Origin of the sequence: Thermus sp. NEB1569 (genome assembly GCF_022385295.1) — a bacterium.
Lineage (GTDB): Bacteria > Deinococcota > Deinococci > Deinococcales > Thermaceae > Thermus > Thermus scotoductus.
On sequence record NZ_CP092445.1, the window covers coordinates 814515 to 1030533 of the forward strand.

221 protein-coding genes, 4 tRNA genes, 1 other RNA gene, 6 pseudogenes and 1 riboswitch (2 of these 233 only partly in view) are annotated in these 216019 nt (G+C 65.4%); of the genes and pseudogenes, 105 read left to right on the forward strand and 127 right to left on the reverse strand.

Translation table 11 applies throughout. From position 1 onward, the window contains the following. Positions 1-141: the end of a 2-isopropylmalate synthase gene (locus MI302_RS04950; RefSeq protein WP_239726380.1), read on the forward strand. 1416 nt of this gene lie to the left of the window's left edge; the window shows 141 of its 1557 coding nt (coding positions 1417-1557); its start codon lies beyond the left edge, outside the window; it ends in the stop codon at positions 139-141. 95 nt (positions 142-236) lie between these two features. Beyond that, positions 237-1820 (forward strand): citramalate synthase, encoded by a 1584-nt coding sequence (cimA, locus tag MI302_RS04955; protein ID WP_239726381.1) that lies wholly within the window; start codon positions 237-239, stop codon positions 1818-1820. Here the strand turns inward: cimA and MI302_RS04960 are convergent. Genes MI302_RS04960 through MI302_RS04970 form a run of 3 tightly spaced genes read right to left on the reverse strand, consistent with a single transcriptional unit; the run spans position 1792 to position 4128 of the window. Then, positions 1792-2325: a Uma2 family endonuclease gene (locus MI302_RS04960; RefSeq protein ID WP_239726382.1), complete on the reverse strand. Its 534-nt coding sequence runs from the start codon at positions 2323-2325 to the stop codon at positions 1792-1794. The genes cimA and MI302_RS04960 overlap by 29 nt on opposite strands. A gap of 7 nt (positions 2326-2332) precedes the next feature. Further along, positions 2333-3109: an ABC-2 family transporter protein gene (locus tag MI302_RS04965; RefSeq protein ID WP_126203763.1), complete on the reverse strand. Its 777-nt coding sequence runs from the start codon at positions 3107-3109 to the stop codon at positions 2333-2335. Further along, entirely contained in the window at positions 3106-4128 is a 1023-nt protein-coding gene (locus MI302_RS04970) for an ATP-binding cassette domain-containing protein (protein WP_239726383.1), read from the reverse strand. The genes MI302_RS04965 and MI302_RS04970 overlap by 4 nt, the downstream gene beginning before the upstream one ends. Before the next feature lie 24 nt (positions 4129-4152). Here MI302_RS04970 and MI302_RS04975 point away from each other — a divergent pair, with 24 nt between their 5' ends. Next, the gene (locus tag MI302_RS04975; RefSeq protein WP_239726384.1) at positions 4153-4935 is read left to right on the forward strand and encodes an ABC transporter permease; all 783 of its coding nucleotides are present in this window, start codon (positions 4153-4155) and stop codon (positions 4933-4935) included. 13 nt (positions 4936-4948) lie between these two features. Here the strand turns inward: MI302_RS04975 and MI302_RS04980 are convergent, their stop codons facing one another. From MI302_RS04980 to MI302_RS04995, 4 genes are read right to left on the reverse strand one after another with little or no spacing between them, the layout of a single operon-like run. Then, positions 4949-6760, reverse strand: coding sequence for a pilus assembly PilX N-terminal domain-containing protein (locus MI302_RS04980; protein ID WP_126248783.1), 1812 nt, complete (start codon positions 6758-6760; stop codon positions 4949-4951). A 9-nt stretch (positions 6761-6769) separates the two neighbouring features. Continuing rightward, positions 6770-7669 carry a prepilin-type N-terminal cleavage/methylation domain-containing protein gene (locus MI302_RS04985; protein ID WP_014629440.1) on the reverse strand — a complete coding sequence of 300 codons (900 nt, stop codon included), beginning with the start codon at positions 7667-7669 and terminating at the stop codon, positions 6770-6772. 9 nt (positions 7670-7678) lie between these two features. Beyond that, entirely contained in the window at positions 7679-8056 is a 378-nt protein-coding gene (locus tag MI302_RS04990) for a prepilin-type N-terminal cleavage/methylation domain-containing protein (protein ID WP_014629441.1), read from the reverse strand. Continuing rightward, positions 8053-8481: a type II secretion system protein gene (locus tag MI302_RS04995; protein ID WP_124104360.1), complete on the reverse strand. Its 429-nt coding sequence runs from the start codon at positions 8479-8481 to the stop codon at positions 8053-8055. Before MI302_RS04995 ends, MI302_RS04990 begins: the two co-directional genes overlap by 4 nt. A 102-nt stretch (positions 8482-8583) precedes the next feature. On the opposite strand from MI302_RS04995, the gene plsY reads away from it, so the two are divergent. Further along, positions 8584-9186: a glycerol-3-phosphate 1-O-acyltransferase PlsY gene (plsY, locus tag MI302_RS05000; RefSeq protein WP_239726385.1), complete on the forward strand. Its 603-nt coding sequence runs from the start codon at positions 8584-8586 to the stop codon at positions 9184-9186. Then, on the forward strand, positions 9179-9862 hold the full coding sequence (bshB1, locus tag MI302_RS05005; protein WP_239726386.1) for a bacillithiol biosynthesis deacetylase BshB1: 684 nt from the start codon (positions 9179-9181) through the stop codon (positions 9860-9862). The genes plsY and bshB1 overlap by 8 nt, the downstream gene beginning before the upstream one ends. On the opposite strand, the gene MI302_RS05010 is transcribed toward bshB1, so the two are convergent. Together MI302_RS05010 and MI302_RS05015 are read right to left on the reverse strand one after the other, a co-directional pair. After that, on the reverse strand, positions 9859-10476 hold the full coding sequence (locus tag MI302_RS05010; RefSeq protein ID WP_038029007.1) for a uracil-DNA glycosylase: 618 nt from the start codon (positions 10474-10476) through the stop codon (positions 9859-9861). The two genes, bshB1 and MI302_RS05010, sit on opposite strands and share 4 nt — an antisense overlap. Beyond that, on the reverse strand, positions 10473-10841 hold the full coding sequence (locus tag MI302_RS05015; RefSeq protein ID WP_038068735.1) for a hypothetical protein: 369 nt from the start codon (positions 10839-10841) through the stop codon (positions 10473-10475). Before MI302_RS05015 ends, MI302_RS05010 begins: the two co-directional genes overlap by 4 nt. A 192-nt stretch (positions 10842-11033) precedes the next feature. On the opposite strand from MI302_RS05015, the gene MI302_RS05020 reads away from it, so the two are divergent. Genes MI302_RS05020 through MI302_RS05040 form a run of 5 tightly spaced genes read left to right on the forward strand, consistent with a single transcriptional unit; the run spans position 11034 to position 16166 of the window. Next, a complete protein-coding gene (locus MI302_RS05020) occupies positions 11034-12173 on the forward strand; it encodes a hypothetical protein (RefSeq protein ID WP_239726387.1) in 1140 nt (379 codons plus the stop codon). 4 nt (positions 12174-12177) lie between these two features. Next, positions 12178-12780 carry a hypothetical protein gene (locus tag MI302_RS05025; RefSeq protein WP_019550066.1) on the forward strand — a complete coding sequence of 201 codons (603 nt, stop codon included), beginning with the start codon at positions 12178-12180 and terminating at the stop codon, positions 12778-12780. A gap of 7 nt (positions 12781-12787) precedes the next feature. After that, a complete protein-coding gene (gene hisD, locus MI302_RS05030; protein ID WP_239726388.1) occupies positions 12788-14026 on the forward strand; it encodes a histidinol dehydrogenase in 1239 nt (412 codons plus the stop codon). Then, the gene (locus tag MI302_RS05035; RefSeq protein WP_239726389.1) at positions 14023-14820 is read left to right on the forward strand and encodes a helical backbone metal receptor; all 798 of its coding nucleotides are present in this window, start codon (positions 14023-14025) and stop codon (positions 14818-14820) included. Before hisD ends, MI302_RS05035 begins: the two co-directional genes overlap by 4 nt. 35 nt (positions 14821-14855) lie before the next feature. Then, the gene (locus MI302_RS05040) at positions 14856-16166 is read left to right on the forward strand and encodes a S8 family serine peptidase (protein WP_239726390.1); all 1311 of its coding nucleotides are present in this window, start codon (positions 14856-14858) and stop codon (positions 16164-16166) included. Positions 16167-16416: 250 nt separating this feature from the next. Here MI302_RS05040 and MI302_RS05045 read toward each other — a convergent pair whose 3' ends face one another. Next, entirely contained in the window at positions 16417-17637 is a 1221-nt protein-coding gene (locus MI302_RS05045; protein WP_239725337.1) for an IS256-like element ISTth4 family transposase, read from the reverse strand. A gap of 145 nt (positions 17638-17782) precedes the next feature. Between MI302_RS05045 and MI302_RS05050 the strand changes: the two genes are divergently transcribed. The 4 genes from MI302_RS05050 (at position 17783) to murJ (ending at position 21650) form a co-directional block, all read left to right on the forward strand. Then, the gene (locus tag MI302_RS05050; protein WP_126205089.1) at positions 17783-18937 is read left to right on the forward strand and encodes an LCP family protein; all 1155 of its coding nucleotides are present in this window, start codon (positions 17783-17785) and stop codon (positions 18935-18937) included. Positions 18938-18951: 14 nt separating this feature from the next. After that, positions 18952-19039: transfer RNA gene (locus MI302_RS05055), tRNA-Leu, on the forward strand. A gap of 42 nt (positions 19040-19081) precedes the next feature. Beyond that, entirely contained in the window at positions 19082-20173 is a 1092-nt protein-coding gene (locus MI302_RS05060) for a hypothetical protein (RefSeq protein WP_019550071.1), read from the forward strand. Beyond that, entirely contained in the window at positions 20163-21650 is a 1488-nt protein-coding gene (gene murJ / locus MI302_RS05065) for a murein biosynthesis integral membrane protein MurJ (RefSeq protein ID WP_239726391.1), read from the forward strand. The genes MI302_RS05060 and murJ overlap by 11 nt, the downstream gene beginning before the upstream one ends. On the opposite strand, the gene MI302_RS05070 is transcribed toward murJ, so the two are convergent. From MI302_RS05070 to MI302_RS05100, 7 genes and pseudogenes are all read right to left on the reverse strand, one after another. Further along, positions 21601-21870 carry a hypothetical protein gene (locus tag MI302_RS05070; RefSeq protein WP_239726392.1) on the reverse strand — a complete coding sequence of 90 codons (270 nt, stop codon included), beginning with the start codon at positions 21868-21870 and terminating at the stop codon, positions 21601-21603. The genes murJ and MI302_RS05070 overlap by 50 nt on opposite strands. A 3-nt stretch (positions 21871-21873) precedes the next feature. Beyond that, positions 21874-23772, reverse strand: a complete 1899-nt coding sequence (locus MI302_RS05075) for an AMP-binding protein (RefSeq protein WP_239726393.1) — start codon at positions 23770-23772, stop codon at positions 21874-21876. After that, positions 23773-24602, reverse strand: a pseudogene (locus MI302_RS05080) (serine/threonine-protein kinase). It lies immediately after the preceding gene. Further along, a complete protein-coding gene (locus MI302_RS05085; protein ID WP_239726394.1) occupies positions 24595-25269 on the reverse strand; it encodes a metal-dependent hydrolase in 675 nt (224 codons plus the stop codon). The pseudogene MI302_RS05080 and the gene MI302_RS05085 overlap by 8 nt, the downstream one beginning before the upstream one ends. A 21-nt stretch (positions 25270-25290) precedes the next feature. Next, positions 25291-25662, reverse strand: coding sequence for a DUF3809 family protein (locus tag MI302_RS05090; RefSeq protein ID WP_015716771.1), 372 nt, complete (start codon positions 25660-25662; stop codon positions 25291-25293). Then, positions 25659-25868 (reverse strand): DUF3248 domain-containing protein, encoded by a 210-nt coding sequence (locus MI302_RS05095; protein WP_015716772.1) that lies wholly within the window; start codon positions 25866-25868, stop codon positions 25659-25661. Before MI302_RS05095 ends, MI302_RS05090 begins: the two co-directional genes overlap by 4 nt. 175 nt (positions 25869-26043) lie before the next feature. Further along, positions 26044-27189 (reverse strand): class I SAM-dependent rRNA methyltransferase, encoded by a 1146-nt coding sequence (locus tag MI302_RS05100; protein WP_126170549.1) that lies wholly within the window; start codon positions 27187-27189, stop codon positions 26044-26046. Between the two features lie 101 nt (positions 27190-27290). Between MI302_RS05100 and MI302_RS05105 the strand changes: the two genes are divergently transcribed. From MI302_RS05105 to atpD, 9 genes are read left to right on the forward strand one after another with little or no spacing between them, the layout of a single operon-like run. Then, entirely contained in the window at positions 27291-27605 is a 315-nt protein-coding gene (locus MI302_RS05105; protein ID WP_015716774.1) for a V-type ATPase subunit subunit G family protein, read from the forward strand. Beyond that, positions 27602-29560 carry a V-type ATP synthase subunit I gene (locus MI302_RS05110; protein WP_015716775.1) on the forward strand — a complete coding sequence of 653 codons (1959 nt, stop codon included), beginning with the start codon at positions 27602-27604 and terminating at the stop codon, positions 29558-29560. Before MI302_RS05105 ends, MI302_RS05110 begins: the two co-directional genes overlap by 4 nt. A gap of 12 nt (positions 29561-29572) precedes the next feature. Further along, the gene (locus MI302_RS05115; protein ID WP_015716776.1) at positions 29573-29872 is read left to right on the forward strand and encodes a F0F1 ATP synthase subunit C; all 300 of its coding nucleotides are present in this window, start codon (positions 29573-29575) and stop codon (positions 29870-29872) included. Positions 29873-29927: 55 nt separating this feature from the next. After that, complete coding sequence (locus MI302_RS05120) at positions 29928-30494, forward strand: V-type ATP synthase subunit E (protein ID WP_172956952.1); 567 nt, start codon at positions 29928-29930, stop codon at positions 30492-30494. A gap of 3 nt (positions 30495-30497) precedes the next feature. Beyond that, positions 30498-31469: a V-type ATPase subunit gene (locus MI302_RS05125; protein WP_239726395.1), complete on the forward strand. Its 972-nt coding sequence runs from the start codon at positions 30498-30500 to the stop codon at positions 31467-31469. A gap of 2 nt (positions 31470-31471) precedes the next feature. Continuing rightward, positions 31472-31786, forward strand: a complete 315-nt coding sequence (gene atpF / locus MI302_RS05130) for a V-type ATP synthase subunit F (RefSeq protein WP_172956953.1) — start codon at positions 31472-31474, stop codon at positions 31784-31786. A 12-nt stretch (positions 31787-31798) separates the two neighbouring features. Continuing rightward, positions 31799-33535, forward strand: a complete 1737-nt coding sequence (locus MI302_RS05135) for a V-type ATP synthase subunit A (RefSeq protein ID WP_038068775.1) — start codon at positions 31799-31801, stop codon at positions 33533-33535. 11 nt (positions 33536-33546) lie between these two features. Then, positions 33547-34983, forward strand: coding sequence for a V-type ATP synthase subunit B (locus MI302_RS05140; RefSeq protein ID WP_019550082.1), 1437 nt, complete (start codon positions 33547-33549; stop codon positions 34981-34983). 9 nt (positions 34984-34992) lie between these two features. Then, the gene (gene atpD / locus MI302_RS05145; RefSeq protein ID WP_239726396.1) at positions 34993-35664 is read left to right on the forward strand and encodes a V-type ATP synthase subunit D; all 672 of its coding nucleotides are present in this window, start codon (positions 34993-34995) and stop codon (positions 35662-35664) included. A gap of 64 nt (positions 35665-35728) precedes the next feature. Here atpD and acnA read toward each other — a convergent pair whose 3' ends face one another. The 7 genes from acnA to MI302_RS05180 form a co-directional block, all read right to left on the reverse strand. Continuing rightward, positions 35729-38434 carry an aconitate hydratase AcnA gene (acnA, locus tag MI302_RS05150; protein WP_239726397.1) on the reverse strand — a complete coding sequence of 902 codons (2706 nt, stop codon included), beginning with the start codon at positions 38432-38434 and terminating at the stop codon, positions 35729-35731. 162 nt (positions 38435-38596) lie between these two features. Continuing rightward, positions 38597-39349 carry an alpha/beta hydrolase gene (locus tag MI302_RS05155; protein WP_239726398.1) on the reverse strand — a complete coding sequence of 251 codons (753 nt, stop codon included), beginning with the start codon at positions 39347-39349 and terminating at the stop codon, positions 38597-38599. Positions 39350-39352: 3 nt separating this feature from the next. Further along, on the reverse strand, positions 39353-42652 hold the full coding sequence (locus tag MI302_RS05160; protein ID WP_239726399.1) for an efflux RND transporter permease subunit: 3300 nt from the start codon (positions 42650-42652) through the stop codon (positions 39353-39355). Next, positions 42649-43836: an efflux RND transporter periplasmic adaptor subunit gene (locus MI302_RS05165; protein ID WP_019550086.1), complete on the reverse strand. Its 1188-nt coding sequence runs from the start codon at positions 43834-43836 to the stop codon at positions 42649-42651. The genes MI302_RS05160 and MI302_RS05165 overlap by 4 nt, the downstream gene beginning before the upstream one ends. A gap of 10 nt (positions 43837-43846) precedes the next feature. Further along, positions 43847-44815, reverse strand: a complete 969-nt coding sequence (locus MI302_RS05170; RefSeq protein ID WP_015716787.1) for a TolC family protein — start codon at positions 44813-44815, stop codon at positions 43847-43849. Then, the gene (locus MI302_RS05175; protein ID WP_239726400.1) at positions 44812-46080 is read right to left on the reverse strand and encodes a TolC family protein; all 1269 of its coding nucleotides are present in this window, start codon (positions 46078-46080) and stop codon (positions 44812-44814) included. Before MI302_RS05175 ends, MI302_RS05170 begins: the two co-directional genes overlap by 4 nt. Then, a complete protein-coding gene (locus tag MI302_RS05180; protein ID WP_038029398.1) occupies positions 46073-46507 on the reverse strand; it encodes a MarR family winged helix-turn-helix transcriptional regulator in 435 nt (144 codons plus the stop codon). The genes MI302_RS05175 and MI302_RS05180 overlap by 8 nt, the downstream gene beginning before the upstream one ends. A gap of 82 nt (positions 46508-46589) precedes the next feature. Between MI302_RS05180 and MI302_RS05185 the strand changes: the two genes are divergently transcribed. Together MI302_RS05185 and cdd are read left to right on the forward strand one after the other, a co-directional pair. Continuing rightward, positions 46590-47915 carry a hemolysin family protein gene (locus MI302_RS05185; RefSeq protein WP_239726401.1) on the forward strand — a complete coding sequence of 442 codons (1326 nt, stop codon included), beginning with the start codon at positions 46590-46592 and terminating at the stop codon, positions 47913-47915. Further along, entirely contained in the window at positions 47902-48270 is a 369-nt protein-coding gene (cdd, locus tag MI302_RS05190; RefSeq protein WP_239726402.1) for a cytidine deaminase, read from the forward strand. The genes MI302_RS05185 and cdd overlap by 14 nt, the downstream gene beginning before the upstream one ends. Here the strand turns inward: cdd and MI302_RS05195 are convergent. The 3 genes from MI302_RS05195 to MI302_RS05205 are packed head-to-tail and all read right to left on the reverse strand — an operon-like array spanning position 48267 to position 51702. After that, on the reverse strand, positions 48267-48935 hold the full coding sequence (locus MI302_RS05195; RefSeq protein ID WP_239726403.1) for a hypothetical protein: 669 nt from the start codon (positions 48933-48935) through the stop codon (positions 48267-48269). The genes cdd and MI302_RS05195 overlap by 4 nt on opposite strands. Further along, positions 48923-49774: a dihydrodipicolinate synthase family protein gene (locus tag MI302_RS05200; RefSeq protein ID WP_239726404.1), complete on the reverse strand. Its 852-nt coding sequence runs from the start codon at positions 49772-49774 to the stop codon at positions 48923-48925. Before MI302_RS05200 ends, MI302_RS05195 begins: the two co-directional genes overlap by 13 nt. Then, positions 49771-51702, reverse strand: a complete 1932-nt coding sequence (locus MI302_RS05205) for a hypothetical protein (RefSeq protein ID WP_239726405.1) — start codon at positions 51700-51702, stop codon at positions 49771-49773. The genes MI302_RS05200 and MI302_RS05205 overlap by 4 nt, the downstream gene beginning before the upstream one ends. Positions 51703-51719: 17 nt before the next feature. Here MI302_RS05205 and sdaAB point away from each other — a divergent pair, with 17 nt between their 5' ends. Next, entirely contained in the window at positions 51720-52382 is a 663-nt protein-coding gene (gene sdaAB, locus MI302_RS05210) for an L-serine ammonia-lyase, iron-sulfur-dependent subunit beta (RefSeq protein WP_015716795.1), read from the forward strand. On the opposite strand, the gene MI302_RS05215 is transcribed toward sdaAB, so the two are convergent. Together MI302_RS05215 and lepA are read right to left on the reverse strand one after the other, a co-directional pair. Beyond that, positions 52379-53362, reverse strand: a complete 984-nt coding sequence (locus tag MI302_RS05215; RefSeq protein WP_015716796.1) for a sensor histidine kinase KdpD — start codon at positions 53360-53362, stop codon at positions 52379-52381. The two genes, sdaAB and MI302_RS05215, sit on opposite strands and share 4 nt — an antisense overlap. After that, positions 53352-55178 carry a translation elongation factor 4 gene (gene lepA / locus MI302_RS05220; RefSeq protein ID WP_239726406.1) on the reverse strand — a complete coding sequence of 609 codons (1827 nt, stop codon included), beginning with the start codon at positions 55176-55178 and terminating at the stop codon, positions 53352-53354. The genes MI302_RS05215 and lepA overlap by 11 nt, the downstream gene beginning before the upstream one ends. Before the next feature lie 66 nt (positions 55179-55244). Here lepA and MI302_RS05225 point away from each other — a divergent pair, with 66 nt between their 5' ends. The 6 genes from MI302_RS05225 to MI302_RS05250 all read left to right on the forward strand — a co-directional run bounded on the left by MI302_RS05225 (position 55245) and on the right by MI302_RS05250 (position 61081). Continuing rightward, complete coding sequence (locus tag MI302_RS05225) at positions 55245-56168, forward strand: GGDEF domain-containing protein (protein ID WP_015716798.1); 924 nt, start codon at positions 55245-55247, stop codon at positions 56166-56168. Between the two features lie 51 nt (positions 56169-56219). Then, positions 56220-57338 carry an acyl-CoA dehydrogenase family protein gene (locus MI302_RS05230; RefSeq protein WP_239726407.1) on the forward strand — a complete coding sequence of 373 codons (1119 nt, stop codon included), beginning with the start codon at positions 56220-56222 and terminating at the stop codon, positions 57336-57338. Next, positions 57323-58477: a thiolase family protein gene (locus MI302_RS05235; protein ID WP_015716800.1), complete on the forward strand. Its 1155-nt coding sequence runs from the start codon at positions 57323-57325 to the stop codon at positions 58475-58477. Before MI302_RS05230 ends, MI302_RS05235 begins: the two co-directional genes overlap by 16 nt. 9 nt (positions 58478-58486) lie before the next feature. After that, positions 58487-59218 carry a 3-hydroxyacyl-CoA dehydrogenase gene (locus MI302_RS05240; RefSeq protein WP_015716801.1) on the forward strand — a complete coding sequence of 244 codons (732 nt, stop codon included), beginning with the start codon at positions 58487-58489 and terminating at the stop codon, positions 59216-59218. Next, a complete protein-coding gene (locus MI302_RS05245) occupies positions 59190-60023 on the forward strand; it encodes a CoA transferase (RefSeq protein WP_239726408.1) in 834 nt (277 codons plus the stop codon). The genes MI302_RS05240 and MI302_RS05245 overlap by 29 nt, the downstream gene beginning before the upstream one ends. A gap of 24 nt (positions 60024-60047) precedes the next feature. Next, positions 60048-61081 (forward strand): IS630 family transposase gene (locus tag MI302_RS05250; protein WP_239726409.1). Its coding sequence is split into 2 segments (ribosomal slippage): positions 60048-60537 and positions 60537-61081, totalling 1035 coding nucleotides; the frame shifts between segments, so codons are not numbered across the junction. Here MI302_RS05250 and MI302_RS05255 read toward each other — a convergent pair. Genes MI302_RS05255 through MI302_RS05305 form a run of 11 tightly spaced genes read right to left on the reverse strand, consistent with a single transcriptional unit; the run spans position 61078 to position 70635 of the window. Further along, the gene (locus tag MI302_RS05255) at positions 61078-61827 is read right to left on the reverse strand and encodes a 3-hydroxybutyrate dehydrogenase (protein ID WP_015716803.1); all 750 of its coding nucleotides are present in this window, start codon (positions 61825-61827) and stop codon (positions 61078-61080) included. The genes MI302_RS05250 and MI302_RS05255 overlap by 4 nt on opposite strands. Positions 61828-61849: 22 nt before the next feature. Next, the gene (locus tag MI302_RS05260) at positions 61850-62554 is read right to left on the reverse strand and encodes an ABC transporter ATP-binding protein (protein ID WP_239726410.1); all 705 of its coding nucleotides are present in this window, start codon (positions 62552-62554) and stop codon (positions 61850-61852) included. Further along, positions 62551-63276: an ABC transporter ATP-binding protein gene (locus MI302_RS05265; RefSeq protein ID WP_054392383.1), complete on the reverse strand. Its 726-nt coding sequence runs from the start codon at positions 63274-63276 to the stop codon at positions 62551-62553. Before MI302_RS05265 ends, MI302_RS05260 begins: the two co-directional genes overlap by 4 nt. Next, the gene (locus MI302_RS05270; protein WP_239726411.1) at positions 63269-64186 is read right to left on the reverse strand and encodes a branched-chain amino acid ABC transporter permease; all 918 of its coding nucleotides are present in this window, start codon (positions 64184-64186) and stop codon (positions 63269-63271) included. Before MI302_RS05270 ends, MI302_RS05265 begins: the two co-directional genes overlap by 8 nt. After that, positions 64183-65040, reverse strand: a complete 858-nt coding sequence (locus MI302_RS05275; protein WP_239726412.1) for a branched-chain amino acid ABC transporter permease — start codon at positions 65038-65040, stop codon at positions 64183-64185. Before MI302_RS05275 ends, MI302_RS05270 begins: the two co-directional genes overlap by 4 nt. A gap of 18 nt (positions 65041-65058) precedes the next feature. Continuing rightward, a complete protein-coding gene (locus tag MI302_RS05280) occupies positions 65059-66234 on the reverse strand; it encodes an ABC transporter substrate-binding protein (RefSeq protein WP_239726413.1) in 1176 nt (391 codons plus the stop codon). 16 nt (positions 66235-66250) lie between these two features. Continuing rightward, positions 66251-66676, reverse strand: coding sequence for a MaoC family dehydratase (locus MI302_RS05285; protein WP_015716809.1), 426 nt, complete (start codon positions 66674-66676; stop codon positions 66251-66253). Continuing rightward, a complete protein-coding gene (locus MI302_RS05290) occupies positions 66673-67404 on the reverse strand; it encodes an alpha/beta fold hydrolase (protein ID WP_015716810.1) in 732 nt (243 codons plus the stop codon). The genes MI302_RS05285 and MI302_RS05290 overlap by 4 nt, the downstream gene beginning before the upstream one ends. Then, the gene (locus MI302_RS05295; RefSeq protein ID WP_239726414.1) at positions 67397-68170 is read right to left on the reverse strand and encodes an alpha/beta fold hydrolase; all 774 of its coding nucleotides are present in this window, start codon (positions 68168-68170) and stop codon (positions 67397-67399) included. Before MI302_RS05295 ends, MI302_RS05290 begins: the two co-directional genes overlap by 8 nt. Further along, the gene (locus tag MI302_RS05300; protein ID WP_015716812.1) at positions 68157-69635 is read right to left on the reverse strand and encodes a class I adenylate-forming enzyme family protein; all 1479 of its coding nucleotides are present in this window, start codon (positions 69633-69635) and stop codon (positions 68157-68159) included. The genes MI302_RS05295 and MI302_RS05300 overlap by 14 nt, the downstream gene beginning before the upstream one ends. Continuing rightward, positions 69628-70635, reverse strand: a complete 1008-nt coding sequence (locus MI302_RS05305) for a 3-oxoacyl-ACP synthase (RefSeq protein WP_015716813.1) — start codon at positions 70633-70635, stop codon at positions 69628-69630. Before MI302_RS05305 ends, MI302_RS05300 begins: the two co-directional genes overlap by 8 nt. A 76-nt stretch (positions 70636-70711) precedes the next feature. Here MI302_RS05305 and MI302_RS05310 point away from each other — a divergent pair, with 76 nt between their 5' ends. Next, on the forward strand, positions 70712-73294 hold the full coding sequence (locus tag MI302_RS05310) for a hypothetical protein (protein WP_015716814.1): 2583 nt from the start codon (positions 70712-70714) through the stop codon (positions 73292-73294). 53 nt (positions 73295-73347) lie between these two features. Here MI302_RS05310 and secD read toward each other — a convergent pair whose 3' ends face one another. The 6 genes from secD to rimP form a co-directional block, all read right to left on the reverse strand. After that, positions 73348-75555 carry a protein translocase subunit SecD gene (gene secD / locus MI302_RS05315; protein ID WP_239726415.1) on the reverse strand — a complete coding sequence of 736 codons (2208 nt, stop codon included), beginning with the start codon at positions 75553-75555 and terminating at the stop codon, positions 73348-73350. A gap of 87 nt (positions 75556-75642) precedes the next feature. Continuing rightward, positions 75643-75963 carry a hypothetical protein gene (locus MI302_RS05320; RefSeq protein ID WP_015716816.1) on the reverse strand — a complete coding sequence of 107 codons (321 nt, stop codon included), beginning with the start codon at positions 75961-75963 and terminating at the stop codon, positions 75643-75645. A gap of 8 nt (positions 75964-75971) precedes the next feature. Continuing rightward, the gene (gene infB / locus MI302_RS05325; protein WP_239726416.1) at positions 75972-77687 is read right to left on the reverse strand and encodes a translation initiation factor IF-2; all 1716 of its coding nucleotides are present in this window, start codon (positions 77685-77687) and stop codon (positions 75972-75974) included. Then, positions 77656-77934: a YlxR family protein gene (locus tag MI302_RS05330; RefSeq protein WP_015716818.1), complete on the reverse strand. Its 279-nt coding sequence runs from the start codon at positions 77932-77934 to the stop codon at positions 77656-77658. Before MI302_RS05330 ends, infB begins: the two co-directional genes overlap by 32 nt. Continuing rightward, the gene (gene nusA, locus MI302_RS05335) at positions 77934-79097 is read right to left on the reverse strand and encodes a transcription termination factor NusA (RefSeq protein WP_126170538.1); all 1164 of its coding nucleotides are present in this window, start codon (positions 79095-79097) and stop codon (positions 77934-77936) included. Before nusA ends, MI302_RS05330 begins: the two co-directional genes overlap by 1 nt. Positions 79098-79120: 23 nt before the next feature. Next, the gene (gene rimP, locus MI302_RS05340; protein WP_015716820.1) at positions 79121-79546 is read right to left on the reverse strand and encodes a ribosome maturation factor RimP; all 426 of its coding nucleotides are present in this window, start codon (positions 79544-79546) and stop codon (positions 79121-79123) included. 158 nt (positions 79547-79704) lie between these two features. On the opposite strand from rimP, the gene ssrA reads away from it, so the two are divergent. The 6 genes from ssrA (at position 79705) to MI302_RS05370 (ending at position 85820) form a co-directional block, all read left to right on the forward strand. Beyond that, positions 79705-80053, forward strand: a transfer-messenger RNA (tmRNA) gene (gene ssrA / locus MI302_RS05345). Between the two features lie 140 nt (positions 80054-80193). Then, a riboswitch (FMN riboswitch) is annotated at positions 80194-80314 on the forward strand. Positions 80315-80316: 2 nt separating this feature from the next. Beyond that, positions 80317-81450, forward strand: coding sequence for a bifunctional diaminohydroxyphosphoribosylaminopyrimidine deaminase/5-amino-6-(5-phosphoribosylamino)uracil reductase RibD (gene ribD, locus MI302_RS05350; RefSeq protein ID WP_084221132.1), 1134 nt, complete (start codon positions 80317-80319; stop codon positions 81448-81450). After that, complete coding sequence (locus MI302_RS05355; protein ID WP_015716822.1) at positions 81450-82034, forward strand: riboflavin synthase; 585 nt, start codon at positions 81450-81452, stop codon at positions 82032-82034. The genes ribD and MI302_RS05355 overlap by 1 nt, the downstream gene beginning before the upstream one ends. Continuing rightward, on the forward strand, positions 82034-83233 hold the full coding sequence (locus MI302_RS05360; RefSeq protein ID WP_239726501.1) for a bifunctional 3,4-dihydroxy-2-butanone-4-phosphate synthase/GTP cyclohydrolase II: 1200 nt from the start codon (positions 82034-82036) through the stop codon (positions 83231-83233). Before MI302_RS05355 ends, MI302_RS05360 begins: the two co-directional genes overlap by 1 nt. A 50-nt stretch (positions 83234-83283) precedes the next feature. Beyond that, a complete protein-coding gene (locus tag MI302_RS05365; protein WP_019550106.1) occupies positions 83284-85401 on the forward strand; it encodes a vWA domain-containing protein in 2118 nt (705 codons plus the stop codon). 80 nt (positions 85402-85481) lie between these two features. After that, positions 85482-85820, forward strand: coding sequence for a hypothetical protein (locus tag MI302_RS05370; RefSeq protein ID WP_015716825.1), 339 nt, complete (start codon positions 85482-85484; stop codon positions 85818-85820). Here the strand turns inward: MI302_RS05370 and MI302_RS05375 are convergent. The 13 genes from MI302_RS05375 to MI302_RS05435 form a co-directional block, all read right to left on the reverse strand. Then, positions 85774-86262 (reverse strand): PaaI family thioesterase, encoded by a 489-nt coding sequence (locus MI302_RS05375; RefSeq protein ID WP_015716826.1) that lies wholly within the window; start codon positions 86260-86262, stop codon positions 85774-85776. The two genes, MI302_RS05370 and MI302_RS05375, sit on opposite strands and share 47 nt — an antisense overlap. Beyond that, positions 86259-86678: a cobalamin B12-binding domain-containing protein gene (locus MI302_RS05380; RefSeq protein WP_126170540.1), complete on the reverse strand. Its 420-nt coding sequence runs from the start codon at positions 86676-86678 to the stop codon at positions 86259-86261. Before MI302_RS05380 ends, MI302_RS05375 begins: the two co-directional genes overlap by 4 nt. A 9-nt stretch (positions 86679-86687) precedes the next feature. After that, positions 86688-88343 (reverse strand): methylmalonyl-CoA mutase, encoded by a 1656-nt coding sequence (locus tag MI302_RS05385; RefSeq protein WP_239726417.1) that lies wholly within the window; start codon positions 88341-88343, stop codon positions 86688-86690. A gap of 147 nt (positions 88344-88490) precedes the next feature. Then, positions 88491-89357 carry a cation diffusion facilitator family transporter gene (locus MI302_RS05390; RefSeq protein ID WP_239726418.1) on the reverse strand — a complete coding sequence of 289 codons (867 nt, stop codon included), beginning with the start codon at positions 89355-89357 and terminating at the stop codon, positions 88491-88493. Continuing rightward, positions 89358-90833 (reverse strand): lysine--tRNA ligase, encoded by a 1476-nt coding sequence (gene lysS / locus MI302_RS05395; RefSeq protein ID WP_239726419.1) that lies wholly within the window; start codon positions 90831-90833, stop codon positions 89358-89360. It abuts the gene before it with no gap. 2 nt (positions 90834-90835) lie between these two features. Then, positions 90836-91306: a GreA/GreB family elongation factor gene (locus MI302_RS05400; protein WP_015716831.1), complete on the reverse strand. Its 471-nt coding sequence runs from the start codon at positions 91304-91306 to the stop codon at positions 90836-90838. A gap of 63 nt (positions 91307-91369) precedes the next feature. After that, entirely contained in the window at positions 91370-91732 is a 363-nt protein-coding gene (locus tag MI302_RS05405) for a hypothetical protein (RefSeq protein WP_015716832.1), read from the reverse strand. 4 nt (positions 91733-91736) lie between these two features. Further along, positions 91737-92135: a diacylglycerol kinase family protein gene (locus tag MI302_RS05410; RefSeq protein ID WP_038030087.1), complete on the reverse strand. Its 399-nt coding sequence runs from the start codon at positions 92133-92135 to the stop codon at positions 91737-91739. Next, positions 92090-92509 (reverse strand): rRNA maturation RNase YbeY, encoded by a 420-nt coding sequence (gene ybeY / locus MI302_RS05415; protein WP_126187132.1) that lies wholly within the window; start codon positions 92507-92509, stop codon positions 92090-92092. The genes MI302_RS05410 and ybeY overlap by 46 nt, the downstream gene beginning before the upstream one ends. Next, on the reverse strand, positions 92487-93482 hold the full coding sequence (locus MI302_RS05420; protein WP_015716835.1) for a PhoH family protein: 996 nt from the start codon (positions 93480-93482) through the stop codon (positions 92487-92489). Before MI302_RS05420 ends, ybeY begins: the two co-directional genes overlap by 23 nt. Next, positions 93446-93850, reverse strand: coding sequence for a hypothetical protein (locus tag MI302_RS05425; protein WP_239726420.1), 405 nt, complete (start codon positions 93848-93850; stop codon positions 93446-93448). The genes MI302_RS05420 and MI302_RS05425 overlap by 37 nt, the downstream gene beginning before the upstream one ends. Then, entirely contained in the window at positions 93847-94824 is a 978-nt protein-coding gene (gene floA, locus MI302_RS05430; RefSeq protein WP_026328903.1) for a flotillin-like protein FloA, read from the reverse strand. The genes MI302_RS05425 and floA overlap by 4 nt, the downstream gene beginning before the upstream one ends. Position 94825: 1 nt before the next feature. Then, a complete protein-coding gene (locus tag MI302_RS05435) occupies positions 94826-96094 on the reverse strand; it encodes a nodulation protein NfeD (RefSeq protein ID WP_126217026.1) in 1269 nt (422 codons plus the stop codon). Positions 96095-96140: 46 nt separating this feature from the next. Between MI302_RS05435 and aroE the strand changes: the two genes are divergently transcribed. Genes aroE through rnr form a run of 8 tightly spaced genes read left to right on the forward strand, consistent with a single transcriptional unit; the run spans position 96141 to position 105529 of the window. Beyond that, complete coding sequence (gene aroE, locus MI302_RS05440) at positions 96141-96935, forward strand: shikimate dehydrogenase (protein ID WP_126209546.1); 795 nt, start codon at positions 96141-96143, stop codon at positions 96933-96935. Continuing rightward, on the forward strand, positions 96936-97514 hold the full coding sequence (locus MI302_RS05445) for a YigZ family protein (protein ID WP_239726421.1): 579 nt from the start codon (positions 96936-96938) through the stop codon (positions 97512-97514). A 6-nt stretch (positions 97515-97520) separates the two neighbouring features. After that, the gene (gene polA / locus MI302_RS05450; RefSeq protein ID WP_239726502.1) at positions 97521-100022 is read left to right on the forward strand and encodes a DNA polymerase I; all 2502 of its coding nucleotides are present in this window, start codon (positions 97521-97523) and stop codon (positions 100020-100022) included. A 24-nt stretch (positions 100023-100046) separates the two neighbouring features. Further along, positions 100047-101348, forward strand: coding sequence for a phosphoglucosamine mutase (glmM, locus tag MI302_RS05455; protein ID WP_015716842.1), 1302 nt, complete (start codon positions 100047-100049; stop codon positions 101346-101348). A 10-nt stretch (positions 101349-101358) separates the two neighbouring features. Then, positions 101359-101646 carry a ribosome-binding factor A gene (locus MI302_RS05460; protein WP_239726422.1) on the forward strand — a complete coding sequence of 96 codons (288 nt, stop codon included), beginning with the start codon at positions 101359-101361 and terminating at the stop codon, positions 101644-101646. Continuing rightward, on the forward strand, positions 101625-102023 hold the full coding sequence (locus tag MI302_RS05465) for a thioesterase family protein (protein WP_239726423.1): 399 nt from the start codon (positions 101625-101627) through the stop codon (positions 102021-102023). The genes MI302_RS05460 and MI302_RS05465 overlap by 22 nt, the downstream gene beginning before the upstream one ends. A 10-nt stretch (positions 102024-102033) precedes the next feature. Further along, on the forward strand, positions 102034-103278 hold the full coding sequence (locus MI302_RS05470; protein ID WP_126188081.1) for an aspartate aminotransferase family protein: 1245 nt from the start codon (positions 102034-102036) through the stop codon (positions 103276-103278). A 1-nt stretch (position 103279) separates the two neighbouring features. Continuing rightward, entirely contained in the window at positions 103280-105529 is a 2250-nt protein-coding gene (gene rnr / locus MI302_RS05475) for a ribonuclease R (RefSeq protein ID WP_126188082.1), read from the forward strand. A 113-nt stretch (positions 105530-105642) separates the two neighbouring features. Here rnr and amrB read toward each other — a convergent pair whose 3' ends face one another. Together amrB and MI302_RS05485 are read right to left on the reverse strand one after the other, a co-directional pair. Next, positions 105643-106773 (reverse strand): AmmeMemoRadiSam system protein B, encoded by a 1131-nt coding sequence (gene amrB, locus MI302_RS05480; protein WP_172959928.1) that lies wholly within the window; start codon positions 106771-106773, stop codon positions 105643-105645. Then, complete coding sequence (locus MI302_RS05485; protein WP_015716848.1) at positions 106751-108046, reverse strand: HDIG domain-containing metalloprotein; 1296 nt, start codon at positions 108044-108046, stop codon at positions 106751-106753. The genes amrB and MI302_RS05485 overlap by 23 nt, the downstream gene beginning before the upstream one ends. Between MI302_RS05485 and coaE the strand changes: the two genes are divergently transcribed. The 4 genes from coaE to MI302_RS05505 all read left to right on the forward strand — a co-directional run bounded on the left by coaE (position 108026) and on the right by MI302_RS05505 (position 110384). Next, positions 108026-108631, forward strand: coding sequence for a dephospho-CoA kinase (coaE, locus tag MI302_RS05490; protein ID WP_015716849.1), 606 nt, complete (start codon positions 108026-108028; stop codon positions 108629-108631). The genes MI302_RS05485 and coaE overlap by 21 nt on opposite strands. Positions 108632-108636: 5 nt before the next feature. Beyond that, entirely contained in the window at positions 108637-109329 is a 693-nt protein-coding gene (locus MI302_RS05495; RefSeq protein WP_015716850.1) for an SDR family oxidoreductase, read from the forward strand. A 9-nt stretch (positions 109330-109338) separates the two neighbouring features. Next, the gene (locus MI302_RS05500) at positions 109339-109746 is read left to right on the forward strand and encodes a SufE family protein (protein WP_239726424.1); all 408 of its coding nucleotides are present in this window, start codon (positions 109339-109341) and stop codon (positions 109744-109746) included. Between the two features lie 95 nt (positions 109747-109841). Continuing rightward, entirely contained in the window at positions 109842-110384 is a 543-nt protein-coding gene (locus MI302_RS05505; protein WP_054392359.1) for a glycerol-3-phosphate acyltransferase, read from the forward strand. Here the strand turns inward: MI302_RS05505 and MI302_RS05510 are convergent, their stop codons facing one another. From MI302_RS05510 to MI302_RS05535, 6 genes are all read right to left on the reverse strand, one after another. Further along, entirely contained in the window at positions 110385-111452 is a 1068-nt protein-coding gene (locus MI302_RS05510; protein ID WP_038030120.1) for a branched-chain amino acid ABC transporter permease, read from the reverse strand. Between the two features lies 1 nt (position 111453). Beyond that, entirely contained in the window at positions 111454-113307 is a 1854-nt protein-coding gene (locus MI302_RS05515; RefSeq protein ID WP_038030121.1) for an AMP-binding protein, read from the reverse strand. A 30-nt stretch (positions 113308-113337) separates the two neighbouring features. After that, positions 113338-114087, reverse strand: a complete 750-nt coding sequence (locus tag MI302_RS05520; RefSeq protein ID WP_239726425.1) for an ABC transporter ATP-binding protein — start codon at positions 114085-114087, stop codon at positions 113338-113340. Further along, positions 114078-114854: an ABC transporter ATP-binding protein gene (locus MI302_RS05525; RefSeq protein WP_126169991.1), complete on the reverse strand. Its 777-nt coding sequence runs from the start codon at positions 114852-114854 to the stop codon at positions 114078-114080. Before MI302_RS05525 ends, MI302_RS05520 begins: the two co-directional genes overlap by 10 nt. 87 nt (positions 114855-114941) lie before the next feature. Then, a complete protein-coding gene (locus tag MI302_RS05530) occupies positions 114942-115817 on the reverse strand; it encodes a branched-chain amino acid ABC transporter permease (protein ID WP_015716857.1) in 876 nt (291 codons plus the stop codon). Between the two features lie 51 nt (positions 115818-115868). Next, positions 115869-117053, reverse strand: a complete 1185-nt coding sequence (locus tag MI302_RS05535; RefSeq protein WP_239726426.1) for an ABC transporter substrate-binding protein — start codon at positions 117051-117053, stop codon at positions 115869-115871. An 86-nt stretch (positions 117054-117139) separates the two neighbouring features. Between MI302_RS05535 and MI302_RS05540 the strand changes: the two genes are divergently transcribed. After that, on the forward strand, positions 117140-118588 hold the full coding sequence (locus MI302_RS05540; protein WP_239726427.1) for a lyase family protein: 1449 nt from the start codon (positions 117140-117142) through the stop codon (positions 118586-118588). Positions 118589-118689: 101 nt separating this feature from the next. Here the strand turns inward: MI302_RS05540 and MI302_RS05545 are convergent, their stop codons facing one another. Together MI302_RS05545 and MI302_RS05550 are read right to left on the reverse strand one after the other, a co-directional pair. Beyond that, on the reverse strand, positions 118690-119622 hold the full coding sequence (locus tag MI302_RS05545) for an NAD-dependent epimerase/dehydratase family protein (protein WP_126169986.1): 933 nt from the start codon (positions 119620-119622) through the stop codon (positions 118690-118692). A 72-nt stretch (positions 119623-119694) separates the two neighbouring features. Then, complete coding sequence (locus MI302_RS05550; protein WP_239726428.1) at positions 119695-120261, reverse strand: thioredoxin family protein; 567 nt, start codon at positions 120259-120261, stop codon at positions 119695-119697. Between the two features lie 68 nt (positions 120262-120329). Between MI302_RS05550 and MI302_RS05555 the strand changes: the two genes are divergently transcribed. Then, positions 120330-122768: a cation-transporting P-type ATPase gene (locus MI302_RS05555; RefSeq protein WP_239726429.1), complete on the forward strand. Its 2439-nt coding sequence runs from the start codon at positions 120330-120332 to the stop codon at positions 122766-122768. An 86-nt stretch (positions 122769-122854) separates the two neighbouring features. Then, positions 122855-123073: a sodium:calcium symporter gene (locus MI302_RS05560; protein WP_239726430.1), complete on the forward strand. Its 219-nt coding sequence runs from the start codon at positions 122855-122857 to the stop codon at positions 123071-123073. 53 nt (positions 123074-123126) lie between these two features. On the opposite strand, the gene MI302_RS05565 is transcribed toward MI302_RS05560, so the two are convergent. From MI302_RS05565 to MI302_RS05615, 11 genes are all read right to left on the reverse strand, one after another. Beyond that, the gene (locus MI302_RS05565; RefSeq protein WP_239726431.1) at positions 123127-123588 is read right to left on the reverse strand and encodes a universal stress protein; all 462 of its coding nucleotides are present in this window, start codon (positions 123586-123588) and stop codon (positions 123127-123129) included. A 3-nt stretch (positions 123589-123591) separates the two neighbouring features. Then, on the reverse strand, positions 123592-125322 hold the full coding sequence (locus MI302_RS05570; RefSeq protein WP_239726432.1) for a ribonuclease J: 1731 nt from the start codon (positions 125320-125322) through the stop codon (positions 123592-123594). A 57-nt stretch (positions 125323-125379) separates the two neighbouring features. Next, the gene (pnp, locus tag MI302_RS05575; RefSeq protein ID WP_239726433.1) at positions 125380-127524 is read right to left on the reverse strand and encodes a polyribonucleotide nucleotidyltransferase; all 2145 of its coding nucleotides are present in this window, start codon (positions 127522-127524) and stop codon (positions 125380-125382) included. A 57-nt stretch (positions 127525-127581) separates the two neighbouring features. Next, positions 127582-127851 (reverse strand): 30S ribosomal protein S15, encoded by a 270-nt coding sequence (gene rpsO, locus MI302_RS05580; RefSeq protein ID WP_015716867.1) that lies wholly within the window; start codon positions 127849-127851, stop codon positions 127582-127584. 71 nt (positions 127852-127922) lie between these two features. Continuing rightward, positions 127923-129065, reverse strand: coding sequence for an MFS transporter (locus tag MI302_RS05585; protein WP_370687360.1), 1143 nt, complete (start codon positions 129063-129065; stop codon positions 127923-127925). 12 nt (positions 129066-129077) lie between these two features. Continuing rightward, positions 129078-129563: a hypothetical protein gene (locus MI302_RS05590; RefSeq protein ID WP_126169979.1), complete on the reverse strand. Its 486-nt coding sequence runs from the start codon at positions 129561-129563 to the stop codon at positions 129078-129080. A 65-nt stretch (positions 129564-129628) separates the two neighbouring features. Further along, a complete protein-coding gene (locus tag MI302_RS05595) occupies positions 129629-131317 on the reverse strand; it encodes a b(o/a)3-type cytochrome-c oxidase subunit 1 (protein WP_126204966.1) in 1689 nt (562 codons plus the stop codon). A gap of 3 nt (positions 131318-131320) precedes the next feature. Next, on the reverse strand, positions 131321-131827 hold the full coding sequence (locus MI302_RS05600; RefSeq protein WP_126187184.1) for a cupredoxin domain-containing protein: 507 nt from the start codon (positions 131825-131827) through the stop codon (positions 131321-131323). Positions 131828-131830: 3 nt separating this feature from the next. Beyond that, positions 131831-131935 (reverse strand): cytochrome c oxidase subunit 2A, encoded by a 105-nt coding sequence (locus MI302_RS05605; RefSeq protein WP_041438208.1) that lies wholly within the window; start codon positions 131933-131935, stop codon positions 131831-131833. A 170-nt stretch (positions 131936-132105) separates the two neighbouring features. Continuing rightward, the gene (locus MI302_RS05610; protein ID WP_126201205.1) at positions 132106-132693 is read right to left on the reverse strand and encodes an ATP/GTP-binding protein; all 588 of its coding nucleotides are present in this window, start codon (positions 132691-132693) and stop codon (positions 132106-132108) included. A gap of 1 nt (position 132694) precedes the next feature. Next, positions 132695-133186: a roadblock/LC7 domain-containing protein gene (locus MI302_RS05615; protein ID WP_126187618.1), complete on the reverse strand. Its 492-nt coding sequence runs from the start codon at positions 133184-133186 to the stop codon at positions 132695-132697. A gap of 17 nt (positions 133187-133203) precedes the next feature. Between MI302_RS05615 and MI302_RS05620 the strand changes: the two genes are divergently transcribed. The 12 genes from MI302_RS05620 (at position 133204) to MI302_RS05675 (ending at position 142046) form a co-directional block, all read left to right on the forward strand. Further along, positions 133204-134529: a M20/M25/M40 family metallo-hydrolase gene (locus MI302_RS05620; RefSeq protein ID WP_126204965.1), complete on the forward strand. Its 1326-nt coding sequence runs from the start codon at positions 133204-133206 to the stop codon at positions 134527-134529. A gap of 31 nt (positions 134530-134560) precedes the next feature. Next, a complete protein-coding gene (gene speB / locus MI302_RS05625) occupies positions 134561-135433 on the forward strand; it encodes an agmatinase (RefSeq protein ID WP_239726434.1) in 873 nt (290 codons plus the stop codon). An 81-nt stretch (positions 135434-135514) separates the two neighbouring features. Further along, positions 135515-136366: a S9 family peptidase gene (locus tag MI302_RS05630; protein ID WP_049775662.1), complete on the forward strand. Its 852-nt coding sequence runs from the start codon at positions 135515-135517 to the stop codon at positions 136364-136366. Between the two features lie 9 nt (positions 136367-136375). After that, positions 136376-136540 (forward strand): hypothetical protein, encoded by a 165-nt coding sequence (locus MI302_RS05635; protein WP_015716877.1) that lies wholly within the window; start codon positions 136376-136378, stop codon positions 136538-136540. 6 nt (positions 136541-136546) lie between these two features. Then, entirely contained in the window at positions 136547-137449 is a 903-nt protein-coding gene (locus tag MI302_RS05640; protein WP_019550512.1) for a hypothetical protein, read from the forward strand. Further along, complete coding sequence (gene efp / locus MI302_RS05645; RefSeq protein ID WP_015716879.1) at positions 137446-138000, forward strand: elongation factor P; 555 nt, start codon at positions 137446-137448, stop codon at positions 137998-138000. The genes MI302_RS05640 and efp overlap by 4 nt, the downstream gene beginning before the upstream one ends. A 117-nt stretch (positions 138001-138117) precedes the next feature. Continuing rightward, entirely contained in the window at positions 138118-138630 is a 513-nt protein-coding gene (gene accB, locus MI302_RS05650) for an acetyl-CoA carboxylase biotin carboxyl carrier protein (RefSeq protein ID WP_126190887.1), read from the forward strand. Further along, the gene (gene accC / locus MI302_RS05655; RefSeq protein ID WP_126201177.1) at positions 138627-139964 is read left to right on the forward strand and encodes an acetyl-CoA carboxylase biotin carboxylase subunit; all 1338 of its coding nucleotides are present in this window, start codon (positions 138627-138629) and stop codon (positions 139962-139964) included. The genes accB and accC overlap by 4 nt, the downstream gene beginning before the upstream one ends. Positions 139965-139976: 12 nt before the next feature. Then, a complete protein-coding gene (locus MI302_RS05660) occupies positions 139977-140306 on the forward strand; it encodes an Asp23/Gls24 family envelope stress response protein (RefSeq protein ID WP_239726503.1) in 330 nt (109 codons plus the stop codon). Next, positions 140299-140754: a transcription antitermination factor NusB gene (gene nusB, locus MI302_RS05665; protein WP_015716883.1), complete on the forward strand. Its 456-nt coding sequence runs from the start codon at positions 140299-140301 to the stop codon at positions 140752-140754. The genes MI302_RS05660 and nusB overlap by 8 nt, the downstream gene beginning before the upstream one ends. A gap of 1 nt (position 140755) precedes the next feature. Beyond that, a complete protein-coding gene (locus tag MI302_RS05670; RefSeq protein WP_015716884.1) occupies positions 140756-141607 on the forward strand; it encodes a bifunctional 5,10-methylenetetrahydrofolate dehydrogenase/5,10-methenyltetrahydrofolate cyclohydrolase in 852 nt (283 codons plus the stop codon). Next, positions 141591-142046: a divergent PAP2 family protein gene (locus tag MI302_RS05675; RefSeq protein ID WP_126178091.1), complete on the forward strand. Its 456-nt coding sequence runs from the start codon at positions 141591-141593 to the stop codon at positions 142044-142046. Before MI302_RS05670 ends, MI302_RS05675 begins: the two co-directional genes overlap by 17 nt. Here the strand turns inward: MI302_RS05675 and MI302_RS05680 are convergent. Beyond that, positions 142025-142225, reverse strand: a complete 201-nt coding sequence (locus tag MI302_RS05680) for a hypothetical protein (protein ID WP_015716886.1) — start codon at positions 142223-142225, stop codon at positions 142025-142027. The genes MI302_RS05675 and MI302_RS05680 overlap by 22 nt on opposite strands. Positions 142226-142299: 74 nt before the next feature. Between MI302_RS05680 and MI302_RS05685 the strand changes: the two genes are divergently transcribed. Continuing rightward, on the forward strand, positions 142300-144285 hold the full coding sequence (locus tag MI302_RS05685) for a (Fe-S)-binding protein (protein WP_239726435.1): 1986 nt from the start codon (positions 142300-142302) through the stop codon (positions 144283-144285). Here the strand turns inward: MI302_RS05685 and MI302_RS05690 are convergent. The 4 genes and pseudogenes from MI302_RS05690 to MI302_RS05705 form a co-directional block, all read right to left on the reverse strand. Continuing rightward, positions 144275-144817 (reverse strand): SAM-dependent methyltransferase, encoded by a 543-nt coding sequence (locus MI302_RS05690; RefSeq protein WP_126203717.1) that lies wholly within the window; start codon positions 144815-144817, stop codon positions 144275-144277. The genes MI302_RS05685 and MI302_RS05690 overlap by 11 nt on opposite strands. Further along, positions 144810-145043: pseudogene (locus MI302_RS05695) on the reverse strand (hypothetical protein); the annotation flags it as partial. The pseudogene MI302_RS05695 and the gene MI302_RS05690, both read right to left, overlap by 8 nt. Positions 145044-145114: 71 nt before the next feature. Then, positions 145115-146053, reverse strand: coding sequence for an esterase family protein (locus MI302_RS05700; protein ID WP_239726436.1), 939 nt, complete (start codon positions 146051-146053; stop codon positions 145115-145117). Positions 146054-146083: 30 nt separating this feature from the next. Beyond that, the gene (locus tag MI302_RS05705; RefSeq protein ID WP_239726437.1) at positions 146084-146941 is read right to left on the reverse strand and encodes a DUF1517 domain-containing protein; all 858 of its coding nucleotides are present in this window, start codon (positions 146939-146941) and stop codon (positions 146084-146086) included. Positions 146942-147051: 110 nt separating this feature from the next. On the opposite strand from MI302_RS05705, the gene lon reads away from it, so the two are divergent. Next, positions 147052-149478, forward strand: a complete 2427-nt coding sequence (gene lon / locus MI302_RS05710) for an endopeptidase La (protein ID WP_126217270.1) — start codon at positions 147052-147054, stop codon at positions 149476-149478. 70 nt (positions 149479-149548) lie between these two features. On the opposite strand, the gene bshA is transcribed toward lon, so the two are convergent. The 7 genes from bshA to MI302_RS05745 form a co-directional block, all read right to left on the reverse strand. Continuing rightward, on the reverse strand, positions 149549-150682 hold the full coding sequence (gene bshA, locus MI302_RS05715; protein ID WP_019550523.1) for an N-acetyl-alpha-D-glucosaminyl L-malate synthase BshA: 1134 nt from the start codon (positions 150680-150682) through the stop codon (positions 149549-149551). Positions 150683-150785: 103 nt separating this feature from the next. Then, complete coding sequence (locus MI302_RS05720) at positions 150786-151283, reverse strand: hypothetical protein (RefSeq protein WP_015716894.1); 498 nt, start codon at positions 151281-151283, stop codon at positions 150786-150788. Between the two features lie 81 nt (positions 151284-151364). Next, positions 151365-151631, reverse strand: coding sequence for a hypothetical protein (locus MI302_RS05725; protein WP_019550524.1), 267 nt, complete (start codon positions 151629-151631; stop codon positions 151365-151367). 3 nt (positions 151632-151634) lie between these two features. After that, on the reverse strand, positions 151635-152858 hold the full coding sequence (locus MI302_RS05730) for a VWA domain-containing protein (RefSeq protein WP_019550525.1): 1224 nt from the start codon (positions 152856-152858) through the stop codon (positions 151635-151637). Next, on the reverse strand, positions 152855-153241 hold the full coding sequence (locus MI302_RS05735; RefSeq protein WP_026328958.1) for an HI0074 family nucleotidyltransferase substrate-binding subunit: 387 nt from the start codon (positions 153239-153241) through the stop codon (positions 152855-152857). The genes MI302_RS05730 and MI302_RS05735 overlap by 4 nt, the downstream gene beginning before the upstream one ends. Then, entirely contained in the window at positions 153226-153528 is a 303-nt protein-coding gene (locus MI302_RS05740) for a nucleotidyltransferase family protein (protein WP_019550526.1), read from the reverse strand. The genes MI302_RS05735 and MI302_RS05740 overlap by 16 nt, the downstream gene beginning before the upstream one ends. Further along, positions 153518-154912, reverse strand: coding sequence for a sigma 54-interacting transcriptional regulator (locus MI302_RS05745; RefSeq protein WP_126200750.1), 1395 nt, complete (start codon positions 154910-154912; stop codon positions 153518-153520). Before MI302_RS05745 ends, MI302_RS05740 begins: the two co-directional genes overlap by 11 nt. Before the next feature lie 173 nt (positions 154913-155085). Here MI302_RS05745 and hslV point away from each other — a divergent pair, with 173 nt between their 5' ends. The 4 genes from hslV (at position 155086) to MI302_RS05765 (ending at position 158590) form a co-directional block, all read left to right on the forward strand. Next, entirely contained in the window at positions 155086-155628 is a 543-nt protein-coding gene (gene hslV, locus MI302_RS05750; RefSeq protein WP_019550528.1) for an ATP-dependent protease subunit HslV, read from the forward strand. Continuing rightward, entirely contained in the window at positions 155625-156875 is a 1251-nt protein-coding gene (hslU, locus tag MI302_RS05755) for an ATP-dependent protease ATPase subunit HslU (protein ID WP_239726438.1), read from the forward strand. Before hslV ends, hslU begins: the two co-directional genes overlap by 4 nt. 9 nt (positions 156876-156884) lie before the next feature. Continuing rightward, positions 156885-157952, forward strand: coding sequence for a tetratricopeptide repeat protein (locus MI302_RS05760; protein WP_239726439.1), 1068 nt, complete (start codon positions 156885-156887; stop codon positions 157950-157952). A 77-nt stretch (positions 157953-158029) separates the two neighbouring features. Next, complete coding sequence (locus MI302_RS05765) at positions 158030-158590, forward strand: formate dehydrogenase accessory sulfurtransferase FdhD (protein ID WP_239726440.1); 561 nt, start codon at positions 158030-158032, stop codon at positions 158588-158590. Here MI302_RS05765 and tatA read toward each other — a convergent pair. Further along, positions 158580-158744 (reverse strand): twin-arginine translocase TatA/TatE family subunit, encoded by a 165-nt coding sequence (gene tatA, locus MI302_RS05770; protein WP_239726441.1) that lies wholly within the window; start codon positions 158742-158744, stop codon positions 158580-158582. The genes MI302_RS05765 and tatA overlap by 11 nt on opposite strands. A gap of 72 nt (positions 158745-158816) precedes the next feature. Between tatA and MI302_RS05775 the strand changes: the two genes are divergently transcribed. The 3 genes from MI302_RS05775 (at position 158817) to MI302_RS05785 (ending at position 159083) form a co-directional block, all read left to right on the forward strand. Continuing rightward, positions 158817-158893, forward strand: a tRNA-Pro gene (locus MI302_RS05775). Position 158894: 1 nt separating this feature from the next. Further along, a tRNA-Gly gene (locus MI302_RS05780) sits at positions 158895-158970 on the forward strand. Positions 158971-159007: 37 nt separating this feature from the next. Beyond that, positions 159008-159083, forward strand: a tRNA-Arg gene (locus MI302_RS05785). A gap of 69 nt (positions 159084-159152) precedes the next feature. Here the strand turns inward: MI302_RS05785 and MI302_RS05790 are convergent. Continuing rightward, positions 159153-160349 (reverse strand): site-specific integrase, encoded by a 1197-nt coding sequence (locus MI302_RS05790; protein WP_126187705.1) that lies wholly within the window; start codon positions 160347-160349, stop codon positions 159153-159155. A 151-nt stretch (positions 160350-160500) separates the two neighbouring features. Between MI302_RS05790 and MI302_RS05795 the strand changes: the two genes are divergently transcribed. Next, positions 160501-161484: a hypothetical protein gene (locus MI302_RS05795; protein WP_239726442.1), complete on the forward strand. Its 984-nt coding sequence runs from the start codon at positions 160501-160503 to the stop codon at positions 161482-161484. Here MI302_RS05795 and MI302_RS05800 read toward each other — a convergent pair. The 13 genes from MI302_RS05800 to MI302_RS12180 form a co-directional block, all read right to left on the reverse strand. Next, positions 161481-162182, reverse strand: coding sequence for a DNA methyltransferase (locus MI302_RS05800; protein WP_239726443.1), 702 nt, complete (start codon positions 162180-162182; stop codon positions 161481-161483). The genes MI302_RS05795 and MI302_RS05800 overlap by 4 nt on opposite strands. After that, positions 162169-162582: a DNA repair protein RecN gene (locus tag MI302_RS05805; protein WP_239726444.1), complete on the reverse strand. Its 414-nt coding sequence runs from the start codon at positions 162580-162582 to the stop codon at positions 162169-162171. The genes MI302_RS05800 and MI302_RS05805 overlap by 14 nt, the downstream gene beginning before the upstream one ends. Then, positions 162579-162845 carry a hypothetical protein gene (locus tag MI302_RS05810; protein ID WP_126213146.1) on the reverse strand — a complete coding sequence of 89 codons (267 nt, stop codon included), beginning with the start codon at positions 162843-162845 and terminating at the stop codon, positions 162579-162581. The genes MI302_RS05805 and MI302_RS05810 overlap by 4 nt, the downstream gene beginning before the upstream one ends. After that, positions 162842-163153 (reverse strand): hypothetical protein, encoded by a 312-nt coding sequence (locus MI302_RS05815; protein WP_239726445.1) that lies wholly within the window; start codon positions 163151-163153, stop codon positions 162842-162844. Before MI302_RS05815 ends, MI302_RS05810 begins: the two co-directional genes overlap by 4 nt. Positions 163154-163180: 27 nt before the next feature. Beyond that, positions 163181-163477: a hypothetical protein gene (locus MI302_RS05820; RefSeq protein ID WP_239726446.1), complete on the reverse strand. Its 297-nt coding sequence runs from the start codon at positions 163475-163477 to the stop codon at positions 163181-163183. Beyond that, on the reverse strand, positions 163470-163805 hold the full coding sequence (locus MI302_RS05825) for a hypothetical protein (protein ID WP_172967262.1): 336 nt from the start codon (positions 163803-163805) through the stop codon (positions 163470-163472). Before MI302_RS05825 ends, MI302_RS05820 begins: the two co-directional genes overlap by 8 nt. Beyond that, a complete protein-coding gene (locus MI302_RS05830; protein ID WP_239726447.1) occupies positions 163802-164956 on the reverse strand; it encodes an AAA family ATPase in 1155 nt (384 codons plus the stop codon). The genes MI302_RS05825 and MI302_RS05830 overlap by 4 nt, the downstream gene beginning before the upstream one ends. Further along, positions 164957-165973: a bifunctional DNA primase/polymerase gene (locus tag MI302_RS05835; RefSeq protein WP_239726448.1), complete on the reverse strand. Its 1017-nt coding sequence runs from the start codon at positions 165971-165973 to the stop codon at positions 164957-164959. It lies immediately after the preceding gene. 51 nt (positions 165974-166024) lie between these two features. After that, positions 166025-166195: a hypothetical protein gene (locus MI302_RS05840; RefSeq protein ID WP_172967259.1), complete on the reverse strand. Its 171-nt coding sequence runs from the start codon at positions 166193-166195 to the stop codon at positions 166025-166027. Then, entirely contained in the window at positions 166192-166347 is a 156-nt protein-coding gene (locus tag MI302_RS05845; protein ID WP_172960012.1) for a hypothetical protein, read from the reverse strand. The genes MI302_RS05840 and MI302_RS05845 overlap by 4 nt, the downstream gene beginning before the upstream one ends. Further along, positions 166344-166565: a hypothetical protein gene (locus tag MI302_RS05850; RefSeq protein ID WP_126186992.1), complete on the reverse strand. Its 222-nt coding sequence runs from the start codon at positions 166563-166565 to the stop codon at positions 166344-166346. Before MI302_RS05850 ends, MI302_RS05845 begins: the two co-directional genes overlap by 4 nt. 227 nt (positions 166566-166792) lie before the next feature. After that, complete coding sequence (locus tag MI302_RS05855; protein ID WP_172957805.1) at positions 166793-166954, reverse strand: hypothetical protein; 162 nt, start codon at positions 166952-166954, stop codon at positions 166793-166795. Between the two features lie 54 nt (positions 166955-167008). Beyond that, the gene (locus MI302_RS12180; RefSeq protein ID WP_126200369.1) at positions 167009-167293 is read right to left on the reverse strand and encodes a hypothetical protein; all 285 of its coding nucleotides are present in this window, start codon (positions 167291-167293) and stop codon (positions 167009-167011) included. A gap of 125 nt (positions 167294-167418) precedes the next feature. Here MI302_RS12180 and MI302_RS05865 point away from each other — a divergent pair, with 125 nt between their 5' ends. Continuing rightward, positions 167419-167658 (forward strand): hypothetical protein, encoded by a 240-nt coding sequence (locus MI302_RS05865; RefSeq protein WP_126186994.1) that lies wholly within the window; start codon positions 167419-167421, stop codon positions 167656-167658. Between the two features lie 209 nt (positions 167659-167867). On the opposite strand, the gene MI302_RS05870 is transcribed toward MI302_RS05865, so the two are convergent. Then, positions 167868-168461, reverse strand: coding sequence for a hypothetical protein (locus MI302_RS05870; RefSeq protein ID WP_239726449.1), 594 nt, complete (start codon positions 168459-168461; stop codon positions 167868-167870). Positions 168462-169034: 573 nt separating this feature from the next. Between MI302_RS05870 and MI302_RS05875 the strand changes: the two genes are divergently transcribed. The 4 genes from MI302_RS05875 to MI302_RS05890 are packed head-to-tail and all read left to right on the forward strand — an operon-like array spanning position 169035 to position 173526. After that, the gene (locus tag MI302_RS05875; RefSeq protein ID WP_026328959.1) at positions 169035-170504 is read left to right on the forward strand and encodes an ABC transporter ATP-binding protein; all 1470 of its coding nucleotides are present in this window, start codon (positions 169035-169037) and stop codon (positions 170502-170504) included. Beyond that, complete coding sequence (locus MI302_RS05880; RefSeq protein ID WP_126190848.1) at positions 170501-171550, forward strand: ABC transporter permease; 1050 nt, start codon at positions 170501-170503, stop codon at positions 171548-171550. Before MI302_RS05875 ends, MI302_RS05880 begins: the two co-directional genes overlap by 4 nt. Then, a complete protein-coding gene (locus MI302_RS05885) occupies positions 171550-172383 on the forward strand; it encodes an ABC transporter permease (RefSeq protein WP_019550534.1) in 834 nt (277 codons plus the stop codon). The genes MI302_RS05880 and MI302_RS05885 overlap by 1 nt, the downstream gene beginning before the upstream one ends. 3 nt (positions 172384-172386) lie before the next feature. Then, positions 172387-173526 carry a BMP family ABC transporter substrate-binding protein gene (locus MI302_RS05890; protein ID WP_239726450.1) on the forward strand — a complete coding sequence of 380 codons (1140 nt, stop codon included), beginning with the start codon at positions 172387-172389 and terminating at the stop codon, positions 173524-173526. 153 nt (positions 173527-173679) lie between these two features. Here the strand turns inward: MI302_RS05890 and MI302_RS05895 are convergent, their stop codons facing one another. The 3 genes from MI302_RS05895 to MI302_RS05905 all read right to left on the reverse strand — a co-directional run bounded on the left by MI302_RS05895 (position 173680) and on the right by MI302_RS05905 (position 176052). Further along, on the reverse strand, positions 173680-174978 hold the full coding sequence (locus MI302_RS05895; protein ID WP_239726451.1) for an acetyl ornithine aminotransferase family protein: 1299 nt from the start codon (positions 174976-174978) through the stop codon (positions 173680-173682). Positions 174979-175120: 142 nt separating this feature from the next. Beyond that, positions 175121-175669, reverse strand: coding sequence for an NUDIX hydrolase (locus MI302_RS05900; RefSeq protein ID WP_239726452.1), 549 nt, complete (start codon positions 175667-175669; stop codon positions 175121-175123). After that, complete coding sequence (locus MI302_RS05905) at positions 175666-176052, reverse strand: GatB/YqeY domain-containing protein (protein ID WP_126187779.1); 387 nt, start codon at positions 176050-176052, stop codon at positions 175666-175668. Before MI302_RS05905 ends, MI302_RS05900 begins: the two co-directional genes overlap by 4 nt. 31 nt (positions 176053-176083) lie before the next feature. On the opposite strand from MI302_RS05905, the gene purH reads away from it, so the two are divergent. Genes purH through MI302_RS05920 form a run of 3 tightly spaced genes read left to right on the forward strand, consistent with a single transcriptional unit; the run spans position 176084 to position 178171 of the window. Continuing rightward, the gene (gene purH, locus MI302_RS05910; protein WP_239726453.1) at positions 176084-177574 is read left to right on the forward strand and encodes a bifunctional phosphoribosylaminoimidazolecarboxamide formyltransferase/IMP cyclohydrolase; all 1491 of its coding nucleotides are present in this window, start codon (positions 176084-176086) and stop codon (positions 177572-177574) included. Between the two features lie 16 nt (positions 177575-177590). After that, complete coding sequence (locus tag MI302_RS05915) at positions 177591-177839, forward strand: hypothetical protein (protein ID WP_234944448.1); 249 nt, start codon at positions 177591-177593, stop codon at positions 177837-177839. Further along, positions 177830-178171 carry a type II toxin-antitoxin system PemK/MazF family toxin gene (locus MI302_RS05920; protein WP_015716927.1) on the forward strand — a complete coding sequence of 114 codons (342 nt, stop codon included), beginning with the start codon at positions 177830-177832 and terminating at the stop codon, positions 178169-178171. Before MI302_RS05915 ends, MI302_RS05920 begins: the two co-directional genes overlap by 10 nt. A 44-nt stretch (positions 178172-178215) precedes the next feature. On the opposite strand, the gene MI302_RS05925 is transcribed toward MI302_RS05920, so the two are convergent. The 4 genes from MI302_RS05925 to MI302_RS05940 form a co-directional block, all read right to left on the reverse strand. After that, on the reverse strand, positions 178216-179250 hold the full coding sequence (locus tag MI302_RS05925) for a fatty acid desaturase (RefSeq protein WP_239726454.1): 1035 nt from the start codon (positions 179248-179250) through the stop codon (positions 178216-178218). A 63-nt stretch (positions 179251-179313) separates the two neighbouring features. Next, positions 179314-179772, reverse strand: coding sequence for a D-aminoacyl-tRNA deacylase (gene dtd / locus MI302_RS05930; RefSeq protein ID WP_015716929.1), 459 nt, complete (start codon positions 179770-179772; stop codon positions 179314-179316). 3 nt (positions 179773-179775) lie between these two features. Further along, positions 179776-180618 carry a DegV family protein gene (locus MI302_RS05935; RefSeq protein ID WP_239726455.1) on the reverse strand — a complete coding sequence of 281 codons (843 nt, stop codon included), beginning with the start codon at positions 180616-180618 and terminating at the stop codon, positions 179776-179778. Next, positions 180602-181444: a DegV family protein gene (locus tag MI302_RS05940; protein ID WP_126170959.1), complete on the reverse strand. Its 843-nt coding sequence runs from the start codon at positions 181442-181444 to the stop codon at positions 180602-180604. The genes MI302_RS05935 and MI302_RS05940 overlap by 17 nt, the downstream gene beginning before the upstream one ends. A gap of 99 nt (positions 181445-181543) precedes the next feature. On the opposite strand from MI302_RS05940, the gene serA reads away from it, so the two are divergent. Continuing rightward, on the forward strand, positions 181544-183109 hold the full coding sequence (serA, locus tag MI302_RS05945) for a phosphoglycerate dehydrogenase (protein ID WP_126187784.1): 1566 nt from the start codon (positions 181544-181546) through the stop codon (positions 183107-183109). 118 nt (positions 183110-183227) lie between these two features. Here the strand turns inward: serA and MI302_RS05950 are convergent, their stop codons facing one another. Together MI302_RS05950 and MI302_RS05955 are read right to left on the reverse strand one after the other, a co-directional pair. Further along, positions 183228-183659 carry a hypothetical protein gene (locus tag MI302_RS05950; RefSeq protein WP_126200045.1) on the reverse strand — a complete coding sequence of 144 codons (432 nt, stop codon included), beginning with the start codon at positions 183657-183659 and terminating at the stop codon, positions 183228-183230. A gap of 9 nt (positions 183660-183668) precedes the next feature. Beyond that, complete coding sequence (locus tag MI302_RS05955; RefSeq protein WP_239726456.1) at positions 183669-185045, reverse strand: CdaR family transcriptional regulator; 1377 nt, start codon at positions 185043-185045, stop codon at positions 183669-183671. 144 nt (positions 185046-185189) lie between these two features. Between MI302_RS05955 and hpaI the strand changes: the two genes are divergently transcribed. The 13 genes and pseudogenes from hpaI to MI302_RS06020 all read left to right on the forward strand — a co-directional run. Continuing rightward, entirely contained in the window at positions 185190-186080 is an 891-nt protein-coding gene (gene hpaI / locus MI302_RS05960) for a 2,4-dihydroxyhept-2-ene-1,7-dioic acid aldolase (RefSeq protein ID WP_239726457.1), read from the forward strand. Then, on the forward strand, positions 186077-186817 hold the full coding sequence (locus tag MI302_RS05965; RefSeq protein WP_126170958.1) for a fumarylacetoacetate hydrolase family protein: 741 nt from the start codon (positions 186077-186079) through the stop codon (positions 186815-186817). The genes hpaI and MI302_RS05965 overlap by 4 nt, the downstream gene beginning before the upstream one ends. After that, positions 186814-188364, forward strand: coding sequence for a 5-carboxymethyl-2-hydroxymuconate semialdehyde dehydrogenase (gene hpaE, locus MI302_RS05970; RefSeq protein WP_126170957.1), 1551 nt, complete (start codon positions 186814-186816; stop codon positions 188362-188364). The genes MI302_RS05965 and hpaE overlap by 4 nt, the downstream gene beginning before the upstream one ends. 4 nt (positions 188365-188368) lie before the next feature. After that, entirely contained in the window at positions 188369-189820 is a 1452-nt protein-coding gene (hpaB, locus tag MI302_RS05975; protein ID WP_239726458.1) for a 4-hydroxyphenylacetate 3-monooxygenase, oxygenase component, read from the forward strand. A 50-nt stretch (positions 189821-189870) separates the two neighbouring features. Beyond that, positions 189871-190320 (forward strand): 4-hydroxyphenylacetate 3-monooxygenase reductase subunit, encoded by a 450-nt coding sequence (gene hpaC / locus MI302_RS05980; protein ID WP_026328963.1) that lies wholly within the window; start codon positions 189871-189873, stop codon positions 190318-190320. Further along, positions 190308-191264 (forward strand): 3,4-dihydroxyphenylacetate 2,3-dioxygenase, encoded by a 957-nt coding sequence (gene hpaD / locus MI302_RS05985; RefSeq protein WP_239726459.1) that lies wholly within the window; start codon positions 190308-190310, stop codon positions 191262-191264. The genes hpaC and hpaD overlap by 13 nt, the downstream gene beginning before the upstream one ends. 102 nt (positions 191265-191366) lie before the next feature. Then, positions 191367-191953: pseudogene (locus tag MI302_RS05990) on the forward strand (ABC transporter substrate-binding protein); the annotation flags it as partial. Positions 191954-191981: 28 nt separating this feature from the next. After that, positions 191982-193640, forward strand: coding sequence for an ATP-binding cassette domain-containing protein (locus MI302_RS05995; RefSeq protein ID WP_239726460.1), 1659 nt, complete (start codon positions 191982-191984; stop codon positions 193638-193640). Beyond that, complete coding sequence (locus MI302_RS06000; protein WP_239726461.1) at positions 193637-194398, forward strand: ABC transporter ATP-binding protein; 762 nt, start codon at positions 193637-193639, stop codon at positions 194396-194398. The genes MI302_RS05995 and MI302_RS06000 overlap by 4 nt, the downstream gene beginning before the upstream one ends. A 3-nt stretch (positions 194399-194401) precedes the next feature. After that, positions 194402-194857, forward strand: coding sequence for a hydroxyphenylacetyl-CoA thioesterase PaaI (gene paaI, locus MI302_RS06005; RefSeq protein ID WP_019550556.1), 456 nt, complete (start codon positions 194402-194404; stop codon positions 194855-194857). Beyond that, on the forward strand, positions 194857-196194 hold the full coding sequence (locus MI302_RS06010) for a phenylacetate--CoA ligase family protein (RefSeq protein ID WP_239726504.1): 1338 nt from the start codon (positions 194857-194859) through the stop codon (positions 196192-196194). Before paaI ends, MI302_RS06010 begins: the two co-directional genes overlap by 1 nt. 2 nt (positions 196195-196196) lie before the next feature. Beyond that, positions 196197-196619, forward strand: a complete 423-nt coding sequence (locus tag MI302_RS06015; protein ID WP_015716953.1) for a thioesterase family protein — start codon at positions 196197-196199, stop codon at positions 196617-196619. 89 nt (positions 196620-196708) lie between these two features. After that, positions 196709-196849, forward strand: a pseudogene (locus MI302_RS06020) (short-chain dehydrogenase); the annotation flags it as partial. 381 nt (positions 196850-197230) lie between these two features. Here the strand turns inward: MI302_RS06020 and MI302_RS06025 are convergent. The 3 genes and pseudogenes from MI302_RS06025 to MI302_RS06035 all read right to left on the reverse strand — a co-directional run. Next, complete coding sequence (locus tag MI302_RS06025) at positions 197231-199144, reverse strand: cobyric acid synthase (protein WP_239726462.1); 1914 nt, start codon at positions 199142-199144, stop codon at positions 197231-197233. Between the two features lie 180 nt (positions 199145-199324). Then, positions 199325-200356, reverse strand: coding sequence for a histidinol-phosphate transaminase (locus tag MI302_RS06030; RefSeq protein WP_239726463.1), 1032 nt, complete (start codon positions 200354-200356; stop codon positions 199325-199327). 46 nt (positions 200357-200402) lie between these two features. Beyond that, a pseudogene (locus MI302_RS06035) lies at positions 200403-200990 on the reverse strand (MFS transporter); the annotation flags it as partial. A gap of 118 nt (positions 200991-201108) precedes the next feature. On the opposite strand from MI302_RS06035, the gene MI302_RS06040 reads away from it, so the two are divergent. Then, positions 201109-202266: a transposase gene (locus MI302_RS06040; protein ID WP_239726464.1), complete on the forward strand. Its 1158-nt coding sequence runs from the start codon at positions 201109-201111 to the stop codon at positions 202264-202266. A 13-nt stretch (positions 202267-202279) separates the two neighbouring features. Here the strand turns inward: MI302_RS06040 and MI302_RS06045 are convergent. After that, positions 202280-202834, reverse strand: a pseudogene (locus tag MI302_RS06045) (MFS transporter); the annotation flags it as partial. 108 nt (positions 202835-202942) lie between these two features. Here MI302_RS06045 and MI302_RS06050 point away from each other — a divergent pair. Then, a complete protein-coding gene (locus MI302_RS06050; protein WP_239726465.1) occupies positions 202943-203158 on the forward strand; it encodes a PEP/pyruvate-binding domain-containing protein in 216 nt (71 codons plus the stop codon). Between the two features lie 401 nt (positions 203159-203559). Here the strand turns inward: MI302_RS06050 and MI302_RS06055 are convergent, their stop codons facing one another. Next, on the reverse strand, positions 203560-204312 hold the full coding sequence (locus tag MI302_RS06055; RefSeq protein ID WP_239726466.1) for a LamB/YcsF family protein: 753 nt from the start codon (positions 204310-204312) through the stop codon (positions 203560-203562). Positions 204313-204451: 139 nt separating this feature from the next. Next, the gene (gene nagA / locus MI302_RS06060) at positions 204452-205540 is read right to left on the reverse strand and encodes an N-acetylglucosamine-6-phosphate deacetylase (protein ID WP_239726467.1); all 1089 of its coding nucleotides are present in this window, start codon (positions 205538-205540) and stop codon (positions 204452-204454) included. Between the two features lie 297 nt (positions 205541-205837). Between nagA and MI302_RS06065 the strand changes: the two genes are divergently transcribed. Together MI302_RS06065 and MI302_RS06070 are read left to right on the forward strand one after the other, a co-directional pair. Next, entirely contained in the window at positions 205838-207976 is a 2139-nt protein-coding gene (locus tag MI302_RS06065) for an alpha-amylase family glycosyl hydrolase (RefSeq protein ID WP_239726468.1), read from the forward strand. 254 nt (positions 207977-208230) lie between these two features. Then, on the forward strand, positions 208231-209172 hold the full coding sequence (locus MI302_RS06070; protein ID WP_239726469.1) for an AI-2E family transporter: 942 nt from the start codon (positions 208231-208233) through the stop codon (positions 209170-209172). Here the strand turns inward: MI302_RS06070 and MI302_RS06075 are convergent. The 3 genes from MI302_RS06075 to MI302_RS06085 form a co-directional block, all read right to left on the reverse strand. Continuing rightward, positions 209169-211040: an amino acid transporter gene (locus MI302_RS06075; protein ID WP_126169924.1), complete on the reverse strand. Its 1872-nt coding sequence runs from the start codon at positions 211038-211040 to the stop codon at positions 209169-209171. The two genes, MI302_RS06070 and MI302_RS06075, sit on opposite strands and share 4 nt — an antisense overlap. A gap of 101 nt (positions 211041-211141) precedes the next feature. Then, positions 211142-212011, reverse strand: a complete 870-nt coding sequence (gene cbiB / locus MI302_RS06080; RefSeq protein WP_019550888.1) for an adenosylcobinamide-phosphate synthase CbiB — start codon at positions 212009-212011, stop codon at positions 211142-211144. Next, on the reverse strand, positions 212008-212526 hold the full coding sequence (locus tag MI302_RS06085) for a histidine phosphatase family protein (protein WP_126169926.1): 519 nt from the start codon (positions 212524-212526) through the stop codon (positions 212008-212010). Before MI302_RS06085 ends, cbiB begins: the two co-directional genes overlap by 4 nt. A 25-nt stretch (positions 212527-212551) precedes the next feature. On the opposite strand from MI302_RS06085, the gene cobT reads away from it, so the two are divergent. The 3 genes from cobT to cobO are packed head-to-tail and all read left to right on the forward strand — an operon-like array spanning position 212552 to position 214806. After that, positions 212552-213565: a nicotinate-nucleotide--dimethylbenzimidazole phosphoribosyltransferase gene (cobT, locus tag MI302_RS06090; protein WP_239726470.1), complete on the forward strand. Its 1014-nt coding sequence runs from the start codon at positions 212552-212554 to the stop codon at positions 213563-213565. A gap of 3 nt (positions 213566-213568) precedes the next feature. Beyond that, positions 213569-214264 (forward strand): adenosylcobinamide-GDP ribazoletransferase, encoded by a 696-nt coding sequence (locus MI302_RS06095; RefSeq protein ID WP_239726471.1) that lies wholly within the window; start codon positions 213569-213571, stop codon positions 214262-214264. Further along, positions 214243-214806 (forward strand): cob(I)yrinic acid a,c-diamide adenosyltransferase, encoded by a 564-nt coding sequence (gene cobO, locus MI302_RS06100; protein ID WP_019550892.1) that lies wholly within the window; start codon positions 214243-214245, stop codon positions 214804-214806. The genes MI302_RS06095 and cobO overlap by 22 nt, the downstream gene beginning before the upstream one ends. Here the strand turns inward: cobO and MI302_RS06105 are convergent. Beyond that, on the reverse strand, positions 214803-216019 hold the 3' portion of the coding sequence (locus MI302_RS06105) for a cobyric acid synthase (protein WP_239726472.1). The gene runs 760 nt beyond the window's last position; only the last 1217 of its 1977 coding nucleotides appear in the window; its start codon lies off the right edge, out of view; it ends in the stop codon at positions 214803-214805. The two genes, cobO and MI302_RS06105, sit on opposite strands and share 4 nt — an antisense overlap.

Consider the following 216019-nt stretch of genomic DNA (forward strand, 5'->3'; position numbering starts at 1 on the left):
CTCCAGGCGGTGGGGGTGGGGGTATCCCCCGACATCATTGAGGCCTCGGCCCTGGCCTTCCTGGACGCCGCCGGCAAGCTGGCGAGCGGCCGTGCCACCCGCCATCCACCCTCCATCGAGGAGGTCCAGCGGGGAGTCTAGTCCCACCCCACCCTGGTCACCCCAGGGTGGGGGTTCCAGGAAGGGGGGCTCGGTTTAGCGAGGAAGGGCATAAGGCTGCCCAAGGGGATGAAGAGATGGTGGAGATCTTAGACACCACCCTCAGGGACGGGACACAGGGGGAAGGCATCAGCCTTTCCGTGGACGATAAGGTGGCCATCGCCAAACGCCTGGCGGCCTTCGGCGTACACCTCATCGAGGGAGGTTGGCCGGGGTCCAATCCCAAGGACGCCGAGTTTTTCCAGCGCATGAAGGGGGTGGACCTGGGGGAGGCCAAGCTTTCCGCCTTCGGGGCCACCCGTAGGAAGGGGCTTTTGCCGGAGGCGGACCCTTCGGTTCTGGCCCTGTTGGAGGCGGAAACCCCGGTGGTGGTCCTCTTCGGCAAGAGCTGGACCCTGCATGTCCTCGAGGCTCTGGAAACCACTTTGGAGGAAAACCTCCGCATGATCCAGGACACCGTGGCCTTCTTCGTCCGGCGGGGGAAGCGGGTGGTCTACGACGCCGAGCACTTCTTTGACGGGTACAAGGAGGACCCCGGCTACGCCCTGGCCACCCTGGAGGCGGCGGCCGAAGGGGGAGCGGACACCCTGGTCCTTTGCGACACCAACGGGGGCACCCTGCCCGAGGAGGTCTACGCCATCACCAAGGCGGTGGTGGAGCGCTTTCCCCACCTGCGGATCGGCATCCACCCCCACAACGACGCCGAGCTGGCGGTGGCCAACGCCCTGGCGGCGGTGCGGGCAGGGGCCACCCACGCCCAAGGCACCATCAACGGCTACGGGGAGCGCTGCGGCAACCTGAACCTGACCAGCTTCCTTCCCACCTTGGTCTTCAAGTACGGCATCCCCGCCATTCCACCGGAAAGGTTAAAGGGGCTTAAGGAGCTTTCCCACTTCGTGGACGAGAGGGCCAACCAGACCCCCAACCGCCGGGCTCCCTACGTGGGGGAGTCAGCCTTCGCGCACAAGGCGGGGGTGCACGTCTCCGCGGTCTTGAAGAACCCCCGCACCTACGAGCACATTCCTCCGGAGTGGGTGGGGAATAGCCGCCGCTTCCTGGTGTCCGATGTGGCGGGCCGTTCCAACCTCCTGGCCAAGCTGCAGGAGCTGGGGGTGGATCTTTCCAAGGAGGAGGCCAAGCGCTTGTTGGACGAGGTCAAGGCCCTGGAGTACGAGGGCTACGCCTTCGAGGGGGCGGAGGCCAGCTTCTACCTCCTGGCCCACCGCCTGAAGGGGGGGAGCCTGCCCTTCAGCGTGGAGGGGTTTTCCGTCTTCGTCCACGGAAGCGGCCTGGATACCGCCTGGGCCGAGGCCACGGTGCGGGTTCGGGTGGGGGAAAGCCTGCAGCACACCGCAGCGGAAAGCCCCTCGGGGCCGGTTTCCGCCCTGGACAGGGCCTTCCGCAAGGCCGTGCTCCAGTTTTACCCCGAGCTTTCCGATGTGGAGCTCACCGACTACAAGGTGCGCATCCTCTCCGGCCAGGAGTCGGGGACCAACTCCGGGGTGCGGGTGATGATCGAGATGAAGCGGGGGGAGGAGCGCTTCGCCACCGTGGGGGCCAGCGAGAACATCCTCGAGGCCTCCTTGAAGGCCCTTACCGACGGCTACGCCTACGCCCTCCTTTACCCGAGCCTCAAGGAGATGGTGCCCAGGGCAGGCTGATCTCGGGGAAGGCCAAGGGGCTTACGGGCTCGGAGGGGGAGAGGAGGCGGATGGACCGGTAGCGTCCCTCACGGGGCTCCCGGTAGACCTCGAGGAGGTTCTCCTTTAGGTTCACAAGCCATACCTCGGGGATTCCTGCTTCGGCGTAAAGGGGAAGCTTAACCTCCCGGTCAAACTCCAAGGAGGTGTCGGCTGCCTCCACGAGCAGAAGAACATCCTCAGGGCGGGGGAGCCGGCCCTCGTAGCGTTCCAAGGAGGGTTGAAGCACCAGGAGATCGGGTTCTGGCTCGGAATCCTCTGAAAGATGAAGGGGGGACTGCACCGCCACCAAGGCCTTGCCTTGGAGGGCCTCCTTCAACATGTGATCAAGGCGCATCGCCGCAAGAAAGTGCTTGGGTCCAATCGGGCTCATCTGGTAGACCTCTCCCCTTAGGAGCTCCACCCGGGGCACATCCCGGAAGGCCCGCTCAAACTCCTCCACGCGGAAGCGGTAGCGGGTGGCCATGCCTCCATTATGCCCCTTGGCCCGAGTAGTGCCTAAGCCCAAGCCGCCACAAAAGCCGCCAGAGGAGAAGAAAGGCTACGCCCCAGAAGAGCATCACCCAAACCCCCGGGAACAGATCCACCTTTTGCCCGGCCAGGAGGGCTGCGGGCAGGTAGACCAGGTAGGGGAAGGGGGTGAGGAGGGCTAGGGTCCTTAGGGGCTCGGGGAAGACCTCGAGGGGGGCGATGGTGCCGGAGAGGAAGAGGTAGAGGAGGAAGAAGACCTCTTCCACCGAAACCGCCCGCTCCGTGAAGAAGGTGAGCATGGCGGTGATGTACTGCATCAGGTAGCGGAGCAAAAAGGCCAAAAGGGTGAAAAGGAACCCCAGGAGGAAGGGGCCAGGTTCAGGCACAAAGCGGGCCTCGGGGAAGAGCCAGAAGAAGAGGAGGGTGAGGAGCACCACGAAGGGCAACCGGGCCAGGCGCTCGGCCACGTGGGCCGCCAGGTGGTCAAAAAAGGGGTCCAGGGGCCTTAAGAGCCGGAAGGAAAGCCGCCCTTCCACCACATCCCGCTCAAACTCCCACACTACCCAGACCACCGTGGCCTGGCGCACCAGGAAGACCATGAGGAAGTAACGGGCAAACTCCCCCGGGGACAGGGCAAACTCCCCGCCCCTGGCTGCCTCGGTCCAGACCCCGAGGAGGATCAGGGGCAAGGCCCCGGCCAGGGCCCAGAGGAAGAGCTCCGCCCGGTACTCCAGCATGTAGGCCAGGTAGACGGCGAGGAGGGTTTTGGCTTTCCTCATGCCTCCTCCAGGGCGGGGGTTTCGCTCAGCCCCGAAGGGGCGATCTTGTACACCCGGGCGATGACCTCTTCCAAAGGGGGCTCCCGCACCTCGAGGTCCTCCACGGGAAGGCTTTTAAGGATCTCCGCCACCCTTTCCGTAAGCCTCTCCCGGGGCACCAGAAGCCGGGCCTTTAGGCCCTCGAGGTCCCTGACCTCCCCGAAGGCCAGGAAGGCTTCTCTGGGCAGGGGGTAGGCCAGGGTGAGCCCCACCTCCCGATAGGGGGCGAAGCGTTCCAGAAGCCCTGCCAGGGGTCCATCGTAGAGGAGCCTTCCCTGGTGGATCACCAAGACCCGTTCCGCCAGGGCGGCGATGTCCGCCATGTAATGGCTGGTGAGGAGAACCGTGGCCCCGTAGCGCCGGTTGTACTCCCGGATGAACTCCCGCACCGCCACCTGGGCGTTCGCGTCCAGGCCCAGGGTGGGCTCGTCCAGAAAGAGCACCTCCGGGCGGTGGAGAAGGGCCGCCAGAAGCTCGGCCTTCATCCTTTCCCCCAGGGAGAGCTTGCGCACGGGCTGGTGGAGCTTATTCGTTAGGGAAAGCATTTCCGAAAGCTCCGAAACCCGCTTCCGGAACTCCCCTTCGGGGATATCGTAGATGGCGGCGTTGAGGCGGAAGGTGTCCAGGGCGGGCAGGTCCCAGATGAGCTGCTGCTTGTTGCCCATCACCAGGGTGATCTTTTTCAAGAAGGCCTTTTCCCGCCGCCAGGGAATGTGTCCCGCCACCACCGCCTTACCCCGGGTGGGGTGGATCAGGCCGGTGAGCATCTTCAAGGTGGTGGTCTTACCCGCCCCGTTGGGGCCCAGAAAGCCTACCACCTCGCCCCTTGCGATTTGAAAGCTCACCCCTTCCACCGCCTTCACCGTGCGGTACTGGCGCAGGAGAAAGTGGCGCAGGGTGGCGAGGAGGCTTTCCTCCTTCAGGGCCACCCGGTAGTGCTTGGTGAGGTCCTGGGCAAGGATGATGGGTTCCGCCGACACCCCTATAGTCTACCCTGTGGTCTAATGTTCCCTGTGCGGTACCTGAGGGTTTTCCTGCTTTTCCTTCGCCTCAGCCTGGCGGCGGAGATGGAGTACCGGCTCAACTTCCTCCTGGGCCTTCTCTCCTCGGCCCTGACCCTTCTTGGGGCCCTGTTCGGTCTGGTGCTCCTCTACCAAGGAGGGTACCGGCCCGGAGGGTGGGCCTGGGAGGAGGCGCTTTTGGTCCTGGCGGCTTTCACCCTTCTGCAGGGCCTGGGGAGCACCCTTCTGGCCCCAAATCTCAACAAGATCGTGGAACACGTGCAGCAGGGCACCCTGGACTTCGTCCTTCTGAAGCCCTTGGATTCCCAGTTCTGGCTTTCCTTGAGGGTCTTTTCCCCTTGGGGCCTGGGGGATTTTCTCCTGGGGCTCGGCCTTCTTTTCTATGCAGGGATGCGCCTGGGGCTTGGACCCTGGGACTATCTGGCCTTCGCCGGGTACTGGGTGCTGGGGGCCTTGATGCTCTATAGCCTCTGGTTCCTCCTGGCCACCACCAGTATCTGGTTCGTGAAGATCTACAACGCCACCGAGGTCCTTAGGGGGCTACTGGAGGCGGGCCGGTTTCCCGTGGGGGCCTATCCGGCCTTGTACCGGGTCTTCTTCACCTTCGTGGTTCCCGTGGCCTTCCTCACCACCGTGCCCGCGGAAGCGGCCCTGGGGAGGGGAGAGGCCCCCTTTGCCGCCTTCCTCCTCGCCCTTAGCCTTTTGGCCCTGGCCCGGGGGTTCTTCCGCCTGGCCTTGAGGAGCTACACCTCGGCGAGCAGCTAGGAAGTTTACCTCCTCACGGCCTTTCAAACTCTCTCAGGAAGCGTTCCTGCCTTAGGTAGACGAACCGCGGCGAAAGGGGTGGGAGTTGGCCTTGAGAAAACCGAACCTCGTAGGACCAGTTCCGAGTGGGAGGATCGTAGATGTTGCAACCTCTCCTCCCGCTGATCCGGCCCGTAAGAGGGTCATAGGTACCTGTTCCCCCCGTACCGCACCAAGGTCCGTTGACGTGCCTCGGAGTACCCAGACTCACAAAAGAACCCCTGTACGTTAGGGTTTTGCCACTCCAAGTTTCGTGGAAGCGGGGATAGTTCTCCAGGCCGCCGTTGTAGTTGCCCTTATTCTGTCCGGAGGGGCCCTCTTCGCCTCCCGTAATGTCGGTCCCGGACAGAAAAGCGGCGTTCACCTCCGTGTCGCTAGCTACCCTTTGGCTTAGGGTTTGGTAGCTTTTGGCGTCATTCGTCCAAGCGTTGGAGAGAATGTTAAGGCTGTCGGCCAGGAAGGCCGCCGGAATCCAGTTGGTCTTGTTGAAGTCTCCCTGGATGTAGACGGCCTGGTCCGTGACAACGGTCAGGCCCCTAGGCCTTGGGGCTCCAGGAAGGGTAGAGGCAATTTCTGCCCCGTTTTTGATCCGCACCCCGTAGTTGTTGACCCGGTTGGAGTCTGGTCCAAAGACCGTGAAGTGGAAGACAAGCCCCCCCTCCGTGTCGTCGTCCAGGCGGAAGCCGAAGGCGAGCGGGTTTAGGTGCACACAGTCCAGGAGTTTCCGCAGGTCCACATCCAGCATCCGTATCCGCTTCCCCTCCCGCCAGTTGTAGAAGGTATCCGAGGTGCCCACGGCACCTACGCAGGCATTGAGGGCCGTTGTCGCTATGACATCGTTGACGTTCGCTCCTCCTTGCACGCGGTAGACCTTCACGGTCGGGGGTGTGGAGAAAAGGTCCAGGCCCAGCCGCAGCTCGGCCTTCTCCCAATAGGTCTTGCCAGGGAGTGGGTCCAGTTCCTCCGGAGGGGGCACGGTCACAGGGTTGACCCCGATTTGGATACGACTCCCCCAAGCCCCCACATCTCCCTGGCTGAAGGAGCGGCGCGAGTTTTGGCGATTGCAGGGCAGAGGTGCGGGTTGGTTATTTTCCTTATAGATGTTCACGGTTCCGCCGCAGGAGTTGTCGTCCTTCCTGCCCCGGTAGAGGGTGCCTGCGGTGCTCACCTGCCCTTGGATTGTGAGGGTGTTCCCTGCGTTTAGGTACAGGTCGCCGTTGGTGTGCGCCCGGCCGTTGAGGGTCATGTCGGGCCCCGGAAGGATTTCTAGGTCTTTGTTGTAGAAGGCGGCGAACTGGAACATGGGGACCAGGCGGCTCTTAAAGACCAGCTCCAGCACCACCTCGGTCCTTCCGTCCGGGCCCAGGGCTTCCGAAAAGAGGGTGTAGCGGTACTCCTGGGCGTCCAGGTTCTCGTAGAGCTCCCCGGGAGGGATGGTGACGTTCCGGGGATTGTTGGGATCCTCCACCACGTAGGTACGCACCGTGCGCCCGGAGAAGGTGTAGGTCTTGCAGGCGAAGTCCCCGGAGCCCCAGTTGCTTCCCTGACAGGGGTTGGTAGGGGAGGGGCTGGTACCCTGGGGCCGATTGTATCCCAGGAACTTAGCCCGGATCTCCTCCGCCCGAAGGTTAAGCCCCGCTTCGGCGGCGTAGAAGCCCGTGGTCTGGCGCACGCTGGCCTGGGTGGTCCCAAGCTCCACCCGGGTGAGGACGAAATAGGCCGTGAGCAAGGCCATGAGGACCACCAGCATGATCAGGGTGCTCACCAGCGCGAATCCCTTGCGCATAAGCCCTCCTCACTGCGAGAAAACGTTCCTCGGCACGGCCTGGGTGGTCATTGTTCGCGCCACGCTTCCGATGCGCACCTGCACCGTGGCCTCCACCGCCTCCAAGGTGCGCCAGTTTAGGTTGGGAGGGGGAAAAACAGTGTACCAGCTCCCGTTAGCCCTCGCCCGGGCCTGGAAGCCCGTGACATCCGCCACCAGGCCTTTGCCTTCCTGGCCGTTTTCCGCAAGCTTCAGGATGCCTCCCTCTAGGTAATAACGGCGCTCCTCCAGGATGTAGAGCCGGGAGAGGGGGCCGTAGCTGTTTTGCCACCGCTCGTTGTTTCCTTTGTGAATCTTCACCCCAGATCCGTCCTCGGCATCGTATTCAAACCACTCTCCACGTTTGTTGACGGGATCGTAAATGTAGGCCCGCACCGCCTCCCGGCGGTTTCCATTGTTGCACCCGGGCACCCCATCGCTATTGCAGCGATAGCTTTGCCATATCTCTATGCGGTCATCGTAGCGGTTCCCGTTGGTGTCGCGGAAGGCGCAGGCATCAAGGTAAGCCGGGGTGGCGTTCGGTGGGGGGTTCTTATCGGCCACGGGAATGTTGTCCTGGTTTCCGTTGATGCCGTTCTGATCACACACGGCCAAACTCACGTCCAGGAGGTTCCGGCGAAGGACGAGTTCGTTTCCGTTTCGCACTTCTACCGCAGGAAAGTCGCCGGGCAACCGCTCTCCCGCTTGCCGGATGTCGGCTACCAGGATGTCCAGGGCCGCCCTCAGGTTTTGGTTGACGGCGGTGCGGCTCTGGTCCAGAACATAAAGGCGCCGGTTGCCGAGCGTGGTGCTGAGGAGAAGCCCGAGGAGGAGCCCCCCGATACCCAAGGCCACTAGAAGCTCCGCTAGCGTAAACCCTCTACCGCGCATGCCTCACCCCTATCTGAGCTGGGTATAGACCGTTTCCACCTGGTAGACCGGTGTGGTCTCTCCCGAGAGGAAGACCCGGACCACCAGATGCCGTGCCCCGGCCCCGCATAAGCCTGGGTTCTCGCAGTAGCAGGTTCGCACCGTGTAGGTGCGCCCGCCCCGGGACCGAGTCTCCTCCTGGCAACCTCCTTGGGGGAGGGTCTGGGGATTGATCAGCCTGAGGCTTTCCAAACGCTCCTGCGCCAGCGTTACCGCTTGGCTCCTCACCTCCGCCCGGGTGTTGATGCGCAGGTAGCCGATGAAGCCGGCCAGCACCGGTCCGATGAGGGCCAGAATGGCCAGGGCCACCAAGACCTCCACGAGGGTCAGCCCCTTGGCTCTTTTCACTGCCGCACCACCCCCCCACCTAGCAAGAGCTTGAGGGCCTTGCTCCGGCCCGGGGTATCGCGAAGGGTAAGGATGGGCTCCCCTGTATAGCTCCCCCCGTTCAGCAGCATCAGGAGGCCCCGGCTGGTGAAGCAGAGGGCGGCACCGCCAGGGGTTAGGGCTGCAGAGACGCCCTGGGGGAGTTCCATCTGAAGGGCGGGGTCTGGGGTAAAGGATGGACTGCGGCAGGTGCCCGCGTAGGCGGCCTCGAGGCGGTTGCCGTTCACGGAAACCCTGTAGGCCGAAGTGGTGGCCATAGCTTTCGCCCTAACCTGCTTCAGGTACCCTTCCGTGCGGGACACGGCGTCGGAAAGGGGGTCGTACAAGGGGCGAAGGTTAAGGGCGGCTATGGTTAAAGCGATCCCCAGAACGGCAAGGGTTACCAAGAGCTCCAGTAGGGTTACACCTTGGCTCTTACCCATTAGGAACTAGCTTAATAGACCCCGGGGTCCTGCGCATCCCCCAAATGGGGGGGTAGAATCTCTGGCATGGGGGCGGCGTTCCTGGTCCTTTTCCTCGCCTACCTCTTCGGCTCCGTACCCGCCGGGGTGCTGGTGGCCCGCACCTACGGGGTGGACCTGCGCAAGGTGGGCTCAGGGAACATCGGGGCCACCAACGTCCTGCGCGCTTTGGGCTGGGGCCCGGCTTTGGTGGTGGCCTTCTTTGACGTCTTCAAGGGCGGGATCGCCGTCCTTGTGGCCCGGGCCTTTGGCCTTTCCGACTGGATGCTGGGCGGGGTGGCCCTGATGGCGGTTTTGGGCCACAACTACTCGGTCTTCCTCCGCTTCCGCGGGGGGAAGGGGGTGGCCACGAGCTTCGGCACCCTCCTCTTTCTGGACCCCATCCTGGCCCTGTGGACCTTTCCCATAGGGGTGTCCGTGATGCTCCTCACCCGGTACGTGTCTGCGGGGAGCATGACCGGGGGGGTGGCGGCCACGGTTTTGGCCCTGGCCCTTTCCCGTCCCCTCTGGGAAGTGGTCACCGTGGCTTTGATGACCCTTCTCATCTTCTGGACCCACCGGGAGAACCTCAAGCGCCTCCAGGCGGGTACGGAAAGGCGCCTGGGGGAAAAGGAGGGAGGCCGTGCTTGACCTCCTGGTCCTTGCCCCTCATCCCGATGACGGGGAGCTGGGATGCGGGGGAACCCTGGCCCGGGCCAAGGCCGAGGGGCTCAGCACGGGGATTTTGGACCTCACCCGGGGCGAGATGGGCTCCAAGGGTACGCCGGAGGAGAGGGCCAAGGAGGTGGAGGAGGCAAGCCGTATCCTGGGTCTGGACTATAGGGGCAACCTGGGCCTGCCGGATGGGGGCCTTGGGGATGTCCTGGAGCAGCGCTTAAAGCTGGCGGAGGCCTTGAGGCGGCTTAGGCCCCGCATCGTCCTCGCTCCCCTCGAGGCCGACCGCCACCCCGACCACACCGCAGCAAGCCGCCTGGCGGTGGCGGCGGTGCATCTGGCAGGCCTCAGGAAAGCCCCCCTCGAGGGGGAGCCCCACCGGGTGGAGCGGCTTTTCTTCTACCCTGGAAACCATCCCTTTACCCCGAGCTTCCTGGTGAAGATCTCCGCCTTCATAGATCAGTGGGAGCAGGCAGTGCTGGCCTACAGGAGCCAGTTTTCCGGGGAGGGGGTGAGCGAGACCGTGGGGCCCAAGGGGGTGGAGGCCAGGAAGGCCATGCGCCGCCACTTCGGCAACTACCTGGGGGTGGACTACGCCGAGCCCTTCGTGAGCCCCCTGCCCGTCCTCTACACCCCCTGGAGCCGGGCTTAAAAGAGGGGTTCCTGGCTTACCGCCTTCACCTGGCGGCGCTCCTTGGGGGGGAGGGCGTCCAGGGCTCGCTTCACCTCCTGGATGTCCAGCCAGGTGAGGTGTTTGGGGCTTCCCGGGGTACGGCTTGGGTTTCGCAGGAGGTAGGCGGGGTGGAACATGGGAAAGACCCGGATTCCGTGCCACTCAAACCACTGCCCCCGCACCTTGGTGATGGAAACCTTCTCCCCCAGGAAGAACTCCGCCGCCACCGCCCCCAGGGGGACGATGATCTGGGGGGCGATGAGCTCGATCTGCTTGAGGAGCCACTTGTCCGTGCAGACCTTGGCCTCGTCGGGCAGGGGGGCGCGGTTTCCCGGGGGGCGGCACTTGACGATGTTGGTGATGTACACGGATTCCCGGGGGATGCCGGCGGCCTCGAGGATCCGGTTGAGAAGCTGCCCCGCTTTCCCCACGAAAGGGCGCCCTGTCTTGTCCTCTTCCTCGCCCGGCCCTTCCCCCACGATCATCAGCTGGGCGTCAGGATTCCCTTCCCCGAAGACCACCTGGGTGCGGCCTTCCGCCAGGCGGCAGGCGGTGCAGGCCCTGGCCTGAGCTTGTAATAGTTCCAGGGTCATTGCAGGGGTTTCCGGGCCTTCCGGGCCTCCCGCCGGGTCTTGGGGTCCAAGCCAATCATGAGGAAGAAGTTCTCTAAAGCGTTTTCCTGGCCCTTGATCTCGGGGTACTGGTTCTCCGGGGTGCCGGTGACAAAGGGCAGGGATTTGTAGAGCTCCAGGGCGTACCGCACCACGGCCTCCGGCCCCTCGGCCTCCGCCACCTCGGCCAGCTTGGCGTAGACCTCGCGCCGGGCTTCCGCATGGCGGCGGAAGACCTCCGGATTCGGTGTTTCCGGCGCCCGGAGAACGTCCTGCTTGGCGATGCGGCGGTAATGCTTCAAGCCCCGAACGATCTCCTCCGTGGTCAGTGTGATCTTGAACTCCATCCCCGCTCCTTTCCGGCCTAAGGGCCCTACCTTTGGGAGATTATATAGCCGGGAGGGAGGGCAAAGCCAGGTAAAGGGCGGCCCTTGTCAGGGCCCAGGGCCGGGTGGGTTATCCCGGGATTGCTGGTGCCTCGGGAGAGTGATGGCTTGGCTCAAGGGCTGGCGCAGGTTAAAGTGGCTATACTTGTAGGGATGGAGGTTTTGGGCAACTATTGGCTGCGGCGCATTCTTGTCCGGATTGCTTCCGTGGTCGTTTACGAAGGCCAGGATACCCACACCGGGATGCCGGTGATGGTGCTCAAGGGGGCTCAGGGGGTACCGGCTTTGGGGGAGGGGGTACTTCCCTTTTTGGAGGAAACGCCGGAGGCCTGGGTGCTGGAGTGGCCCATCGGGGCGGTTCCCTTAAGCCAGTACCTGGGGGTGGCGGATCTGGAGCGCCTGGAGCATTGGGTAAGGGAGATGGCCCGTATTCTGGCGTCCTTGAAGGCCCAGGGGGTGTCCCATGCCCCCATCCCCGAGCTTTGCCTGGTGAAGGGCAAGCGGGTGTGGCTGGCCGGGGTGGGGCTTAAGGAGCTTTCCGGGGAGCCGGAGAAGGCCCTTGCCGCTTTGGCTCGAGCCTTGGCCGGGGAGCGCTATCCCGAGTTTCCCTTAAGAGAAACCTTGGAAAGGATTGAGGCCAAGGAGGACCCCCTGGAGGTTCTTTTCTCTGAGCCCGCCCATGCCCATGGTGTACAGGAGACCGAGGCCCTGACCCCGGAGACCCCTGGACAGGAAGATCGGCCCCTCCAGGATGCCTCCTCCAAGCCCGAGGAGGAGCCCAGGCTCCCTTCCGCCTCGCGGAAGGTGCTGAGCGTAGACCCGGTTCCCGAAGCCTCAAATGGCCAGGAGGTGTCTCCAACCAAGGAAACCACGCCCCCCGAGGGCAAGACCCCAAGCCGGCCCCGGGTCATCCGCATCGAGGAGCCCGAGGAGCCTCCCTTTACCGTGGTGGAACCTCCGCGGCCCAGAAGGCGGACCTTGCTTTTGGGGCTTCTGGGCGCCGTGGTGCTTTTGGGTCTGGCCCTTTTGTTCCTTCGCCCTTCCTCCCCTTCCGGAGGGGGCTACGTGATGGAGTTCCGCACCGATCCCCCCACGGAGCGGGCGGAGGTCTACCTCCTCGAGGTGCCCGAGGGTTCCCGCATGACTCCTGGCCAGCTCCTCCTCACCGCCCCTGGCCGGGCGGAGTTTGACCAAAAGGGGGTATACCGCTTGCGCATCCGGGTACCGGGCCGCGATCCCGTGGACTACCTCCTGGAGGTGCCGGGTCCGCCCCTGGTCATCAAGGTACGCTAAGGCCATGACCGTGCACCCCGCCGTTTACGTGTACCGTTACTTCTTCGCCGGGGAGGAGGCGGGGGAGGGAAGGTTGGAGGTTCGCCCTCAGCCGGAAGGAGGCATGAAGGCCACCCTCACCGCCGAGGTGAACCTGCCCCTGCCCAAGACCCGCCAGCGCTGGCAGACGGAAACGGACGCCGAGGGCTTCTCCCTGTACTTCGCCGAGCGGGTGGAGGGGCGGGAGAGCCGGGTCTTCACCGTGGAGAGGCTGGAGGAGGAAGGAGTGGTGCTGGTCACCCAGGGCAAGGAGAGCGTGGCCTTTCCCCTTCTCTCCCCCTACCATGACCCTCTTTCCCTGATCCTGGCGCTGCCCCGGCTGGATTTGGCCCCCGGGGAGGTGGTCCGGTTTGCCATGCCGGGAGGGCGGGTGTATGTGGAGAGGCTTGCGGACCTCGAGGTGGAGGGCAGGGTACGCCGTCACCTCCGCCTCCGCCCGGGCCTCTCCCTGGTGGAGCTGGAGGGGGGGGTTCCCGTGAGGATGGCCCAACAGGTGGGGGACCACGTGTTTGAGGCGGTCTTAGAGGGCGTGGAGGCGGAGCCCAAGAGGCGCCGCCGCTGGGTATAGTGAGGGCATGATCTACCGCCCGGAGGAAGTGCGGCCGCGCTTCGCCCGTCGGGGCCTTTCCTTTGACCCCACGGTGGAGGAAATCGTGCGGGGTATCCTGGCCGCGGTACGGGAGGAAGGGGATGCGGCCTTGGACCGCTTCAGCCTGGATCTGGACGGCCACCCCGTGGAGGAGATTCCCAAAAGGGCCTGGCGCCAGGCCTACGAGGATCTGGACGAGGAACTCAGGGACGCCCTGGAGACTGCCAAGGAGCGCATAGAGGCCTTCTATCGGGAAGAGGCCAAGGGGGGATTTTTGAAGGCGGATGCCAGCGGCCTTCTGGGCCAGATGGTCCGCCCCCTTTCCCGGGTGGGGGTGTACGTCCCCGGGGGGAGCGCCCCCCTTCTTTCCAGCCTGCTTATGAGCGTGGTGCCGGCCAAGGTGGCCGGGGTGGCGGAGGTGATCGTGGCCAGTCCCCCAAGGGTCCACCCTGGGGTGCTGGCTGCCGCCTGGGTGGCAGGGGCGGACCGGCTTTTCGCCATGGGTGGGGCCCAGGCCATCGCCGCCCTGGCCTACGGCACCCAGCGGGTTCCCCGGGTGGACAAGATCGTGGGCCCGGGCAACGCCTACGTGGTGGCGGCCAAGCGGCAGGTGTTCGGCACCGTGGGGCTGGATGGTCTGGCGGGACCCACGGAAACCCTTATCATCGCCGACGGTTCCGCCTCTCCTAGGCTTCTTGCCGCTGACCTCTTGGCCCAGGCGGAGCATGGCCCCGACTCCGAGCCCTGGCTCCTCTCTCCCGACCGGGCCCTCCTGGAGAGGGTGGAGGTGGAGCTTTCCCGCCAGCTGGAGGGCCTGCCCCGGGCGGAGATTGCCAAGAGGGCTTTGGAGCGAGGGGGCCTGGTGCTCACCCAGGACCTCGAGGAGGCCCTGGAACTGGCCAACCTCTACGCCCCCGAGCACCTCTGCCTGGCCCTGGCCGACCCCTTGCCCTGGCTTGGGAAGGTGCAGAATGCCGGTGGGGTCTTCCTGGGGGAGGGGAGCCCCGAGGCCCTGGGGGACTATATCGCCGGGCCCAGCCACGTGATGCCCACCTCGGGCACCGCCCGCTTCCAGGGGGGGTTGGCGGTGCGGGACTTCTTGAAGGTGATCCCCGTGATGGGCCTAAGCGAGAATGCGGTGAGGGACCTGGCTCAGAAAGGGGCGCTTCTTGCCCGGGCTGAGGGCCTCGAGGCTCACGCCCGTTCCCTGGACCTTAGGCGATGAAGCTCTTTCACGAGCTCCTGGGCCCCGTGGAGCTTCCCGACCGATTTGAGCGCATTGTAAGCCTGGCCCCCAACCTCACCGATGCCCTCTTCGCCCTGGGGCTTGGGGACCGCCTGGTGGGCCGGAGCGCCTTCTGCCACCGCCCGGCGGAGGTGCTTTCCTTGCCGGTTCTGGCCTCTTACACCAAGACCCGCACCGAGCTTCTTCGGAGCCTAAAGCCGGACCTGGTGCTTCTTTCCACCGGGGTGCAACGGGAGCAGGCCCTTAGGCTCAAGGAAGAGGGCTTCCCCGTCTACGCCGTCCCCCTGCCCACAAGCCCCTACGGGATCCTGGAGAACCTATCCACCCTTGGGCACCTTTTGGACCTGGAGGAAAGGGCTACTGCCCTCGCCCACGAGCTCGCCCTCCGCTACGCTGCCCTGAAGGACCGGTTTGCCCTCTCCGTCTACTTTGAGATGGACCTGGGCGGGCCCATCACCGTGGGCCGGGGGAGCTACATCGCCCAGGCCCTTTTGCACCTGGGCCTTAAGCCCATCTTCCTGGATGTGCCCCAGGCCTACTTCGCCCCGGACCTGGAGGAGGTGAGGCGAAGAGCCCCGGACCTCTTCCTCTATGAGCCCAAGCCCTGGGGGAAGAACCCCTTGGAGAAGGCCCAGGCCCTGGCCAGGGAGAGGGGCTTTGACTTCCCGGTGGTGGCCACGGATGGGGACGAGCTGGCCCATTACGGCCCCATGTTCTTTAGCTTTCTGGAGAAGCTGGCAGAGCGGGTGGCGGAAACCTTAGGCCAAGGTTAAGAAAACCCCCACTTTGCAGCGTGTAGAGTAGGGGCATGAACCGGTTTCTGTTCCCAGCGCTCCTTGCGGCCACGGCGCTTCTCCTTACCGCTTGCCCCCAGACGTCGCCGCCCCCTGTAAATCCCTCGGAGTGCCCCGTGGGACCGCTGGAGGTCCAAGGGGAAGAACCTCTAAGGCTTCAGGGTTTTGGCCAGTTTGCAGGGGAGTATGTCCCCGGGGAGCTTTTGGTCCTGCCCAAAGCGGGCTTTAGCGTGCAGGCTTGGCAGGCGGAAGGGGTGGAACCCCTGGAGGCTTTACCCCGGGGGCTTTTGCGGGTCAAAGTTCCCCCCGGGCAGGAAAAGGCTCGGGCCCAGGCGCTTCTTCGGGCGGGTGCCCAGTATGTGCAACCCAACTATATTTACCGCCCCTTGAGGGTGCCTAACGATCCGTATTATCTTGGGCAGAAGGCCTACTTGGACGGCCTGGTGGGCCTCGAAATCGCCTGGGCCCATAGCACGGGCCGGGGCTGCCCTCCCCTCATTGCTATCCTGGATACCGGCATCCTTCCCCATGAGGATGTGCGGGCAAGCCTTTATCTTCCTCAGGCAGTAAAGTTGGATGTCGCTGATGACGACACCGACCCAACGGATCGGACTAATTCCCCAGAGCTGCGTGGGCCGCGTGGGCATGGCCTTATGGTCGCCAGCGTTTTGGGAGCAGATACAAACAACAACCTAGGCATGGCGGGTGTGACTTGGGGTGGGTATATCCTGCCGGTGAAAATCTTTAAAGACGGAGCAACTGAAGCGTCTACTGCGGACATCACCAAAGGGGTAAACCTGGCCCGGACTTTGGGGGCAAGGGTGATTAACCTCTCCATAGGGGCCAGAAACGTCTCCGACCCTGTCCTAGAGAACGCTATTTCCCAAGCCCAGGCTAGTGGGGCGGTAGTGGTGGCAGCTGCGGGTAATGATGGAGGCTACGGGGTCCACTTCCCAGCAAGCCTTCCCAGCGTCATAGCGGTGGGGGCGGTGGATAACGCGAAAGTGCGGGCTCGCTTTTCCACCTATGGCCCCGAGTTGGACCTGGTGGCCCCAGGGGTGAACGTGGTGGGGGCCGGGTCAGGTGGAGGTTACGCCCAGGGTAGTGGAACTTCCTTTGCCAGCCCCGTGGTGGCCGGGGTGGTGGCCCTTTATATGAGCAAGTACGCCAGCGAACGGCGGGTGTGGCCCACCCCGGACCAAGTCTACCAATGCCTGACTGGGACTGCCGAAGACCTAGGTACTCAGGGTCGGGACGACGAGTACGGTTTCGGCCTCGTCCGCGCGGACCGGGTGATGACGGACACCACCTACTGCTTCCCGTGACGACTCCCCGGACTAAAGTCCGGGGCTTCTCGGGGTTTCCCCCGAAGGCCCCGTCCGGGCCCAGAAAGACCTTGACTCCGTATCGGCAGGCGAGCGCAATGCTTCTGGCTCTGCCACGGGTGTTCGTTTGGAGTTTTACCCATCGGACTACCCGATGGAACCCCCTACTCCAAGTTTCAAGGTCCACGGGGAACTTTGTCCCCAAGAACATTGTACCAAATCCGTGTCCACCTGTGGTGGACGGGTCGTGTCAAGAGTTATGTGTAAGAGTCTGTGTACGGGGGGCATACCGCTCCTGAAGCATCTTCTCCAGCACCTCCTTCACCTCCGAGAACCCCTTTAGTTTCCGTTCTGCCCACCTCCCTTCCTGCCTCTCCGACTCCAGGTAAAGAAGCTTGTACACCGCCTCTTCCTTAGGAAACTTGTGGTCCCGCACCTTCGTCCCCCGCCGTAGCTCCCGGATAAACCGCTCCATCAGGTTGGTGCTCCGCAGGTACGGCCAAAGCACCTTGGGGTACCCGTAGAACCGCAGGAAGGCCCCCGAATCCTGTACCCAAAGCCCCACCACCCCCGGGTACCGCGAACCCCAGGCGGCCTTCACCTCCTCCAAGGCCCCAAGAGCTTCTTCCCGGCTCTCCGCCCCGTACACCCGCCTCAGGTCCTCCGCCAGCAGGGCCCGGTCCCGGGAGCGCACCTGGGACAGGCTCCACCGCACCCCGTGCACCACGCACCGCTGCCACTCCGCCTGAGGGTAGACCCTGCGGATCGCCTCGGGAAGCCCGGGCAGCCCGTCGGTGATGAAGAGCAATACCCGCCGCAGGCCCCGCTGCCAAAGCTCCCCCAGGACCCCCTCCCATCCCAGGGCGCTCTCCGTGGGCAACAGCCAAAACCCCAGGACCCGCCTCTCCCCATTAGGGGCGATGCCCAGGGCCACATACACGCTTTCCCGTACGATCCCTTCTCCTTCCCTGAAGACCTTTAGGGAAAGCCCGTCCAGGTAGACGAAGGCCATCTCCTCGGGCAAAGGCCGGGTGCGGAAGGCTCCTGCCGCCTCCAGGACCTCGTCCGTCAGGGCGCTCAGGGTCTCGTGGGAGTAGCGGTGGCCTAAGAGCAGGCTCAGTATCTCGGCCGCCTTGCGCTGACTGACCCCGGCGGCGTAAAGGGCTACCGCCACTTCCCCCACGTCCACCAGGCGGCGGACGTAGGGCTTAAGGAAAGCCGGGTAATACCGAGATTCCCGATCCCTAGGGACCTTCAGGTCCACCTGGCCGAAGGCGGTCTCCAGCTTGCGGGGGTAGTAGCCGTTCCTGCGGCCTCCGTGCACCTGCAAGAAGGCCGTCCGGTCCAGCTCCAGAACCGTCTGCAGAACCTCGGCTACTGTCTCCCGCACCGCTTCCCTCAGCAAGATCCGCAAGGTATCCTGGTCCACGGGGCACCTCCTCGTGCTAAGGTGTGCCCCCCTATTAAACACGGACCCTTACACATAAATCCTTACACGACCGGTGGACGTGGGGGAGTCCATGTATCCCCGGTTTGAAAACCGGGGGATTATAGCTCCCCCACGCCCCCTCTTTTCTCTAATCCACTTCACCCTCGAGGCGGTACACTAGGCCCCTGTGCGGCGTCTTTTCCTCGGCCTCTTCCTCCTCTTTATTGGGGCCCTGGCCTTTTGGGCCTACCCCCTCCTGGGCCCCGCGGTGCGCCAGGGAGCCCTCCCCTCCCGGGAAGGCTTGAGGGCTCCCCTCACCCTTTTGGTCTACGGCTCCAGTCCTGAGTACTCGGGCTACCACCAAAGGGCTCCCGAGCGCTTCCGGGGCCTTGCGGACACCATCCTCCTGGTGCGCTTAGACCCCGTGGCCAACCGGGTGGTGGTGCTTTCCATCCCCCGGGATGTCTGGGTGGACCTCCCTGGGTACGGCTGGCACAAGGTGAATGCGGCAAGCCCCCTGGGGGGTCCGGAACTCATGAAGGAGGCGGTGGCCCGGATCACCGGGGTGCAGGCGGACCGGTATCTGGTGGTGAGCACGGAGGCCTTGCGCCGGGGGGTGGATGCCCTAGGGGGGGTTAGGGTCTGCGTGGAGAAACCCATGCGCTACCGGGATACCGCCGCGGGGCTAGATATCAACCTGGAACCCGGGTGCCAGGTGCTGGATGGGAAAAAGGCCGAAGGGTACCTCCGTTTCCGCAAGGACGCCCTGGGGGATATCGGGCGCATCCAGCGCCAGCAGGCCTTCTTCCACGCCCTGAAGGAGCAGGTGCTTTCCCCTTCCGGCCTTCTTCGCCTGCCTCGGGCGGTGGCGGCGGTAGAGCCCTATTTCCAGACCGACCTCACCCGCGAGGACAGGGGGGCCATCCTGGGCTTCGCCACGAAGCAGCCGGAGCTGGTGAGCCTCCTTCTTCCGGGAAGGTTTGGAGGCGGAGGCTGGGCGGTGGATCGCCAGGCCTTGGATGAGCTTCTTTCCACCTATTTCGCCGGGGAGGGAGTGGCGGAGGCACCGGAAGTGGCGGGGAAGCTGGTGGCCCTGGTTTACGGCCCGGGCCAGGGGGCCTTGGCGGAAAAGGCCAGGGAAAGACTTCATGCTTTGGGGCTTCGGGTCATCCTGCATCCCGTGGACTTAAGGCCGGTGCGCACCGAGGTGCTGGAGAACGGCCCTGGGGTCCTGGCCAAGGCTTTGGGAGAGGCGCTTGGGGTTCCCTACCGCATCTCGGGGGAGGCCGTTTTGGGAGCCGACCTCACCTTGCGCCTTGGCGAGGAGGCTCCCTTTTTGTAGGATAGAAGGCGTCCGCCGGGGTGGCGGAACGGTAGACGCTGCGGACTTAAAATCCGCTGGGGGGTTACCCCCGTACGGGTTCGAGTCCCGTCCCCGGCACCAGGAGGCCCCGGGTTTCCCGGGGCTTAACCTTTCAGCCTTGATATGCTTAGGTTCGTGGGCGTTCTCACCCGCTATTTGGAAAAGTCCATGGCCCAGGCCCGTTACGACCTCCTGGGCCCTGGCCGTTTTGTGGCCGAGCTTCCCGAGCTGGGCCTGCGCGTGGAAGCTCCTCACCTCGAGGCCGCCCGGGAGAGCCTGCAGGAAGCTCTGGAGGCCTGGCTTTTGGATACCCTGCGTGCGGGCCTTACCCCGCCGGGGCTGGAAGGGGCGGAGGATCCCGTGCGCACCCGTTTCCTGGCCTTGACCCGGGAGATCTGGCGGCTTTTCAAGGAATCCGGGGAAGTGGAGGGGACGAAGGCGGGAGCAGTTCCTGCCCCGTCCACCCGGGTGCAGGAGCCCTCGAGGGCAAAAAAGGCACCTTCGCTGGAGGAATGGCTGAAGGGCCTGGGCATCCAAGTGGTGAAGAAGCCCCAGGAAGAGGAGGAGAAGGAGAAGGTTCTGACCCGCCTGGGCCTGTTCCTGGGGGACCGCTACCCCAGCCTGGAAAAGCTTTACGAGCGCCTCAAGCAGAGCCTTTCCACCAAGCGTCAGTTTGAGCTTTCCCTTTCCGAGGCCACCCAGGAGGAGATCGCCAACTCCACCCAGTTCTGCACCATGCTCAAGCAGTATGCCCTCCTCACCTCCTATCACTACAAAAGCGAGGAGCGGCGCATCCGGGCCAAGGCCAGCACGGAGGGGTGGGTGCAGAACTTCCTCACCGGGGGCTGGCTGGAGCGGTACGTGGCGGAGCGGCTTCGCAAGTTCCTGCGTTCCCGCAACCTGGCCCACGAGGTGGCGGTGGGCTACCAGGTTACCCTGCCCAACGGGGACACCATGGAGTTGGACGTGCTCCTCAGGGTGGGGGAGCGCTTCTTCTGGTTTGAGGCCAAGACGGGGGACTTCCAGGCCCATATCGCCAAGTATGCGGGGCTGAAAAAGGTCCTGGGGCTTTCCGCCAGGGAAAGCTTTCTGGTGCTTTTGGGCATGGACAAGGCCCGCGCCAAGGAGCTTTCCGCCCTACATGGGCTCACGGTGGTCAACCAGGCGAACTTCTTGGACATCTTCCAGGAGGTGCTGGAGGGGAATGCTGCGTAAGGTCCTCCTGGTCATGGGGGGCACCCTGGCCTCGAGGGTCTTGGGCCTGGTGCGCCAGGCGGTCTTCAACGCCCTGTATCCCGACGTCCTGAAGGATGCCTTCAACGTGGCCTACCGGGTACCGAACCTCCTCCGGGAGCTTTTGGCGGAGGGGGCGGTGCAAAACGCCCTCATCCCCCTCCTGAGGAACCTGCCCGAGGAGGAGGCCCGGTCCTTTGCCCGGCGCTTTGGGGCGTTTCTCTTCGGGGTGAACCTCTTGGTCCTGGGCCTGGGTTATCTCTTGGCCCCCTGGGTGGTGAACCTGCTGGTGGCTCAGGAAAGCCACCTCCGGCAGGGGGAGGCCTTGGGGCAGGTGGTCTACCTCACCCGGCTTCTCTTGCCCTTTCTCCTGGGCATCTCCATGGCTGCCCTCTTCTCCGCTCTTCTTCAGGCGGAGGAGCGCTTCCTGCCCTACGCCCTGGGACCCATTGCCTTCAACCTGGTGGCCATCGGCCTCATGGCCCTCTTCCCCGGGGACCCCACCTTCCTGGGGCTTTCCGTGGCCCTGGGGGGGCTGGTCCAGGCCCTGGTCCAGCTTCCCTTCCTTAGGGGTTTCCGCCTGGAGTGGCGCTGGCACCAGGCCTTTCTCCCTGCCCTCCTCCGCATGGGGCCCTTCGCCTTCACCACCTCCTTGCGGCAGTTTCTCAACCTGGTTCTCACCCACATCCTGACTCGCTACCCCCCGGCGGCGGTCACGGGGTTCTACAACGCTGAGGTGATCTTCCAGATGGTCCTGGGGCTTTTCGCCACCTCGCCCGCCATCGCCCTTTTTCCCCGGATGAGTGCCCTGAAGGGCGAGGAGCTGGCCCGCTTTCTTACAGGTCCCCTGAAGCGGCTTACCCTCCTTCTTTCCCTTCTCGGGGGGATGCTGGTGGCCCTGGCTCCTTTCGTGGTGGTCTTGCTCTTCGGCCTCTTTGGCCCCCTTACCCCGGAGAACCGGGCGTACAGCACCCAGGTCCTCGCCGCCTTGGGGTTTGCCGTCCTGCCCTGGGGGGTGAACACCCTGCTCCTCAGGGGGCTTTATGCCCTGGGGCGGATACGGGAGGCGGTTTCCGCCAGCGCCCTCGTCTTCCTGACCAACACCCTGGGTTACTGGCTTCTTAGGGACGCGGGCCTTTTTGTCCTCAACCTGGCCACAGCCTTGGCCGGGTATCTGGGGCTTTTCCTCTACCTGCGCCTTTTGGAACGGGAAGGGGTGAGGTTTCAAGCCCTACCCCTTTTTCTCCTCAAGGCCCTTTTGGCCGGGCTCCCGGCGGCTTTGCCGGGGTGGGTCCTGGCCCAGGTGCTTCCCGTGCAAAGGGCTCAGGAGGCCTTGGCCCCCCTTCTTTTGGGTGGGGGGCTGGGCCTGGGGTTCTTCCTCCTTTCGGCCTGGGCCCTACGCCTTCCCCTTAGGGAACTCCTCGCCAAACCTCCCTCAGGCGGAAGCAAAGGGGCTTAAGCCTCGAGGCGAAGGCGGGCTCTTCCCAGGTGGGCCAGGTGAAGGCGAGGGGCGGAGCACCCGGTAAGAGGGCTTCCTCCGGGGGGTCATGGCCTTTTAAGAGGGGGTCCAGCCGGGCCAGCACCCCGGCCATCTCCCCCTTTTGGTAAAGGGTGCGGGCCTCCTCCAAGGGCGAGGCCCAGGCCATCCCCAAGGCCAGAAGAAGACCCAGGAGGCGCACGGGCTAGCCTCCTTGGGCCGCTTGGCGGATGGCCTCCACCGCCTCGGGGTTCTCCAGGGCCGAGAGATCCCCGGGGTCCTGGCCCAGGAAGGCGGCCCGGATCACCCGGCGCATCACCTTGGCGTTTCGGGTCTTGGGCAGGTCGGGGACAAAGAGAACCCTTTCCGGCTTTAAGGGTTTGCCCAGGGCTTCCGCCACCCGGTCGGCCACCGCCTGGGCCAGCTCGGGGCTAGGGGAGAAGCCGGGCTTCAGCACGGCGAAGAGCACGATGGCCTCCCCCTTGACCGGATGGGGTACCCCGATGGCGGCGCATTCCTTGAGGGCGGGGTGGGCGATGGCGGCGGTTTCCACCTCGGCAGGCCCCACCCGCTTGCCCGCCACCTTAAGGGTGTCGTCGCTCCGGCCCAGGATGAAGAAGTGGCCTTCCTCATCCTGTAGGGCCAGATCCCCGTGAACCCAAACCCCGGGGACACGGGAGAAATAGGTGTCCAGGTAGCGGGCCTCGTCCTGCCAGAATCCCTTGGTCATTCCGGGCCACGGCCTGAGCACCGCAAGCTCCCCCACCTGGCCCACCACGGGTTTCCCCTCCGGGTCCAGCACCGCCGCGGCCATCCCGGGCACGGCGGTGTTGAAGCCCATGGGCTTGATGGGTTTGACCAGAACATTGCCCAGGATGCCTCCGGAAACCTCCGTCCCCCCCGAGTAGTTCACGATGGGCCTCTTTTCCTCCCCCACCGCCCGGAAGAACCAGAGGTAGGGCTCGAGGTTCCAGGGCTCCCCGGTGGAGCCGAGGACCCGAAGGGAGCTGAGGTCGTGGGCCCGGATGGGCTCCTCCCCCAAAGGGATCAAGGCCCGCACCAGGGTGGGGGAGAGGCCCAGGTGGGTGAGGCGGTGGGCCTCCACCATTCGCCAAAGCCGCTCCGGTCCCGGGTAGTCGGGGGCGCCGTCGTAGAGGAACACCGTGGCCCCCAGGATCAGCCCTCCCAGGATGGCCCAGGGCCCCATCATCCAGCCCAGGTCCGTGAACCAGAAGAGGCGATCCCCTTCTCTCAGGTCAAAGAGAAGGGCCAGGTCAAGGGCGGCCTTGAGGGGAAAGCCCGCATGGTAGTGGACGGTTCCCTTGGGCCGGCCCGTGGTGCCGGAGGTGTAGATGAGCATGAAGGGGTCCATGCTCTCCATCTCCTCCGCGGGGAAGGGCTCGCCCCTTAAGGATGCGTAGTCCAGTTCCCCGGCCTCCAGGGGCAGGCCCAGCCGGCGCACCACCAAGAGATGGGGGGTCTCCGCCAGGGCCTGGGCCTTGCGGGCCTCGAGGAGGAGCTCCACCCTTCTTCCCCGGCGGTGGAAGCCATCCTGCACCGCCAAAAGCTTGGCCTTGGCGTCCTTGAGCCGCACCGCCGCCGCCTCGGCGGCGTAGCCGGAGAAGATGGGAATGGCGATGGCCCCAAGCCAGGCGGTGGCCAGGAGGAGAATGGCCGCCTCGAGGCCCATGGGGAACCACAAGCCCACCCGGTCCCCTCGCTCCACCCCCAGGGCCCGAAGCCCTGCCGCCACCCGTTCCACTTCTTCTAAAAGCTCCCCGTAGGTGAGGGTGTGCACCCCACCCTCCTCGGTTTCGTGGATGAGGGCTAAGGCGGTGGGCTCGTGGCTGAGGGCTGCCTCCACCAGGTTAAGCCGCCCCCCCACGAAGAAGCGGGGAAGGGGAAACCCACCTTCTATGACCCGCTCGTAGGGTTTGCGCCAGGGTAGGCCCAGGTGGGTGAAAAACTGGTGGTAAAAAGCCTCAAGTTCCTCCACGCTATAGCGGTAGAAAGCCTCGTAGTCCCGGAAACCCAGGGCCTCCATGAATCGGAAGAGCCAGGTGGCCTGGATCTCCTCCGGGTTGGGATACCAGATGGGCTCCATCTATTTCCTCCAAAAGGGAAAGCCCTTGCGTTTGCTTGGCGTTTCGCCCTCCTTCTTGCCGTAAGGGTTCTCCAGAGTCTCGATAAAACCCTTGATGTCCAGGCGCTCCTCAGGAGTTTTGGCCAAGAGGCGCCTCAAGGCCTTGTCCAGCCTGGGGGGAAGGGAAGTGGGAGGGGGGGAGGCAGGAGGAGGTGGGCGTTGCGGAGAGCTTCCGGGGTTTCCCCCCGGAAGGGTCGCCTTCCCGTGAGGAGCTCGTAGGCCATCACCCCAAAGCTGTAGGCGTCGCTTTTGGGGCTGGGCTTAGCCCCCAGGAAAAGCTCGGGGGCCAGGTAGTGGGGGCTTCCCGCATACTCCAAGGAAGCCTCCGCCAAGGGACGCACGGTGCCCAGGTCCCCGAGCTTGTAGCCTTCTTTTCCCACGAACACGTTGGAGGGCTTCACATCCTGGTGGAGGAAGCCCTTTTCGTGCAGGAAGAGCAAGGCCTGCCCCACCTGCAAAAGCGCCCGCATGGCTTCCTCCTGGTTCAGGGGACCCTTGAGGAGGCGTTCCTCCAGGGTGCCTTCCTCCAGGTACTCCAGGGCCAGGAAGACTTCCTCGCCGAAGGGTATCCCGTAAAGCCCCTGCACCAGGTGGGGGTGCTTCAGGGAAAGGCTAAGGGAAACCTCCCGGGCAAACCGCTCGGCAAGCCTGGGGTCCTGCCTTACCTCCTTGCGGGGAAGCTTGAGGGCTACCTTTTGCCCATCGGGAGCCTCCGCCAAATAGACCTGGGCGGTCTGCCCCAAACCCAGGAGCATATGCAAGCGGAAATCCTTGCGCTTCAGGCTAGTCAAGAACCAGCACCCCTCCCGGGCGAAGGGCGTGGCCCTCCACGCCCTTTTCCTTGGCCCTCTCGGCGAAGGCATCCCCGTCCTGACGGATGGGGGGGAAGGTGTTGTAGTGGATGGGCACCACCCGCTTGGGTTTTAGGAGCTCCAGGGCCTTTAGGGCGTCTTCCGGGCCCATGGTGAAGTGGTCGCCGATGGGCAGGAAGGCCAAGTCCAGGCCCAGCTCCCCGATGAGGCGCATGTCGGAGAAGAGGGCGGTGTCCCCAGCATGGTAGATGCGCTTGCCGCCAAGTTCCACCACCACCCCCATGGGCATGCCCCCGTAGGTGCCGTCGGGGAAGCTAGAGGAGTGCCAGGCGGGGAACCATTTGAGCCACCCTCCGGGGAAGCGGTAGGTGCCTCCGATGTTCATGGGCACCGCCTTGGCCCCGTGCTTCTCCGCATAGGTGGCGATCTCAAAGGTGGAAACCACCGTGCCTCCTTTCTTGGACAGGGCCACGGCGTCGCCGAAGTGGTCCCCGTGGGCGTGGGTAACCAGGATGAGGTCCGCCTGCACCTCCCCCACCCCCACCGGGGCTACGGGGTTCCCGGTGAGGAAGGGATCGATGACCACCTTGGTCTTGCCGTCGGAAAGCCAGACCGCCGAGTGGCCCAGGTACCGGATCTCCAGCATAGGCACCTCCTTTAAAAGGCACTATACCGGAGAGGAGGGCATTTGGGAAAGGGACCGCTCTAGGCTTTTATAGAAGAGGAGTTCCAGGATGCGGGCAAAGGCCCGCTCCCCCCAGGTTTGTCCCTCGGGGAGGACCAAACTGAGCTCCAGTTCCAGCTCCAGCCCCTTCGTGCCTGAAAGCACGCGACCCTCTACCTTGAGGGAAGGTGGAGGGAGGAGCTTGGCCTCGAGGTTCTCTCCTCTAAGCCTCGAGGCGAAGGGAAGGGCCACCTCCCCCAGCACGGGGTTTTCCTGCCGGAAGACCCCACGGACCTCGTTTCCTTCCAGCTGGAGTTCCAGGGGTAAACCCTGGGAGGGATGGCCGTTTAGGACGAGGTGCAGCCTGGCCTTCATCCTTCCACCCACTCCACCCGCACCCGGCCTTCCTTGGCCAGGCGGGCCACCTCGGCATCCGGGATGTTCAAGAGCCTGGGCAACTCCCGGAAGCGGGGTGTGGCCGAGGCCAGGCCCACCCGCACCACCAGGACCTCTTCCTCCTCGGCCCGGCCGATCCGCCAGACCAGGTGCTGGCCCAGGGCTTCCAACAGGTCCTTCTCCACCCCCTTAGTCTATCCCGGGGTGGCCTTGGGGGATAATGGATGGGGATGCTCCTGGAGGTGGCCTACTGGCCAGCAGGGCCCTTTTCCCGGGGAAGACGGGCTTTGGTCCTCCACCTGGAGAATGGGGAGGGAGTACCCCTTCCCGTACCCGATCCCGAGGCCCTGGCGGCCCGGATCAGAGAACTTCTAAAAGGGCGAACTTCAGGTAGTGGGTTTCGGGGTGGTTGAGGAGGATGGGATGGTCCCATCCCTGCCCTCGTTTCTCCACCACCCTCAGGCTGCGGTGGGCGTCTTCTGCGGCCTCGGCGAGCATCTGGTAAAAGAGGGGCTCGGTCAGGTGGTGGCTGCAGCTGCTGGTGGCCAGCAGGCCCCCTTCCTTGAGGAGCTTGATGGCCCGGAGGTTCACCTCCTTGTAGGCCCTGTAGGCCCTTTCCAGATCCTTTTTCCCCTTGGCAAAGGCGGGTGGGTCCAGCACGATGAGGTCAAACCGCTCCCCTGCCTTTTCCAGGGCCCTCAGGTGGTCGAAGGCGTTGGCTTCCACCGTCTTGAGGGTAAGCCCATTCAGCCTGGCGTTTTCCTCCGCCTGCCTCAGGGCCTCGCCGGAGCTGTCCACGCTGATCACCTCCTTGAAGCCCAGGGCTAGGTGGAGGCCGAAGCTACCCGCATAGCTGAACACGTCCAGGGCCCTTTCCCCACGGAAGCGTTCCATGAGGATCCGGTTGTCCCGCTGGTCCAGGTAGGCCCCGGTCTTCTGGCCTCCCGTGAGGTCCACCAGGTAGCGTATCCGGCCCTCCTTCACCGCTACCCGTTCGGGGGCCTGGCCCAGGAGGGGCCGGACGTAAAGGGGGAGGCCCTCGAGTTCCCGGACCCTGGCATCGTTTTTGGCCAGGAGGTTTTTGGCCAGGGGTTTGAGCCTCTCGGCCACCTGGGGCAAGAGGGCTTCCCAGGCGTAGGCGGTGGTCTGCAGAACCAGGTGGCCGGCGTAGTAGTCCAGCACCAGACCCGGCAGGAAATCCCCTTCGGCGTGGGCCAGGCGGAAGCCTCCTTCGGGCTCCTTTTCCAGCGCGGGGAGGCGCCGGGCCAAGGCTTTGTCCAGGTTGTCCAGAAGCGCCTCCGCCGGGTCCCTTGCGGGTCGGAAGCGGTAGGCCCGCACGCTTAGGTCGCTGGTGGGGTTGAAGAGGGCTAGGGCCAGAAAACGCTTGCCCCAGTAAACGGGGTAAAGGCCCGGCTCCTCGGGGCCCGAAATCACATCGCGGCGAAAGACCCAAAGGTGCCGGGCCAGTAGGCGCTGGGCTCCTTTTTCGTTGACGAGAATCCGCATCGCTTAAGTATACTTAAGCGGGGTTGGTTGACGTTTGCCCCAAAGGCCGGTATCCTGTCCGGCGGGCGCAGTTTGCGCATCTTTTCACGAAGGGAGGGGCGATGGGAGGCCTGGGACTTATCAAGAGCCTGGCGGAAAAGGAAAGGGAGCTGCTGGCCCGCCTCGAGGCCGCCAAGAAGGAGGCCGAGGCCCTGGTGGGGCAGGCCGAGGCGGAGGCCAGGGCCCTTCTGGAGGAGGCCGAGGCCAAGGCTAAGGCCCTGGAGGCCGAGTACCGGGAACGGGAGGCCAAGGAAACGGAGGCCATCCTGGCCCGCTACCGGGCCCAGGCGGAGGCCGAGGCTAAGGCGGTAAAGGAGAAAGCAGGGGCCCGGTTGGAGGAGGCTGTGGCCCTGGTTCTTAAGGAGGTTTTGCCGTGATCGCCCCCATGGAGAAGCTGGTCCTGGCCGGGCCCAAGGCCAAGGCCCAGGAGCTTCTCCACAGCCTCCAGCAGGCGGGGGTGGTCCACCTGGAAACCCTCCGGGTGAAGGAGCTTGCCGAGTACAGGCTTTCCCAGGAGGAGCGGGAGGAACTCAGGCGCTGGGAGGGGGTGGCGGCGGGAGCCGAGCATACCCTCACCCTCCTGGGCCGGGAGATGGAGCCCGCAAGGCCCTTCCCCGATGGGCTAGAGGCGGCGGAAAAGGCCCTTTCCCCCATCCAGGCCAACGCTGAGGGCCTTGCCCGGCAGAAGCAGGAGCTGGAGGAGGAGCTTGCCCTGGCCCAGGCCTACCTGGAACCCTTGGAGAAGCTTGCCAGCATGGCCCAGGGACTGGACCGAAGCGCCCTCTTCCGGGTGGTGCCCTTTTTGATCACGGAAAAGGAGCTTCCCCTGGTGGAGGAGGCCTTGAAAAAGGCCCTGGAGGACCGGTTCATCCTGGCCAGCGAGTCCTACTCCAAAGGGGTTGCCGGGCTTCTTGTGGTGCACCGGAAGGACCTCGAGGCGGCCAAGGCTGCCCTTTCCCGGGCCGGGGTGGCGGAGCTCCGCCTCCCTGGTAACTACGGGGATCTTCCCCTCAGCGAGGCCACCCGCCGGTTGAAGGAGCGGGCCGAGGCTGCTCCCAAGGAGCTTTCCGAGGTGCGCCAGGCCCTTTACCGGCTGGCCCAGGAGGCAGCCTCCACCCTGCAGAGCCTCTGGACCCGGGCCAAGGACGAGGCGGCCCGGCTTAAGGCCTTGGAGGAGCTGGCCTCAGGCCGGTTCGGCTTTGCCCTTTTGGGCTACGTGCCGGTGAAGGCCAAGGGCCGGGTGGAGGAGGCCTTGGCCCGCCACAAGGACCAGGTGATCTACGCCTTTGAGCCTGTGGACGAGCACCACGAGGCGGATCGGGTGCCCGTGGCCCTGGACAACCCTCCTTGGGTCAAGCCCTTCGAGCTTCTGGTGAGCTTCCTCAACACTCCCAAGTACGGCTCCCTGGACCCCACCCCGGTGGTGCCCATCTTCTTCCCCTTCTGGTTCGGCATGATCGTGGGGGACATCGGCTACGCTCTTCTTTTCCTCCTCCTTGGGCGCTGGCTTTCCGGGTTTGTTAAGCGGAATGAGCCCTTGGTGATAGACCTTTTTGCCCTCAAGCTCAAGCCTGCGGTTATCGGCAAACTGGTCTACATCCTTAACTGGATGGTCTTCTGGACGGTGGTCTGGGGCTTCGTCTACGGGGAGTTCTTCGGCACCTTCCTGGAGCACCTGGGGGTGTTTGGCACCCCCGAGCACCCGGGTCTCATCCCCATCCTCATTCCCCGCATCGACACGGCCAAGACCGCCAACCTGCTCATCCTCCTTTCCGTGGCCTTCGGGGTGGTCATGGTCTTCTGGGGCCTGGCCTTGAGGGCCTACCTGGGTTTGAAGCACCACCACATGGGCCACTTCTGGGAGGGCGTGGGGTACCTGGGAGGCTTGGTGGGCATCCTGGCCCTGGCGGCGGGGTACCTGGGGAACCTCCAGGCCGGGTGGCTAACCGGCATCATGTACCTGGGTTTTGGCGTGTTCTTGCTTGCGGTTCTCATGAGCCGTATGTGGCTCATGATCCCGGAGATCTTCACCCAGGCGGGGCATATCCTCTCCCACATCCGTATTTATGCGGTGGGGGCTGCCGGGGGTATCCTGGCGGGCCTTCTCACCGATGTTGGCTTTGCCTTGGCAGAGCGGATTGGACTTCTGGGAGTTGTTCTGGGTGTCCTGGTGGCCGGGGCCTTGCACCTTCTCGCCCTCCTCCTCACCACCTTAGGGCACATGCTCCAGCCCATCCGTCTTATCTGGGTGGAGTTCTTCACCAAGTTCGGTTTCTACGAGGAGAACGGCAGGCCATACCGGCCGTTCAAAAGCGTCCGCGAGACGCTTTAGGGAGGGAAAGAGATGAAGAAGCTTCTGGTTACGGTTCTGGTGGCGGTTTTCGGCGCTCTGGCTTTTGCGGCGGAGGAGGCGGCGTCCTCCGGGGGCTTGGACCGAGGCCTCATCGCTATAGCCATGGGCCTGGCTGTGGGGCTTTCGGCCCTGGGTACCGGGCTGGCCCAGGCCCGGATCGGGCCCGCGGGTATAGGGGCCATCGCTGAGGACCGGAGCAACTTCGGTACCGCCCTGATCTTCCTCCTCTTGCCCGAGACGCTGGTGATCTTCGGCCTTCTCATCGCCTTCATCCTGAACGGCAAGCTGTAAGGGGTTTTTAGGGCCCTGCCCCTTGTGGGGTGGGGCCTTTTTCCAAGGAGGGCAGATGTCCAAACTGGAAGCCATTTTGAGCCAGGAGGTGGAGGCGGAGATCCAGGCCGTCCTGCAAGAGGCCAAGGCCAAGGCCGAGGCCTTGAGGTCCGAGGCCAAGGCCAAGGCGGAGGGCTTGCTTTCCGCCAGAAAGCGGGCCCTCGAGGCCGGCCTGCAGGCCGCCATCCGCCGGGCAGAAAGTGCTGGGGAACTCCTCCTGGCCACCGCCCGTACCGAGGCCAAGGGGGAGGTGCTCTCCCAGGTGAAGGCCAAGGTGGAGGAGGCCCTCAGGGCCTTGCCGAATAGCCCCGACTGGCCTCAGGTGTTGCGGAAGCTGGCCGAGGAGGCCCTTGCGGCCTTGGGCGAGCCCGAGGCCCTGGCCTCCCATCCGGACAATCTTCCGCACCTCGAGGGTCTGGCGCGGGAGCGGGGCCTGGAGCTTAGGGCCGACCCTGCCTTGCGCCTGGGGGTGAGGGCCATCGGCAAGGGGGGCAGGACCCAGGTGGAGAACGCCCTCCCGAGCCGTCTGGAACGGGCCTGGGATGCCCTTTCCTCCAAGGTGGCCCAGGTGCTTTGGGGCTAGGCCATGGCGGACGATTTCGGCTACCTAAACGCCCGGGTGCGGGCCAGGAGGAGCACCCTCCTCAAGGAGAGCTTCTTCCAGGAGGCCTTGGACCTTTCCTATCCCGATTTCCTGGGCCTGCTTTCCGAGAGCGTCTACGGCCAGGACCTGGCCGGCCAGGGCCTTCACGAGGTGGACCGGGCCATTGCCCTCACCCAGGCCCGGTTGGTGGGGGACCTGCCCCGGCTGGTGGGGGGGGAGGCGCGGGAGGCGGTCCGCCTCCTCTTCCTGCGCCACGACCTGACCAACCTGCAGGCGGTCCTCCGGGCCAAGGCCACGGGCCGCCCCTTTGAGGAGGTGCTCCTCCTTCCCGGTACCCTGAAGGAGGTCCTCTGGCGCCAGGCCTACGAGGCGCAGGATGCGGCGGCCATGGCCCAGGTCCTCGCCGTTCCCGGGCATCCCCTGGCCCGGGCCCTGCGGGAGGTGCTCCGGGAAACCCAGGACCTGGCGCGCATCGAGGCCCTTTTGGCCAAGCGCTTCTTCGAAGAGGTGGCCAAGGCTTCTAAGGCCCTGGAGGAGACGGCCTTGAGGGATTACCTGGCCCTCGAGGTGGATGCGGAGAACCTGCGCACCGCCTTCAAGCTCCAGGGGCAGGATGTGCCGGTGGAAACCGTCTTCATACGGGGTGGGCGGTTCGTGGACAGGGTCCGCTTCGCCCGGCTCCTCGAGGGGGATTACGCCGTCTTGGACGAGCTTTCGGGCACTCCCTTCGCCCCCTTAGCGGGCGCTCGGGACCTCAAGACCCTGGAAAGGCGGCTCAGGTGCCTCCTTCTGAAGGAGGCCAGGAAGGGAGCCACCGACCCCCTGGGCGTGGGATTGGTGCTGGCCTATGTGAAGGAGCGGGAGTGGGAGGCCGTGCGGCTTAGGCTCCTGGCCAGGCGGGCCTACTTCGGGCTTCCCCGGGCCCAGGTGGAGGAGGAGGTGGTCTGCTCATGAGGATCGCCGTGATTGCCGACCCCGAGGCGGCGCAGGGGTTTAGGCTGGCGGGCCTCGAGGCCTACGCCGCCACCTCGGCAGAGGAAGCCCGGGCCCAGCTGGAAAACCTGGTTCAGGCCGGGGGGTACGCCCTGGTGGCCGTGGACCAGGGGCTTTTGCCGGAGCCGGAAAAGGCGGTGGAGCGGCTCATGCGGGGCAAGGACCTTCCCGTGCTCCTGCCCATAGCCGGGTTGAAGGAAGCCTTCCAGAACCCCGATGTGGAGGGGTACATGCGGGAGCTGGTCAAGCGGACCATAGGCTTTGACATCAAGCTGTAGAATGGAGGGACGATGATCCAGGGCGTGATCCAGAAGATTGCGGGCCCGGCGGTGATTGCCAAGGGCATGACCGGAGCCCGCATGTACGACATCTGCAAGGTGGGCCACGAGGGCCTGGTGGGGGAGATCATCCGCCTGGACGGGGATACCGCCTTCGTTCAGGTTTACGAGGATACCTCGGGGCTCAAGGTGGGGGAACCTGTGGTGTCCACGGGCCTTCCTTTGGCGGTGGAGCTGGGCCCCGGGATGCTGAACGGCATCTACGACGGCATCCAGCGCCCCCTGGAGCGCATCCAGGAGCGGACCGGGATCTACATCACCCGGGGGGTGGTGGTGCATCCCTTGGACCGAGAGAAGAAGTGGGCCTGGACCCCAAAGGTCAAGCCGGGGGATGAGGTGAAGGGGGGCATGGTCCTGGGCACCGTGCCGGAGTTCAACTTCACCCACAAGATCCTGGTGCCCCCGGATGTGAAGGGCCGGGTCAAGGAGGTGAAGCCCGCCGGGGAGTACACGGTGGAGGAGCCGGTGGTGGTCCTGGAGGACGGCACCGAGCTCAAGCTCTACCACACCTGGCCGGTGCGTCGGGCTCGCCCCGTCCAGCGCAAGCTGGACCCCAACACCCCCTTCCTCACGGGGATGCGCATCCTGGATGTCCTCTTCCCCGTGGCCATGGGGGGCACTGCAGCCATCCCCGGGCCCTTTGGTAGCGGAAAGACCGTGACCCAGCAGGCCCTGGCCAAGTGGTCCAACGCCGACGTGGTGGTCTACGTGGGTTGCGGGGAGCGGGGCAACGAGATGACCGACGTCTTGGTGGAGTTCCCCGAGCTCACCGACCCCAAGACCGGAGGGCCTTTGATGCACCGCACGGTGCTCATCGCCAACACCTCCAACATGCCCGTGGCCGCCCGCGAGGCCAGCATTTACGTGGGGGTCACCATCGCCGAGTACTTCCGCGACCAGGGCTTCTCCGTGGCCCTCATGGCGGACTCCACCAGCCGCTGGGCCGAGGCCCTGCGGGAGATTTCCAGCCGCCTCGAGGAGATGCCCGCGGAAGAGGGTTACCCTCCTTACCTGGCTGCCCGTCTGGCCGCCTTCTACGAGCGCTCCGGCAAGGTGATCACCCTGGGGGGCGAGGAGGGAGCCATCACCATCGTGGGGGCGGTTTCCCCTCCCGGCGGCGACATGTCCGAGCCCGTCACCCAGTCCACCCTGCGCATCGTGGGGGCCTTCTGGCGGCTGGATGCCTCCTTGGCCTTCCGGCGCCACTTCCCGGCTATCAACTGGAACGGGTCCTACTCCCTCTTCACCCCGGCCCTGGACCCCTGGTATCGGGAGCACGTGGCCCCCGACTATCCTGAGCTTCGCGACGCCATCTCCGAGCTCCTGCAGAGGGAAGCGGGCCTGCAGGAGATCGTGCAGCTGGTGGGTCCCGACGCCCTCCAGGATGCCGAGCGCCTGGTCATCGAGGTGGGGCGGATCATCCGCGAGGATTTCCTGCAGCAGAACGCCTTCCACGAGATCGACGCCTACTGCTCCATGCAGAAGGCCTACGGCATCATGAAGATGATCCTGAGCCTCTACAAGGAGGCTGAGGCGGCCATCCGGCGGGGGGTTACCGTGGACGAGATCCTGCAGCTCCCGGTGATCGAGCGCATCGGCCGGGCCCGCTACGTGAGCGAGCAGGACTTCCCCCGTTACTTTGAGGAAGCCATGCGGGAGATCGAGGGAGCCTTCAAGGCCTTGGCCTAGGGGAGGGAAGGATGGATCTTCTTAAGAAGGAATACACGGGCATCACCTACATCTCGGGACCTCTCCTCTTCGTGGAGAACGCCAAGGACCTGGCCTACGGTGCCATCGTGGACATCAAGGACGGCACGGGCCGGGTGCGCGGCGGCCAGGTGATCGAGGTTTCCGAGGAGTATGCGGTCATCCAGGTGTTTGAGGAGACCACGGGGCTGGATCTGGCCACCACCAGCGTGAGCCTGGTGGAGGATGTGGCCCGGCTCGGGGTTTCCAAGGAGATGCTGGGCCGGCGCTTCAACGGGATCGGCAAGCCCATCGACGGCCTGCCCCCCATCACCCCGGAGAAGCGGCTTCCCATCGTGGGCCTTCCCCTGAACCCCGTGGCCCGCAGGAAGCCCGAGGAGTTCATCCAGACGGGGATCTCCACCATCGACGTGATGAACACCCTGGTTAGGGGGCAGAAGCTTCCCATCTTCTCGGGCTCAGGCCTTCCCGCCAACGAGATTGCGGCCCAGATCGCTCGTCAGGCCACGGTGCGCCCCGACCTCTCGGGGGAAGGGGAGAAGGAGGAGCCCTTCGCCGTGGTCTTCGCCGCCATGGGCATCACCCAACGGGAGCTCTCCTACTTCATCCAGGAGTTCGAGCGCACCGGGGCCTTAAGCCGCTCCGTCCTCTTCCTGAACAAGGCGGACGACCCCACCATCGAGCGCATCCTCACCCCCCGCATGGCCCTCACCGTGGCCGAGTACCTGGCCTTTGAGCACGACTACCACGTGCTGGTCATCCTCACGGACATGACCAACTACTGCGAGGCCCTGCGGGAGATCGGGGCGAGCCGCGAGGAGATCCCGGGCCGGCGGGGTTACCCGGGATACATGTACACGGACCTGGCCACCATCTACGAGCGGGCCGGGGTGGTGGTGGGGAAGAAGGGCTCCGTGACCCAGATCCCCATCCTCTCCATGCCCGACGACGACCGCACCCACCCTATTCCCGACCTCACCGGCTACATCACCGAGGGGCAGATCCAGCTTTCCCGGGAGCTTCACCGCAAAGGGATCTACCCCCCCATTGACCCCCTGCCCTCCCTTTCCCGGCTTATGAACAACGGGGTGGGCAAGGGGAAGACCCGGGAGGACCACAAGCAGGTTTCCGACCAGCTTTATTCCGCCTACGCCAACGGGGTGGACATCCGCAAGCTGGTGGCCATCATCGGCGAGGACGCCCTCACCGAGAACGACCGCCGCTACTTGCAGTTCGCCGACGCCTTTGAGAAGCACTTCATTAACCAGGGCCAGCAGAACCGCTCCATTGAGGAGAGCCTGCAGATCGCCTGGGCGCTTCTTTCCATGCTGCCCCAGGGGGAGCTCAAGCGTATCTCCAAGGACCACATCGGCAAGTACTACGGGCAGAAGCTGGAAGAGATCTGGGGTGCTCCCCAAGCCCTGGACTAAGGAGGTTAGATGAGCCAGGTAAGCCCCACCCGCATGAACCTTCTGCAACGGCGCGGCCAGATGCGCCTGGCGCAGAAGGGGGTGGACCTCCTCAAGAAGAAGCGGGATGCCTTGGTGGCGGAGTTCTTCGGCCTGGTAAAGGAGGCCTTGGAGGCCCGCAAGGCCCTGAACCAGGCGGCGCAGGAAGCCTATGGGGCCTTGCTTCTCGCCCAGGCCTTTGACGGGCCGGAGAGTGTTTCCGCCGCCGCCTTGGGGGTGAGGCCCCTCGAGGAGGTGGAGGCGGAGGTGGAAAACGTCTGGGGAAGCAAGGTGCCGAGGCTCAAGGCCACCTTCCCCGATGGGGCCCTTATTTCCCCCGTGGGCACGCCCGCCTATACCCTGGAGGCCGCCCGTGCCTTCCGCCGCTACGCCGAGGCCTTGATCCAGGTGGCCAACACCGAGACCCGCTTGAAGAAAATCGGGGAGGAGATCCGGAAGACCACACGCCGGGTGAATGCCTTGGAGCAGGTGGTCATTCCCGGGATTCGCAGCCAGATCCGCTTCATCCAGCAGGTGCTGGAGCAGCGGGAGCGGGAGGATACCTTCCGGCTAAAGCGCATCAAGGGCAAGATCGAGGCCCGGGAGGCGGAAGCGGAGGGAAGCCGCCCCAACCCCCAGCTGGAGATTGGGGCCGGGCTTTAGCACCTTCCTACTAGAGGGGTAGAAAAAAGGCCCCGGGTCATGACCCGGGGCCTTGTGCGCTTCCCTACTGGGCCTTCGCCTCCTTCAGCATGTTGAGGAGCACGGTCTGGAGGATGCCGCCATTCTTGTAGTAGTCCACCTCCACCGGGGTGTCCAGGCGGGCGATGGCCTGGAAGCGAACCTCCGTGCCGTCCTCCTTCCTGGCCACCACCTCCACTTTCTTGCGGGGGGTGAGGTCCTCGAGGCCCAGGATGTCGTAGACCTCGTAGCCGGTTAGGCCCAGGGTTTCCCGGTTCTCGCCCGGCAGGAACTCCAGGGGCAAGACCCCCATCCCCACCAGGTTGGAGCGGTGGATCCTTTCAAAGCTTTCGGCCAGCACCGCCTTGATGCCCAGGAGGTAGGTGCCCTTGGCGGCCCAGTCGCGGCTAGAGCCGGTGCCGTACTCTTTCCCGGCGATGACGAGGAGGGGTGTCCCCTCGGCCTTGTAGCGCATGGCGACGTTGTAGACGAAGTCTATCTCCCCCTCGGGGAGCTTCTTGGCGTACCCTCCCTCAATCCCCTCCAGCATGAGGTTCTTGATGCGGATGTTGGCGAAGGTGCCCCGCATCATCACCTCGTGGTTGCCGCGCCGGGAACCGTAGGAGTTGAAGTCCTCGGGTTTGACCCCCTTGGAGATCAGGTACTGGCCCGCCGGGCTTTTCACCGGGATGGCCCCGGCGGGGGAGATGTGGTCGGTGGTCACGGAATCCCCCAGGACCAGGAGCACCCGGGCTCCCCGGATGTCCCCCACCTGGTGCTGGCCCAGGTTCTGGAAGAAGGGAGGCTTCTGGATGTAGGTGCTCTCGGGATCCCAGCCGAAGAGTTCCCCCGTGGGGGCAGGCAGGGCCTGCCAGCGCTCGTCCCCCTCAAAGACCTTGGCGTACTCCTTCTTGAAGAGCTCGGGGTCCAGGGTCTTGGCCATGGCTTCCCGGATCTCCTCCATGGAGGGCCAGATGTCCTTGAGGTAGACGGGCTTGCCGTTGGGGTCATAGCCCAGGGGCTCCGTGGTGAAGTCGATGTCCATGCGGCCCGCCAGGGCGTAGGCCACCACCAGCATGGGGCTCGCCAGGTAGTTGGCCTTCACGTGGGGGTTGATGCGCCCTTCAAAGTTGCGGTTGCCGGAGAGGACGGCGGCCACCACCAGGTTCCCCTCCTCCACCGCCTTGGCGATGTCCTCGGGCAGGGGGCCGGAGTTGCCGATGCAGGTGGTGCACCCGTAGCCCACCACGTGGAAGCGCAGGGCCTCGAGGAAGGGAAGGAGCCCGCTGGCCTCCAGGTAGTCGGTGACCACCTTGGAACCCGGGGCCAAGGAGCTCTTCACCCAGGGCTTGGTGTCCAGGCCCGTTTCCACCGCCTTCTTGGCCAAAAGCCCGGCTCCCAGCATCACCGTGGGGTTGGAGGTGTTGGTGCAGCTGGTGATGGCGGCGATGACCACGGAGCCGTGGGTGAGCTCAAACTCCTCGTCCTGGCGCTTCACCAGCACCTTCTTGTTCAGCTGGTCCGGGGTGAGTCCGAAGCCCCTTTCCTTCACGGGCTTGGTGAGGTGGGCCAGGAAGCTCTGCTTTACCTCCTTGAGGGCCACCCGATCCTGGGGCCGCTTGGGGCCGGCCAGGGAGGGTTCCACCGTGGAGAGGTCCAGCTCCAGGTACTCGGAGTAGCGCACCCGTTCCTCCGCCTCAGGCGTGCGGAAAAGCCCGTTGGCCTTGGTGTAGGCCTCCACCAACGCGATGAGCTCCTCCGGGCGGCCCGTGAGCCTCAGGTAGTTTAGGGTTTCCTCGTCCACCGGGAAGAAGCCCATGGTGGCCCCGTACTCGGGGGCCATGTTGGCGATGGTGGCCCGGTCCGCCAGGGAAAGCTTGGCCACCCCAGGCCCATAGAACTCCACGAACTTGCCCACCACCCCGTGCTTGCGGAGGATCTCGGTGATGGTCAGGACCAGGTCAGTGGCGGTGGCCCCCTCGGGAAGCTCCCCGTAGAGCTTGAAGCCCACCACCTTGGGGGCCAGCATGTAGTAGGGCTGGCCCAGCATCACCGCCTCAGCCTCAATGCCCCCCACGCCCCAGCCCAGAACCCCGAGGCTGTTCACCATGGTGGTGTGGCTGTCGGTGCCCACCAGGCTGTCGGGGAAGGCTAAGGTGAGGCCCCCTTCCTCCTTGGTCATCACCACCTTGGCCAGGTACTCCAGGTTCACCTGGTGGACGATGCCGGTGCCGGGGGGCACCACCCGGAAGTTTTCCAGGGCTCCCTGGGCCCACTTGAGGAGCAGGTAGCGCTCCCGGTTCCGCTCGTATTCCTTCTCCACGTTGTAGAAGAAGGCGTAGGCGGTGCCGAAGGCGTCCACCTGCACGGAGTGGTCGATGACCAGGTCGGCGGGCACCACGGGGTTAATGCGCTTGGGGTCCCCGCCCCGCTCGGCCACGGCATCCCGCATGGCGGCCAGGTCCACCACCGCCGGTACCCCGGTGAAGTCCTGGAGGATGACCCGGGCCAGCTTCAGGGGCACGTTGATCTCCCCCGGCTCAGGGGTCCAGCGGGCCAGGGCCTCGATGTCCTCACGGGTTACCTGGTAGCCGTCCTCGTTTCTGAGGAGGCTTTCCAGCATGATGCGGATGGAGAAGGGAAGGCGGCTTACCTCGGCAATCCCTTTCCTTTCCAGTTCCGTGAGGTCAAAGTAGGCGTAGGTGCCGCTTGGGGTGTTAAGGGTCTTAAGGGTTTGGAAACTATCCTTCATGGCTGCTCCTTTCCCTTCCCCCTTTCCAAACCACACCCAGCGGGTTGCAAACCCCGGTACCCGGGCGCCAAAGCCAGGGTTTCGGATGGGTGTGGGTTTTGGGGGGAAGTGTTCCGAGGGGGGGCGCCCGCCCCGGCTTTTTCCACTATACCACCTCGGCCCTCAGCGGTGGGCCTGGGGCGGGGGAGGGGCGTCCAGGCCCAGGCCCCCCAAGAAAAGCAGGACCTCCTCCTGGATCTCCCGCCATAGGGCTTCCCGGGGCCTTCGGGCGGGCCGGTCCCCTTTCTGGGGACCGTAGGCGCCAAAGCCCGCATGGTTCAGCCCTTCCACGAAGACCACCCGGGCGTTTTTGGGAAGGAGCCGGGCCTTCTCCCGGGCTTTTTCCGGGGGGAGGAGGCCGTCTTCCGTGCCGAAAAGGGCCAGGACGGGAAGGTTTTCCTGGGAAAGGTCCTTTTCCGGGTAGCTGGCGAAGAGGATGAGGGGAAGCCCTTCCGAGGCGGCCAGCTCTGCCGCCGCCACCCCGCCTAGGCTGTGCCCGCCCCCTACCCAAGGGAGCCCGGAATGGGCCCGGTGGGCCTCCAGGGCCCTTTCCTTTCCCAGGAGGGCGATGCCCGAGGGCACTTTCAGGAGGACCACCAGGTAGCCTGCCCGGGCCACGGGGGCGAGGACGGGGGCGTAGGCCAAGGGCTCCACCCGGGCCCCGGGGTAGAAGGCCAAAAGGGCCTTGGGGGCTTTGGGGATGAGCTCTAGGCCGTAAGAAGCCTCCCGCACCTCGAGGCCAGCTTGCTTCAAAGCTTCCTGGGCCACGGCCTCCGCCTTTAAGGGCCTGAGGAAGTAGTGGGCCACCCCAACCATGGCCAGGGCGATGAGGAAGGCCGCCACCAGAAAGAGGAGAAGGAGCTTTTTGGCGCTCATGGATCACCTCAGGATCGCTTCCTGGGCCCTTCGCCCTTCAAAGGCGTAGAAGGCCGCGGGCACCACGAAGAGGGTGAGGAGGGTAGAGGAAAGAAGCCCCCCCAGGATGATCACCCCTAGAGGCCTGCGGTACTCCGCCCCTTCCCCGGTGCCCAGGAGCAGGGGCAGGCTGATGATGAGCACGGTGAGGGTGGTCATGAGGATGGGCCTCAAGCGGAGCCGGGCTGCCTCCACCAGGGCTTCCCTTAAGGGCTTTTCCCGCATGCGCTGCACGGCGAAGTCCAGGAGGAGGATGGCGTTTTTGGTGACCAGACCGATGAGCATCACCACCCCCAGCACGCTGATCACGTCCAGGCCGGTTCCCAAAAGGTAGGTGAGCCAGAAGGCCCCCACCAGGGCTAAGGGAACGGGGAGGAGGAGGTAAAGGGGGTAGCGCCAGGCGTTGAACTGGCTGGCGATGACCAGGTAGTTGAGCACCAGGGCCAGGGCGAAGGCCAGGGGGGCCAGCCTGGCCAGCTCCTCGGTGAAGCTTCCCAGACCCGTGGCCAGAAGCTCCACCCCACCATCCAAAAGCCCCTTTTCCTTAAACTCCGCCTGAAGCTCCTGTTGGATCTGGAAGCTTCCGGGGGCATCGGGCTTCAGGTTGATGTTGATGCCGGCGGCGTAGGCTTGGTTGCGCCTCGAGATCAGGGTGGGCCCCGGCCGCTCCACGAACCGCCCCAGGCTTCCCAGGGGCAGGAAGGCTCCCTGGGCAGGGGCGTAGATGGGCAGGGAGAGGAGGTCGGACTCGCCCCCGAGGCGTAGGGGATCCACCTGGACCACGATGGCCAGTTCCTCGCCGCCCCTCCTGGCGGTGGCCGCCTGGCTGCCCGAGAGGTAAAGGCGCAGGGTCTGGGCCACGTCGAGGGGGGTGAGGCCGGTGCCGGAAAGCCGGGCAGGATCCGGCACGAAGACCCGTTCCCGCTGGGTGGCCTCGAGGGTGTTCTTCACGTTGAGGACATAGGGTTTTCCCGCAATCAGCTGGGTGATCTCCCTCACCCGCTCCTCCAAAAGGGCCCGGTCGGGGCTGGTGACGAAAAACTGCAGGTCCGCATCCCCGGCCTCGGGGCCGGTCTGGGCCAGGACCCGCAGGTCGGCCCCAGGGAAGTCCTTAAGGGCCTCCCGTCCTTGGCGGTTGAAGACCTCGGTGAGGGTGAAGATGTCCTGGCGCTCGTTCTTGGGTTTCAGGACGATCTGGAGCTGCACCCGGCTGGGGTCCCCCACCTGGGCCCCGCCGGTGGCGCTGGCCCCCACGGTGGTGACCACCCGCTTCACCGCCGGGTGGGAGAGGAAGTAGGCCTCGAGGGCCCTTGCCGCCCGGTCGGAGACCGCCAGGGGGGTGTCCTTGGGGAGGAGGAGGGTGGCCGTGAGAATCCCCGTGTCCGAGCGGGGGACGAAGTTGAAGGGGATCCTGGGCAGGATGGGGAAGAGGGAGAGGAAGGCCAGGGTGGCGAGGCCCAGGACCACCCAAGGCCGCCTTAGGACCTGGCCAAGGCTTCGGGCGTAGGCCTCGGTGAGGCGGTGCATCAAGGCCTCGGAGCTGGCGTGGAGGAGGTGGGTGAGGGCTCCCGCCAGGTCCAGGAAAAAGCGGCCCAGGTAGCGCCCGAGGCCGAGGAGGGCGGGGTACAGGGGAAGGAGGAGAAGCCAAAGGGGCCCCTGCCGGTAGAGGAGGAAGGCGGCCAGGGCTCCGAGGAGAAGGCCCACTGGGGTGCGGAAGCCCCTTCGGTAAGCGAAGCGGAGGTCCTGAGGCAGGAGGCGTAGGGCCAGGAGGGCTTCCTTGGGGCTTGGGGGCTCGGGGTCCGGGAAGTAGGCCAGGCGCACGGTGAGGAAGAGGAGGGCCTCCAGCCAGCTCACGGCGATGGCGGCGGCCATCCCAAGGCCGAACTGCTGGAAGATCTGGCCGATGATGCCCGGGAGGAAGCTGATGGGGAGGAATACCGCGAGAAGGCTCAGGGTGGCGGCGGCCACCGCCACGGAAACCTCGCTGGCTCCCTTCAGCACCGCTTCCTTGAGGCCGTACCCCATGCGCCGGTAGCGGTCGATGTTCTCCGCCACCACGATGGAGTCGTCCACCACGATGCCCACCGCCACGGTGAGGGCGAGGAGGCTGATCAGGTTGTAGGTGAAGCCCAGAAGGCCGAAGAGGAGGATGGCTCCGGAGAGGGTGATGGGGATGGCCAGGATCACGGAGAAGACGGAGTTCAGCTTCCCCAAGAAGACCAGCACCACCAAGGACACCGCCAAGGCAGCCAGGAAGGCCTCCCGCACCGTGTCCAAAACGGCGGCCCGGATAAAGCCGGTGGAGTCCAGGGCGATCTCCGCCCGGTAGCCTGCGGGGAGTTTGGTTTCCGCTAGGGTCTTTTTGACCCCGTCCGCCACGGCCACGGCGTTGGAGTCGGGGGTCTTCACCACCGCCAGGAGGACGGCGGGGCGGCCGTTCAGGCGGTTTAGGGTGCTGGGCTCCTCCGCCCGTTCCTCCACCCGGGCCACGTCGCGGATCCTGAGGCCCCGGGAGGGATCCAGGACCAAATAAGCCACCTCCTCGGCGGTGGCAGGGGTGTTGCGCAGGGTGTAGACCAGGCGCTTTTCCCCCTCGGTGAGGCTTCCCAAGGGCAGGTTCAGGGCCGAGGTGGAAAGCGCCTGCACCACCTGGCCGGGGGCTACCCCTAAGGCCTCGAGGCGGCTTGGGTCCAGGTAGACCCGGATGGCCCGCTTGGGCGCCCCGGTGAGGCGGATGTCCGCCACCCCCGGCACCAGCTGGAGGCGGGGCTTTAGGGTTCGCTCGGCGTAGCGCAACACCTGGGAGAGATCCTCCCCGGGCGCCTCCAGGGCCACGTAGAGGATGGGGCTTGCCGAGGGGTCAAACTTCTGCACCACGGGGGGCGAGGCATCCTTGGGAAGCAGGGCCCGGGCGGCGGCCACCTTCTGGCTCACCTCCACCGCTACCCGGTCCACGTCCACCCCTTGCTGGAACTGGACAAAGACCAGGCTGAAGCCCTCGGTGGAGCTGCTTCCGATGGTGTCCACCCCGCTTAGGGTGGAAAGGGCGTCCTCGAGGGGTTTGGATACTTGCTCCGCCACCTCCTCGGGACCGGCCCCGGGGTAGCTGGTGGAAACCGCCACCACGGGCACGCTGAAGCGGGGCAGGAGCTCCACCCCAAGTCCAAGGCCCAGGAGGAGCCCCACCAGCACGAGCCCCACGAAGATGGCCGTGGCGAAGACGAACCGCTCCACGAAGAAGGCCACCAGGGGGTTGGTCCTCACCGAACCACCTCCACGGGATCCCCATCCTTGAGGCCCACGGGCACGGGATGGATGACCTCGGCACCCTCGTCAAGGCCCTCCACCGCCGCTTGTCCGCCTTCTTGGGCGAGAAGGCGCACGGGGGTTTTTCTCGCCTTCCCCTCCTTCACCTGGTAGACCAGGGTTTCCCCCTCCTGGACCTGGAGGCTCGTTGCGGGGATGAGGAAGCCTTCGGCCAGCTTCACCCGGTAGCGCACCTCGGCGGGACCCGGGAGCAGGGTGTCTTCCGGCTTCAGGACCACCTCCACCAGGCGGGTCTGTCCCGGGAGGTCCGTCTTGCGCAGGAGGCGTGCCCGTACCTCCCGCCCGTTTTGCCTGAGGAGGAAGGGTGTTTCTGGAGTGAGGGCGCTGGCTTGGTCGGGAGGGAGGTAGACCTTGGCCAAAAGGCGGTCCGTGGTGGCCAACCGGAAGGCCCGGTTTCCCGTTCCCACGAACTCCCCTTCCCTTACGAAGACCTCCACCACCTCCCCGGCGAAGGGGGCCCGCACCGTGTTTTCCTTGAGGTTCCTTTCCGCCTGGCGCACCTGGAGCCGGGCGGCCTCCACCTGAAGCTCAAGAAGCCGGAGGTCCTCTCCCCGCTCCAGGCGGGATAGGGCCTCGAGGGCGTTCTGGTAGTTGCTTTCCGCTTGGCGGTACTGGGCCTCGAGGGCCTTGAGGTCCAATGGGGCCAAGGCCCCCGCCGAAAGCAAGGCCTGGCCTTCCTCGTAGCGCTTCTTGGCCGCCTGAAGCTGGGCTTCTGCCGCCTGGAGCTGGGCCTTGAGGGTGGCCCGGTTTCCCGCAAGCTGGTTTCGGGCGCGCTCCAGGTTGGCCTCGGCTTGTTTTAGGTTAAGCCTGGCGGCTTCCAGGGCCTCCTGGAAGGGAGCGGGGTCCAGGTAGACCACCCCTTCCCCCGCCTGCACCCGGGTGCCGGCGGGAAGGGTTCGCAGGACCCGGCCGGAGGCGCCTGCCGCCACCAGGCTGTCCTTTTCCGCCTGCAAGGTGGCGGAGGCCCGCACCTCCCGCTCCAGGATTCCAGACTGGGCCCGCACGGTGCGCACCTCCGTGGCCAGGGTAGGGCTGGGAGGGGCCTCGGGGGCTTTGGCCTCCTTGGGGGCGCAGGCGCTCAGGAGGATGAGGCTTAGGGCAAGGCTTGCCATCGGGCGCATGGTTTCCTCCTTAGCGGCTCGCCAGAAGGCTGTAGTAAGCCTTCAAGTAGGCATGCTTGGCCTGCTCCAGGGAAAGCGCCGCCTGCTTGAGGGCGAGTTCCTGTTGTAGAAGGCCTAACCGGCTGGTGAGGCCGGCCTGGAACCGCTTCTCCTCGGCGCGGTAGCGCTCCTGGGCTGCCCGGTAAGCTTCCTCCGCCGTTTTCACCCCTTGCAGGAGGGGGGATAGCTGGCGGTACCTGGCCTCCAGTCCTACCCTTAAGGAACGCTCCAGGTTGGCCAGGTTGGCCTCGAGGGTTTGGATCTGGTCCTCCAGGGCCTCGATCTCCTTCCTTGGGACGAAGCTTTCGTCCAAGAGACCCCGCTGGAAGCGGAGAAGGGCCAGGGACTGCTTCAGCTGCAGGAGGTCGGTGTGCTCCTGAAGAAGGGTTTCCACCGGCTTCTCCTCGGGGAGGGCTGGCAGCTCCTTGACGCCTTCCGGCTTCCAATCCCCCACCAGGTTCGCCAAGGCGGCCAGGGCGGTATCCCGTCCCCTTTGGGCCAGCTCCAGGTTCTTCCTGGCCTCCAGAAGCCGGTTTTGCGCCTCCAGGAGGTCCAGGCTGGTGGCCCCGCCTCCCTTGAGGCGGATCTCCGTGGCCTTGAGTCCCAGCTCGGCCACCTCCACCGCCTTTTCCGCCAGATCCACCTGCAGGAGGGCTTCATAGGCCTGGGTGTAGGCGGAAACGATCTCGCTTTCCGTCTGGGCCAGGGCCCGTTTGAACCTGGCCTCGGCCAGATCCCTGGCCTGGCGCGCTTGCAACTCGGCCAAGGCCGTGCGCAAGGGGTCCTGGAGGGTGCGGGCGAGGTCTTTTTGCTTGGTTTGGTAGTCCAAGCGGGCCGTGACCACCGCCGCCACCTCCGGTGCCTTTTTCAGGGCCTCGGGGAGGGGCTGGGCTAAGCCAGGAGCCAGAAGCACGAGTAAGGCTAGGGCGCTTTTTCTCATGGGGTCACCTCCGGTAGGAGTTCGCCGTAGAACTGGTAAAGCTCCATCCACTTGGTTCTCAGGTCGCTTTCCGCCTGGGCCAGGGCCAGTTCCGCCTGGGCAAGGGAAAGCTCCGCCTGCAACAGGGCCAGGGGGCTTTCCAGGCCCAGTTCCAGGCGCTTTTTCGTTTCCGCCAGGGTCCTTTCCTGGGCCTCGAGGCGGAGGCGGGCTAGCTCCAGGGACGTCCTCAGGGTTTTCAGGGAGTTATTCAGGGTCTCTTCCTGAAGCCGGGCTTGTCTTTCGGCTGCCTTTAGGGCTTCCTCCGCCCCCCGCACCTGGGCCTCTGCGGCCTCCAGGGCGGCGAAAAGACCCGGGGAGAGGGTGAGGGAAAAGGAGAGCCTCATTTCCTCCAGGGTGCGGTAGCTACCCCCTCCGGGTAGGCTGGTGGGCCTTTGCGCGGGATCCTGCCGGGTGTAGGCCAGGGTGGGTTGCAGGGTCCGGCTGGAAAGGCTCAGGGCCAGGGTGTCGTTCCCGCTCGGGTAGAGGAGGTAGCTGGCCTTGACCTCGGGGAAGAGGGTGCGGAGGGCGCTCATGTGGGCGATCCTGGCTTCCTCCAGGCTCAGGCGGGCTTCCTCCAGGGAGAGGGGCGTGGTGCCTTGGGGTGGGGGGATCTCGGGAAGGGGCTTGGTGAGGTCTACCAGCCCCTCCGCTCCCTTCCTGGCCAGTTCCACGTTCCTCTGGGCCTCCAGGAGGCGGTTTTCCGCTTCCTTCAGGGCAAGTTCCGCCTCCCTGAGCTCCTTGGGGTTGGCCTGGCGTTTCCGAGCTGCCTCCAGGGCTGCCTGGGCCAGTTCCACTCCCTTTTGCGCCACCTTTTCCCCCAAGAGGGCCAGCTGGTAGCGTCCGTATGCGGCCACCGCCTGGGTTTGCAGGGCAGTAAGGACCTTGCGGTAGCCGAGTTCCGCTCTTCGGTAGGCGATCCGGGCCCGTTCCAGGCTGTCCTGCACGTCCCCGAAGGGGAATGGAGTAAGGACCAGGGCCAGGGTGAGGCTACCCCCAGTGGAGGGCAGGCTTTGGCAGAGGGAGGGAGGAGTGCACTCGTATCCCAAGCGGGCGTAGTTTCCCTGCACATTGAGGGCTAAGGGAGAAGCCTGGGCCTCGAGGGCCTTGGCGGCAGCCTGCAAGAGGGCCTGGGCCTGCCGGGCCAGGGGGTGGTCCTTGAGGGGACTCAGCGCCCCCTGGGCCAATGCGGGGAGGAGAAAGAGGAGGAGGGCGAGGGCTTTAGCCACCTTCCACCTCCGTGAGCTTGCGCAGGAGGTCGCGGAAAAGGAGGAGCTCCTTTGGGCTGAGCCGGGCCAGGTGCTGCCCGTAGGCCTGAAGCCAGGCTTCCTGTAGGCGCTTGTGCACGGCCTCCCCCTTGGGGGTGAGGCGCAGGAGCACCCTGCGGCGGTCCTCGGGGTCGGGCTGGCGCCTCAGGAGGCCAGCTTCCTCCAAGGAGGCAAGGAGGTGGGAAACCTGGGAGGGAAGGACCTCGAGGTGTTCCGCCAGGCGGGAGGGAAGCTGGATCCCCTCCTTCACCAGGCGGAGTACCTCCGCCTGGAGGAGGGAGAGGCCTTCTTGGGCAAAGGTTTCCTTGGCCCGGGCGAGGAGAAGGCGCATCAAGGCATACCCTAGCCGCGAGAGCTCCTCCACCAGGGGAGCAGGGGGACCCTTCATACTCTTCAACTATACATGCAAATCAAGGAAAAACAAGGGCGTGCCCCACATGGCCCCATGGTGTAGAATGGCGAAAGGTGATATGGACAGACCTCCCAGTCGGTGGTTCTTCTTCCTGCCCTTCGGTTCCCTAGCCCTGGCCCAGTCCCAAGCCCCAAGCCCTGGGGACCTCTTTCTTTTGGTCCTTCTCTTGGCCCTTTCCGCCTTCTTCTCCGCCAGCGAAACCGCCTTCACCACCCTATATCCCTGGAAGGTGCGGGAGCTGGCGGAAACCCAGGGGGGGCCCTTCCGGCTTCTCTCCCAGGACATCACCCGTTTCCTCACCACCATCCTGGTGGGGAACAACCTGGTGAACATCGCCGCCACCGCTTTGGTGACGGACCTGGCCACCCGGGCCTTCGGCTCGGCCGGCGTGGGCCTGGCCACGGGGCTCATGACCTTTCTCATCCTGTTTTTCGGGGAGATCACCCCCAAGTCCATCGCTGTTCATCACGCCGTACCCTTGGCCCGGGTAGCTGCCTGGCCCATCTATCTCTTTTCCATCCTGCTTTATCCGGTGGGCCGCTTCTTCAGCCTGGTTTCGGGTTTCTTCTTGAGGGTGCTGGGCCTGGAGCCCCGGGATACCCCCCTGGTGTCCGAGCGAGAGCTCAAGCTCATCCTGGCGGGGGCGGAGGAGTCCGGAATCATAGAGGCCCAAGAGGAGGAGATGATCCACTCCATCCTGGAGCTGGAGGAAACCCCGGTGCGGGAGATCATGACCCCCCGGGTGGAGATGGTGGCCATCGAGGCGGAGGCCAGCCTGGAGGAGTTCCTCCACCTCTTCCGCGAGCACCGCTACAGCCGGGTTCCCGTCTACAAGGAAAGCGTGGACCACATTGTGGGCGTGGCCTACGCCCAGGACCTCCTGGACTACTACTGCGAGGAGGACCTAAAGGGGCGCACCGTGGCCTCCATCGCCCACCCCCCTTACTTCGTGCCCGAGAACATGGACGCCTGGTCCCTCCTAAGGGAGCTACGCCGGCGGAAGGTGCACATGGCCATCGTGGTGGACGAGTTCGGGGGCACGGCGGGCCTGGTCACCTTGGAGGACGTGATGGAGGAGATCGTGGGGGAGATCTACGACGAGACCGACGAGCCGGAGGACCTGGCCATTCGCAGGCTTCCCGACGGCTCCTTTTCCATCCAGGCCCAGACCCCCGTGGACGAGGTTTCCGAGGTCTTGGGAGTGGAGCTTCCCGAAGGAGAGTACGACACCCTTTCCGGCTTCCTCTACGAGCAGTTCGGCCGCATCCCCGGCGTGGGGGAAAGCGTGGAGTGGCAGGGGTTTCGCTTCGTGGTGGAAAGCGCCGACCAGCGCCGGATAGAAAGGGTGCGGGTGGAGAGGTTGGTGGAGCATGGAGAGGGTTAGGGCCATCCTCGAGGCCCATGTGGAGCGGGCCTACGCTCCTTACTCCGGGTTTCCCGTGGTGGCTATGGTGGAGGCGGAAGGGGAAAGCTTCCTTGGGGTCAACGTGGAAAACGCCTCCTTCCCCCTTTCCCAGTGTGCGGAACGGAATGCGGTGGCCGCCATGGTGCTTTCGGGGAAGAGGCGCATTGACCGGGTGCACATCTATAGCCCCAAGGGGCCCATCCCCCCGTGCGGGGGGTGCCGCCAAGTCCTCTTGGAGTTTGGCAGCCCCGAAACCGAGGTGGTGTTGCATGGTCCCGAGGGGTATGTGGTGAAGACCCTGGGGGAACTCTTACCCTGGGGCTTTAGGCTCTAGAGGGAAAGGACGAGGCTTTGGCGGAGGAAGCCTGGGACCTCGAGGGTGAGTTCCAGCCTTCCAGAGCCCCGTTCCAAGCCTGGCCTGAAGCCCGTCACCTGAAGCCGGCCCTCGCCCCGGGCGGGCAGATCCACCTGTACCCGGAAGCTTTGGCCCAGGAGGACCAAGCTTCCTTCCACCTTGAGGGGAAGGGGGTTGGGGTTTTCCAGGAAGAAGTTCACCCCCACCCGGCGGACCCTTGGGGGCTCCAGGGGGAAGGCCAGCCGGGTGCGGAAGAAGGTGAGGCTTTGGCCCAGGGTGCGGCCTTCCAAGGCCACCGCCACCCCCTCCCGGGAGAGGAGGGCCTGGGCTGTGGCCAAGGCCTCCTTGGGGGTGAGCCGTACCAGGAGCACCTCCTCCTTCCTTCCGGGGGGTAGGGTTAGGTCCAGGGGCACCGCCACCTCCCCCACCCTGAGCCGGGTGCCAAAGGTGGCCAGGGGCAGGGGGAAGGGGTTGGGGTTTTGGAACTCCACCCTTACCCCCAGGAGGAGGGCGGGTTCCGGGCTCACTTCCAGGCCCCGCAGCTCGGCTCCCAGGAAGCGGGCCTCGGGGGTCAGGGTCTGGGGAGCGCAGGCGGCCAAAAGGCCCAGGGTCAAGAGGTCTAAAAGAATTCTCACAGGAGCCATCCTTCCTCCTTGAGGGCTTCCAAGACGGGCCGAAACTCCTTCCAGATAGGGCTTTCCTGGGGATAGGGAGGCCTTGGGTAACCGGCGGGTAGGCCCAGGTGCCTCATGGCCTGCTTGAGGAGGGGTACCCCACCCCTGGAAAGAAGGTTCCCCAAGGGGAATAGCCGTTTTTGCAGGGCCTGGGCTTCGCTTAGGCGGCCGGTCCGGAAGGCCTCCAGGAGGGACCGGTAGGCCCTGGGGGCCAGGTTGGCCGCCGCCAGGATGCCTCCTTCGGCTCCCAGGGCCAAAGCCCCCAGGAAGGTGGGGGCGTGGCCGGTATAGACTTGGAAGTCCTTCAGGCGGGCTTGGTAAAAGGCCAGGCGGGACAGGTCGCCGCTGGAGTCCTTGATTCCCGTGATCCCGGGGTGTTGGGCCAGGGTTTCCACCGCGGAAAGGGGCAGGTCCACCTTGGTGTTCTGGGGCACGTGGTAGAGGAAGATGGGCATCCTTTCCGCCAGGGCTTTGTAGTAGGCCACGAGCCCCTCGCCGAGGCTTGCGTGGTAGTAGCGGGGAGGCGTGGCCAGAAGGGCCATGGCGCCTGCTTCCTGGGCCTCGAGGAGGGCCCGTTCCGCCTGGGGCACGGTTTCCTCCATGAGGCCCACCAGGAAAGGCTTCCGGGGTTTTAGGGCCCGAAGCCCCCTGGCCCGTTCCTCCGGGGTCAGGTGGACGCCTTCCCCGTTGGAGCCGTAGATGAGAAGCCCGTCCACCAGAGGTTCCAGGGCTTCCGCCAGTTCCCGAAAGGCCTCCGTGTCCAGGCGGCCCTCCCGGTCAAATGGGGTGGGGATGGGGGGAAGGATCATGAATGCCTCCTTAGACCCAGTACCAGCAGAAGAAGGTGAAGCCCATAGGCCAGGATTAGGAAAGAGGGTCCCTGGCCCTTTAGGAGGGCTAAAAGCCCGTAGGCGGCAAAGAGGAGGAGCGCCAGGCCGAACCCACTGGAGAAGCCGAGGCTTCCGGGTACCAAGACCCGCACCAGAAGGCCCCAGGGGGGGGGCACAGGCGTCCTCCTTCGCGGCAGCAGGAAGGTGAGGAGATGGTAGAGGAGAAGGAGCCAGAAGCCGGCGAAAACCCAGGGTCTTAGCCTTTCCGGGAGGGGGGTATCCAGCTGCATGAATCTCCGGAAGGGATCTTCCTGAAGGCGCACAAGCTCCACCTGGAGGAGGGTTAGGTAGAGGGTGCGCAGGGTGGGACCCGGCTCCCTGGCCCCCCAGGGATCCTGCCCCAGTTGGAGGGCTGTGCGGATGGGCCCCTCGAGGGGAGCCTGGCGGTAAGCCTGGGCCAAGGAGGCCTCATCCCCCCTGAGGGCCAGGGCGAAGGGTAAGGAGGCTTCCCGCAGGAGGCCTTGGGCCTCCTTGGGGGCCTCCGAAAGGAGGGCGTAGCCCAGAAGGGCCTTGACCTCGGGGGTGGGGGGCAGGGTGCGGAGCCAGTCCTGGGCTTTTTGGGTACGGAGGGTGCCTTGGTCCAAGGGGGGGGCGAAAAGCTCTTTTCGCACCTGGGCGTCCAGTCCCTGAAGGAGGAAGCCCAGGCTGAGGGCTAGGAAGAGGGCCAGGGCCAACACCCGTTCCCCCAGGCTGGCGTAGGCCAGGTGAAGGTGCCGAAGGCGCAGGAGGGGGTGCCGCCAGAACCCGCCCAGGTAGCCACCGATGGGCCTCAGGTCCTTTAGCTGGGCGGGCAGGTAGTAGAGCAAGAGGTAGAGCATGAGGCCCAGGTAGGCCAGGCCCAGGGTCCAGAGGGCCATGGGAAGCAGGGAAAGCCTGGGGGGAAGCCAGGTGCGCAGGATCTTTCCCGCCTCGAAGAAGGTCAGAGCCTGGGCAGGGTGGCCTTGGGCCTCGAGGTATTGGGCAGTACCTTGGAAAAAAGCCAAGGAACCTGGGAAGAGAGGGGTGTAGCGGAGGAGGGCCTTGGCCAGGAGAAGGGCCTTTTCGGGGTCCTTCTCCTGCAGAAGGCGGGAGGCCTCCGCCATGCGGGCCACCCCCGGTTGGCCGAAGAAGAGTTCCGGCCTATGGCCCCGGGCCAGGAGGTCCTGGCCGTAGGCCTCGAGGTCCTCCGGGGTGAGGGTGGTGGGGTCCAGGGTCCAGTAGGCATAGTAGGGCCAGGGCTTTGGGGGGTTGAGAGCTTCCAGGAGGGAGCCCAGGACCTTTAGGTCCTCCTCCTTGCCTTCAAAGGGCACCCGGGGGAAGGGGATGGGCAGGACCCAGTCCCCCTCGAGGAGGGCTTCAGGGCCTGGCCTGAGGGCCAGGATGCGGGCCGGGGCAAAGTGGAAGGAGAAGGTTTTCTCCTTCGCGCTGGTTTCAACTACCAAAAGCCCCTGGGCCACGTACACCTTATCCCCTTGGACCAAAGGTCCCAGCCAACCCCCCGGGGGTAGGGGCAGGAGGCCCCAGGGGAGCTTGAGCCCTTCCCGGGTCAGCTCGGGGGTGGCGGGAGCCAGGGCGATGAAGCGGGCTTCCAGGGCACCGGCGGGCAGGGAAAGGCGGATGCGGTACTCCCCGGGGACCTTGGGGTGTAGCTCCAGCTGGAACCTTCCCTTCTGGGCCTCCACCTCCAAGGTTTCTTGTCCCTCGGGACCCTCCAGCACCATGGGGAAGCGCCCCTCGGGCAGGTCCCGCCCCTCCAGGACCATGGACCTTCCCGCCTGGACTTCCTTCGGGACCACCAGGCTTTGGCCTAAAACCGGGAGTCCCAGGGCCAAGAGGAAGCCGATGGCCCGGGTCAGGAACGCGCGCATGGGGTTATTCTACAGGCATGGGTCTACTGGACATGATCGGCCCGGTGATGGTGGGGCCTTCCTCCAGCCACACCGCCGGGGCTTGCCGCCTGGCCCTTCTGGCCCGGCACCTTTTGGGGGAAAGGCCCAGGCGGGTGGAGTTTGGCCTGCACGGCTCCTTTGCCAAGACGGGAAAGGGCCACGGCACCCACCTGGCCCTGGTGGCGGGGGTTTTGGGCTTTACCCCCGACGACGAAAGGCTTAAGGAAAGCCTTTCCCTGGCGGAGAAGGAAGGCCTCGAGGTGGCCTTCAAGGCAGTGGAGCTAGGGGATGTGCATCCCAACACCGTGCGCATGGTCCTGGAGGGGGAGAAGGAGCGCATCACCGTGACGGGAAGCTCCCTGGGAGGCGGGTTGGTGCGCATCTTTGACCTGGATGGCTTCGAGGTGCGCATCACCGGAGCCGCCCCCACCCTGGTGATCCGCAACGTGGACACCCCGGGGGTGGTGGCCCGGGTGGCCCGCATCCTGGCCGATGACGAGGTGAATATCGCCTACCTCACGGTGAGCCGCAAGAAGCGGGGCGGGGAGGCCATGATGAGCCTCGAGGTGGACCGTCCCCTTCCCGAGGTCCCCTTGAGGTACCTGGAGCACCTCTCCTACATCCTCTGGGTGCGGCAGATCCCCCCGGTTATGGACTAAAGCTCCTTGGCCGAGGGGAGTTCCAGGCGCAAACACGCCCCGCCCAAGGGGGTTTTGCAGGTCAGAAGCCTCCCCCCGTGGGCCTCGGCCACCCGCTTGGCGGTGTAGAGGCCAAGCCCCGCGCTTCCCCGGTTCGGGCCTCCTTGGCGGAAGGGCTGGGCCAGGGCTTCCAGGGGCAGGGGAAGCCCTTCCCCGTCGTCCTCCACCTGCAAGGCCCCTTCCTCCACCCGGATGCGCACCTGGGTTTTGGCGTGCCGCAGGGCGTTGTCCAGAAGGTTGGCCAGGGCCCTTTCCAAAAGGAGCCGCTCCCCCCGGGCGAGACCCACCCCCTCCACCGTGAGGCCAAGCCCCCGCCTTCCCGCTTCCTCCCGGTAACGCAGAAGGAGATCCTCGGCCAAGGCCCTTAGGTTCAGGGTTTCCCGCTGGGGGGTGCGGGCCTCCAGGCGGGAGAGGGCCAGGAGGTTTTCCACGAGAAGGTGGGCCTGGAAGAGCTCCCCCCTCAAGGCCAGAAGGAGTTCCACCCGCTTCTCCCGTCCCAGGTGGTCCGCCCTTTCCAGGTACTCCAGGGCCCGGATGGCGGAAAGCAGGGGGGTTTTCAGGTCGTGGGCCAGGGCCCCGTAGAAGGCTTCCCGGGCCTCCATAAGGCGCTGGAGGCGTTGAAGAAGCTCCCCGAAGCGGGCGCGGAGCAGGGTGATCTCCATGGGGGGAGGCTCCTTGGGGGCGGGTAGCCTGAGCGCGTTCACCGGGCCCTCCTTGACGGAGAGGTAGGCCAGGGCGCGGGTGAGCTCCTCGAGGGGCCTGAGGAGGCTTCGGGCCAGGAAGTACCCCACCGCCCCAGAAACCAGGGCGATGAGAAGAAGCCAAAGCACCAAGGGCAGCCAGGGACCCTCCCCCATGAGGCCCAGGGTGAGGGCCAGGACCAGGTTGGGCAGAAAAGCCAGAAGGGCGATAACCAGGGCGAGCCTTGCCCTAAGACTCATCCCGCCCCGCCGAGAGCACCGCCAGGAAGGCCTCCTGGGGCACCTCCACCTTGCCGATGGCCTTGAGCCGCTTCTTCCCCTCCTTTTGCTTTTCCAGAAGCTTCTTCTTCCGGGTTACATCCCCGCCGTAGCACTTGGCCAGCACATCCTTGCGCAGGGCCTTCACCGTGGCCCGGGCGATGATCTTGCCCCCGATGGCCGCCTGGATGGGCACCTCAAAAAGCTGACGGGGGATGACCTCCGCCAGCTTGTCCACGATGGCCCGGGCCATGGCGTAGGCCTTGTCCCGGTGGGCGATGAAGGTGAGGGCGTCCACGGGCTCCCCGTGCACCAGCACGTTGACCTTGACTAGGTCCCCAGGCTGGTAACCGATCTGCTCGTAGTCCATGGAGGCGTAGCCCCGGGAAAGGCTTTTCAGGCGGTCGTGGAAGTCGTAGAGGATCTCGGCAAAGGGCACCTCGTAGACCAGCTCTACCCGCTTGGTTTCCCCGGGAAGGTAGGTCATGTTCACCAGACGGCCCCGTTTTTCCTGGACGAGTTGCATGATGGCCCCCACGTATTCCTCGGGGGTAAAGACGGTGAGCTTCACGTAGGGCTCGAGGATCTCCTCGATCTTTGTGGGGTCGGGGAGGTCGGCGGGGTTTAGCACCTCCACCTCTTCCCCGTTTTTCAGGCGCACCCTGTAGACCACGCTGGGGGCGGTGGCGATGAGCTCCAGGCCGAACTCCCGCTCCAGGCGCTCCTGCACGATTTCCGCATGGAGAAGCCCCAGGAAGCCGCAGCGGAAACCGAAGCCCAAGGCGGTGGAGGTTTCCGGTTCAAAGGAAAGGGCGGCGTCGTTGAGCTTAAGTTTTTCCAGGGCGTCCCGTAGCTTGTTATAGTCTCCGGAGTCCACCGGGTAGAGCCCGGCGAAGACCACGGGCTTGGCGGGACGGAAGCCAGGATAAGGGGCCTCGGTGGGCCTATGGGCATGGGTGATGGTATCCCCCACCTGCACGTCGTGGATGTCCCGGATGGCGGCCACCAGCCAGCCCACCTCCCCGGCGGTGAGCTCCTCCACGGGGATGAGCCCCTGGGGGGTGAAGATCCCCACCTTGTCCACGGTGAACTCCTTGCCGGTGGAGTAGATGCGAATCCGGTCCCCCGGGCGCACCCGGCCCTCAAAGAGGCGGAGGTAGGGGATGACCCCCTGGTAGGCGTCGTAAAGGGAGTCGAAGATGAGGGCCTTAAGGGGAGCTTCCGGGTCGCCCTTGGGGGGTGGGATGCGCTTTACGATGGCCTCGAGGATCTCCCCCACGCCTTCCCCCGTCTTCCCCGAGGCGAAGATGGCCTCGTCGGCGGGAAGGCCCAGCACCTCCTCCACCTCGAGGGCTACCTCCAGGGGCCTGGCGTTGGGAAGGTCGATCTTGTTGATGACGGGGATCATCACATGGCCGTGTTCCAGGGCCATGTAGAACTTGGCCAGGGTTTCCGCCTCCACTCCTTGGCTGGCGTCCACCACCAGAAGGACTCCTTCCACTGCCGCCAAGGCCCGGGATACCTCGTAGGTGAAGTCCACGTGGCCCGGGGTGTCGATCAGGTTGAAGATATAGGTTTCCCCGTCCTTGGCCCGGTACTCCACCCGCACGGCGCTGGCCTTGATGGTGATGCCCCGCTCGCGCTCCAGCTCCAGGGAGTCCAGAAACTGCTCCCGCATCTCCCGCTCGCTCACCGCATGGGTCAGCTGCAGGATGCGGTCGGCCAGGGTGGACTTCCCGTGGTCCACATGGGCGATGATGGAGAAGTTGCGGATGCGCTTGTCATCCATCCTTCTCATCGTCCAGGGTGGAGGGGGCAAAGTCAAGCTCGCCTGGTGGTTTGGACGGTCCGGGTAGAATGCGGCATGTCCCCTGAGATCTGGCCGGGGCTGGTCCGCCTGTACTGGCGCCTGGCCCTGATTCCTTTGGTGTGGATCCCGGTGGTGGTGCTTTATGGGGGCCGGGTGATGTACGCTGCCACGCTTCTATACTGGTTAAGCCTTCCCGTGGCCTACATCCTGGGCAGGGTCACGGGCATGGGGCGCCTGGCCGTGGCCCTGCACCTGGGGGTGGCCCTATTCACTGCCCTCATGAGCCTGGTGGCCTCACCGGAGGCGGCGGTCACGGGGCTTTCCGGGGAGGATTGGCGGCTTGGGGTCATGGCCTTCTTTACCGTAGGCGCCTACGCCTTTGCCGCCTTTGCTGGCTGGCCCGGGCTTTGGCTGGCCTTGGCCTATGTCCTCCTCGCCCCCTGGCCCCAGGAGGAAACCCCGTTTCTGGTGGCGGCGGGGGGGCTTTTGGCCAGCATAGCGGGCCTCAGCGTGGCGGCCATGATCCGTCGCCTTCAGGCTTTGCAAAGCCTCATCCAGAGCGAGGCCCTCACCGACCCCCTCACGGGCCTGGCCAACCGCCGCTCCCTGGAGCGGGAGTTTCCCCGGCTCCAGGCCCTGGCCGCCCGGGAGGGGCTTTCCCTGGTCCTTTCCCTCTGGGACCTGGACGACCTGAAGGCGGTGAACGACCGGGAGGGGCATAAGGCGGGGGATGCCCATCTGGTCCGCTTCGCCAGGGTCCTGCGGGAGGAGACCCGGGAAGGGGATGCCCTTTACCGGGTGGGCGGGGACGAGTTCGTGGGCCTGCACCTGGGCTTAAGGGATGGAGCCTCCCTGGAGGCGCGGGTCCATGCCCGTTTCCCCTCGGTTTCCGTGGGCTTCAGCCAGGTGGAGGGAAAGGAGCTGGTGCAGGCCCTCGAGGCGGCCGATGGGCTCCTGTACCGGAAGAAGGGGAGATGAGGCCCCTTGCCCCGGGGTTTTGGACCGGGTAAACTTTTGCCGAGGGTTCCCGTGGACCTGGAGAAATCCGTTCGGGAGCTGGCCCAGCGCTTTGCCCGGGAGCGCATCCTGCCCCAGGCCAGGCATCTGGACCAGGATGCCCGGTTTCCCTGGCCCCTGTTTCGGGAGGCGGCAGGGCTTGGTTTTCCGGTACTGGTGGTCCCGGAGGAGCTGGGCGGGGCCGGGCTTGGGCCCAGGAGCCTGGTCCTGGTGGCCGAGGAACTGGCCTACGCCTGCACCGGGGTGGCGGCGGCCTTGCTCCTCAACAACCTGGTGGCGGATGCCCTTCTCCTCTCGGGAAGTGCCCACGCCCGAAGCTTTCTACCCCGGCTCAGGGAGGAGGTGGCCTCCTACGCCCTTACCGAGTCCCACGCGGGCTCGGATGCGGCCGCCATCCGCACCCAGGCGGAAAGGGTGCCGGGCGGATACCGCCTCCACGGACGCAAAACCTGGATCAGCCATGCCCCGGAGGCCTCCTTTTTCGTGGTCTTTGCCAAGGTGGCGGAGGGCCGGGAGGGGATCGCCGCCTTTCTGGTGGAGCGGGGGACGGGGGTGGAGGTGGGGCCTCCTTTGCCCAAGCTGGGGCAGAAGGCTTCCCCGGCGGCGGAGGTGTACCTGGACGGCGTCCTGGTGCCCGAGGAGAGCTTGATCACCCGGCAGGGATTTGCCCTGGCCATGCGGGTGTTCAACCGCTCCCGGCCCATGGTGGCGGCCTTGGCGGTGGGGCTATTGCGGAGGGCCTTGGACGAGGCCCTGGCCTACGCTGTCATGCGGGAGGCTTTCGGCAGGCCTCTTCTGGAGCACCAGGGGGTGGGGTTTAAGCTGGCGGAGATGCACATGGATCTGGAGGCCGCCCGCCTCCTCACCTTGAAGGCCGCCGAACTGGCGGAACGAGGCGAGGAGAACGCCTTGGAGGCAGCCACAGCCAAGGCCTTCGCCGCCGACGCCGCCGTGCGGGGGGTGTCGGAGGCCCTCCAGGTCTTTGGCGGAAACGGCTACAGCGAGGAGTATCCCTTGGCCAAGCTGTACCGCGATGCCAAGGTGCTCCAGATCTATGAGGGAACCTCCGAGATCCAAAGGCTCATCATCCTGCGGGAGCTGGTAAGGAGGCGGATATGGGAGAGCCCGTGATCCTCGAGGCGGTTCGCACCCCCATCGGCAAGAGGAATGGAGCCTTGCGGGAGTGGCGGCCCGATGCCCTTTACGCCCAGGTCTTGGACGCCCTCCTGGAGCGGACGGGTATCGACCCCGGATTCATCGGGGATGTGGTCACGGGTTGTGTGACCCAAACCGGGGAACAGGGGGCCAACATAGGACGGCTTGCCGTCCTCCTTTCCCGCCTACCCCAGGAGGTTCCCGCGGTAAGCCTGAACCGCATGTGCGGCTCCAGCCAGCAGGCTGTGCACTTCGCCGCCCAGGCCATCGCTGCCGGCGACCTGGACTTTGCCATTGCCGGCGGGGTGGAGAGCATGACCCGATCCCCCATGTTCTCCGATATCGGGGGAGGCTTCCACACCTTGAATCCGGCGCTTTTTCAGCGGTACGAGCTCGTCCACCAAGGGGAAAGCGCGGAGCGCATCGCAAAGAAGTATGGCCTCTGCCGGGAGGAGCTGGACGAGTGGGGCTATCTCTCCCACAGGCGGGCGGCCCGGGCCATCCAGGAGGGGCGCTTCCGTAGCCAGATCCTTCCCCTGGAGGGGGTGGATGGGGAGGGAAGGCCCTTCCTGCTGGACCGCGACGAAGGGGTGCGTTTCGACGTGGACTACGAGCGGATGCTGGCCTTGAAGCCCGTCTTCCGGGAGGACGGGGTGGTGACCGCCGGCAACTCCAGCCAGGTTTCCGACGGGGCGGCGGCCCTGCTCCTGGGGGATAGGGAAAAGGCCTTGGCCTTGGGCCTCCGCCCCCGGGCCCGTTTCCTTGCCCGGGTGGTGGTGGCGGGGGATCCCACCCTGCAACTATTGGAGGTGATCCCCGCCACCAAAAAGGCCCTGGAGAAGGCGGGGCTTTCCCTTAGGGACCTGGACGTCATCGAGATCAACGAGGCCTTCGCCAGCGTGGTTCTGGCCTTCCTGCGGGAGTTTGGCCCCGACCCGGAAAGGGTGAATCCCAACGGCGGGGCCATCGCCCACGGGCACCCCTTGGGGGCCACGGGGGCCATCCTCATGACCAAGCTTCTTTACGAGCTGGAGCGCACCGGGGGGGAGTTTGGCCTCCAGGTGATGTGCATCGGCCACGGGCAGGCCACGGCCACCATCATCCAGAGGGTCTAGGGGTGGACCATGGAAAGAAGCGCTTTGGTGACGGGTGGGGCCTCGGGGTTGGGAAGGGCTACGGCCTTGGCCTTAAGGGATAGGGGCTACAGGGTGGTGGTCTTGGACCTCAGGCGGGGAGAGGATCCGGGCCTGGATTACCTGGAAGGGGATGTGACCCGGGAGGAGGATGCTAAGCGAGCGGTGGAGCTTGCGGCCTCCCAGGCTCCCCTTTTCGCGGTGGTCAATGCCGCGGGCATCGGTTTGGCCCGCAAGGTTCTGGGGCGCGAAGGCCCCCACGACCTGGAAGGTTTCCGCAAGGTGGTGGAGGTGAACCTTATCGGCACCTTTAACGTCTTGCGCCTTGCGGCTTGGGCCATGCGGGAGAACCCTCCCGATGCCGAGGGGCAGCGGGGGGTGGTGGTGAACACCGCCAGCGTGGCGGCTTTTGAGGGCCAGGTGGGCCAGGCGGCCTACGCGGCCAGCAAGGGGGGCGTGGTGGGCCTCACCCTCCCCGTGGCCCGGGAGCTTGCGGACTGGGGCATCCGGGTGGTGACCATCGCCCCGGGCCTCTTCGATACCCCCCTCCTTCAGGGGCTTCCTGAAAAGGCCAAGGCCTCGCTGGCCGAACAGGTGCCCTTTCCCAGGCGCCTGGGCCGGCCGGAGGAGTACGCCCTATTGGTCCTCCACATCCTGGAAAACCCCATGCTGAACGGGGAGGTGATCCGCCTGGATGGTGCCTTGCGCATGGCCCCCAGGTAGGGTTCTGGATCTCACCCGGCTTCTTCCCGGGCCCTTGGCGGGCAAGCTCCTTGCGGATCTGGGCTTTCCCGTCCTCAAGGTGGAGCCCCCTCGAGGGGACCCCCTCAGGGACTGGGCCCTGGAGGCCTACCGCTTCTTGAACGGGAAAAAGGAGATCCTGACCCTGGACCTGAAGAGGAGGGAGGATCGGGAACGTTTCCTGGTCTTGGTTCCCGAGGCCGCCATCCTCCTCGAGGCCAACCGCCCCGGGGTCATGGAGCGGCTGGGCCTCGGGCCTGAGGTGCTCCTGGGGATCAACCCCCGCTTGGTCTATGCCCGGCTTCGGGGCTACCCGGATGCCCCAGACCCCGGCCACGACCTCACCTACCTGGCGGAGGCTGGGCTTCTCGGGCGCTTTCCCTGGAGCTCCTTCCAGTTCGCCGACCTGGCCGGGGCCTATGCCTTGGCCCTTACGGCCTTGAAGGGGCTGCTTCTTGGGGGTGGGGTATACGAGGTGGCCCTCTCCGAGGCGGTGAAGGCCATGGCCTATCCCCCCATTCCCTTCCTGGATGGCTCCGTCCTGTGCTATGGGATTTACCCCACCCGGGAGGGGGAGGTGGCCCTGGCGGCTTTGGAGCCCCATTTCTGGGCCCGGTTTTGCGAGGAGTCGGGCCTTATGGAGCTTCTTCCCTCGGCTTTCGATCCGGCTAGACCCGGCCTTCCACCTTACGAGCGGCTCCTGGCCTTCTTCCAAGGGAGGACCGCTCGGGAATGGGAGGCCTGGGCCCAGGAGAAGGGGATTCCCCTGCGGGCGGTGCGGGGCTAAGTGCCAACCCCTTATCATGTCAACATGGCAGCCCCTCTTCAGATCCAGCTGACCCCTGAGGAGGACCGGCTCCTGCTGGAACTCTCCCTGGACCCGAAGACCCACAAGAAAACCCGCCTCTGGGCCGCCATGGTCCGCCTGGCCGCCGAGGGCTGGACCGCCCCAAGAATCGCCCGCCACTTCCACAAAGACCGCTCCACCGTCTACCTCGTCCTCAGGCGCTTCCTGGAACAGGGCCTCCCGGGCCTCGCCTACCGCAAACCCCCAGGAGCCCCCAGGAAGTTCACCCCACAGATGGCCGCCTTCCTGGAGGAAAGGCTGGCCGAGGATAGAACCTGGACGGCCCCGCAGCTTGCGGCAGCCCTGGCCGAGCGCTTCGGGGTCCGCCTGGCCCCCAAGGTGATCTCCCGGCACCTCAGGGCCATGGGGTACGTGTGGAAGCGGACGCGGTACGTGCCTTTGGGAAGACCCACGGAGGAGGAGATGAAGGCCTTTGCGGCGGAGGAAGAGGAGGCAAAAAGGGGGCGCGGGAGGGGGGGATGGAGGTGGGATACCTGGACGAGAGCGGGTTTTCCCTGACCCTTCCTCCCACCTACTCCTGGAGTCGGAGGGGGGAGGCCAGGGGGGTGCCCCGGGCCTGGGGTTCCCGCGGGCGGGTGAACGTGGTGGGGCACCTGGTGCGGGGGAGAGAGGGGGAGCGGCTGTACTTTGCCGTTTTGGAGGGGCCGGTGCGGTGGGAGGTGGTGCGGGGGTACCTGGACGGGGTGGCGGGAGGTTTGACCAGGCCTTTGAGGGTGTTCATGGACAATGCGTCCTTTCACCGGTCGCGGGGGATGGAGGGGAGGAAGGGGGCGTGGAGGGAGCGGGGGCTTACGGTGGGATACCTGCCCCGGTACAGTCCCCATTTGAACCCCATGGAGGGTGTGTGGCGGCGGGTGAAGGGGTTTTTGATGCCTCGGCGGCACTACGGGGGGGTTGAGGAGCTTAGGGAGGCGGTGGTTCAGGCCCTCAAGGCCCTGGGGGGTGTGGAGTTGAAAATCTTGGGGGAGGGTACTTAGCGGGCGGTCCAGCCCAGGTCGATGGGGAAGACGGCCCCGGTGATGGCCGCGGCCTTTTCCGAGGCCAGGAAGAGGGCCAAGGCCACCACCTCCTCGGGTTCGATGAGGCGCTTGATGGCCGCTTGGGCTAGGAAGACCTTTTCCACCACCTCGCTTTCAGGGAGGGAAAGGGTGCGGGCTTGGTCGGCAATCTGGTTCTCCACCAGGGGGGTGCGCACGTAGGCGGGGGCGATGGCGTTCACGGTGATGCCATAGGGACCTGCCTCGAGGGCCACGGTCTTGGTGAGGCCCAAGAGGCCGTGCTTGGCGGAGATGTAGGCGGACTTGTAGGGGCTGGCCACCAGGCCGTGGATGCTGGCGATGTTGAGGATCCGCCCCCAGCCCTTGGCCTTCATTCCCGGGAGAAGGGCCTTGATGAGCTGGAAAGGGGCGGTGAGCATCACCTGGATCATCCTTTGCCAGGTTTCCAGGGGAAACTCCTCCACCGGGTCGATGTGCTGGAAGCCTGCGTTGTTCACCAGGATGTCCACGCCGTACTGGGCCGCTTGCTTCCCGAGTTCCTCCACGGCTTTGGGATCGGCCAGGTCCGCCTGCAGGAAGATCCCGCCGAGCTCCTTAGCCAAGGCCGAGGCATCTTGGAGATCGTGGACCAGGACCCTGGCTCCCTCCTGGGCGAAGGCCCGGGTCAGGGCTAGACCGATGCCGCTTGCTGCACCGGTGATCAGCACGGTTTTGGTGTTCTCCATGGGTATTTCCTCAAACCAAAGCTTACAGGCTCAGGTAAGCCTCCCGTATCCGGGGGTCCTCCAGCACCGCACGGGCTGGGCCGTGGAGCACGATGCGCCCGTGTTCCACCACATAGGCCCTGACCGCCACCTCCAGGGAAAGGGCTACATTCTGTTCCACCAGCAAAATCCCCACTCCCTCCTCCGCCACCCGGTTGAGGGTCCTGAGCACCTCCTCGGCCAGCCGGGGTGCCAGGCCTAAGGAGGGCTCGTCTACCAGAAGGATTCTCGGGAAGCCCATGAGAGCGCGGGCGATGGCCAGCATTTGCTGTTCCCCGCCGGACAGGGTGCCGGCAAGCTGCCTCCTTCGCTCTGCAAGCCGGGGAAAGAGGGCGTAGACCCGCTCAAAACCCTCTTTTTCCCGGCCAGGGACCAGGAAGGCTGCTCCCAGGCGGAGGTTTTCCTCCACGGTCATCAGGGGAAAGAGCTGCCTGCCCTCGGGCACGTGGCCGAGCCCCAGCCTGGCTCTTTTGGCGGGGGAAAGACCCCCGAGGTCCCGCCCATCCCAAAGGATCCTGCCCCGCCAGGGGCGGATCAGGCCGGAAATGGTCCGGAGCAGGGTGGTCTTGCCCGCCCCGTTGGCTCCTAGGAGGGCCACCAGTTCCCCTTCGCGCACCTCGAGGTCCATGCCGAAGAGCACCTGGGCCTTGCCATAGCCGGTTTCCAGGCCCTCTATCCTGAGCTTCATGCTCCCCTCCCCAGGTAGGCTTCTCGTACCCTCTGGTCCTGGGCTACCTTCTCGTAGGTTCCCTCGGCGATCACCTCGCCGTAGTCCAGGACCACCACCCGGTCGGCCAAAGCGCGCACCACGGGCATGAGGTGCTCGATGAACAGGATGCTGACCCCGGCGTCGCGGATCCGCCGCACCAGGGCCACGGCTTCTTCGGCTTCCTTGGGGCGCAAGCCCGCCATGACCTCATCCAGGAGGAGCACCCTGGGCCGGGTGGCCAGGGCCCGGGCCAGCTCGAGCCGCTTGTCCTCTAGAAGGGTGAGCTCCCCGGCCAAAGCCTCCGCCCGGCGCTCCAATCCCGTGAGGCGCAGCACCTCCTCCACCCAGGCTTCCGCCTCCTTCTGCCGCACCTGGGGTTTGCCAAAGCGCGCCCCCACCAGCAGGTTCTCCCGCACGGTGAGCTCGGGGAGGGGCTGCACGATCTGGAAGGCCCGTCCGAGGCCCAGGTGGGTGCGGGCCTCCGGAGGGAGATGGGTGATATCCTGTCCTTGGAATAGAATCCGGCCCGAGTCAGGCCTTAGTAGGCCTGAAAGAAGGTTCAAGAGGGTGCTTTTTCCGGCCCCGTTGGGGCCGATGACCGCCAGGATCTCCCCTTCCTCCAGGTGAAGGCTCACCTCCTTAAGGGCCTGTAGCCCCAGGAAGCGTTTGCTCACCCTTATGACTTCCAGAACCTTACCCACGGCGCCTCCCCAGGATTCCCACCAGTCCGCGGGGCAGGAAGAGGATGACCAGGATGAGAATGGCCCCGTAGACCACCAGGTATCCCTCCTGGATCCAAAGCCTAAGGGCCTGCTCGAGGCTTACCAAGGCCACGCCGCCCAGCAGGGGCCCCAAGGTGGTGTAAAGCCCACCGAAGATGGGGATAACCAGGGCTTCCACGGCTCTTGCCAGGCTGAAGGCGTCATAAGGGGAGAGGAAGAGGGTTTTCATCCCATAGACGCCGCCAGCGAGCCCGGCCACCACGCTTCCCAAAAACAAGGACCAGAGTTTTACCCGCACCACCCGCACGCCCAGGACCCGGGCCACCGCCTCCGACTGCCGGGTAGCCGCCTGGGCGAGGCGGAATGGGCTCCACTCGGCCCAAAGGCTTAAGGCCAGGGCGAGGAGGAAGACGGCCAGGGCCAGGTAGTAGGCCGCCCAGGGGGAGGCTCCCCCGAAGGGCGGGGGCACGGGGAGGCCGATGGGCCCCCCGGTGAAGGGGAGCTTCAGGGCCAGGGTGCGGAGCACTTCGCTGAAGGCGAGGCTGGCGATGGCGAAGTAGAGGCCGTGGAGCCTTAAGGTCACGGAGCCCAAGACCAGGGCCCCAAGCCCGGCGAGGAGGCTCCCCAGGACCAGTCCGGGGAGGGTGCCCAGGTGGGGGACCAAGAGCCCGGCCCCATAGGCCCCGAGCCCGAAGAAGGCCCCGTGGGCCAGGGAGAGCTGCCCGGTGCGGGCGACCAGGTCCCAGGAGAGGGCGAGGGCGGTGTAGAGGAGGACGAAGAGCCCGGCATCCAGGAGGAAGGCCCGCCAGATTCCTAAGGGAAGGTAGGGTAGCAGGACGAAGAAGAGCAGGAAGAGGAGGATCAGGCTAAGGTGGCCGAAACCCTTCATGCTTCCCTCCAGGCCCGGGCCACCAGGGCGAGGAAGAGCACCAAAAAGAAGACCGCCTCCACGAGCCCTCCCCCTCCCGGTAGATAGGTGCTCACCAAGGCCTCGGCCAGGGCCAGGACAAAGCTGGCGGGCACCACCCCCTTGAGGTTGCCAAGCCCGGCCAGGGCCACGATGGCGAAGGATTTGAGGGTAAAGGCGAAGCCCACGGTGGGGCTGGCGTACAGCATCACCGAGAGCATGACCCCAGCTATACCGGCCAAGGAAGCGGCCAGGCCGAAGGCCAGGAGGTAGACCCTTTCCGCCTCAATCCCCAGAAGCCCGGGGGCCAGGCGGTTTTGGGCCACGGCCCGCATGGCCAGCCCCAGGGGAACCCGGGTGAGGAAGGCGTGGAGGCCGAGGAGGAGGGCCAGGGAGAGAAGGAAGGCCCCGAGGGGTACCGCCCCCACGAAGAAAGGCCCCAGGTGAAAGGCCGCCCCTTGGTAGGGGGGGGCCACCACCCGGGTGTCCGCCCCGAAGAGGAGAAGGGCCAGGTTCTGCAGGAGGATGGAAAGCCCGAAGGTGAGGAGCATCTGGTTGAGCTCCGGGGCTTGGAGGACGGGGCGGATGAGGCCGTAGTAGGTGAGGGCCCCCACCAGGAAGGCGGCCAGGAAGGCGAGGCCCAAGGAGAGGAGGGGGTCCACCCCCCGGAAGGCAAAGAGGAGGTAGGAGAGGAAGGCCCCCATCATCAAAAACTCCCCGTGGGCGAAGTTAACGATCCCCACCACCCCCAAGGAGAGGGCTAATCCCGTGGCCACCAAGGCGTAGATCCCGCTCATGAGGAGGCCGTTCAGGAGGGTTTGCAGCAGGAGCTCCATGGTCTTCCCGCCAACTCCTTATCTGAGGTAGTACTCCCCGGGATAACGCAAGGGCCTTGTGGCCACTTCCTTGGGGAACACGGGCCGGCGGCTTCCCTGCAGGTACTGGAACTGGAACCAGATCTCCGGACCAAACCCCTGGTACTTGGTGCGGCCCGTGTCCGAGGGCTTAAAGGATAGAGGGCCGAAGGGGGTGTTCATCTTGAGGCTGGCTAGGGCCTTGGCGATGCGGTTCTTGTCGGCGCTACCTGCCTTTTCCGCCGCCAGGGCCAGGCTCTTGACAATGGTGTAGCCCATGGGGGCCATGTATTCCTCCGTCACCTCCCCGTACTTCTTGCGGTAGGCGTCCACGAAGCGACGGGACTCGGGGTTGGCCACCGTGGGCAACCAGGCGGTCATGCCGGCGATGTCATTGGAAAGCGGGTTCTTTTCGAAACCGATGGGCCAGGAGGGGGGAGCGCCGTAGATGAGCTTGGGCCTTAGCCCCACCTGCCTTGCCTGGGTGGCGATGGGCAGAGCGTCTACATCGTAGCCGATCCAACAGAGGATGTCGGGAGCAAAGGCCCGGAAGCGGGTAAGGATTGCGGTAAACTGCCCACTCCCTGCCTTGAAGGGTTCCGCCTGTACCTGGTAGCCCAGCTTTTCCAGTTGCTGTTTGTAGACCCCGATGCCTGCGGAACCAAAGGGTCCATCCTCGTAAAGGATGGCAACCTTCCTGGCTCCGTGTTCCCGGTTCAGGTACTGGAAGAACTGCAGGGCGGCGGCCACGTTATGGTAGTCCCAGGGGTGGTAGTGGAAAAAGAGGGGATATCCTTCAAAGGCCTGCTCCACTACTGAGCTGGCGGCGCCGATGACCAGGAAGAGGGGCCCGTACTGCTTCACGGGGCCGGAGAGGGCGAAGGTGACCCCGCTGGCCAGGCCTCCGATCACGATGTCCACCTTGTCCACGGTCATGAGCTTGGTGAAGGCAGGGACGGCTTTGGCCGCATCGGTGCCGTCGTCCACCACCACCAGCTCCAACCGGACCTTGCCGGCGGTGTTCACCTCGTCGGCAGCCAGCTGGATGCCGTTCAGCGCCGCCTTGCCCGAAACCGCCGAAGCCCCGGAGAGGGGGAGGATGACCCCCACCTTCAGGGAGGTCTGGGCAAAGGCCAGACCTGTCACGAGAGCCAGAAATCCCAACACCTTTCGCATCCCTTACCTCCTTTCCCTAGGGCCTTGCGCCCGTAGGTTCCTCGTAGAGCACCACCGCCTCACCCTCGATAACCCTCTCCCCCTGCTGGTTTTCGCAGAAGGTATCCAGGGTGAGGACCAGGCCACCCTTCTCCCTCTCCCGCACCGCCTTGACGATGGCGGTGGCGGTGATGGTGTCCCCCAGGTAGGTGGGTTTAAGGAAGCGCAGGGTCTGGGAGAGGTAGATGGCCCCGGTGCCTGGGAGCTTGGTGCCGATCACCGTGGAGATGAGGCCCGCCACCAGGATGCCCTGGGCGATGCGCCGGCCAAAGCGGCTCCCTTGGGCATAGCCTTCGTCCACGTGCAGGGGGTTGGTGTCCCCCACCGCCCCCACGAAGAGGGCCACGTGGGCCTCGGAGATGGTCTGGGTGTAGCTCGCCCGGTCCCCTACCTGGAACCTCATCCTCCCACCTCCTTCAGGAAGGCCTCGAGGATCCCCGAAAGCCGCTTGGGGTCCTCCAGGTTCAGGGAGTGGCCTACCCCCTCCAGGACGAGGAGCCTCCCCTTGGGGAAGAAGGCCGCGGTCTCCTCGGCCATGGCCCGGGTGACCAAGGGGTCCAAGGCCCCGTAGATCACGAGCACCGGCCCCGGGTAGGCCCGGGTAAGCCGCCAGGCGGCCAGGGCCCGGGCGTTGCCGCTGAAGTGGCCAGGGTGCATGCCCTGGGCCTTTTCCACCAGTTCCCCAAACCAGGGGGGACGGTGGGTGGGGGCCATGCCGGCCAGGGCCTGGGCCAGGGCCTCCCGGTTGTGGCGGAAGCTCTCCAGGATGGGGTAGTAGGCCTCCGGGGTTTGAAGGCCTGAGGGGGGAGCCGAGTTGAGGAGGACGAGCCCCCGGGTTTGGGCCGTGGCGGCCTCCATGGCCACCGCCCCCCCCAAGGAGTGCCCCACCAGGATGGCCTCTTCCGCCTGGTGCTCCTTGAGGAAGGCCCGTAGGGCCTCGGCGTAGGCGGGGATGGAGGGGACGAAGCCCGGGGGCAAGGGGCTCTCCCCAAACCCCGGGAGATCCGGGGCCAAGAGGCGGGCCCCCGGGGACGGTTCCTCCAGAAGACCCCGCCACCACTCCTTGCAGGCGAAGTTACCGTGGACAAGGACTACGGGAAGGCCTTTTCCTCCTTCCAGATAGCTAAGCATACACTCCCTCCAAAAAGCTCCGAACCGCTTGGGCAAAGGCCCGGGGGTCCTCGAGGGGGGCGGCGTGCCCCGTGGGCAGGGCCTGGAGCCGGGCCCCCAAGGCCTCCGCCAGGGCCAGGGCATAGGGCCGGGGGAAAAGGAGGTCCTCTTCCCCGTAAAGGACCAGGGCGGGAAGGCCAAGCCCCTTAAGGGCCGGCCTCAGGTCCTTAAGGCCCAAAAACCCCAGGAGAAGCCTCTCCTGGGCGGCCTCCGTGGGGGCTTGGGCCTGGAGGGCCCTCAGCCCCTCTTCCCCTAGGAGCTCGGGGTGGCCGTTCAAGAACCGGGCCCCGAAGATCCAGGGCAGGGCCACCCTAAGCCGCAAGGGGGTCCCCCCAGCCCTTAGGGCGTGGAGCCAGCTTTCCACCTTGGCCCTTAGGGCGGGGTCCAGGTAAGGGGTGGTGCAGGCCAGGACCAAGCCCCGGAAGCGTGTAGGAGCCATGAGGGCGGCCTGCAGGGCCACGATGCCCCCGTTGGAAAGACCTACCAAGAAGGCCTCTTCCCAGCCCAGTTCCTGCAAGAGGGCAAGGAGATCTTGAGCGTGCACCTTTGGGGTGTAGAGGCCCTCGGGGGCCTCGCTTTCCCCCTGGCCCCGCATGTCGTAGCGGAGGAGGGTGTAGCCCCTAAGGAGGGGTACCACGGGGTCCCAGCTTTCCAGGCGTTGGAAGAGCCCGTTGAGGAGCACCACCTTTGGCCCCTCTCCCTCCACGCGGTACCTAAGCCTGGCCATGTTCCGCCTCCCACATCCTTTTGAGGGCCTCCTTCTGCACCTTCCCGGGCCCGGACTTGGGTAGCTCCGGCAAGAAGACGATGTGCTTGGGTACTTTGTACCCCGCCAGCCGCTGCCGGAGGAAGGCGCGGAGGGCTTCCGCCTCCAGGGGTTCCTTAAGGACCACGAAAGCCGCCCCCACCTCGCCCCACTTGGGATCCGGCACGCCCACCACCGCTGCCTCCCGCACCGCCGGGTGGTCGTATAAGACCCGCTCCACCTCCACGGGGTAGACGTTTTCCCCTCCGGAAATGAACATCTCCTTCCTGCGTCCCACGATGTAGAAACGCCCCCCCTCATCCTGAAAGGCCAGGTCCCCGCTCCTGAGCCAGAGCCTTTCCCCATCGTGGACAAAGACCTTGGCGTTCTCCTCGGGGCGGCGGAAATACCCTTTCATGACCACGCTTCCCGAAAGCCAAAGTTCTCCGGTTTCCCCTGCCTTGGCCTCCTGACCATCCTCCCGCACCAGCCGGGCCTTCAGGTGGGGCATGGGCCGGCCCACGCTTTCGGGATACGCCTCCGCTTCCTCCAGCTCCAGGGTGAAGCAGTTCACCCCGCATTCGGTGAGGCCGTACCCCTGCTTGAAGCGGACGCCCTTCCTGCGAAAGGCTTCCCGGACCGGGGCCGGACAAGGGGCCCCGCCGGAGATGGCGAAACGCACGCAGGAGAGATCGGCTTCGGCGAAGCCCGGGGTTTCCAGGAGCATCTGGAACATGGTGGGTACCAGGAAGAGGAGGGTGGGGCGGTGGGTCAGGGCGAGGTCCAGGTACTCCTCGGGCCGGAAACGCTCCTGGATCACCACGCTCCCGCCCAGGTAGAGGAGGGGAGTGGCCAGGGCGTTCAAGGCGGCGTGGAACATGGGGGTGGCCAGGATGTACCGATCTTCCCGGGAAAGTCCCCAGGAGAAGGCGGTCTGGACGGCGTTAACCAGGAGCTGGCGGTAGGGGATCAAGGCGCCTTTGGGCAGGCCGGTGGTGCCTCCGGTGAAGAGGAGGAGGGCGGGGTCTTCCAGCCCTACCCGGGCGGCTTCCTCCATTTCCGCCCCCTCGAGGAGGACCTCGAGGGGCAGGGCCCTAGGATCCAGGGCCTGGGCGATTTCCTGGAAGCCCTCCCCATAGAAGAGCGCCCGGGGCTCGGTATAGGCGTAAAGGGCCTGGAGCTCGGGAAGGCTGAGGCGGTGGTTGAAGGGGGTGAGGATGTGCCCGAGGAGGGGACCGGCGAAGAGGAGGTCCAGGTACGCCGGGTGGTTCCAGGCGAGAAGACCCACCCGGTCCCCTTTACCCACCCCCAGGTCCCGGAGGGTTCCGGCGGCCCTTTGCGCCCTTTGGTAAAGCTCGGCGTAGGTCAGCCATGCCCCACGGAACCAGACCGCCTGGCGCCTTGGATGGTAGGCGGCAAGGCATCCCAGCCAGTTGAGCTCAAGCATAAAGCCCCCCTTCCAGCCTGAGGACCGCGGCCCCGTAGAAGTACCCCACCCCCGCCGCCGCCAGGGCCACGAGGCTCCCCTCCTTCAGCCTTCCCTCCCGCCAGGCGAGCTTCAGGGAGAGGATGGGGTCCAGCTGGCCCAGGTGGCCGTAGTCCTCGAGGTAGATGGACTGGCTCTCGGCAAGGCCCAGGCCCTGGAGGACCTTCTGGTGGGCGGAGCGCTTCATGTGGAGGAGGGCCAGGTAGTCCAGGTCCGCCTCCCCGTACCCCGCTTCCTCCAGGGCCTCGCGGATCACGGAAAGGAAGGTGGGGATGGAGGTGGCGTCCAGCCTCGCCTTCATCCCCTCGGGGTCTTCCACCCGAAGGCGAAACTCCCCCAGGTTGCCCGGGGTGAGGGGGGCCCGGGTCCCCCCCACGGGCACCTTCACCGCCAGGGCCAGCTCGGGGTCCATGCGGTGGGCCAGGCCCAAAAGCCTTAGCCCCGGCCCCTCCCGGGTGAGGAGGGCGGCGGCCCCGCCTGCGGCCAGGTCGTAGAGGAAGCGGGTGTGGGGGTCTTGGTAGTCCACCAGGTCCCCGTTGCGGTACCCCCCGGCCACCAGGACCGCCCCCACCTCCTTCCGGGTGGCGAAGAGGCCGCGGGCCACCTCCAAAGCCCCGAGGAAGGTGGCGCACTTCTGGTTGAGGTCCAGGCCCCTTGCCCCCTGGGCCCCCACCCGTTTGGCCAGGTAGGGGGCTGTGGCCCAGACGGGGTAGTCCTTGTGCTCCTCCACCATGGAGAGGATCCAATCCAGCCTCTCCGCGGGGAAGCCCGCTAGTTTCAACGCCTCCTCCGCGGCCCAGGCGGCCATCTCCGCCGGGTGGTCTTCGGGCCCGGGGACAGGCTTCTCCCTCAGGCCCAGCTTCTCCCGCACCACCTCAACGGGAAGGCCGGAAAGGGCCGCCACCTCCTCCGCCCCCATGCGCGCTTTCGGCAGGTAAACCCCAAGGCTTCGCAGGTACATCTACCCCTAGGCTAGCGCTGGGGCGTTACACACCCGTTACACACCCTTTCCCCAAGGCTTGGGTCAGAATAAGGCCGTGCCCTACCCGGTGCCCGCCTCGAGGCTCCTGCCCCCTCGCACGGCCAAGGAGGTGCGGCGGGACCGTCCTCGGCGCCAAGTGGAGGAGGCCTTTCGCCAAAGCCCCGGGGTGGTCCTGGCGGCGGGGGCGGGGTACGGGAAGACTAGCCTGGCCTCGGAGTTTTCCGGGGTCTACGTGGCCCTGGCGGAGGAGGCCAAGGACCCTGCGGTTTTCCTGTGGCACCTTCTGGCTGCCTACCAAGGCCGGGCCGAGCTTCAGAGGGTGGCGGAGCTTTTGGAGGCAGGGGCTTGGCCCAGGGCTTTGGAGGCCCTTTTGGGTGCCCTGGAGCCCTTGGGTTTCCACCTCCTGGTGCTGGATGAGGTCCACCGGGCGGAAAGCCCTGGGGTGCTCAAAGTGGTGCAGGGCCTGGTCCGGCTTCCCGGCCTAAGGCTCTTGCTCCTCTCACGGAAGGCCACACCCTTTGCCTTCCTCACGGTACTTTCCGAGCGGGAGCTGGCCTTTGATCCCGAGGAGGCCTGCCAGCTTGCCAAGGCGCTGGCCCCGGAACTTCCTGCCTTTGAAGTGGAGCGAGCCCTTTCCCTGGTGAGGGGATGGCCCCTGGGCCTACGGGTGGTCCTGTTGGCCATGCGCCGGGGCCTGAAGCCGGAGCTGGCGCTGGAAAGCGCCGAGGGGCTATTGGCTTACCTGGCCTATGGCCTTCCCGAGGAAGTTCTGCGGGAGGCCTCGAGGCTGGCCCTTTTGGGGGAGGTCCCGGAGGCGGAAGGCCAAGCCCTCTTGCCCTATGCCGAAGACCTGCTTCTGGAGAGGCGGGAGGGCAAGCTCTGGTTCCATCCCCTGGTGCGCAGTGCCTTGAAAACCCTCCTTCCCGAGGCGGAAGCCCGGGGGCTCCTCACCAAGGCGGCGGAGGAGGCCTTGGACCGCGGGGAGGGGATCCGGGCAGCCGGGTTCCTCCTGGAGGCGGGAAGACTTGGCCACGTGGCGGATCTCCTGGTGCAGGAGGGATTTTCCTGGTTGGCGCGCGGTCTCACCTACACCGTGTTGCGCCTTTTGGCCCACCTACCGGAAGCCTTGCGCCAAGGGCGGCGCGCCCTCGACCTGTTGGAGGCTGAGGCCTTGCGCCAGGCTGGGCGCTACCAGGAAGCGGAGGCCGCTTACCAGAAGGCCCTTAGGGCGGGGGAGACCCGGGCCTACTTGGGTCTGGCCCGGCTGTTCCTGGACACCGTGGAACCTGCTCGAGGACGTCCTTACCTGGAGGAGGCCTCGAGGTTGTTTCCAGCGGAAGCCAGGCTTCTCCTGGCGGAGAATCTTCTCAACGAGGGCCGGGTAGCGGAGGCGGAAGCCTTGGGGTTCTCCGGGTCAAGGCTTCTCCTTAGGCAGGGGAGGCCCAAAGAGGCCCTGGCCCGCCTTAGGGAAAGCGAGGACCCCGGCCTGCACCGGCCGCCGCAGAACCATCGGGAGGGTACCCTTCTCCGGTCACTTTTGGAGTGCGTGGCAGGGGATGCGGAGGAGGGCCTCCGGTGGGCGGAGCGGGGGCTTTGGGAGGCTGAGGTGCTGGGGAGTCCTTTCGGCATGAGCCTGGCTCAGGCCAGGAGGGGGCATGCCCTTCTGGTTTTGGAACGCTTAGAGGAGGCCAAGGCGGCCTACCAGGCCGCCTTGGCCATGGCGGAAGGGGGTCCAGCGCGGCTTAGGGTGGAAGCCCTGGGGGGTCTGGCTGCCCTGGGGGATGAGAAGGCCTACAGGGAAATGGTTCGCCTGGCCCGGACCGCCGGGGATCTTTGGGTGGAAGGCTTCCTCACCCTTATGGCGGCGGTGGCTTGGCTTCGGCGGGGCGAGGTTTTTTCCTTGCCCACCCTGCCCCTTTTGGACCCCTTCCTTCAGGCTTTGGCCGAGGCTTACCCCTTTGGGGATGGATGGGAAGACCTTTTGCGGGTTTACCCCTTCCTGGCCCACCGGACGCTTTTCTCACCCCCGGTTTCCCGGGTACGCCGGGCCCTTTGGCGGCTTGGCCGCCTTCCCGTTCCCTACCATCCCGGGGTGCGGGTGGAGATACGGGTCCTCGGGGGATTTGAGGTGCGGGTGGAGGGACGACTTGTGCGGTTCCGCCGGGATAAGGCCCGGCTTCTTTTGGCCCTTCTGGTGGCCACCCAATGGGAGAAGGAGGATCTCCTCGAGGCCCTGTCGGTTTCCCCTGGGGAGTTTCGGGTGCTGTGGTGGGAGGTGGTCAACGCCCTGGAGCCCGACCGGCCCAGAGGGGCCAGGCCCTACTTCCTGCGCCAGAAGCCCTATGGCCTTTTCCGCCAGGCGCCGGAGCTATACCTGGACCTGGAGGATCCCAAGGCACCCCTCGCCCCACCTTACCTGGGGCTGGACCATCCTTTTCTGGATGAGGTTTCCAGGGCTTACCTGGAGGAGCGGCGGAGAGAGCTTTTGCAAAGCCCTAGGCTCGAGGACTGGCTTTTGGCCTTGCGCCTGGATCCCCTGGATGAGGAGGTCCTGAAGAGGCTTTGCGGCACCCCCGCCCAGGAAGAGGCCCTCCGCCTTCGGCAGCGGGCTCTGGAGGAGCTGGGTCTTAAGGCGTAAGGCCCACCCCCCGGGATCCCGGGGGGTGGGCGCTGTGTTCTCTTCCGAGGACCCTATGTGGCTTTCTTGGCCTGGCGTTGCCGTAACTCCTTCCAGAAGACCACCATGGCGCTCACCACGTAGATGGAGCTGTAGGTGCCCACGAAGATGCCCACGAAGATGGCCAAGGAGAAGTCCCTGAGGACGCTTCCCCCCAGGAAGAGGAGGGCGATGATGGGCAGGAGGGTGGTCAGGCTTGTCATCACCGTCCGGGAGAGGGTCTGGTTGATGGAGCGGTTCACTATCTCCCTGTAGGGAAGCCCCCGGAGGAGGCGCTGGTTTTCCCGGATGCGGTCGGAAACCACGATGGAGTCGTTGATGGAGTAGCCCACGATGGTGAGCAGGGCGGCGATGGTGGGGATGGAGAACTCCAGGCCCAAGAGGCTATACATCCCCGCCACGATGGCCACGTCGTGGGCCACGGCCAAGACGCTCGCCACCCCAAAGGTCCAGTCGAAGCGGAAGGCCACGTAGAGGAGGATGAGGCCCAGGCCCACCAAGACGGCCATCACCGCATTCCGGCGGAGCTCGGAGCCAATGGCCGGGCCCACGGTTTCCGAGGTGAGGATGGTGGCCCTGAGTTCAGCGCCGAGGAGGCGTTCCAGCTCCAGGCGTTTTGCATCGGGCAAAGGAGGAAGCTTTACGGAAAACTCCCTGTAGTCGGCAGTGGGAGCCTGCACCTGGGTGATGACGGCTTCCTTGGCGGGAAAGCCTTTGGTTTCCAGGAAGCGCCTTAGGGTGTCCACGCCCACCTCGGGGCCCGTGCGCAGGGTATAGGCGGTGCCGCCGGTGAAGTCGATGGAGTAGTTGAACCCCTTGGTGAAGACCACCCCCGCGGCCAAGACCGCCAGGAGGAGGGTGGCTAGGGTGATGAAGCGGGCCGGGCCCATGAAGTTAAACCGGGGGTTCACCAGCCACATGGGAGGCTTTATCTCACCCCGGTCCGCCAGGCGCTCCAGGAGGTAGCGGCTGAAGACCAGGTTGGAGAAGACGCTGGCCACCACCCCGATGGCCAGGATTACCGCGAAGCCCCGTACGGGTCCCGTGGCGTACTGGTAAAGGGCGGCAGCGGCCAGCAGGTGGGCGGCGTTCACGTCCAGGATGGTCAGGGTGGAGTGTTTGAAACCCTCGGGGATGGCCTGGCGGAACTTTTTCCCGGCCGCAAGCTCCTCCTTGATGCGCTCAAAGGAAAGCACGTTCCCGTCCACCGCCGCCCCCAGGGTGAGGACCAAGCCGGCGATGCCGGGAAGGGTAAGGGTGGCCCCGAGGCCGGAAAGGAGCCCCAGGATAAGAACGGAGGTGTAGATGAGGCCCAAGGAAGCCACCAGACCTAGGCTTGGGCCGTAGTAGGCGAAGATGAGGAGGAAGATGGCCAGGGTACCGATCAAGGCCGAACGGATCCCCGCTTGGATGGCGTCCTGACCCAGGGTGGGACCGATGGCCCGGATCTCCGCCACCTCCAGGGGAACGGGCAATGCTCCGGAACGCAGCACCAGGGCGATCTCGCTGGCCTCCTCGAGGCTCGAAAGCCCCTCTATGACCGCCTGGCCCCCGGTGATGGCCTGCCTTATGACGGGAGCGGTGTAGACCTTGCCGTCCAGGACAATGGCCAGCCGCTTGCCCACGTTGGCCCGGGTGACCTCCTCAAACTTCTTGGCTCCTTCCGGGGTAAAGGTGAGGGCCACCTGGGGGCGGCCGAACTGGTCAAAGACCGCCCGGGCGTCGGCCAGGTCCGCTCCCGTGAGGAGGGGCGGGCCCAGGTCCTCGGGCTTGATGAGGTCCTTTTCCAGGTCCTCCCGCTTAAGCCTGGGGTTTTCCCTGAGGGCCTGGTTGATCTGGGCCACGGTGGTGCCGGTGGCTCCCTCCTTGAGGATGCGGAACTCCAGGACCGCCCTTTGCCCTATAAGCTTAAGGGCCCGGTCCTGGTCGGCCTGGGAGAGGCCGGGTAGCTCCACCACGATGCGCTTTTGCCCCTGGATCTGGATGAGGGGCTCCGCCACCCCTAAGGCGTTGATGCGGTTCTCCAAGACGGTGCGGGCTTTTTCCAGATCGTCGGGGGTAGGGTTTTCCACGGCGGCCTCGAGGACGATGCGAAGACCCCCTTTAAGATCCAGACCCAGCTTGACCATGGGTTCCCCGGGGGCCCAGGGCTTCCAGACCATGAGGAGAGCCAGCAGGAAAAGACCTAGGAGTAGAAGTCCATTCAGAAGCTTACGATTCATAACCTTTACCTTTGGGCACGCATGTGCCTGATGGGCTATTGCCTTGGGTACCGAGAGCCTAACCGGGTTACAGGTACTTGGGCTCTCCTAGCCCCCGTCCAGCTGCAAGCGGCCATAGAGGAGGTAGAGATGGATGGCGGGGAGGACGGTCGGGGGTGGGGGACGCACCCCCTGGTACGAGGGTCTTGCCGCGGTCTCGGAGGGTCTGGCAGGAGTCTGGGCCAGGGAGGAGGTCCCGCTTCCTTGCCGCTCTTCCTTCAGGACCAGGGCCGGCCCCTTGGCTGCAAGCCCGGCTTCTCCCTTTCCCTTCCCCTGGGAAAGAGGCAAGGCCAGGCCTTGAAGGAGGAGGGCCAGGACCACCAGGGGGATCCCAGGCCACTTCCTACCCACCAGTTCCCCCCACTTCACCTTGCGCCCTATGCGGGCACCTCCACCATCTGGAAGGCTTCGATGATGTCCCCTTCCTGGAAGTCGTCAAACCCCTCGAGGCCAATCCCGCACTCGTAGCCCTGGGCTACCTCCCGCACGTCCTCCTTGAAGCGTTTGAGGCTGGCCATCCTTCCCTTCCAGATCTCCTCGCCCTTGCGCAGCACCCGTACCTCGGCACTCCGGACCATCTTACCCTGGGTAACCATGCACCCAGCCACTTGCTTGCCGGTGGGCAGGCGGAAGACGGCCCGCACCTCGGCCCGGCCCAGGATCTCTTCCTTGTAGATGGGCTCCTTTTGCCCCTTGACCATGGACCGGACCTCGTCGATGAGGTCATAGATGATGCGGAAGGTTTTGAGGAGAACCCCCTTGCTTTCCGCCGCCTTCTTCACCGCACCGGAGGGGTTCACCCCGAAGGCCAGGATGGCGGCGTTGGCCGTCTGGGCCAGGAGGACATCGGACTCCGTGGGGGCCCCCACCTGGGCCAGGAGAACGTTGATCTTGACCTCCTCGGTGCTCTCCTTGGCCAGGATGTGCTGGATGGCCTCCAGGGAGCCCTGGGTATCCGCCCGAAGAATGAGGTTAACCTCCTTCTGCCCTTCCTCCTGCAGGGCCCGGAGCAGGTCGGCCATGGTCCTGGGGCGGCGCTCCTTCTCGGCTTCCTCGCGGGCCTTGCGCTCCTCTTTGCGCTCCTCGGTGATCTCCTTGGCGGCTTCGAGGTCCGGCACCCACTCCACCACATCCCCGGCGTGGGGAAGCTCCTGGAAGCCCAAAACCTGCACGGCGCTTCCCGGGCCCGTTTCCTTGCGCTGGTTACCATCGGCGTCCATCATGGCCCGAATGCGGCCGTACACCTCCCCGGCCACCACGTAGTCCCCCACCCGGAAAGTCCCCTCCTGGACCAGCATGTTGGCGATAATGCCCGCTTGCTTGTCCAGCTTGGACTCGAGGATAACCCCTTTGGGCTCAGCGTTCGGGTCGGCCCGGTAGTCCTCCAGCTCGGCGATGAGGAGGATCATCTCCAAAAGGTCCTGCACCCCTTGGCCCGTTTTGGCGCTGATGGGCACCACGATGGCATCCCCGCCGTACTCCTCGGGCACGAAGCCCCGCTCCATTAGCTGGCGCTTGACCCGGTCGGGGTCGGCCTGGGGCAGGTCCATTTTGTTCAGGGCGAAGACGATTTTGGCCCCGGCTGCCTTGGCGTGGGCGATGGCCTCATCCGTTTGGGGCATGATCCCGTCGTCGGCGGCGATGACGATGACGGCGATGTCCGCCACCTTGGCTCCCCGCTGCCTTATGGTGGTGAAGGCCTCGTGCCCCGGGGTGTCGATGAAGACCACCGTGCCCTGAGGGGTCTTCACCTCGAAGGCACCCACGTGCTGGGTAATGCCTCCCGCCTCCTTCTCGGCGATGCGACTTTTCCGCAGGTAGTCCAGGAGGGTGGTCTTCCCGTGGTCCACGTGGCCCATGATCACCACCACGGGAGGCCTTCGGGGCAGGGCTTTCCTGCGCTCCTCCTCCGCCAGCTTCTCCTGCAGGCCTCGTTGCTCTTTTACCAGCTCCCGCACCGCCTCCGCGTCCTCCTCGGAAAGGGTAGAGGCGTGGGACTTGTAGGCAACCCCCATCTGGTCCAGGAGCTCCAGGAGCTCCTCGTTGGTCATGCCCAGCTCTTTAGCCAGCTGGTAGATGCGTATTTTGGCCATCCGTACCTCCTAAAAGGGTGACAAGCGCTTCCGACAAGGCTCTGGCCCGGGCCCCGGCAAAGCGCCTCAGCTTCTTTTCCGTCCAGCACTCCGGGTTGTCGGGGCAGACATAAGCCCCCCTGCCCGGCAGTTTCCCCGTAGGGTCCAGGCGAAACCCCTCCGGCATGAGCAGGATCCGCAAAAGCTCCCCCTTGGGCCGCCTTTTGCGGCACGCCACGCACATGCGGATGGGGACATGCTTCGCCATTACTCGGAAAGATCCCGGAAGAGTTTCTCGAATTCCTCTTTCGCCCGGCTGGTGGTTTCCGCCTCTTCCTTGGCGGCCTTGCGAATGGCCTCGTCCAGGTCGGAGATCTCCGCCTCCTCAAAGTGGATCTCGTAACCCGTGAGCTTGGAGGCCAGGCGCACGTTCTGACCCCCGGTGCCGATGGCCAGGGAGTGTTGGTCCTTGGTGACCTTAACCCGGGCCTTCTTAGCCTCGGGGTCGATCTCTATGGAGCCCACCTGGGCGGGGGAGAGGGCGTTGCGGATGAACTCCTTGGGATCCTTGGCCCAGAGGATGATGTCCACCTTCTCCCGGCCCAGCTCGGCGGAAACCGCCTGGATGCGCTGGCCCTTATGGCCGATGCAGGCCCCGATGGGGTCCACATTGGGGTTGTGGGTCATCACCGCCACCTTGCTGCGGCGGCCGGGCTCGCGGGCGATGGCCTTGATCTCCACGATGCCCTCGGCGATCTCGGGGACCTCCTGCTTCAAGAGGTGCTCCAGAAGCTTCTCGTGGGCCCGGCTTACGATCAGGGAAGGGCCTTTGGCGGATCGGTCCACCTTTTTTAGGTACACCTTGAGGCGCTGCCCGGGGTAGTAGCGCTCCGTGGGGATCTGCTCGCTCTTGGGGAGGTAAGCCTCCCCCCGGCCCAGCTCCACGAAGACGTTGCCGCGGTTGTCCACCCGGGTCACCACCCCGGTGAGGACCTGGCCCTCCTTGTCCTTGTACTCGTTGTAGATGCGGTTGCGCTCGGACTCCTTGAGGCGCTGGGTGAGGATCTGGCGCAGGTCCTGGATGGCCATGCGGGAGAGGCCCTCGGGGTCGATGGGGAACTCCATCTCGTCGCCCACCTGGACCTCGGGGTCGTACTGGAGGGCCTCGGAGAGGGCGATTTCCTTGTCTGGATCCTCCACCTTCTCCACCACGCGGCGGACCTCCACCATCTCGATGCGCCCGGTCTGGGGGTCTATATAGACGTCCACCTCCGGACCCTTACCCGCATCGATTTCTTCCTTGCGGTACCCCTTTTGCCGCTTGATGTAGGCCTTGCGCAGGGCTTCCTTGAAGGCCTCGAGGACCTCCTCGGTGGTGACCCCCCGCTCCAAGGCCAGCTGCTGCATGGCGTCTATGAATTCCCGGTTCATCTCTCCTCCCTGAATCTCGGCTGTTACCTGGGCTCCTCGGGCCACTCGGCAAGGTTGGCGCGGAAGGTGCCGATCCTCAGGCGCTTTTCCTCCTGGCCCACCTGGAAGACCACCTCGTCCCCTTCCACCCGAAGGATGCGCCCGGTGAAGCCCTCGGGCCCCGGCACCTTGGCCTTTAGACCCTGGAAGCGCTCGAAGTGGCGGCGGGTAAAGAGGGGGCGCTTGGGGCCGGGAGATTCCACCAGAAGGCGGTAGCTTCCCGGAATGGGGTCCTCCTGGTCAAAGACGGCCTCTATGGCCCGGCTGGCCCGTTCCAGGTCAGCCACGCGGATGGGCCTTTCGTCCTTTCGCTCCAGGCGGACCAGGACCTCCCCGGGGGCTTCCTTCACCTCCAGGACCTCGAGGTCCAGAGGCTCCACCGCTTCCTCCACCAACCGCCAAAGGTCCACAGGCACCTCCCTACCTCCCTTCACAAAGGAAGGGTGGGCTTACACCCACCCCCCTCCCTTGGGAGCACTGGGCTCAGTTTACACCCAAAACCCCCTTGACTACAACCCCTTTAGCCTATTACACTCAAGGTTGCCGGTCCGAGTCCGGCCAGTCACATGGGGGTGAACGGTCTCGACGGGGGTCGCCGAGGGCAGGTGGCGCGCCGAGGTGCGGGTGGCCTCGTAAAAACCCGCAAAAGAATAAAGGCCAACAAGCCTGCTTACGCTCTCGCGGCTTAATGACCGCGACCTCGCCCGGTAGCCCTGCCGGGGGCTCACCGACGCGGGGACAAGAAACCCGGCTAGCCAAGGCTTAGGCCCCGTAAGCCAAGGCGAAGTTAAGCGGGGCTTGCTCCTGGCCGCCCGTCCGCGGGCCAAGCCAGGAGGACACCCAAAACGCGGACTACGCGCGTAGAGGCCTGCCGTAGGGACTTTCGGACGGGGGTTCGACTCCCCCCACCTCCACCATAGAAGCCTCCAGGGGCCCTCGAGGTGTTTCCCTACGGGAAAGCACCCAAAGGGCCCCTGTTTGGCTATTCAGGAAGGAGTGGTGCGTCCTGGCATCTGGCCTTGCTTTCTCTTGGTAAACTGAATGCGGTGCCCGTAGGCACCTCCTTCGGGGCGGGGTGGAAGTCCCCACCGGCGGTGAGAGCCCGCGAAGCCCCTTTGGGGCCCGACCCGGTGGAATTCCGGGGCCGACGGTGAAAGTCCGGATGGGAGAAGGAGGTCTTTTGCGAGAGCTGGACGAGAGGTTCCTTCGTAGGGCGTTGCAGTTGGCCGAGAGGGCTCGAGGCCACACCCACCCAAACCCCTTGGTGGGGGCAGTGTTGGTGCGGGATGGCCGCATCGTAGGGGAGGGGTACCATCCTAGGGCGGGGGAGCCCCATGCGGAGGTCTTTGCCTTAAGGGAGGCGGGTTCCCTGGCCCAGGGGGCCACCGCCTATGTCTCCTTGGAGCCCTGCAACCACCATGGCCGCACCCCCCCTTGTTCCCTGGCCCTTTTGCAGGCGGGGGTAGCCCGGGTGGTGGCGGCGGCCCGGGATACCAACCCGGCGGCCCGGGGGGGCTTGGAAAGGCTTCGGGAAGCCGGGGTAGAGGTCCAGGCCGGGCTTTTGGAGGCCGAGGCCCAGGAGCAGAACGAGGCCTTCTTTACCGTCCAGAAAAGGGGGCGGCCCTTCGTCCTCCTCAAGGCGGCCCTCACCCTGGACGGCAAGGTGGCGGCCTTGAGTGGGGATGCCCGCTACGTCTCCTCTGAGGAAAGCCGGCGCATCGCCCAGGCCTACCGCCAGTGGCTTCCCGTGGTGATGGTGGGGGTGGGGACGGTCCTCAAGGACGATCCCTGGCTCACCGTGCGGGAGCCGGACTTCAGGCCCTTCCCTCTCATGCTGGAGCCCCCGCCCCTCAGGGACCCGGTGAAGGTGGTCTTGGACACCGAGGGCCGCACTCCCCCCACCGCCCGTATCTTTCAGAAGGGACCCCGGGGGGAGCCTGCCCGCGTGTACGTGCTGGTGGGCAAGGGTGCGCCCAAGGATCGGCTTAGGGCCCTCGAGGAGGCGGGTGCCCGGGTGGTGGAGCTTCCCCGGGAAGGAGGGAGGGTGAGCCTCGAGGGGGCCTTGCACCTTCTCTTGGAGGAGGGACTGGACGGGATCCTTCTGGAGGGGGGTCCGAGGCTGGCTGGGGCCTTCTGGGAGAGGGGACTGGTGGACAAGCTGGCCCTCTTCGTGGCGCCCAAGGTGTTGGGGGAGGGGAGGGGGTTCTTGGAGGGGTTTGCCCTGGAGCGCATGGCCGAGGCCAAGAGGCTGAGGCTCGTCCGCAAGGAGTGGCTTGGGGAGGACCTTTGGCTGGAGGCGTACCCGGAGGGGTGATGTTCACGGGATTGGTGGAGGAAACCGGCGAGATCGTGGAGGTCCGGGAGGGGCCTTTCCTCAGGGTCAGGATCGCCGCCAAGGAAGTGCTTTCTGACCTTAGGGTAGGGGATTCGGTGGCGGTGGATGGGGTCTGCCTCACCGCAGTGGAGGTGGACGAGGGCGGTTTTTGGGTGGAGCTTGCCCGGGAAACCCTGCGCCGCACCGCCCCCACCTGGCGGGTGGGGCACCGGCCCAACCTGGAGAGGGCCCTTAAGGTGGGGGACCGGCTTGGGGGGCATTTCGTCACCGGGCATGTGGACGGGGTGGCGGAGGTGGTGGCCATCCGGGAGGCCCCGGGGGCCAAGGACTACTTCTTCCGACTCCCCCAAGACCTTGCCCGCTACATTGCCGAGAAGGGAAGCGTGGCCCTAAACGGCGTTTCCCTCACGGTGGCGGGCCTAAAGGGGCAGGACTTCTTCGTCACCCTCATCCCCCACACCCTTAAGGTCACCAACTTAGGAAGCCTAAAGGTGGGGGATGGGGTGAACCTGGAGGTGGACCTCATCGCCCGCTATCTGGAGCGGCTTGTGAAGGGGGAATGATGGAGGGTTTGGCCAGCGTCAGGGAACTCATGGAGGAACTCCGCCAAGGCCGCCCGGTGATCCTGGTGGACGACGAGGACCGGGAAAACGAGGGCGACCTCATCATGGCGGCAGAGCACGTGACCCCGGAGTGGGTGAACTTCATGCTCAGGGAGTGCCGGGGGCTCCTTTGCGCGGCCTTGACCGAGGAACGGGCCAGGGCCCTGGACCTGCCCCTTATGGTGGAGAAAAACCAGGATCCCCAGGGTACCCGCTTCACCGTGAGCGTGGATGCCCGGGGGACCACCACGGGGATCTCCGCTTTTGAGCGGGCGGCCACCATAAGGCTTCTGGCTGATCCCGAGGCCACCGCCCAGGATTTCCGGCGCCCTGGGCACATCTTCCCCCTGGTGGCCAGGCCGGGCGGGGTCCTGAGGCGGGCCGGGCACACGGAGGCCACCGTGGACCTTTTGCGCCTGGCGGGGCTTAGGCCGGTGGGGAGCCTCATCGAGATCCTCAAGGAGGATGGCACCATGGCCCGGCTTCCGGACCTTTTGGAGTTTGCCGGGCGCCACGGCCTTAAGGTGGGCACCATCGCCGACCTCATCCGCTACCGCCTGGAGAAGGGGGACCTCTACGTGAAACGGGAGGCAGAGGCCCTTTTGCCCACCCGGTTTGGCGAGTTCCGCATCGTGGGGTATCGGGATAGCCTCACCGGGGAGGAGCACGCCGCCTTGGTCATGGGAAGCTGGGACCCTGAGGAGCCCGTCCTGGTGCGCATGCACTCCGAGTGCCTCACCGGGGATGCCCTGCACTCCCTGAGGTGCGACTGCGGTTTCCAGCGGGATCTGGCTCTGGAGCGTATCTCTAAGGAGGGGAAGGGGGTTTTGGTCTACCTGAGGCAAGAGGGGCGGGGAATCGGCCTCATCAACAAGATCCGGGCCTACCACCTGCAGGACCAAGGCCTGGACACGGTGGAGGCCAACCTGGCCCTGGGGTTCCCGCCGGACCTGCGGGACTACGGGGTGGGGGCCCAGATCCTCTACGACCTTAGGGTGCGCAAGATGCGCCTCCTCACCAATAACCCCCGCAAGGTGAAGGCCCTGTCGGGTTTCGGCATCGAGATCGTGGAGCGCATTCCCCTGAGGGCCGGGGACAACCCCCACAACGAGCGTTACCTCCAGGCCAAAAAGGAGAAGCTGGGGCACTGGATGGACTGATGGGGTTCCCTGGATGGCCCAGGCCATCCCAAAGCCTCTAGCATGAGGCTATGCTCCGGCTTCTTAGGGTTGGGGTCCTCATCCTACTTTTCTTGGCCTTCCTGGATCCCAGGTGGCCCATGCCGGGGCGGGTGGTGTACCTTCTGGACTTTTCGCCCTCTGCCCGGGAAAGCGTCTTCGCCTTGGCGGATAGGCTTCCTAGGGATGGGATCTATGTGGCCTTTGCGGAGCGGGCGGCGAGGCTTCCTTCGCCCACCGCCCGCAGGCTGGACCTGGGGGAGAGGACAGACCTGAAGGCGGCCTTCCAGGAGGCAGAGGCCCTGAGGCCGAGCCGCGTGGTCCTGGTTTCCGACGGGCTTTTCGAACCCATTTCAGCCCCCTTTCCCCTGGATGCGGTTTACGTTCCCCCCAAGCCCCATGTGGCGGTGGAGCTGGTCCCCCCGCCTTACCCCCTGTACGGGGAAACGGTGGGGGTGGGAGTGGTCCTCGAGGCACCCCTCTCCGTGGAGGCACGCCTGAGGGTGGAGGGCCCCGCAGGGACCTGGGAACGAAGCCTTCGGGTGGAGGGGCGTAAGAGCCTGGCGTACACCTTCTCCCTTACGGAGAAGGCGGAGGTGTGGGCGGTGGTGGAGGGTTCCTGGGGCCGGAGCGAGGCCCAGGTGAGCCTCCAACCTGCCGACCGCGGCAGGGCCCTGGTGCTGGGGGACCCGGCCTTGGCCCGTTACCTGGAGGCCCAGGGCTTCCAGGTGGAGGAAGGCCCTTTCCGCCTGCCCCTCGAGGCCGACCTGGTGGCGGTGGGCCTCGGGGTCTTGGACCTTCCCGAGGGGGCCCCGGAGGCCCTGAGGAGCTACCTCCGCCAAGGCGGCGGCCTTCTTTTCACCGCCACCCCCAAGGGTCTTTTCTTCGGCGGCTGGGACCGGGCTTTGCCGGAAGACCTTCCCCTAAAGCCCCTGGGCCGCAAGGGGGCGGCCTTGGTTCTGGTGATGGACGTATCGGGAAGCATGGAGGGGGAGAAGCTTTCCCTGGCGGTGGCGGGGGCCTTGGAGCTGGTGCGGTCGGCGGCGGAGGAGGACTACCTGGGCGTGGTGCTCTTTTCCTCCACCCATCGGGTTCTTTTTCCACCCAGGCCCATGACGGAGCAGGGGAAGAAGGAGGCGGAAAGCCTCCTCTTGTCCGTGCGGGCGGGGGGCGGGACGGTCCTGGGCTCCGCCTTCCGGGAGGCGGTGCGGCTTTTGCAGGGGGTGCCGGTGGAGCGCAAGGGGATCCTGGTGCTCAGCGATGGCCTCATCTCCGACCCCCAAGACCCCATCCTGGCCCTGGCGGAGGCCTCGGGCCTCGAGGTGAGCGCCATGGCCCTGGGAGCCGACGCCGACCGGGCCTTTCTGAAGGTCCTCGCCGAAAGGGGTGGGGGCCGGTACTACCAAGCGGCCACCGCCCAGGAGCTTCCCCGGCTTTTCCTGAAGGAAGGGCAGGAGGTTTTCCAGGGGGAGGGCCTGGAGGGCCGTTTCCCCGTCAAGGCCAGGCTCCATCCCCTGGCCCAGGGGTTTTCCCCACCTCCCCTTTCCGTTCTCCTTCCGGCCCGGGCCGAGCCCTGGGCGGAGGTGGTTTTGGAAAGCGACGGCAGAGCGGTGCTGGCCCTGGGGGAGAGGGGAGAGGGGCGGGTGGCCGCCTTGGCCACGGATCTTTCCCGTTCCTGGCGGGGCTGGAAGGAGGCAGCTTCTTTTCTGGGCGGCCTTGCCCGCTACCTCATGGGGGGCAAGAAGGCCATGGCCCTGTACGCCTATCCCGAGGGGAAAGGGGTGCGGGTGGTGGTTCTGGGCCACCTGGAGCGCCCGCTTTTCCTAAGCGAGGGCCAGGAGATGCCCCTGGTGCCCACGGGGCCTGGGCGGTACGAAATCCAGGCCCCGGCGGCTCCCGGGGTGCTCCTGGACGGCTCGCGCCGCTTGCCCCTGGCCTTCCCCTTGCCCGGGGAGTGGACCCCCAGGGATGGGAAGCTGGTCCTCAAGACCCTGGCCGAGGCTTCCCATGGGCGGTTGCTGGCCCTGGAGGACCTGGGGCAACCTGGATCCTCCCCCCTGCCCCTGCGCCCCTATCTCCTGGCCTTGGCCCTGGCGCTTTTCCTCCTGGAGCGGCTCCTCGAGGCGCGCTCCTTTGCCAGGAAAGCCTGAGCCAGGGTCCAGAGGGCCGGTTCTGGGAGCCAGTGCATGGATCACACCGGGATGCCGAGTCTTTCTTTAATCTGGAATCCATGCACTGGGATGATTGGGAGAAGCTGATCCGCCGGGAGAGGGAGCAGAGGCGCCAGGAGGAAAAGCCCCTCCATGACCGTATCCACCAGCTGGAGGCGGACCTCTACTTTGCCAGGCAGGAGATCAGGCACCTGCAGCGGGAAAAGAAGGAGCTTTGGGAAAGGTCCCAGGCCGTGGCCCTGGGTACCGTCTTCCCGGGAAGGGAGCTGGAGGAGGTGAAGAAGATCCTGGAAGAAGCCTGGCTGGAGCTGGTTCTGGTGGCCTCCCCCAAAGCCGAGGGTCTTTCCCGCATTATCGGCCTTTTGGAGCGGTATCTCCTTGGCCGAAGCCCTCGATGATCTGCACCAGGACCGCCTCCCCCCGTACGGTCACCTCCCCGTTGGCGTAGAGTTCGGTTTCCACCACCACCTTCCTCCCCTTCACCTCCTTGGCCCGGCCCACCAGGACCAGCTCGGGCCCCAAAGGGGTGGGCTTCAGGTAGTCCACCTTGAGGCTGGCGGTGACGAAGCGGAGGGGGTGGGTTGCCAGATCCAGGCCCTCAGCATGGGCCTTGGCGGCGGCGGCGGTGGCGGTGGAGTGGCAGTCCACCAAGGAGGCGAGAAGCCCCCCGTAGACGAACCCGGGAATGGCAGTGTGATGGGGGCTAGGGGTGAAACGGGTTTCGCTCTGGCCCTCGTCCGCCTTCCAGTAGGTCTTGAGGTGGAGGCCCATGGGGTTTAAGTAGCCGCACCCGTAGCAGTGAGCCCACTCCGGGGGGTAGTAAAGCTGGATGGCCTTCATGCTAAGCCCTGGGCCTGCCAGCGCTCCGGCACCGCCCGTTTCAAGAAGTCCACGATCTCCTGGGTGCTGGTTCCGGGGCCAAAGACCGCTGCCACCCCGAGTTCTTGCAGCTTGGGCACGTCCTCGTCGGGGATGATGCCTCCGCCAAAAACAAGGATGTCCGAGGCTCCCTGTTCCGAAAGGAGCCTTTTCACCTCGCGGAAATAGTGCATGTGGGCCCCGGAGAGGATGGATAACCCTATGGCGTCCACGTCCTCCTGGATGGCCGCGGACACGATCATCTCCGGGGTCTGCCTGAGCCCCGTGTAGATCACCTCCATGCCGGCATCCCTTAAGGCCCGAGCCACCACCTTGGCCCCGCGGTCGTGGCCGTCCAGCCCGGGCTTGGCGATGAGCACCCGTATGCGCCTGTCCATATGCTAATCCTAAACGTAAGCTGGCTCCTGGTAGGTGCCGTAGACCTCCCGCAAGACGTCCATCATCTCCCCCAGGGTGCAGTAGGCCAGGGCGCACTCCACGAAGTGGGGCATGGTGTTCTGCCCTTCCACCGCAGCCCGCCTTAGGCCCGCAAGGGCCTCCTCCACCCGCTTGGGGTCCCGTTCCCGGCGCACCCGGGCCAGGCGCTCCGCCTGGACCCGCTCCACCTCGGGGTCCACCAGCTGGATGGGGACCTTCAGGGGGATCTCGTCGGTGAAGGCGTTGACCCCCACGATGATCCTCTCCTTACGCTCCACCTCCTGCTGGTAGCGGTAGCTGGCCTCGGCCAGCTCCCGCAGGAAGTAGCCTTCCTCGATGGCCCGCACCACGCCCCCCATGCGCCGGATCTCCTCGATGATGGCCATGGCCTGGCGCTCCATCTCGTCGGTGAGCCACTCCACGTAGTAGCTCCCCGCCAGGGGGTCGATGGTGTGGGTGACCCCGCTTTCGTAGGCGATGATCTGCTGGGTCCTGAGGGCGATGGTGGCGGATTCCTCCGTGGGCAGGGCCAGGGCTTCGTCGTAGGCGTCGGTGTGAAGGCTGTTGGTACCCCCCAAAACGGCAGCCAGGGCCTGGATGGCCACCCGGGCGATGTTGTTGAGGGGTTGCTGGGCGGTGAGGGAAACCCCGGCGGTCTGGGCATGGGTGCGGAGCATCCAGCTTTGGGGGTTCTTGGCCCCGTAGCGGTGGCGCATCTCCTTGGCCCAGATGCGCCGGGCGGCGCGGAACTTGGCGATCTCCTCAAAGAAGTCGTTGTGGACGTCGAAGAAGAAGCTGATCCTGGGGGCGAACTCGTCGATGTCCAGGCCCCGCTTCAGGGCGGCCTCCACGTACTCAAACCCGTCGGCCAGGGTCCAGGCCAGCTCCTGCACGGCGGTGGAACCCGCTTCCCGGATGTGGTAGCCGGAAACGGAGATGAAGTTCCACTTGGGGACGTTCTTGGGCCCCCACTCAAAGGTGTCGATGACCAGTTTCACGCTGGGTTCGGGGGGGAAGATGAACTCCTTCTGGGCGATGAACTCCTTAAGGATGTCGTTTTGGATGGTGCCCCCAAGCTTCTTCCAGTCGTACCCCTTCTTTTTGGCCACCGCCAGGTACATGGCCCAGATGGCGTTGGCGGGGCTGTTGATGGTCATGGAGGTGGTGACCTCCTCGAGGTTGATCCCCTCGAAGAGGATCTCCATGTCCGCCAGGCTGGAGACCGCCACCCCGCACTTGCCCACCTCCCCCTTGGAAAGGGGGTGATCGGAGTCGTAGCCCATGAGGGTGGGCAGGTCAAAGGCCACGCTGAGGCCTGTCTGGCCCGCCTTTAAGAGTTTCTTGAACCGCTCGTTGGTCTGCTCGGCGGTGCCGAAGCCGGCGAACATGCGCATGGTCCAGAGCTTGGACCGGTACATGGAGCCGTAGACCCCGCGGGTGTAGGGGTACTCCCCGGGGTAGCCCCGCTTTTCCTCGTACTCCGGGTCCAGGACCCCGATGTCCTCGTGGGTGTAGAGGGGTTCTGGGGCGATGTCCGAAAGGGTGCGGTGGGCCACAGGCCTCTCGGGCATCTTCTCCAAGCTCTTCTGGTAGGTTTCCCTGAGCCAGTCGTGCTTCTTGCGCATGGGTCCTCCCTTGGGCCATATTCTACGCTTTTATACGCTCAGGGAAAAGAGCGTTAGAAGACTCCTTCGCCGGCGGAGAGAAGCCAGCCTGTCGGCAGCACCTTTCTGAAGCTACCTTCTCGAGTGGCCAGGGGGCAGCCCTATCCTTTAGCGCTTCCGCTCGCTTTCCGGCTCCACGTGGATGGTGACGGCAAGCCCGGGGAAACTTTCCTCCAAAGCCCTTTCCAGCTCGTCGCAGAGCCGGTGGGCTTCCTCCACGGTCATGGACCCCGGCACCACCAGGTGGAACTCCAAAAAGGCCCGGTTTCCCGCCTTGCGGGTTTTGAGGTCGTGGACCTCGAGGGCCCTTCCCCCCAAGGCCTCGGCGATGGTTTTTCGGATCCGGCTCACCTCCGCCGGGGAGAGCCCCTCATCCATAAGCCCTCCCACGGACTGGCGCACCAGGCGGAAGCCCATGAGGAGGATGTTCCCCGCCACCAAAAGGGCCAGCAAGGGATCCAGCACCCATAACCCCGTGGCCCACGCAAGGCTTACCCCGGCGAGAACCCCCACGGAGGTGAGCACGTCGGAAAGCACGTGGTAGCCGTCGGCGGTGAGGGCGGGGGAGCGCAGGCGCCTCCCCTGGCGGAGGAGGTGCCAGGCGAGAAGGCCGTTGATCAGGGAGGCCAAGAGGCTGACCAGGAGGCCCGGTCCCAGGTCCCCTAGGGGCCTGGGATGAAGGAGGCGGGGGATGGATTCCTTGGCGGTGAGAAAGGCGGCCAGCACCACCAGGACTCCCTCCAGCACCGCGGAGAAGTATTCGGCCTTGCTGTGGCCGAAGGGGTGGGTTTCGTCGGGAGGACGCTGGGCGAAGCGGATGGCGAAGAGGGCCAAAAGCGTCGCGGCCACGTTCACCGTGGACTCGAGGGCATCGGAGAGAAGGGCCACCGAGCCGGTGAGGAGGTAGGCCAAGCTCTTGAGCCCCAGGACCCACAGGGCCACCAGGAGGCTGAGGCGGGCAGCCCTTTCCGCCACCTAGGCTCCTTCCTCCACCAGCTCCCGCTTGGGCTTGAGCAAGGGGAAGAGGAGGACGTCCCTCAAGGAGGGCTGGTCGGTGAGGATCATGGCCAGGCGGTCCAAGCCGAGGCCAAGCCCCGCCGCCGGGGGCATGCCGTACTCCAGGGCCAACAGGAAGTCCTCGTCGGGCTCGGGGGCCTCCTCGTCCCCTTCCCGTCTGCGCCTGGCCTGCTCCAAAAAGCGTTCCCTCTGGTCCAGGGGGTCGTTGAGCTCGGAGTAGGCGGGGGCGAGCTCCATCCCGCCCGCATAGAGGTCCCAGCGCTCCGTGAGCCCGGGCTTTTCCCGATGCCGCTTGGCTAAGGGGCTGATGGCCAGGGGGAAGTCGAAGACGAAGGTGGGGTTCTGGAGTTCGGGCTCCACGTAGATGCCAAAAAGCTTGTCCAGAAGCTTGTAACTGGGAACCTGGGCGAGCTCGGGGTGGTGGGCGTCGGCAAAGATCCTAAGCCTTTCCAGGTCCAAGGGGTCAAAGGGCAGGCCGGCCTTTTCCTTCAAGGCCTCCACGAAGGAGATGCGTCTAAAGGGCGGGGTAAAGTCCAGCACCCGCCCCTGGTAGGGGACCTGGTAGCTGCCGAAGAGGTGGAGGACCAGGCCGGAAAGGAGTTCCTCCACCAGCTTGGCCATGTCCTGGTAGTCGGCGTAGGCCCAGTAGGCCTCCAGCATGGTGAACTCGGGGTTGTGGTTGTGGTCGATGCCCTCGTTGCGGAAGTTCCGCCCGATCTCGAAGACCTTCTCAAACCCGCCCACGAGAAGGCGCTTCAGGTAAAGCTCCAGGGAGATCCTTAGGTAAAACTCGTGGTCCAGGGCGTTGTGATAGGTCTTGAAGGGCCTGGCCTCCGCCCCACCGGTGGTGGCCTGGAGGATGGGGGTTTCCACCTCCAAAAACCCCCGCTCCTCAAAGAAGCGACGGATGTAGCGCACCATGGCGGTGCGCCGCCGAAAGACCTCCCGCACCTCGGGGTTGACGATGAGGTCCAGGTAGCGCTTCCGGTAGCGCACCTCCTTGTCCTTGATCCCGTGCCACTTGTCGGGGAGGGGGTGGAGGCTTTTCACCAGGGGGGTCCAGGAGAGGACCTTCACCGTGACCTCCCCGGTCTTGGTGGTGAAGACCGTGCCCTTGACCCCTAGGATGTCCCCCACGTCCAGCTTCTTCAAAAGCTCGTAGCTTGGGGTGAGGTCCTTTTGAAAATAGAGCTGGATCTTGCCGCTTTCGTCCAGGAGGTGGGCAAAGGTGACCTTCCCCATGCGCCTCAAGGCCACGATGCGCCCGGCCAGGGCCACCTCTTCCTCCCACTCGCTTTCCGGGGGAGCCCCCTCCTTGGCGGATAGGATTTCCTTTGCGCTGTGGGTTTTGGGATACCGGTAGGGGTAGGGTTGAAAACCCGCCTCCACCAGGGCTTCCAGGTTGAGTAAGCGTTGCCGAGTCTGCTCGTTCATGTTTAGCCGCGCACCGAGACCACCCGGAACTCCTTCTTGCCCTTGGGGGTATCCAGGCTGAGCACATCCCCCTCCCGGTGGCCCAGGAGGGCTTTGCCCATGGGGGAGGCATCGGAGATCTTCATGGGGGTTTCCAGGACGCTGGCCTCGGCGGGGGAGACCACCTGCACCTCCAGGCGCTCGCCGGTGACGGGGTCTTCCAGCTCCACCACCGAGCCCAGGCCGATGACCTCGGTGGTGGCCCCTTCTATGATCACCGCCCGGGAGAGGATGTCCTCGAGGCTGTCGATCCGGGCCTCGATGCGGGCCTTCTCCTGTTTGGCCGCCTCCAGCCCCGAATCGTCGTAGTCGTCGGAGGACTCCATGAGCTCCTGCAGGATGCGGGTGGCCTCTTGCAGGCGTTCCCTTTCCTGCAGAAGTTGCTGCATGAGCCGCTCGTAACCGGCTTTGGTTAGCTTTACCTCGCGCGCCATAGCTCACCTCGTAAGTCATGAAGGTCGGCCAAAGCCGACCTCCTTGGCCCAAGGGCCTCCTTCTCAGGTGAGTATACCGCGAAGGAGGATTTCCCTCAAACGCTCGGGCTCCGCATGGCTGGCGCAGGCTGCCGTGTCCAGGCAGAGGACCAGGTAGCGGAGGTGGGTTTCCCTTCCGCCCACCGGGTGGCGGAAGAAGCCCAAGGCGCTTCCCGAAAGATGGCGGTGGCAGGCCTCGCACACCTGAGGGCTTCCCAGGGTTCCGGGCAGGGGCTCCAGGGTCAGGCGGAGCTCCGGGGGCCCCTTTTCCTGGATGATCACCCGGCCTTCCTCGTCGCGATAATAAAGAATCTCCCCAATGGGGAGAAGCTCGGGGGGAGTGCCTGGAAAGATCTCCAGGATCATCTCCCTTTCCTCGTGGTCCATACGCTTAGCTTAGCCCAAACCGCCCGAGGAGGGGAGGCAAGAGGAGGTAAAGGCCCACCAGGAGGGCGAAGAAGCTCGCCAAAAGCACCGCCGCTGCCGCCGTGTCCTTGGCCCGCTTGACCAGGGGATGGAATACCGGGCTCACCAGGTCGGCCAGGGCCTCGAGGGCGGTGTTCATGAGTTCCAGGGAAAGCACCAGGGCGCTAACGAGCAACACCGGCACCGGATTGACCTCCAGCCAGAGGGCAAGCCCGAGGGCCAGAAGGGCCAAGTAGGCCTCGAGGCGGAAGTTCCGCTGCACCCGCCAGGCGTAGAGAACCCCCTCCCAGGCATAGCCCAGGGAGCGCCAAACGCCCTTTAGAGGGCGAGGATCCTCTCTTGGACGTGGCGGAAGCCCCCCCAATCCTCCTCCTTTTGGTGGTCGTGGCCGAGAAGATGCCATAGCCCGTGGGCCGCCAGGACCAGCACCTCTTCCTCCAAGGGGATTTTCCTTTCCTCGGCTTGCCTCCTTGCGGTGTCCAGGCTGATCCAGATATCGCCCAGGTGGGGGGGTACAAAGGGATCGCCGGGTTCGTAGTGGGGAAAGGAAAGGACATCCGTGGCCTCATCCTCCCCCCACCACTCCCGCTTTAGGACCCTGATCCTGCGGTCCCCGGTGAGGATGACCGTGACGGCCTTGTCCCCCACGCCCAGTTCCTCCATCAGGGCGGAAAGGGCCCGGCGGAGCCTGGGGATGAGGCCCCTTGGCGGACGCTTATTGGCTACGATCTCCACCACGCTCGGCTTCCTCGTAGGCCTTGATGATGCGGGCCACCAGGGGATGGCGCACCACGTCAGACTCCTTGAAGTACACGAAGGCGATGCCCTCAATGCCCTTGAGGATGCGGATGGCCTCCACCAGCCCCGACTTTTGGTGCTTGGGCAGGTCGATCTGGGTGATGTCCCCGGTGATGACCATCTTGGAGGAGAAGCCCATGCGGGTGAGGAACATCTTCATCTGCTCCGGGGTGGTGTTTTGGGCCTCGTCCAGGATGATGAAGGCATCGTTGAGGGTGCGGCCCCGCATGAAGGCCAGGGGGGCCACCTCGATGATCCCGGACTGCAGGTACTGCTCAAAGCGCTCGGCGTCGATCATGTCAAAGAGGGCATCGTAAAGGGGGCGGAGATAAGGGTCCACCTTGGCCTGGATGTCCCCTGGCAAAAACCCCAGCTTTTCCCCTGCTTCCACCGCCGGCCGGGTGAGGATGATGCGCTTAACCCTTTTGGCCCGGAGGTGGCTCACCGCCATGGCCACCGCCAAATAGGTCTTGCCGGTTCCCGCAGGACCCACCCCGAAGGTAATGTCATGGTGGGCGATGGCCTCCACGTACCGCCTTTGCCCTGGGGTTTTGGGCCTGAGACGGCCCGGTAGCGCAAGCTCGGTTTCTGGGGTGGTGGCCTGGTACAGGCCCTCGCCTTGCAGGGCCAGGGCCACGGATTGTTCCAGGGTGGGCTGGTCCAGCTCCGCTCCTTGCCTGAGGAGGGCCAAAAGGTCCCGCACGGCCCGCTCGGCCACCCCCACCGCTTCCGGGTCGCCCTCCAGCTCCACCTGGTTGCCCCGCATGATGAGCTTGAGCCGGTCGCCGAAGGCCTCCCGGAAAAGGGAACGGAGCTTCTTCAGGTTTCGGTCTGCCTGCCCTAAAAAGGCCAGGGTTTCCTCGGGTTTTAGGGGGATCACCAACCTTTGGGCTTCTTCAGGATTTCGTGCCATATCACCCCTTTTAGGATGCTTTCGCCGTCGGTGGTGAGCAGCCGTTTCCGCGGGCGCTTCCTTCGCTCTTCCTCCGGCGAGGATACCTCGCGGAACCGCACTTCCAGAGGTTGCCGTTCGGGGCTAGAGGGCCGTTCTAAACTCTCCGCCTCCGGTTTCTTGGGTGCGGGAAGGGACGGGGGCGGCGGGACCTTGGGCTTGGGCCGGGCCTTGGGCTTGGGGCGGGGTAGGGGTTCCGGTAGGGGCAGGTCCTCGGGAAACCCCGGGGGAATGGGGGGAGGCTGGCCCCGGCGGCTTAGGCCCTGCAGGGCCGGGATGACGATGAAGAAGAGCAGGAAAAGGAGACCCAGAAGGTCGTCTAGGCTCATTCCTCACCCTCGGGCTTGGCGGCCCGGCTGATGGACTCCCGCATGTCGGTGTCGGCCTCGATGTTTTTCAGGCGGTAGTAGTCCATGACCCCAAGCCTTCCCGTGCGCAAGGCCTCCGCCAGGGCCAGGGGCACCTGGGCCTGGGCCTCCACCAGCTTGGCCCGCATGGCCTCCACCAGGGCCCGGTTCTCCTGCTCGGCGGCCACCGCCATGGCCCGGCGCTCCTCCGCCTTGGCCTGGGCGATTTTCTTGTCGGCCTCCGCCTGGTCGATCTGAAGCTGGGCCCCGATGTTCTTGCCCACGTCCACGTCGGCGATGTCCACGGAGAGGATCTCAAAGGCGGTGCCGGCGTCCAGGCCCTTTTCCAGCACGGTTTTGCTGATGCGATCCGGGTTTTCCAGGACTTCCTTGTGGGAGTTGGCGCTGCCGATGGTGGTCACAATGCCTTCCCCCACCCGGGCGATGATGGTTTCCTCCCCGGCCCCGCCCACCAGGCGGTCGATGTTGGCCCTAACCGTTACCCGGGCCGTAGCCAGAAGCTGGATCCCATCCTTGGCCACCGCGGCCACCATGGGGGTCTGGATCACCTTGGGGTTCACGGAAACCCGCACCGCTTCCAGCACATCCCGCCCCGCCAGGTCGATGGCTGCGGCCCGGTCAAAGGTGAGCTTGATGCCTGCCTTGTCGGCGGCGATCAGGGCATCCACCACCCGGTCCACATTGCCCCCGGCCAGGTAGTGGGCCTCGAGGCGGTCCAGGCGGACATCCAGCCCCGCCTTGGTGGCCTTGATGAGGGGGTAGATGATCTTGGCCGGGGGAACCCGCCTCAGGCGCATGGCCACCAGGGTGATCAAGGGCACCCTGACCCCTGCGGCCCAGGCGGAGATCCAGAGGCCTACCGGGATGAAGCTGAAGAAAAGAAAAACGAGGATGAGAACAAAAAAGGCCAGAAAGAGCACGCCGAGTCCTTCCATATCATTCCTCCAAGGCTTCCACCACCACCGTGGGTCCCCTGACCTCCACCACCCTAAGGGTGGTGCCCTTGGGCAGGAAACCCCGGTTGGCCACCACATCGATGCGCTTGTTGCCGAAGCGGGCCACCCCGCCAGGCCTCAGGTCGGTGAGGGCCACGCCGATGGCGCCCACCTCCACCTCGTCCCCGGTGGCGTGTTCGGAAATGGTACTTTCCAGCACCAAAGCCCTTGCCGGACGGGTCCTGGGTAGGAAGCGAAAGACCACGAGAAGGCCAAGGCCCAAAGCGATCACCGCAATGGCGATGACCATGAGGGCGTTCTCCCCGAAGGTGAAGTACACAGAGGCCAATATGGATCCCACGCCCAAGGCCCCAGCGATGCCAAACCCGGGGAAGAGGAAGGCCTCGGCCAGGAGGAGGGCCACCCCCAGGAAGAAGAGAACCAGCTCGAAGGCCCCGGAAAGCCCGGCGAGCCACCCCCCGGCAAAGTAAAGGGCTAAAAACGCCAGGCCCAAGGTTCCCATGACCCCAAAGCCCGGGGTGAAGAGCTCGAGGAGGAGAAGAAGAAGCCCAAGGGCCAGGAGAAGCCCCGCCACGGTGGAGCTGGTGAGGAACCGGGCCACCTGCACCCTAGGGCCAGGCTCAAGCCTTTCCGTTTCCAGGCTGTACCCTGCCTGGCGCAGGGCCTCGGAGAGGCTTCCTGCCTTAAAGTCCGCCACCTTGAGCTCCACCGCCTTGTCGGCGGAGAGGGTGAGGGGCTCTCCTTTGGCGGAGAGGCCAGGGATCTCCACCTGGGGGTCCACCATGGCCTCCGCCAGCTCCACCGGCCTTCCCCGGGCCTCGGCCACCGCGCGGAACTTGCCCTTAAGGGCGGAGATGATCTTCTGGTCCGCCGCCTGGGGCTGCTGCAGGGGAAGAGCCACCACCGGCAGGGCTGCCCCGATCTCCGAGCCCGGCAGCATGGCGATCTGGCGGCAGGAAAGGGCGATCAGGGCCCCGGCGGAAAAGGCGTTCTGCACCACCGCCAGGGTGGGAAGGGGGGTTTGCAGGATCCGGTCGGAGATGCGGATGGCGGCGTCCACCCGGCCCCCTGGGGTGTCGATGAGGAGGACCACGCCACTCGCCCCTTCCCGTTCGGCGCGGGTCAGGGCCTGCTCCACAAAGACCGCCAAGGCGGGGTCAATCTCCCCCTGGATGGGGATGAGGTAGGTTTTCCCCAGGGCCAGGGAAAGAAGGAAGCAAAAAGCCAAGAGCCTTTTCACCGCCTTCATTCTATATGGCTTGGGCGGGAAAGTGTGGCGCGGTATCCTGAGAGCTGTGCTGCGCCTGGCGGTGTTGGGCAGTCCCATCGCCCACTCCCTGTCCCCGGCCATGCACCGGTACGCCTTGAGCTCCCTGGGCCTCGAGGGAAGCTACGAGGCCTTGGAAACCCCCCTCGAGGTCCTGAAGGACCACCTGGAGGAGGTGCGCCGGGAATACCGGGGCGTGAACCTGACCATCCCCCTTAAGGAGGCGGCCTTGCCCCTTTTGGATTGGGTTTCCCCGGAAGCCCAGGCCATTGGTGCGGTGAACACGGTGCTTTCCGTGGAGGGCAGGCTTCTCGGCTTCAACACCGATGCCCCTGGGTTTTTGCAGGCCCTGAAGGCCGGGGGGATCCCCCTCATGGGCCCTGCCTTGATCCTGGGGGCCGGGGGGGCGGGGCGGGCGGTGGCCTGGGCCTTGAGGGAGGCGGGCCTTACGGTCTGGATCTGGAACCGCACCTGGGAAAGGGCCTTGGCCCTGGCGGAGGAGTTTGGGCTGAAGGCGGTTCCCTTGGAACGAGCCCAGGAGGCCAGACTCCTGGTGAACGCCACCAGCGTGGGGCTTAAGGACCCAGGGGCTACTCCCTTGCCGGCTGAGTTTTTCCCCAAGGAGGGGGCTGTGGTGGACCTGGTCTACCGTCCCCTCTGGACCCGGTTGTTAAGGGAGGCCAGGGAAAGGGGCCTTCAGGTGCAGACTGGGCTTCCCATGCTGGCCTGGCAGGGAGCCTTGGCCTTCCGCATCTGGACCGGCCTTCTCCCGGACCCCAGGGGCATGGAGGAGGCGGCCCGCCAGGCCTTGGAGGGGGAGTGAATGGCCTACACTCTGGCGGCCCCGGTGGTTCACGAGGAGACCATTCAGAAAAGCCGCTTCATCGCCAAGGCGGCCCCGGTGGCCTCGGAGGAGGAAGCCTTGGCCTTTCTGGAAGCCCAGCGGGAACCCCAGGCCACCCACAACTGCTACGCCTACAAGCTGGGCAACCTCTACCGCTTCTTTGACGACGGCGAGCCCACGGGCACGGCGGGTAAGCCCATCCTCCACGCCATTGAGGCCCAAGGGCTGGATAGGGTGGTGGTTTTGGTGGTGCGCTATTTCGGTGGGATCAAGCTGGGGGCCGGGGGGCTTGTCCGGGCCTACGGGGGGGTGGCTGCGGAGGCCCTGAGGCAGGCTTCCAAGGTGCCCTTGAGGGAGTGGGAGGAGGTGCGGTTTGTGGTCCCTTTTCCCCAGATGGGCCGGGTGCACAGGCTTTTAGCCTCCCGCTCCTGGACGGCTTTGGAGGAGTACCTGGCGGAGGGGGTGCGGTTTCACCTCAAGCTTCCCGCAGAGGAAAGGGAGGCTTTTTGGCAGGAGCTCAGGGACCTCACCCGGGGACAGGTGCGCTGGGAAGGCTAGGGTAGCATAAGGGCGATGCTGCCCCTCTTTGAGCCCAAGGGCCGGGTGCTTCTGGTGGACGGCCACCACTTGGCCTACCGTACCTTTTTTGCCCTGAAGGGCCTCACCACCAGCCGCGGGGAGCCGGTCCAGGCGGTGTACGGGTTTGCCAAGAGCCTTTTGAAGGCGCTAAGGGAAGACGGGGATGTGGTGATCGTGGTGTTTGACGCCAAGGCCCCCTCCTTCCGCCACCAGACCTACGAGGCCTACAAGGCGGGGCGGGCCCCTACCCCGGAGGACTTTCCCCGGCAGCTTGCCCTTATCAAGGAGCTGGTGGACCTTTTGGGCCTGGAGCGCCTCGAGGTGCCGGGCTTTGAGGCGGATGACGTCCTGGCTACCCTGGCCAAAAAGGCGGAAAAGGAAGGCTACGAGGTGCGCATCCTCACCGCGGACCGGGACCTTTACCAGCTTCTTTCGGAGCGAATCTCCATTCTTCACCCGGAGGGTTACCTGATCACCCCGGAGTGGCTTTGGGAGAAGTATGGGCTTAAGCCTTCCCAGTGGGTGGACTACCGGGCCTTGGCCGGGGACCCTTCCGACAACATCCCCGGCGTGAAGGGCATCGGGGAGAAGACGGCGGCCAAGCTGATCCGGGAGTGGGGAAGCCTGGAAAACCTTCTTAAGCACCTGGAACAGGTGAAACCTGCCTCCGTGCGGGAGAAGATCCTTAGCCACATGGAGGACCTCAAGCTATCCCTGGAGCTATCCCGGGTGCGCACGGACTTGCCCCTTCAGGTGGACTTCGCCCGGCGCCGGGAGCCGGACCGGGAGGGGCTTAAGGCCTTTTTGGAGAGGCTGGAGTTCGGAAGCCTCCTCCACGAGTTCGGCCTGTTGGAAAGCCCGGTGGCGGCGGAGGAAGCTCCCTGGCCGCCCCCCGAGGGAGCCTTCGTGGGGTACGTTCTTTCCCGCCCCGAGCCCATGTGGGCGGAGCTTAACGCCTTGGCCGCCGCCTGGGAGGGAAGGGTTTACCGGGCGGAGGATCCCTTGGAGGCCTTGCGGGGGCTTGGGGAGGTGAGGGGGCTTTTGGCCAAGGACCTGGCGGTGCTGGCCCTGAGGGAAGGGATTGCCCTGGCACCGGGCGACGACCCCATGCTCCTCGCCTACCTCCTGGATCCTTCCAACGCCGCCCCCGAAGGGGTAGCCCGGCGCTACGGGGGGGAGTGGACCGAGGAGGCGGGGGAAAGGGCGTTGCTTTCCGAAAGGCTTTACGCCGCCCTCCTGGAGCGGCTTAAGGGGGAGGAGAGGCTTCTTTGGCTTTACGAGGAGGTGGAAAAGCCCCTTTCGCGGGTCCTGGCCCACATGGAGGCCACGGGGGTACGGTTGGATGTGGCCTACTTGAAGGCCCTTTCCCTGGAGGTGGAGGCGGAGCTCAGGCGCCTCGAGGAGGAGGTCCACCGCCTGGCCGGGCATCCTTTCAACCTGAACTCCCGGGACCAGCTGGAAAGGGTCCTCTTTGACGAGCTTGGGCTTCCCGCCATCGGCAAGACGAAGAAGACGGGCAAGCGCTCCACCAGCGCCGCCGTTTTGGAGGCCTTGCGGGAGGCTCATCCCATCGTGGACCGCATCCTTCAGTACCGGGAGCTTTCCAAGCTCAAGGGAACCTACATCGATCCCTTGCCTGCCCTGGTCCACCCCAAGACGAACCGCCTCCACACCCGTTTCAACCAGACGGCCACCGCCACGGGGAGGCTTAGCAGCTCGGATCCCAACCTGCAAAATATCCCCGTGCGCACCCCTTTGGGCCAGCGGATCCGCCGGGCCTTCGTGGCCGAGGAGGGGTGGAGGCTGGTGGTTTTGGACTACAGCCAGATTGAGCTCAGGGTCCTGGCGCACCTTTCCGGGGACGAGAACCTAATCCGGGTCTTCCAGGAGGGCCAGGACATCCACACCCAGACGGCCAGCTGGATGTTCGGCGTGCCCCCAGAGGCCGTGGATTCCCTGATGCGCCGGGCGGCCAAGACCATCAACTTCGGCGTCCTCTACGGCATGTCCGCCCACCGGCTTTCGGGAGAGCTGGCCATCCCCTACGAGGAGGCGGTGACCTTCATCGAGCGGTATTTCCAGAGCTACCCCAAGGTGCGGGCCTGGATTGAGAAAACCCTGGCGGAAGGACGGGAACGGGGCTATGTGGAAACCCTCTTTGGCCGCCGGCGCTACGTGCCCGACTTGGCTTCCCGGGTGAAGAGCATCCGGGAGGCAGCGGAGCGCATGGCCTTCAACATGCCGGTCCAGGGGACCGCCGCGGATTTGATGAAACTGGCCATGGTGAAGCTCTTTCCCAGGCTTCAGGAGCTGGGGGCCAGGATGCTTTTGCAGGTGCACGACGAACTGGTCCTCGAGGCTCCCAAGGAGCAAGCGGAGGAAGTCGCCCAGGAGGCCAAGCGGATCATGGAGGAGGTGTGGCCCCTGAAGGTGCCCTTGGAGGTGGAAGTGGGCATCGGGGAGGACTGGCTTTCCGCCAAGGCCTAGGGGTCGTGGGGTATAGTCGTTCCCATGAGGCGTTACTTCGGCACCGACGGGGTGCGGGGGGAGGCGGGCAAGCACCCCCTTACCCCCGGGTTTGTCCTTAAGCTTGGCCAGGCGGCGGGGGCCTATCTTCGCAAGGCGAGCCCCAGGCCTGTGGTCCTCCTGGCCAAGGATACCCGGGAATCCAGCGATCTTCTGGAGGCCGCCTTGGCGGCGGGGCTTATGAGCCAGGGGGTCAGGGTGGAGCACCTGGGGGTGCTCCCCACCCCGGGGGTGGCCTATCTCACGCGGCACCTTAAGGCCAGCGCCGGGGCCATGATCTCCGCCAGCCACAACCCTTACCAGGACAACGGTATCAAGTTTTTCGGGCCCGAGGGCGAGAAGCTTCCCGACCCCGCGGAGGAGGAGATCGAAGCCCTCCTGGAGGAGGAGCATCCCACGCGGGGCATCGGTACCGTGGGGGATTTTCGGGAGGCGGAGAGGATGTACCTGGACTTTCTTCTGGCCCATGCTCCCGACCTTTCGGGCCTAAGGATCGGCCTGGACCTAGCCCACGGGGCCACCTACCGCCTGGGACCCAGGCTCTTCCAGCGGGCAGGGGCCGAGGTGATGGCCTTCTTCAACACCCCGGATGGCCGGAACATCAACAAGGCCTGCGGTTCCACGCATCCCGAAGCCCTGGCCCGCTTTGTGGTGGAGCTGGATCTGGACCTGGGCATCGCCTTTGATGGGGATGGGGATAGGGTGCAGTTCATAGACCGAAAAGGACGGCTTTTTCACGGGGATCATATCCTCTACCTCACCGCCTTAGCCTTTCAGGAAAAGGGGGTGGTGGGAACGGTGATGAGCAACATGGGCCTGGAGGTGGCCCTGAAGGAGAAGGGGCTGGCCTTCCACCGGGCGGCGGTGGGGGACCGGTACGTTTTGGAGATGATGAAGGAAAAAGGGCTTTTCTTGGGCGGGGAACCCTCGGGGCATGTGATCTTCCTCAAGCACCACACCACGGGGGATGGCCTTCTCACCGCCCTCCTCACCCTCAAGGCCCTAAAGGCCCTGGGAGGGGATCTTGCGGATTGGTACGAGGCGTTGCCCATGTACCCCCAGGTGCTCTTGAACGTACGGGTTTCCGACAAGAACAGGATCATGGCCCACCCCCGGCTGATGGAGGCGGTGGAGGAGGCGGAAGGGAGGCTTGGGGGCCTTGGCCGGGTGAACGTGCGTCCCTCGGGGACCGAGCCGGTGGTGAGGGTTATGGTGGAGGCCAAGGAAGGGGCGGAGGAGGTGGCGAGGAAGCTTGCCGATTTGGTTTCCCGCCTGGACCGGGAGTAATCTGAGGGTGGTGAGTTACGGAAGGGCCCACCTCGAGGAGCGCCTTAAGCGGGCGCTGGCTGAGGCCATCGGGGGCCTGGAAGACCCCAGGCTTTTCCTCCTTACCGTGGAGGCGGTGCGCCTGTCCCCCGATGGCCGGGTGCTCACGGTGTACGTGGAGGCCTTCAGCGACGAGGAGAAAGCCCTTCTGGCCTTAAGCCACGCGGAGAGAAGGCTCCTTTCCGAGATCGCCCGCAGGGTGCGCCTACGCCACCTGCCTCATCTGGAGTTCGTGCCGTGGAGAGCGAGACCCGCATAAAGGTGCGTTATGCGGAAACCGACCAGATGGGGGTGGTCCACCACTCCGTCTATGCGGTGTACCTGGAGGCGGCCCGGGTGGAGTTTTTGGAAAAGGCAGGCCTGCCCTACCACCGGGTGGAGGCCCGGGGGGTGTTCTTCCCCGTGGTGGAGCTGGGCCTGACCTTCCGTGTCCCGGCCCGCTTTGGGGAGGAGGTTCTGGTGCGAACCCGCCTGGCCCACCTTTCTCGGCGGGATCTTCTCTTTCGCTACCGGGTGGAGCGGGAGGGGACGCTCTTGGCGGAGGGCTTTACCCGGCATCTATGCCAGGTGGGGGAGAAGGCTGGCCGCATTCCGGAAGACCTCTACCAAGCCTTGAGTGTGCTACACTTAGGATAGCATTGTGGGCATGAGCCATGACCCTTTTACGCTTTTTGAGCGGCACATCAATCCCGGCTTGGCAGGGTTGCTTCGCTTCACCGGTCTGGACCGGATCGAGTCCCATGCCGAAGGTCCCTACGTCTGGGACACCACGGGCAAGCGCTACCTGGACTTTTTGGGCCTCTACGGCACCCTGAACCTGGGCCACCGCCACCCCAAGGTGGTGGAGGCCGTCAAGGCCCAGCTTGAGCGCATGCCCATGTCCGTGCGGGTCCTGGTTTCCGAGCCCACGGCGAGGCTTGCGGCCAAGCTGGCGGAGATAACGCCCGAAGGCCTGGAAATGGTCTTCTTCGGCAACTCCGGGGCGGAGGCGGTGGAGGCCGCCATCAAGCTGGCCCGGGCCTATACGGGGAAGCCGGGCATCGTTACCACCCACGGGGGATTCCACGGCAAGACCATGGGGGCCCTCTCCCTTACCCCCAAGCCCGAGTATCAGGATCTGGCCAAGCCCCTTCTTCCCGGGGTGAAGGCGGTGCCCTATGGGGACCTCGAGGCCCTGGAAGGGGCCATAGATGAGGAAACCGCCGCGGTGATCGTGGAGCCCATCCAGGGGGAAGGGGGAATCCGGGTGCCCCCGGATGGCTACCTGAAGGGGGTGCGGGAGATTACCCGGGAAAAGGGCGTCCTCATGATCGCCGATGAGGTGCAGACCGGCCTCGGGCGCACGGGAAAGCTCTTTGGGGTGGACTGGGAGGAGGTGGCTCCCGACCTCATGACCCTGGCCAAGGCCTTGGGGGGCGGGGTGATGCCCATCGGGGCCTGTGTGGGCCGGAGGGAGGTCTTTGAGATCTTCAAGCAAAACCCCCTCTTCCACTCCTCCACCTTTGGCGGTAACCCCCTGGCGGCGGCGGCGGCCCTGGCGGCCATCGAGGTCACCCTGGAGGAGAACCTGCCGCAAAGGGCCCTGGAGATGGGGAGCTACCTGATGGCGGGGCTCAAGGAGCTTAAGGCCCAGTATCCTCGCCTTATAGAGGACGTGCGGGGCCGAGGCCTGATGCTGGGCGTGGAGTTCACCGATGCCGACATCGGCGCCTTGGTGGTGGCGGAGCTGGCGGAAAGGGGGGTGATCACCGCCTTCGGGCTCAACAACCCCAAGGTGGTGCGCCTCGAGCCTCCCCTCATCATTGGCAAGGAGCACGTGGACGAGGCCCTTTCGGCCTTCTCAGAAAGCCTTAAGGCTACGAAGAAGGCCCTGGAAGGCCTCTTGGGTTAGAATGCGGGAAACCTTACTGGAGTTTTTCAAAAAGACCGGCAGGCCCCACCGCTTGGAGGAGATTCTCAGGCGCTTTGGGCTGGAAAAGCGAGAGGCCAAGGCCTACCTTAAGGCCCTGGTGCGGGAAGGGTTGTTGGAGAAGAAGGGAAGCCAGTACTTCCTCCCCGCCCGGGTGCAGGGACCCATCAGCCTCCACAGGGATGGGTATGGCTTCGTGCGCCTTCCCGAAAAGGACCTCTTCATCCCGCCCGGCTACACCCAGGATGCCTGGCCCGAGGATCTGGTGGAGGCCCGCATCATGCCTCCTGGGCGGGATGGTAGGCCCTGGGGGGTGGTGGAGCGGATTCTCAAGCGGGCCCGGGAACGGGTGGTGGGTACTCTGGATTTCCGCAAGGGGTATGCCGTCCTCATCCCCGACGAACCGGGCTTGCCGGAACTCAGGCTAATCCCTGAGGGCCTCCATGGCCTCAAGCGGGGAAGCCGCATCGTGGTGAAGGTCCACTACGACCAGCGCCCCTACGGGGAGTTCTTGGAATACCTGGGGGAAGGGGACGCCCCGGAAACGGAAACCCAGGCGGTGATTGCTAAATACGGCCTGAGGGCCGAGTTCCCGGAGGAGGTCTTGCGGGAGGCGGAGGCCATTCCCCTGGAGATCCCCGAGGCGGAGCTAGCCCGCCGCCAGGACTTCCGCCACCTTCGGGTCTTCACCATCGACGGGGTGGACGCCAAGGACTTTGACGACGCCATCCACGTGGAGCGCCTTCCCAAAGGGTATCGCATCGGGGTGCACATCGCCGACGTTTCCCACTACGTCAAAGAGGGTAGGGCCCTGGACCAGGAGGCCTTCCTAAGGGGAACCAGCGTCTACCTGCCGGGGCGGGTTCTGCCCATGCTCCCCGAGAGGCTTTCCAACGGGGTGTGCTCCCTGAAGCCTCACGAGGACCGGCTGGTCCTCTCCGTCCTGGTGGAGCTGGATGAGGACCTGAAGGTGAAGCGGGTGCGCTTTGCCGAGGGAGTTATCCGGAGTGTGGCCCGGATGACCTACACGGAGGTGGAGGCCTTCGCCGAGGGCTTTGGCCTGCCCGAGGAGCACGCCTTTTTGGCCGAGGATCTAAACCTCCTCCTGGACCTTACCCAACGGCTCAGACAAAAGCGCCTCGAGGCGGGGTCCCTGGACTTTTCCTTCCCCGAGGTGAAGGTGGAGGTGGAAGACGGCACCCTCCACCTCATCCCCCAGGAGGAGCCCAGGGCGAGAAGCCTTATCGAGGAACTCATGCTCCTGGCCAACCGGGTGGTGGCCGAGCACCTGGTGAACAAAGGGCTTCCCGGGCTCTTTCGGGTACACGAGGAGCCCTTGGAGGAAGCCTACGGGAAGCTCCGCACGGCTTTGGCCCGGCTGGGGTATACCCTGCCGGAGAAGCTTTCCTCCAAGGCCCTGCAACGGGTTCTCCTCGAGGCCAAGGGCCGGCCGGAGGAGCCCGTGGTGGCCAACCTGGTCCTGCGCTCGTTGCGTTTGGCTCGGTACGCTGCGGAGAACCTCGGGCATTTCGGGCTGGCCATGGAGCACTACCTGCACTTCACGAGCCCCATCCGCCGCTATCCGGACCTGGTGGTGCACCGGGTGCTCAAGGCCATCCTTCGGCGGAGCCTTACCCCAGCCAAGAAGGTCCGCTGGCAGGAAACCTTTCCCGCCATCGCCGAGCACGCCTCGGAGATGGAAAGGAAGGCGGAGGCGGCGGAGCGGGAACTCACCAAGTACTACATGGCCAAGTGGGCGGAGCTTCACCTAGGGGAGCGGTTCGTGGGCAAGGTGACCGGGGTGGCCAGCTTTGGCGCCTTCGTCACCCTGAAAAACGGGGTGGAGGGCTTGGTGCGCCTCGAGGCCCTGGGCCCTTACACCTACAGCGAGGAGGCTCTGGCCCTTCTGGGTCCCAAGGGCAAGAGGATCCGCCTGGGGGACGAGATGGAGGTGGTCATCGCCTCTGCCAACCCCAGGCTGAGGCAGGTGGACCTGGTCCCCTACGTGGAGGAAGCCTCCGCGAGGTCCAAGTCCAAGACCCAAAAAGGCCAAGGCAAGGAGGTGGATATGCGCAAGGTGGTTGGACCCCCAAAGGACAAGGCCCGGGACACCCGTCCCGAGCGGGCCACGGTGAACACCGTTTACTTCGGTGAGTGGGCTCCCAGGGAGGAAAAGGCCGGGATGCACCGCCCGGTGGACACCAGGGCCAAGAGGCGGCGTAGGCGCCGCTGATACCGCCCCACCCTGGCTTCGCCCGGGACCCGGCAAAGCCCTTCGGCCCTCGCCTTGGGTGGCCGTGGGGTACGATCCGGGGAGAGAGGGCATGAGGCCCCATCGCCTGGGGTTTAGCCGGGAAGGGTGGGGAAGACCAGGGTGCCGGCCCCCACGGCGGAGAGGGTGGGGGCCTCGAGGTCCAGGCGGTAGGCCAGGACCTGGCCCCTCCGGCCGGTGAGGAGGGGGCTGAGGCTTGCCACCACCTCCACGGCGTCCACGCGGGTGGGATTCCCTCCCAAAACGGCCAGGGCGGCTTCCGGCTCTCCCTGAGCCAGCCTTTCCAGAAAGCCCAGGTCCCGCCTCCGGGCCTCCGCCGCCAGGGTACGGGAAAGGGGTGGGTCCCCGAACCGGGGTCCCACGTGGGAAAGATCCACCGCCAGGACCAAAAGGCCCGGGTAGTCCTTGCGGACCACCTTCAAGGCCTCCCCTAGCTCGGGGCTTCGCCGGCCCACCAAAAGGGGAAGGACCTTGCTTTTGGGGAAAACCCCCTTGAGGAAGAAGAGGGGAAGCTCCAGGCTATGTTCCTCCCGGAAGGCCAAGGGGGTGTTGAAAAGCTCGTAGGGCAGGAGGGCGTCCAGGGCCTGCAGGGCCGCAAGGTCGGGCTCCGCAGGGCCAAAGGGGGTCTGGAAGGGAACGGGAAGGCCGGCGGCCTTCTCCTTGAGGGGCCGGTGGGCCACCCCCACCAGGTAGATCCGCTGTGGCTCTGGGGTTCCTTCCAAGGCAGCCAGGGCGGCTCCGTAGGCCTCGGGCACCCGGCTCGGCTCCAGGTGGGGAAGCAGGAGGATGGAGGGGCTCCCTTGAGGCCTTGGCCCCGGGAAGCTGGCCCGGAAGGCCTCGAGGAAGGCCCGGGCCTCCCTTTCCCCTTGGGGGTAGGAAAGCCCAGCCAGGCGCATGGGGCGCTCTTTCCTTAGGCTTTCCTCCTCCTCCCTTAGGCGCCTTTCCACGGTTTCCGTAAGCACGAGCCCCGCCTCCTCCAGGGCCTTGAGCAGGTCCTCCAGCTCCTGCCTGGGCACCAGAACCCCATGGGCCTTGAAGACCTCTTCCTGTACTTCTTCCAGGGTTTTTCCCTCCATCAGAGAGACGAGAAAAAGCCCCCCTTCCGTAAGGGCCACGGGCTTGGGGAAGATCCCGTAGGGGTCGCTGAGGAGAAAGCCCCCTTCCACCGGGGTGATCTGGGGCTCACGCAGGCGTATTCGTTCCATCGCCCTTCCAATATAGGAGAAAAGCCCTGGCCTCTTCCCGGGTGCGCACCCTTCCCTCCGCCTGGGCCAGAAGGAGGGCCTCCAGGGCTCTTCCCACCTGGGGACCGGGCTTGAGGTCCAGAAGGGCCATCACCTCCTCCCCGGAGAGGAGGGGGCGTTCGGGGAGGGGCTCGGAGAGGGTTTCCCAGTAGGCCTCCAGTACCTCCCAGGCTTCCTTTTCCACGCCTTTCGTGCCCAGGCGGTCTGCTGCCATGAGGTAGGGAAGGGCGGGAAGGAGGTGGTGGCGGCGGAAGTAGAAGCGGCGAAGGGCCTGTTTCCCCTCAGGGGGGCGGTCCATGTGCCGTCCCACCAGGGCCTTGGCCCTCTCCACCGTTTCCTTTGGGAACCGTAGCCATTCCAGGGAAGCTCCCGTCAGCTCGGCCCCTACCTCCGCATGGCCGAGGAAGCGGAAGCGGCCCGCTTCCGGGTCAAAGCGACGGGTCAGGGGCTTGCCCACGTCGTGGTAAAGGGCGGCCAGCCGGGCCTCCAAGGGGGCCTCGGGCCAAAGCCAGGCCAGGTGGAAAAGCACGGAGAGGGTGTGCTGCCAGCCATCCAGATGGTGGACGCCCCCCTGCTTAAGACCCACCAGGAGGCGGAGCTCGGGAAGGTAGACGTCCAAAAGGCCCGTGCGCTCCAGCAGGTGAAAGCCCCAGGCCGCCCTGGGGGAGAGGAGGAGCCGGCTCAGTTCCTCCTTCACCCGTTCCCGGGCGGGAAGGGCCTCGAGGTGAGCCTGGAGGAAGCGGGCATGGTGGGAAAGGGCGTTTCGGGTTTCCCCGGGCAGGCCAAGGCCCAGGCTGGCAGCCAGGCGCACCGCGCGGAGGCTTCGGAGATGGTCCTCGTAAAGATTGGCCTCCCGTACGGGAACCAGCACCCTCCGGTTCAGATCCTCGTCCGCCCCGCGGATGCCGAGGATGCGGTTTTGCCTCCAGAAAAGAGCGTTAAGGCGGAAGTCCCGCTTGAGGAGGTCTTCCTCCAGGCTTCCCTCCAGGGGGGAGAAGTCCAGGACGAGGCCCCCTGTGACCAGGCGGTACTGGCCCCGCTCCTCGTCCAAGGGGAACAGGGTGCCCCCCAGGTGGCTTTGGGCATCCTGTGCCGCCTTCCTGGGGTCCTCCGCCACGAAGTCCAGGTCCTGCGGCCTCCTCCCGAGAAGGAGGTCCCTTAGGGCACCCCCCACGGGGATGGCCCCCTTGGGGGTATAAAAGGGGAAGTCTCTATGGGCGATCGGGCGAAGCACCCCATCATTATCGGCATCACCGGGAACATCGGAAGCGGCAAGAGCACGGTGGCCGCCCTCCTAAGGTCCTGGGGCTACCCGGTCTTGGACCTGGATGAGCTGGCGGCACGGGCCAGGGAGAACAAGAAGGCGGAGCTTAGGCGGCTTTTCCCGGAGGCCTTTGCGGGCGGGGAGCTGGACCGGAGGGCGCTGGCCCAGCTGGTCTTTTCCGACCCGGAAAGGCTTAAGGCCCTCGAGGACCTCCTCCACCCAGAGGTGCGAAGGCTTTTGGCCGAGGAGCTGGCCCGCATCAAAGCCCCCTTGATCTTCCTGGAAATCCCCCTGCTTTTTGAGAAGGGGTGGGAGGCCCATCTGGATGGAACCCTTTTGGTGGCGGCTCCTGTGGAGGAGCGGGTGAGGCGGGTGGTGGCGCGCTCGGGGCTTTCGCCGGAGGAGGTCCTGGCCCGGGAAAGGGCCCAGATGCCCGAGGAGGAGAAGAGGAAGCGGGCCACCTGGGTTTTGGAGAACCGAGGAGGGCTTAAGGAGCTGAAGGAGGGGCTGAGGGAGATCCTGGCCCGGATCCAGGAGCGTTTTGGGATAAGCTAAAGGGCATGCGGGTGGCCTTGGTATCGGGGGCAAGCCGGGGGATTGGGGAGGCCATCGCCCGGCTTCTCCACGCTAAAGGGTACAGGGTAGGGCTTTTTGCCCGGGATGAAGGGAGGCTTAAGGCCTTGGCCTCGGAGCTGGGGGAAGGGGCCGTGGCCTTGCCTGGGGATGTGCGCTCCTTTGCGGACTGGCAGAAGGCGGTGGCGGGCCTCTTGGAGGCTTACGGCCAGCTGGACCTCCTGGTCAACAACGCTGGGATTGGCGTGATGAAGCCCGTGGCCGAGCTCAGTGAGGAGGAGTTCCGCCAGGTTTTGGAGGTGAACCTGGTGGGGCCCTTTTTGGGCCTCAAGGCGGCCTTGCCAGCCCTCTTGGCCTCGAGGGGGATGGTGGTGAACATCGCCAGCCTGGCGGGCAAGAATGCCTTCAAGGGCGGGGCCGCGTATAACGCCAGCAAGTTCGGGCTTTTGGGCCTCATGGGGGCGGCCATGCTGGAGCTCCGGGAGGCTGGCGTACGGGTGGTGAATATCCTGCCAGGCTCGGTGGACACGGGCTTTGCCGGCAACACCCCGGGAGCCTCCTGGAAGCTTTCCCCTCTTGATGTGGCCCAGGCGGTGCTTTTCGCAGCGGAGATGCCGGAAAGGGCTATGGTGAGCGAGATAGAGCTCCGTCCCACCCACACTGCCCCCAAGGTGGGCTAAGCTAAGGCTATGGCTTTGCCCAAGAAGCTTCAGGAAGCCCTGGATCTGATTCGGGCCATGCCCAAGGAGCTCAAGGCCCAGGTGCTTCTGGAATACGCCAAAAAGGTGCTCACCCCGCCTCCTGGGGTGGAGCTGGAACGGGTTCATGAATGCCAGACCCCCTTCTTCCTGAGGGCGGAGGTGGAGGGGGGAAGGGTTAGGCTTCACTTCTTCGTCCCCGATGAAGCTCCCACGGTGAAGGCCTTTGCGGGTCTTCTGAAGGAGGGCCTCGAGGGGGAGCCCCCTGAGGCGGTGCTTTCCGTGCCCCCCACCTTCTACCGGGGAGCAGGGTTAGAGGAACTCCTCACCCCCTTACGGCTAAGGGGCCTCGAGGCGGCCCTTTTGCGGTTGCAGGACCAGGTGCGGAGAGCCCTTTAATGCCACCCTACTCTGCCACTAGGCAGGGTGGGGGCCCCGGTAAACCACCCCACGCTGCCTTGCGGCAGCGTGGGGGCCCCGGTAGGGTATAAGCCATGCTCCTTGCCTTCGTTGTCGGCTACTTCCTGGGAAGTTTCCCCATAGCCTTCTGGTTCGGGGCCCTTAGGGGAAGAAACCTGCTTAAGGAGGGCTCGGGCAATCCCGGGGCCTTTAACGCCTACCGGGTTTTGGGGCCCGTGCCTGGCCTAATGGTTCTCCTCCTGGACGCCTTTAAGGGGATCCTGGCGGTGGTCTTGGGGGAGGGCGTTGCGGGAAGCCCTTTGGGAGGCTTGGCCGGAGGGGTGGGAGCGGTGTTTGGGCATGCGTTTTCCCCCTGGCTTGCTTTTCGGGGAGGCAAGGGCCTGGCTACGGGGGCCGGGGTGCTTTTGGCGGTGGATCCCCGGATGCTTTTGGGCTCCCTCCTTCTTTTCGCCATCCTCCAGGCCCTCTTTCGCCGGCCCTACCGGGTGGCCTTGGCGGTGGCCTTGGCCCAACCCCTCTTGGCGGCCTTGCTTCATCCTTCTTTCGCTTTCCTCCTCTTCGGCCTGGGGCTTGGCCTTCCCGTGGCCTTGCGCCACCTCAAGGACTGGGATCGCTAGCTAGTAGGGTAGGGGCCAGGTGCGGAAGTAGTTGCGCATCCTTCCCCAAAGCCCCACCAGGCCCAGGGGTTCCAGGATGAGAAAGGCCAGGATGAGGAGGCCGAAGGCCACATTCCGCCAAGCAGCTAGGGTAGCGGCGTACTGGGGCCCCAGGGCCCCCACCAGGCTGTTCAGAACCTCAGGGATGAGGAGGACGAAGAAGGCGCCCAAAACCGCCCCCAGCACCGTGCCCGCCCCCCCCACGATGACCATGGCCAGGTACTGGATGCTCACCGTGAGGGGAAAGTACTCGGGGGTTACCGCCTTGTAGAGCTGGGCCAAAAGCCCCCCCGCCACCCCCGCGTAAAAGGCGGAAAGGGCAAAGGCCATGAGCTTCACCCGCACCAGGTCCACCCCCGCCACCCGGGCGGAGAGGTCGTTGTCCCGCACCGCCATGAAGGCCCGTCCTGCCCGGGTCATGAGGAGGCGTTTCCCGTAAAAGAAAAGGGGAAGGGTAAAGAAGAGGACCAGGTACCAAAGCTTCTCCGGCGTGTCCAATGCGAGGCCGAAAAGCTCTGCCGGGGGTAGGGTCCTTCCCCGGATACCCCCGGTGACCCCTTCCCAGTTCTTGAAGACGTAATCGGCCAGGAACTGGAAGGCCAGGGTGGCGATGGCCAGGTAGACCCCCTTGATGCGCAAGGAGGGAAGGCCCAGCACGAGACCCAAAAGGGCGGCGATTCCCCCTCCCAGGAGGATGCCCAGGAAGGCCAAAGGGCCGTAAAGGTGGCTTGCGGTGTAGGCGCCTACCCCCATGAAGGCGGCATGCCCCAAGGAGATCTGTCCCGCACCGCCCACGAGAAGGTGGAGGCCCAAGGCGCTTAAGGCGCCAATGGCCACCAGGGTGGCCACGTACATGGGGTAGGGGGAGAGAAGGAAGGGTAGGAGCACGAGAAAAAGCAGGAAAACCCCCAAGGCCAGACGCCCCAAGGGCGTGCTGGCGTAGGCTTCGTCCTCCCGGTAGGTTTCCCGCACCGCCCGGGCGAAGCGGCGGCTAAAGGCATCGGTAAGCTGTTTGCTAAGGGGGTACATCCTAGACCTCCTGCACCTCTAAGGTGGCCTCGAGCCTCCCTTCCCCTTCCAGGTAGCGGATGGGAAGCACCACCTCCACCCTTCCGCCCTCGCCGTAGAGGGCCTGGATCACCGGGCCGTAGCGGGCCTCCACCACCTGGCGGCGCACCTTGCGGGTACGGGTGATCTCCTCGTCGTCGGGGTGGAGCTCCTTGGGGAGGATGGCGAAGCGCTGGATCTTGAGCTTTTCGGGAAGGGTCTGGTTCACCATGCGGATCTCCTCGGCGATCAAGGCCTTGACCTCGGGCCGTTCCGTGAGGGATAGGTAGGTGGTAAAGGGAATGCCCCGTTTCCTGGCCCAGTTCTGCACGTTTTCCGGATCCAGCTCGATGAGGGCCGTGACAAAGGGTCTTCCGTGCCCCAGCACCACGGCCTCGCGGATGTAGGGGGAGTACTTCAGGCGATTTTCCAAAAACTGGGGAGCAAACCGGGTACCGTCCAAAAGGGCCCCCACCTCCTTGACCCGGCCCAGGATCACCAGATGCCCCCTTTCGTCAAAGAAGCCGGCATCCCCGGTGCGGAAGAAGCCATCCTCGGTGAAGCTTTCCTCGGTGGCCTTCTCCTGGCGGAAATAGCCCTGGAAGACCTGGGGCCCCTTGACCTGGATCTCCCCTTCCTCGCTGATGCGCACCTCCGTGTGGGGCAGGGGTGGTCCCACGGTCTCCGGCGGGGCATCCCCGGTGGTGTGGGCGGTGGTGGCGGCTGCGGTTTCCGACTGGCCGTAGACTTGGCGGATGTCCAGGCCTAGGGCCCGGAAGAAGGTGAAGACCTCGGGGCCTAAAGGGGCACCCCCGGTGACGGCGATGCGGCAGGCGGCAAGGCCTAGCCTGGCCCTTAGGGGCCTGGCGATGAGGGGGTAGAAGAGGGCCCGCTTTAGGTTGAGCCAAAGGCTCACCTTCTCCCCCCGGAACTCGCGGCTCGCCCCTTCCAGAAGGGCTCCCATCCCCACGCGGTAGAAGAAGGCCTTCAGGAGATCGGCATCCACCATGCGGCTTTGGATGAGGCTGGCCATGTCCTCCCAAAGCCTCGGGGGGGCCAGGAAGAAATCGGGCTGGACCTCTTTCAGATCTTCCCGGAGAGTGGTGGGGTCCTCGGGGAAGTGCACGGTGGATCCTTCCACCAGGCCTTGCACCACGGTGAGCATCTGTTCCCCGATCCAGGGGAGGGGCAGGTAGCTGAAGACCCAGGCCCCTTTCTGGAAGCCCAGGGCTTCCCGCAGGGCATAATGGCCGGCGAGAAGATTCTGGTGGGAGAGCATGGCCAGCTTGCTCCTCCCCGTGGTGCCCGAGGTGGGGGCGAGGAGGGCCACCTCCTCGGGGCGGCGCTTTTTCAGGGCTTCCTCGCCCACCCTGGGATCCCCGAAGGCCTGGCTGAAGCGCCGCACCTTGCCCTGGAAGTGACGGGACATCCCCGCCTCCTCCCAGACCAGGACGAACTGCACCAGGTGCAGGTGCGGGTAGACCTTGTCCAGCTGCTCCTCGTCGGAGACCACGATGCCCTTGGCCCCGGTGAACTCCAGGAAGTAGCCCACTTCCTCGGGCATAGCGTCCGCGTAGATGCCCATGGGCAAGGCTCCCAAGGCTTGGGCAGCCAGCTCGGCCTCCACCCACTCGGGGGCGTTGTGCCCAAGAATGGCCAGGACCTCACCTTCCCCCAGGCCCAAGGCCCATAACCCCCCGGCCAGGCTTAGGGTGCGGTCCAAAAGGTCCTTCCAGGAGGTCTTCTGCCAGACCCCAAGCCGCTTCACCCTAAGGGCTGGGGCCTCTGGCTCCCGGCTAGCATGCTGGTACAGGTAAGCGAGCAACGTTCCTTCCATGTTTCCTCAAGGTCAGCCTGCATGGGCTTACTACGCCTGCCCCAGATAGGCCTCCGCCACCTTGGGGTCCTGGCGTACCCCTTGTGGCGGGCCTTGGTAGAGCACCTCTCCGTAGGAGAGAACTAAGACCCTGTCGGAAAGCTCCAAAACGGCCCTTAGGTCGTGTTCTACCCAAAGAAGGGTTACTCCCCATTCCTCCTGGGCATCCAGGAGAAAGCGGGCCAGGTCCTGCTTTTCCTCGAGGGACAGACCGGCCATGGGCTCGTCCAGGAGGAGGAGTTTGGGCCGACTGGCCAGGGCCCGGGCCACCTCCACCCGCTTTTGCAGCCCGTAGGGAAGCATGCCCGCAGGGGCGTGGCGGAAGGGGGAGAGGTGGAGGTAGTCCAGAACCTCCTCGGCCCAAGCCCTAATCTGCCATTCCCGCTGGGCCCGGGGGAGGGCCAGGGGGTAGGTGGACAGGGCTAGCTCGGCCCCTAGCTTCACGTTATCCAAAACGCTCATGCCCCGGAAGATCTCCAAGCCTTGGAAGGTGCGGGCCAGGCCCATCCGGGCCCTTTCCTGGGGGCTTTTCCCCCGGAGGTTTTGGCCCAGGAAGGTTACCTCTCCCTCGTCGGGCTCGTACACCCCGGAAAGGACGTTCAAGAGGGTGGTTTTCCCTGCCCCGTTGGGCCCGATCACCGCGAAGAACTCCCCCTCAGCTACGCGGAACTCCACCCCCACCAGGGCCTTGACCCCCTTGAAGGCGAGGTGGAGGTTCTTGGCCTCGAGGATCACACCCATCGCTTCCTCCTGCGGTAGCGCTTGGACTGGCGGAAGCCCACCTCTTCCTTGCCCAGGTAGAACTCCAACACATCCTGGTCCTCCTGGGCAGCTTTGGCATCCCCCTCAAACACCACCCGGCCCCGCTCCAGCACGTAAACCCGGTCCACGATGGAGAGGGCCGCCCGGGCGTTTTGCTCCACCAAGAGGAGGCTCAGGTTTTTCTCCCGCCTTAGGGCCTCCAGGGTGCGCATCACCTCTTCCACCAGCTTGGGGGCGAGGCCCAGGGAAGGCTCATCCACCACCAGCACCTTGGGCCGGGTGAGAAGGGCCATCCCCAGAAGGAGCATCTGCTGCTCGCCCCCCGAAAGGTAGCCCGCCTGCTGGTGGCGCCTTTCGTAAAGCCGGGGAAAGCGGGCGAAGACCTCCTCCATGCCCTCTTTGAGCTCCCGTGGGGAAAGGCGGTGCCCTGCGGCCACCAGGTTCTCCACAGGGGTCAGGTAGCGGAAGATGGGGCGCCCCTCGAGGACCGCGGTAAGCCCAAGGCCCGTGATGCGCACCGGGTCCAGGTGGGTGGTGTCCTCCCTGAAGAGGCGGACGTGCCCGTCCAGCACCCGCCCTTCAAACTGGGATAGCAGGCCGGCTACGGCCCGCACCAAGGAGCTCTTGCCGGCCCCGTTGGGGCCCAACAGGGCCACCGCTTCTCCCTCCCTGACCTCCAGGGAGACCCCATCCAGGGCCAGGATCACCCCCCGGTAGACTACCTTGAGGTTCTCTACAGCTAGGATCATGCTTTGGCAACCTCCATGCCCACGGAGTTTGGAGAAGGGTTCTCCCTGGGTTCCCACCCTGGCGTCAGCCAGGGCGGGGTGGTGTCACGCCCTCTCAATCTGCCGCTCGCCCAATAGCCCATAGGGCCTCACCAGAAGGACCAGGAGCACCACCACGAAGGGCAGGGCCTCGGTGAAACCGGGAAGGAGGGGTTCCAGATAGCGCTGGGAGAGGGCCTCGAGGACCCCAAGGATCAACCCCGCCAAAAGCGCTCCCCCCACCGAGTCCAATCCCCCCAGGATGGCCACGGGGAAGACCTTTAGTCCCAAGAAGACCAGGTTGGGCCCTACCCCGCTGGCCGCAGCCAGAAGGGCCCCGGCGAGGGTGGCCAGGAGGGCGGAGATCCCCCAAACTCCCGCCAGGATGCGGGCGGTGGGGATGCCCAGGGCCAGCGCGGCCACCTCCCGCTCGGAGATGGCCCGGACCAGGATGCCGTAGCGGCTCCGCCTTAAGGCGAAAAGGAGGCCCAAGCCCAGGGGCAGGGCCAGGAGCAGATTCCAGACGGCCCGGGAGGAGACGAAAATTCCCCCAGCCTGAAACCCCAGGTTGGGGAGGCTTCCGGAGAGGTACTTGAGGTCCGGACCCCAAAGGAGCTGCACCACCCCGTCCAAAGCGGCCGCCAGGCCGATGGTGGCCATGATCACCGCCACCACGCTCCTGCCCAAAAGCGGTCGCACGAAACCCCGTTCCACCAGGAGTCCAAAGAGGAAGGCGAGGGGCAAGGCAGCCAGTATCGCCAGGGGTAAGGGGAGGAAGAGGGCGAAGGTATAGGTCAGGTAAGCCCCCACCAGGAGGAACTCGCCGATGGCGAAGTTCACCACGCTGGTGGCCCGGTAGACCAAGACGAAACCCAAGGCCAGAAGGCCGTAGAGGGCTCCGTTGGCTAGGCCGCCGATGAGATACGGTAGAAGGTCGGGCATAGGCGTGTTGGGCTGCCCCCAGGCACGGGAAGCCTGGGGGCGGAACAGGGGTCAGGCCAGCTTGATCCAGTCGGTGATGGCGTTGAAGCGCCCGTCCTTCACGCTGGCCCGGTAGAGCTTGGTATAGGGGAGGCGGTGGTTCACGAACTGGAAGCCCCGCGTTAGGCCCATGGCGTTATAGTCCCCGATCTTCTCCAGTTGCTCCACCAGCCCGGCCCGGGTGAGCTTTCCCGCCTGGGCTGCCCGGCGCATGGCCTCCGCCACGGCCAGGGCTACGGCCACGCTCCCCATGTAGTAGGTGGGCCGGTAGGAGGTGTCCCGTCCCTTTTTCTGGCGGAACTTCCTTAGCTCGTTCACCGCCGGCACCAGGGTGTCGTACCAGTAGGCGTTGTGGTAGGTGACGGTGAATCCCTCGGCGGCGGGGCCTGCCCGCTGGATGAGGGCCAGCTCTGCCGAGTAGTAGGTGCCCATGAACTGGGCCCTTAAGCCTTGCTCCCTGGCGGTGCGGAGGATCAAGGGTTCCGCGGAAAGGGCGTAGCCCTGGAGGATCACGAAGTCGGGATTGGCCCGGCGCAGGTTGAGGACCACGGGGGTGGCGTCCGTGAAGGCCGGGGGCGTGACTTCCTCGTGGACTATCTCCATCCCCAAGGCCTTGGCCCGCTCCTTGGCGTAGGGGATGGGATCGCGGCCGAACTCCGTGTTGGAGTAGACCAAGGCGATGCGGGCCCGGCCCTTTTGCAGGCGTATCTGGCGTAGGAGGGCCTCCATCATGTCGTTGTAGGTGGGGCCGAAAACGAAGATGGTGGGGTAGGTCTTGGGATCGGCAAGCTCGTTGGCGAAGCTGGTGGCGGAGTAGGGAAGGCCCATGCGGGCGATCTCCGGGGCCAAGGCTTTGGAGAGCCCCGTGGAGTCCCCGTATACGAAGAGGAGCTCATCGGGGCGTTCCCGGGATACCACCCGGTTGAAGGCGGCCGTGCCCTTGGCCACGTCGTAGCCGGTATCCTCCACAATGAGCTCCAGCTTGCGGCCACCCACGCCCCCCAGGACCTCGTTCACGTAGTCCACCCCATCCACGAAGCCTTCGCGAGAGGCGTTACCTGCAAAGGCGAAGGGTCCTGTGAGGGGAAGGAGGGCGGCGAGCTTCACCGTCCGCGCCTGGGCGGTGGCGATATAGGGCATGCCCACCGCGGCCAATGCACCTACACCCAGCTTCTTCAAAAACTCCCTGCGCTTCATCGTACGCCTCCTTTCGGGTTGTACTCGGAAAAATACCATGCCCGAAGCCACCCGTCAAGTCCTTCGGGAAGGTCTAGGATGAAAGCATGCGTTGGCACACCGTTTACCGCCGCTTTGTCCTGGGCCGCCACTACCGGTTTGCCCGCGAGGCCCTGGTCCCCCATTTCTTTGATGCCCTCACCGCCTACGCCATGGAGCTTTCCCGGTTGGGCATTCCCAGGGCGGAGGAGGCGGTGGCGGCCCTAAGGGAACTCCGTACCCTTCCGCTTCCCAGCTTCACCGGTGAGGTGGAGGATGTCTTCTTCTCCATCTACTCCCAGCTTGCCGAGCACTGGGGGGAAGAGGTGGCGGGGGCCATACGCCGGGGGCTATCCCGCAACGACCTGGACCTCACGGCCTTTCGCGCTTACCTGAGGGACCGGGTGTTGGCCTTGCTGGGGGATTTTCTTCGCCTACGGGGGGCGGTACTCCGGGTTGCCGGGGCCCACGCCGGGGTACCCCTGGTCCTGCGCACCCACCACCGGCCCGCCCAGCCCTCCACCTTGGACCATTACCTACTCGGGGTGGAGGCCCTTTTGGAGAGGGACTTCCGCCGTTTGCAACAGGCTTTGGACACCCTGGATCGCTGCCCTTTGGGGGCCAGTGCCCTGGCGGGGAACCCCTATCCTGTGGACCGGCGGCGGCTCGCCGCCCTTTTGGGTTTTGCCGGGCCGGTGGAGAACACCTTGGATGCCGTGGCCTCTGGGGATTATGCCCTGGAGCCGGCCTCGGCCCTGGCGGGACTGGGCACCAGCCTCTCCCGTTTCCTCACCGACCTGCTGGCCCTGGCGGAGCGGGGGGCCTTCGTGGTAGGGGAGGGGTTGGCCCAGGGTTCCAGCTTCATGCCGCAGAAGCGAAATCCCGTGGTGCTGGAGCACGCCCGCATCTATGCGGGTCATCTTCTGGGGGGGGCGGGTACTTTGGCCTTCTTGAACCATAACACCCCGTTCACCGATCTCAACGACCATTCCACCGGGGTGTTGGAGCCCTTGGCGGGGCTTTTGGAAAGTGCTGAGGCCGTCTTGGAGCTTACCCGGGTGGCCCTCGAGGAAAGCCAGTTTGAGCCAGCCCTCCTCCTGGAGGAGCTCTCCCCGGAGGTCCTGGCCTCGGAGGCGGTGGACCTGTTGGTGCGCAAGGGGGTGCCCCTTGCCGAGGCGTACCGGCGGGTACAGGGCGCCCTACCCGGGGTCCGGCCCGAGCTCTTGGGGGTGGAGCGGGAGGAACTCATCGCCTGGATGAGCCTCGAGGGCTTTTTCGCCCGCCGGGAAGTCCTGGGGGGTGTGGGGCCCAAGGCCCGGGCGGAGGCGATGGCCCGGGCCAGGAAGCGGCTTAAGGAAGACCGGAAGGCCTTAGTGGCCCTGAGGGCTCGGGTGCGCCTGGCCAGGCGCCTGTTGGCCAAAGGGCCTGAGGGTTTCCAGGCGGAGGAAGGCGAGAAGGCTACGGATCAGCAGGGGCAGGTAGAAGGCCAGGAGCACCAGGAAGAGCCCCGGGGCTAGGAGGTACAGGAGCCCGCTTCCCCCCATGACCAAGGCGAACCAGGCGGGGTGAAAGAAACGAGCACTCATACCCCCATCATCTGATAGGGGTGGGGGGTATGTCAGCGGGTGCGGAAGTATTCCACGGTGAGCCGGATGCCCTCCTGGAAACCCACCTCGGGCCGCCAGCCATGGGCCATGAGCTTCAAGGGAGAGAGCACGCTTCTTTCCAGATCACCGGGACGCGGAGGGGCTGGGTTGACCTCTGGATGCTTACCGGCGGCCTCGGCCACCGCCAGGAGGACCTCCTGGGTGGTGTGTCCCTCCCCCGTTCCCACGTTGTAGATTCCCTCCAGACCCTTCAGGGCCAGGTTGTGGGCCCGCACCACGTCGGCCACGTAGATGTAGTCCCGCACGCACCCCTCGTCCCCGGGGGTCCTTCTGGCGTAGAGGGTGACCGGTTCTCCCTTGAGGATCCTTTCCGAAAAGATGGCCACCACCCCGGCCTCCCCGTGGGGGTCCTGCCGGGGGCCGTAGACGTTGCCGTAGCGCAGGGACACCCACTTGAGCCCGTAGTTTTGCCCGTAGGCGGAGAGGTAGTGCTCAAAGGAAGCCTTGCTGGCGGCATAGGGGCTTTTGGGTTTGGGGGGCCAGGTTTCCTCGGCCCGTTCCCCTTCGGGAACCTCCCCGTAGATGGCTCCCCCGGTGGAGGCGAAGACCATTTTCTCCGCCCCCCACTTTCGCATGGCCTCGAGGAGGTTCAAACCGCCCAGGAGGTTCACCTCGAAGTCCAGGGTGGGGTTATCCACGCTTACCTTCACCGAGGCCTGGGCCGCCTGGTGGGAAACGTGGGTGGGGCGGAACTCCCTAAAGACCCTTTCCAGGCTTTCCTTGTCCCTGAGGTCCACCTTGTAGAAGTAGATGCCTTTGGGGACGTTTTCCCGTCTGCCCGTGGAGAGGTTGTCCAAGACCGCCACCTCCACACCCTCGCGCACCAGGCTTTCCGCGATGTGGCTACCGATGAAACCTGCTCCGCCCGTTACCAATACGCGCATGCATATCCTCCCCAACCGCCCGTAGCAGGGCGGGGTAAACCGCCTCCATCCTATAAGGCCCTCGTCTGGGGATTAGCCGATTTTGACCTCGGGCTCATTCCCAGGCCGCCACTTGATGGTGCAGCCGATGGCGGGAGCCTCCTTAAGGGGTGGCTCCTCCCCCCTGAGCAGGGCTTCGATGGCGGCCTCGAGGTCATGGCTTTGCACCTGCTCCGGGAACTTGGGGCTGTCGTTGACGCGGCCGTGGTAGCGGAGGAGGCGCCTTTCGTCAAAGAGGAAGACCTCGGGGGTGCGCAGGGCCTTGTAGGCCTTGGCCACCTCCTGGGTTTCGTCCAGAAGGTAGGGGAAGAAGATGCCGTGCTCCTTGGCGAACTCCACCATCTTCTCCGGGGCGTCGTCGGGGTAGCGTTCGTAATCGTTGGGGTTGATGCCCACGAAGGCTACCCGGCCCCGGTACTTCTCCGCCAGGCTCACGATCTCCTGGATGGAGCCCTTCACGTAAGGGCAGTGGTTGCACATGAAGATCACGGCCAAGAGGGGTTCCTGGAACTGGGAAAGCCGGTACCGTCCTCCCCGCGGGTCGGGAAGCTCGGCGTCGATAAGGGGGCTTTCCAAGGGAAGCTCGGGATACTGCAACATGCGGTTATCTTAGCGTAAGAGTCCGGGGAGGACAATAAGCCCCTTCGGGCCTTAGTATAATCCTCACCATGCGGGGGCTTACCTCAGAGGAGGCACAAAGGCGCTTGGCGGAGTACGGTCCCAATGCCCTTCCAAAGAAGCCGCCCGAGCCCCTTTGGCGCAAGTTCCTGCGCCAGTTTCAGAGCCCCCTCATCTACATCCTGTTGTTTGCCCTCCTGGTGGACCTGGGGCTTTGGCTTTACGAGGGAACCCATGGCCTTCCCCTAGAGTCTTTGGCCATACTGGCCATCCTGCTTCTCAATGCCGGGCTCGGAACCCTGCAGGAAAAGCGTTCGGAGGAGGCCCTAAGGCGCCTTGAGGCCCTGGCGGAGCCCATGGCCTGGGTCCTCCGAGATGGTCGCTTCCAGCACCTCCCCAGCCGGGAGATCGTGCCCGGGGATGTGGTGCGCCTGGAGGCAGGGGACCGCATACCGGCAGATGGGGTGCTCCTGGAGGCCAGCGGGGTCTTGGTGGATGAAAGCCTCCTTACCGGGGAAAGCGTTCCGGTGGAGAAGAGGGTAGGGGACGAGGTCTTTTCCGGCACCCTGTTGGTGCGGGGAAGGGCCCTAATGGAGGTAAGCCGTACCGGCCTAAGGAGCGCCATGGGCCGCATCGCGGGGCTTCTTTCGGAGATGGAGGAGGAAAAGACCCCGCTGGAGCGGCGCCTCGAGGCCTTTGGCCATCGGGTGGCTCGCTGGGTGCTGGTCCTCGCCGCGGCCCTGGTGGTTCTGGGCTTTCTGGTGGAGGGCCTTTCCGGCAAGGTCCTCCTCTTCGCCGTGGCCCTGGCGGTGGCGGCGGTGCCTGAGGGGCTTCCTGCGGTCCTCACCCTGGCCTTGGCCCTGGGGGTAGAGCGGATGGCCCGCCGCAAGGCGGTGGTGCGGCGCCTTGCTGCGGTGGAGGCCTTGGGGAGCGTCACCGTTATTGCCACCGACAAGACGGGTACCCTCACGGAGAACCGCATGGAGGTGCAAAAGGTGGTGGGGCCGGACCCCCAAAGGGCCCTTCTCGCCATGGTCCTCTGCAACGATGCGGACCTGGAAACCGGCGCGGGGGACCCCTTGGAGATAGGCCTTTTGCGTTATGCAGCGGAGCACCTGGACGTGAGGCGGGTCCGCCAAGAAAACCCCAGGCTTTCCGAAAGACCCTTTGACAGCGCTTGGAAGTACATGCGGGTTACCACGCCCCAGGGTAGCTTCCTCAAAGGGGCTCCCGAGGCCCTTATCCCTCGCCTTGCTCTAAGCCAAGAGGACAAGGCTTCCCTTTTGGAACAGGCGGAAGCCTATGCAAAGGAGGGCTTTCGGGTGCTGGCCCTAGCCCATGGTGAGGGTGAGAAGGAAGAGGAGTTAAGTTTTCTTGGCTTTGTCCTCCTCCTGGATCCGCCCCGCCCGGAGGTGCCTGAGGCGGTGGCCAAGGTGTTGCAGGCGGGGGTTAGGGTGGTGATGGTCACCGGGGACCACCCGGCTACTGCCTTGGCCATCGCCCGTAAGGTGGGCATTCCTGCCGAAGTGGTGGCCACCGGGGAGGAGATAGGGGAGCTCTCCGATGAGGAGCTTCTTGAGGTAGACGTCTTTGCCCGGGTCAAGCCGGAAGACAAGCTGAGAATCGTGGAGGCTTTCCAGAAGGCTGGAGAGGTAGTGGCCATGACCGGGGATGGGGTGAACGATGCCCCGGCCCTCAAGCGGGCGGACGTGGGGGTGGCCATGGGGCAAAGGGGATCGGACGTTTCCCGGGAGGTGGCGGACCTGGTTCTCATGGATGATAACTTCGCCACCATCGTGGCGGCCATTGAAGAGGGGCGGAGCATCTACGAGAACATCCAGAAGTTCATCCGCTTCCTCTTCTCCACCAACCTCTCTGAGGTCTTGGTGGTGGCCTTGGGTATGGTGTTTGCCGCACTCCTCAGCCTCAGGGACGAGGCTGGGCACCTGCTTCTTCCCCTCACCGCGGTGCAGATTCTCTGGATCAACCTGGTGACCGACGGCCTTCCTGCCCTGGCCTTGGCCTTGGACCGTAATCCCCGGGTATTGGAGCGGCCGCCCAGGCCCAAGGACAGCCCCCTTTTGGACGCCCCCTCCTTGCGGTTCATCCTCCTCACGGGAACCATCAAGGCCGCCTTTGCCTTGTTGCTTTTGGCCCTTCTGCCGGGATGGGGACGGATCCAAGCCCCTTTAAGTGCCACCGAGGTGGCGCGTACCGCCACCTTCCACTTCATGACCCTGGGCCAGCTCTTTTTTGCTTACGCTGCCCGGCACACGCACCTGATACCCCTTCCAAACCCTTACCTGCACGGGGCGGTGGCTCTGGGCATCCTGATCCAGATCCTTCTCGGCACCCTGGCCCCTGGGGTGTTGGAGGCGGTGCCGGTTCCGGTATGGGTCTGGGGATTGGTTTTGGCGCTTGCCCTCTTGGCTTGGCTCATAGCCGAAGGGGTGGACCGGTTAATAGGGCGGAAGGAGGCTAGGCGATGAAGGCAAGGGATGCCATGACCGGCCCCGTGGTGAGTACATCCCGAAACCACCCTGGCAGAGGTGGCCCGGCTTATGTTGGAAAAGGGTTGGTCACCACCTTGCCCGAGGCCACCGCCCGCCTGGGGGCGGTGGACCTGGCTTTGGGCAACGTGCTGGGGAGCGTCATGTTCAACACGTTTCTTCTCTCCTATGCCGATCCCCTGTTTCCTGGCCCCCTTTTGGCCCAGGTGGAGGGAAGCCACCTTTTCAGCGTCTTAGTCCTCTTGGGTATGGCGGGGACGGTGCTTACGGGGCTCATGTACTAGAGCCTGAGGAAGCTTTGGGTTTTGGCCTACGACTCCTGGGCCATCCTGGTCCTTTATCTACTGGCGGCCTCGCTGCCCCTGGTGCGGTAAGGGACCACCAGGACCGGCTTGGGGCTACGGCGGACCACCTCCTGGGTCACGCTACCCAAAAGCATTGCGTCCAGCCCCGTGCGCCCATGGGTGGCCATGACCAAAAGGTCGTGCTTTTCCGCCTCCTTCAGGATCACCTCTGCCGCCCGCCCCTCCAGGAGATGGGCTTCAAACCCCACCCCCATTTCCTCCGCCATGCGGGTTGCGCGGTCCAGGGCGGCTAGGCCCTCCTTCCGCATATCGTCCACCAGGGCCTGGTAATAGGGCAGGGTTTCTGGGCCTAGAAGCAGCCTGGGTCCCAGGGGCTCCAGTGCGTAAAGGAAGGCCACCTTTGCGCCCAAGGCCTTGGCCAGGCGGAGGCCTTCTTGCACCCCGGCCTCGGCAGCCGGGCTACCGTCAGTGGGTAAGAGGATGCTTTGGTACATGGTCTACTCCTCTATGACCACGGGCAGGATTACGGGGTCCCGACCCGTGGCCTTCTTCAAAAACTTCTTTACCGGGAAGTAGATGTCGTCGCGGATGCGCTCCAAGGGTTTTTTCTCCCGCACCCCGTTTTGCAGGGCCTCGAGGGCCATGCGCTTCACCTCGCCCAAAAGCCGCTCCCCGGCCTTGACAAACCCCCGGGACACCACCTCCACCACCGGGTCCTGGCTCGCTAAGGCGGTGATGACCACGATTCCCTCCTCGGCCATGTGCTGGCGGTCGGCCAGGATCTCCTCGGTGATGTCCCCAACCCCCAGGCCGTCCACATAGAGAACCCCGGAGGGCACCTGGCCCACCTTCTCAAAGGTGTCCCGGGTTAAGCGGTAAATGGCCCCGTTCTCCCCGATGAGGGTTTTCTCCGGGGGACGGCTCATGGACTCCGCCAGCCACTTGAAGTTGGTCTGGTGGCGCACCTCCCCGTGCCAAGGGAGGAAGAAACGGGGGGTGGTGAGGTTCAGGATGAGCTTGAGCTCCTCTTGGGAGGCGTGCCCCGAGGCGTGAACCTTGTAGGTAGGGGGGTAGAGGACGTAAGCCCCCAGGGCGTAGAGCCGGTTGATGACCCGGTTCACCGCCTCCTCGTTGCCGGGGATGGGGCTACTGGAGAGGATCACCGTGTCCCCGGGCTTGATGGCCATCTTGGCGTGGCCTTCAAAGGCCAGGCGGTGGAGGACGGACATGGGCTGCCCCTGGCTTCCCGTGGCCAGGATCAGCACCTGGTGGTCGGGGAGGTCCTTGACCTCCTCCAGGGTGTAGAGGCGGTCCTTCACCTTGAGGTAGCCCAGCTCCATGGCGATGCGGCTGAACCGCACCATGCTCCGCCCCTCCATGGCCACCTTGCGCCCGTACTTCTCCGCCGCCCAGATCACCGCCTGGATGCGATGGATGTGGCTGGCGAAGGTGGTGACGAAGACCCTGCCCGGGGCCCGGCCGATGACCCGGTCCAGCTCCTTGGCGATCTCCATCTCGCTCGGGGTGTAACCGGGGCGCTCGGCGTTGGTGGAGTCGGCGATGAGGAGCAAGACCCCTTCCGCCCCCGCCTGGGCCACCTTGGCCAGGTGGGAGAGTTTACCGTCTATGGGGGTGGCGTCCAGCTTGAAGTCCCCGGTGTGCACGATGGTACCGACGGGGGTGCGGATGACCAGACCGGAGTTATCGGGGATGGAGTGGGTCATGCGGAAGAGGTCCAGGGTGAAGTAGCGCCCCACGCTGATGCGGTCGTCGGGGGAGATCTCCTTGAGGTTGAAGCTTCCTGGCCTCAAACCGAACTCTTCCAGCTTCCCCTTTAGGAGGCCCAGGGTGAGCTTGGCCCCGTAGATGGGCACCTGGCTTTCCTTTCCGAAGACCATGGGGAGGATGAAGGGAAGCCCCCCGATGTGGTCCTCGTGTCCGTGGGTCAGGATCCAGGCCTTGATGAGGTGCCGGTTTTCTATGAGGTAGTCCACCCGGGGGATGAGGAGGTCCACCCCGGGCATGGCTTCGTCGGGGAAGGCAAGCCCCCCGTCCAGCACGAAAATCTCGTCCCGGAAGCGGAAAACGGTGATGTTCTTGCCGATCTCCCCCATCCCCCCTAGGGGAATGATCTCCACATAGTCCTTGCCCTCTCCAAGGCCCAGGGAAGCGGCGTCCGATGGCCTTCTGCGCCGTCTTTTCCTTGGCTTGCGTTCTTTGTTTTCCATAAACCTCCCATCTCCCCGGCCTGGCCGGGATCTTGCCCTAAGGAAAACCCCCCAGGGCTAGCTGCGCCGCCTGGGAGGGATCTTGCCCTCCAGCTCGGGCCGGATCAGGTCGATCTTGCCCCGCTCGTCGATGCGGTGCACCTTGACCTTGATCACGTCCCCCACCTTCAAGTGGTCCTCCACCCGCTCCACCCGGCCGGGGGCGATCTGGCTGATGTGGAGAAGTCCCTCGGTGCCGGGGAAGAGGCTGATGAAGGCCCCAAAGGGGGTGATGCGGGTGACCGTACCCTCGTAGATCTCGCCCACCTTGGCCTCCATGGTGAGTTCCTCTATTCGCTTCTTGGCTTTCTCGGCCGCCTCGAGGTCGCTGGAGTAGATGCGCACCGTCCCGTCTTCCTGGATGTCCACCTCTACCCCGAGCTCCTCCAAAGCCCGGATGTTCTTGCCCCCGGGGCCGATGACCAGGCCGATCTTCTCCACGGGGATCTTCAGGGAGAGAATCCTGGGGGCAAAGGGTTTGAGCTCGGGGCGTGGGGCAGGAAGGACGCTTTCCATGAGGTCCAGGATCTTCATGCGGGCCTCACGGGCCTGCATAAGGGCTTCCTTCAGCACCTCCCGGGGAAGCCCACCCACCTTGTTGTCCATTTGCAAGGCGGTGACCCCTTTTCGGGTTCCCGCCACCTTGAAATCCATGTCCCCCAGGGCATCCTCCAGTCCCAGGATGTCGGTGAGGATCACCGCCCGCTCCCCCTCCCACACCAGACCCATGGCCACCCCGGCTACCGAGGCCTTGAGGGGAACACCCGCGTCCATCAGGGCCAGGCATCCCGCACAGACCGTGGCCATGGAGCTACTGCCATTGGACTCCAGCACATCCCCCACCACCCGGATGGTGTAGGGGAAGGCCTCCTCGGGAGGCAGGACCGCCTTGAGGGCCCGCTTGGCCAGGTTTCCGTGGCCTATCTCCCGGCGGGAAACCCCCCTCAGGCGCTTGACCTCCCCGGTGGAGAAGGGGGGAAAGTTGTAGTGCACCAGGAACTTTTCCGTTTCGTCAATCCCCAGGTCGTCGATGATCTGCTCGTCCCGTCCCGTGCCCAGGGTGACGGTGCCCAGCACCTGGGTCTCCCCCCGGGTGAAGACGGCGGAGCCATGGGTGCGGGGCAGGACGTCCACCTCGATCCAGATGGGCCGGAGGTCCTTGGGGGTGCGGCCATCCGCCCGCTTGCCTTCCTCCAGCACGAGGCGCCTGAGCTCTTTGCGCACCACCTCGTCAAAGGCGCTTTCGTAGAGGGGTTTCTTGCTCTCGTCCGGGGTGCCGTCCTCCAACTTGGGCAGGGCCTCGGCCACCAGGGCCTCGGCAAAGGCCTCGAGGGCCCGGCTCCTCTCCCCCTTGCTGGCGGTTTGGAGCACGGCGGAAAGCCCCCGCTCCACGGCCAAGCGGTAGAAGGCTTCCTTCTCCTCCTCGCTGAGGGCCTCGGGTGGGGTCCAGGCCATCTTGGGTTTGCCCAGGGCCCGGGCTATCTCCTCCTGCAGGTCCAGGATGGGCTGCATCTCCCGGTGGGCGAACTCCAGGGCCTGGACCAGCATTTCCTCGTCCACCTCCTGGGCCCCGGCCTCCACCATGAGGATGGCGTCCCGGCTTCCCGCCACCACCAGGTCCAGGGCGCTTTCCGAAAGCTCCTGCAGGGTGGGGTTCAGGACGAACTGCCCCCCAATGAGGCCCACCCGCACCGCGGCCACGGGGCCTTCCCAGGGAATGTCCGAAAGCATGAGGGCGGCGCTGGCCGCCGTGGGCCCCAGGATGTCCGGGGGGTTCTTCTGGTCGGCGGAGAGCACGGTGACGATCACCTGTACCTCGTGCCGGAACCCCTTGGGGAAGAGGGGGCGGATGGGCCGGTCCGTCATGCGGGCGGAGAGAATGGCCTTTTCCCCAGGCCGCCCTTCCCGGCGCATGAAGCTTCCCGGGATCTTGCCCACGGCATAGTGCCGCTCCTCAAACTCCACGGTGAGGGGAAGGAAGTCCGCCTCTATGGGCTCCTCGGAGGCCTGGGCGGTGGCCAGGACCACGGTGTCGCCGTAGCGCACCAGGACCGAGCCCGAGGCCTGTTTGGCGTATTTCCCTGCCTCCAACACCAGGGGGCGGCCAGCCACCTGGGTTTCGTACCTATGGGCCTGTGGGGTGTTGGGTGTGGCTTCCGGCATAGTTCCCTCAAGCGAAAGGCGGAGCCCTAAGGCCCCGCCCCCGACCTGGTTACCAGTTTACTTCCTAAGGCCCAGTTTCTCAACCAGGGCCTGGTGGCGCTCGGGGTCTTCCCGCTCCAGGTAGCGGAGAAGCCTGCGCCTTTGCCCCACCAGCATGAGAAGGCCGCGGTGGGAATGGTGGTCGTGCTTGTGGACCTTGAGGTGCTCGGAAAGCCGGTTGATGCGCAAGGTGAGTAAGGCCACCTGCACCTCAGTGCTCCCCGTATCCCCGGGGAAGCGGGCGAACTCCTCTATGACCTTTTGCTTTTCCTCTTTGCTGATGGGCATCTCTACCTCCGTCAGGGGGGAAGGCGCTTTTGGCCCCTTCCTCCTCGAGGCCCCGAAGGACCTCTATCAGGTTAGGGCCTGGCCCTCCTTCCGTCAAGCAGGAAAAACAGGAGAGCCAAAAGGGCCAGACCCGCCCCCACGCCGAAGGCCAGCTCAGGCCCATAACTTTGCCAGAGAAAGCCGAAGATCAAGCTGGCCGGAAGGAGCAAAATCCCCACCACCGTGTGGTAAAGGCCGATGGCGGTGGCCTTGGCCTCCTGGGGTATGAGGGTGGCCAGGTAGGCCCGGCTTGCCCCTTCAAAGGCCGCCGAGTACAGGGCGTAAAGAAGCAGAAGGGCCACACCCCCCAAAGCCGACTGGGCAAAGGCAAAGCCCAGGTACACCAGGGCATAGAGGGCAAAACCCAAGGCCACCACCCGCCTCAGCCCAATGGCATCGGCTAAGCTCCCGAGGGGATAGGAGAGGAGGGCATATATCAGGTTGTAACCCGTGTAGGCCAAGGTTACAGCCTCCTGGGAAAGCCCGAGCTCCTTCAGGCGGAGGAGCAGGAAGGCATTGGAGGAAAGGGCCAGGGCAAAGATGCTGGAAACCAGGAGGAAGCGCCGGTAGGCGGCCGGTAGGGTCCTTAGGTAGCCTGGCCGAAGGGATGGAAGGGAGTCCGCAGCTACCTTTACGCTTCTGGCTTCCCGGATCCAAAGGAACGTGAGCACGGCCAGGAAGGCGGGAATGGCGGAAAGCCAAAACACGCCCCGCACCCCCACCTGGGGCAGGAGAAGGAAGGTCAGAAAGGGCCCCACGGTGGCCCCCAGGGTGTCCAGGCCCCGGTGAAGGCCGTAAGCCCGCCCCAGGGCGCTTTTGTCCACGCTTTCCGCCAGAAGGGCATCCCGGGGTGCGGTGCGCAGGCCTTTCCCGAGCCGGTCCAGGAAGCGGTAGAGGAGGACGTGCCAGGGACTCGAGGCCAGGGCCAGGATGGGTCTGAGAAAGGCGGGAAGGCCGTAGCCCGCAAGCAGGAGGGGTTTCCTGCGGCCTACCCGATCCGAAATCCTTCCCCCCACCACCTTGAAGAGGCTGGCGGTGGCCTCGGCCACTCCCTCCACCAAACCGATGGCCCCGGCTCCTCCGCCCAGGCTGGCGAGGAATAGGGGCAAAAGGGGGTAGACCATCTCGCTGGCCACATCCATCAGGAAGCTGACCAGCCCCAAGAGGTAAACCAAAAGGAGGAAGTTTCATGGACGATGGCGCAAGTAGAGCCAGAGCAAGAACGGTTCAGGCAGAACCATGATGAGGGAAAGGGGGTCCAGGGGAGCGGGGGAGAGAAGGGCAGGACCCAACGGGGTAAAAAAGGGCAAGGGCAGGGTGCGGGTGACCAGGAAAAGAAGAAGGAAAACCCCGGAAAGCCCCACCCCAACCTTCCATACCAGGGAGGCGAAGGAAGGGTCCCTATCCGGGTACATGAAGCGGAGGACCCAAAGGGCCAGGGCATAGGTTACCTTCAAGGCCAGGAGGACCAGGAAGAGCTGGCCGTAAAGGTAGTACTCGTTCACCAAGCCGTACATGACCGCCTCAGCTTCGGAAACCCCCAGGGCGCTTCCGCAAAGCCCCTGCCCCAGCTTGTCCCCCAAGCCCAGTCCCAGAAATTGCAGGAAGAAGGGAAGGAGGGAGAGGACCACCGCCCAAGGGAGACTCCTACCAGGGATAAACCCCACGCCCATAGCCTTTTCCTTTGTGGCAAAAAGGTCAAGGGCCGGAAGTCTCCGGCCCTTGCGCCACCCATGATCTACCAGAGGCGCATCCCCGGCACCGGGTTCAGGTTGCTGAAGAGCTGCACCAGGGTGGGGCCATAGGCCAGCACCACCAGGATCACCGCCACCAGGAACCAGAAGCCGATCCGGTCCATGGCCTGGACCAAGGGACGGTCCTCGGGGCCGGAGATGACCTCGGCGAAGGGCACCGGGGCCTCGGCCAGCTCTGCCTTGCGCTCCCGGCCCAGAAGGACGCTGAAGAGGCCGTAGATGAAAAGGAGGAGGGCCACCAGCAGGATGATGCCCGCCAGGATGTTGAAAACCATGGGAAGGGCGGCATGGGTGTAGGCATCCGGCACCTGGGCGATGTAGGACCGACGGGGCACGTTGAGGAGCCCCTGCCAGTGGAGCCCCAGGGCCATGACCATCATGCCGATGAACCAAAGCCAGACCACTGCCAGGCCCAGCCGCCTCTGCCCGTCGGAGATGGGCTTGCCAGTGAGGTTGGGGATGAGCCAATAGAGGGAGCCCATGGCGGTGAGGGTGACGAGGCCCGCCACCTGGAGGTGGAAGTGGCCGGGAATCCAGGCGGTGTTGTGGACCACGTAGTCCAGGGTGAAGCTGGCGTTCACGATACCCCCCGCCCCTCCCGGGATGAAGCCCAGGAGGCCCAGGACCGGGGCCACGAAGGCGGGGTTGTCCCAGGGGAGGGTTCGGATCCAGCCCAAAAGCCCCCTGCCACCCCGCATCCTGCCGGCGAACTCCAGGCTGGCGGCAATGGTGAAGGCAGTCATCAAGCTGGGAACGGCTACGAATATGGTGAGGACGGAGTGGATCATCTTCCAGGTGGGATCGATCCCAGGGTCGGCGAACTGGTGGTGGAACCCCACGGGGGTGGAAAGGAGCAGGAAGAGCAGGAAGGCCAGGCGGGCCATGGGGTCCGAGACCAGCTTGCCTCCCGCCTGCTTGGGCAGCACGGTGTAAATGAGGGCGTAGGCGGGCAGGAGCCAGAAGTAGACGATGGGGTGGCCCGTCCACCAGAAGAGGGTGCGGGCGAGAAGGGGATCCGCACCTTCCACCAGGCCGAAGGACCAGGGCAGGAGAATGAGGACAGCCTCCAGCACCAATCCGATGGAGGCGATGAACCACATGAGCCAGCACACCACTGCCATGTAGGTGGCCAAGGGGGTCACCTTGCCGGGATTCTGGGCTTTCCAGCGGCGCCAGAGGTCCAGGACGATGTAAATGCTTACCCAGCTAGAGAGGACGAAGATGCTGGCCCCAAGGTAGAAGGCCCAGTGGCCTTGGAGGGGAGGGTAGAAGGTGTAAAGGACAGTGGCCTCGTTGGCCAACAAGGGCAAGGCGGCCATGACCAGGCCGATAAAGGCCATCCACCAGGAGAACCACATCAGACCCATGTTGGGCCTCAGGTTCAGTTCCCGGGCCGGTAGGTAGACCATGATGGCCTGGGCGAAGAGCTGGGTAAAGACGATGGCGTTCAGCACCCCGTGCAGGGTGAGGCCCTGGTAGTAGGACTGGACAAAGGGAAGGAGCCGCTTAAGAAGCGGGTAGGCGTCCACGTTCCCGTAGTTCAGGGCCTGGAAGGGGCCGAAAAGGCTCCCGATGATAAGGGCGATGAAGCCCAGGACCAGGAAGTAGAGGGTGGCCTTCTTTTCCGGGTAGGCCTCGTAAACTCGGCTGAAATCAGAGGTACGCACCGCCATGGCTCACTCCTTCACCACGATCTTGCCGAACATGTTTTGATGGCCGAGGCCGCAGTACTGGTTGCAGATGATCCGGTACTCGCCCGCCTTCTTGAAGGTGTAGCGCACCGTGGAGACCTCGCCCGGGAGCACCTCCACGTTGATGTTGGTGCCCTCCACGTGAAAGCCGTGAATAACATCGGGGCTGGTGATCTTGAAGATGATCTCCGCTCCCTTGGGCACCTCAATGGGGTTGGGCTGGTAGCCGAAGGCAAGGGCCAGGGCGTAGACCGTGTACTGGTTGGGGCCGGTCTGCACCACCGCCTGGGTAGGATCGGCCCACGGGCCTTCTGTACGCACCTTGGTGGGATCAACCCGCTCCAGTTGTCCTGCGGGGATGACCCCGGCGCTATGGGTGGTCAGGGTGTAGGCGATGAGGGCGATGAAGACCACCAGCATGACGATGGCAAAGGTCAGCCACCCCTTCTCGTAGGCCAGGATCGCTTTGTGGGCTTTGTGCTCGTCCACCATACCCTACCCCCTAGCGAAAAAGATGGCGTATACTCCCAACCAGAAGACCAGGATGGTGAGGGTAAGAACCACTATCACTCCCATGGCGCCGATTGGTTTTTCTTCCATACTCTTCCTCCCTTACGGCAGGTTGCCGTATACGGGGCCCATGTTAGTCCAAAGCTGAGAAAAGGGTGAAGTACATTTGTCCCTACATGAGAAGGTACTGAGGGAATGAGAGCTCCATGCGAGAAAATAAGGGCGAGGCATCAGGCCTCGCCCCTTGGGAAGGGAGATCCCTAAGTGCTTCCCACTCGGGCCAGCACCTGGCGGCTCACTTCCTTTAGGGTTTCAAAAACTCCTTTACCCTCTGTAGCCACGGCCTCAAAGACAGGAAAGTGCCCTTCGGGGTCCACCACCGCCTGGATCATCTCCACGGGCAGGGCGTCGGGGAGGTCCCGTTTGTTCACCTGGAGCACCACCGGGATGTCCTCCACTTTGAGCCCGTATTCCGCCAGGTTCTCCCGCATGTTGCGCATGCTCTCGGCGTTGGCCCGGAGACGGTTGGGGGCGGAGTCCGCCACGAAAACGATGCCATCCACACCCCTCAGGATCAGCTTGCGGCTGGCGTTGTAGAAGACCTGCCCCGGCACGGTGTAAAGATGGAAGCGGGTCTTGAAACCCTTGACCTCACCCAGGTCCAGAGGAAGAAAGTCAAAGAACAGGGTGCGCTCGTCTTCGGTGGCCAGGGAAACCATCTCCCCTTTGCGGCCTTCGGGGATGCGGCTGTATATCCACTTGAGATTGGTGGTTTTCCCGGAGAGCCCCGGGCCGTAGTAGACGATTTTGAAGTTGATCTCGCGGTTAGCGAAGTTGATGGTGCTCATGCTAGTTGCCGAAGAGTTCGTCCAGCAGGGCTTTGGCCTCCTCGCGGTACTGGGTGTCCAGGTTCAGCTTGGGTGGGTTGGCCAGGGCTTCCTCGGCCAGGCGGGCCAGGGTTTCCGCCGCCCGCTTCCCGTGGAGCTTGATCTTGCCCAGGGGAGCGTTCTCGTCAAAGACCAGGACCAGGAGGGCCGCCTCTCCGGCTTCGTCCACATAGAGCCCCATGTGTTCCCCTTGGTGCACCACCTCTTGGAAGCGTGCCTCTCCCAGCAGCTTGGCCAGGGCTTGGGTGGCGGCGGCGTTTCCCGCCACCAGGGTGGCCAGGGAATCCAGGGGCGGAGGCTTGGGGGCCCATAGGGCCTCTTTATGGGCCAGGACGAATCCCTTGCGGTCTATGAGGAGGGCGTAGCGGGCCCCGGTTTCCTGCAGGGTTTCCTGCAGCACGTCCATAGCCCGCTGGTACAGGGTCCCGTAGAGGACCAGGGAAGGTTCCACCATAGTATGCTCAGTGTACCATGAGGGCTTTTGTGGAGGAGGCCAGGGTGCTTTTGGCGGAGCTGGTGGCCCTGCCCACGGTGAGCGCCGAGGGGAGGGCCCTCGAGGAGGGTGCGGCCAAGGTGGCCGAGGTGCTTCAGGACCTAGGCCTTAAGGCGGAGCTCCATCGGGGTTATGGGCCCCCGGTGGTCTACGCCGAGGGGGGTGAGGGGGAAAGGGTCCTTTTGTTTTACAACCACTACGATGTTCAGCCCCCTGATCCCTTGGAGTTATGGGAAACCGAGCCCTTTCGCCTGGTGGAACGGGACGGCCTCTGGTATGGCCGAGGTACCCACGACGATAAAGGGGAGCTGGTGGCCAGGGTCATGGCCCTGCGCTTATTCCGGGAAAAGCACGGCTTTCTTCCCCGGGTGAAGTTCGTGGTGGAGGGGGAGGAGGAGGTGGGAAGCCCCCACCTGGCGGACTACGTCCGGGATAAAAAGGACCTCCTGAAGTCCGGGGCCATCGTCTGGGAGGCAGGGGGGGTGGACGCCAAGGGGCGCCCCTACCTGTATGCGGGCCTTAAGGGCATCGTGGCCCTCGAGCTTCGGGTGCGCACCGCTGCCTTTGACCTGCATTCCTCCTACGGGGCGGTGGTGGAAAACCCCATTTACCGCTTGAGCCGGGCCATCGCCAGCCTGCGGGATGAGGAGGGAAGGGTCCTCATCCCGGGTTTTTACGACCGGGTCCGCCCCCTTTCGCCCAAGGAGATGGAGGTGCTGGCGGAGATTCCCGATGAATCGGAAGCCCTGAAGGAAGCCTTTGGCGTGCGGGACTTTCTGGGCGGGGCCAGGAACCTGGAGTTCCATCAGCGCCTTTATGCGGAGCCCTGCGTCAACGTGAACGGTTTCCACTCGGGGTATGGCGGCCCGGGGTCCAAGACGGTCTTGCCCGCCGAGGCCTTCGCCAAGCTGGACTTCCGCCTGGTACCCGACCAGGATCCGGAGGAGATCCCTTTGCTTTTAAAGCAGCACCTCGAGGCCCAGGGCTTCCACGACGTGGAAGTGGTGGTCCTGGAGAAGGGAGAGCACCCGGCCCGCTCGGATCTTTCCCATCCCTTCGTGGGCATGGTCCAAAGGGCTTTGGAAGAAGCCTTTGGGGCGAAGGCGGTGCTTTACCCCAACATGGCGGGGTCCGGTCCCATGCATCCTTTTCTGCACCACCTGGCAGCCCCGGCGGTGGGACTGGGGGTGGGGTATCCGGGAAGCCGGGTCCATAGCCCCAACGAGCACATCCGCATCCGGGATTTTGAGCGGGGCACCTTGGCCCTTCTTCGGCTTTTAGAGCTTTACTTCCTTGGGCGCTAGTAGGGGCCTCATCTGCTAGGCTCTTAGGGGTATGCGTCTGGTTTTTGGCGAGCGCGATACCCCATACGAGGAGGCCCGGGTGGTGGTCCTGCCCGTGCCCTACGACCTTTCCCTCTCCTTTTTGCCGGGAGCGAGGCGGGGCCCTGAGGCCATCCTCCTGGCCAGCCGGGAGCTGGAGCCCTTTCTCTTGGAGCTTGGAGTAACCCCGGAAGAGGTGGGCATCCATGCCGCAGAGCCGGTTCCCTGGGTGGCGGGAAGCGCGGAGGAAAGCCACGCCCTGATCCGGGAGGCGGCCCTTGGCCACCTGCGGGCGGGCAAGTTCGTGGTCTCTCTTGGGGGCGACCATTCCATCACCCATCCCCTGGTCCAGGCCCATCGGGAGGCGTTAGGGGAGTTCTCCCTGCTCCAGATTGACGCCCATGCCGACCTCTACCCAGAGTGGCAAGGCTCCGTCTATTCCCATGCCTCTCCCTTTTACCGGTTGGTTCGGGAGGGGTTCTCCTTGGTCCAGGTGGGGATCAGGGCCATGGACCAAGACTCCTTGGCCTGGGCCAGAAAGAAGGGAGTGGCCCTTTTCCCTGCCCATCGCCTGCACCGGGAGGGGCTTCCTATAAGGGAGATCCTGGAGGCCTTGGGGGAAAGGGTGTATATCAGCCTGGACTTTGATGCCCTGGACCCCAGCATCATGCCCAGCGTGGGTACCCCCTTGCCCGGAGGGCTTACCTACCGCCAGGTGGTGGACCTTCTGGAGGCGGTTTTCCGGGAAAAGGAGGTGGTGGGCATGGACTTCGTGGAACTATCCCCCACTGGCCAGTTCCACGCGGAGATGACCGCGGCCCAGTTGGTCTATCACGCCATAGGTCTAAAGGGTCTACAGGCCGGCTGGCTCGAGGCTCACGGCTAAACCACCTTCTCCCCTGGCCTTGGCCCTTATCCTGGGGTGGTGGTTCGCTGGATCCTGGGTCTGGGGTTGCTCCTCCAGGGGATGGGGCAGGCCCAGCCCCTCACCATTCCTGACCTCTGGAAGAGGACCTACGGGGAAGGGGGGTTCCGGATAGAGAAGGTCCTGGAGGAGAAATCTCGTTTCAGCCGGGTCCAGTTTTCTTACCTTTCCGATCATCTCCGGGTCCACGGCTTTGCCAACGTGCCCAAGGGCAGGGGCTCGTTCCCCGTGGTGGTGGTGCTCCACGGGTACGTGGAGCCGAGCCGCTATCGGCTGCTGGCCTACACTACTCCCTACGCCGACTTCCTGGCGGAGGAAGGGTATCTGGTACTGCATCCCAACTACCGGGGCCACCCGCCTTCCGAGGGGAAGCCGGCCACGGGCCTGCGCCACGCCTACGCGGTGGATGTGCTGAATCTATTGGCCGAGGTGCGCAAGGGCGTCCTGCCCCAGGCGGATGGGAGGCGCATCGGCCTCTTCGGCCACTCCATGGGTGGGGGGATTGCCCAGGTGGTGGCCCTGGTGGATCCCCGCCTGAAGGGTGTGGTGCTTTACGGGAGCATGAGCGGGGACGAGAGGCGGAATCTGGAGCGGATCCGCTACTGGTCGGGGGGTACTCGAGGCCAGGAGCTTCTCACCCTTCCTCCCAAAACCCTGGCGGAGGCTTCCGCCTGGACCTACCTGGAGAGGGTTGCCGTGCCCTTCAGCGTCCACCATGGCATCCGGGACGCCCAGGTGCCCCCGGAGTGGTCATGGGAGCTTTGCCGAAGGCTTAAGTCCTTGGGGAAGCCAGTGGAGTGCTTCAGCTACCCGGCGGGCCACCTCTTCCGCGGTCCGGTGGACCAGGCGTTCCGCCAAAGGGTTCTGGCCTTTTTCGGACGGGTCTCGCGGTAACCTTGGGCCATGCAGGCCTTCTTTGAGAACCTCGAGGCCCTCTTCTTCGCCCTTGCCTTCGGGAGTGTGGTCTTTGGCCTTCTAGCCCGCCTGCTGGGGGTGCGGCGCACCTGGCCCTTCTTCCTGCTCGCTGCCCTTTGGCTGGTCCTTGGCTTCCTCCTTCGGTTAGAATAGCCCTTCGTGGCCAAGCGCGTGGTTTCCGTGTCCCTGGGGGCTAGCCGCCGGGACTCCGTGGTCCAGGTGGAGCTCCTTGGGGAGGAAGTGGTGTTGGACAGGCGGGGCACGGATGGCGACTTCCAGAAAGCCTTGCGCCTCATTGCTGAGCTGGATGGAAAGGTGGACGCCATCGGCCTCGGGGGCATTGACCTTTACCTTTGGGCAGGGGGGCGGCGCTACACCATCCGGGATGCCAAAAGGCTTAAGGAGGCGGCCCGTAAAACCCCGGTGGTGGATGGCTCGGGCCTCAAGCACACCTTGGAGCGCCGGGCGGTGGCCCAGCTGGCGGGGCTGATAGACTGGAAGAGTACCAAGGTGCTTCTACCCTCCGCCGTGGACCGCTTCGGCCTGGCCGAGGCCCTGCACGAGGCCGGGGCCAAGGTTCTTTACGGGGACTTCATCTTTGCCCTGGGTTTACCCATCCCTCTTTACTCCCTCTCCTTCCTGCAGAAACTGGCCTTCGTCTTCCTCCCGGTCCTTACCCAGCTTCCCTTCCAGCTTCTTTACCCTATAGGGGAAAAGCAGGGGAAGCGGGCGGTGGACTGGCGAAGCCGCTACTACGCCTGGGCGGACCTGGTGGCGGGGGACTGGCACTACATCAAGCGGCACATGCCCGACGAGATGCGGGGGAAGATGGTGCTCACCAACACCACCACGGAGGAGGACGTGGCCTTCTTGCGGGAGAGGGGGGTGAAACGCCTCATCACCACCACCCCCCGCCTAAACGGGCGAAGCTTTGGCACCAACGTCATGGAGGCCCTTCTGGTGGCCCTGGCCGGGCGGGAGCTTGGGGAAGAGGAGTACCTCCGGTATATTGACCTCTTAGGGCTTAGGCCCCAGGTCCTGGACCTTCAGGAGGAAACATGATCAGCGTGACCGACCTTAGACCCGGAACCAAGGTGAAGATGGAGGGCGGCCTTTGGGAGTGCGTGGAGTACCAGCACCAGAAGATTGGCCGCGGGGGGGCCAAGGTGGTGGCCAAGTTCAAGAACCTGGAAACGGGGGCCACCATCGAGCGCACCTTCAACTCCGGGGAGAAGCTGGAAGACATCTACGTGGAAACCCGGGAGCTCCAGTACCTGTACCAGGAGGGGGACGACCTGGTCTTCATGGACCTGGAGACCTACGAGCAGTTCCACCTGCCCAAGGATCAGGTGGAGGCTGCCCGGTTTCTCAAGGAGGGCATGACCGTTCTGGGGGATATGTACGAGGGGCGACCCCTGAAGATTACCCCGCCCACCGTGGTGGAACTCAAGGTGGTGGACACGCCCCCGGGGGTGCGGGGGGATACGGTCTCCGGCGGGAGCAAACCCGCCACCTTGGAAACGGGAGCGGTGGTGCAGGTGCCCCTTTTCGTGGAGCCCGGCGAGGTGATCAAGGTGGATACCCGCACGGGCCAGTACGTGGGCCGGGCCTAGGCCAGGATAAGGGGCCTGGGGGAATCCCAGGCCCCTCTTGCCTCCGGCATATTTTGACCGAGTACAAAAGCCGTTTCGTGGGCACATGGGGTAAGCTTTATGCCGCGAGGTGTACCCATGACGCCTAAGGAGCTGAAACAGATCCTGCAGGCCCTGGTGGAGCACGGGGTGAGCGAGCTCACCCTGGAAACCCCTGATTACAAGCTGACCGTGCGCCGAGGAGGCGAGGTGCAGGTGGTGGCCTTGCCGCAACCGGTAACTGCCCCTGCGGCCCCGCCTCCCTCCCTGCCCACCCCCACCGCTCCCAGCGTCCCTGCCCCTGCGGATTTGGCTCCGGCAGCCGGAGCCCCGGGCCTCGAGGCCCAGGAGGCCAAGGACGAGTGCGCGGGTTGCGTGGAGGTGAGGGCTCCCATCGTGGGTACCTTCTACCGGGCACCGGCCCCGGATGCTCCCCCTTATGTGGAGGAAGGGGACCGGGTGGAAAAGGGACAGGTGCTTTGCATCATCGAGGCGATGAAGCTCATGAACGAGATTGAGTCGGAGGTTTCCGGGATCGTCAAGAAGATCCTGGTGAAAAACGGGGAACCCGTGGAGTACGGGCAGCCCCTCTTCCTGATCCAGCCGTTATGAAAAAGGTCTTAATCGCCAACCGGGGCGAGATCGCCTTGAGGATTATCCGGGCCGCCAAGGAGTTAGGGATCAAGACCGTGGTGGCCCACTCCACCGCCGACGAGAAGAGCCTTCCCGTGCTCCTGGCGGACGAGGCCATCTGCATCGGACCTCCTCCTTCCGGGCAGAGCTACCTGAACATCCCTAACCTGCTTTCCGCGGCCATCGTGACCGGGGCCGACGCCATTCATCCCGGTTACGGCTTCCTGGCGGAGAACGCCACCTTTGCCGAGATGTGCCGGGACCACGGCATCACCTTCATCGGTCCCACCCCGGAGAATATGCGGGCCCTTGGGGACAAGGCCACCGCCAGGAAGGTGGCCCGGGAGGCCGGGGTGCCCACGGTTCCGGGGACGGATGAGCTTACCAGCGTGGAGGAGGCCAAACGGGCCGCCCAGGAGATCGGCTATCCCGTGATCCTTAAGGCCTCCGCCGGGGGCGGGGGCAGGGGCATGCGGCTGGTGCACACCGAGGAGGAGCTGGAAAGGGCGGTCCAGCAGGCCCAGGAGGAGGCCCGGGCGGCCTTCGGCAACCCCGCCATCTACCTGGAAAAGTACATTGAGGAGCCGAAGCACATTGAGATCCAGGTCCTGGGGGACGGGGAGAACGTCATCCACCTTTGGGAACGGGACTGCTCCATCCAGCGCCGGCACCAGAAGCTCTTGGAGGAAGCCCCCAGCATTCTGCCCCTCGAGACCCGCAAGGCCATCGCCGAGGCGGCGGCCCACCTGGCCCGGCACGTGGGGTACGTCTCGGCGGGCACCCTGGAGTTTTTGGTGGACAAAGAGGGAAACTTTTACTTCATCGAGATGAATACCCGCATCCAGGTGGAGCACCCCGTGACCGAGATGATCACCGGCATTGACCTGGTTCAGGCCCAGTTCCGGATCGCCATGGGGGAGAAGCTTTGGCTCAAGCAGGAGGAGGTGGAGGTGCGGGGGCACGCCATAGAGGTGCGCATCAACGCCGAGGATCCGGAGAAGGGCTTCAGGCCCTCCATCGGCAAGGTGGAAACCTTGCTTTTCCCCGGGGGGCCAGGGATCCGGGTGGACAGCCACCTCTATGCGGGCTACCAGATCCCGCCCCACTACGACAGCTTGATCGCCAAGATCATCGCCTGGGCTCCCACCCGGGAGGAGGCCATCAAGCGCATGGAAAGGGCGCTTTCCGAAACGGTGATCGAGGGGCCCGGCCTCAAGACCACCATCCCCTTCCACCAGAAGGTGTTGCAAAACGCCTTCTTCCGCCGGGGGGCGGTCTACACCAACTTCGTGGCCCGGCGGATGGAGATGTAGACTGGGCGTGTGATGGTGGAGTACGAGATCAGCGACCATGCCCTCGAGGGCCTGGTGGCCCACGCCCTTTCGGGCCTCGAGGGGGTGCGGCTCTTGGAAACCGCTCCCCGCTCCCTGGGGGAGGTTTTCCGCCGCATGAAGCCCATCAAGGTGGAGCGCACCCCCGAGGGGTTCACGGTGGACCTGGTGCTCTCCGTGGACTACGGGGTTTCCATTCCCGAGGCAGCCCAGGCGGTGCAAAAAGCCGTGGCGGAAGCCCTTTACCTGGCCACGGGGGAGAAGGTGCAGGCGGTGAACCTCACCGTGGCCCAGGTGGGGTACCGGAAGGAGGCCCATGCTTAGGCGAGCCAGGGAACTGGCCATGCGGGCCTTATTCGCCCATACCCAGGGGGGGGTGGATCTGGAGGAGGCCTTCCGCCACGCCTTGGAGGAGATGGGGGGCGAGGAGGACTCCTATGGGGATTCCCTGGACCAGGAGGGCGTGGCCTTCGCCCGGCGCTTGCTGGAGGGATACAAGGCCCATGCGGAAGAGGTGGACCAGGTGCTACGGGATACGGTGGAGGGCTGGGACTTCGCCCAGATGTCCAAAACCGATCTCACGGTGTTGCGCCTGGCAGCCTACGAGATGCTCTACGAGCCCACCCCCTTCGCCCCTTTGATCGAGGTGGCGGTGAAGATCGCCAACCGCTACGGGGGAGAGCACTCGGGAGCGTTTGTTAACGGGGTGCTGGGCCGCTTGTACCGGCGGATCCAGGGGGGTGAGCTGAAGGCGGTGCCCAAGGAGGACTGAGATGACCCTTGCCCGTACCCTTTCCGGCCATGAGGTGGCGGAGACCGTGTATCGGGAGCTGAGGGAAACCCTTAGCTCCCTGCCCTTTGTACCCTCCCTCAGGGTGATCCGCCTAGGAGAGGATCCCGCCTCGGTGTCCTACGTGCGCCTTAAGGACAAGAGGGCCAGGGAGCTTGGACTTTTGAGCCAGGTGGAGGTGTTCCCCGCGGATACCCCGGAGGAAGCCCTACTCGGGCGCATAGAGGCCCTTAACCAGGACCCGGAGGTGGACGGCATCCTGGTCCAGCTCCCCTTGCCCGCTCACATCCGCACGGAGCGGGTTTTGGAGGCCATCTCTCCCCTTAAGGATGTGGATGGTTTTCATCCCCTCAACGTGGGGAAGCTTTGGAGCGGGGGAGAGGGGCTTTTCCCCTGCACGCCCCTGGGTGTCGTCCACCTGCTCAAGCATTACGGGGTGGAGCTAAGGGGCAAGGAGGTGGTGGTCCTGGGCCGGTCCAACATCGTAGGGAAGCCCCTGGCAGGCCTCCTCCTGCGGGAGGACGCCACGGTGACCGTGGTCCATTCCCGTACCCGGAACCTTCCCGAGGTGACCCGGCGGGCGGAGGTGCTGGTGGTGGCGGTGGGGCGGCCCCATCTGGTGCGAAAGGAGTGGGTGCGGCCCGGGGCCATCGTGGTGGACGTGGGGGTGAACCGGGTGGAGGGCAAGCTTCTGGGCGATGTTCACCCCGAGGTGGCCGAGGTGGCCTCTGCCCTCACCCCTGTGCCCGGGGGCGTGGGGCCCATGACCGTGGCCATGTTGATGGCCAATACCGTGAAGGCGGCGTTGCTTAGGCGGCATGGAGCTCCTCGCTAACCAGGTCTTTTGGACAGCCATCCTGGCCAACTTCCTGGCCCAGACCCTGAAGCTTTTCTTTTACTACCTGCTGGAGGGCCGGTTCCAATGGGAGCGCTTCCTGGAAACCGGGGGGATGCCCAGCTCCCACTCTGCTACCGTCAGCGCCTTAGCCATGGGCGTGGGCTTCCAGGAAGGCTTTGGCAGCACCCTGTTCGCCGTGGCCGCCGTCTTTGCCCTCATCGTCATGTACGATGCCACGGGGATTCGTCGGGCTGCGGGGATGCAGGCCCAGCTTCTCAACCAGTTGGTGAAGGAGCTCCAGCAGGTGCTGGGAAAGGGGCCAGCCCCGGAGCCCCTTAAGGAGCTTTTGGGACACACGTACCTCGAGGTCCTGGTGGGTGCGCTTTTGGGGGCTCTGGTGGCCTATGTGGCGTTTCACCTCTTCCCGGCAGCGTAAAAGGCCAGGGTCTGTCCCAGGAGGAAGACCAAAAGCCCCAATACCGGGGAGAGGAAAAAGACAAGGAAGCTTATAAAAAGCGCCAGCACCAGGGGCAGGAGGGGCTTCTTGAAGCGGTGGAAGACCCAGAGGTTCAAAAGGCCGAAGAAGAGGAGGACGCCGAAGGCAACCGTTTCCACGGGGTTTTATTGTACGCCCTTGCCAGCTTGGCGGGATGGGGTAAACTTTTACCGAGTATAAGGAGGTTGCACCCATGCTGACGCTACCGGAGAAAATCCTCTTTATCCTGCTCCTTTTGGCAAGCCTTTACTACGCCTACACGGGCTTTCGCCGCGTGTATCTGGCCATCCGAAGGGGACGGCCGGAGGAGCGCTTTGACCGCCTGCCTGAGCGCATTGGCCGGGCCCTTTGGCTTACCCTTACGCAGCAGACCGTTTTCAAGAGGCGGCCTCTGGTTTCCCTCCTCCACGCCTTCGTCTTCTACGGCTTTGTCTACTACCTCCTGGTCAACCTGGTGGACCTTCTGGAGGGGTACTTCCCCCTGCACACCCAAGGGGGGCTTTGGAACGCCTATAACCTCGTGGCCGATCTCCTCACCGCCGCCATCCTGGTGGGCATCCTGGGGCTCATGCTCCGCCGCTACCTTCTCGCACCCCAGGATTTCACCTGGAATCCCAAGGTGCCTCTCCACGAACGGGTACGCCAGGGAATCCCCCGGGATTCGGCCATCGTGGGGGCCTTCATCACCTTCCACGTGGGAAGCCGCCTGCTTTCCAAGGCAGCGGGCCTGGCCCAAGGGGAGCCCGACCCCTTCCAGCCGGTGGCCAGCTTTCTGGCCACCCTGCTTGCGGGCCTTTCGCCCTCCAGCCTGGTGGTGTTGGAACATTTCTTCTGGTGGGGTGCCTTGGGCTCCATCCTCCTCTTCCTTCCCTACTTCCCCCGCTCCAAGCACATCCACCTATTGATGGGCCCCATCAACCTGGCCTTCCGCCAGGAGAAGCCCGGGGCCCTCTTGCCCCTGGACTTTGAGAAGGAGGAGGAAAAGTTCGGGGCGGAGAAGCTGGAAGACCTTTCCTGGAAGCGGCTTCTGGACGCCTATGCCTGCATCATGTGCAACCGCTGTCAGGAGGCCTGCCCTGCTTACGCCACGGGAAAGGCCCTCTCCCCGGCGGCCATCGTCATCTCCGAGCGGTACGAACTGAATGGGATCCTCCCGGCCTTTGCCAGCGGGCAGGAAAGCCCGAGGCCCCTCATGGACTTCGCCCTGAACGAGGAGGCCCTTTGGGCCTGCACCACCTGCATGGCCTGCGTGGAGGTCTGCCCGGTGGGCAACGAGCCCATGCTTCACATCCTGGATGTGCGCCGGGCCAAGGTGCTCATGGAGGGGGAGTTCCCCCAGGAGCTCAACAACGCCTTCCGGGGCATGGAGCGCTCGGGCAACCCCTGGGGCATCGGCCAGGATAAGCGCCTGGACTGGGCCGAGGGGCTTAGCGTGCCCACCGTGGAGGAAAAGCCTCATCCCGAGGTCCTCTACTGGGTGGGGTGTGCGGCCAGCTACGACCCCAGGGCCCAGAAGATCGCAAGAAGCATGGTGGAGATCCTGAACGCCAGCGGGGTGGACTGGGCGGTCCTGGGCCGAAAGGAAAAGTGCACGGGGGATTCCGCCAGGCGGGCGGGCAACGAGTACCTGTTCTTCCAGCTGGCCACGGAAAACGTGGAAACCCTAAACCAGGTGGCTCCCAAGACCATCGTCACCACCTGCCCCCACTGCTTCCACACCCTGGGCAACGAGTACAAGGCCTTTGGCGGGGAGTACCGGGTGGTCCACCACTCGGAGTTCATCGCCGAGCTATTGCGCGCGGGCCGGCTTAAGGTTTCCGAGGAAACCCAGCGGGTGGTCTTCCATGACCCCTGCTATCTGGGCCGGCACAACGGGGTGTACGAAGCACCCCGGGAGGTGCTCAAAGGGGTGGGCTTCGTCCTCAGCGAACCCCCCAGGAACCGGGAGCGGAGCTTCTGTTGCGGGGCCGGCGGAGCCCAGTTCTGGAAGGAGGAGGAACCCGGGGCCATGCGGGTTTCGGAAAACCGCTACCGGGAGCTTAAGGGCACGGGGGCGGAGGTCATCGCCACCGGCTGCCCCTTCTGCATGGCCATGATGAACGTGGAGGTGGCCCAGGACGAGACACCCCCGGAGGTTTTGGACATCGCCGAGCTGGTGGCCCGGGGCCTTAAGGCCTAGGATTTTGATAGACGGCGAAGACCCGGTAGCCCTCCATCCACCCCTCCCCGAAGGCCCGCAGCACGAGGCCTGGGGGAGGGGTGAGGAGTTCGTAGGGCTCCCAGTAGAAAGGGCTTTCCGGCCTGTTGCGCCGCACGGCTTCCCGGCGGCTGAAGCCTTCCACCAGGAGAAGTCCCCCTGGGGCCAAGAGGGGAGGAAGGGCCTTAAGGAGAGGGCGGTTGACGTAATAGCTCATGAGGATGGCGGCGAAGGGGCCTTTGGGAAGGTGCATAAGGGCGTTGGGGTCCTCGAGGTCCAGCCCCACCAGGGTCAGGCCGCGGATGCCTTTAAGCTTTCTTAGGGCCTCGAGGCTCCTTTCCACCAGGGTCACGGGGTGGCCCCTTTGTAGGAAGTAGCGGGCATTCCGCCCCAGGCCCCCCGCCAGGTCCAGGACCGGGCCCTTGGGGGCGAAGGGGCCGTAGGCCCGCACCACCTGGGCGGGAGCCCGCTCCAGGGCGGCCTGGCGGTAAAACGCATCCCAGTCCCTAGGCATGCTTGCGCAAAGCCAGAAGACTTCCCCCCAAGAGGATGAGGAAGGTTACACCCCAGAAGACAGGTTTCGGCAGGTGCCAGGCCAGCTCCGGGCGATGCAGGAGCTCCGCCAGGGTGGCGCTTCCTTCCAGGAGGAGCTTGACCCCGGCCCAGCCCACCAGAGCGTAGGCTACCTTCTCCAGGCTGGGATAGCGTTCCATCACCGCCACCACATAGCCTGCCAGGACCAAGGCGTTGTCCCCGGAGAGGAGGGCCTCGAGGGCCGCCACGGAAAGGAGCACCAGAACGGTTTCCGGATTCATGCCTCCCCCAGCAGGTAGCGAAGCCCTGGGGCCAGGGCTTGCTTCCACGTGACCCAGTTGTGCCCCGAGGCCCTTTCCCGGTAGGCGTGGGGAACCTTGCGGTCAGCGAGGAGGGCGGCAAAGCGGCGGACTGGGGCCAGGAGCCATTCTAAAAGACCCACCTCCAGATAGATGCGGGGCAGAACCTGGGCTTCGGCGTATCGTTCCAAAAGCCACTCCCGGTCCCGGTAGGCGTCGGTGCCCCCTGGGTGGGCCTTTAGGGCCGGGGAGAGGGCGAGGACCTTTGGGAAGCGGTTCGGGTGGCGCAGGGCCTGCCACAAGGAGAAAAGGCCTCCCAGGGAAGCCCCCACCAGAACGATCTCCCCCAAGGGGCCCTTGCTGCGTTCCACTTCCCCTAGCACCCGGTGGAACTCCTCCTCGTAGGCTTCCGAAAACCGGTACTCCCGGTTCCGGTCTATGGGCTCCACAAAAACCAGGTGCACCGGGGGGATTTCGCCTGCCTCCACCAGGGCCTGGGCCACCTTGTGAAGGCCCGCGGTGCGGTAGAAGGCCACTCCATCCTGGGCCACCAGGGTGGCCTTGGGACTCGTCCCGGCTTCGGCCACGTAGAAGCGCCTTTCCCCCAGGCGGTGCCGCTCCACTTTGGGTTCTTCCCTGGGCTCGGGAGGTGCTTCAAAGCGGTGCCCGGGAAGCCGAACAGCCCGGGGGTAGGTCCACCAGGGATTGTCCGCTCGCTCAGGGTTTTCGGGGTCGGGGAAGGGCCTACCCCGTTCGTCCAGGAAGGCGTATTCCACGTAAGCCCCTTCCGGAAACTCCAGGGTGACGGGGCCTTGGAGGGGGATGGGATTCCTTTCCCAGTCGCTGAAATCCCCTATCAGGGCCCTGGCCTGGGCCGGGGGAAAAAAGGTGACGGTGCGCTTAGAAACCCGTACCACGGGAATACTCTACCCGGGCCTAGGCCGGAGCTAAAGCTTCTCCAGCTCCGGGTAGAGGAGAAGGAGCTCTTCCTCCGTCAGGGCCTCGCCTTCCCTTTCTGGGGTCCAGGAAAGGTACGCCGCCAGGAGGCTGAAGGAACTGGATCCCGCCAGGTCCATGAGGGCTTGCCTGGCCCGGGACCGGGTTAAAGGGGATTGGGGAGGAAGGAGCCTGCGGTCGGCGAGGAGGAGGCTTACCACCAGGTAGCGCCCGCCGGGCTCCACCTGAGCCGGGTATGCCTCCAGCGCGTGCTTCTTGCCCTCAAAGTGGCGGAAGGTTTCCTGGTACTTGCTCCGCTCCTCCAGCATCCAGGCGTCGAACCGGGCCAGGACCTCCTCCTCGGAACCCGCCGCCACCTGGTAATCCCCAAAGCGCCAGGCGGGCTCCTCCCTGAGGAGCAAGAGGGCCGCCTCGTCCAGCAGGTCGGCGAGGCCCTTGGCCGAGGTGGTGTCCGCCTCCTCGGCCAGGCGCCTTAAGGTCCTTTGTACCAGGGGGCGGTGGAGAAGGGCCAGGCGCAGCCGGGCCACGCTGGCCGTAGGGCCATCAGGGTACGGCCCGTGGCTCCCCGCCTGCCTGAGCCCCCGCACCATGTAGGCGGTCACCAAGACCAGGCCTAAGACCACCAGGACGGGTACAATGCCTAGGCTTCCCCCACCCCCTCCGGGATAGACCACCACCGGGCCTGGATAGGAGGGGTACGAGGGCGCCGGGGTGGGGAAAACGGGGGCGGGACCGGGGCTCATGGGGGGTGGGCTTGGACTGTACGGGCGCCCGCCCACCCCACCCCCGCTCTTCTGGGCCAAGGCCAGGGCCAGTACCAGAAGCAAAGCCCAGAGGAAGCGGCGCATGGCTTTAAGCTTACGCCAAGGGTGGGGCCTTTGTGCTAAAGCCCATGATGCAGTAAACTTGACATAGGTAGGCTTAGGATATGGACGAGATCAAGGAAAGGAGGGAAACCATGCTACCAGAAACCCTGCCCGTTTGCCCGGTGAGGGGCTCGGTCATCTACCCCACCATGGTGATGCCCATCGATGCCGGTAGGCCCATCTCCATCCGGGCCATCGACGAGGCCTTGGCCCGGGAGAGGGTGCTTCTCATCGTGAGCCAGAAGGACAAGGAGGTGGAAAACCCCAGACCCTCAGACCTTTACCCGGTGGGGACCGCCTGCAACATCCTCAAGATGCGCAAGAACCCGGACGGCTCCGTCCAGGTGCTGGTGCAGGCCTTTGCCCGGGTGCGGGTGAAGGAATGGCTGGACCTGGGGGACCACCTCGAGGCCAGGGGGGAGGTTCTCTCCGATGAACCCGCTGACCCCACCTTGGTCAAGGCCCTGGTGCGGGAGGTGAAGGACAAGTTCCAGGCCCTCCTTAAGGAGGGTAAGTACCTGGCTCCCGAGGTGGCCCAGTTCGTCTTGAACCTGGAAGACCCGAGCCAGCTCGCCGATTACATCGCCTTCCACATGGACTTCCGCCTGGAGGACAAGCAGAGGGTTTTGGAAACCCAAAATGTGGCGGAGAGGCTAAAGCGGGTTTTGGTTCTCCTCGAGGCGGAGCTGGAGCTCATCGAAACGCAAAGGCGCATCCAGCAACAGGTCAAGGAGGAGATCGACCGTAACCAGCGGGAGTACTTCCTGCGGGAGCAGATGAAGGCCATCCAGCGGGAGCTCCACGGGGAGGAGGGTGCCGAGGAGGTGGAGGAGTTCCGCAGGAAGGTGGAGGAACTCAACCTGCCCCCCGTGGTGCGGCAGGAGGTGGAGCGGGAACTGAACCGCTTCGCCCGTATGCACCCCGATTCCGCCGAGGCCAGCGTCATTCGCACCTACCTGGACTGGATCGTGAACCTGCCCTGGAACACCCGCACCGAGGACAACCTGGATCTAAACCGGGCCAAGGAGATCCTGGAAAGGGACCACTACGGCCTGGAGAAGGTGAAGGACCGGGTCCTGGAGTACCTGGCGGTGCGGAAGCTAAAGGCGGAGCGGGCCAAGCGGGGGGAAATCCCACCGGACGAGGTGAACAAGGGGCCCATCCTCCTCTTCGTGGGGCCTCCTGGGGTGGGGAAGACCTCCATCGCCAAGAGCATCGCCGAGGCCCTGGGCCGCAAGTACGTGCGGATCTCCTTGGGCGGCGTGCGGGATGAATCCGACATCCGGGGGCACCGGCGCACCTACATCGGGGCCATGCCCGGACGCATCATCCAGGGCCTGCGCCAGGCGGGCACCAAGAACCCCGTCTTCCTGCTGGACGAGGTGGATAAGCTGGGCATCTCCTACCAGGGGGACCCCGCGGCGGCCCTCTTGGAGGTGCTGGACCCCGCCCAGAACAAGGAGTTTGTGGACCACTACCTGGGGGTGCCCTTTGACCTCTCCGAGGTGATGTTCATCTGCACCGCCAACTTTCCTCAGAACATCCCCGCCCCCCTCTGGGACCGGATGGAGGCCATCGAGTTCACCAGCTACATCGAGCAGGAGAAGCTGGAGATCGCCAAGCGCTACCTCCTGCCCCGGCAGATGCGGGAAACCGGCCTCCTCGAGGGCCAGGTGGTGATCACCGAAGCCGCCCTCATGCGCCTCATCACCCATTACACCCGGGAGGCCGGGGTGCGCCAGCTGGAACGGGAGATCGGATCCCTTCTGCGCAAGGCGGCCCGGCAGATCCTGGAAGAAGGCCGGAAGCGGGTGCGCATCACGGAGAGGGACCTGGAAAAATACCTGGGCCCGCCCCGCTACTTGCCGGAAACCGAGGCCCGCGAGCCCCAGGTGGGGGTGGCCACGGGCATGTACTACACCCCGGTGGGCGGGGACATCATGTTCGTGGAGGTTTCCGTGATGCCCGGCAAGGGGAACCTGATCCTCACCGGGCAGCTTGGGGATGTGATGAAGGAATCCGCCCGGGCAGCGCTTTCCTACGCCAAGAGGAACGCCGAGCGCTTTGGCATTCCCCTGAAGCGCTTTGAGGAGTCGGACATCCACATCCACGTGCCTGCGGGGGCCATTCCCAAGGAGGGCCCATCGGCTGGCGTGGCCATCGTGAGCGCCCTGGTCAGCGCCCTCACGGAGGTGCCCGTCCGCCACGACATCGCCATGACCGGGGAGATCACCCTCACGGGCAGGGTGCTTCCCATTGGCGGGGTCAAGGAGAAGGTGCTGGGGGCCAGGCGGGCGGGGATTAGGGAGGTGATCCTTCCCAAGCAGAACGAAGCCGACCTCAGCGACATCCCCAAGCCCCTGCGCCAGAACATGACCTTCCACTTCGTGGAGCACCTGGACCAGGTCCTGGACCTGGCCCTGGTGGGCGGGCTCAAGGCCTTGGAGCATAGGGCCCGGGAGGCCAAGGCCAAGGGATCCAGGGCGCGGTCCAAAAAGGAAGTGGTGGCCCATGCCTAGGGGTGATCTCTAGCGGGTTAAGGGGTGCCCTTTCTCCCCGCCGGGTGGCTTGCCCGGCGGGGCTTTGTTCCTATGATTCAAGGGCCTTTTGGTACACCTCCAGGTAGGCCTGGGTGATCCTTTCAGGGTGAAAGCGGGCGATGGCGTACTCCCGGGCGGCCTTGCGCATGCTGGGGAGCTTGGGATGGGCGAGGAGGTCCAGCACCGCCTGGGCGAAGCCTTCCAGGTCCCCAAGCTCCACCAGCCGACCCACCTCGGGCCGTACCAGCTCGGGAACCCCTCCCACGGCGGTGGCCACCACGGGAACCCCGCTGGCCAGGGCCTCGAGGGCCGCCTGCCCGAAGGATTCCTCCTCCGAGGCCAGCAGGAAAAGATCGGCGGCTCCCAGGATCTCCTCGGGATGGGGAGTGGGGGGATGGAAGGTGACCCAGCGTTCCACCCCGAGTTCTTCCGCAACCCGCTTCGCCTCCCCTTCCTCCGGTCCCTTCCCCAGAAGAAGGAGCCTGGCCTGCACCTTCCTCCGCACCTTGGCGAAGGCCCGCACGATATCCGGCACCCTTTTGATGGGGCGGAAGTTGGAAGCGTGCACCAAAAGCCACTCCCCTTCCTCCGCGTAGAGCTTCTTGCGCTCCGGCCTGGGGTAGAAGCGGTCCGGGTCCACGGCGTTATGGATGACCACGGGGCTGACCCCGAAGGCCTTCTGCGCCTCCTGGGCTAGGGCCCGGCTCACCGCGGTGGTGGCCTTGGCTCTTTGGAGGGCCTTTCGGGTGGGTCCGTGGAAGGCCGGGTCCATCCCTAGCACCGAGACATCGGTGCCGTGGAGAGTATGCACCAGGGGGAGTTCCTCGCCAAGCCCCAGGTAGGCGGCGGCGGCGTGGGGGATGGCGTAGTGGGTGTGAACCAGCTCCAGGCCGAGCCGCCTGGCCTCCCGCTCCAGCACCCCGGCCAGGGAGAGGGTGTAAAGGGGGCCGGGGAAGACAGGGTAAAAGGGCAGGTCCACGGGGATGTAGACCACAGGGCTATCCTTGGGCAGGCGGAAGGGCCTTTCCGTGGCGAAGAGGTAAACCCGGTGGCCCATCTGGGCCAGGCGGTGGGCCAGCTCCGTGGCCACGATGCCGCTACCCCCGAGGCCAGGGTAGGCCACCAGGCCCAGCCTCAGCACCCTCACGCCCAAACCCGCAAAAGGGGAGAGGAGAGAACCCATCCCCCCGGACCCTTGCCCATGGGAGACGCACCTTTAGGATGTTCCCCGATTGGTTGGCCAAAGAAGGTCATGCCCCCAGTTTACCGTAGGGGACGGGGAGCGCTCAGGGCCGCCAGCCTGAGGGGCTTGCGGGATAAGGGGGATTGGCCCCGCGGGGAACCTCGAGGCGGAATAACCGCGATAGAAGGACCACGCCCCCGGTGGTTTGAGCCTGGGTAAGGGCCTGGTGCAGGAGTTGAGAAAGCTCCAGGAGGAAGCGGTCTTGCCGCTCCTTGGGCACAGGAAGGGCTCCAAAGGTGAAGCAAGCAGGGTTCACCGCTGGGCAGTGGGGTTCAAGCCTTAGCTTCCCCCCCAGGAAGTAAACCCGCCAGGCCCCGAGGTCCACCCGGTATCCCGCGCGCAGGTGGTCCTGGTACTGGCTGGAAAGCTTGCGCCAAAGCTCCTGGGCTTCCTTGCCCGAAGGGCCAAGGGTGTACCGCCATTCCCGGGCCCCCGCCTGGGTTAGGGTTTGGCTGCGGGTAAGCCGCCAGTCTTGGGCCAGGGCCCCAGGTAGGGCCAGGAGGGCCAGGATCGCCAGCCACCTGGATATCCGCGCGCCCATGCCTTCAGGGTGCCATGACAGGGGCAAAGGGCATGTGAGGAATGGGCCTGAATCTTGGAATAAAGAGGATGCCCTAGCCCCTCAAAGGCTTCTCAGGATTTCCTCCCCCTCCTCCATGTAGGCATCCCAGGGAATCAACACGTACTCCTGGCCTGAACGGGCAGCGTAGTAGGAGAGGTCCAGGCGGAGGGGTTGGTGCACCTGCTTAAGCTCCTGCACCAGGGTGGGAGGGGGTTTTAGGTAAACACGAGGACGGAGCCTTTCCAGAAGAAGGCTCAAGCGGAAAACCCAGAGGGTTTTCCCGTTCCCCTTCCGGTGGGAGGCTCCCTGGCGCTTGAGGGGCTTCATGGCTCAGTTCCTCTGGACCTTCTTGTTCAGGAAGTCCAGGAGCAGGTACCGGCCGATGTTGCCGGGGTGGGTGAGGTAGGCCTTACCCCGGGTGATCTGGGAAAGCCTTTTCACGAAGGCCAGGAGCTCGGGTTCCCGGGCCAGCATGAAGGTGTGGATGGGGATGCCTTCCTTACGGGCTAGGGTGGCTTCCTTTAGGGTTTCCGCCAGGATCAGGGGATCGAGGCCCCAGGCGTTTTTGTAGATCTCCCCGCTGGGAAGGGTGATGGCCGAGGGCTTACCGTCGGTGATGAGGATGATCTGCCGCATCTCCCCGCCCATCTTTTTCAAGAGGGTCCTGGCCAGTTCCAGCCCCGCCTTGGTGTTGGTGTGGTAAGGGCCCACCTGGGCCAGGGGGAGCCGGGAAAGGGGGATCTCCTCGGCGGTGTCGTGGAAGAGGGCGAAGCGCACCCGGTCCCCGGGGTACTGGGTGCGGATCAGATGGGCCAAGGCCAAGGCCACCTTCTTGGCAGGGGTGAAGCGGTCCTCCCCGTAGAGGATCATGGAGTGGGAGCAGTCTAAGAGGACCACAGTGCTCATGCTGGCGGTGTACTCGGAGAGGTCGATGACCAAGTCCCCGTGGGAGAGTTCCGTAAGCCCCTTGGCCATGGCCTTTTTGAGGGTTTCCGGCACGTTGAGCTCCAAGGGGTCTCCCCACTCCCACTCCTTGGTTTCCCCTGTCTTCTCCACCCCTGGGGCGTGGTGGGGAGTGGGGTGGAGCCCAGGAGCGTTTCGGCCCAGAGCCCCGAGGAGCTCCCGCAGGCTTTTTAGGCCCAGGAAATCCGAGGCCTTTTCCGTGAGCTCAAAGCGGGCCTCACCTGCCTCGCCCTTGTACCCGCCTTGCGCGGGGTTGGTGGGATCCTCTCCGGGAAGGCGGATATACCCGGCTTCACGGAGCTTTTCCATCAGGCGGGTAATGGCCTGATGGAGCCGGGTTTCCTCCTTGCGGTCGGCGAAGCGGGCTTCCCTAAGCCAGTCCTCCGGCACTAGCTCGTTTTTGAGGAGGGCCTCGAGGAGCGCATCGTAGAGATCCTCCAGGGTGGGCTGGCGCTCGGGGTCAGGGTCGTAGCGCTGGAAGGGATCGGAAAACCCGGAGTCCAGGAGGAAGTCCTCGAGGAGGCTCAGGATCTCCTCGGGGGAGAGATCCTCGAGGCTTCCCTCGTAGCGGCTATAGCGGATGGCCTTCATCTTTGCAACCTTCCCAAGACCTGCTCCATAAGCCTAGCGTATTCCGGAAGCCGCAGGAAGAGGGCCCGGGCCAGGCTTTCGTTATAGGTGTGGACCGTGAGGTTGCGGTCGTCCACCATGCCTAAGGCCAAGCGGGCCTCTTCCTCTTCCAAAAGCCCCACCTCGCGGGCTAGGCGGATGACCCTCTTGGGGCTTGCTCCCTCCAGCCCCTCCACTTCCCGAAGGTAGGCTTGGAGAGCTTTCCAAAAGGCCTCGAAGGTGTACTCAAAGCGCTGGATGGCCGCGTCCCGCTCCACGGGGCTTGGGTCTTTGAGGAAGGCAAGCTCTGCTAGGGTGGCCAGGGCCTTTTCCGCCACCCGGATCCGCTCTAGAGCTCGGCCCACAGGATTCCCTCCCTAAGCACCCGCTCCCGGAAGGCGGGCTCGGCCTCGGTGAGGTCCACCAGGTCCACCCGCCGCACCACGGGGGCCTCCTCCAGGGCCTCCTTAAGGAGGGGCAGGAGGTCCCTAAGGGGCCTTTCCGAGAGGAGGGCGAGGTCCAGGTCGGAGGCCTGCCGCCCTTCCCCCCGGGCGAAGGAGCCGAAGAGGTAAAGCCGGGTTCCCGTGCCCTGGAGGTAGGGCCTTAGGGCGGTAAGGACAGCCTCTTTGTCCGACTCCAGGCTAGTTGCCATAGCTCCTCGGGCGCTCTGCCGCCTGGTAGCTCGCCTCGCCCCGGGCAAGCTTCCTCCTCCCCACCAGCCCCTCCAGGACGAACTCCGCCGCCGAAAGGAGCACCTCGGGCTCCTGGCTTTCCGCCAGGGTCCTTGCCGCCTCCAGGAGGCCCGGCACCTCCTCCATGGCCTTTAGGGCTTCCTCCACGCTTCCCTCGGGCAGGGTGAGGAGGTTTCCCTCTTCAAAGTAGGCCACGATGGCATCGGTCCTCGGGCGGTAGCGGGGGAGGACCATGCCGAAGGCCCTTTGCACCAGGTCCCGGGCCACCTTTTCCGCCCCCTGGAGCTCCCCTTCGTACTCCAGCTCCAGCTTCCCGGTGATGGCGGGAAGCCCCGCATAGAGATCCAGGGGGCGGGCCACAGGCCGGGTGCCCTGAAGAAGGGCCCGCCTTTCGGCGCTGGCGGCCACCACCTCCAGAAGGCTTATAGAAAGGCGCTGGGAGACGCCGGCCGTCTGGTCCACCCGGCGGTCCTCCCGGGCGGCGAAGGCCACGGCCTCCACGGAAAGGCGGATCCACTCGGGGAGCACCACCTCTTCCGGCACGTAGGCCTCCTGGGCACTGATCCTAAGGCCCTCCTCGAGGGTTTTGGGGTAATGGGTGCGGATCTCGCTGCCGATGCGGTCTTTGAGGGGGGTCACGATCCGTCCCCTGGCCGTGTAGTCCTGGGGATTGGCGGTGAACACCAGCCAGACATCCAGGGGCAGGCGGATGGGGTAGCCCCTGATCTGCACGTCTCCTTCCTCGAGGATGTTGAACAAGGCCACCTGCACCTTGGGGGCCAGGTCCGCCAGCTCGTTCACCGCAAAGATTCCCCGGTTGGCCCGGGGAAGAAGGCCAAAGTGGATGCTTTCCAGGTCCGCCATCCCCGTTCCCTTGCGGGCTGCCTTGATGGGGTCCATGTCCCCCAGGAGGTCGGCCACCGTGGTGTCGGGGGTGGCGAGCTTTTCCACATAGCGCTCCTCCCGGGTTATCCAGACGATGGGAGCCTCGTCTTTGGCCTCCTCCAGAAGCCGCTTCCCTTCGGGCGAGATGGGCCATAGGGGGTTGTCCCTAAGCTCGGTGGCCAGGGCGGGGATCTCCTCGTCCAGAAGGTTAACCAAGCTGCGAAGGATGCGGCTTTTGGCCTGGCCCCGGGTGCCCAGGAGGATGAAGTTTTGCTTGGCCAGGATGGCCTGGACCAAGGCGGGGATGACGGTGTCCTCGTATCCGTGGATGCCTGGGAAAAGCCGCTCCCCTTTGCGGAGCTTTTCCTTGAGATTTTCCCGGGCCTCGTCCTTGACGGTGCGCTTAAGCTTCTCCAAGGGATAGGTGCGCCGGAGTTCGCCGAGGGTCTTGGCCTTCACCCCTCCAGTTTAGGGCCAGAGGGAGTTAGGGATTTGTGGCGGAGGGTGGCAAGGGAGGTTTAGTCCATCTTTCGAACGGGAGGGGGCCTGGGCTCGCCTGAGGGGGCTGGCATCCCTCCCCTCATAACCCTCGCCTAACGCCCTTCTCATCCCCTAGCGGTAAGGTGCCTCTCGTGGAGATCCATGGCACTACCATCTTGGCCGTGCGCAAGGATGGGGTCACCGCCTTGGCCGGGGATGGCCAGGTTACCTTCGGCCAGACCGTTCTCAAGCGGGGGGCGGTGAAGGTGAGGCGCCTCGAGGTGGGGGAGGGCATCCTGGTGGGTTTTGCCGGTGGGGTGGCGGATGCCTTAAGTCTCCTCGAGCGCTTTGAGGAGAAGCTCAAGGAGGCCAGGGGCAACCTGCTCAAGGGGGCGGTGGAAACCGCCAAGCTCTGGCGCACCGACCGGGTGTTGCGTCACCTCCAGGCCATGATCATCGCCGCCGACCGGGAGGGGATGGTGCTCCTCTCCGGGAGCGGCGAGGTCATCACCCCGGAAGAACCTCTTTTGGCGGTGGGGTCTGGGGGTCCCTACGCCTTGGCGGCGGCCAAGGCCCTCTACCGGCACTCCAGCCTTTCCGCTCGGGAGATCGCCGAGGAGGCCCTTAGGATTGCGGCTGAGGTGGATCTTTACACCTCGGGCCAGGTGACGGTTCTCACCCTGGGGGAAGCATGAACCTCACGCCTGCGGAGATCGTCCGGGAGCTTTCCAAGCACATCGTGGGACAGGAGGCGGCCAAGCGGGCGGTGGCCGTGGCCTTAAGAAACCGGTACCGCCGGAAGAAACTTCCGCCCGAGGTGGCCCGGGAGGTGACCCCCAAGAACATCCTCATGATCGGGCCCACAGGGGTGGGCAAGACGGAGATCGCCCGCCGCCTGGCCCGCCTGGCGGGGGCTCCTTTTGTCAAGGTGGAGGCCACCAAGTTCACCGAGGTAGGCTATGTGGGCCGGGATGTGGACGCCATCGTGCGGGACCTGGCCGAGGCCAGCTACCAGCTGGTGATGGAGGAAATGAAGAAGAAGGTGGAGGAAAGAGCCCTGGCCTTGGCCGAGGAGGAGCTGGCCACCCTTCTGCGCGCCTCCGTGGCCGAGGTGCGCGCGGGGCGGCTGGATAGCCTCTCGGTGGAGGTGCAGGTGGAGGAGGAGATGAGCCTGCCCTTCATGGGCGTCCTCGGGGGTGAGGGCTTTGGCGGCATGGGGGAGATGCTTAAGGGCCTTCTTCCCAAGCGGCCGGTGCGCAAGCGCATGACGGTGAAGGAAGCCCGGGAGGTCCTCAAAAACCAGCACGCCGAGCGCCTCATCGACAAGGAGGAGTTGAAGGAGGAGGCCAGGAGGCGGGCCCAGGAGGACGGAATCGTCTTCATCGACGAGATCGACAAGGTGGCCCGCCGGGAGGGTACGGTGGGGCCGGATGTGTCCGGCGAGGGGGTCCAGCGGGACCTCCTGCCCATCGTGGAGGGCACGGTGGTTTCCACCCGCATCGGTCCGGTCTCCACTGAGCACGTGCTCTTCATCGCTGCGGGAGCCTTCCATGTGGCCAAACCCTCGGACCTGATCCCCGAGCTCCAGGGCCGGTTCCCCATCCGCGTGGAGCTTTCTCCCTTGGGCCCGGAGGAGTTTTACCGCATCCTGAAGGAGCCGGAAAACTCCCTGATCCGCCAGTACACGGAGCTTTTGAGGGCAGACGGCACGGAACTCGTCTTTCACGAGGACGCCCTGAAGGCCATTGCTGAAGCGGCCTACCGGGCCAATCAGGAGCTCGAGGACATCGGAGCCAGGAGGCTGGCCACGGTCTTGGAGCGGGTGCTGGAGGAGGTCAGCTTCCAGACGGACCTGGGCCGGGTGGAGATCACCCGGGCCTACGTGGAGCAAAGGCTCGAGGCGGTCTTCGCCTCGCCCGACCTGACGCGGTTCGTGCTATAGGAGGGAAAGATGCGCTGGTTCCTTTTGGCATTAGGTTTGTTAGCGGTACCCGGCCTGGCCCAGACCCCGCCTCCGCCAACCAACCAGGTGGAAAAGCAGGATCCCTTGAAGCTGGGCGTGCAGCTTTACGCCCTGGGCCGGTACGAGGCGGCCTTGGAGCTCTTCGAGCGGGCCTTGAAGGAGAAACCCCAGGACCCGGATGTCCTCTACTGGCTGGCTCGGGCCCAGCTGAAAGTGGGGCTCCTTAACCCCGCCTTGGAAAACGCCAAGGGCCTGGTGGCCCGGAACCCCCGGTACATTGGGGGATACATGGTTCTTTCCGAGGCCTATGTGGCCCTCTATCGGGCCTCGGAGGATCGGGAGAAGGGGAAGGGCTTTTTGGATCAGGCTCTGACCGTACTCCGCGATGCCGAGCGGGTGAACCCCCGTTACGCTCCCCTTTACGCCCAAAGGGGTCTGGTCTACGCCTTCCTGGGCCAGGCGGACAAGGCGGAGGAGGCCTTTAAGAGGGCCCTTAGCCTGCAGGATTCCGCAGAGGTGAGGGCGGCTTTGGCGGAGCTTTATCTGGCGGCAGGCCGCTTGGATGAGGCCCTGGAGCAGTACGGCAAAGCGGTCCAGCTTTCACCCCAGGATGGGAATCTAAGGGTTCGCTATGCCTCGGCCCTTATGGTGAAGGGGCGGGCCGAGGAGGCGGTGCGGGTTCTGGAGGGGGGGCACCGGCTCAAGCCCCTGGACGCGGAGGGGTGGTACACCCTGGGCCAGGCGTACTTTGCCCTAGGCCGGCACAAGGAGGCGGGGGTGGCCCTGGAAAACGCTATAGCTTTGGCTCCCTTGCGCTTCCCCGCCGCTTACTACTACTTGGGCCAAGTCTACCTGGCTTTAGGGGATGCCCAGAAGGCCAAAAGCCGCCTCACGGTGGCGGTGCGCCTCGAGCCCAAGCGGGCCGAGTACCGATACCAGCTCTGCCTGGCCAACGAGAAGCTGGGGGACAAAGAGGGTGCCCGCTACCAGTGCAAGGAGGCTTTAAAGTTGAAGCCCGGCTACAGGGAAGCGGAGGAGGTGCTTAAGCGCCTGTAGGGTATTGGGTGTGGAAAATGTAACGGGTGGACTCCTGGCTTCCAGTGCCAGGAGTAACCTTTATTGGGGGAAAGAGGATGTGGAGGTTTGAAGGAGGCTGCTTTCAGGAGGAGGCCTATTCCTTGCCGGAGGAGGAGCGATTCCTCCTCTTGGTGAACGGCAAGCCCTGGGCTTCCTTCAGCTATACCCCTGGGGATGAGGTCTACCTGGCCCTAGGGCATCTCTTCCTGAGCGGGGTGCTAGGGGGTGCGGTGGCTGGTGGGCGAAGGGGTGGTGGCCGTGGACCTACCCGGGGCATACATGGAGCGGCCCTCTTTGACCTTTCCGGACAGCTTCTCTACCTCAACGAGGATATCGGCCGCCACAACGCCGTGGACCGCTTGGCAGGGTACATGCTCCTGGAGGGCGTACGGCCTCCCGTGCTCTTGGCGGTAACCGGCAGGGTGAGCCAGGAGATGGCAGCCAAGGCCATTGGCACGGGAGCGGTGCTCCTGGCAAGCCGCACGGGGGCAACAGCCCCTGCGGTGAGCCTGGCCCAACGCTACGGCCTGGCCCTGGCCGCCTATGTGCGCCCAACAGGCTACCGCCTCTACGCCCCAGGTGGTATGCCGGTGCCCGAGGGAGTCCTCAGGCCTTAGGCTCTTCCTTCTTCTCCTCGCCTTCCTGGAGGCCCTTTTTGAACTCCTTGGCCGACTGGCCAATGCTCCGGGCCAGCTCGGGGAGCTTCTTGGCGCCGAAGAGGAGGAGGATGACGAGAAGGATGAGGAGGATTTCCACCGGACCTAATTGCATGGGGCCATTGTAGCACGCCTTGACCCTCTTGAGGTCAAGTGTTATCGTGGCCTCTGGGGTGGCCTTAGGCCCCGGGGCGTAGCGCAGGCCGGTAGCGCACCTGCTTTGGGAGCAGGGGGTCGCCCGTTCAAATCGGGCCGCCCCGACCACGCGGGAGTAGCTCAGTTGGTAGAGCATCGGCCTTCCAAGCCGAGGGTCGCGGGTTCGAGTCCCGTCTCCCGCTCCAGATGGCCGGGGTGAAGGTTCACCCCGGCTTCGCGTATGGGCCCGTAGCTCAGGGGACAGAGCAGCCGCCTTCTAAGCGGTAGGTCGGGGGTTCGAATCCCTCCGGGCCCGCCACCTTCTGAAGGCAATGCTTTCCTTCAGGAAAGCGAGGGGCCTCGAGGGGGGTGTTAGCGAATGGTTAGCTTATGCCTCAGGCCTCCCCTCGAGCCCCACCATGTCTTCCGGGTCAAGGACCCATCCCTGCCGCTCCTCCTTGAGGAGGTGGCGGTAAATCCCCAGGGTGATGTTGGGGTTGGCGTGCCCCATGCGCTCCGCCACCAGCTCTAGAGGGGCGCCGTTGGCCAGGAGGAAGCTCCCGTAGGTGTGCCTCAGGTCGTGGACCCGCACCGGGGGAAGGCCGAGGCGGGTCGTGATGCGGCGGAGGGTGTGGTTCAGGGCGTTCAGGTCCAGGGGCCTGTCCCCCGCGTTGCCGGGAAAGACCCAGTCCTCCGGGGAGAGGGGCCCCCCAAGGTGGGCCTCCCACCAGGCCCGGTACTCCCGCAGGCGGGCCAGGGTGGCGTGGGGGATGGGGACGGCCCGCCGCCCCGAGGCGGTCTTGGGCTGGGAGAGGACCGCCCTCTTCCCATCGGAGACCCAGGTGCGGCGCACGTGGAGGAGGCCGGCCTCGAGGTCCACGTCCCCCCACCGCAGGGCCAGGACCTCTCCCTTGCGCAGGCCGCAGGCCAGGCAGAGGCGCAGGGCCAGGGCGGTGCGGGGGTCGGGGTGGGCGTCCAGGGCCTCGAGGAGGCGTGCGGCCTCCTCCCGCTCCAGGGTCCTGCCCGCCTTCTCCCGCGCCTCCCCTCGGGGCACCCGCACCTTCACCGGGGCCACGGGGTTGCGGGGCACCAGCTCGAGGCTCAAGGCCTCCTCAAAGAGGGCGTGAAGCTTCTCCCGCACCTTCCGCACGGTGCGGGGGGAAAGCCCCCGCTCCAAAAGGGCGTCCACCACCGCCCGGACGTGGGCGGGCTGGACGCCCCCGAGCCGGAGGAGGCCGAGGGGGTCCTTGGCGGAGGGGTCCTTGAGGGAAGGGAGGGCGTAGGCCAGCTCCTGGCGGTAAAGGGCCACGGTCCTGGGGCGTACCTCCCGCGCCTTTCCCTGAAGCCACCTTTCCGCCCAGTCCCGCAGGGTGATGCTCTCCGGGGGGGCGAGGAGGCCCCGGAAGTGCTTCAGGGCCATCTCCGCCCGCCACGCCTCCGCCTCCTTCTTGGTGGGGAAGGACCGGGTGAGCTTGCGGGGCTTCCCCGTGGCCGGGTCGTGGCCCACGGTGATTTGGGCCACCCAGCGCTTCCGCCCCTTGTGGAAGAAGACCGTGCCGGTGCCCTTGGTGGAACGCCTGGCCATCCTCCCCTCCTCCCGCGCCTTCCCATTATGCTCCCCCTCTTGCCCCCAGGGCGGGGGCCTGCTACCCTGGCCTCATGGCCCCCAAGCGAATACCCCTCGAGGCCTGAGGCGCTTCCTTGGCGCTTCGGGGGGCGGTGGTGGGAGGTGCGCGGTGGGCATCCCTTGGTACTTTCACCGCTCCCGTCTTTGGGAACAGGACTGCCCCACCACCCTAAAGTGGCTTTGGGGCCTGTGGGGCTACTACAGGGGGCTTTACGAGAGGCCCCTCGAGGAGGGCGAGACCCGGGAGGACCGGGAGGAGGCGCTTCTGGAGTTCTGGTGCGATGACTGGCTTAGCCTCTTCAACCTCCTGGAGGCCGCTTGGCGCAAGGGGTGCGGGTGGGAGGAGGCGCGCCGCTTCCTCGAGGAGGCCCTGACCTACCCGCCCTTCCTCCGGGACGTGGAGTATTGGCCCGCCTGGATGGAGGCCTTCTTCCTCCACGCGGAGGCCCACGGGAAGGAGGTGGCCCCCGAGGCCCGGGCCAACCTGCTGGTGCACATGGGCAAGCGGGCCCCCCGGGTCGTGCCCCTAAAGGTCCCGGAGGGGCGAGGACTCCCCCCGCCCCTGCCCCGGGTTCGGGACCTCGAGGCCTTCTGGAGGAAGCTGGCCAAGGCCCCCGTCCCGGAGGCGGAGGTGGACTTCTACGGGGGCCTGGCCACCCTCCTGGGCCTCTATCTCCACCCGGAGGGGGCGGAGGCCGCCCTGGCCCTGGGGCGGGAGGTGGCCGGGAGGCGCTGGCCCTGGCCCCTGCCCCCGAGCTTCCGCGTTTGGCTTCAGGGGGAAGGCCGCCTCCTCTACCCCTACCACCCCCTCCTGGTGGCCCGGAGGCGGGCCGCCTTCGCCTGGGAGTACCTGGCCCACGTGAGGCCGTCCCCGGGGCTCTGGGAACGCCCCTTCCAGGACCTCCTTCCGCCCCTCGAGGTGGCGGCCAGGACCCACCCCGGGGGGGCGGGGGAGGTGGCCCGCGCCCTTCTGGCCCGGGGGGTGGGGGTGAGGGCGGCGCTCCTAAGGGAGGGGAGAGGGGAGGACGCGGCCCTTCTGGAGGGGCTTCTGGAGCCCTTCGCCCCCCTGGCCGCCCTCGAGGGAAGCCCCTAGCCCGGCCCCCCACCGGAGGGGGCGCTTAGGAGGGGGGCCTGAAGGAGGGCGCCTTGCAGGCGCTTCTGGGCCACCTCAAACCAGAAGGGCTCCCGCTCCACCCCGATAAACCCCCGCCCGAGCCTCAAGGCCGCCTCCCCCGTGCTCCCCGAGCCCATGAAGGGGTCCATGACCACCTCCCCCGGCCTCGAGGCCAGCTCCACCAGCCAGGCCATCACGCCCACCGGCTTCTGGTGGGGGTGGCCCGTGGCCTCCCCGTCCCGCCCCGGGCGGGGGGAGGAAGCCAGATGGAGGTCCTTCCCCCGCCCGGGCAGGGGGCGGAGGGCCAGGACGGGCTCAAAGGCGTAGGCGGGCCCCGTGGGCCTGGGCCTGGGGTCCGGCTTCCCCCAGACGAGGAGCCTCCAGGGAAGCCCCCGCTCCCGGGCGAAGGCCAGGGCCTCCTCGAGGCGGCTTTGGGGAAGGAAGAAGACCACGGGGCCCCTGGCCACCCTCAGGGCCTCGGGAAGCCAGGCCAGGCTGAAGGCGTCCCAGGGCTCCACCACCTTGCGGGCGTAGGGGCTCGCCCCCTGGCCCGGCTCCGGGCGCTTCCAGCCCCCGGTGCCGTAGGGGGGGTCGGTGATGACCGCGTCCACGCTCCCCGTCTTGAGGCGGGCGAGGGCCTCGAGGGCGTCCCCCTGGTGGAGCTCAAGCCTCCCCATCCTCCTCCCCCCTCGGAAGGGCGGGGTGAGGGGCGTCCTCGGGGCGGGAGAGGCGGGCCACCTCGTAGATGGCCCTCACCCTGGCGTACTCCCGGGGGTCCTCCGGGGGCGGCGGGGGAGGCTCGTCCAGGCCGTACACGTCCCGCTTGATGAGCCAGAGCAGGTAGGGGTCTATCTGGGGAGGCAGGGGCTTGCCTCGAGGCCCCCCCTTGGCGGTCTCCTCCGCCTCCATCTCCGCGTAGGCCGCCCGGTAGGCGGCGGCGATGGTGGCCAGGGCGTGGGTGGCCTTGAGGACCGTTTGGGGGTCGTCCGAGTCCAAGAGCTTCGAGGTCTTGCGGATGGCCGCCCAGAGCCGCCGCACCAAGCTTTTTCTGGTGCCGTACTTCTCTCGCTTCCTCAACGCCGCTTCTCCTTCCCGTCCCCCTCAGGGGGAAGCTTCCCCCTGGCATGCCCGGCGATGGCGATGAGGGTTTCCCGGTCCTCGTCCTCGAGGGAGGCGAGGAAGTAGGCGATGGCCAGGTCCGCCAGGGCCGCTCCCGCCTTCACCTTCAGGCCGTAGTCCGGGGAGAGGTGGAGCACCGCGCTGAGCTCCCGGAAGGCCTTGAAGAGCTCGTCCCGCAGGGCCAGCCGCTCTTTCTCGGAAAGACCCCGCTTTCGCCTCATGGCCGCTCCTCCGGAAGCCTCACCCGGGTTTCCTCCCGGGCCAGAAGGCCCGCCTCCACCTCGAGGCCCTCCCGCAAGGCCACGATGGCCAGGGCCATGACCACGAGCCCGGCCTTGCGCCGGTCCTCCAGGAGGAAGGCCAGCCGGCCGCCCCCCAGGGGCCTCACCCCGCGCACCCCCGCCTTGCGGAGGCCCTCGAGGCCCCACGCCGGGCCCTCCCCTTCCGCCAACACCACCACCTCCGCCCCGTCCGGGGCCAAGGGGTGGGCTTCAATCCACACCTTCCGCGCTTTCGGCTTCGCTTCCACGCTCTCCTCCCGGTCAACCTCCGGGGCTCAGGCCTCCGACCTCGCCCCTCCTCCCAGCCCCAGGCGCACCTTCTCCAGCAGGAGAAGCCCGCCCGGAAGGCCCCAACGCCTCACCGCCTCCGCCACCGCCGCCGCAAGCCCCGGGGGAAGCTCCCCCTTGGGGGCCTCGAGGGCCAGGAGGGCCAGGGCCTCCCCCCAGCCCCAGGCCCAGGCCTCGAGGGCCGGGTCCTCCTCGGGCAGGAGGAGCAGGAGGCGGCCCCCCTCCACCCGCAAGACCCCTCCGCGCGCGGCGATGGCCTCTAAAAGCCTTCCCAGCTCAGGCATTCCTCACCTCCCGCCTCGCCCGGTCCCACACCCGGGCCAGGCGCTCCAACCGGGGCGGGTTCCCTGCCCAAACCCCCCAAAGCTCCACCTCCACGGCCTGGGGGAAGGCTTCCTCGAGGAAGCCCAGCCTCTCCAGAAGCCACTCCTCCCAAGAGGAGACCCCGCCCCAGGCCCGGGCGTGGGCCCGAAGGTCCTCCTCGGGGGGCAGGAGGAGGCCCCAGTAGGCCACCTCGCCCTCCACCACCACCCGGAGGCGGGGGGGCTTGAGGGCCCGAAGCTTGGCCACGAGGGCGGGGAGGTGGGGGCGGAGGGCCTGCCAGGCGTTCATATCTCCACCTCCGGGCCCTCGAGGGCAGGGGGGGCTTCGCCTCCAGGGTTTTCCGCAAAGTCCTGGTCTTCCGCAAGGGGGTTTGCGGAAAACTTTTGCCCATCCTCATCGGCAAAATCCGTTTTCCGCAAAGCCGCACTATCACGTAAGGGGGTTTGCGGCAAACCCGCCAACCTGTAGGCCACCGCCCCCCCTTGCCCCCCAAGCGCCAGGCGCTCCACCGCCCCGGCCTTGACCAGGGCGCGAAGGGCCTCCTCCGTGGTCCTCTCCCCGGCGTTCACCCGCTCCGCGACCAGGCGGATAACCTCCTTGCGGGGCTTGGGCCCCTCCTCCAGCACCTCGAGGACGGCCCGCTTGGCCTGCTCCAGCTTGGAGGGGCGGGCCTCCTCCTCGGGGAGGTCGGTCAGGGCGAACTCCAGGGTGTCCGGCCCCCAGACGCGCTCAATCCCCAGGGGGTCCATGAGGGGGGCCAGGTTGTTCTTGAGGGCATCCAGCTTGAGCACGTCCCGTCCCCCGGTGAGCTTGGGGGGAACCCGGGTGAGGAGGAAGGCGCTCCGGGCCCCGGCCAGCTTGTAGAAGCTCCCCGCCACCCCCCGCTCCAGGGCGGTGAGCCCCTGGACGGGCTTGGGGGTGTGGTCCAGGAGGAGGACGGCGGGCCCCGCTTTGGCGATTTCCTTCAGGTAGCTCATCACCTCCGCCACGTGGTCGGAACGGCGGGAGTCCACGAAGGGGAAGGCGGCGCTCCAGGAGTCAATCACGATGAGGGCGGGGCCTTGCCGCGCCATCTCCAGGAGGGCCTTCAAGCCTTCCTCCCCCAGCCCCTTGGTGGCCTCCTGGGGCTCCAGGTAGCGGATGCGCCCCAGGGCCTCCCCGTCCACCCCCAGCCCGGCGGCCACCTTGGGGTACCAGGGCCCTTGCAGGCGGGGGTCCGTGTCGTAGTCCACGTGCAGGACCTCCCCCTGGGCCACCTCCCGCTCCAGGAAGGGCACCCCGGCGGCCACGGCCACCTCGAGGGCCGCGACCAGGGTGCTTTTGCCCACCCCTCCCGGCCCCCCGAGGAGGGCCAGGGTCCCTTGGGCCACCATCCCCTCCCAGAGCCAGGAGACCTCCAGCCTGGGGGGAAGCTGGTGGGCGGGGATGACCCGGAACACTCAGACCACCCCCCTTCTTTTCCGCAGGCCCCCTATACGATAGATTGCGGCTTTGCGGAAAACCGATTTTTGCGATGGGGACGGCTCAGGTTTTCCGCAAAGGGCTTTGCGGAAAACCCCCCCGTTTGCGGAAAACCCTGGGGGGTCCAGGGCTAGCGGGCTTCCAGCCCCCACTTCAAGGCCCCATGCCACGGCGGCCCGGGCCTCCTTCTCGGGGAGGCCGGCGCTCATGGCGGTGGCCACCAGGGCCTCCTCCGCCTCCCTGGGGTCTAGCCCGTGGGGGATGAGCCCCCCGGCGGCCACGGCGTAGCGGATGAGCGTGTTGTGCCTCTGCCCCTCCGGGGTGCGGGCCACTTGGGCGGCGTAGGCCTCGAGGAGGGCCCTTAGCCGCTTGGGACTCGCCCCTTCCACCGGAGTCCACGCCTCCCTCGGAGGGGGCGGCGGGAGGAGCTTCAGGAGGAGGCCTTGAGGCACCAGGGGAAGCTCCTCCGGGGGCACCAGGGGCACCTCCCAGGCGTACCCCCTCCCGTCCTTCAGCCGGGTGGGCCAGGCCACCACGTAGGCCCGCCCCATGCCCCGGAGGTCCACCCCCTCGAGGGCCCGCACGCTGGCGGAAAGCCTCACCCCTTCAGGAAGCCGGAAGAAAAGGTGTACCCCTCCCTTGGGGGTCCTTTGCCGGGGGGTGGCCTCGAGGGCCGGGAAGTCCCGGCGTAGCGCCTCCCAGGCCTCCCCCTGGTCCACGTCAAGGACCAAGACCCCCTCCGGGGCCAAGAGCCCCACCCCGGCCTCGGGGCAGGCGCGCCACCAAGCCTCGAGGGTGGCCGGGTCCCCGGTAGCGTCTTTGAGCCCGTGGGGGGCCAGCCCCGGATGGGGGCGCTTCTCCCCGGGGAGGAGGGGGAGAACAGCGTAGCCTAAAGCGGCGTAGCGCGTGGCCGCTCGCTGTGCTAAGCTGGGCCTAGCAACTCCTTCACCCAGGCAGGCCGTTCCTTGGGCGGGGCGGCCTGAAGCCTTTTTCACAGCTCCACCTCCTCTTGGGCCAGGTAGGCCCTCAGGGCCTCCTCTACCGCCCTATTCGTCCTCACCGCCATCCTCCAACCCGTCCCCGAAGTTGTTGGCGTAGGCGGCCTCGAGGACGGCCTCGAGGGCCTCCCGGTCCGTGAGGAGCCCCTTGCGCCAGTCCCTGAGCACCGCCTGAACCTCCTCCGCGAAGGCGGAGGCGTCCCAGCACCCGCCCCTCATGGCTCCTCGTCCTCCCCCCGGTCAGGGAAGAGGCCCTCGAGGGCCTCCCCCACCTCCACCAGGGCCTCCTCCGCCTCGAGCCGGCCCGCGTCCCAGGCCCGGTAGGCCTCCCTAATCCGCTTCAAGGCCAAAAGGGCCTGCTCCAGGGTCATGCCCGCCCCCTCCTCCTCCGGGCCTCGAGGAGCGCCGCCTCGAGGTCCAGCTTCCCCTCCAGAAGGGCCTCCACCACGTGGGCCGGCACCACCAGGCGCTTTCCCAGACGAAAGCCGTGGAGCCGGGCCAGGGCGTAGGCCAGGTGTTCCCCGATAAGGTCGTGGCCCACGGCCTCCCGAAGCTCCCTCACGGTGTAAAGCCGCTTCTTCTCTCCCATAAGCCTGATGGTGCGCTCCCCTATCCAGTAGGGGAAGGAACGAGGCCAAATCGTTTCGTTCCACCCCCCCTACCCACCGGTGGAGGGCCGGGGCGAAGTCCTCGAGGGCGGCCAGGTAGCCGGCCTCGAGGGCCTCCATCAGCCGGGGCTCCTCCAGGACGGGGAGGTCCAAACTTTCCGCTATCTCCCCGAGGCGGGCCTCGAGGAAGTGCCAAAGGGCCTCTCGCTTAGCCGTCAGCGCGTCCATGTTCTCCCTCCTTCACCGCAAGCCACGCCACCAGGGACGCGCTCAGGCCCAGGGAGGCCGCGAAGAGGGCGGGCTCCCCGTCCCCGGTGGACCAGAACCAAAGCCAGGCGAGGAATAGGGTGAACCCCCAAGCCCTGAGCACGCTTCGCCCTCCTGGTGAAGGGGAGGGGCGGGGAAGTCCCCGCCCCCTTCCGCCCTACATCCAACCGAACTCCCGGCGCAGGGCCTCGGCGCTGTTGTCCTCCCCCTCCCGGCGGAGGGCCTCGAGGCCCCGGGCCGCCTCAAGAAGCTCCTCCTCCGTCATGAGGGCGCAGGAAGGCTTCCCGGTGAGGGCCCGGAGGACCAGGCGGTAGGCGTCCCCCTCGAGGCCCAGCTCCTTGGCCAGGGCGTGCACCCGGGCCAGCAGGGCCTTCCTCCGGGGCGTGGCGGGGAACTTGGGGGCCTCTTGCCGCTTGGTGGGGTTGCTGATAGGCTTGGTCATGCTTACCTCCTCTGGTGAGCCCTAGGGGGTCGGTCTTGGCGGGTCGCCCCCTAGGTGCCCTTATAGTACCCAAATATGGGCACTATGTCAATAGTTATGGTCCTCAACTTTGGTAAGCTTAGGCCATGAACGGCCCGCATATCCGGCTCAAGCTCAGGAGCGTTTTAGACCGGGAGGGGGTCAGCGCTTATGCCCTGGCCCAGGTACTAGCAGGAAAGGTGGGGCGCAATACGGTTTACGGGCTGGCCCGTGGGGAGAAGAAGCGCCCCGACCTCGAGGCCCTCGCCTGGGTCATCTGGGGACTACGGAAGCTCACGGGCAAGCCCTATGGGGTCCAGGACCTCCTGGAGTACGAGGAGGAGTGAGGCCCGGTCCTCAGGGTGCGGGGGAGGGGTATTCTGAGCCCCCTCTCTGCCTTCGCTTCTGGAAGCGCCCTCCGGAAGGGGAAAAACCCCTTGTGCCTTGGCGCAGGAGGCCTCCCGGGATCCGCGATATACCCCCTCCCTTTACTTCCGCCGGGCGTAGCGTTGCGGTTTTCGCTCACGCTCTGAGGACAGCGCCCAAAAGAAGGCCCTCACCCGAGGCCAAGCCGGCGCTTGGTCCCCTTTATGGCCTTGATGACGACTTCCAGGTTCAAGTTGGGCCCGTCTTCCGAGGAGGGGCTTGCCCCCCTCTGGCTGAGGTACTTCGCGAGGGTGGGGTTCTCCATGAGCTCGTCTACCCGCTCAAGGAGCTTGGCGTAGCTCAGCCCTTCCAGCTCCCTCAAGGCCACCAAGAGGAGGTCCCGCTGTCGGGTAGTCCAGGATGGGGCCGCTTCGTGGGGAACTGCCCTTAGCCGCTCCTGGTATTCGTCGTAGTAGCGCCCCGCTCGCTCGAGGAAAGAACTCTTAGACTCCCCTACCCAGGGCTCGAGGCGCGGATCATCCGGAGGGGGGTAGGGCTCTTCCGCCCAGCCCTCCACTCGGAAGAAAAAGGCGGCTTCCAGCCCCTTGGCCGGCGAAGTCCCCGCCTCACGCGCCTCCAGGGCCACGTTGGCCAGGATGGGGTAGGCCCACCCTCGCCACGCCTGAGGGAAACGGGCCTTCGCGAACCAGGCCCTTTTCCGCCACTCCTCGAGGGCCCAATAGGCGCTTTTCCCCCTCAGAGGCCTTTGCTCCAGCGCTTTCATGACCTCTTCCAGCTCTGCGGGGGGGGCAACATCGTAAGCCAAGGCCCCTAGCGCCTCTAGCAAGGCATCAGGAAGGTCGTAGGTGAAGTCCTTCAGAGCTTCAAAAGGGCCTGGATGGAGAAGGCAAGCCGCACCTAAAAGGCCCTGCCTCTCCTGGTAGACGAGAAAGCTCCACTCGGAGGAGTGCATACTCCTTCACCCGTCCTTCAATCTACCCCCACCCGGGGGAGAGAAGGAGGGCAACGGGGTGTTAGCGAATGGTTAGCTTATGGGGTGAACCAGGGGGGAGGGGTATGAGAAGGAGGGAGAAGAAAAATCCCGTAAACAAGGGCATTCTGCCAAGAGGGGGAATGTAGGGGAGGGGCCGGTACGCTCCTTCTAAGCGGTAGGTCGGGGGTTCGAATCCCTCCGGGCCCGCCATTTCCAGGACGCAATGCTTTACCCCCCGGTAGCATGGCCGGGGGTCTTTGGTACGGTTGAGGTACTGCTTTTACCGGCGGTTCCCCTTGCCGAGGGGGCTGGGAAGCGGGCTCAGGCGTGGTATCCTCAAGGCCGGCCCTCGAGGCCCGATCCATGCTGAAGCTGGAGAACATCACTAAGCGCTTCGGTTCCGTGGTGGCCAACCGCCGCATCACCCTCGAGGTGGCCCCGGGAGAGGTTCTGGCCCTCCTGGGGGAGAACGGGGCGGGGAAGACCACCCTGGTGAGCATCCTCTACGGCCTTTATGCCCCGGATGAGGGGAGGATTCTGCTGGAGGGCAAGGAGGTGCGGATCCCGTCCCCCAAGGCCGCCCAGCGCCTGGGCATCGCCCTCGTGCCCCAGCATCCTGAGCTCATCGAGGCCCACACCGTGGCCGAGAACCTGGCCTTGGGGCTTGACCTTCCGGCCGTGTTCTCCCGCCGGGCCTTGGTGCGGCGGCTTAGGGCGCTATTGGAAGGCCACCCTTTGGGCGTGGACCTCGAGGCGCCCGTGGCCCGGCTTTCCGCGGGGGAGAAGCAGCGGGTGGAGCTTTTGCGCGCCCTCCTGAACCGCCCCAAGGTCCTCATCCTGGACGAGCCCACCAGCGTCTTGACCCCCAAGGAGGCGGAGGCCCTTTTCCAGGAGATCCAACGCCTGAAGGCCGTGGGCCTTTCCGTGATCTTCATCAGCCACAAGCTGGACGAGGTTCTGGCCATTGCCGACCGCATCGCCGTCCTCCGGGCCGGGGAAAAGGTGGGGGAGGTCTTGCGCCAGGAGGCCGACAAGGACCTCCTGGTGCGCCTCATGGTGGGCCGGAGCCTGGCCCCGCCCCCCAAGGTGCCCCCGCCCCGGGAGGAAGTGATCCTCGAGGTGGAGGACCTTCTGGTGCCCCGGCACGGTTTCCCCGTCCAGGGGGTTTCCTTCAGCCTAAGGGCAGGGGAGGTCTTGGGGATAGCGGGGGTGGCGGGAAGCGGACAGGCCGAGCTGGTGCAGGCCTTGGCGGGCCTTAGGCCCTTCCGGGGAAGGATAAGGTTTAGGGAAGGCCCGTGGCCCCGGGACCCGGCCCGGCTTTTCGCCCTGGGGGTGGCCCACATTCCCGAGGAGCGGAGCATGGGCGTGGTGGAGGGCATGAGCGTGGCGGAGAACCTGGCCTTGAGGACCTACCGCCGCTTTGCTCCTGGGGGCATCCTGAACCACCGGGCCATGGAAAAAGAGGCGGAGGCCCTCATCGGGCGCTACGGCATCCGTACCCCCTCCCCCCGGACCCCTGTGCGTTTCCTTTCCGGTGGGAACGTGCAAAAGGTCATTTTGGCCCGTGAGCTCCAGGTAAGTCCCCGCTTGCTTCTCGCCATGCACCCCACCTATGGGGTGGACGTGGGGGCCAGCGAGGAGGTCCACGGACGCATCCTGGACCTGGTGCAGGCAGGCTCGGCCGTGCTTCTGGTGAGCGAGGACCTGGATGAGATCCTAAGCCTTTCCCACCGGGTGGCGGCCTTGTACCATGGCCGCTTCGTGGGACCCATTCCCCGGGAAGAGGCGGACCGGGAGCGCCTGGGGCGGATGATGACGGAGGGGCGGGTATGAGGTGGGAGCTGGAGCCAAACCCCACCCGGGGAAAGGTGTTGGGAGCCTATGCCCTCTTTCTCCTCCTGGCCCTTTTTCTTTTGGGCCTCATTTTCCTGGCTTACGGCGTACCCCCACTTAAGGCGTACGCCCTCCTTTTCTCCCCCCTCACGGATACCCTGGGCTTGGCGGAGGTGGCGCGGCGCACCATCCCCCTTCTCCTCATCGGCTCGGGCCTAGCCCTGGCCTTCCGGGTGGGCTTTTTCAACATCGGGGCGGAGGGGCAGCTCCTTTTGGGGGCGGTGGGGGCCGCTTACGTGGCCCTTTTCCTTCCCCCGGGTCCTTGGACCCTGCCCCTGATGTTTCTCCTGGGGGGTAGCCTGGGAGCGGTATGGGTGGGGATTGCCGCTTGGCTTCGGGTGCGCTTCGGGGCCAACGAGATCCTCACCACCCTCATGCAGAACTACCTGGCTTACTACCTGGTGGTTTACCTGGTGGCCGGTCCCTGGAAGGGAAGGCAGGTTTTCGGCTTCCTCTATACGGACCGCTTTCCCCCCGAAGCCCAGCTTCCCCGCCTGGGGGATACCTTGGTGCACTGGCCCACCCTGGTTTTGGGGATCGCAGCAGCCTTGCTCCTTCAGGCTCTCCTTTTCCGCACCCCTTTGGGCTTTGAGTGGCGCATCCTGGGCGAAAATCCCAAGGCGGCGCGGTACCTGGGCTTGAAGCAGGGAAGGCTCCTCCTTCTGGCCGCGCTTTCTTCCGGCCTCCTAGCTGGGCTTTCGGGGGTGGGGGAGGTGGCGGGGATCCACCTGAGGCTTTTGGAGCCGGCCCAGATCTCCCTGGGCTACGGCTTCACCGCCATCCTGGTGGCCTGGTTGGCCAGGGGGAGGCCTCTCGGGGTTCTCCTCACCGCTCCCCTCTTGGGGCTGGTCCTGGCGGGAGGGGATGCGTTGAAGCTTGCCCTTTCCATGCCCTTCCGGGTGGTGGACGTGGTGGCGGGGCTTTTGCTTTTGAGCTTCATCGGGGCGGAGGCCTTAAGCCGCCACCGCCTGGTCTGGAGGCGCTGATGGAAGAGGCCCTTTTGCGTGCGGTCCTTTTCGGTACCCCCATCCTGCTGGCCTCGCTCGGGGCCCTTCTCTCCGAGCGGGGCGGGGTGGTGAACCTGGGGGTGGAGGGCATGATGGCCCTTGCCGCCCTGGCGGCCTTTGCCGTGGGTCTGGAAGCCCACCCGGTCCTGGGGGTGCTGGCCGGGGTGGGGGTGGGGTCTTTGCTGGGGTTATTCCTGGGGGTGTTCGCCGTTTCCCTGAGGGCCAACCAGTTCGTGGCGGGGCTGGCCCTGGCCGCCTTGGGGCTTGGGGCCTCGGGGCTTTTGGGGAAGCGGTACGAGGGGGTGCCCCTCCCCAACCCCTTGCCGGAAGGGGTTTTGGCGGCGCTGGCTTTGGCCTTGGCCTTCGGCCTTCACCTCCTTTTCTTCCGCACCCGGTTTGGCCTTTACCTGAGGAGTGTGGGGGAAAACCCCAAGGCGGCGGATCTCTTCGGGGTCAGCGTGGATGGGGTGCGCTACGGGGCCTTGGCCCTGGGAGGCGGGCTTATCGGGATGGCGGGGGCCTACCTTTCCCTGGCCTACCGGCCTTCCTGGACGGATGGCATGACCTCGGGGCTGGGGTGGGTGGCCATCGCCTTGGTGATCCTGGCCGCCTGGCAGCCCCTAAGGGCGGTTTTCGGGGCCTATCTTTTTGGCCTTTTGTTCTTCCTGCAGTTCCGGTTGCAGGGCAGTGTACCTATACCGTCGGAGGCCTTCGCCGCCATGCCCTACCTTTTGGTTATCCTGGTTCTGGCCCTTTCGGGCCGTGCCCGGGCCCCTAAGGCCCTGGGCCAGCCCTTTGACCGGGGGAGGTGAAGGATGAGGAAGGCATTAGGCGTTTTGTTGCTGGCGTTGGGGTTGGCATGGGCCCAAGGGGATAAGCTCAAGGCCTGTTTCATCTACGTGGGGCCCATCGGGGATGCCGGGTGGACCTACGCCCACGACCAGGGGCGTAAGAAGGCGGAGGCAGCCCTTCCCTGGCTGGAAACCCGGTATGTGGAAAGCGTGCCCGAGGCCCAGGCCCTTCCGGTCATGGACCGGTTCGTGAAGGAAGGGTGCCAGGTGATCTTTGCCACCAGCTTTGGGTACATGGAGGCGGTCCTCGAGGGGGCCAGGAAGTACCCGAACGTCATCTTCGCCCACGCCACCGGGATCAAGCGGGCCCCCAACGTGGCCACCTACATGGCGGACTTCTACCAGGTCTATTACCTGAACGGCCTGGCCGCCGGGGCCCTTTCCAAGACGGGCAAGGTGGGGTATGTGGCCGCCTTCCCCATCCCTGAGGTGAAGCGGCACATCAACGCCTTCGCCCTGGGGGTCCGGGCGGTGAACCCCAAGGCCCAGGTTTTGGTGCGCTGGATCAACGCCTGGTACGACCCGGCCAAGGCCCGAGAGGCCACGGAGGCCCTTCTGGCCCAAGGGGCGGACGTCTTCGCCTTCACCGAGGACACCCCTACGGTGATCCAGACGGCGGCCAAGAAAGGAGCCTATTCCTTCGGCCACTACACCCCCATGCTGAAGTTCGCCCCGGACCACGTGGTCTCCGGCCAGATCGTGCACTGGGAGGTGATCTACATTGACTTCCTCAAGAAGGTGAAGGAGGGGGTCTACACCGCCAAGAACCTGGAGAATGTGGATTACTTCTGGCTCCTGCAGCACAAGGCGGTGGAGATGGGGGCGGATTACGGGGTGCCCATAAACCCCAAGCACGTGCCCCTGTTGCAGAAGGCGGAGATGTCGGTGGGCGGGAAGAAGGTGAGCGTCTACGACCGCATCATGGCCCTTCTGAAGGATATGCAGAGCCCCAAGCCCACCTTTGACCCCTTCACGGGTCCCATCCAAGACCGGAAGGGGGTGTTGCGGATCCCGGCGGGGAAAAAGGCCACCCTCCAGGAGCTCCTCACCATGGAGTGGGCGGCACCGGGGGTGGTGGGGGACTGGCCCGGAGAACCCAAATAGAACCCGAAGGTTTGGGGCCAGGGAGGTCCTCCCTGGCCCATTTTTCATCCCCTCCCGGCTTTTAAGCGAACCGCTTCGCTGGGTATTGCGCCCTGTAGCCCTTCCAGCATGGCCAAGGGTTTTCTGAACCCCTTGCCCTGGGGCAGGAGGGCGCTAGAGCGCCTGGAAGACCTCCTCGAGGATCTCCAGACCCAGGGCCGCCTCCGGTTCCGTGAGGATGAGGGGCGGGGCGATGCGGAGGGCGGAAGGCCCGGCGGGGAGGAGGAGAAGCCCCTTCTTGAAGGCCAGCTCCACGGCCTTGTCCCTGAGGTCGGGCTGCTCCTCCGTTGGGGTGCCGAAGTCCAGGCCGATCATGAGCCCCCTCCCCCGCACATCCCCCAGGAAGGGGAAGCGGCCCTGCATGGCCTTGAGCTCCCTGAGGAGGTAGGCCCCCACCTGCCTGGCGTTTTCCATGAGGCCCGCCTCCAAAAGGTCCAAGGTGGCGTGGGCGGCGGCGGCGGCCACCGCCTGGCCGCCAAAGGTGGTGCCGTGGGCCCCGGGGCGCCAGCTTGCGAGTTCCTCCCGGAAAAGAAGGGCGCTCAGAGGGTAGCCGGAGGCCAGGCCCTTGGCCAGGACGTAGACGTCCGCCTTGACCCCCTCGTGCTCGAGGGCGAAGAAGTGCCCGGTGCGGCCAGCGCCCGACTGCACCTCATCCGCCACCAGGAGGATGCCGTAGCGTTCCAGAAGAGCCTTGAGCTCGGGGATGAATCCCGGCGGAGGCACCAAATATCCCCCTTCGCCCTGGATGGGCTCCAAGAAGAAGGCGGCCACCTCCTCCGGGGGAACCACGGTGCGGAAAAGGTGCTCCAGGTATTCCAGCACCGCTTTCCCCACCTCTTCCGGCCTTGCCCCCAGGGGGGGGCGGAAGGGATTGGGGAAGGGGACGTGCACCACCCCGGGAAGGAGAGGGGAGAAGCCCTTGCGGTAGGCGCTTTTGCTGGCGGTGAGGGAGAGGGCGCCCAGGCTCCTGCCGTGGAAGGCTCCGGTAAAGGCCAGGAGGTAGGGCCTTCCCGTGTGGTGGCGCACCAGCTTGATGGCGGCTTCGATCCCCTCGGTGCCGGAGTTGCCGAAGAAGACCCGGTAGCCTCCGCCGAGCCTCCCCACCAGCCTTTCCGCCAGGGAAAGGGTGGGCTCGTGGGTGAAGTCGGAAAAACACACGTGGGCGAAGCGCTCCGCCTGGGCCCGCACGGCTTCCAGCACCCTGGGGTGGGCGTAGCCGGTGGTGTTGACCGCTATCCCCGCCATGAAGTCCAGGAAGATGTTCCCGTCCACGTCCTCCAGGAACACGCCCTGCCCCCGGGCGGGGACAAAGGGGTAGGGGCGGATGTAGGAAGGGGAGAGGACCGCCTGCCCCCTTTCCAGGAGGGCCTTGGCCTTGGGACCAGGAAGCGGAGTGTGGATGCTGGGTTTCATACGGGGCCAGTCTACCAAGCCCCCGGCCCCTTTCCCAGGCGCGTTTTATGCATCCAGATACGGCTTTTTATACCCCTTCCCGCTACATCGTGCCCCATAGGGCTCCAGGAGGATCGTCCGGGCGAGGGCAGGGTGGGGGGTATTACAGGAGGCCTTCGGCTTCCAGGTGGGGCCGGGCGTAGAAGAGGGTGAGGGCGGTGGAGGCGTCCTGGATCTCCCCGGCCTCCAGGAGGCGGTAGACCTCGGGAAGGGGGAGTTCCACGGTTTCCAGAAGCTCCCCGTCCTCGAGGGCCGGCTTGGCCACCACCTCCGCCTGAAGGGCCAGGAAGGGGTGGAAGACCACCGCGGTGAAGGAGGGCTGGGGGTGGAAGGGGGGAAGGGGGAAGAACCACCTGGCCTCGGCGCCCACCTCCTCCAGAAGCTCCCGTTGGGCGGCCTCCAGGGGGGTTTCCCCGGGATCCACCTTGCCCGCGGGGATCTCCAGGAGGAACTTGCCCGTGGGGTGGCGGTACTGGCGGATGAGAAGGGCGGTGGCCTTGTCGGTCACGGGAAGGACGAAGCTGGCCGCCACCGGCCCCGGGCGGTAGATGTAGGTGAGCTCCTTCCCGGTGTGGGTGCGCACCCTCTCCTTCACCAGCCTCACCGGCTCGGTGAGGATCTCCTCCAGCTCTATCCGTTCCCAAGGGCTCATTTCGCTAAGCGCTCGATGACCCGCCGTACCTTTTCCCCGGGGGCCCTGGGCCCCAAGGCCTTGGTCACCACCCCGATGGCCGCCAGGGGGGTCTTGAACTGGGAGAAGTCTATATTCTCCCGGATCCAGGCCTCTATTTCCTCCTCGCTCATCTCCTTGGGGAGGAAGCGGTCCAGGAACTCCACCTCAAAGGTGTTGCCCTGCTCCAGGGCGATCTCGCGCAGGGCCTTGAGCACCTTCACCGCCTCGACATCGGGCAGGGGCTTACCATCCCCTTTTCGGTCCAGCTCCGCCTTCACCACCCGGGCGAAGTCCAGGGTCTTCTGGTCCCGGGCCTTCATGGCCTCCTTGATGGTTTCCTTGATGGCCTCGTAGATGCTCATCCCCCTTAGTGTAGCCGGTAGAATGCGCCTTATGTGGGCGCTTCTTTCCGTTTCCGACAAGAGGGGGCTCGTGCCCTTCGCCCAAGGGCTTTTAAGGCTTGGTTATAGGCTCTTGGCCACGGGGGGCACCCACAGGGCCTTGGTGGAGGCGGGGTTTCCCGTCACCTACATCTCGGACTTCACGGGTTTTCCCGAGGTCCTCGAGGGCCGGGTCAAGACCCTCCACCCCAAGGTGCATGCGGGGCTTCTCGCCCGGCCCGACCAGGAGGAGGAGCTCAAGGCCCTGGGCTTTGAGCGGATCAGGGTCCTGGCGGTCAACCTCTATCCCTTCCGGGAGACGGTGGCCAGGGGAGCGGATTTCGCCGAGGCCCTGGAGCAGATCGACATCGGGGGCCCCGCCATGCTCCGGGCGGCGGCCAAGAACCACATGGCGGTCCTGCCCGTGTGCGACCCTGAGGACTACCCTCGGGTGCTTCAGGCCCTCGAGGAAGGCCCTTCCCTTGAGTTCCGCAGGGAGCTTGCCCGCAAGGCCTTCGCCCACACCGCCAGCTACGACGCCGCCATCGCCGAGTGGCTTGCCGGAGAGAAGTTCCCCCCTGAGAAGTTTTTGGTCCTCAGGCGGGAAAGCCCCTTGCGCTACGGGGAAAACCCGCACCAGGAAGCGGCCCTTTACCGGGTGTATGGAGAAAAGGGGCCTCTTTTGGAGGCCCGGGTCCTCCAGGGCAAGGCCATGAGCTTCAACAACTACCTGGACGCCGAGGCCGCCTGGAACCTGGTTTCGGAGTTTGAGGGCCCTGCCTGCGTGGCCATCAAGCACCAGAACCCCTGCGGGGTGGCCTTGGGGGAAGGTCCTTTGGAGGCGTACCGGAAGGCCTACGAGGCGGACCCGGTTTCCATCTTCGGGGGCATCGTGGCCTTTAACCGGGAGGTGGACGGACCCACGGCGGAGTCCATGAGGGAGGTCTTTTTGGAGGTGGTCCTGGCCCCGGGCTTCACCCCGGAGGCCCTGGCGGTCTTTTCCCGCAAGAAGAACCTCCGGCTCCTCGAGGTGCCCTTCCCTGCAGAAGGCCCCTACCTGGACCTCCGCCGCCTGAGGGGCGGGGTGCTTCTCCAGGATGCGGATACCCTGGATCCCATGGAGCCCAAGGTGGTCACGCAAAAGGCTCCCACCCAGGAGGAGTGGCAGGACCTCCTCTTCGCCTGGAAGGTGGTGAAGCACGTGCGCTCCAACGCCATCGTGGTGGCCAAGGGGGGCCAGACCCTGGGCATCGGGGTGGGGCAGACCAACCGCTACGCCTCCGCCAAGCATGCCCTGAAGACCGCCAAGGAGAAGGCCAGGGGGGCGGTATTGGCTTCGGATGCCTTTTTCCCCTTTGACGACGTGGTGCGCCTGGCGGGGGAGTTTGGCATCAGCGCCATCATCCAGCCCGGGGGAAGCGTGCGGGACGAGGATTCCATCCGGGCGGCGGACGAGCTGGGCATGGCCATGGTGTTCACCGGGGTGCGGCACTTTAAGCACTAGGCGCACATGGAGTATGATGTTACGTGTGAAAGCCCATGTGCGCTACACCATAAGCCTGGATCCTATCCTGGCGCAGTACGTGGAGGAGATGCGCACCCGCCTGGGCCTTACCAGAAGCGAGGTGTTCGCCTTGGCCCTGAAGCGTTTGAGAGAGGTGGAGCTTGCCCAGGGGTACCGCGACCTAGCCAAGGATGCTGATTTTCTCCAGGATCCCCTCCTGGACTCCGGCTTGGAGGAAACCCTGGCAGAGACCTCGTGGAGCTGAGAAGGGGCGACATCCTCCTAGTAGACTTTGACCCGGGAAGTCCCGGGGAGGCCGCCAAGGTGCGGCCCGCCATCCTGGTGACCAACGATGTGGCCAACGCTTACTCCCCGGTTCTGGTGGTGGTGCCCTTAACTTCCAACATTTCCCGGATTTATCCCTTTGAGCTATTCCTTCCTGCAGACCGCACCGGTTTGGACCGGGACAGCAAAGCCCAGGTCCAGCTCATCCGCCATGTTCACCGCAGAAGGGTTAGGGCGCACCTGGGGACGCTTCCTGGGGATCTTCTAGAGGCTTTGGACATTCGGATTCGGGAGCATTTGGGTCTTGAGTAACCAAAAAGGAGCCCCGCAGGGCTCCTTTAAACCCAAGGGAGCGCTTAGTAGGCCTTCTTGCCTTGGGCTTCCCGCAGGCGCTGGTGAGCCTCCTTAAAGCCCACCAGCTTCCGGCTTTCCTCATCGTAGAGGTGCATGTCGGCGAAGGCGATTTTGAAGGCATCCTTGAGGGTAACCGTGGGGGCCACCTTGACCAGGTCCACCTCCTCCTGCACCTTGGGCAGGAGGTAGTTGGGGATCTTGGGGGCCAGGTGGTGGATGTGGTGGAAGCCGATGTTCCCGGTGAGCCACTGGAGGACCCTGGGAAGCTTTAGGTAGGTGCTCCCCTCCATGGCGGCCTTCAAGTGCTCCCAGCGAGGGTCGTGCTCCCAGTAGACATCCTCAAACTGGTGCTGCACGTAGAAGAGGAAGATGCCGATCATTCCCGCCAGGTACTGGATGGGCAGGTAGACGAAGAGGAGGGTCTTAACCCCGAAGAAGACCACGATTCCCGCCAGCAAGAGGGCCAGGAAGAGGTTGGTTAAGGCCACGGAGTTGCGCACAGAAGGCTTGTCCGAGCCGTAGCCCAGAGGAAGCCGGTAGGAGAGCATAAAGACGTAGATGGGCCCCAGGAAGAACATGATCCAGGGGTTCCGGTAAAGGCGGTACTTGAGCCTGTCCCAGGGGCTGGCCTTGAGGTACTCCTCCAGGGTCATGGTGTAGATGTCCCCCACCCCCCGCTTGTCCAGGTTGCCGCTGGTGGCGTGGTGCCGGGCGTGGGATAGCTGCCAGTGGTGGTAAGGAACGAGGGTCAAGACCCCGGCGAGGAAGCCCAGGAGGTCGTTCATCCACTTCCTGGGGAAGAAGGAGCCGTGGCCGGCGTCGTGCTGGAGGATGAAGAGGCGCACCAGGAAGAGGGCGGCCAGGGCGTCTAAGGCCAGGGTAAGGAAGAGGGAGACCGAAAGGGCCCGGTGGGCCAGGTAGAAGAGGAGGAGAAGGGGAAGAAGGGTGTCCGCCACCTGGCGCAGGCTTCTTAGGGTGTTGGGCTTGGCGTAGGGCTTGATGAGGGGGATCCAGTCTTTGGGTTCTATCTTTTTCATCTTTACCCCGTGCCCGGGAGCACGCCCCATTCTCCCCGGGGCCAGGGTGAGAGGGGTGAGAGGCTACCTCGGCCTAAGGCGCTCCTCCGAGTCCAAAAGGAGGGTGACGGGGCCGTCGTTCACCAGGTGGACCCGCATGTGGGCCCCGTAGATGCCGGTTTCCACGTGGACCCCCTGCTGGAGGAAGGCCTCTATGGCGGCCTCGTAGAGCCTTTTCCCCACATCGGGGGGTGCGGCCTTGATAAAGGAGGGGCGGTTTCCCTTACGGGTGTCCGCGTAAAGGGTGAACTGGCTCACTAAAAGCACCTCCCCCCCCACCTCCTTGAGGGACCGGTTCATCTTGCCGGCTTCGTCCTGGAAGATGCGCAAGCTTACGATCTTGCGGGCCAGGTAGTGGGCGTCCTCCACGGTGTCCTTTTGCCCCACCCCCAGGAGGACCAGAAGCCCGAGGCCGATCCTCCCCACCTCCTCGCCTTCCACCTCCACGAAGGCCTCGGTGACCCGTTGCACCACCGCCCGCATGCTTCACCCCCTGGGCCCGGCGAAGAGGGCCACGGTGCCCGGGCCCGCGTGGACGCTCACCGCAGCCCCTGCCCGCAAGGTGCCCAAGACCTCCACGCCTTCCGCCCTCAGGGCCTCGCCCAAGGTCCTGGCGCCCTCCGGGTTGCCCGCATGGGCCAGGTAAACGAGTCCCCCATCCGGGAAGTCCCGGCGGAAGAGCTCCACCAGCCTGCGCAGGCCCTCCTTGAAGCCCCGCACCCGGGGGCCAGCCAGGACCCGGCCCCCCTTGACCTCCAGCACCGGAAGGATGCTGAGAAGCCCGCCCATGAACCTCTGCAGGCCGGAGATCCGCCCGGAGCGGTGCAGGTAGATAAGGGTTTCGGGCAGGACATAGCCCCGCACCCTCTCCCGGTAGGGGGCAACGGCTTCCTCCAGGTGTTCCCAGGCCACCCCTCTTATCAGAAGCCGGCGGGCTTCCTCCAGCACCAAGGGGAGGCCCCCGTTCAGGGACCAGGAGTCCAGCACCTTGACCCTTTCCCCGAACTCCCGGGCCACCGCCATGGCGGTGGCCACGGTTCCCGAGAGGTGGCCGGACACGTGGACGGAAAGAACCCGCTCGTGGGTTTGCAGTAGGGTTTCATAGGTGGAGCGCAGGTCCTCGAGGGCCACCTGGCTGGTGGAAAGCCGCTCCCCTCGGCGCAGGAGGTCTAGGACCTCCTCGTCGGTGATGTCCAGCTGGTCGCGGAGGGTTCTATTCCCCCAGATCACCTGCTGGGGCACCACGTGAATGCCCTGTTTTAAGGCCTCTTCGGGGCACAGGCCTAAGGTGGAGTCGGCCACGAAGGCTACTTTAGAGGCTGTAGGCATAAAACCCGTAGGTTCCGGGGCCGGTGTGGCTGGCGATCACCGCCCCCAGCTCGCTCACCAGGGCTTCCTCCACCGGCAGGCCCGAAGAGAGAACCATTTCCTTCAGTTCCCTGACCGCACCCTCCTCGGCGCTATAGAGGAAGAAGGCCCGGATGTGCTCCCTTCCCCTGGCCCAGGCTTGGAAGTCCTTTAGGATTTCCTCCTTGGCCTTCCTTTCCCCTCGGGCCCGGCCCGCCGCCTCCACCCGGCCCTCCTTTACGGTCAGGATGGGCTTGATGCCCAGGAGGGTACCCAACAGGGCCTGGGCCCCGCCGATCCGCCCGCCCCGCTTTAAAAACTCCAGGGTGGCCACGCTGAAGCGCACGAAGTGATCCTGGCGGATGCGCTCAAGCTCGCGGATGACCTCGGGCAGGGCCTGGCCTGCTTGCAAGAGCTCGTGGGCCCTTAGGACCATCATGCCGATGCCCAGGGAGGCCGCCTGGCTGTCAAAGACGGTGATCCGCTCCGGAAAGTTTTGCGCCGCAAGAAGGGCGGACTGCACGGTGCCCGAGAGTTTGGCCGAGATGTGGATGGAAAGCACGTGGTCGGCCTCCTGCAGGGCCTCCTGGTAGGCCCGCTGGAAATCCTCAGGGGAAGGCTGGCTGGTGGTGGGAAAGGCCTCCCCCTCCCGCACCTTCTTGAAGATCTCCTCGGGGGTGATCTCCTCCCAGTCCTTGTAGATGCGCCCCCCCAGGTTCACGTAAAGGGGCACTACCCGTACCCCCAGGCGCTCCCTTAGGGGCTTGGGCAGGTCGGCGGTGGAATCGGTTACCAGGGCTACTTTCATACCTCCTCCTCTCGGTCCTGGACAAGATACCACAGGCTTGTGGTGTAGTGTACCGGGCTTGTTGCTGGAAGAGGGGCTTTCTGCTAGGGTCAAGGGTATATGTGGCGGGTCCTGGTTTCCGACGACATGCGGCTTGGGGATGTGAAGTACCCAGGGGTGCTTTTGGACTACCGGCCGGGGATCGGGCGGGAGGAGCTTTTGGAGATCATCCCCGCCTACGATGCCCTCATCACCCGGAGCCGAACCCAGGTGGATGCTGAGCTACTGAAGCGGGGCAAGCGGCTCAAGGTGGTGGGACGGGGCGGGGTAGGCGTGGACAACGTGGACCTCGAGGCGGCAAGCCGCCTGGGCATCCTGGTGGTAAACGTCCCCGAGGCCAACACCCGCTCGGCGGCGGAGCTGGCCTTTGGTCTTCTCTTGGCGGCGGCCCGGGGCATCGCCCTTTCCGACCGCAAGATCCGTGCCGGGGAGTGGGACCGGAAGTTCCTGGGCCTGGAGCTTAAGGGGAAAACCCTGGGCATCGTCGGCCTGGGGAGGATCGGAAGCCAGGTGGCCCGCTTCGCCAAGGGGTTTGAGATGCGGGTCTTGGCCTACGACCCCTACATCCCCCGGACCCGGGCGGAGAGCCTGGGAGTGGAGCTCCTGGAGGACCTTTCCGACCTCCTCCGCCAAAGCCACTTCCTCACCGTCCACACCCCCCTCACCGAGGAAACCTGGGGGATGATCGGGAGGAGGGAACTCTACCTCCTCCCCCGGGGGGCGGTGGTGGTGAACGCCGCCAGAGGGGGCATCGTGGACGAGAAGGCCCTGTTGGAGGTGTTGGAGGAAGGCCACCTGTTCGCCGCGGGTCTGGACGTGTTTGCCCAGGAGCCTCCCCCCAAGGACCACCCGCTTCTTAACCACCCGAAGGTGGTTCTCACCGCCCACCTGGGGGCCAACACCTTTGAGGCCCAGGACCGGGTGGGGGAGGCGGTTTTGGAGCGGGTGGTGCGCACCCTGGAGGGGGATCTTTCCTATGCCCTGAACACCGGGTTTGATCCCGAGGCCCTCGAGGCCCTGAGGGGATTCCTGCCCCTGGGGGAGGCGTTGGGGAAGCTTCTTGCCCAGATCACCCGGGGCCGGCCCGAGGTGCTGGAGGTAAGCTTCCTGGGCCGGTTTGAAAAGGACCCCGAGCCCGTGGCCAGCGCCGTGGCCAAGGGCTTCCTCTCCCGGGTGCTGGGGGAGGAGATGGTGAACCTGGTTTCCGCCAGGCCCCTCCTTAAGGACCGGGGCATCCGGCTTGTCACCCGCAGGCAGGAGGAGGCGGGGGAGTACACCAGGCTTCTGGAGGTGCGCCTTGCCACCGACCAGGAGGAGCGCCGGGCCCGCGGGGTGGTGATGGCGGGTAAGCCCCGCCTGGTGGGCATCGACGACTATGCCCTCGAGGTGGTGCCGGAGGGGTACATGCTGGTCTGCGTCAACTACGACCGCCCGGGGGTGGTGGGCCAGGTGGGAACCCTCCTGGGCGAGGCGGGGGTCAACATCGCCGGAATGCAGCTGGGCCGGGACGTGCCCGGCGGAAGGGCCCTCTTTGTGCTCACCGTGGACGAGAAGCCAAGCCCGGAGGTGCTGGAGGCCCTTAGGGCCCTCCCCGTGCTGGAACGGGTGGACCTGGCGGAGGTTTAGCCCAGGAGACGGGCACGCTTTTCCTTCGGCTTTGTGGCCTGGCTAAAGGGGTGGGTTTGGGTGAGACAACAGGCACGAGCAGCTTGAATCGTGAAGCAAAGCACTAACGCTTGGGGTGCTAACGCTTTTTCCCGAACCCGTAGACCAGTTCCTCCCCCTTGCGCACCACCAGGAGGATGGCGGACCGGCCCAGGCTGTCCTTGAGGAGGTAAAGGCTTCGCACCTCCCCATCTATGGTTTTCTCCTCCTGCCTCTCCACGAAGTAGCCTGCGGCGGCGAAGCTGGTGAGCACCTGCTGGACGAAAGCAGCGTGGAGCCTGCTGGCGATGCCTTTGGCCACGAAGGCCTCGAGGGCATACCCCTTGGCCTCGGGAAAGCGAAGGAGGAGGGGTTCAGGTTTTTTGGCCTTGTAGCTTCCCGCCGGCAGGCGCACCGCTGGGTCCAGGCTGGAGGCCAAGGCCACCACGGCGGTGGCCTCCAGGAGGGTCTGGGCTCCTCCCCCGCCGCCCAAAAGCAGGAGGACCAGGAGAAGCACCCTGAGCTTTGGCATATAGGGATCTTACCCCATCAGGAGGTCTTGGGCCTTGAGGGCCAGGTGGACCTGGGCCAGGACCTCGGGTCGGGACAGGGAGCCCAGGGCGGCTTCGATCCGCTTGAGGCGGTAGCGCAGGGTGTTGGGGTGGATGTGGAGGGAAGAGGCCGCCTCTTCCACGCTGCCCGTGGCCATGTACACCTCGAGGGTCTTCAGGAGCTTCGGGGGCAGGGGTAGGTAGCGTTCCACCAGGGCCTTCAGGTCCTCGGGGGACTGCTGGAGAAGCACAAAGGCCACGGGATCCAGGCCGCTGAAGGAAAGGGCCTCCCCCGCCCGGGCCGCCTTGAGGGCGATGAGGGCCTCGCGGTAGGCGTTTTGCACCTCATCGCCAGCGGCGTGGACCGCGGAATACCCCAGCCGGCTTCCCGGGGGCAGGGCAGAAAGGAGGTCTTGCGCCTCCTTCTTGGGGTTGTGCACCTGCCACATGGCCGCCAGGCGGTTTCCCCGGGTGGTGAGGAGGTAGGGCACGCCCAGCCGGTCCAGGAAGGTGCCGGCCCGGCGCCTTAGTTCCAGGGTGGCCTCCCGCCTCTGCTCCTCCGCCAGCCGGTGGCGGCCCGGTACCGCCTTGGGTTCCACCAGGGCCAGGACCCACTCCACCCCCTCGGTAAAGCCGAAGGCGAAGAGCCGGTCGGGTTCCGCTTCCCCCAGGATGAGGCCCTCCAGGAGCGCCCCGCCCAGGGATTCCTCCCGCATCCTTTCCAGGGAGCGTTCCAGGGCCCGCACCCGGAGGAGCCGGGCGGCCACCTCCAGAAGGCCCCGGGCCTGCCGTAGACCCTCCTCCTCCCCGTAGGCCACCAGAACACCCTCCCCTGCCTCAAGGGCAAGCCATCCCCGGCCTTCCCCGGGCTCCTTGGGGTGCTGGGGAGGCACGGGGCCGGCAAATCCCAGCACCTCTTCCCAGGGGGCTACCCGGGCCAGGGCCAGGCCCGTGGCCTGGTAGAGGACTTCCAGGAAGGGCCTTTCCGGAAGCTTCAACAGGAGGTCCCAAAGCCCGGCCATCCCCAGGCCCGAGCCCAGGTGGAAGAGGCGCAGGGCCACCGCCTTGGCCAGTTCCTCCCGCTTCAGCCAAGGAGGGTAGACCGCTACCCCCAGGCCCTCCTTCCGGGCATACTCCAGGAGTTCCGGGTCCGGGGCCGGAAGGAGGAAGCCGGAAGCGGTGCGGTAGCGCCAGAGGTTTCCCTCGGGGCGGGTGAGGAGAAGGGCTCCCTCCAGGGGCAGGAGGGGCTTGGCCCCCTCCAGGAGGTAGAGGACTGGCCTATAGGAGGGGACCAGGACCTCGAGGCCCAGGTCTTGGACCAGATGGAGGAAGGTAATGGAGGTTTGGCTAAACTCTGGCATGGGCATTGTTGGTTTGCACAATATACCCTCCTCGACCAGGGTGCAAGGGGGGTCATTTTGTGTCAAGGAACAAATATGGGCGCAATCTTGTGCTCCTTACAGTTGCCCTCCCGGCCCGGGAGGGCCATCCTAAGGGGCGAAAGGAGCAGCATGTTCCGCGGGTCCATTCCTCCCTTACCCACACCCTTTCGGCGAGGCCGGATCGACGAGGAAGCCCTACGGGGTTTGGTGGAGCGGGTAATCCAAGGGGGCTCCCATGGTCTTAGCGTGGGGGGCACCACGGGCGAGCCCGGCACCCAGACCCTGGAGGAGCGAAAGCGGGTGATCGAGATCGCCCTGGAGCAGGCGGCGGGCCGGGTTCCCGTCATCCCCGGCACCGGGGCCCTCAGGCTTGAGGAAACCCTCGAGCTCACCCGCTTCGCCAGGGAAGCAGGGGCCCAGGGAGCCATGGTCACCGTCCCCTACTACGTTAAACCCAACCAGGAGGGACTTTACCGCTACTTCGCCGAGGTGGCCCAGGCGGTGCCCGACTTTCCCATCCTCATCTACAACATCCCGGGCCGGGCAGGGGTGGAGATCGCCCCGAAGACCGTGGCCCGCCTCAGGCGGGACTTTCCCAACATCGTGGGGCTCAAGCATTCCTCCAAGGACCTGGAGTACCTCTCCCAGCTCTTCCAGGAGGTGGGCCAGGACTTCCTGGTGTTCTGTGGCTTGGAAAGCCTCACCCTGCCCATGATGAGCCTGGGGGCGGTGGGGACCATCGCCGCCACCGCCAACTGGCTCCCCAAAGAGGTGGCGAGGCTCACGGAGCTGGCCCTGGCGGGGGATTTCCGGGGGGCCAGGGAGCTTCATTACCACCTCCTCGAGGCCAACGAGGCCATCTTCTGGGACACGAATCCCATTCCCCTGAAGACGGTGCTCTCCTGGATGGGCCTTTTGGAGAAGGAGTGGCGCCTCCCCTTGGGTCCCACCACCCCCGAGGTGGAGGAAAGGCTTAGGGCCATGGCCCGGCGCTACGGGCTTTTGGAGGGTGAGGGATGAAGCTCTGCCGTTTTCTCCACCGCGGCCGCCTCCACCGAGGGGTCTTCCGGGAAGGCCTTCTCCTGGACGAGGCGGGGGAGGCCCACGACCCCGAGGCCGTCACCTGGCTTCTGCCCTTTGAGCCGGGCAAGGTCCTGGGCGTGGCCCTCAACTACCCTGACCACGCCGAAGAACTGGGCCTTTCCCGGCCAGAGGAGCCCGCCCTTTTCTGGAAACCCAACACCAGCCTCCTTCCCCACAAGGGGGTGGTGCGTTACCCCAAGGGGGTGGAGTTCGTCCACTACGAGGTGGAGCTGGCCGTGGTGGTGGGCCGCCCCATGAAGCGGGTCCGGGCTAAGGACGCTCTGGATTATGTCCTGGGCTACACCATCGCCAATGACCTGGTGGCCCGGGACCACGTGAAGAACACCTTCCGTCCCCCCATCCGGGCCAAGGGACGGGATACCTTTGGCCCCCTTGGGCCCTTTCTGGTGGTGGGGGAGGTGGAGGATCCCCAGAACCTTACCCTGAGGGCCTATGTGAACGGGGAGCTTCGTCAGGAAGGGCACACCTCGAGGATGCTCTACAGCGTGGCGGAGCTTTTGGAGTACATATCCGAGTTCATGACCCTGGAGCCCTACGACGTCATCCTCACCGGGACGCCCAAGGGCATAAGCCGGGTGCTTCCCGGGGATGTGATGCGGCTGGAGATCCAAGGGCTTGGCGCTTTGGAAAACCCCATAGAGGAGGAGGCATGAGGTACCCGGACCAGGTGGCAGGGATTCCCTGGGAAAGGATCGAGGCCATTCGAAACGCCCTAAAGGGGTGGACGGCCCTCCACTTCATCGGCGGGGAGTTCCGCCCCTCGGAAAGCGGGGAGGTCTTCCCCACCTTGGATCCTTCCACCAACGAGGTGCTCTCCCATGCGGCCCGGGGCGGGGAAAGGGAAGTGGACCGGGCGGCCAAGGCGGCCCACGAGGCCTTCCAGCGGTGGAGCCGCACCCCGGCCCGGGAGAGGAAGCGCTACCTCCTGAGGATCGCCGAGCTTTTGGAAAAGCATGCGGATGAGCTGGCGGTGGTGGAGGCCTTGGATGCTGGGCAGGTGCTGCGGATTGTCAAGGCCCAGGTGGCCCGCTCTGCGGAGAACTTCGCCTTCTACGCCGAGTACGCCGAGCACGCCATGGAGGACCGCACCTTCCCCGTGGACCGGGACTGGCTTTACTACAGCCTGAGGGTCCCGGCTGGGCCGGTGGGCATCATCACTCCCTGGAACGCTCCCCTGATGCTTTCCACCTGGCGCATCGCCCCGGCCCTCGCCTTTGGGGACACGGTGGTCCTGAAGCCCGCGGAGTGGAGCCCCTTAACCGCCAGCAAGCTGGCGGAGATCGTGCAGGAGGCGGACCTTCCCCCTGGGGTCTTCAACCTGGTCCAGGGCTACGGCGAGGAGGCGGGGGCTGCCCTGGTGGCCCATCCCCTCGCTCCCCTCATCACCCTCACCGGGGAGACGGAAACCGGGAGGATCGTCATGCAAAACGCCGCCCGCCACCTTAAGCGGCTCTCCCTGGAGCTTGGCGGGAAAAGCCCGGCCTTGGTCTTTGCTGACGCCGATTTGGAAAGGGCTTTGGATGCGGTGGTCTTCCAGATCTACTCCTTCAACGGGGAAAGGTGCACAGCGAGCTCCCGCCTCCTGGTGGAGGAGTCTATCTTTGAAACCTTTGTGGAGAGGGTAGCCGAAAGGGCGCGGGCCATCCGGGTGGGCCATCCCCTGGACCCCGAGACCGAGGTGGGCCCCCTCATCCACCCCGAGCACCTGGAGAGGGTTCTGGGGTATGTGGAGGCGGGCCTTAAGGAGGGGGCAAGGCTTCTCGTGGGCGGAAGGAGGGCCACCACCTCCTTCCGCGGGGAGGATCTTTCCCAGGGGAACTACCTGGAGCCCACCCTCTTCGTGGGGGAAAACCACATGAAAATCGCCCAGGAGGAGATCTTCGGGCCCGTGTTGGTGGCCATTCCTTTCAAGGACGAGGAGGAAGCCCTTAGGAAGGCCAACGACACCCGGTATGGCCTTGCGGCCTACGTGTTCACCCGGGACTTGGAAAGGGCCCATCGCCTGGCCCTGGAGCTAGAGGCGGGCCTCGTCTACCTGAACAGCCACAACGTGCGCCACCTGCCCACCCCCTTTGGCGGGGTGAAGGCCAGCGGGGAGCGGCGGGAGGGTGGCCTTTATGCCCTTGAGTTTTACACCGACCTCAAGGCCGTGGGGCTTCCCCTAAGGCCCCCCCACGTGCCCAAGTTCGGAAAGAGGTGAGAGGATGGCGAGAACAGGAGCGGAGTATCTGGAAGCTTTGAAGGAGCGCCCCCCCAACCTCTGGTACAAGGGGGAAAAGGTGGAGGACCCCACCACCCATCCCGTCTTCCGGGGGATCGTGCGCACCATGGCAGCCCTCTATGACCTGCAGCACGACCCCCGGTACCGGGAGGCTCTCACCTACGAGGAGGGGGGGAAGCGGTATGGGATGAGCTTCCTCATCCCCAAGACCAAGGAGGACCTGAAGCGGCGGGGCCAGGCCTACAAGCTCTGGGCCGACCAGAACCTGGGGATGATGGGCCGTAGCCCGGACTACCTGAACGCCGTGGTCATGGCCTATGCCAAAAGCGCCGGGTACTTCGGGGAGTTTGCGGACAATGTGCGCAACTATTACCGCTACCTCCGCGACCACGACCTGGCCACCACCCACGCCCTCACCAACCCCCAGGTGAACCGGGCCAAGCCTCCCTCGGCCCAGCCCGACCCCTACATCCCCGTGGGGGTGGTGCGGCAAACGGATAAGGGGATCGTGGTGCGGGGAGCCCGCATGACCGCCACCTTCCCCCTGGCGGACGAGGTCCTCATCTTCCCTTCCACCCTGCTTAAGGAGGGGCCGGGCAACGAGAAGTACGCCATCGCCTTCGCCCTGCCCACCTCCACCCCGGGCCTCCACTTCGTCTGTCGCGAGGCCTTGGTGGGAGGGGATAGTCCCTTTGACTACCCCCTTAGCAGCCGCCTCGAGGAGATGGACTGCCTGGTGATCTTTGACGATGTATTGGTCCCTTGGGAGCGGGTCTTCATTTTGGGGAACGTGGAGCTCTGCAACAACGCCTATGCCGCCACGGGGGCCTTGAACCACATGGCCCACCAGGTGGTGGCCTTGAAGACCGCCAAGACCGAGGCCTTTCTGGGGGTGGCGGCCTTGATGGCCGAGGGGATCGGGGCCGACGCCTACGGCCACGTACAGGAGAAGATCGCCGAGATCATCGTCTACCTGGAGGCCATGCGGGCCTTCTGGACCCGGGCCGAGGAGGAGGCCAAGGAGAATGCCTTTGGCCTGCTGGTACCCGACCGGGGGGCCTTGGACGGGGCGAGGAACCTGTACCCCAGGCTGTATCCCCGGCTTAGGGAGATCCTGGAGCAGATCGGAGCCAGCGGCCTGATCACCCTGCCCTCGGAGCGGGACTTTAAGGGGCCCCTGGCCCCCTTGCTGGAGAAGTATCTGCAGGGGGCTACCCTCGAGGCCAAGGAGCGGGTGGCCCTCTTCCGCCTGGCCTGGGACATGACCCTCTCGGGATTCGGAGCCCGGCAGGAGCTTTACGAGCGTTTCTTCTTCGGGGATCCGGTGCGCATGTACCAGACCCTCTTTAGCGTCTACGATAAAGAGCCCTACAAGGAGCGGATCCGCGCCTACCTGAAGAGGGCGCTTTCCGTGTTTGCGGAGGTGGAGGCGTGACGGGTGCCTTTCCCGAGGGGCCTGCGGGTTTGCCCAAGCCGGACGAGGCCTTGAGGGAGGCCTTTAAGGAGGCCCTAAGCCGGTTTGCCGCCGGGGTGACCGTGGTGTCCGCCCGGCTGGGGGAGGAGGAGCGGGGCATGACCGCCACCGCCTTCATGTCCTTGAGCCTCGAGCCTCCCCTGGTGGCCCTGGGCATCCACGAGAAGGCGAGGCTTTTGCCCCTTCTGGAGGCCTCCCGGGCCTTCACCGTTAGCGTTCTGAGGGAAGGGCAGGAGGCGGTCTCCCAGCACTTTGCCGGCAAACCCCAGGAAGGGGTGGGGTTGGTGGACGGCAGGGTGGAAGGGGCCTTGGCGGTGCTGCGCTGCCGCTTGGAGGCGGTTTACCCCGGTGGGGACCACCGGCTGGTGGTGGGCCGGGTGGAGGCGGTGGAGCTGGGGGAGCCGGGCCTTCCCTTGGTGTACTTCGGCCGGGGATACAGGAGGTTGGTATGGCCATCGTGAGGGTGGGGTTCATAGAGCTTTGGGTGAGGGACCTGGAGAAAAGCCTGGAGTTCTACGAGGGGCTTTTGGGCTTCCGCCTGGAGCGCAAGGAGGGGAAAAGCGCCTACCTCCGGGGCTACGAGGAGCTGGAGTGGAGCCTGAAGCTCACCCAGGCGGAACTTCCCGCGGTGCGGAGCCTGGGCTTCAAGGTGGACGAAAAGGGAGTGGACCAAGCCCTGGCCTGGGCGGAAGATGAGGGGCTTCCGCACCGTCTGGAAACGGACTGGGGTAGGCCCAGGATGCTCCGCGTTCAGGACCCCTTCGGCTATCCCCTGGTGTTCTACGCGGGGGCCGAGAAGCTTCCCCGCATGTTGCAGGAGTACCACCTCTACCGGGGGCCGGGGATTCTGCGCATCGACCACCTGAACCTCTTCTCCCCCGAGGTGGAGCGGGCCACCCGCTATTACCAGGAGAGGCTGGGCTTCCGCCTCACCGAGTACACGGAGGACGAGGAGGGGAGGCTTTGGGCCAGCTGGCTCCACCGCAAGGGGAACGTCCACGACGTGGCCTTCACCAATGGAGAGGGCCCGAGGCTCCACCACTTCGCCTACTGGCTTCCCGACCCCATGGCCATCCTGAAGGCGGCGGACATCCTGGCGGGAGCCCGCAGGACGAACCAGATCGAAAGGGGGCCCGGGCGGCACGGGATCTCCAACGCCATGTTCCTCTATCTCAAGGACCCGGACGGGCACCGCATCGAGCTTTACACCTCCGACTATCTCACCGTGGACCCCGACCTGCCCCCGGTGCGCTGGAGCCTGAATGACCCCAGGCGGCAGACCCTTTGGGGGCACAGGACCCCAAAGAGCTGGTTCCTGGAGGGAAGCCTGCTTTTGGACCTCGAGGGAGGGCCTGTTCCCACGCGTCCTTCCCCTTTGGCCGGCATCCCCGAGCACGTGACCTAGCTTGACGGGACAGAAGTCCCTGGTTAAACTGGAAGGCAAACGGTCGTTAGTTAGACCCAATCCGGGCGCGGCCCGGTGGGAAAGAGGCAAGGAGGGAAAAACATGAAGCGCTGGTTGGCAAGCCTGTTGGTTTTAGCCCTTACGGCCATGGCCCAGGAGGTCCTCAAGGTGGGGGGGTGGTTTCCGCCACCGGCCCCGCGGCCTCCTTGGGGATTCCGGAGCGCAACACCTTCCTGATGCTCCAGGAGATGCTGGACCGTACGGGTGGCGTGGCCGGGCGCAAGGTGCAGTTCGTGATCCTGGAGGATGCCTCGGATACCACCCAGGCGGTGCGGAATACCCGCCGCCTGGTGGAGGAGGGGGTAGTGGCCGTCATCGGCACTACCACCACCCCGGCCTCCTTGGGCATGATCCCCGTGGTGGCCGAGGCCAAGGTGCCCATGATCTCCCTGGCGGCCAGCAAGGACATCATCTACCCCGTGGACGCCCAGCGGCACTGGGTCTTCAAGACCCCCCAGACGGAGGAGCTCATGGCCCGGGCCATCGTGGCGGACATGGTGGCCAGGGGGGTCAAGACCGTGGCCTACATCGGCTTTAACGACGCCTACGGGGAGGGCTGGGCCCGCTTCTTCGAGGCGGAGGCCAAGGCCAAGGGCCTGCAGGTGGTGGCCAGCGAGCGCTACAACCGCCCTCCTGAACTTCTTCGCCCTCTCCGCCATGGTGGCCCTCTCCCTCTACGTGCTCACGGGTCTAGCGGGGATGACCAGCTTCGCCCAGGCGGCCTTCATGGGCATGGGGGCCTACGCCACCGCCCTCCTCACGGTCAAGGCTGGGCTTTCCCCTTGGCTTGGGCTTGGGGCCGGGCTCCTTTCCGCCCTTCTTTTGGCTTTGCTCCTGGGTGCTCTGACGGTGCGGCTTAAGGGGCATTTTCTTCCTCTTTCCACCATCGCCTGGCAGGTGGCCCTGTACATCCTGGCAGGGAACCTGGTGGGGCTCACCGGGGGGCACACGGGGCTTACGGATCTTCCCCCGATCCACCTCTTCGGCATCTCCCTGGACACCGGCTTCCGCTACGCCTTCCTCACCCTTTTTCTCCTGGTCCTCCTGGTCCTGGCCCTCTACAACCTGCGCCAAAGCCGTATCGGGCGGGCCCTTCTGGCCCTGAGGGGGGATGCCCTGGCGGCGGCCAGCTTCGGCGTGAACCCGGCAGCCCTCAGGCTCAAAGCCTTTTTGCTCTCGGGGGTTATAGCCGGCCTAGCGGGTTTCCTGTACGCCCACTTCCTGCGCTTCGTCAACCCCACGCCCTTTTCCCTGGAGGCTTCCATCAAGTACCTGGTGATGGCCGTGGCCGGGGGGGTGGGGAGCATTCCCGGGGTGATGCTGGGGGCGGCCTTTTTCACCGGCCTCGAGGACTGGCTAAAGGACCTCCTGCCCCTCCTCTTGGGGCGGCAGGGCAACTACGAAACCATCGGCTATGGCCTCATTCTGGCCCTGATCCTCATCCTGGCCCCCAAGGGCCTCTGGCCCATGGTGGAGCGGTACCTGCCGAGCCGGGATCCAGGGCTACCCAAGGCGGAACCCCTTTCCCTCAAAAATCCCGACGGCCCCCGGGGTGAGGTGGTTCTGGAGGTCCAGGGCCTGCAGAAGTCCTTCGGGGGACTGATGGCGGTGGCAGGGGTTTCCTTCAACCTGAGGCGGGGGGAGATCCTGGCCTTGATCGGCCCCAACGGGGCGGGGAAGAGCACCACCTTCAACCTGGTGGCGGGGGCCTTGCTCCCCGACCGGGGCCAGGTCCGTCTCTTCGGTAAGGACATCACGGGACTCCCTCCCTACCGGATCCACTCCCTGGGTCTGGGGCGCACCTTCCAGCACCCGCACCTTTTCCTGGAGCTCACGGTGCTGGAAAACGCCGCTTTGGGCACGTACAGCCGTACCCGGGCGGGCTTTATCCAGGCGCTACTGGGCTTTTCCCGGAAGGAAGAGGAGCGGGCCTTGGCCACCGCCTACCGGGCCTTGAAGCGGGTGGGGCTGGAGTCCTTGGCCCTGGAAAAGGCGGAGCGCCTTTCCGTGGGCCAGCAGCGCTTGCTGGAGATCGCCCGGCTCCTGGCCTCGGGGGCCGAGGTGCTCCTCCTGGACGAGCCCGCCGCGGGGCTCAGGGCCCAGGAGAAGCGGGAGCTTGCCTCCCTCCTCCGCTCCCTGGCCAGGGAGGGCTACACGGTGCTCATCGTGGACCATGACATGGACCTCATCATGGGCCTGGCAGACCGGGTGGTGGTGATGAACTACGGGGAGAAGATCGCCGAGGGCACGCCCAAGGAGGTCCAGAGGAACCCCTTGGTGCGGGCGGCCTACCTGGGAGAGGAGGAGGTGGCATGAGTCTCCTTTCCGTTCAGGGTCTCACCGTGCGCTACGGGCCCCTCGAGGCGGTGCGGGAGGTGAGTTTCTCCCTAAAGGAGGGGGAGGCCCTTACCCTCATCGGCCCCAACGGAGCGGGGAAGACCAGCGTCCTGAGGGGGCTCTTGGGCTTGGCCCAGGCGGAGGGGAAGGTCTTCCTGGACGGGGCGGAGGTGCGGGGGCGAAGCCCGGAGGCCCTTCTTTCCCGGGGTCTGGTGCTAGTGCCGGAGGGCCGGGCCCTCTTCCCCGGGCTTTCCGTGGAGGACAACCTCCTCCTGGGAGGCTTTACCCGTTTTCGCCGCAGGGAGAACCTGAGGCCGGACCTGGAAAGGGTCTACACCCTTTTCCCCAGGCTTTTGGAAAGGAGGAAGCAGCCCGCCGGCACCCTTTCCGGTGGGGAGCAGCAGATGCTGGCCATCGGCCGGGCCCTCATGGCCAGGCCGAGGGTCCTGCTCTTGGATGAGCCCTCCTTGGGCCTGGCTCCTTTGATGGTGCGGGAGATCTACCGCATCCTGAGGGAGCTTAAGGGCCAGGGGACCACCCTCCTGGTGGTGGAGCAGAACGCCAAGGTGGCCTTGGCCCTGGCGGATCGGGGCCTGGTGCTGGAGGCGGGGGAGATGGTCCTCGAGGGGCCCGCCGAGGCCCTGAGGCAGGATCCCCGGGTGGTGGAGGCGTACCTGGGGCTTTCCCGGGAGCCGGACGTGGCGGCTGCGCCAAGCGAGCACCTGGAGGAGGGGTAGGGAATGGGGCAGGCTGCTTCCCAGGGCGAACACCTGGAGGATGCCTTCATGCGGACCTTGGGCCTTCAGATTCAGCACCTGGCCCCGGGGGAGGCGGTGGTGGCGGGCGTGGTGGGGGAGGAGCACCTGAACCTCCACGGCACCGTCCATGGAGGATTTCTCTATGCCCTCGCCGATAGCGCCTTCGCCCTGGCCTCCAACTCCCGGGGGCCCGCCGTGGCCCTATCCTGCCGCATGGATTACTTCCGTCCCCTTTCCGCCGGGGCGCGGGTGGAGGCGAGGGCCCAGGAGGTCAACCTCTCCCGGCGTACCGCCACCTACCGGGTGGAGGTGGTGTCCGAAGGGAAGCTGGTGGCCTTATTCACGGGAACGGTGTTTCGCCTGGGAGGAGATGCCTTTCCCGGTGCAGGGGAAGGGCTATCTTCCGGACAGAACGCTTGGCGCAAGGAGGAGGGATGATGTACCAACCGGAATTGGAAACCCTGTCCAGGGAAAAGCTGAGGGCTTTGCAGGAGGAAAGGCTTAGCAACATCGTGGCCTACGTGTACGAGAGGGTGCCCTTCTACCGACGGCTTCTGGACGAGGCAGGGGTGGACCCGAAGGGAGTGCGGACCCTCGAGGACCTCCCTAAGCTCCCCTTTACCAAAAAGGACCACCTTAGGGAAAACTACCCCTTTGGCCTCTTTGCCGTGCCCCGGGAAAGGCTGGCGCGCATCCACGCCAGCAGCGGCACCACCGGCAAGCCCACCGTGGTGGGATACACCAAAAACGACCTCCAGGTCTTTGCGGAGGTGGTGGCCCGCTCCCTGGCGGCAGCGGGGGCCAAACCCGGGATGATGCTCCACAATGCCTACGGCTACGGCCTCTTTACCGGAGGACTGGGCCTCCATGGGGGAGCCGAGGCCTTGGGGATGACGGTGGTGCCGGTGTCCGGTGGGATGACGGAGCGGCAGCTCATGCTCATTCAGGACTTCCGCCCGGAGGTGATCTCCTGCACCCCCTCCTACGCCCAGACCCTGGCGGAGGAGTTCAGGAAGCGGGGGGTCTCCCCGGAGGAGCTCTCCCTGGAATACGCCGTGCTGGGCGCTGAGCCCTGGACCGAGACTATCCGGAAGCAGGTGGACGAGGGGCTTGGGGTGAGGAGCACCAACATCTACGGGCTTTCCGAGATCATCGGTCCCGGGGTTGCCAACGAGTGCGTGGAAGAACGCCAGGGGAGCCACATCTGGGAGGACCACTTCCTGCCCGAGGTGGTGGACCCGGATAGCGGCGAGCCCCTTCCTGAGGGCCAGGTGGGGGTTTTGGTCTTCACCACCCTCACCAAGGAGGCCGTGCCCCTCTTGCGGTACTGGACCGGGGACCTCACCTTCCTCACCTACGAGGCCTGCTCCTGCGGTCGCACGCACGTGCGCATGGGTCCCATCCTGGGCCGCACCGACGATATGCTCATCATCCGCGGGGTGAACGTGTACCCCACGCAGGTGGAGGCGGTGCTTTCGGGCATACCCGAGGTGGAGCCCTACTACCAGATCGTGGTGCGGCGGGAGGGTACCCTGGACGAGGCCGAGCTCAAGGTGGAGGTTTCCGAAGCCTTCTTCCAGGAGATCGGGCGCAAAGCCCTTTCCGATGAGGTCATCGAGGCGGACCACCGCCTCCACGCCCTGAGGGAGAAGGTGGCCCACAAGATCAAGGACAGCATCGGGGTGAGCATGAAGGTGACCCTCCTGGCCCCGGGGGAGGCCCCGAGGAGCGAGGGGGGGAAGCTGAGGCGGGTTCTGGACCTGCGCAAGAAGTAGCCATGCGTCCCATTCCCCCTGGCTTCCAGGCGGTTTTTGAGACCGTGGTCACCCCCGAGATGACCGTGGACTTTGAGGAGCTCGGCCCAGTCCATCCCGTTTACGCCACCTACTGGATGGCCAAGCACATGGAGCTGGCCGGACGCAAGATCATTCTCCCCTTCCTGGAGGAGGGGGAGGAGGGAATCGGCAGCTACGTAGAGGTGCGCCACCTGGCCTCGGCGCTCCCGGGGATGCGGGTCAGGATCGTGGCCCGGCACGAAAGGACCGAGGGAAACCGGGTCTACGCCAGCATGGAGGCCTACAACGAGCTTGGGGACCTGATTGGCCGGGGGCGCACGGAACAGGTGATCCTCCCCAAGGAGAAGGTGGAGGCCCTCTTCGCCCGGCTGCGGGAGAGGTGGGAGGCTAGGGGAAGGGTCTAGCTGCCTAGATCTGGTCCAAGAGGTCCCCGGGATGCCCCGAGCCCTTTCAGAGGGCTCGGGGTGTACCCTGGAAATAGGGGGTCCAGATGATGCTACTGGATGGAGTGGAGCGGAATGCCTTCCGCATACTCCTGGGCCAGGATGCCAGGAGCATGGATGTGCTTTACCGGATCAGCCCCCTTTGGGCTACCCGGGTGATCCAAAAACGCATGCGCCACCTGCTCTCGTGACGACTCCCCGGACTAAAGTCCGGGGCTTCTCGGGGTGTTTCCCTGCGGGAAAGCACGCGGGGTTTTCCCCGAAGGCCCCGTCCAGGCCCAGAAAGACCTTGACTCCGTATCGGCAGGCGAGCGCAATGCTTCTGGCTCTGCCACGGGTGTTCGTTTGGAGTTTTACCCATCGGACTACCCGATGGAACCCCCTACTCCAAGTTTCAAGGTCCACGGGGAACTTTGCCCCCAAAAACACTGTACCAAATCCGTGTCCACCTGTGGTGGACGTGGGGGAGTCCATGTATCCCCGGTTTGGTCAGCCTGTGTCACGCGTTAGCGTATCTTGAGGGCTATCTTGGAAACCGGGGGATTATAGCTCCCCCACACCCCCTCTTTTCTCTAAAGCTTCAGGGGTCTGCCCGCAATAAGCAGGTAGACCTCCTGGGCTGCCTTCGCCAGCAGGGCGTTCACCTCTCCCAAGAGGTCCCGGTAGCGCCGGGCCAGGGGGTTTGCGGGAACGATCCCCATCCCCACCTCGTTGGAGATGGCGATGACCCGCTTGCCGCTGGAGGAGACCGCTTCCAGGAACTGCCGGGCTTCCGCGAGAGGATCGCGGTCCCTCTCCAGAAGGTTGGAAACCCAAAGGGTGACGCAGTCCACCACCACCGTGGGGTAACGGGCCCTCTTAAGGGCTTCCACCAGGTCTAAGGGTTCTTCCAGGGTTTCCCAGGTGGGGGGACGTTCCGCCCGGTGGCAGGCGATCCTCTCCGCCATCTCCCCATCCCGGGCCTCCGCGGTGGCGATGAGGGTGGCCCAGGGGCCGGCAAGCCTTTGGGCGTGGCGGCTCTTCCCGCTTTTGGCCCCGCCCAGGAGGAGGATGAGGCCGGGGGGAGGTGGGGGGTCAAGGGATTCCTCTTTCCCCCTGGGCGCTGGGGAAGGGTTTGGCCTAAGCCCTAGGTGGCGGTGGAGGTGCGCGAGGTCCAGGTGCTCCTCTAAGGCGTCGGCCAGCTGGTCCAGGACTGCCTCCAGGGCCTTGGCCTCTTGGCCGAAGAGGGCCCGCTGCACCCCAGGATTTTCCAAAAGGCCGTGAAGCCAGGTGGCGAGAAGGGGCCCTTCCTGGTGCACCAAGGGGATCCCCTGGCCGTGGTGGATCTCGTAACCCTGGGCCCTCAGGCCGTTCAACCTGGCCCAGAAGCCGGAAAGCCCCCGGAAGACCACCCCGGCCGGGCGTACCGTTTTCTCCCTGAGCATCCGCACCTGGAAGGGAAGGAGGCCTAGGCCTGGGAAAACCCCCTTGACCTCCACCCCCTCCTCGTCAAGGATGGCCTGGGCCAGCATCTCCGCTCCCCCGCAGATGGCCAGCACAGGTTTTCCCGCCTCGAGGTGGGCCCGCAGGAGGGGTAGGAAGCCCTGGAGCCAGGCCAGGTCCTTGGCGGGCAGGCGGCTTCCTGGGAGGATTAGGAGCTCGGCTCCCTGGGCCTCCTCGGGGGTACGGGCGTACACAGGCTGGGCGAGTTCCGAAAGAGGCCAGAACTCGTCCAGGTTGGAGGCATGGGGGTAGCGGAGGATGGCCACCTTTGGGCCCAGGCTCTTTCTCGGGTGGTGGCGGAATCCATCCTCCTCGGGCAACTCCAGGGGAAGCATGGGCAGCGTGCCTAGGACCGGGATTCCCGTCCAGCCCTCCAGGAGGCGGTAGGCTGGTTCCAGCAAGCGGATGTCCCCCCGGAACTTGTTGAGGACGAAGCCAAGGAGCCTCTCGCGGTGCTCCCCCAGCAGGGCCCAGGTGCCGTAGAGGGCGGCCAGGGACCCTCCCTGGTCCACGTCGGCCACCAGGAGGGCCTGGGCCCCCGCCCACTCCGCCACCTGAAGGTTGGGGAGGTCCGGCCAAAGGTTCCGCTCCACCGGGCTTCCTGCCCCCTCGAGGACCAGGAGGTCGAACTCGTTCCCCAAGGCCTCCAGGGCTTCCCGTACGGGAGCCTCCAGATGGGGTCTACGCTCCTTCCAGGAAAGCCGGGAAAGAAGGGGGTCCACCCGGCCCAGGACCACCACCTGGCTTCCCTCGAGGCCCATGGGCTTGATGAGGATGGGATTCATGCGAGGATCGGGTTCGGTCCCTGCCGCCACCGCCTGGAGCCACTGGGCGCTGGCCATCTCCCCGCCCGCCACCACCCGGGAGTGGTTGGACATGTTCTGGGCCTTAAAGGGAGCTGCCCGGAGGCCCAGGCGCCGGAAGTGCCTGAGGAGCCCAGCGGTGATAAGGCTTTTTCCCACCCCGCTTCCCGTCCCCCAGATGATGAGCGCCTTAGCCTTCACCCTGAACCTCCAGAACCGGTGCGAAGGAGGTCTTGGCCAACGTGCAAGCCTTCGCTGTTCCCTCCCAGCCGTTCTGGGCCTTCAGGCTTGGCCCAGTGGGCCGAGGTGCCCTAGGCGAGGGGAACCAGGGCCATGTTTTAAGCCACCCCTTTTCCACGCTCATCAGGGTTCTGTCCTCCATCAGATCCTCGCGGCCAGGGTCTCGGCGAGGGCTGCCAGGAGGGCCTCTATAGCCTCCTCTCTTTGGGCAGAAAGCCTTAGCCACTCGGGCAGGCCAAAGCTGGTGGCGTCTCTTGCCCGTATGCCCTTTTCCCTTAGCCTCCTGGCCACCTCCGTGGCCTGCTGCCCCACCCGCACCAGGAGGAAGTTGGCCGGGCTTTCCCGCACCGGTAGGCCTAGCTCCCGTAGGCCCTGGGCCAGGAGACGGCGCAGGCGGATGAGTTCCCTTTTGCTCTCCTCCAACCATCCCTGGGCCTCTGGGTCCAGGTGGCCTAAGAGGAGGGCCTCCCCGTAGACGGAAACCGGCCAGGAAGGAGCCAGATGGCGGAAGGAAGTGAGGTCCATGGGGGCCAAAAGGTACCCGGCCCGTATCCCAGTGAGGCCATGAGCCTTGTTGGGGCTGTACAGGCGCCAAGCGCCTTGGGGCAGAGGAAAGGGCTTTTCCATAAGGGGGTAGTAGGCCAAATCCAACACCAAGGCCCCCCCGGCCCGTTGTGTGGCCTCCTCCAGGAAGGGGTACACCTCCCCCGTGGGGTTGTTGGGCACGCAGAGGAAGGCCAAGGAGCTTCGGGGTAGAAGCCTCAGGAACTCCTCCGGGCTTCCTGCTTCAAAAAGGGGCAGATCCAGGGCCCGCGCAGCCCTGGCGTACTCGCTGAAGGTGGGCTTGAGGAGTATAAGGGGCCCTTCGGGCCTAGGTTGGCTAGGGTGGAGGATGGGGCCCCTGAGGTGGTTCCAGCGGGCCAGGCGGTGGATAAGTTCGCTGGTGCCCGTGCCCACGGCCACATGGCTTTCCGGAACCCCGTGGGCCTCGGCCAGGAGGCGGTGGGTTCTATGGTAGAGGGGGTCTGGGTAGCGGCTTGGATCGGCCTGCCTGAGGTACTCCAGGATCACGGGGTTGGGCCCCAGGGCGTTGGCGTTGGTGGAGAAGTCGTAGAGGGGCTCAGGACCCCCATCGGGCCCGCCGTGGATGGGCCTCAGCGCATCGTCCAGCATGGCTACATGCTATGCCCTTCTCGCTCCTCCGGAGTGTGGCCTGGCCCTAACCCCTGGCCCGCACCAGCCAGGCGGAGAGGCCCATGAGGCCTGTGAGGAGCAAGAGGGTGGCGGCGAAGGCCAGGCGGTGGTTGGGAAGGACGGCGTAGAAGAAGGCCAGGGAACCCCCGGCCAGGGCGCTTCCCAGGGCTTGGCCCAGGGCCCGGGCCACGGACAGGGCACCCGAGGCCAGCCCCTCGAGGCCCCCAGGCGCCAGGGAAAGCACTAGGGCGTTGTTGGCCGCTTGAAAAAGGGCCCGCCCTATCCCCAGGAGGAGGAGCCCCAAGGCCGAGCCCCAGAGGGGATGCCAAAGGGGCAAGAGGGCGAAGCCCACGCCCGCGGCCACCAGGAGGTAGGCCCCGAGGAGGGCCATGCGGTTGTACCCCAGGCGGTCTGCGGTGCGGCCAGCCCAGGCACCCAGGAGGAGAAGTTGCAAGGGGTTGAGGAGGAGAAGGGTGCCGATGGCGCTGGGGGAGAACCCCTCTGCCCCCAGGTGGAAGGCCAAGGCCACGGTGGTGCCCAGGGTGTGGAGGAAGTACAAGGAGGTGGCCGCGAGGGCCTGAAGGAACCCAGAGGCCTCGAACAAGCGCCTTAGAGAAAAGAGGGGGTGTGGGGGAGCTATAATCCCCCGGTTTTTAAACCGGGGATACATGGACTCCCCCACGTCCACCACAGGTGGACACGGATTTGGTACTGTGTAGAAGAAGCCAGCCATGCGCAAAGCCTTCAAATACCGCCTGTACCCCACCCAGCCCCAACAAAAAGACCTGGAGCGCACCCTCTCGCTGTGCCGCCACCTCTACAACGCGGCCTTGCAGGAGCGTAGGGATGCTTACAAGAAGGCCGGGAGGACTGTCGGCTTCTACGAACAGAAGAGGTATCTGCCCGAGATACGGGCCGAGCTGCCGGAGTACAAGCACATTCATTCCCAGGTCTTGCAGAACGTCATCGAACGGGTGGACCTGGCGTTCAAGGGCTTCTTCCGTAGGGTCAAGGCGGGACAGAAAGCGGGATACCCCCGCTTCAAGGGGCAGGGGCGCTACGACTCCTTTACCTTCCCCCAGGCCTACGAAACCGGGGTCAAGCTCCAGGATGGGGGAAGGCGTGTACTCCTCCACGGGATTGGCTCCGTCAAGGTCAAGCTCCACCGCCCTTTGGAAGGGAAGATCAAGACGGCGACGGTTAAGCGGGAAGGCGAGCATTGGTACATCATCTTCATCACCGAGGTGGACCCCAAGCCTTTGCCTCCAAGCGAGGAGGCCATCGGCATAGACCTGGGCACCAACCCCCACTTCCTCGTTACCTCGGAAGGGGAGATGGTAGAGGCTCCCCGCCACTTCCAGAAAGCCGAGGAGAAGCTGGCCAAGGCCCAAAGGGAGCTTTCCCGGAAGAAGAAGGGAAAGAGCGGCAGGAAGAAGGCCAGGCTCAAGGTAGCCAAGCTCCACCGCAAGATCGCCAACCAGCGCAGGGACTTCCACCACAAGGTAGCCAGGAAGCTGGTAAACCGCTATGGAACCATCGTCCACGAAGACCTGAACGTTCAAGCCCTTTCCCGCTCCCATATAGCCAAGGGCGTACACGACGCGGGCTGGGCCCAGTTTCTCATGATCCTCGCCTACAAAGCGGAAGAAGCTGGTAGGCGAGTCATCAAGGTAGACCCCAAGTACACCAGCCAGGACTGCCCGGTGTGCGGCCATAGGGAGAAGAAGCCTCTCTGGGTGCGGGCGTACACCTGTCCCCAGTGTGGGGCGCTTCTCCACCGGGATGTGGCCGCCGCTCAAAACATCCTGGCAAAGGCCTGGACGGGGCCTTCGGGGGAGACCCCGCGTGCTTTCCCGCAGGGAAACACCCCGAGAAGCCCCGGACTTTAGTCCGGGGAGTCGTCACAGAGCCTTCCTGCCTGGGAAGTTCCGGAAGATTGCCCGAGAGGAAGAGGGCCAGAAGCCCCACGGGAAGGGGGAGGAGAAAGACATAGGAAAGGCCCCAGGTGGCGGCCAAGCCTCCAAGGGCAGGGCCCAAGAGGGTGCCGGTGGCCACGGTGCTGGCCACCATGCCCATGGCGTAACCTCGGGCCTGGGGAAAGGCGCTGGTGGCCAGGCCGGGCACCAGGCCCACCACCATGGCGGTGGCCACTCCCTGGGCCAGGCGGAGGAGGATGAGGTGGGGAAGGCTCGAGGCCAGGGCTAGGGCTAAGGCCAAGGCGGCGTGCAGGATCAGGCCCAGGCGGAAAAGCCGCGCGGCACCCAGGTAGCGGGCCAGCCAGGCCACGGGCAAATAGGCCAAGGCCGCTCCCAAAAGCCCAGCGGAAACCGCCTGCTGGGCAGTATCCGGACCTACCTCGTAGATCTGGGACAGGAGGGGGAGGGCAGGGGCCAGGCTGCTTTCGCTCACCGTTCCGAGGAGCACGCCAAAGAGGAGGGCCACGAGCCTCGAGTCCACGGGAAAAGCCTACCCATAACCGGGCCGGGGTGGGTAGGGCACGAAGCGGTGTAGACCTCCGGACCTTGCACCTTTCCACGTTTCCATGCCCAGGGGGAAACTGGGGGCGTGGGTACGCACACGCAGGTGTATCTCCTTTCCGAGGCCCGGGGCCTTTCCCGGGATCTCTTGGGCGGCAAGGGGTTTGGGCTGGTGGAGATGGCCCAGGCGGGGCTTCCCGTTCCCCCGGCCCTCATCATCACCACGGAGGCTTGCCGCCGCTTCCTCAAGGAGGGGGCGGTGCCGGGCCTGTGGGAGGAGGTCCGGGCCAAGCTGGTGGCCTAGTAGGCAAGCGCTTCGGTAAAGCGACACGGAGCTTTCCCCCGAGGACCTCGAGGCCCTTTCCTTCCAATACCTGCGCCACCTGCAAGAGCGGGGTACGCCCTTCCCCATAGACCCCTGGCTTCAGTTGCAAGGGGCCATCGAGGCGGTCTTCCGCAGCTGGCTGAATCCCCGGGCCAAAACCTAGCTTACCGCCCGGCTTGCCGCAGCCCAGGCGGGGCTTCGGGCCTCGAGGTACGCTGGCACCTGACCGAAACCTGAAGGAAGCCCAGGGGGGTCAGCCCCCCTGGGTTTAAGGCTTTAAACTGGAATGGTCTTCAGGATTAGCGGACTTAAGAAGAGGGCCGTGAGGGAAGTCTACACCCTTTTGGTGAAAAGGGGTCTGGCGCTGAGCCGACTGCCTTTTAGAAGGGTTTCACCTCTATCCCTGCTTCCTCCAGCGCCCTGCGCACCGCCAGTGCCACCTCGGGGGCGTTGGGGTTGTCCCCGTGGATGCAAAGGGTTTCCGCCTTGACCTCCACCTCCCCGCCATCCAGGGCCTCGACTTTTTTTTCTAGAACCATCCTGAGGGCCCGCCTGGCTACCTCCTTGGGATCGCTGATCCAGCTTCCCGGGAGGGAGCGGGGGGCCAGCTGGCCGTTTCTCAGATACGCCCGTTCGGGGAAGGCCTCGAGGACCACCCTTAGCCCTGCCCTCCGGGCCTCCTCCTCGTACACCGTGCCGGGAAGCACCACCAAGGGCACTTCGGGGTCAAAGGCCTTCACCGCCTCGGCGATGGCCCGGGCGGTTTCCCGGTCGCGACAGGCTCTGAGGTAGAGGGCCCCGTGGGGCTTCACGTGGTGAAGGCTTAACCCTTCCGTCTTCAGGAAGGCGTAGAGGGCTCCTATCTGGTAGAGGACGTCCGCATAGACTTCCTCGGGGCTCAGGGCCATATCCCTGCGACCAAAGCCCACCAGGTCGGGGAAGCCCGGGTGGGCTCCCACCGCCACTCCATGGGCCTTGGCAAGGGCCACCGCCTCCCTTATGCGGGTGGGACTTCCCCCATGAAAGCCGCAGGCCAGGTTCACCGAGGTCACCAGGGGAAAGATTTCCCGATCGTGACCGTAGGTAAAGGTCCCATAGGATTCCCCAGCGTCGACGTTCAGATCTACGAACATAATTACCCCCTTACATGGAAAGCTTAACGTCCCGTCCTCCACACCTAACTTGGTAGCTTGTGCCCCTAAGTCCGTACTACCTACCCCCCATGTAAAATCTCACGGGCCTCCCCTAGGGTTTCCCGAGGCGTTCTGTACCCTAGTTCCGAGTGGAGCCTTCCCACGCCAGCTGTTCCCCTTCCAGGTACACCTCCAGCACCCTTAGGGCCTCGTCCAGCACCACGAGATCCGCCCGCTTCCCCAAGGCGATCTCCCCCCGGTCCGAAAGGCCCAGGTATCGGGCCGGGTACAGGGATAGCCGCTTGGCCGCCTCCTCCAAGGGCATGCCCCAGGCCACCAGGTTCCTTAAGGCCTGGTCCAGGGTAAGGGTGCTCCCCGCCAAGGACTCTCCCAGCCACACTCCCTCCTTCCGCTTTTCCACCCGATGGGCCCCCAGGGGATAGGTGCCCTCCGGCATCCCCGCCGCGGCCACAGCGTCGCTCACAAAGTACAGCCCGGGAATGGTCTTCAAAGCCAGCCGGATGGCGGCCGGGTGCACATGCAGGCCATCGGGGATGATCTCGGCCCATTTCCCCCGTTCCAGGGCCAGGCCCACCACTCCCGGGGCCCGGTGGTGCAGGCCGGTCATGGCGTTATAGAGGTGGGTGAAGCCCACCGCCCCTGCCTCCAGGGCGGATAGGGCCTCCTCGTAGCGGGCTCCCGTGTGCCCGAGCTGGACCCGAATGCCCTTTTCCGCCAGGAAGCGGATGAGTTCTAAGGCCCCGAGAAGCTCGGGGGCTAGGGTCACCACCCGCACGGGAGCCAGGGAGAGAAGATGGCTGGCTATTTCCCGGTCCGGGGGAAGGGGGAAGGGGGGCTGGGCTCCCAGGCGGTTTGGGCTGATGAAAGGACCCTCCAGGTGAACGCCCAGAAGGGCCTTTCCCCAAGGGCCTTCCATGGCCGCCTGCGCTCCTTTGAGAGTTCTTTCCAGATCGGCCAGGGGAGCAGTGACGGTGGTGGCGAGGAGGCCTGTGGTGCCGTGCTGGAGGTGGAAGCGCAAGGTGGCTTCTACTCCCTCCTGGCCCTCCATCACCTCCCTTCCGCCTCCCCCGTGCACGTGGAGGTCCAGGAAGCCCGGGAGGATGTAAGGGCCCTTCACGGGAGCCTCCTCTATGGCCTCTATGCGCTCGCTGAAGTGAAGCCTGCCCTGTACGAAGCCTTGGGGAGTCAGGATGGAGCCTGCTAGCACAACCGCCTCCTTATCCGGGTTCCACCCGTTGCCCGGCTCAGCACGTTCACCTGGGTGCCGGGGCAGCAAATGGCCCGGAACACCCGGAGGAGCAGTGCTGGGTGGGGATACCGCTCAGGTGCATGCATCCATGGTATTCCGGAGGGCCTTGCCGGGGCCGGATATGGCTTCCTCCGAAGTGAAGAGGAATCCACTGGCGGATGGGGGATTTAGGACGCAAGTCCGGTTTGCGGTTGCCGAAAGAGGCGAAGGAAGTATGATGGAAGTGCTTCTATGTGGATAGGAAAAGGAGGGGATATGGGAAGAATCCTGGCGGTGTGGGTATGGCTTAGCCTGGCCCTGGCGGTCCCGGTGACCTTCCGCTACACACCCCCTTCGGGCCTCGAGGTGCGCTCGGTAAGCCTGAGGGGTTCCTTCAACGGCTGGGGGGAAACCCCCATGCAGAAGGAGGACGGGTCCTGGGCGGTAACCGTGGACCTGGATCCAGGGGAGCACCAGTACAAGTTCTTCATCAACGGCCAGTGGCCCAGGGACATGTGCAACGATCCCACCTTCGGCACGCCCATGGTGGACCCGAAGGCGGCAGGGTGTGTGGACGATGGCTTTGGGGGTCAGAACGCCGTGATCGTGGTCCAGGCCCCGGTGGCCCCCACCCCTCCTGCGGGGCCCGTGGCCCTGGACTTCGCCCATGATCCGCTGGACGCCCAGTATGTGTCCCATGCCGATGGCAAGCTTTCCGTGCGCTTCCGGGCAGGGGAGGGGGCGGTGGCGGCCGCCTGGGTAGAGGTGGAAGGAAAGAGGGTCCCCATGCACCTGCAACTGAGTTTTCCAGGAAGCGAGGTTTGGCGTGGGACCTTACCTGGGGGCGTGGGAGCCTACCGCATCCGGGTGCGGACCCAGGATGGGAAGGAGGAGGTGTTCGGTCCCTTTAACCCCCCCGAAAGGCCCTTTGCCGAGGTGGCCTGGGTAGGCGAGGGGGTGGGTTACCAGATCTTCCCCGAGCGCTTCTACAACGGGGATCCCGGCAACGACGCCCTGGCCCTGGAAACCGACGAGTACCGCTTTAACCAGGTGTGGCAGCGCTCCTCCGGGCCCAAGCCCCATCTCTCCCGCTGGACCGATCCCCCCTCACCCTTGCACTGCTGCCACCAGTACTTCGGGGGGGATCTTGCCGGGGTGCTGGCCAAGCTTCCTTACCTAAAGGCGCTGGGGGTTAGTGTCCTCTACCTGAATCCCATCTTTGATTCCGGGTCGGCCCACGGCTACGACACCCACGACTACCTCAAGGTTTCCCCCAAGTTCGGCGACAAATCCCTCTTGCGCAAGCTGCTGGACGAGGCCCACCGCCTCGGCATGCGGGTGATCTTTGACTTTGTGCCCAACCACACCGGCTTGGGCTTCTGGGCCTTCCAGGATGTGGTGCGGCGGGGGCCTAGGTCCCCTTACTGGAACTGGTACTTCATCAAGCGCTGGCCCTTCCTGCCCGGCGATGGTTCCGCCTACGAGGGATGGTGGGGCCTGGGTAGCCTCCCCAAACTGAATACCGCCGACCCGGGAGTGAAGCGCTACCTGATGGAGGTGGCCAAGTACTGGGTACGCTTCGGCTTTGACGGGGTGCGGGTGGATGTGCCCGGGGATGTGCTAAATCCTCACGCTTTCTTTAAGGAAATGCGGGCCGAACTGAAGGCCATCAAGCCCGACGCCTACCTGGTGGCGGAGATCTGGCAGAGGGATCCTAGCTGGCTCCGGGGGGATGAGTTTGACTCCCTGATGAACTACGCCATCGGCCGGGATATCCTCCTTCGCTTTGCCAAGGGGGGAAGCCTGGCCCTGTACAACGCCCGCCGGGCCTTGGCGGACCTGGCCCGGGTTTACGCCTTTTACCCGGAGGCGGTGGCCGGGATGGGCTTCAACTTGATCACCTCCCACGACACGGCCCGCCTCCTTACCGAGCTTGGGGGCGGGGGCCTGAAGGACGTTCCCAGCCCGGAAGCCAGGGCCCGGCAGCGGCTTGCGGCGGCCATGCTCTACGCCCTTCCCGGTCTCCCCGTAACCTTCCAGGGGGATGAGTGCGGTTTCACCGGGGAAAGGCCAGCCGACCCCCCCCACGAGCTCAACCGGTACCCCTTCCAGTGGGAGAAATGCCATGGGGAAACCCTGGCCTTTTACCAGGAGCTGGCGGGGCTGCGCCAGGAGCTTGCGGCCCTCAGGAGCGCCGTGTTCCGGACCTACTTCGGGGAGGGCCATCTTCTGGCCTTCTTCCGGGGGGAGCCGGGGGAAGGGGAGGTGCTGGCAGCGTTTAATAGTGGCCTCGAGGCCGCCACCCTACCCCTGCCCCCAGGTGGCTGGCGGGACCCCCTGGAGGGGCGGACCTACCGCAAGGAAGTGGCCGTACCGCCCCTTGGCTTCCGGTATTTACTCCACCTGGGTCGCTAGGTCCCGAGGGGGCTTTTGGCCAGCGGGGGTTCCGGGATGATCCCGGGCCCTGTCGGGGAGTGGAAGGCCCCCCAAGCCCTGCAGGATACCCTGGCCCGCAACCGGTCAAGGGCCTTATGCCACCCCACGCGGGGTCCCGGTAAACCACCCCCAGCCCGCCGCCAGGCGGGCTGGGGGCCCGGTTGTGCCTTAACCAAGGGACTTGTGTGGCCCCTCATGAAGTAGGGGTATTATCCTGAGGAGGGTTAGACCGGATGGAAACGCCTCCCGTACGCCGCTTTTTTTTGAGCCTGGCCCTTTTCCTCCTTTTCCTTTGGGCCCTTTCCCACCTCTATAGCCTTCTTCTTTGGGTCTTCCTGGCCTTTACCCTGGCCGGGGCTTTGGATCCCCTGGTGGGGCTCTTTGCGCGAAGGTTCCCCCGGCCTTCCGCGGTTTTCCTGGCCTACCTCTTGGTTTTGGGCGCCATGGGCCTGGGGTTTTACCTGGCTGCACCCCTCCTTGTCCTCCAGTTCCACCATCTGGGTGAGGTTTTGCCCCAGGTCCTGAGGTGGCTGGAGGACAACCTGGGGCTTACCCTTCCCGGCCTGGCCTCTTCGCTTTTCACCTCCGCCCACGTGGCCGGGGATCTCCTCCTGAGGGTGGGGGAAACGGTTTCCCAGCTGGTTTTGGCCTTGGTCCTGGCGGTGATGATTGCCCTCGAGCCCCATTTGGTGGCCAGGGTTGCCCCCTATCTCCCGGGGAGCGGCTGGACCGAGGTCCTGGAGGACACCTGGAGGCGGATGGGCTACTGGGCCCGGGCCCAGTTCCTCATCGCCCTTTCCTTCGCCCTTCTCTTCGGCGGGTGGCTTTTGTTCCTGGGGGTTCCCAGCCCCTTTGCTCTAGGGGTCTTGGGTGGGGTTCTGGAGGTGGTACCCTTCGTGGGCGGCATCGCCACCGCCTTGCTGGCTTTTCTGGTGGCCCTTTCGGCCAAGGGGCCTTTGGTGGCCTTGCTGGTGCTTTTGGGCTACGGGGGGATCGCCCTACTGGAGGGCAAGGTCCTCATCCCGTACATCTACGGCCGCACCGTGGGTTTCCATCCCGCCCTGGTGCTCCTCGCCATCTTCGCCTTCGGTAAGCTCTTCGGTTTTCTGGGTATATTCCTGGCGGTACCCATGACCATCCTGGGGGCGGGAATTCTGAAGCACTGGCGGCGCTAGCCCCCCACGTGCACGAAGGGGCGTTGGCTCCGATCGGGTTCGGTGCGGCGCAGGATCTCATGGGTAAGGGTGGGTACATCCCCTTCTCCGAAAAGGAGGAAGTCTAAGGCAGCCTGCAGGGGTCCCTCGTCCGACCACTCGAAGTAAATGTGGGGCCGTCGGCCGGTGCGGTTTCTAAGGTAGAGCAAAAAAGCAGCCAGGGTATTGGGTGCCGCTGTACCCAGGATGCGGAAGATGCGGGCCTCAGGGCGATCCACCCCCCAGACCCGGGCTTGGGCGGTGAACTCCGAAGGATCCTGCACAAAGACCTCCACGAAGTAAATGGGATCCCCCACCGGGATGTGGGTGGCCTCGCGGATGCGGCGCTCCTTCTCCCAGTACACCCCCCGGCCTCCTCGCTCCGGCCGGTGGGCCACTAGGCGGATGGGAGCCTCCTGCTTCGCAAGCTGGGACACAAATTGCTCGGCCATCTCGTCCAGCTGGAAACCCTCCACCCTGAGTTCAAACGCCCGCAGGGTCCGGGAGAGCAGGGAGATGATCAGGGTGGCCGCAATGAAAAAGGAGGCGATCTTCACCCCATCCGGTCGCTCCAGGATGTTGGCCAGAAGCACGTAGGCGAAGAGGGGGAGGAGGAGGCGGTAGTACCCACTTTCGGGACGCTTCTCCTGCTCCGCCAGCAGGGCCGCCGAAAGGGCAGCGGAGGTCATGACCACCAGCACGCCGGTGGCGTAGGCAGCTGCCTGGGCCTCCACCCGGGCCTGGAAAAGAAGGGTGAGGGCAAAGGCCACCCCGGTGAAGAAAAGGACCATGGGACGTTGTTTCCTAGCCCATTCCGGGGCCATGCCAAAGCGGGGAAGGTAGCGGGGGACGATGGTAAGGAGGCCCGCCATGGCGCTGGCCCCCGCGAACCAGAGGATGACGATGGAAAAGAGGTCGTAAAGGGTGCCGAAGTCTTCCCCCAGGTAGCGGTGGGCCAGAAAGCTTATCGCCCTGCCGGAAACCTCCTCGCTGCCCCATAGCTCCTGGGGGATGAGGAGAGTGGTGGCGAAGCCCATCCCTAAGAGGAAGATGCCCATGACGAGGGCCGCGGCGAAGAGGAGACGGTGCGTTCCCCGGATGCGGCCCCAGGGGCGCTCCGGGGTATCCCCGGGCAGGCCCCGGATCAAGGGCATGACGGCCACCCCGGTTTCGTAACCGGAAAGCCCCAGGGCCAGCTTGGGGAAGGCTAGGGCTGTGGCTAGCACCAGGCCCAGGGGGTCGGGCTGGCTGGAAAGGAGTTTTCGCCACCAGTCCTCCAGGTGCTCCGGGCGCACGTGGGACAGGGCGGAGAGGAGGACTACTCCGTTAAGGAAGAGATACCCCAGGGTGATGGGCACCGCCAGGCCGATGGCCTCCCGGAACCCCAGGTAGAAGACGAAGCCCAGGAGGCCAACAAGCAGAAGGGTGAGGCCCACCCGGTGTCCCTGAAGCCAGGAAGGAGCCAGGGGGTTGCCCAGGAGATGGACGGCGGCGTCGGCGGCGGAGAGGGTGATGGTGATCATGAAGTCCGTGGCCATGAAGCCCAGGACCACCAAAACCAAGACCTTGCCCCGCCAGCCGGGGATCAACCGGGTGAGAAGCCCTATGGATCCCTCGCCGTGTGGGCTTTCCTCCGCCACCCGGCGGTAGACAGGGTAGACCGCCAGGAAGGCGAAGATAACCAGGGCCAGGTTGGCCAAAGGGGACAGGAGCCCCGCGGCCAAAAGGGCGATCCCCGGCTGGTAGCCCAGGGAGGAGAAGAGATCAACCCCTGTCAGGCAGAGAACCTTCCACCAGGGGTACTGTCCTTCCTCCGGAGGTTTGCTGGAGGGTGAGGTATGCGGGTTCATATCCAAGCGGGGAGGGTAGGGCTGGTTCTAAACTGCCTTGCGCCACGATACGGGAATATACACCCAAGCCCCCCTTGGGACAACGAGGAAAAGCTCTTTAGCTACCGCCCCAGGGTGAGAAGGGCCAGGAGGAAGCCCGCGCCGTAGCCCACCGCTAGGGCTAGCCGCAAGGCCTGGTGGGTAGTCTTGGGCGTGGGGGAGGGGGCAGAGGCGTTTAAGGCGTAGGCTCCCCGCTTACGCAGGCGCACCCCTAGCCTCAAGGCCAAGGCGGCCATGGGGAAGCCGGCATTGGGGGAAAGCGTCTTCCTGGCTTCCTGGAGGAGCCTGGGCCAGAGCCGGGGAGGGCAAAGGAGAAGGCCCGTGATCCGGGCCGGGACCAGGTTTAAAAGGTCGTCGGCCCGGGCGGCAAACGCTCCCCTCCTTCCGTGCTCGAGGTAGCCCCACATGGCATCGGCGGTGTTGGCGTACCGGTACAGGGCGGCTCCGGCCAGCCCCAAGAGGGCGTAATAGAGGAGAGGGGCGATGACGCTATCGGAAAGGTTCTCCCCAAGGCTTTCCAAGGCGGCTTCCCGAACCTCCTCTGGGGAAAGGTCTTCTGTGGGGCGGCTCACGATCCGGGCTAGGCGCCGCCGGGCTTCTGCAAGGGAATCCGGCCCCTGCAGAGGCCCATAGGACAGGGCTTCCTCCACCCTACCCACCTCCCAAAGGAGCATCCTCAAGCTGAAGAGGGGCTTGAGGAAAAGCCCCAGAAGAAGCCAGCCCCAGGCCAAGGGCCTGAGGATCAGGTCCAGGAAAAGGGCGGGGAGGGTGAAGAGGAGGGCCCCCAGGGTCCAGTAGAAGGCCCCCGTCCAGAAACCCCGCACCTGGGGCCAGGCCCAGGCCAGGTACCGGCCCATGAGGACCACGGGGTGGAACCGGGCAGGGGGTTCCCCAAAGAGGAAGTCCAAGAGAAGAGCCAGAAGGAGGCTCACGGGTTTGGAATCAAGCGGTCCAGGACCCGCTTAGGCCAGTCCAGAACCACGGCGCTTCCCGGCTGGACAAGGCCGTCCTCCCCTAAGGCCCTTAGGGCCGCCCGGATCACCCCTCCGTGGGTGAAGAGGACCGCAGGGGCCTTGATCGCCTCCAGGAAGCGGAGGACCCGCTCCTGGAAGGCCTCGAGGCTCTCCCCTCCTGGGGGGGCAAAGCCCTGGAAGCGCAGGAGGGCTTCCTGGTAGGCGGGGTCCAGCTCCTGCCAGAGGGCTCCTTCCAGAAGGCCGAAGTGGATTTCCCTTAAGGCGAAGACGGGTTGGGGCTGAAACCCCGCCAGTTCCGCCGTCCTTTGGGCCCGAAGCAGGTCGGAGCTGAAGGCGGGAAGCCCCGGCAGAACCCCTCGGAGGGCCTTGGCCTGGGCCTCCCCCAGGGGGGTGAGGGGGAGGTCGGTCCAGCCCAGAAGGCGGTGTTCGCGGTTCCAGAGGGTTTCCCCGTGGCGCACCAGCCATAGCTCCATGCCTCAGAGCTTATACTCCTGCCGTATGGGATACCAGGAGGTTCTGCAGGCGGCAAGGGAGCGCATGGAACGGCTCACCAAGCCCCCTAGGTCCCTGGGCCACCTGGAGGAGGTGGCGGTGCGGCTTGCTGCCATCCAGGGAAGGCTGAAACCGGAACTGGGCCTGGGGGCGGTGGTGGTGGCTGCTGCAGACCACGGGGTGGTGGCGGAGGGGGTTTCCGCCTACCCCCAGGAGGTCACCTACCAGATGGTGCTGAACTTCCTTCGGGGTGGGGCCGCCATCAACCAGCTGGCGCAGGTGGCGGACTGCCGGGTCTACGTCCTGGATGTGGGGGTCAAGGGGGACCTGCCCCAGCACCCGGGGCTTCTAAAGCGCAAGGTGCGCCCGGGCACGGGGAATCTGGCCCGGGAGGCGGCCATGACCCTGGAGGAGGCGGAAAAGGCCCTTCTGGCGGGCCAGGAGGCAGCCCGCATTGCCATCGCTCAAGGGGCCACCCTTCTTGCGGCTGGGGATATGGGCATCGGCAACACCACCGCAGCCAGCGCCCTCACCGCCGCCCTTTTGGGTCTTCCCCCGGAGGCGGTGGTGGGCCGGGGCACGGGGGTGGGGGAGGAGGGGCTTAGGCGGAAACGGGAGGCGGTGGCCCGGGCCCTAAGCCGCCTGCGCCCCGGTGAGCATCCCCTGGAGGTGGCGGCGGAGGTGGGGGGTTTGGAGCTTGTGGCCATCGCCGGGGTCTACCTGGAGGGGTACCGTCAGGGTTTGCCCTTGGTTTTGGACGGTTTTCCCGTTTCCGCTGGGGCCCTTCTGGCCTACCGGTTGGAGCCAGGGCTTAAGGAGTACCTCTTCGCGGGCCACCTCTCCCGGGAGCCTGGGCACCGGTACATCCTCGAGGCCCTGGGCCTAAGGCCCCTCCTGGACCTCCACCTGGCCCTGGGGGAAGGAACGGGAGCGGTCCTGGCCATGCCCCTCCTCAGGGCTGCGGCCCGCATCCTGCACATGGCCACCTTTGAGGAGGCGGGGGTTTCCGACCGCCAGTAGTCCATGTGCCCCTTGCGCCTGGCCCTAGGCCTTCTCACCATCTTCCCCTTGGCTCCCAAGGAGGCCACCCCGGAGGATTTCCGAAGGAGTACCCTTTTCTTCCCCCTGGCGGGTTATGCCCTGGGGCTTCCCCTCATGCTCCTGTCCTTACTTCCCCTTCCCGATGGGCTTTTGGCTGCCCTGCTTCTGGCTTTCCTCCTGGGCCTTACGGGTTTTTTGCACCTGGATGGGCTTTTGGATCTGGCCGATGCCCTTTTGGGCGCAAGGCCCAAAGAGGAGCGGCTTCGCATCCTCAAGGATCCTCACCTGGGCCCCTTTGCCTTCGGGGTGGGAGGGGTTTACCTTCTTCTTCTTTGGCAGGCCTTGGCCTTGGCGAGGGAACCCCTTTTCCTCCTCCTCCTGCCCGGCTTTGCCCGCTTTGCCGTCCTCCCCTTTTTAAACCGCTACCCCCTCCTGCATTCGGGAATGGCGGGTCTCATCTGGGGAGGTCCCTGGGGAGGCGCTTTCCTTCTGGCCCTGCCCTTTCCCCTCCTTTACCCTTGGCCTGCCCTCCTGGTTTTCCTGGCCGCCTATGGGGTGGCCCGCTTGGCGGTGGCCCGCCTGGGGGGGCTAAACGGGGATGTCCTGGGGGCCATGATCGCCCTGGGGGAGCTTGGGGGCCTGGTAGGCTACGTGCTATGGAAAGCCCTAAGCGGGTGAAGCCGTACGCCAGGCCCACGGAAAAGAGACGGGGCCTCCTTCTGGTCTACACCGGGGAGGGCAAGGGGAAAAGCACCGCCGCCTTTGGCCTGGCCCTTAGGGCCCACGGCCGGGGCCTAAAGGTGAGGATCTTCCAGTTCATCAAGCACCAGACGGCCCGCTTCGGGGAGCACCGGGCCTTTGCGACCCTGGGGATTCCCGTGGAGGGATTGGGGGATGGCTTCACTTGGAAAAGCCGCGACCTTTTGGCTTCGGCCCGGTTGGCCTACGAGGGATGGGGGCGGGCCAAGGAAGCCATCCTCTCCGGCGCTTACCATCTGGTGGTCCTGGACGAGGCCATCTACCCTTTGCGCTACGGCTGGATTCCTTTGGAGGAGTTCCTTGAGGTCTTAAGGGTGCGTCCCGAGCACGTGCACGTGGTGGTGACGGGGCGGGATGCTCCCGAGGAGCTTTTGCACCTAGCGGACACGGTCACGGAGATGCGCAAGGTGAAGCACGCCTTTGACCAGGGGATCCCGGCCCAGGCGGGAATGGAGCACTAAAGCCTTAGAGCCCGGCCCGCCACCAGGAGGTAGACCTCCTCTGCCTCCCGGGCGAAGAGGGCGTTCACCTCCCCCAAAAGGTCCCGGTAGCGGCGGGCCAAGGGATGGGCGGGAACGATCCCCATGCCCACCTCGTTGCTGACGGCGATGACCCGCTTGCCGCTATGGGGGAGGGCCTCGTTGCTTCGCGGAGCGAACAATGCCTCAAGGAACCGCTTGGCCTCCTCCAGGGGGTCCAGGCCCTTTTCCAGGAGGTTGGAGACCCATAGGGTCAGGCAGTCCACCACCACCGTGGGGTAGCGGGCCTTTGTTAAGGCTCCCGCCAGGTCCAAAGGCTCCTCCAGGATCTCCCAGGTGGGGGGGCGTTCGGCCCGGTGGCGGGCGATTCTTTCCGCCATTTCCTCATCCCGGGCCTCGGCGGTGGCGATGAGGGTGGCGAAGGGCCCCGCTAGGTTCTGGGCGTGGCGGCTTTTGCCGCTTTTCGCCCCACCCAGGAGAAGGACCAAGCCGGGGCGAGGGTCATGCGGATCGGGACTCCGGCTCGCTAAGGGGCCTTGTGGGGGATCCGGGCTTTGCGGCATGGAGGGCAGGGGTTTTGCCTTGCCAAAAAGCCCTAGGGCGCGGTGGAGGGCCCTCAGGTCCAGATGGCGCTCCAGGGCGTCCGCCAGTTCCTGCAAGGCCTCCTCGAGGCCTCTGGCCTCCCGGCCGAAGAGGGCCCGTTGCACCCCGGGGTTTTCCAGAAGGCCATGGAGCCAGGTGGCGAGGAGGGAGCCTTCCTGGTGCAGAAGGGGGAGGCCCTGGCCATGGTGGATCTCGTAGCCCTCCACCTGGAGGCCGTTTAAGCTACCCCAAAAGCCCGTCAGTCCCTCCAGTCTTACCCGCCGGCCGAAAACGGTCTTGGCCTTTTCCATGCGCACCTGGAAGGGAAGGAGGCCGAGGCCTGGGAAAAGGCCCCTCTTTTCCACTCCCTCCTCGTCCAAAATAGACTCCGAGAGCATCTCCGCCCCGCCGCAGACCGCCAGCACCGGCTTGTTTTGGGCCAGGTGGTTTTGGATCAGGGGCAGGAAGTCTCTAAGCCAAGGGAGGTCTTCGCTGGGGAGGCGGCTTCCCGGAAGGATGAGGAGCCAGGCCCCTTCCGCCTCCTTGGGGGTGCGGGCATGGACCAGGTGGGCGAGCTCGCTCAAGGGCCAAAACTCGTCCAGGTTGGAGGCAT

What these genes read in the sequence shown, in the direction of transcription:
- MI302_RS05845 (WP_172960012.1), bottom strand. Translation starts at nt 166,347, where the DNA reads ATGACCCTGGAGCAGGCCCTTTTGGCCTTGAAGCGGATTAGGGAGGCC.
- MI302_RS05615 (WP_126187618.1), bottom strand. Translation starts at nt 133,186, where the DNA reads ATGGTGGAACCTTCCCTGGTCCTCTACGGGACCCTGTACCAGCGGGCT.
- MI302_RS05260 (WP_239726410.1), bottom strand. Translation starts at nt 62,554, where the DNA reads ATGAAGCTCAGGATAGAGGGCCTGGAAACCGGCTATGGCAAGGCCCAG.
- MI302_RS05370 (WP_015716825.1), top strand. Translation starts at nt 85,482, where the DNA reads ATGCACTGGGATGATTGGGAGAAGCTGATCCGCCGGGAGAGGGAGCAG.
- MI302_RS05040 (WP_239726390.1), top strand. Translation starts at nt 14,856, where the DNA reads ATGAACCGGTTTCTGTTCCCAGCGCTCCTTGCGGCCACGGCGCTTCTC.
- nusB (WP_015716883.1), top strand. Translation starts at nt 140,299, where the DNA reads ATGCTTAGGCGAGCCAGGGAACTGGCCATGCGGGCCTTATTCGCCCAT.
- MI302_RS05090 (WP_015716771.1), bottom strand. Translation starts at nt 25,662, where the DNA reads ATGAAGGCCAGGCTGCACCTCGTCCTAAACGGCCATCCCTCCCAGGGT.
- MI302_RS05085 (WP_239726394.1), bottom strand. Translation starts at nt 25,269, where the DNA reads ATGCTGGAGATCCGGTACCTGGGCCACTCGGCGGTCTGGCTTTCCGAC.
- MI302_RS05955 (WP_239726456.1), bottom strand. Translation starts at nt 185,045, where the DNA reads ATGCCCATGCCAGAGTTTAGCCAAACCTCCATTACCTTCCTCCATCTG.
- MI302_RS06040 (WP_239726464.1), top strand. Translation starts at nt 201,109, where the DNA reads ATGCGCAAAGCCTTCAAATACCGCCTGTACCCCACCCAGCCCCAACAA.
- MI302_RS05905 (WP_126187779.1), bottom strand. Translation starts at nt 176,052, where the DNA reads ATGAGCATCTACGAGGCCATCAAGGAAACCATCAAGGAGGCCATGAAG.
- pnp (WP_239726433.1), bottom strand. Translation starts at nt 127,524, where the DNA reads ATGCCGGAAGCCACACCCAACACCCCACAGGCCCATAGGTACGAAACC.
- nusA (WP_126170538.1), bottom strand. Translation starts at nt 79,097, where the DNA reads ATGAACCGGGAATTCATAGACGCCATGCAGCAGCTGGCCTTGGAGCGG.
- MI302_RS05165 (WP_019550086.1), bottom strand. Translation starts at nt 43,836, where the DNA reads ATGCGCCCGATGGCAAGCCTTGCCCTAAGCCTCATCCTCCTGAGCGCC.
- rpsO (WP_015716867.1), bottom strand. Translation starts at nt 127,851, where the DNA reads ATGCCCATCAGCAAAGAGGAAAAGCAAAAGGTCATAGAGGAGTTCGCC.
- MI302_RS05630 (WP_049775662.1), top strand. Translation starts at nt 135,515, where the DNA reads ATGGGGCAGGCCCAGCCCCTCACCATTCCTGACCTCTGGAAGAGGACC.
- MI302_RS05405 (WP_015716832.1), bottom strand. Translation starts at nt 91,732, where the DNA reads ATGGACCACGAGGAAAGGGAGATGATCCTGGAGATCTTTCCAGGCACT.
- MI302_RS05400 (WP_015716831.1), bottom strand. Translation starts at nt 91,306, where the DNA reads ATGGCGCGCGAGGTAAAGCTAACCAAAGCCGGTTACGAGCGGCTCATG.
- floA (WP_026328903.1), bottom strand. Translation starts at nt 94,824, where the DNA reads ATGGAAGGACTCGGCGTGCTCTTTCTGGCCTTTTTTGTTCTCATCCTC.
- MI302_RS05280 (WP_239726413.1), bottom strand. Translation starts at nt 66,234, where the DNA reads ATGCGAAAGGTGTTGGGATTTCTGGCTCTCGTGACAGGTCTGGCCTTT.
- MI302_RS05180 (WP_038029398.1), bottom strand. Translation starts at nt 46,507, where the DNA reads ATGAAGGGTCCCCCTGCTCCCCTGGTGGAGGAGCTCTCGCGGCTAGGG.
- tatA (WP_239726441.1), bottom strand. Translation starts at nt 158,744, where the DNA reads ATGCAATTAGGTCCGGTGGAAATCCTCCTCATCCTTCTCGTCATCCTC.
- MI302_RS06085 (WP_126169926.1), bottom strand. Translation starts at nt 212,526, where the DNA reads ATGGAGCTATGGCTGGTGCGCCACGGGGAAACCCTCTGGAACCGCGAA.
- MI302_RS05205 (WP_239726405.1), bottom strand. Translation starts at nt 51,702, where the DNA reads ATGCGCGCGTTCCTGACCCGGGCCATCGGCTTCCTCTTGGCCCTGGGA.
- MI302_RS05255 (WP_015716803.1), bottom strand. Translation starts at nt 61,827, where the DNA reads ATGGAGAACACCAAAACCGTGCTGATCACCGGTGCAGCAAGCGGCATC.
- MI302_RS05105 (WP_015716774.1), top strand. Translation starts at nt 27,291, where the DNA reads ATGGGAGGCCTGGGACTTATCAAGAGCCTGGCGGAAAAGGAAAGGGAG.
- MI302_RS04975 (WP_239726384.1), top strand. Translation starts at nt 4,153, where the DNA reads ATGTTCCCTGTGCGGTACCTGAGGGTTTTCCTGCTTTTCCTTCGCCTC.
- MI302_RS05380 (WP_126170540.1), bottom strand. Translation starts at nt 86,678, where the DNA reads ATGGACAGGCGCATACGGGTGCTCATCGCCAAGCCCGGGCTGGACGGC.
- MI302_RS05880 (WP_126190848.1), top strand. Translation starts at nt 170,501, where the DNA reads ATGAGGTGGGAGCTGGAGCCAAACCCCACCCGGGGAAAGGTGTTGGGA.
- MI302_RS05555 (WP_239726429.1), top strand. Translation starts at nt 120,330, where the DNA reads ATGCGGGGGCTTACCTCAGAGGAGGCACAAAGGCGCTTGGCGGAGTAC.
- MI302_RS05240 (WP_015716801.1), top strand. Translation starts at nt 58,487, where the DNA reads ATGGAAAGAAGCGCTTTGGTGACGGGTGGGGCCTCGGGGTTGGGAAGG.
- MI302_RS05890 (WP_239726450.1), top strand. Translation starts at nt 172,387, where the DNA reads ATGAGGAAGGCATTAGGCGTTTTGTTGCTGGCGTTGGGGTTGGCATGG.
- MI302_RS06015 (WP_015716953.1), top strand. Translation starts at nt 196,197, where the DNA reads ATGCGTCCCATTCCCCCTGGCTTCCAGGCGGTTTTTGAGACCGTGGTC.
- hpaI (WP_239726457.1), top strand. Translation starts at nt 185,190, where the DNA reads ATGTTCCGCGGGTCCATTCCTCCCTTACCCACACCCTTTCGGCGAGGC.
- MI302_RS05595 (WP_126204966.1), bottom strand. Translation starts at nt 131,317, where the DNA reads ATGGCGGTGCGTACCTCTGATTTCAGCCGAGTTTACGAGGCCTACCCG.
- MI302_RS05235 (WP_015716800.1), top strand. Translation starts at nt 57,323, where the DNA reads ATGGGAGAGCCCGTGATCCTCGAGGCGGTTCGCACCCCCATCGGCAAG.
- MI302_RS05720 (WP_015716894.1), bottom strand. Translation starts at nt 151,283, where the DNA reads ATGGGCGCGCGGATATCCAGGTGGCTGGCGATCCTGGCCCTCCTGGCC.
- MI302_RS05895 (WP_239726451.1), bottom strand. Translation starts at nt 174,978, where the DNA reads ATGAAACCCAGCATCCACACTCCGCTTCCTGGTCCCAAGGCCAAGGCC.
- MI302_RS05760 (WP_239726439.1), top strand. Translation starts at nt 156,885, where the DNA reads ATGCGCTGGTTCCTTTTGGCATTAGGTTTGTTAGCGGTACCCGGCCTG.
- lepA (WP_239726406.1), bottom strand. Translation starts at nt 55,178, where the DNA reads ATGAGAAGGATGGATGACAAGCGCATCCGCAACTTCTCCATCATCGCC.
- MI302_RS04985 (WP_014629440.1), bottom strand. Translation starts at nt 7,669, where the DNA reads ATGCGCGGTAGAGGGTTTACGCTAGCGGAGCTTCTAGTGGCCTTGGGT.
- MI302_RS05115 (WP_015716776.1), top strand. Translation starts at nt 29,573, where the DNA reads ATGAAGAAGCTTCTGGTTACGGTTCTGGTGGCGGTTTTCGGCGCTCTG.
- MI302_RS05810 (WP_126213146.1), bottom strand. Translation starts at nt 162,845, where the DNA reads ATGAGGCGAAAGCGGGGTCTTTCCGAGAAAGAGCGGCTGGCCCTGCGG.
- hslU (WP_239726438.1), top strand. Translation starts at nt 155,625, where the DNA reads ATGAACCTCACGCCTGCGGAGATCGTCCGGGAGCTTTCCAAGCACATC.
- acnA (WP_239726397.1), bottom strand. Translation starts at nt 38,434, where the DNA reads ATGAAGGATAGTTTCCAAACCCTTAAGACCCTTAACACCCCAAGCGGC.
- MI302_RS05885 (WP_019550534.1), top strand. Translation starts at nt 171,550, where the DNA reads ATGGAAGAGGCCCTTTTGCGTGCGGTCCTTTTCGGTACCCCCATCCTG.
- MI302_RS05915 (WP_234944448.1), top strand. Translation starts at nt 177,591, where the DNA reads ATGTTACGTGTGAAAGCCCATGTGCGCTACACCATAAGCCTGGATCCT.
- serA (WP_126187784.1), top strand. Translation starts at nt 181,544, where the DNA reads ATGTGGCGGGTCCTGGTTTCCGACGACATGCGGCTTGGGGATGTGAAG.
- lysS (WP_239726419.1), bottom strand. Translation starts at nt 90,833, where the DNA reads ATGAACGAGCAGACTCGGCAACGCTTACTCAACCTGGAAGCCCTGGTG.
- glmM (WP_015716842.1), top strand. Translation starts at nt 100,047, where the DNA reads ATGAGGCGTTACTTCGGCACCGACGGGGTGCGGGGGGAGGCGGGCAAG.
- MI302_RS05730 (WP_019550525.1), bottom strand. Translation starts at nt 152,858, where the DNA reads ATGAAGGCCATCCGCTATAGCCGCTACGAGGGAAGCCTCGAGGATCTC.
- MI302_RS05705 (WP_239726437.1), bottom strand. Translation starts at nt 146,941, where the DNA reads ATGCGCCGCTTCCTCTGGGCTTTGCTTCTGGTACTGGCCCTGGCCTTG.
- MI302_RS05425 (WP_239726420.1), bottom strand. Translation starts at nt 93,850, where the DNA reads ATGAGCCTAGACGACCTTCTGGGTCTCCTTTTCCTGCTCTTCTTCATC.
- hpaB (WP_239726458.1), top strand. Translation starts at nt 188,369, where the DNA reads ATGGCGAGAACAGGAGCGGAGTATCTGGAAGCTTTGAAGGAGCGCCCC.
- bshA (WP_019550523.1), bottom strand. Translation starts at nt 150,682, where the DNA reads ATGGGTTCTCTCCTCTCCCCTTTTGCGGGTTTGGGCGTGAGGGTGCTG.
- MI302_RS06095 (WP_239726471.1), top strand. Translation starts at nt 213,569, where the DNA reads ATGTGCCCCTTGCGCCTGGCCCTAGGCCTTCTCACCATCTTCCCCTTG.
- speB (WP_239726434.1), top strand. Translation starts at nt 134,561, where the DNA reads ATGCGTCTGGTTTTTGGCGAGCGCGATACCCCATACGAGGAGGCCCGG.
- MI302_RS05935 (WP_239726455.1), bottom strand. Translation starts at nt 180,618, where the DNA reads ATGCCTACAGCCTCTAAAGTAGCCTTCGTGGCCGACTCCACCTTAGGC.
- MI302_RS05060 (WP_019550071.1), top strand. Translation starts at nt 19,082, where the DNA reads ATGCTTAGGTTCGTGGGCGTTCTCACCCGCTATTTGGAAAAGTCCATG.
- MI302_RS05300 (WP_015716812.1), bottom strand. Translation starts at nt 69,635, where the DNA reads ATGCTTGAGCTCAACTGGCTGGGATGCCTTGCCGCCTACCATCCAAGG.
- MI302_RS05725 (WP_019550524.1), bottom strand. Translation starts at nt 151,631, where the DNA reads ATGAAGCCCCTCAAGCGCCAGGGAGCCTCCCACCGGAAGGGGAACGGG.
- MI302_RS05545 (WP_126169986.1), bottom strand. Translation starts at nt 119,622, where the DNA reads ATGCGCGTATTGGTAACGGGCGGAGCAGGTTTCATCGGTAGCCACATC.
- MI302_RS05075 (WP_239726393.1), bottom strand. Translation starts at nt 23,772, where the DNA reads ATGGAGCCCATCTGGTATCCCAACCCGGAGGAGATCCAGGCCACCTGG.
- MI302_RS05445 (WP_239726421.1), top strand. Translation starts at nt 96,936, where the DNA reads ATGGCCTACACTCTGGCGGCCCCGGTGGTTCACGAGGAGACCATTCAG.
- MI302_RS05875 (WP_026328959.1), top strand. Translation starts at nt 169,035, where the DNA reads ATGCTGAAGCTGGAGAACATCACTAAGCGCTTCGGTTCCGTGGTGGCC.
- MI302_RS05825 (WP_172967262.1), bottom strand. Translation starts at nt 163,805, where the DNA reads ATGAACGCCTGGCAGGCCCTCCGCCCCCACCTCCCCGCCCTCGTGGCC.
- MI302_RS05535 (WP_239726426.1), bottom strand. Translation starts at nt 117,053, where the DNA reads ATGAAGCGCAGGGAGTTTTTGAAGAAGCTGGGTGTAGGTGCATTGGCC.
- MI302_RS05195 (WP_239726403.1), bottom strand. Translation starts at nt 48,935, where the DNA reads ATGGCTCCTGTGAGAATTCTTTTAGACCTCTTGACCCTGGGCCTTTTG.
- MI302_RS05025 (WP_019550066.1), top strand. Translation starts at nt 12,178, where the DNA reads ATGACCGTGCACCCCGCCGTTTACGTGTACCGTTACTTCTTCGCCGGG.
- amrB (WP_172959928.1), bottom strand. Translation starts at nt 106,773, where the DNA reads ATGGAACGAATACGCCTGCGTGAGCCCCAGATCACCCCGGTGGAAGGG.
- MI302_RS05540 (WP_239726427.1), top strand. Translation starts at nt 117,140, where the DNA reads ATGCGTTGGCACACCGTTTACCGCCGCTTTGTCCTGGGCCGCCACTAC.
- MI302_RS05200 (WP_239726404.1), bottom strand. Translation starts at nt 49,774, where the DNA reads ATGATCCTTCCCCCCATCCCCACCCCATTTGACCGGGAGGGCCGCCTG.
- MI302_RS05530 (WP_015716857.1), bottom strand. Translation starts at nt 115,817, where the DNA reads ATGCCCGACCTTCTACCGTATCTCATCGGCGGCCTAGCCAACGGAGCC.
- MI302_RS05170 (WP_015716787.1), bottom strand. Translation starts at nt 44,815, where the DNA reads ATGAGAAAAAGCGCCCTAGCCTTACTCGTGCTTCTGGCTCCTGGCTTA.
- MI302_RS05120 (WP_172956952.1), top strand. Translation starts at nt 29,928, where the DNA reads ATGTCCAAACTGGAAGCCATTTTGAGCCAGGAGGTGGAGGCGGAGATC.
- atpD (WP_239726396.1), top strand. Translation starts at nt 34,993, where the DNA reads ATGAGCCAGGTAAGCCCCACCCGCATGAACCTTCTGCAACGGCGCGGC.
- secD (WP_239726415.1), bottom strand. Translation starts at nt 75,555, where the DNA reads ATGAATCGTAAGCTTCTGAATGGACTTCTACTCCTAGGTCTTTTCCTG.
- MI302_RS05215 (WP_015716796.1), bottom strand. Translation starts at nt 53,362, where the DNA reads ATGAGTCTTAGGGCAAGGCTCGCCCTGGTTATCGCCCTTCTGGCTTTT.
- rnr (WP_126188082.1), top strand. Translation starts at nt 103,280, where the DNA reads ATGCGGGAAACCTTACTGGAGTTTTTCAAAAAGACCGGCAGGCCCCAC.
- MI302_RS05740 (WP_019550526.1), bottom strand. Translation starts at nt 153,528, where the DNA reads ATGGCAACTAGCCTGGAGTCGGACAAAGAGGCTGTCCTTACCGCCCTA.
- MI302_RS05355 (WP_015716822.1), top strand. Translation starts at nt 81,450, where the DNA reads ATGTTCACGGGATTGGTGGAGGAAACCGGCGAGATCGTGGAGGTCCGG.
- coaE (WP_015716849.1), top strand. Translation starts at nt 108,026, where the DNA reads ATGGGCGATCGGGCGAAGCACCCCATCATTATCGGCATCACCGGGAAC.
- MI302_RS05850 (WP_126186992.1), bottom strand. Translation starts at nt 166,565, where the DNA reads ATGGGAGAGAAGAAGCGGCTTTACACCGTGAGGGAGCTTCGGGAGGCC.
- MI302_RS05790 (WP_126187705.1), bottom strand. Translation starts at nt 160,349, where the DNA reads ATGGCCAGGCGTTCCACCAAGGGCACCGGCACGGTCTTCTTCCACAAG.
- MI302_RS05605 (WP_041438208.1), bottom strand. Translation starts at nt 131,935, where the DNA reads ATGGAAGAAAAACCAATCGGCGCCATGGGAGTGATAGTGGTTCTTACC.
- MI302_RS05995 (WP_239726460.1), top strand. Translation starts at nt 191,982, where the DNA reads ATGGTGGCCCTCTCCCTCTACGTGCTCACGGGTCTAGCGGGGATGACC.
- MI302_RS05100 (WP_126170549.1), bottom strand. Translation starts at nt 27,189, where the DNA reads ATGCGGATTCTCGTCAACGAAAAAGGAGCCCAGCGCCTACTGGCCCGG.
- MI302_RS04960 (WP_239726382.1), bottom strand. Translation starts at nt 2,325, where the DNA reads ATGGCCACCCGCTACCGCTTCCGCGTGGAGGAGTTTGAGCGGGCCTTC.
- MI302_RS05010 (WP_038029007.1), bottom strand. Translation starts at nt 10,476, where the DNA reads ATGACCCTGGAACTATTACAAGCTCAGGCCAGGGCCTGCACCGCCTGC.
- MI302_RS05510 (WP_038030120.1), bottom strand. Translation starts at nt 111,452, where the DNA reads ATGTACCCCCTTAGCAAACAGCTTACCGATGCCTTTAGCCGCCGCTTC.
- MI302_RS05520 (WP_239726425.1), bottom strand. Translation starts at nt 114,087, where the DNA reads ATGGGTGTGATCCTCGAGGCCAAGAACCTCCACCTCGCCTTCAAGGGG.
- MI302_RS05505 (WP_054392359.1), top strand. Translation starts at nt 109,842, where the DNA reads ATGCTCCTTGCCTTCGTTGTCGGCTACTTCCTGGGAAGTTTCCCCATA.
- plsY (WP_239726385.1), top strand. Translation starts at nt 8,584, where the DNA reads ATGGGGGCGGCGTTCCTGGTCCTTTTCCTCGCCTACCTCTTCGGCTCC.
- MI302_RS06030 (WP_239726463.1), bottom strand. Translation starts at nt 200,356, where the DNA reads ATGCTGGACGATGCGCTGAGGCCCATCCACGGCGGGCCCGATGGGGGT.
- MI302_RS05420 (WP_015716835.1), bottom strand. Translation starts at nt 93,482, where the DNA reads ATGGCACGAAATCCTGAAGAAGCCCAAAGGTTGGTGATCCCCCTAAAA.
- MI302_RS05670 (WP_015716884.1), top strand. Translation starts at nt 140,756, where the DNA reads ATGACCCTTGCCCGTACCCTTTCCGGCCATGAGGTGGCGGAGACCGTG.
- MI302_RS05685 (WP_239726435.1), top strand. Translation starts at nt 142,300, where the DNA reads ATGCTGACGCTACCGGAGAAAATCCTCTTTATCCTGCTCCTTTTGGCA.
- MI302_RS05290 (WP_015716810.1), bottom strand. Translation starts at nt 67,404, where the DNA reads ATGCTTAGCTATCTGGAAGGAGGAAAAGGCCTTCCCGTAGTCCTTGTC.
- MI302_RS05495 (WP_015716850.1), top strand. Translation starts at nt 108,637, where the DNA reads ATGCGGGTGGCCTTGGTATCGGGGGCAAGCCGGGGGATTGGGGAGGCC.
- MI302_RS05500 (WP_239726424.1), top strand. Translation starts at nt 109,339, where the DNA reads ATGGCTTTGCCCAAGAAGCTTCAGGAAGCCCTGGATCTGATTCGGGCC.
- MI302_RS06000 (WP_239726461.1), top strand. Translation starts at nt 193,637, where the DNA reads ATGAGTCTCCTTTCCGTTCAGGGTCTCACCGTGCGCTACGGGCCCCTC.
- MI302_RS05515 (WP_038030121.1), bottom strand. Translation starts at nt 113,307, where the DNA reads ATGGAAGGAACGTTGCTCGCTTACCTGTACCAGCATGCTAGCCGGGAG.
- MI302_RS05185 (WP_239726401.1), top strand. Translation starts at nt 46,590, where the DNA reads ATGGACAGACCTCCCAGTCGGTGGTTCTTCTTCCTGCCCTTCGGTTCC.
- MI302_RS05635 (WP_015716877.1), top strand. Translation starts at nt 136,376, where the DNA reads ATGCAGGCCTTCTTTGAGAACCTCGAGGCCCTCTTCTTCGCCCTTGCC.
- MI302_RS05365 (WP_019550106.1), top strand. Translation starts at nt 83,284, where the DNA reads ATGCTCCGGCTTCTTAGGGTTGGGGTCCTCATCCTACTTTTCTTGGCC.
- dtd (WP_015716929.1), bottom strand. Translation starts at nt 179,772, where the DNA reads ATGCGGGCGGTGGTGCAACGGGTCACCGAGGCCTTCGTGGAGGTGGAA.
- MI302_RS05385 (WP_239726417.1), bottom strand. Translation starts at nt 88,343, where the DNA reads ATGCGCAAGAAGCACGACTGGCTCAGGGAAACCTACCAGAAGAGCTTG.
- MI302_RS05570 (WP_239726432.1), bottom strand. Translation starts at nt 125,322, where the DNA reads ATGGAAAACAAAGAACGCAAGCCAAGGAAAAGACGGCGCAGAAGGCCA.
- MI302_RS05295 (WP_239726414.1), bottom strand. Translation starts at nt 68,170, where the DNA reads ATGGCCAGGCTTAGGTACCGCGTGGAGGGAGAGGGGCCAAAGGTGGTG.
- cobT (WP_239726470.1), top strand. Translation starts at nt 212,552, where the DNA reads ATGGGATACCAGGAGGTTCTGCAGGCGGCAAGGGAGCGCATGGAACGG.
- accC (WP_126201177.1), top strand. Translation starts at nt 138,627, where the DNA reads ATGAAAAAGGTCTTAATCGCCAACCGGGGCGAGATCGCCTTGAGGATT.
- MI302_RS05690 (WP_126203717.1), bottom strand. Translation starts at nt 144,817, where the DNA reads ATGCCTAGGGACTGGGATGCGTTTTACCGCCAGGCCGCCCTGGAGCGG.
- MI302_RS04965 (WP_126203763.1), bottom strand. Translation starts at nt 3,109, where the DNA reads ATGAGGAAAGCCAAAACCCTCCTCGCCGTCTACCTGGCCTACATGCTG.
- MI302_RS05550 (WP_239726428.1), bottom strand. Translation starts at nt 120,261, where the DNA reads ATGTTGCAGTATCCCGAGCTTCCCTTGGAAAGCCCCCTTATCGACGCC.
- MI302_RS05870 (WP_239726449.1), bottom strand. Translation starts at nt 168,461, where the DNA reads ATGAAAGCGCTGGAGCAAAGGCCTCTGAGGGGGAAAAGCGCCTATTGG.
- MI302_RS05140 (WP_019550082.1), top strand. Translation starts at nt 33,547, where the DNA reads ATGGATCTTCTTAAGAAGGAATACACGGGCATCACCTACATCTCGGGA.
- MI302_RS06075 (WP_126169924.1), bottom strand. Translation starts at nt 211,040, where the DNA reads ATGAACCCGCATACCTCACCCTCCAGCAAACCTCCGGAGGAAGGACAG.
- MI302_RS05925 (WP_239726454.1), bottom strand. Translation starts at nt 179,250, where the DNA reads ATGAAAAAGATAGAACCCAAAGACTGGATCCCCCTCATCAAGCCCTAC.
- MI302_RS05155 (WP_239726398.1), bottom strand. Translation starts at nt 39,349, where the DNA reads ATGAGCGCCAAAAAGCTCCTTCTCCTCTTTCTGGTGGCGGCCTTCCTC.
- MI302_RS05940 (WP_126170959.1), bottom strand. Translation starts at nt 181,444, where the DNA reads ATGAAAGTAGCCCTGGTAACCGATTCCACCGCCGACCTGCCCAAGCCC.
- paaI (WP_019550556.1), top strand. Translation starts at nt 194,402, where the DNA reads ATGGGGCAGGCTGCTTCCCAGGGCGAACACCTGGAGGATGCCTTCATG.
- MI302_RS05470 (WP_126188081.1), top strand. Translation starts at nt 102,034, where the DNA reads ATGAGCCATGACCCTTTTACGCTTTTTGAGCGGCACATCAATCCCGGC.
- hpaE (WP_126170957.1), top strand. Translation starts at nt 186,814, where the DNA reads ATGAGGTACCCGGACCAGGTGGCAGGGATTCCCTGGGAAAGGATCGAG.
- cobO (WP_019550892.1), top strand. Translation starts at nt 214,243, where the DNA reads ATGGAAAGCCCTAAGCGGGTGAAGCCGTACGCCAGGCCCACGGAAAAG.
- MI302_RS06065 (WP_239726468.1), top strand. Translation starts at nt 205,838, where the DNA reads ATGGGAAGAATCCTGGCGGTGTGGGTATGGCTTAGCCTGGCCCTGGCG.
- MI302_RS05950 (WP_126200045.1), bottom strand. Translation starts at nt 183,659, where the DNA reads ATGCCAAAGCTCAGGGTGCTTCTCCTGGTCCTCCTGCTTTTGGGCGGC.
- MI302_RS05965 (WP_126170958.1), top strand. Translation starts at nt 186,077, where the DNA reads ATGAAGCTCTGCCGTTTTCTCCACCGCGGCCGCCTCCACCGAGGGGTC.
- hisD (WP_239726388.1), top strand. Translation starts at nt 12,788, where the DNA reads ATGATCTACCGCCCGGAGGAAGTGCGGCCGCGCTTCGCCCGTCGGGGC.
- MI302_RS05565 (WP_239726431.1), bottom strand. Translation starts at nt 123,588, where the DNA reads ATGTACCAAAGCATCCTCTTACCCACTGACGGTAGCCCGGCTGCCGAG.
- MI302_RS05660 (WP_239726503.1), top strand. Translation starts at nt 139,977, where the DNA reads ATGGTGGAGTACGAGATCAGCGACCATGCCCTCGAGGGCCTGGTGGCC.
- MI302_RS06055 (WP_239726466.1), bottom strand. Translation starts at nt 204,312, where the DNA reads ATGTTCGTAGATCTGAACGTCGACGCTGGGGAATCCTATGGGACCTTT.
- murJ (WP_239726391.1), top strand. Translation starts at nt 20,163, where the DNA reads ATGCTGCGTAAGGTCCTCCTGGTCATGGGGGGCACCCTGGCCTCGAGG.
- MI302_RS05610 (WP_126201205.1), bottom strand. Translation starts at nt 132,693, where the DNA reads ATGAGCACCATCAACTTCGCTAACCGCGAGATCAACTTCAAAATCGTC.
- MI302_RS05820 (WP_239726446.1), bottom strand. Translation starts at nt 163,477, where the DNA reads ATGCCTGAGCTGGGAAGGCTTTTAGAGGCCATCGCCGCGCGCGGAGGG.
- MI302_RS05840 (WP_172967259.1), bottom strand. Translation starts at nt 166,195, where the DNA reads ATGAGGGGCGGGTGCTGGGACGCCTCCGCCTTCGCGGAGGAGGTTCAG.
- MI302_RS05305 (WP_015716813.1), bottom strand. Translation starts at nt 70,635, where the DNA reads ATGTACCTGCGAAGCCTTGGGGTTTACCTGCCGAAAGCGCGCATGGGG.
- purH (WP_239726453.1), top strand. Translation starts at nt 176,084, where the DNA reads ATGTGGGCGCTTCTTTCCGTTTCCGACAAGAGGGGGCTCGTGCCCTTC.
- MI302_RS06010 (WP_239726504.1), top strand. Translation starts at nt 194,857, where the DNA reads ATGTACCAACCGGAATTGGAAACCCTGTCCAGGGAAAAGCTGAGGGCT.
- lon (WP_126217270.1), top strand. Translation starts at nt 147,052, where the DNA reads ATGCTACCAGAAACCCTGCCCGTTTGCCCGGTGAGGGGCTCGGTCATC.
- MI302_RS05600 (WP_126187184.1), bottom strand. Translation starts at nt 131,827, where the DNA reads ATGGTGGACGAGCACAAAGCCCACAAAGCGATCCTGGCCTACGAGAAG.
- MI302_RS05900 (WP_239726452.1), bottom strand. Translation starts at nt 175,669, where the DNA reads ATGAGCCCTTGGGAACGGATAGAGCTGGAGGAGATCCTCACCGAGCCG.
- cdd (WP_239726402.1), top strand. Translation starts at nt 47,902, where the DNA reads ATGGAGAGGGTTAGGGCCATCCTCGAGGCCCATGTGGAGCGGGCCTAC.
- hpaD (WP_239726459.1), top strand. Translation starts at nt 190,308, where the DNA reads ATGGCCATCGTGAGGGTGGGGTTCATAGAGCTTTGGGTGAGGGACCTG.
- MI302_RS05245 (WP_239726408.1), top strand. Translation starts at nt 59,190, where the DNA reads ATGGTGCCTTGCGCATGGCCCCCAGGTAGGGTTCTGGATCTCACCCGG.
- MI302_RS05125 (WP_239726395.1), top strand. Translation starts at nt 30,498, where the DNA reads ATGGCGGACGATTTCGGCTACCTAAACGCCCGGGTGCGGGCCAGGAGG.
- efp (WP_015716879.1), top strand. Translation starts at nt 137,446, where the DNA reads ATGATCAGCGTGACCGACCTTAGACCCGGAACCAAGGTGAAGATGGAG.
- MI302_RS05800 (WP_239726443.1), bottom strand. Translation starts at nt 162,182, where the DNA reads ATGGGGAGGCTTGAGCTCCACCAGGGGGACGCCCTCGAGGCCCTCGCC.
- MI302_RS05360 (WP_239726501.1), top strand. Translation starts at nt 82,034, where the DNA reads ATGGAGGGTTTGGCCAGCGTCAGGGAACTCATGGAGGAACTCCGCCAA.
- infB (WP_239726416.1), bottom strand. Translation starts at nt 77,687, where the DNA reads ATGGCCAAAATACGCATCTACCAGCTGGCTAAAGAGCTGGGCATGACC.
- MI302_RS05765 (WP_239726440.1), top strand. Translation starts at nt 158,030, where the DNA reads ATGTGGAGGTTTGAAGGAGGCTGCTTTCAGGAGGAGGCCTATTCCTTG.
- MI302_RS05225 (WP_015716798.1), top strand. Translation starts at nt 55,245, where the DNA reads ATGTCCCCTGAGATCTGGCCGGGGCTGGTCCGCCTGTACTGGCGCCTG.
- MI302_RS05865 (WP_126186994.1), top strand. Translation starts at nt 167,419, where the DNA reads ATGAACGGCCCGCATATCCGGCTCAAGCTCAGGAGCGTTTTAGACCGG.
- accB (WP_126190887.1), top strand. Translation starts at nt 138,118, where the DNA reads ATGACGCCTAAGGAGCTGAAACAGATCCTGCAGGCCCTGGTGGAGCAC.
- cimA (WP_239726381.1), top strand. Translation starts at nt 237, where the DNA reads ATGGTGGAGATCTTAGACACCACCCTCAGGGACGGGACACAGGGGGAA.
- MI302_RS05620 (WP_126204965.1), top strand. Translation starts at nt 133,204, where the DNA reads ATGAGGGCTTTTGTGGAGGAGGCCAGGGTGCTTTTGGCGGAGCTGGTG.
- MI302_RS05035 (WP_239726389.1), top strand. Translation starts at nt 14,023, where the DNA reads ATGAAGCTCTTTCACGAGCTCCTGGGCCCCGTGGAGCTTCCCGACCGA.
- MI302_RS06070 (WP_239726469.1), top strand. Translation starts at nt 208,231, where the DNA reads ATGGAAACGCCTCCCGTACGCCGCTTTTTTTTGAGCCTGGCCCTTTTC.
- MI302_RS04980 (WP_126248783.1), bottom strand. Translation starts at nt 6,760, where the DNA reads ATGCGCAAGGGATTCGCGCTGGTGAGCACCCTGATCATGCTGGTGGTC.
- MI302_RS05275 (WP_239726412.1), bottom strand. Translation starts at nt 65,040, where the DNA reads ATGGAGCTCCTGCTGCAAACCCTCCTGAACGGCCTCCTCATGAGCGGG.
- MI302_RS05435 (WP_126217026.1), bottom strand. Translation starts at nt 96,094, where the DNA reads ATGAAGGCGGTGAAAAGGCTCTTGGCTTTTTGCTTCCTTCTTTCCCTG.
- MI302_RS05015 (WP_038068735.1), bottom strand. Translation starts at nt 10,841, where the DNA reads ATGGAGTTCAAGATCACACTGACCACGGAGGAGATCGTTCGGGGCTTG.
- MI302_RS05270 (WP_239726411.1), bottom strand. Translation starts at nt 64,186, where the DNA reads ATGAAGGGTTTCGGCCACCTTAGCCTGATCCTCCTCTTCCTGCTCTTC.
- MI302_RS05285 (WP_015716809.1), bottom strand. Translation starts at nt 66,676, where the DNA reads ATGAGGTTCCAGGTAGGGGACCGGGCGAGCTACACCCAGACCATCTCC.
- MI302_RS05590 (WP_126169979.1), bottom strand. Translation starts at nt 129,563, where the DNA reads ATGGGCGTGGGGTTTATCCCTGGTAGGAGTCTCCCTTGGGCGGTGGTC.
- MI302_RS05020 (WP_239726387.1), top strand. Translation starts at nt 11,034, where the DNA reads ATGGAGGTTTTGGGCAACTATTGGCTGCGGCGCATTCTTGTCCGGATT.
- MI302_RS05675 (WP_126178091.1), top strand. Translation starts at nt 141,591, where the DNA reads ATGGAGCTCCTCGCTAACCAGGTCTTTTGGACAGCCATCCTGGCCAAC.
- MI302_RS05375 (WP_015716826.1), bottom strand. Translation starts at nt 86,262, where the DNA reads ATGAAGGCCATCCAGCTTTACTACCCCCCGGAGTGGGCTCACTGCTAC.
- MI302_RS12180 (WP_126200369.1), bottom strand. Translation starts at nt 167,293, where the DNA reads ATGACCAAGCCTATCAGCAACCCCACCAAGCGGCAAGAGGCCCCCAAG.
- MI302_RS05330 (WP_015716818.1), bottom strand. Translation starts at nt 77,934, where the DNA reads ATGGCGAAGCATGTCCCCATCCGCATGTGCGTGGCGTGCCGCAAAAGG.
- sdaAB (WP_015716795.1), top strand. Translation starts at nt 51,720, where the DNA reads ATGGGTCTACTGGACATGATCGGCCCGGTGATGGTGGGGCCTTCCTCC.
- MI302_RS05135 (WP_038068775.1), top strand. Translation starts at nt 31,799, where the DNA reads ATGATCCAGGGCGTGATCCAGAAGATTGCGGGCCCGGCGGTGATTGCC.